Origin of the sequence: Colwellia psychrerythraea 34H, assembly GCF_000012325.1 — a bacterium.
Lineage (GTDB): Bacteria > Pseudomonadota > Gammaproteobacteria > Enterobacterales > Alteromonadaceae > Colwellia > Colwellia psychrerythraea_A.
Genome location: NC_003910.7, coordinates 173,015 through 403,700, shown reverse-complemented (window position 1 = coordinate 403,700; position 230,686 = coordinate 173,015). Strand labels below are relative to the sequence as shown.

The 230,686-nt window shown below is 38.4% G+C and carries 201 protein-coding genes, 2 tRNA genes, 6 rRNA genes, 1 pseudogene and 1 riboswitch (2 of these 211 cut by a window edge); of the genes and pseudogenes, 94 read left to right on the top strand and 116 right to left on the bottom strand.

The genetic code is table 11. The features are described 5' to 3' along the window. Positions 1 to 138, top strand: the final stretch of a protein-coding gene (gene glnG, locus CPS_RS01785; RefSeq protein ID WP_011041258.1) for a nitrogen regulation protein NR(I). Its footprint begins 1,263 nt before the window's first position; 138 of the gene's 1,401 nt are visible here — the last part of the coding sequence; the start codon falls outside the window, past its left edge; the stop codon is at positions 136 to 138. Between the two features lie 79 nt (positions 139 to 217). Here glnG and CPS_RS01780 read toward each other — a convergent pair whose 3' ends face one another. Beyond that, positions 218 to 598 (bottom strand): MerC domain-containing protein, encoded by a 381-nt coding sequence (locus tag CPS_RS01780; RefSeq protein ID WP_011041257.1) that lies wholly within the window; start codon positions 596 to 598, stop codon positions 218 to 220. Between the two features lie 168 nt (positions 599 to 766). Continuing rightward, positions 767 to 1,666, bottom strand: a complete 900-nt coding sequence (locus CPS_RS01775) for a TIGR03899 family protein (protein WP_138140222.1) — start codon at positions 1,664 to 1,666, stop codon at positions 767 to 769. Positions 1,667 to 2,212: 546 nt separating this feature from the next. Between CPS_RS01775 and CPS_RS01770 the strand changes: the two genes are divergently transcribed. The 3 genes from CPS_RS01770 to fadA all read left to right on the top strand — a co-directional run bounded on the left by CPS_RS01770 (position 2,213) and on the right by fadA (position 8,335). Further along, positions 2,213 to 4,435, top strand: coding sequence for a bifunctional diguanylate cyclase/phosphodiesterase (locus CPS_RS01770; RefSeq protein WP_011041255.1), 2,223 nt, complete (start codon positions 2,213 to 2,215; stop codon positions 4,433 to 4,435). 555 nt (positions 4,436 to 4,990) lie between these two features. Beyond that, on the top strand, positions 4,991 to 7,159 hold the full coding sequence (gene fadB / locus CPS_RS01765; RefSeq protein ID WP_011041254.1) for a fatty acid oxidation complex subunit alpha FadB: 2,169 nt from the start codon (positions 4,991 to 4,993) through the stop codon (positions 7,157 to 7,159). 15 nt (positions 7,160 to 7,174) lie between these two features. After that, positions 7,175 to 8,335 (top strand): acetyl-CoA C-acyltransferase FadA, encoded by a 1,161-nt coding sequence (gene fadA, locus CPS_RS01760; RefSeq protein ID WP_011041253.1) that lies wholly within the window; start codon positions 7,175 to 7,177, stop codon positions 8,333 to 8,335. A gap of 79 nt (positions 8,336 to 8,414) precedes the next feature. On the opposite strand, the gene CPS_RS01755 is transcribed toward fadA, so the two are convergent. The 6 genes from CPS_RS01755 to CPS_RS01730 form a co-directional block, all read right to left on the bottom strand. Beyond that, the gene (locus tag CPS_RS01755; RefSeq protein ID WP_011041252.1) at positions 8,415 to 9,338 is read right to left on the bottom strand and encodes a manganese-dependent inorganic pyrophosphatase; all 924 of its coding nucleotides are present in this window, start codon (positions 9,336 to 9,338) and stop codon (positions 8,415 to 8,417) included. A gap of 148 nt (positions 9,339 to 9,486) precedes the next feature. Continuing rightward, a complete protein-coding gene (locus CPS_RS01750; RefSeq protein ID WP_011041251.1) occupies positions 9,487 to 10,884 on the bottom strand; it encodes an NAD(P)/FAD-dependent oxidoreductase in 1,398 nt (465 codons plus the stop codon). Between the two features lie 448 nt (positions 10,885 to 11,332). Next, entirely contained in the window at positions 11,333 to 12,157 is an 825-nt protein-coding gene (locus CPS_RS01745) for a helix-turn-helix transcriptional regulator (protein WP_011041250.1), read from the bottom strand. A gap of 119 nt (positions 12,158 to 12,276) precedes the next feature. Then, positions 12,277 to 13,680, bottom strand: coding sequence for an APC family permease (locus CPS_RS01740; RefSeq protein WP_011041249.1), 1,404 nt, complete (start codon positions 13,678 to 13,680; stop codon positions 12,277 to 12,279). 8 nt (positions 13,681 to 13,688) lie between these two features. Continuing rightward, complete coding sequence (locus tag CPS_RS01735) at positions 13,689 to 15,110, bottom strand: aldehyde dehydrogenase family protein (RefSeq protein ID WP_011041248.1); 1,422 nt, start codon at positions 15,108 to 15,110, stop codon at positions 13,689 to 13,691. A 158-nt stretch (positions 15,111 to 15,268) separates the two neighbouring features. Beyond that, positions 15,269 to 16,642, bottom strand: a complete 1,374-nt coding sequence (locus CPS_RS01730; protein ID WP_011041247.1) for a DUF3422 family protein — start codon at positions 16,640 to 16,642, stop codon at positions 15,269 to 15,271. A 515-nt stretch (positions 16,643 to 17,157) separates the two neighbouring features. On the opposite strand from CPS_RS01730, the gene CPS_RS01725 reads away from it, so the two are divergent. Next, a complete protein-coding gene (locus CPS_RS01725) occupies positions 17,158 to 17,346 on the top strand; it encodes a hypothetical protein (protein ID WP_011041246.1) in 189 nt (62 codons plus the stop codon). Positions 17,347 to 17,595: 249 nt separating this feature from the next. Here CPS_RS01725 and speB read toward each other — a convergent pair whose 3' ends face one another. Then, the gene (gene speB / locus CPS_RS01720; RefSeq protein WP_011041245.1) at positions 17,596 to 18,552 is read right to left on the bottom strand and encodes an agmatinase; all 957 of its coding nucleotides are present in this window, start codon (positions 18,550 to 18,552) and stop codon (positions 17,596 to 17,598) included. Positions 18,553 to 20,005: 1,453 nt separating this feature from the next. Here speB and CPS_RS24010 point away from each other — a divergent pair. The 5 genes from CPS_RS24010 (at position 20,006) to CPS_RS23820 (ending at position 23,689) form a co-directional block, all read left to right on the top strand. Then, a complete protein-coding gene (locus CPS_RS24010) occupies positions 20,006 to 20,623 on the top strand; it encodes a PEP-CTERM sorting domain-containing protein (RefSeq protein ID WP_011041244.1) in 618 nt (205 codons plus the stop codon). Between the two features lie 558 nt (positions 20,624 to 21,181). Then, entirely contained in the window at positions 21,182 to 21,316 is a 135-nt protein-coding gene (locus CPS_RS24225) for a hypothetical protein (protein ID WP_011041243.1), read from the top strand. Positions 21,317 to 21,453: 137 nt separating this feature from the next. Then, positions 21,454 to 21,972, top strand: coding sequence for a hypothetical protein (locus CPS_RS01710; RefSeq protein WP_041736571.1), 519 nt, complete (start codon positions 21,454 to 21,456; stop codon positions 21,970 to 21,972). Between the two features lie 88 nt (positions 21,973 to 22,060). Continuing rightward, positions 22,061 to 22,516 carry a GNAT family N-acetyltransferase gene (locus CPS_RS01705; RefSeq protein ID WP_011041241.1) on the top strand — a complete coding sequence of 152 codons (456 nt, stop codon included), beginning with the start codon at positions 22,061 to 22,063 and terminating at the stop codon, positions 22,514 to 22,516. A 555-nt stretch (positions 22,517 to 23,071) separates the two neighbouring features. Next, positions 23,072 to 23,689, top strand: coding sequence for a DVUA0089 family protein (locus CPS_RS23820; RefSeq protein ID WP_011041240.1), 618 nt, complete (start codon positions 23,072 to 23,074; stop codon positions 23,687 to 23,689). Positions 23,690 to 24,270: 581 nt separating this feature from the next. Here the strand turns inward: CPS_RS23820 and CPS_RS01695 are convergent. Then, on the bottom strand, positions 24,271 to 25,299 hold the full coding sequence (locus CPS_RS01695) for an IS110-like element ISCps1 family transposase (RefSeq protein WP_011041238.1): 1,029 nt from the start codon (positions 25,297 to 25,299) through the stop codon (positions 24,271 to 24,273). Between the two features lie 405 nt (positions 25,300 to 25,704). Between CPS_RS01695 and CPS_RS01690 the strand changes: the two genes are divergently transcribed. The 5 genes from CPS_RS01690 (at position 25,705) to CPS_RS01670 (ending at position 28,150) form a co-directional block, all read left to right on the top strand. Beyond that, positions 25,705 to 26,118, top strand: a complete 414-nt coding sequence (locus CPS_RS01690; RefSeq protein ID WP_041736570.1) for a hypothetical protein — start codon at positions 25,705 to 25,707, stop codon at positions 26,116 to 26,118. A 97-nt stretch (positions 26,119 to 26,215) separates the two neighbouring features. After that, complete coding sequence (locus tag CPS_RS01685; RefSeq protein WP_041736569.1) at positions 26,216 to 26,545, top strand: hypothetical protein; 330 nt, start codon at positions 26,216 to 26,218, stop codon at positions 26,543 to 26,545. A 125-nt stretch (positions 26,546 to 26,670) separates the two neighbouring features. Further along, positions 26,671 to 27,087 carry a hypothetical protein gene (locus CPS_RS01680; protein WP_011041235.1) on the top strand — a complete coding sequence of 139 codons (417 nt, stop codon included), beginning with the start codon at positions 26,671 to 26,673 and terminating at the stop codon, positions 27,085 to 27,087. Positions 27,088 to 27,275: 188 nt separating this feature from the next. Then, on the top strand, positions 27,276 to 27,512 hold the full coding sequence (locus CPS_RS01675; RefSeq protein ID WP_138140220.1) for a hypothetical protein: 237 nt from the start codon (positions 27,276 to 27,278) through the stop codon (positions 27,510 to 27,512). Positions 27,513 to 27,619: 107 nt separating this feature from the next. After that, complete coding sequence (locus CPS_RS01670; protein ID WP_011041233.1) at positions 27,620 to 28,150, top strand: hypothetical protein; 531 nt, start codon at positions 27,620 to 27,622, stop codon at positions 28,148 to 28,150. A 244-nt stretch (positions 28,151 to 28,394) separates the two neighbouring features. On the opposite strand, the gene CPS_RS01665 is transcribed toward CPS_RS01670, so the two are convergent. After that, on the bottom strand, positions 28,395 to 28,613 hold the full coding sequence (locus tag CPS_RS01665) for a hypothetical protein (protein WP_041736563.1): 219 nt from the start codon (positions 28,611 to 28,613) through the stop codon (positions 28,395 to 28,397). Positions 28,614 to 28,688: 75 nt separating this feature from the next. Beyond that, complete coding sequence (locus tag CPS_RS01660; RefSeq protein WP_049757982.1) at positions 28,689 to 29,300, bottom strand: helix-turn-helix domain-containing protein; 612 nt, start codon at positions 29,298 to 29,300, stop codon at positions 28,689 to 28,691. Positions 29,301 to 29,435: 135 nt separating this feature from the next. On the opposite strand from CPS_RS01660, the gene CPS_RS01655 reads away from it, so the two are divergent. The 9 genes from CPS_RS01655 to CPS_RS22765 all read left to right on the top strand — a co-directional run bounded on the left by CPS_RS01655 (position 29,436) and on the right by CPS_RS22765 (position 35,536). Beyond that, positions 29,436 to 29,693: a pyocin activator PrtN family protein gene (locus tag CPS_RS01655; RefSeq protein ID WP_011041230.1), complete on the top strand. Its 258-nt coding sequence runs from the start codon at positions 29,436 to 29,438 to the stop codon at positions 29,691 to 29,693. A gap of 2 nt (positions 29,694 to 29,695) precedes the next feature. Then, positions 29,696 to 29,899: a hypothetical protein gene (locus CPS_RS01650; protein ID WP_011041731.1), complete on the top strand. Its 204-nt coding sequence runs from the start codon at positions 29,696 to 29,698 to the stop codon at positions 29,897 to 29,899. Continuing rightward, complete coding sequence (locus CPS_RS01645) at positions 29,889 to 31,322, top strand: replication initiation factor domain-containing protein (RefSeq protein ID WP_011041228.1); 1,434 nt, start codon at positions 29,889 to 29,891, stop codon at positions 31,320 to 31,322. Before CPS_RS01650 ends, CPS_RS01645 begins: the two co-directional genes overlap by 11 nt. 25 nt (positions 31,323 to 31,347) lie before the next feature. After that, positions 31,348 to 31,692, top strand: coding sequence for a hypothetical protein (locus CPS_RS01640; protein WP_011041227.1), 345 nt, complete (start codon positions 31,348 to 31,350; stop codon positions 31,690 to 31,692). A gap of 6 nt (positions 31,693 to 31,698) precedes the next feature. After that, complete coding sequence (locus CPS_RS01635) at positions 31,699 to 31,953, top strand: hypothetical protein (protein ID WP_011041226.1); 255 nt, start codon at positions 31,699 to 31,701, stop codon at positions 31,951 to 31,953. Between the two features lie 15 nt (positions 31,954 to 31,968). Then, the gene (locus CPS_RS01630) at positions 31,969 to 32,196 is read left to right on the top strand and encodes a hypothetical protein (RefSeq protein WP_011041225.1); all 228 of its coding nucleotides are present in this window, start codon (positions 31,969 to 31,971) and stop codon (positions 32,194 to 32,196) included. A gap of 120 nt (positions 32,197 to 32,316) precedes the next feature. Next, positions 32,317 to 33,678: a hypothetical protein gene (locus CPS_RS01625; protein ID WP_011041224.1), complete on the top strand. Its 1,362-nt coding sequence runs from the start codon at positions 32,317 to 32,319 to the stop codon at positions 33,676 to 33,678. After that, positions 33,675 to 34,079, top strand: coding sequence for a hypothetical protein (locus tag CPS_RS01620; protein ID WP_011041223.1), 405 nt, complete (start codon positions 33,675 to 33,677; stop codon positions 34,077 to 34,079). The genes CPS_RS01625 and CPS_RS01620 overlap by 4 nt, the downstream gene beginning before the upstream one ends. A gap of 89 nt (positions 34,080 to 34,168) precedes the next feature. Then, positions 34,169 to 35,536: a zonular occludens toxin family protein gene (locus CPS_RS22765; RefSeq protein WP_011041222.1), complete on the top strand. Its 1,368-nt coding sequence runs from the start codon at positions 34,169 to 34,171 to the stop codon at positions 35,534 to 35,536. Positions 35,537 to 35,813: 277 nt separating this feature from the next. On the opposite strand, the gene CPS_RS01610 is transcribed toward CPS_RS22765, so the two are convergent. Together CPS_RS01610 and CPS_RS24220 are read right to left on the bottom strand one after the other, a co-directional pair. Continuing rightward, entirely contained in the window at positions 35,814 to 36,062 is a 249-nt protein-coding gene (locus CPS_RS01610) for a hypothetical protein (RefSeq protein ID WP_011041221.1), read from the bottom strand. After that, positions 36,052 to 36,186, bottom strand: coding sequence for a hypothetical protein (locus CPS_RS24220; protein WP_011041220.1), 135 nt, complete (start codon positions 36,184 to 36,186; stop codon positions 36,052 to 36,054). Before CPS_RS24220 ends, CPS_RS01610 begins: the two co-directional genes overlap by 11 nt. A gap of 746 nt (positions 36,187 to 36,932) precedes the next feature. On the opposite strand from CPS_RS24220, the gene CPS_RS24005 reads away from it, so the two are divergent. After that, on the top strand, positions 36,933 to 37,592 hold the full coding sequence (locus CPS_RS24005) for a PEP-CTERM sorting domain-containing protein (protein ID WP_011041217.1): 660 nt from the start codon (positions 36,933 to 36,935) through the stop codon (positions 37,590 to 37,592). 390 nt (positions 37,593 to 37,982) lie between these two features. Beyond that, complete coding sequence (locus CPS_RS23815) at positions 37,983 to 38,150, top strand: hypothetical protein (protein ID WP_011041216.1); 168 nt, start codon at positions 37,983 to 37,985, stop codon at positions 38,148 to 38,150. Positions 38,151 to 38,238: 88 nt separating this feature from the next. Here the strand turns inward: CPS_RS23815 and CPS_RS01600 are convergent, their stop codons facing one another. Further along, a complete protein-coding gene (locus CPS_RS01600; RefSeq protein WP_011041215.1) occupies positions 38,239 to 39,306 on the bottom strand; it encodes a site-specific integrase in 1,068 nt (355 codons plus the stop codon). A gap of 107 nt (positions 39,307 to 39,413) precedes the next feature. On the opposite strand from CPS_RS01600, the gene dusA reads away from it, so the two are divergent. Then, positions 39,414 to 40,421, top strand: coding sequence for a tRNA dihydrouridine(20/20a) synthase DusA (gene dusA / locus CPS_RS01595; RefSeq protein WP_011041214.1), 1,008 nt, complete (start codon positions 39,414 to 39,416; stop codon positions 40,419 to 40,421). A gap of 1,173 nt (positions 40,422 to 41,594) precedes the next feature. Here dusA and rrf (CPS_RS01590) read toward each other — a convergent pair. The 8 genes from rrf (CPS_RS01590) to CPS_RS01555 form a co-directional block, all read right to left on the bottom strand. Continuing rightward, positions 41,595 to 41,709, bottom strand: a 5S ribosomal RNA gene (gene rrf, locus CPS_RS01590). A 169-nt stretch (positions 41,710 to 41,878) separates the two neighbouring features. After that, positions 41,879 to 44,772 (bottom strand): 23S ribosomal RNA (locus CPS_RS01585). A 436-nt stretch (positions 44,773 to 45,208) separates the two neighbouring features. Continuing rightward, positions 45,209 to 45,284: transfer RNA gene (locus CPS_RS01580), tRNA-Ala, on the bottom strand. A gap of 97 nt (positions 45,285 to 45,381) precedes the next feature. After that, positions 45,382 to 46,926, bottom strand: a 16S ribosomal RNA gene (locus CPS_RS01575). Between the two features lie 519 nt (positions 46,927 to 47,445). Next, positions 47,446 to 47,560 (bottom strand): 5S ribosomal RNA (gene rrf, locus CPS_RS01570). Between the two features lie 169 nt (positions 47,561 to 47,729). Further along, positions 47,730 to 50,623: ribosomal RNA gene (locus CPS_RS01565) — 23S ribosomal RNA — on the bottom strand. Positions 50,624 to 51,059: 436 nt separating this feature from the next. Beyond that, positions 51,060 to 51,135: transfer RNA gene (locus tag CPS_RS01560), tRNA-Ala, on the bottom strand. Between the two features lie 97 nt (positions 51,136 to 51,232). Next, positions 51,233 to 52,775, bottom strand: a 16S ribosomal RNA gene (locus CPS_RS01555). Together the 16S, 23S and 5S rRNA genes with 2 tRNA genes alongside form the textbook arrangement of a ribosomal RNA operon. Before the next feature lie 799 nt (positions 52,776 to 53,574). Between CPS_RS01555 and CPS_RS01545 the strand changes: the two genes are divergently transcribed. Both CPS_RS01545 and trmA read left to right on the top strand, forming a co-directional pair. Continuing rightward, entirely contained in the window at positions 53,575 to 54,057 is a 483-nt protein-coding gene (locus tag CPS_RS01545; RefSeq protein WP_011041211.1) for an RNA recognition motif domain-containing protein, read from the top strand. A gap of 412 nt (positions 54,058 to 54,469) precedes the next feature. Continuing rightward, a complete protein-coding gene (gene trmA, locus CPS_RS01540) occupies positions 54,470 to 55,564 on the top strand; it encodes a tRNA (uridine(54)-C5)-methyltransferase TrmA (RefSeq protein ID WP_011041209.1) in 1,095 nt (364 codons plus the stop codon). 1 nt (position 55,565) lies between these two features. Here the strand turns inward: trmA and fabR are convergent, their stop codons facing one another. Beyond that, on the bottom strand, positions 55,566 to 56,198 hold the full coding sequence (gene fabR, locus CPS_RS01535; protein ID WP_011041208.1) for an HTH-type transcriptional repressor FabR: 633 nt from the start codon (positions 56,196 to 56,198) through the stop codon (positions 55,566 to 55,568). Between the two features lie 127 nt (positions 56,199 to 56,325). Here fabR and sthA point away from each other — a divergent pair, with 127 nt between their 5' ends. After that, entirely contained in the window at positions 56,326 to 57,753 is a 1,428-nt protein-coding gene (gene sthA / locus CPS_RS01530; protein WP_274377085.1) for a Si-specific NAD(P)(+) transhydrogenase, read from the top strand. A gap of 84 nt (positions 57,754 to 57,837) precedes the next feature. Continuing rightward, entirely contained in the window at positions 57,838 to 58,332 is a 495-nt protein-coding gene (locus tag CPS_RS01525) for a SixA phosphatase family protein (protein ID WP_011041206.1), read from the top strand. Between the two features lie 327 nt (positions 58,333 to 58,659). Here CPS_RS01525 and CPS_RS01520 read toward each other — a convergent pair whose 3' ends face one another. From CPS_RS01520 to CPS_RS01460, 13 genes are all read right to left on the bottom strand, one after another. Next, entirely contained in the window at positions 58,660 to 59,064 is a 405-nt protein-coding gene (locus tag CPS_RS01520) for a hypothetical protein (protein ID WP_011041205.1), read from the bottom strand. Between the two features lie 130 nt (positions 59,065 to 59,194). Continuing rightward, positions 59,195 to 60,436: a malic enzyme-like NAD(P)-binding protein gene (locus CPS_RS01515; RefSeq protein WP_011041204.1), complete on the bottom strand. Its 1,242-nt coding sequence runs from the start codon at positions 60,434 to 60,436 to the stop codon at positions 59,195 to 59,197. 830 nt (positions 60,437 to 61,266) lie between these two features. Next, entirely contained in the window at positions 61,267 to 62,562 is a 1,296-nt protein-coding gene (locus CPS_RS01510; RefSeq protein WP_011041203.1) for an adenylosuccinate synthase, read from the bottom strand. Positions 62,563 to 62,700: 138 nt separating this feature from the next. Beyond that, on the bottom strand, positions 62,701 to 63,255 hold the full coding sequence (locus CPS_RS01505; RefSeq protein WP_085961199.1) for a hypothetical protein: 555 nt from the start codon (positions 63,253 to 63,255) through the stop codon (positions 62,701 to 62,703). Positions 63,256 to 63,521: 266 nt separating this feature from the next. Continuing rightward, entirely contained in the window at positions 63,522 to 64,409 is an 888-nt protein-coding gene (gene hflC / locus CPS_RS01500; RefSeq protein ID WP_011041201.1) for a protease modulator HflC, read from the bottom strand. Positions 64,410 to 64,412: 3 nt separating this feature from the next. Continuing rightward, positions 64,413 to 65,561: an FtsH protease activity modulator HflK gene (gene hflK, locus CPS_RS01495; protein ID WP_011041200.1), complete on the bottom strand. Its 1,149-nt coding sequence runs from the start codon at positions 65,559 to 65,561 to the stop codon at positions 64,413 to 64,415. A gap of 63 nt (positions 65,562 to 65,624) precedes the next feature. Further along, positions 65,625 to 66,911: a ribosome rescue GTPase HflX gene (gene hflX / locus CPS_RS01490; RefSeq protein ID WP_011041199.1), complete on the bottom strand. Its 1,287-nt coding sequence runs from the start codon at positions 66,909 to 66,911 to the stop codon at positions 65,625 to 65,627. Between the two features lie 52 nt (positions 66,912 to 66,963). Then, a complete protein-coding gene (gene hfq / locus CPS_RS01485) occupies positions 66,964 to 67,215 on the bottom strand; it encodes an RNA chaperone Hfq (protein WP_011041198.1) in 252 nt (83 codons plus the stop codon). Positions 67,216 to 67,382: 167 nt separating this feature from the next. Then, entirely contained in the window at positions 67,383 to 68,282 is a 900-nt protein-coding gene (gene miaA, locus CPS_RS01480; RefSeq protein ID WP_420794793.1) for a tRNA (adenosine(37)-N6)-dimethylallyltransferase MiaA, read from the bottom strand. Positions 68,283 to 68,359: 77 nt separating this feature from the next. Further along, on the bottom strand, positions 68,360 to 70,318 hold the full coding sequence (gene mutL / locus CPS_RS01475; protein ID WP_011041196.1) for a DNA mismatch repair endonuclease MutL: 1,959 nt from the start codon (positions 70,316 to 70,318) through the stop codon (positions 68,360 to 68,362). Between the two features lie 6 nt (positions 70,319 to 70,324). Beyond that, positions 70,325 to 71,656 (bottom strand): N-acetylmuramoyl-L-alanine amidase, encoded by a 1,332-nt coding sequence (locus CPS_RS01470; protein WP_011041195.1) that lies wholly within the window; start codon positions 71,654 to 71,656, stop codon positions 70,325 to 70,327. Between the two features lie 17 nt (positions 71,657 to 71,673). Further along, a complete protein-coding gene (tsaE, locus tag CPS_RS01465) occupies positions 71,674 to 72,162 on the bottom strand; it encodes a tRNA (adenosine(37)-N6)-threonylcarbamoyltransferase complex ATPase subunit type 1 TsaE (RefSeq protein WP_011041194.1) in 489 nt (162 codons plus the stop codon). 38 nt (positions 72,163 to 72,200) lie between these two features. After that, entirely contained in the window at positions 72,201 to 73,775 is a 1,575-nt protein-coding gene (locus CPS_RS01460; protein ID WP_011041193.1) for a bifunctional ADP-dependent NAD(P)H-hydrate dehydratase/NAD(P)H-hydrate epimerase, read from the bottom strand. Positions 73,776 to 74,097: 322 nt separating this feature from the next. Here CPS_RS01460 and queG point away from each other — a divergent pair, with 322 nt between their 5' ends. Further along, complete coding sequence (gene queG, locus CPS_RS01455) at positions 74,098 to 75,300, top strand: tRNA epoxyqueuosine(34) reductase QueG (RefSeq protein ID WP_420794788.1); 1,203 nt, start codon at positions 74,098 to 74,100, stop codon at positions 75,298 to 75,300. Between the two features lie 21 nt (positions 75,301 to 75,321). Here the strand turns inward: queG and CPS_RS01450 are convergent, their stop codons facing one another. From CPS_RS01450 to CPS_RS01430, 5 genes are all read right to left on the bottom strand, one after another. Further along, on the bottom strand, positions 75,322 to 75,843 hold the full coding sequence (locus tag CPS_RS01450) for a hypothetical protein (protein WP_238383579.1): 522 nt from the start codon (positions 75,841 to 75,843) through the stop codon (positions 75,322 to 75,324). Between the two features lie 87 nt (positions 75,844 to 75,930). Further along, a complete protein-coding gene (locus tag CPS_RS23065; protein ID WP_011041190.1) occupies positions 75,931 to 76,143 on the bottom strand; it encodes a DUF1289 domain-containing protein in 213 nt (70 codons plus the stop codon). A 49-nt stretch (positions 76,144 to 76,192) separates the two neighbouring features. Then, positions 76,193 to 79,072 (bottom strand): hypothetical protein, encoded by a 2,880-nt coding sequence (locus CPS_RS01440; RefSeq protein WP_187148284.1) that lies wholly within the window; start codon positions 79,070 to 79,072, stop codon positions 76,193 to 76,195. A 172-nt stretch (positions 79,073 to 79,244) separates the two neighbouring features. Continuing rightward, on the bottom strand, positions 79,245 to 79,724 hold the full coding sequence (locus tag CPS_RS01435; protein WP_011041188.1) for a DUF523 domain-containing protein: 480 nt from the start codon (positions 79,722 to 79,724) through the stop codon (positions 79,245 to 79,247). Beyond that, positions 79,724 to 80,035 (bottom strand): DUF3630 family protein, encoded by a 312-nt coding sequence (locus tag CPS_RS01430; RefSeq protein WP_138140218.1) that lies wholly within the window; start codon positions 80,033 to 80,035, stop codon positions 79,724 to 79,726. The genes CPS_RS01435 and CPS_RS01430 overlap by 1 nt, the downstream gene beginning before the upstream one ends. A gap of 202 nt (positions 80,036 to 80,237) precedes the next feature. On the opposite strand from CPS_RS01430, the gene CPS_RS01425 reads away from it, so the two are divergent. Then, the gene (locus CPS_RS01425) at positions 80,238 to 80,540 is read left to right on the top strand and encodes a c-type cytochrome (protein ID WP_011041186.1); all 303 of its coding nucleotides are present in this window, start codon (positions 80,238 to 80,240) and stop codon (positions 80,538 to 80,540) included. Between the two features lie 254 nt (positions 80,541 to 80,794). Here CPS_RS01425 and CPS_RS01420 read toward each other — a convergent pair whose 3' ends face one another. The 10 genes from CPS_RS01420 to ubiK all read right to left on the bottom strand — a co-directional run bounded on the left by CPS_RS01420 (position 80,795) and on the right by ubiK (position 93,287). Continuing rightward, positions 80,795 to 81,568 carry a PEP-CTERM sorting domain-containing protein gene (locus CPS_RS01420; protein ID WP_041736557.1) on the bottom strand — a complete coding sequence of 258 codons (774 nt, stop codon included), beginning with the start codon at positions 81,566 to 81,568 and terminating at the stop codon, positions 80,795 to 80,797. Between the two features lie 198 nt (positions 81,569 to 81,766). Further along, the gene (gene prsT, locus CPS_RS01415) at positions 81,767 to 84,445 is read right to left on the bottom strand and encodes an XrtA/PEP-CTERM system TPR-repeat protein PrsT (RefSeq protein ID WP_011041183.1); all 2,679 of its coding nucleotides are present in this window, start codon (positions 84,443 to 84,445) and stop codon (positions 81,767 to 81,769) included. An 87-nt stretch (positions 84,446 to 84,532) separates the two neighbouring features. After that, positions 84,533 to 87,277, bottom strand: coding sequence for an XrtA/PEP-CTERM system TPR-repeat protein PrsT (gene prsT / locus CPS_RS01410; RefSeq protein WP_011041182.1), 2,745 nt, complete (start codon positions 87,275 to 87,277; stop codon positions 84,533 to 84,535). An 83-nt stretch (positions 87,278 to 87,360) separates the two neighbouring features. Next, positions 87,361 to 89,643: a non-hydrolyzing UDP-N-acetylglucosamine 2-epimerase gene (wecB, locus tag CPS_RS01405; protein WP_011041181.1), complete on the bottom strand. Its 2,283-nt coding sequence runs from the start codon at positions 89,641 to 89,643 to the stop codon at positions 87,361 to 87,363. Between the two features lie 116 nt (positions 89,644 to 89,759). Beyond that, complete coding sequence (locus tag CPS_RS22760) at positions 89,760 to 90,095, bottom strand: hypothetical protein (protein ID WP_011041180.1); 336 nt, start codon at positions 90,093 to 90,095, stop codon at positions 89,760 to 89,762. 109 nt (positions 90,096 to 90,204) lie between these two features. Further along, positions 90,205 to 90,600, bottom strand: a complete 396-nt coding sequence (locus tag CPS_RS01400; protein WP_011041178.1) for a hypothetical protein — start codon at positions 90,598 to 90,600, stop codon at positions 90,205 to 90,207. Further along, a complete protein-coding gene (locus CPS_RS01395; protein ID WP_138140217.1) occupies positions 90,600 to 91,025 on the bottom strand; it encodes a hypothetical protein in 426 nt (141 codons plus the stop codon). Before CPS_RS01395 ends, CPS_RS01400 begins: the two co-directional genes overlap by 1 nt. Positions 91,026 to 91,296: 271 nt before the next feature. Beyond that, the gene (locus tag CPS_RS01390; RefSeq protein WP_138140216.1) at positions 91,297 to 91,533 is read right to left on the bottom strand and encodes a hypothetical protein; all 237 of its coding nucleotides are present in this window, start codon (positions 91,531 to 91,533) and stop codon (positions 91,297 to 91,299) included. Positions 91,534 to 91,542: 9 nt separating this feature from the next. After that, complete coding sequence (locus CPS_RS01385) at positions 91,543 to 92,955, bottom strand: phosphomannomutase/phosphoglucomutase (protein WP_011041175.1); 1,413 nt, start codon at positions 92,953 to 92,955, stop codon at positions 91,543 to 91,545. 80 nt (positions 92,956 to 93,035) lie between these two features. Continuing rightward, entirely contained in the window at positions 93,036 to 93,287 is a 252-nt protein-coding gene (gene ubiK / locus CPS_RS01380; RefSeq protein WP_011041174.1) for a ubiquinone biosynthesis accessory factor UbiK, read from the bottom strand. Positions 93,288 to 93,400: 113 nt separating this feature from the next. Here ubiK and rep point away from each other — a divergent pair, with 113 nt between their 5' ends. Beyond that, positions 93,401 to 95,434, top strand: a complete 2,034-nt coding sequence (gene rep, locus CPS_RS01375; protein ID WP_011041173.1) for a DNA helicase Rep — start codon at positions 93,401 to 93,403, stop codon at positions 95,432 to 95,434. 171 nt (positions 95,435 to 95,605) lie between these two features. Then, positions 95,606 to 96,214 (top strand): hypothetical protein, encoded by a 609-nt coding sequence (locus CPS_RS01370; RefSeq protein ID WP_011041171.1) that lies wholly within the window; start codon positions 95,606 to 95,608, stop codon positions 96,212 to 96,214. Positions 96,215 to 96,482: 268 nt separating this feature from the next. On the opposite strand, the gene ubiB is transcribed toward CPS_RS01370, so the two are convergent. The 3 genes from ubiB to ubiE form a co-directional block, all read right to left on the bottom strand. Next, the gene (gene ubiB / locus CPS_RS01365) at positions 96,483 to 98,051 is read right to left on the bottom strand and encodes a ubiquinone biosynthesis regulatory protein kinase UbiB (protein ID WP_011041169.1); all 1,569 of its coding nucleotides are present in this window, start codon (positions 98,049 to 98,051) and stop codon (positions 96,483 to 96,485) included. Between the two features lie 68 nt (positions 98,052 to 98,119). Beyond that, entirely contained in the window at positions 98,120 to 98,827 is a 708-nt protein-coding gene (locus CPS_RS01360; protein WP_011041168.1) for a ubiquinone biosynthesis accessory factor UbiJ, read from the bottom strand. Positions 98,828 to 98,829: 2 nt separating this feature from the next. Further along, a complete protein-coding gene (gene ubiE / locus CPS_RS01355) occupies positions 98,830 to 99,645 on the bottom strand; it encodes a bifunctional demethylmenaquinone methyltransferase/2-methoxy-6-polyprenyl-1,4-benzoquinol methylase UbiE (protein ID WP_011041167.1) in 816 nt (271 codons plus the stop codon). Positions 99,646 to 100,173: 528 nt separating this feature from the next. Here ubiE and CPS_RS01350 point away from each other — a divergent pair. From CPS_RS01350 to CPS_RS01325, 6 genes are all read left to right on the top strand, one after another. Next, positions 100,174 to 100,566: a DUF2750 domain-containing protein gene (locus CPS_RS01350; protein ID WP_011041166.1), complete on the top strand. Its 393-nt coding sequence runs from the start codon at positions 100,174 to 100,176 to the stop codon at positions 100,564 to 100,566. A 183-nt stretch (positions 100,567 to 100,749) separates the two neighbouring features. Next, positions 100,750 to 101,427: a flagellar brake domain-containing protein gene (locus CPS_RS01345; RefSeq protein WP_011041165.1), complete on the top strand. Its 678-nt coding sequence runs from the start codon at positions 100,750 to 100,752 to the stop codon at positions 101,425 to 101,427. A gap of 47 nt (positions 101,428 to 101,474) precedes the next feature. Next, entirely contained in the window at positions 101,475 to 101,933 is a 459-nt protein-coding gene (locus CPS_RS01340) for a GNAT family N-acetyltransferase (RefSeq protein WP_011041164.1), read from the top strand. 149 nt (positions 101,934 to 102,082) lie between these two features. Beyond that, positions 102,083 to 102,829, top strand: a complete 747-nt coding sequence (locus tag CPS_RS01335; protein ID WP_011041163.1) for a TetR/AcrR family transcriptional regulator — start codon at positions 102,083 to 102,085, stop codon at positions 102,827 to 102,829. 104 nt (positions 102,830 to 102,933) lie between these two features. Further along, the gene (locus CPS_RS01330) at positions 102,934 to 104,070 is read left to right on the top strand and encodes an efflux RND transporter periplasmic adaptor subunit (protein WP_011041162.1); all 1,137 of its coding nucleotides are present in this window, start codon (positions 102,934 to 102,936) and stop codon (positions 104,068 to 104,070) included. A gap of 9 nt (positions 104,071 to 104,079) precedes the next feature. Then, a complete protein-coding gene (locus CPS_RS01325; protein ID WP_011041161.1) occupies positions 104,080 to 107,172 on the top strand; it encodes an efflux RND transporter permease subunit in 3,093 nt (1,030 codons plus the stop codon). A 208-nt stretch (positions 107,173 to 107,380) separates the two neighbouring features. Here CPS_RS01325 and CPS_RS01320 read toward each other — a convergent pair whose 3' ends face one another. After that, on the bottom strand, positions 107,381 to 108,481 hold the full coding sequence (locus CPS_RS01320; protein ID WP_011041160.1) for an HDOD domain-containing protein: 1,101 nt from the start codon (positions 108,479 to 108,481) through the stop codon (positions 107,381 to 107,383). 362 nt (positions 108,482 to 108,843) lie between these two features. Between CPS_RS01320 and CPS_RS01315 the strand changes: the two genes are divergently transcribed. Both CPS_RS01315 and CPS_RS01310 read left to right on the top strand, forming a co-directional pair. Further along, positions 108,844 to 109,599 carry an MBL fold metallo-hydrolase gene (locus CPS_RS01315; RefSeq protein WP_011041159.1) on the top strand — a complete coding sequence of 252 codons (756 nt, stop codon included), beginning with the start codon at positions 108,844 to 108,846 and terminating at the stop codon, positions 109,597 to 109,599. A 499-nt stretch (positions 109,600 to 110,098) separates the two neighbouring features. Beyond that, positions 110,099 to 111,904 carry an ABC transporter ATP-binding protein/permease gene (locus CPS_RS01310; RefSeq protein ID WP_011041158.1) on the top strand — a complete coding sequence of 602 codons (1,806 nt, stop codon included), beginning with the start codon at positions 110,099 to 110,101 and terminating at the stop codon, positions 111,902 to 111,904. 113 nt (positions 111,905 to 112,017) lie between these two features. Here the strand turns inward: CPS_RS01310 and yihA are convergent, their stop codons facing one another. Continuing rightward, entirely contained in the window at positions 112,018 to 112,692 is a 675-nt protein-coding gene (gene yihA, locus CPS_RS01305) for a ribosome biogenesis GTP-binding protein YihA/YsxC (RefSeq protein ID WP_011041157.1), read from the bottom strand. 245 nt (positions 112,693 to 112,937) lie between these two features. Here yihA and CPS_RS24295 point away from each other — a divergent pair, with 245 nt between their 5' ends. From CPS_RS24295 to CPS_RS01240, 13 genes are all read left to right on the top strand, one after another. Next, positions 112,938 to 113,894, top strand: a complete 957-nt coding sequence (locus CPS_RS24295) for a c-type cytochrome (RefSeq protein ID WP_011041156.1) — start codon at positions 112,938 to 112,940, stop codon at positions 113,892 to 113,894. 112 nt (positions 113,895 to 114,006) lie between these two features. Next, entirely contained in the window at positions 114,007 to 114,669 is a 663-nt protein-coding gene (locus CPS_RS01295) for a paraquat-inducible protein A (protein WP_041736551.1), read from the top strand. Beyond that, entirely contained in the window at positions 114,656 to 115,342 is a 687-nt protein-coding gene (locus tag CPS_RS01290; protein WP_041736549.1) for a paraquat-inducible protein A, read from the top strand. Before CPS_RS01295 ends, CPS_RS01290 begins: the two co-directional genes overlap by 14 nt. 2 nt (positions 115,343 to 115,344) lie before the next feature. Further along, the gene (locus CPS_RS01285; protein ID WP_011041155.1) at positions 115,345 to 118,452 is read left to right on the top strand and encodes an MlaD family protein; all 3,108 of its coding nucleotides are present in this window, start codon (positions 115,345 to 115,347) and stop codon (positions 118,450 to 118,452) included. A gap of 103 nt (positions 118,453 to 118,555) precedes the next feature. After that, entirely contained in the window at positions 118,556 to 119,599 is a 1,044-nt protein-coding gene (locus tag CPS_RS01280) for an XdhC family protein (RefSeq protein ID WP_011041154.1), read from the top strand. After that, positions 119,589 to 120,245, top strand: a complete 657-nt coding sequence (locus CPS_RS01275) for a nucleotidyltransferase family protein (protein ID WP_011041153.1) — start codon at positions 119,589 to 119,591, stop codon at positions 120,243 to 120,245. The genes CPS_RS01280 and CPS_RS01275 overlap by 11 nt, the downstream gene beginning before the upstream one ends. A 73-nt stretch (positions 120,246 to 120,318) precedes the next feature. After that, positions 120,319 to 120,864: a (2Fe-2S)-binding protein gene (locus CPS_RS01270; protein WP_011041152.1), complete on the top strand. Its 546-nt coding sequence runs from the start codon at positions 120,319 to 120,321 to the stop codon at positions 120,862 to 120,864. A 2-nt stretch (positions 120,865 to 120,866) separates the two neighbouring features. Further along, complete coding sequence (locus tag CPS_RS01265) at positions 120,867 to 123,119, top strand: xanthine dehydrogenase family protein molybdopterin-binding subunit (protein WP_011041151.1); 2,253 nt, start codon at positions 120,867 to 120,869, stop codon at positions 123,117 to 123,119. 420 nt (positions 123,120 to 123,539) lie between these two features. After that, a complete protein-coding gene (locus CPS_RS01260; RefSeq protein ID WP_011041150.1) occupies positions 123,540 to 124,517 on the top strand; it encodes a methylenetetrahydrofolate reductase in 978 nt (325 codons plus the stop codon). A gap of 228 nt (positions 124,518 to 124,745) precedes the next feature. Beyond that, complete coding sequence (locus CPS_RS01255; RefSeq protein ID WP_011041148.1) at positions 124,746 to 126,170, top strand: sigma-54 interaction domain-containing protein; 1,425 nt, start codon at positions 124,746 to 124,748, stop codon at positions 126,168 to 126,170. 182 nt (positions 126,171 to 126,352) lie between these two features. Then, entirely contained in the window at positions 126,353 to 127,735 is a 1,383-nt protein-coding gene (gene ccoG, locus CPS_RS01250) for a cytochrome c oxidase accessory protein CcoG (protein ID WP_011041147.1), read from the top strand. Positions 127,736 to 127,859: 124 nt separating this feature from the next. Next, on the top strand, positions 127,860 to 128,480 hold the full coding sequence (locus tag CPS_RS01245) for a cytochrome c oxidase subunit 3 family protein (RefSeq protein WP_011041146.1): 621 nt from the start codon (positions 127,860 to 127,862) through the stop codon (positions 128,478 to 128,480). Between the two features lie 9 nt (positions 128,481 to 128,489). Continuing rightward, entirely contained in the window at positions 128,490 to 128,786 is a 297-nt protein-coding gene (locus CPS_RS01240) for a cytochrome C oxidase subunit IV family protein (protein WP_049757708.1), read from the top strand. Between the two features lie 44 nt (positions 128,787 to 128,830). On the opposite strand, the gene CPS_RS01235 is transcribed toward CPS_RS01240, so the two are convergent. Next, on the bottom strand, positions 128,831 to 129,826 hold the full coding sequence (locus tag CPS_RS01235; RefSeq protein WP_011041143.1) for an AraC family transcriptional regulator: 996 nt from the start codon (positions 129,824 to 129,826) through the stop codon (positions 128,831 to 128,833). Between the two features lie 267 nt (positions 129,827 to 130,093). On the opposite strand from CPS_RS01235, the gene CPS_RS01230 reads away from it, so the two are divergent. The 3 genes from CPS_RS01230 to CPS_RS01220 all read left to right on the top strand — a co-directional run bounded on the left by CPS_RS01230 (position 130,094) and on the right by CPS_RS01220 (position 134,565). Next, positions 130,094 to 131,449 (top strand): metal-dependent hydrolase family protein, encoded by a 1,356-nt coding sequence (locus tag CPS_RS01230; RefSeq protein WP_011041142.1) that lies wholly within the window; start codon positions 130,094 to 130,096, stop codon positions 131,447 to 131,449. A 109-nt stretch (positions 131,450 to 131,558) separates the two neighbouring features. Continuing rightward, positions 131,559 to 132,788 (top strand): carbohydrate porin, encoded by a 1,230-nt coding sequence (locus tag CPS_RS01225; protein WP_011041141.1) that lies wholly within the window; start codon positions 131,559 to 131,561, stop codon positions 132,786 to 132,788. Between the two features lie 76 nt (positions 132,789 to 132,864). Next, the gene (locus CPS_RS01220; protein ID WP_041736543.1) at positions 132,865 to 134,565 is read left to right on the top strand and encodes an OprO/OprP family phosphate-selective porin; all 1,701 of its coding nucleotides are present in this window, start codon (positions 132,865 to 132,867) and stop codon (positions 134,563 to 134,565) included. Between the two features lie 58 nt (positions 134,566 to 134,623). Here CPS_RS01220 and CPS_RS01215 read toward each other — a convergent pair whose 3' ends face one another. From CPS_RS01215 to CPS_RS01200, 4 genes are all read right to left on the bottom strand, one after another. Then, positions 134,624 to 135,382: a TSUP family transporter gene (locus CPS_RS01215; RefSeq protein ID WP_011041139.1), complete on the bottom strand. Its 759-nt coding sequence runs from the start codon at positions 135,380 to 135,382 to the stop codon at positions 134,624 to 134,626. Between the two features lie 107 nt (positions 135,383 to 135,489). Next, a complete protein-coding gene (locus tag CPS_RS01210) occupies positions 135,490 to 135,813 on the bottom strand; it encodes a DUF3325 domain-containing protein (protein ID WP_011041138.1) in 324 nt (107 codons plus the stop codon). Further along, positions 135,813 to 137,444 (bottom strand): PepSY-associated TM helix domain-containing protein, encoded by a 1,632-nt coding sequence (locus tag CPS_RS01205; RefSeq protein WP_011041137.1) that lies wholly within the window; start codon positions 137,442 to 137,444, stop codon positions 135,813 to 135,815. The genes CPS_RS01210 and CPS_RS01205 overlap by 1 nt, the downstream gene beginning before the upstream one ends. Continuing rightward, positions 137,444 to 137,764, bottom strand: coding sequence for a DUF3649 domain-containing protein (locus CPS_RS01200; RefSeq protein WP_011041136.1), 321 nt, complete (start codon positions 137,762 to 137,764; stop codon positions 137,444 to 137,446). The genes CPS_RS01205 and CPS_RS01200 overlap by 1 nt, the downstream gene beginning before the upstream one ends. 254 nt (positions 137,765 to 138,018) lie before the next feature. Between CPS_RS01200 and CPS_RS01190 the strand changes: the two genes are divergently transcribed. After that, positions 138,019 to 138,699: a phosphoglycolate phosphatase gene (locus CPS_RS01190; RefSeq protein ID WP_011041135.1), complete on the top strand. Its 681-nt coding sequence runs from the start codon at positions 138,019 to 138,021 to the stop codon at positions 138,697 to 138,699. A gap of 19 nt (positions 138,700 to 138,718) precedes the next feature. On the opposite strand, the gene CPS_RS01185 is transcribed toward CPS_RS01190, so the two are convergent. Then, positions 138,719 to 140,206 (bottom strand): FAD-dependent oxidoreductase, encoded by a 1,488-nt coding sequence (locus tag CPS_RS01185; protein WP_011041134.1) that lies wholly within the window; start codon positions 140,204 to 140,206, stop codon positions 138,719 to 138,721. Positions 140,207 to 140,335: 129 nt separating this feature from the next. Continuing rightward, the gene (locus CPS_RS01180; protein WP_011041133.1) at positions 140,336 to 140,551 is read right to left on the bottom strand and encodes a cysteine-rich CWC family protein; all 216 of its coding nucleotides are present in this window, start codon (positions 140,549 to 140,551) and stop codon (positions 140,336 to 140,338) included. Between the two features lie 330 nt (positions 140,552 to 140,881). Here CPS_RS01180 and CPS_RS01175 point away from each other — a divergent pair, with 330 nt between their 5' ends. Next, positions 140,882 to 141,469, top strand: coding sequence for a peroxiredoxin family protein (locus CPS_RS01175; protein ID WP_011041132.1), 588 nt, complete (start codon positions 140,882 to 140,884; stop codon positions 141,467 to 141,469). 67 nt (positions 141,470 to 141,536) lie between these two features. On the opposite strand, the gene CPS_RS01170 is transcribed toward CPS_RS01175, so the two are convergent. Next, positions 141,537 to 142,244, bottom strand: coding sequence for a lipoate--protein ligase family protein (locus CPS_RS01170; protein WP_011041131.1), 708 nt, complete (start codon positions 142,242 to 142,244; stop codon positions 141,537 to 141,539). 371 nt (positions 142,245 to 142,615) lie between these two features. On the opposite strand from CPS_RS01170, the gene CPS_RS01165 reads away from it, so the two are divergent. Next, positions 142,616 to 143,467: a delta-class carbonic anhydrase gene (locus tag CPS_RS01165; protein ID WP_011041130.1), complete on the top strand. Its 852-nt coding sequence runs from the start codon at positions 142,616 to 142,618 to the stop codon at positions 143,465 to 143,467. Between the two features lie 112 nt (positions 143,468 to 143,579). Here the strand turns inward: CPS_RS01165 and CPS_RS01160 are convergent, their stop codons facing one another. The 6 genes from CPS_RS01160 to thiC all read right to left on the bottom strand — a co-directional run bounded on the left by CPS_RS01160 (position 143,580) and on the right by thiC (position 150,182). Further along, entirely contained in the window at positions 143,580 to 144,041 is a 462-nt protein-coding gene (locus CPS_RS01160; RefSeq protein WP_011041129.1) for a methyltransferase family protein, read from the bottom strand. Positions 144,042 to 144,108: 67 nt separating this feature from the next. Beyond that, positions 144,109 to 145,698: a thiamine phosphate synthase gene (gene thiE, locus CPS_RS01155; RefSeq protein WP_011041128.1), complete on the bottom strand. Its 1,590-nt coding sequence runs from the start codon at positions 145,696 to 145,698 to the stop codon at positions 144,109 to 144,111. 300 nt (positions 145,699 to 145,998) lie between these two features. Beyond that, positions 145,999 to 146,796, bottom strand: coding sequence for a thiazole synthase (locus CPS_RS01150; RefSeq protein WP_011041127.1), 798 nt, complete (start codon positions 146,794 to 146,796; stop codon positions 145,999 to 146,001). Beyond that, positions 146,796 to 147,008 (bottom strand): sulfur carrier protein ThiS, encoded by a 213-nt coding sequence (gene thiS, locus CPS_RS01145; protein ID WP_011041126.1) that lies wholly within the window; start codon positions 147,006 to 147,008, stop codon positions 146,796 to 146,798. The genes CPS_RS01150 and thiS overlap by 1 nt, the downstream gene beginning before the upstream one ends. Next, positions 147,008 to 148,189 (bottom strand): FAD-dependent oxidoreductase, encoded by a 1,182-nt coding sequence (locus CPS_RS01140; protein WP_011041125.1) that lies wholly within the window; start codon positions 148,187 to 148,189, stop codon positions 147,008 to 147,010. Before CPS_RS01140 ends, thiS begins: the two co-directional genes overlap by 1 nt. A 16-nt stretch (positions 148,190 to 148,205) precedes the next feature. Further along, positions 148,206 to 150,182 carry a phosphomethylpyrimidine synthase ThiC gene (thiC, locus tag CPS_RS01135; RefSeq protein ID WP_011041124.1) on the bottom strand — a complete coding sequence of 659 codons (1,977 nt, stop codon included), beginning with the start codon at positions 150,180 to 150,182 and terminating at the stop codon, positions 148,206 to 148,208. 139 nt (positions 150,183 to 150,321) lie between these two features. Continuing rightward, positions 150,322 to 150,419, bottom strand: a riboswitch (TPP riboswitch). 169 nt (positions 150,420 to 150,588) lie between these two features. Between thiC and CPS_RS01130 the strand changes: the two genes are divergently transcribed. Beyond that, positions 150,589 to 151,185: a HutD/Ves family protein gene (locus CPS_RS01130; protein ID WP_011041122.1), complete on the top strand. Its 597-nt coding sequence runs from the start codon at positions 150,589 to 150,591 to the stop codon at positions 151,183 to 151,185. Positions 151,186 to 151,238: 53 nt separating this feature from the next. On the opposite strand, the gene CPS_RS01125 is transcribed toward CPS_RS01130, so the two are convergent. From CPS_RS01125 to CPS_RS01090, 8 genes are all read right to left on the bottom strand, one after another. After that, positions 151,239 to 152,273: a glucokinase gene (locus CPS_RS01125; protein WP_081428680.1), complete on the bottom strand. Its 1,035-nt coding sequence runs from the start codon at positions 152,271 to 152,273 to the stop codon at positions 151,239 to 151,241. Positions 152,274 to 152,422: 149 nt separating this feature from the next. Next, on the bottom strand, positions 152,423 to 153,859 hold the full coding sequence (locus tag CPS_RS01120; RefSeq protein WP_011041119.1) for a sugar porter family MFS transporter: 1,437 nt from the start codon (positions 153,857 to 153,859) through the stop codon (positions 152,423 to 152,425). A gap of 189 nt (positions 153,860 to 154,048) precedes the next feature. After that, positions 154,049 to 155,086 (bottom strand): FecR family protein, encoded by a 1,038-nt coding sequence (locus CPS_RS01115; protein WP_011041118.1) that lies wholly within the window; start codon positions 155,084 to 155,086, stop codon positions 154,049 to 154,051. Beyond that, a complete protein-coding gene (locus CPS_RS01110; RefSeq protein WP_011041117.1) occupies positions 155,086 to 155,655 on the bottom strand; it encodes an RNA polymerase sigma factor in 570 nt (189 codons plus the stop codon). The genes CPS_RS01115 and CPS_RS01110 overlap by 1 nt, the downstream gene beginning before the upstream one ends. Positions 155,656 to 155,796: 141 nt before the next feature. Next, positions 155,797 to 156,507: a DUF6445 family protein gene (locus CPS_RS01105; RefSeq protein WP_011041115.1), complete on the bottom strand. Its 711-nt coding sequence runs from the start codon at positions 156,505 to 156,507 to the stop codon at positions 155,797 to 155,799. Positions 156,508 to 156,516: 9 nt separating this feature from the next. Beyond that, entirely contained in the window at positions 156,517 to 157,245 is a 729-nt protein-coding gene (locus tag CPS_RS01100; RefSeq protein WP_011041114.1) for a SapC family protein, read from the bottom strand. 65 nt (positions 157,246 to 157,310) lie between these two features. After that, a complete protein-coding gene (locus CPS_RS01095; protein WP_011041113.1) occupies positions 157,311 to 158,924 on the bottom strand; it encodes a tryptophan halogenase family protein in 1,614 nt (537 codons plus the stop codon). A 135-nt stretch (positions 158,925 to 159,059) separates the two neighbouring features. Further along, positions 159,060 to 161,891, bottom strand: coding sequence for a TonB-dependent receptor (locus CPS_RS01090; protein WP_011041112.1), 2,832 nt, complete (start codon positions 161,889 to 161,891; stop codon positions 159,060 to 159,062). Positions 161,892 to 162,733: 842 nt separating this feature from the next. On the opposite strand from CPS_RS01090, the gene lexA reads away from it, so the two are divergent. The 10 genes from lexA (at position 162,734) to CPS_RS01040 (ending at position 172,883) form a co-directional block, all read left to right on the top strand. Further along, positions 162,734 to 163,369 (top strand): transcriptional repressor LexA, encoded by a 636-nt coding sequence (gene lexA, locus CPS_RS01085; RefSeq protein ID WP_011041111.1) that lies wholly within the window; start codon positions 162,734 to 162,736, stop codon positions 163,367 to 163,369. Between the two features lie 565 nt (positions 163,370 to 163,934). After that, complete coding sequence (coxB, locus tag CPS_RS01080; RefSeq protein WP_011041110.1) at positions 163,935 to 165,494, top strand: cytochrome c oxidase subunit II; 1,560 nt, start codon at positions 163,935 to 163,937, stop codon at positions 165,492 to 165,494. An 11-nt stretch (positions 165,495 to 165,505) separates the two neighbouring features. After that, positions 165,506 to 167,128, top strand: a complete 1,623-nt coding sequence (ctaD, locus tag CPS_RS01075; protein ID WP_011041109.1) for a cytochrome c oxidase subunit I — start codon at positions 165,506 to 165,508, stop codon at positions 167,126 to 167,128. Between the two features lie 5 nt (positions 167,129 to 167,133). Beyond that, positions 167,134 to 167,703: a cytochrome c oxidase assembly protein gene (locus tag CPS_RS01070; protein ID WP_011041108.1), complete on the top strand. Its 570-nt coding sequence runs from the start codon at positions 167,134 to 167,136 to the stop codon at positions 167,701 to 167,703. Between the two features lie 27 nt (positions 167,704 to 167,730). Continuing rightward, positions 167,731 to 168,615, top strand: coding sequence for a cytochrome c oxidase subunit 3 (locus CPS_RS01065; protein WP_011041107.1), 885 nt, complete (start codon positions 167,731 to 167,733; stop codon positions 168,613 to 168,615). A 10-nt stretch (positions 168,616 to 168,625) separates the two neighbouring features. Continuing rightward, the gene (locus CPS_RS01060) at positions 168,626 to 169,444 is read left to right on the top strand and encodes an SURF1 family protein (RefSeq protein ID WP_011041106.1); all 819 of its coding nucleotides are present in this window, start codon (positions 168,626 to 168,628) and stop codon (positions 169,442 to 169,444) included. A gap of 44 nt (positions 169,445 to 169,488) precedes the next feature. Beyond that, positions 169,489 to 170,124: a hypothetical protein gene (locus CPS_RS01055; protein ID WP_011041105.1), complete on the top strand. Its 636-nt coding sequence runs from the start codon at positions 169,489 to 169,491 to the stop codon at positions 170,122 to 170,124. Positions 170,125 to 170,128: 4 nt separating this feature from the next. Further along, a complete protein-coding gene (locus CPS_RS01050; RefSeq protein WP_011041104.1) occupies positions 170,129 to 171,190 on the top strand; it encodes a COX15/CtaA family protein in 1,062 nt (353 codons plus the stop codon). A 25-nt stretch (positions 171,191 to 171,215) separates the two neighbouring features. After that, positions 171,216 to 172,136, top strand: coding sequence for a heme o synthase (cyoE, locus tag CPS_RS01045; protein ID WP_049757975.1), 921 nt, complete (start codon positions 171,216 to 171,218; stop codon positions 172,134 to 172,136). Between the two features lie 78 nt (positions 172,137 to 172,214). Next, positions 172,215 to 172,883, top strand: coding sequence for an SCO family protein (locus tag CPS_RS01040; RefSeq protein ID WP_011041102.1), 669 nt, complete (start codon positions 172,215 to 172,217; stop codon positions 172,881 to 172,883). A 301-nt stretch (positions 172,884 to 173,184) separates the two neighbouring features. On the opposite strand, the gene CPS_RS01035 is transcribed toward CPS_RS01040, so the two are convergent. The 5 genes from CPS_RS01035 to nfuA all read right to left on the bottom strand — a co-directional run bounded on the left by CPS_RS01035 (position 173,185) and on the right by nfuA (position 176,149). Next, a complete protein-coding gene (locus tag CPS_RS01035) occupies positions 173,185 to 174,258 on the bottom strand; it encodes a polysaccharide deacetylase family protein (protein WP_011041099.1) in 1,074 nt (357 codons plus the stop codon). A 268-nt stretch (positions 174,259 to 174,526) separates the two neighbouring features. Further along, the gene (locus CPS_RS01030) at positions 174,527 to 174,808 is read right to left on the bottom strand and encodes a hypothetical protein (RefSeq protein ID WP_011041097.1); all 282 of its coding nucleotides are present in this window, start codon (positions 174,806 to 174,808) and stop codon (positions 174,527 to 174,529) included. A 114-nt stretch (positions 174,809 to 174,922) separates the two neighbouring features. After that, on the bottom strand, positions 174,923 to 175,285 hold the full coding sequence (locus CPS_RS01025) for a VanZ family protein (RefSeq protein WP_011041096.1): 363 nt from the start codon (positions 175,283 to 175,285) through the stop codon (positions 174,923 to 174,925). Next, complete coding sequence (locus CPS_RS01020) at positions 175,286 to 175,558, bottom strand: hypothetical protein (protein WP_011041095.1); 273 nt, start codon at positions 175,556 to 175,558, stop codon at positions 175,286 to 175,288. It lies immediately after the preceding gene. A gap of 12 nt (positions 175,559 to 175,570) precedes the next feature. Continuing rightward, on the bottom strand, positions 175,571 to 176,149 hold the full coding sequence (gene nfuA, locus CPS_RS01015; protein WP_011041094.1) for a Fe-S biogenesis protein NfuA: 579 nt from the start codon (positions 176,147 to 176,149) through the stop codon (positions 175,571 to 175,573). 184 nt (positions 176,150 to 176,333) lie between these two features. Here nfuA and CPS_RS01010 point away from each other — a divergent pair, with 184 nt between their 5' ends. Further along, the gene (locus CPS_RS01010; protein WP_011041093.1) at positions 176,334 to 178,910 is read left to right on the top strand and encodes a M14 family metallopeptidase; all 2,577 of its coding nucleotides are present in this window, start codon (positions 176,334 to 176,336) and stop codon (positions 178,908 to 178,910) included. Between the two features lie 12 nt (positions 178,911 to 178,922). On the opposite strand, the gene CPS_RS01005 is transcribed toward CPS_RS01010, so the two are convergent. Beyond that, entirely contained in the window at positions 178,923 to 179,705 is a 783-nt protein-coding gene (locus CPS_RS01005) for a ComF family protein (protein WP_041736536.1), read from the bottom strand. A gap of 63 nt (positions 179,706 to 179,768) precedes the next feature. Here CPS_RS01005 and bioH point away from each other — a divergent pair, with 63 nt between their 5' ends. The 3 genes from bioH (at position 179,769) to CPS_RS00990 (ending at position 182,064) form a co-directional block, all read left to right on the top strand. Continuing rightward, the gene (bioH, locus tag CPS_RS01000) at positions 179,769 to 180,590 is read left to right on the top strand and encodes a pimeloyl-ACP methyl ester esterase BioH (protein ID WP_011041091.1); all 822 of its coding nucleotides are present in this window, start codon (positions 179,769 to 179,771) and stop codon (positions 180,588 to 180,590) included. Between the two features lie 105 nt (positions 180,591 to 180,695). After that, a complete protein-coding gene (locus CPS_RS00995) occupies positions 180,696 to 180,998 on the top strand; it encodes a hypothetical protein (protein ID WP_011041090.1) in 303 nt (100 codons plus the stop codon). Between the two features lie 25 nt (positions 180,999 to 181,023). Beyond that, a complete protein-coding gene (locus CPS_RS00990; RefSeq protein WP_011041089.1) occupies positions 181,024 to 182,064 on the top strand; it encodes a putative metalloprotease CJM1_0395 family protein in 1,041 nt (346 codons plus the stop codon). Between the two features lie 6 nt (positions 182,065 to 182,070). On the opposite strand, the gene CPS_RS00985 is transcribed toward CPS_RS00990, so the two are convergent. Next, the gene (locus tag CPS_RS00985) at positions 182,071 to 182,727 is read right to left on the bottom strand and encodes a TetR/AcrR family transcriptional regulator (protein WP_011041088.1); all 657 of its coding nucleotides are present in this window, start codon (positions 182,725 to 182,727) and stop codon (positions 182,071 to 182,073) included. Positions 182,728 to 182,964: 237 nt separating this feature from the next. Between CPS_RS00985 and coaD the strand changes: the two genes are divergently transcribed. After that, positions 182,965 to 183,438: a pantetheine-phosphate adenylyltransferase gene (gene coaD / locus CPS_RS00980; protein WP_085961184.1), complete on the top strand. Its 474-nt coding sequence runs from the start codon at positions 182,965 to 182,967 to the stop codon at positions 183,436 to 183,438. A 3-nt stretch (positions 183,439 to 183,441) separates the two neighbouring features. Here coaD and mutM read toward each other — a convergent pair whose 3' ends face one another. The 8 genes and pseudogenes from mutM to CPS_RS00940 form a co-directional block, all read right to left on the bottom strand. Then, on the bottom strand, positions 183,442 to 184,257 hold the full coding sequence (gene mutM, locus CPS_RS00975) for a bifunctional DNA-formamidopyrimidine glycosylase/DNA-(apurinic or apyrimidinic site) lyase (protein ID WP_011041086.1): 816 nt from the start codon (positions 184,255 to 184,257) through the stop codon (positions 183,442 to 183,444). 50 nt (positions 184,258 to 184,307) lie between these two features. Next, positions 184,308 to 184,808: a hypothetical protein gene (locus CPS_RS00970; protein ID WP_011041085.1), complete on the bottom strand. Its 501-nt coding sequence runs from the start codon at positions 184,806 to 184,808 to the stop codon at positions 184,308 to 184,310. A 157-nt stretch (positions 184,809 to 184,965) separates the two neighbouring features. Then, positions 184,966 to 185,121 (bottom strand): 50S ribosomal protein L33, encoded by a 156-nt coding sequence (gene rpmG / locus CPS_RS00965; RefSeq protein ID WP_011041084.1) that lies wholly within the window; start codon positions 185,119 to 185,121, stop codon positions 184,966 to 184,968. Between the two features lie 24 nt (positions 185,122 to 185,145). After that, complete coding sequence (gene rpmB, locus CPS_RS00960; RefSeq protein ID WP_011041083.1) at positions 185,146 to 185,382, bottom strand: 50S ribosomal protein L28; 237 nt, start codon at positions 185,380 to 185,382, stop codon at positions 185,146 to 185,148. Positions 185,383 to 185,641: 259 nt separating this feature from the next. Beyond that, a complete protein-coding gene (locus CPS_RS00955; RefSeq protein WP_011041082.1) occupies positions 185,642 to 186,079 on the bottom strand; it encodes a hypothetical protein in 438 nt (145 codons plus the stop codon). Beyond that, positions 186,066 to 186,734, bottom strand: a complete 669-nt coding sequence (locus CPS_RS00950) for an AAA family ATPase (RefSeq protein ID WP_011041081.1) — start codon at positions 186,732 to 186,734, stop codon at positions 186,066 to 186,068. The genes CPS_RS00955 and CPS_RS00950 overlap by 14 nt, the downstream gene beginning before the upstream one ends. A gap of 106 nt (positions 186,735 to 186,840) precedes the next feature. Next, positions 186,841 to 187,155, bottom strand: coding sequence for a PilZ domain-containing protein (locus CPS_RS00945; RefSeq protein WP_011041080.1), 315 nt, complete (start codon positions 187,153 to 187,155; stop codon positions 186,841 to 186,843). A gap of 94 nt (positions 187,156 to 187,249) precedes the next feature. Further along, positions 187,250 to 187,537: pseudogene (locus CPS_RS00940) on the bottom strand (JAB domain-containing protein); the annotation flags it as partial. Positions 187,538 to 187,987: 450 nt separating this feature from the next. Here CPS_RS00940 and CPS_RS00935 point away from each other — a divergent pair. The 3 genes from CPS_RS00935 to CPS_RS00925 all read left to right on the top strand — a co-directional run bounded on the left by CPS_RS00935 (position 187,988) and on the right by CPS_RS00925 (position 189,536). Then, the gene (locus CPS_RS00935; protein WP_011041078.1) at positions 187,988 to 188,482 is read left to right on the top strand and encodes a hypothetical protein; all 495 of its coding nucleotides are present in this window, start codon (positions 187,988 to 187,990) and stop codon (positions 188,480 to 188,482) included. 35 nt (positions 188,483 to 188,517) lie between these two features. Next, on the top strand, positions 188,518 to 188,895 hold the full coding sequence (locus CPS_RS00930) for a Rap1a/Tai family immunity protein (protein WP_011041077.1): 378 nt from the start codon (positions 188,518 to 188,520) through the stop codon (positions 188,893 to 188,895). A 113-nt stretch (positions 188,896 to 189,008) separates the two neighbouring features. Beyond that, complete coding sequence (locus tag CPS_RS00925) at positions 189,009 to 189,536, top strand: hypothetical protein (RefSeq protein WP_041736533.1); 528 nt, start codon at positions 189,009 to 189,011, stop codon at positions 189,534 to 189,536. A 198-nt stretch (positions 189,537 to 189,734) separates the two neighbouring features. Here the strand turns inward: CPS_RS00925 and CPS_RS00920 are convergent, their stop codons facing one another. After that, positions 189,735 to 192,197 (bottom strand): tetratricopeptide repeat protein, encoded by a 2,463-nt coding sequence (locus CPS_RS00920; protein WP_011041074.1) that lies wholly within the window; start codon positions 192,195 to 192,197, stop codon positions 189,735 to 189,737. A 637-nt stretch (positions 192,198 to 192,834) separates the two neighbouring features. Between CPS_RS00920 and CPS_RS00915 the strand changes: the two genes are divergently transcribed. The 5 genes from CPS_RS00915 (at position 192,835) to CPS_RS00890 (ending at position 197,332) form a co-directional block, all read left to right on the top strand. Further along, on the top strand, positions 192,835 to 193,239 hold the full coding sequence (locus CPS_RS00915; RefSeq protein WP_041737212.1) for a hypothetical protein: 405 nt from the start codon (positions 192,835 to 192,837) through the stop codon (positions 193,237 to 193,239). A 47-nt stretch (positions 193,240 to 193,286) separates the two neighbouring features. Beyond that, entirely contained in the window at positions 193,287 to 193,796 is a 510-nt protein-coding gene (locus tag CPS_RS00910; protein WP_011041072.1) for a hypothetical protein, read from the top strand. Between the two features lie 1,393 nt (positions 193,797 to 195,189). Further along, positions 195,190 to 195,627 carry a hypothetical protein gene (locus CPS_RS00900; RefSeq protein ID WP_011041069.1) on the top strand — a complete coding sequence of 146 codons (438 nt, stop codon included), beginning with the start codon at positions 195,190 to 195,192 and terminating at the stop codon, positions 195,625 to 195,627. A 130-nt stretch (positions 195,628 to 195,757) separates the two neighbouring features. Continuing rightward, complete coding sequence (locus CPS_RS00895) at positions 195,758 to 196,351, top strand: hypothetical protein (protein WP_011041068.1); 594 nt, start codon at positions 195,758 to 195,760, stop codon at positions 196,349 to 196,351. 111 nt (positions 196,352 to 196,462) lie between these two features. Further along, the gene (locus CPS_RS00890) at positions 196,463 to 197,332 is read left to right on the top strand and encodes a hypothetical protein (protein WP_011041066.1); all 870 of its coding nucleotides are present in this window, start codon (positions 196,463 to 196,465) and stop codon (positions 197,330 to 197,332) included. Positions 197,333 to 197,504: 172 nt separating this feature from the next. On the opposite strand, the gene CPS_RS00885 is transcribed toward CPS_RS00890, so the two are convergent. Further along, positions 197,505 to 197,768, bottom strand: coding sequence for a hypothetical protein (locus tag CPS_RS00885; RefSeq protein WP_041736532.1), 264 nt, complete (start codon positions 197,766 to 197,768; stop codon positions 197,505 to 197,507). 1,368 nt (positions 197,769 to 199,136) lie between these two features. Between CPS_RS00885 and CPS_RS00880 the strand changes: the two genes are divergently transcribed. After that, positions 199,137 to 200,375: a hypothetical protein gene (locus CPS_RS00880; protein ID WP_011041065.1), complete on the top strand. Its 1,239-nt coding sequence runs from the start codon at positions 199,137 to 199,139 to the stop codon at positions 200,373 to 200,375. Between the two features lie 765 nt (positions 200,376 to 201,140). Here CPS_RS00880 and CPS_RS00870 read toward each other — a convergent pair. From CPS_RS00870 to CPS_RS00845, 6 genes are all read right to left on the bottom strand, one after another. Beyond that, a complete protein-coding gene (locus tag CPS_RS00870; protein ID WP_011041063.1) occupies positions 201,141 to 203,507 on the bottom strand; it encodes an ATP-dependent DNA helicase in 2,367 nt (788 codons plus the stop codon). Beyond that, a complete protein-coding gene (locus CPS_RS00865; protein ID WP_011041062.1) occupies positions 203,507 to 203,986 on the bottom strand; it encodes a hypothetical protein in 480 nt (159 codons plus the stop codon). The genes CPS_RS00870 and CPS_RS00865 overlap by 1 nt, the downstream gene beginning before the upstream one ends. Beyond that, positions 203,979 to 204,674, bottom strand: coding sequence for a gamma-mobile-trio protein GmtX (gmtX, locus tag CPS_RS22755; protein ID WP_011041061.1), 696 nt, complete (start codon positions 204,672 to 204,674; stop codon positions 203,979 to 203,981). Before gmtX ends, CPS_RS00865 begins: the two co-directional genes overlap by 8 nt. After that, positions 204,667 to 207,987 (bottom strand): VPA1269 family protein, encoded by a 3,321-nt coding sequence (locus tag CPS_RS00855; protein WP_011041060.1) that lies wholly within the window; start codon positions 207,985 to 207,987, stop codon positions 204,667 to 204,669. Before CPS_RS00855 ends, gmtX begins: the two co-directional genes overlap by 8 nt. A 15-nt stretch (positions 207,988 to 208,002) precedes the next feature. Then, complete coding sequence (gene gmtY / locus CPS_RS00850; protein WP_011041059.1) at positions 208,003 to 209,451, bottom strand: gamma-mobile-trio recombinase GmtY; 1,449 nt, start codon at positions 209,449 to 209,451, stop codon at positions 208,003 to 208,005. A 113-nt stretch (positions 209,452 to 209,564) separates the two neighbouring features. Continuing rightward, positions 209,565 to 210,059: a UPF0758 domain-containing protein gene (locus CPS_RS00845; protein ID WP_011041058.1), complete on the bottom strand. Its 495-nt coding sequence runs from the start codon at positions 210,057 to 210,059 to the stop codon at positions 209,565 to 209,567. A gap of 134 nt (positions 210,060 to 210,193) precedes the next feature. Between CPS_RS00845 and coaBC the strand changes: the two genes are divergently transcribed. The 4 genes from coaBC (at position 210,194) to CPS_RS00825 (ending at position 215,239) form a co-directional block, all read left to right on the top strand. Beyond that, positions 210,194 to 211,405 carry a bifunctional phosphopantothenoylcysteine decarboxylase/phosphopantothenate--cysteine ligase CoaBC gene (gene coaBC, locus CPS_RS00840; protein WP_011041057.1) on the top strand — a complete coding sequence of 404 codons (1,212 nt, stop codon included), beginning with the start codon at positions 210,194 to 210,196 and terminating at the stop codon, positions 211,403 to 211,405. Positions 211,406 to 211,483: 78 nt separating this feature from the next. Further along, positions 211,484 to 212,080, top strand: a complete 597-nt coding sequence (slmA, locus tag CPS_RS00835; protein WP_011041056.1) for a nucleoid occlusion factor SlmA — start codon at positions 211,484 to 211,486, stop codon at positions 212,078 to 212,080. Positions 212,081 to 212,543: 463 nt separating this feature from the next. Beyond that, positions 212,544 to 214,007 carry an aminoacyl-histidine dipeptidase gene (locus CPS_RS00830; protein ID WP_011041055.1) on the top strand — a complete coding sequence of 488 codons (1,464 nt, stop codon included), beginning with the start codon at positions 212,544 to 212,546 and terminating at the stop codon, positions 214,005 to 214,007. A gap of 572 nt (positions 214,008 to 214,579) precedes the next feature. Continuing rightward, a complete protein-coding gene (locus CPS_RS00825; RefSeq protein WP_011041054.1) occupies positions 214,580 to 215,239 on the top strand; it encodes a response regulator transcription factor in 660 nt (219 codons plus the stop codon). Between the two features lie 112 nt (positions 215,240 to 215,351). On the opposite strand, the gene fre is transcribed toward CPS_RS00825, so the two are convergent. The 4 genes from fre to trxA form a co-directional block, all read right to left on the bottom strand. Continuing rightward, positions 215,352 to 216,071 carry an NAD(P)H-flavin reductase gene (fre, locus tag CPS_RS00820; RefSeq protein ID WP_011041053.1) on the bottom strand — a complete coding sequence of 240 codons (720 nt, stop codon included), beginning with the start codon at positions 216,069 to 216,071 and terminating at the stop codon, positions 215,352 to 215,354. Between the two features lie 208 nt (positions 216,072 to 216,279). After that, positions 216,280 to 217,761: a 4-hydroxy-3-polyprenylbenzoate decarboxylase gene (gene ubiD / locus CPS_RS00815; RefSeq protein ID WP_041736529.1), complete on the bottom strand. Its 1,482-nt coding sequence runs from the start codon at positions 217,759 to 217,761 to the stop codon at positions 216,280 to 216,282. A gap of 89 nt (positions 217,762 to 217,850) precedes the next feature. After that, positions 217,851 to 219,110: a transcription termination factor Rho gene (gene rho, locus CPS_RS00810; RefSeq protein ID WP_011041051.1), complete on the bottom strand. Its 1,260-nt coding sequence runs from the start codon at positions 219,108 to 219,110 to the stop codon at positions 217,851 to 217,853. A 240-nt stretch (positions 219,111 to 219,350) separates the two neighbouring features. Beyond that, positions 219,351 to 219,677, bottom strand: a complete 327-nt coding sequence (gene trxA, locus CPS_RS00805; protein ID WP_011041050.1) for a thioredoxin TrxA — start codon at positions 219,675 to 219,677, stop codon at positions 219,351 to 219,353. 347 nt (positions 219,678 to 220,024) lie between these two features. Here trxA and rhlB point away from each other — a divergent pair, with 347 nt between their 5' ends. Both rhlB and CPS_RS00795 read left to right on the top strand, forming a co-directional pair. After that, positions 220,025 to 221,311: an ATP-dependent RNA helicase RhlB gene (gene rhlB, locus CPS_RS00800; RefSeq protein ID WP_011041049.1), complete on the top strand. Its 1,287-nt coding sequence runs from the start codon at positions 220,025 to 220,027 to the stop codon at positions 221,309 to 221,311. Between the two features lie 30 nt (positions 221,312 to 221,341). Next, on the top strand, positions 221,342 to 222,334 hold the full coding sequence (locus CPS_RS00795) for a Ppx/GppA phosphatase (RefSeq protein ID WP_011041048.1): 993 nt from the start codon (positions 221,342 to 221,344) through the stop codon (positions 222,332 to 222,334). A gap of 43 nt (positions 222,335 to 222,377) precedes the next feature. On the opposite strand, the gene CPS_RS00790 is transcribed toward CPS_RS00795, so the two are convergent. Then, the gene (locus CPS_RS00790; protein ID WP_011041047.1) at positions 222,378 to 222,680 is read right to left on the bottom strand and encodes a hypothetical protein; all 303 of its coding nucleotides are present in this window, start codon (positions 222,678 to 222,680) and stop codon (positions 222,378 to 222,380) included. Beyond that, entirely contained in the window at positions 222,670 to 223,239 is a 570-nt protein-coding gene (locus tag CPS_RS00785) for a TetR/AcrR family transcriptional regulator (RefSeq protein WP_011041046.1), read from the bottom strand. Before CPS_RS00785 ends, CPS_RS00790 begins: the two co-directional genes overlap by 11 nt. A gap of 131 nt (positions 223,240 to 223,370) precedes the next feature. On the opposite strand from CPS_RS00785, the gene CPS_RS00780 reads away from it, so the two are divergent. Next, positions 223,371 to 224,018: a glutathione S-transferase family protein gene (locus CPS_RS00780; protein WP_011041045.1), complete on the top strand. Its 648-nt coding sequence runs from the start codon at positions 223,371 to 223,373 to the stop codon at positions 224,016 to 224,018. A gap of 173 nt (positions 224,019 to 224,191) precedes the next feature. On the opposite strand, the gene hemB is transcribed toward CPS_RS00780, so the two are convergent. The 8 genes from hemB to CPS_RS00740 form a co-directional block, all read right to left on the bottom strand. Next, positions 224,192 to 225,238 (bottom strand): porphobilinogen synthase, encoded by a 1,047-nt coding sequence (gene hemB, locus CPS_RS00775; RefSeq protein ID WP_011041044.1) that lies wholly within the window; start codon positions 225,236 to 225,238, stop codon positions 224,192 to 224,194. A gap of 12 nt (positions 225,239 to 225,250) precedes the next feature. Next, complete coding sequence (locus CPS_RS00770) at positions 225,251 to 226,132, bottom strand: GGDEF domain-containing protein (protein WP_238383578.1); 882 nt, start codon at positions 226,130 to 226,132, stop codon at positions 225,251 to 225,253. Then, positions 226,133 to 226,960, bottom strand: coding sequence for a TatD family hydrolase (locus CPS_RS00765; protein WP_238383577.1), 828 nt, complete (start codon positions 226,958 to 226,960; stop codon positions 226,133 to 226,135). Positions 226,961 to 226,972: 12 nt separating this feature from the next. Next, on the bottom strand, positions 226,973 to 227,464 hold the full coding sequence (locus CPS_RS00760; RefSeq protein WP_011041041.1) for a hypothetical protein: 492 nt from the start codon (positions 227,462 to 227,464) through the stop codon (positions 226,973 to 226,975). Then, positions 227,461 to 228,228, bottom strand: coding sequence for a twin-arginine translocase subunit TatC (gene tatC / locus CPS_RS00755; protein ID WP_011041040.1), 768 nt, complete (start codon positions 228,226 to 228,228; stop codon positions 227,461 to 227,463). The genes CPS_RS00760 and tatC overlap by 4 nt, the downstream gene beginning before the upstream one ends. After that, positions 228,225 to 228,698, bottom strand: coding sequence for a Sec-independent protein translocase protein TatB (gene tatB / locus CPS_RS23060; protein ID WP_011041039.1), 474 nt, complete (start codon positions 228,696 to 228,698; stop codon positions 228,225 to 228,227). Before tatB ends, tatC begins: the two co-directional genes overlap by 4 nt. Before the next feature lie 3 nt (positions 228,699 to 228,701). After that, positions 228,702 to 228,959, bottom strand: a complete 258-nt coding sequence (gene tatA, locus CPS_RS00745; protein ID WP_011041038.1) for a twin-arginine translocase TatA/TatE family subunit — start codon at positions 228,957 to 228,959, stop codon at positions 228,702 to 228,704. Between the two features lie 263 nt (positions 228,960 to 229,222). Next, on the bottom strand, positions 229,223 to 230,686 hold the 3' portion of the coding sequence (locus tag CPS_RS00740; RefSeq protein ID WP_011041037.1) for a TonB-dependent receptor plug domain-containing protein. 990 nt of this gene lie beyond the right edge of the window; only the last 1,464 of its 2,454 coding nucleotides appear in the window; its start codon lies beyond the right edge, outside the window — the gene reads right to left on this strand; the stop codon is at positions 229,223 to 229,225.

Sequence of the window (230,686 nt, the reverse complement as noted above, 5' to 3'; positions counted from 1 at the left end):
TATGCTCAGATTGAATTTGAAAAGATAATGCTTGAACGAGCGTTAATATTTACTCAGGGTCATAAACAAGATGCGGCCAAAAAATTAGGCTGGGGTAGAAATACCTTAACGAGAAAATTGAAAGAATTTGATAAGTAATACCAATTTGACTAATTGATTGATCCGACTGGTATAAGAAGAAATTGAACGAACTGTTAGCTAACTTTCGATAAGGAAGTTAGCTACTGCAAGTTTCATCATCACATTGTTTGCAGCTATTACATAACTTAATATTAATGAAATGGGCTGCAATAATAAGACTTGCGCCGCCAATAATAAAAAACGGTTCTAACGCTTCAGAAAAGTCATGTTTAATCCAATATAAAGTCACGCCCAAATAAAGCAAATAGAAGGGATACAAACGTCTGTGATAACGTTTAAAACCAGAAAATAATGCGATAGTACCAAGAGCCGCAGTCATCAGAAGAAAAACATGTTCCCAAGCATGATCAGCTAAAAAGCTTAACCCAAGCAAAGGTAGCATTGGCAATATAATAGGTAATAAAATGCAATGTAATGCACATAAGGAAGTTGCTGTAATGCCTATTCTATCTAACATGTTTATTCCGCGAATCTAGAGTAATTTACTGTTAACTGGCCAGCGTTGACCTTCAAAGTGAGATAATATCACAATTGATATAATATAACATTAGTAAATTTACGCTAAGGATGCAAGTGAGGGTTCTTCATACCTCTAGGACGTGCATCTACTAAAAGATTCTGCTATTTAATCACTATTAACTGCAAAGTAATGAGTTAACATATTTTTTAAATGATCAAAAAACTCATCATTGCTTTTATCACTAATCAGATGAGCAAGCTCCGCTCCTAGCGGGGTAAACTTATAAAACTGTAAACAAACATTTGATTTTTTTGCAGTTAATTTTAATGGTAAACCATTGTATGTAAATTGCAGAGAGTCGTCCTTACTTAATAAGCTAGACTCACTTTCTTGCAAATAGATAAGATGATTTTCTGATAACGCAAGTAGATCCGCATAATTCAAACCATAGTGACTTAAGTTACAATATTGCTGTCGCTGCTTAGAGAAAAAATTGAACAGACCTGGTTGTTGATAAGCACCAGTGATTAGCCTAATATTTTTCTTATTGGGATCTTTTATCGCTAATGAGCAAGCTTTCGCTAATAGTTTCGCATCATAAATACTCATATCTCGAAAAACTTGCAAAGCCTTGAATGAAAAAGCCCCAGGTTTAGTGAGTTCTCCTGCTAAAATCTTTGCCCACAAATCTTGCATGGTCGGATTACTGACTTCTTCAGATAACGCAATATAGCGACTGAACCAGTCATGATCTGTTCTTTGCCCGATTTCAAAACTTGCACAATAACCAAGCGTTTTCTGCATAATATTTTCGATATTTTGCTGCTTGCGTAATTGGCTCAGTCTTGCTCGCTTCACAGTGCGATCTTCAATGAGCATTTGTTTTTCTTCAGGTAACAAAGCGCCATCAATAACAAATCTTTTAGCGAGCTTCAAAAACTGTTGAGAGACGCCGGCTTCTGTTGAGTTTTGAGTCGATTTATTACTCTTTACTATGGCAGTATTATCACCGTCTTTATTGACATTCTTTTCAAGTATCACAACATCTGATTTGTCTTTACTCACTGTATTACCTCCCTTTTTAGTACCCTTAAAATAAGCAGAAATATTCCACTTGATGCCTATACCCGTTCGACTTGAAGATGCTCGTTTCAGGAACTCTGAGCGATTCATAATCAAGGCGAATTTTTTTATTAAGGGTCATCCCTTAAAAAGAAAGATAACGCAGAGTATGATTTGCTTAACCTTCTCCAAAGGACTGGTTTAGAAATGCTTTATGCTGCGTTATTGATTTCGACAATAGAATAACTATTCTCGTCAATCAATGCCTTGCCTAAAGGCGTTTCTAATTCCAGCTGAATCATGCATCTTCAAGTGGAATGGGTATATACGTTTTAACACACTATGTCAAAAGCAAGGCTAACGATACATGATTAAATTCAATTTATTATAACCCAGTAAAATAAAACAAATAAAATATGACCAAACAGGTTTCATTATCACGCCCAATGGTGTAAAAAAGTAGTACTGAGTTATAGTTAAGCTCAATACAATAAATTTCAATTTTAACTATTTATATTCCCAGATAATATGCTTAGTTATGAGGGCGGTATGCAAGCATCAGAAAATTCCCATGATGACTTTTTATTCATCGATGATAGTGATGAAGACGAGATTTTAGCGTTTGGCAGTAATGAAACTTGGCAAGTTCTAATTGTTGATGATGATCCAGAGATTCATTCAGTGACTCAATTAGCATTATCAGATCTGGTCGTATTAGGACGTCGTCTTGAGTACTTACATGCTTATTCAGGTAAAGATGCTTGTCAACTAATTGAAAATAATGATGACATTGTTCTAGTACTACTCGATGTAGTTATGGAAACTGATGATGCTGGCTTAAATGTTGTCAAATATATCCGAGAAACATTACAGCGAAAAGATATCCGCATTGTTTTACGTACCGGGCAACCTGGTTATGCCCCCGAAGAAAGTGTCATAAAAGAATATGATATCAATGATTATAAGACAAAGACCGAGCTAACTCGTCGAAAGTTAGTCACTACCGTTTTTGCCGCTATTCGCTCTTTCCAACAAATAGCTACTGTCAATGAGAACCGTCAAGGTCTTGAGAAAATAGTTTCTGGTGCTACCGAATTATCGTCACAGCACTCTCTCCCTACTTTTAGTCAAAGTGTGTTATCCCAATTAAGAACCCTCATAAGTGATGATATATCTGCAGTTTTTTGCGCTAGAGGCCAAGGTATTATTGATAATATTGATGACTTGAGTTTTTATGTTTTAGCACAAATTGGCTTTGATGATAGCTTACTGAACCAAAAAATTGATACGTTGCAAGATAACCAAGCAAACAAACAAGTAAAAGCGTGCTTCTTACAACAAAAACATCAATATCTTGATGATAGCCTTGATCTTTATGTTGCTAAAGGTGATTACCGTGCAGTCATTCATGTCAGGCTTTCTAGCCCGTTAACCGAAATCCAAACTCAACTATTGAATGTATTTTTAACCGGAGTCGCTGTAGGTTATGAAAATGTCCACCTATTTCAAAAGCTCACCAATGCGGCTTACAGAGATTGGTTAACTAACTTACCGAATCGTCTTGAATTTGTGCGCTTACTTGATAGTTTTGCTCAAAATGATTGTAAAAATACGGTTGCAGCCTTAATTGATATAAATCATTTCAGTGATATCAATGATGCCTTAGGACAAGATATTGGCAATAAGCTGCTATCTGCAGTAGGTCAACGGATTCAAAGTATAGGTTCTGACTGCCAACTGGCACGAGTAGGTGCTGACGTTTTTGGCATTATTGGTCCGGCCGATTGTTTAACCCCTGAAAGTTTAATCGCTTTATTCCACCAGCCTTTTGCTGCAGGTGAACAACACCTTCCCATCAATGCTTGTTTTGGTTTATGTACTAAAGAACATGCTCAAAGCAGCGGCGTACAAGTATTGAATCAAATTAATATTGCGTTGAATATTGCCAAAAAGAATCGTTTAGAACATTTTGCTTATTATCACTCAGATATAGAAGATCAAATGCAATGGCGCCTAAACATGATTCGCCAACTTCGTAATGATTTTGGAAATAACTGCCTTGAACTCTGGTATCAACCACAATTATCATTAACTACAGGTAAAGTTATTGGTGCTGAGGCTTTACTGCGCTGGCGTACTGCTGATGGTAAATTTGTTTCTCCTGCTGTTTTTATTCCTTTAGCTGAATATTCAGGATTAATTATTGAAATCGGAGACTGGGTTATTAGTCAGGCATGTAAGCAACTAAAAGTATTAGAAGAAAATTTCTCTGACCTTAGTATTTCAGTCAATGTATCTATCCCACAGTTTAGACAAGATAATTTTGTCGATAATATAATAAACACAATGACTCAGTATGGAATTAAGCCAAACAAACTTGAACTAGAAATTACTGAAAACATTTTAATGGATGAACCACAAATCATCATTGATGCGTTAACCAAGTTAAAAGCTCAAGGAATAAGCATAGCACTCGATGATTTTGGTACTGGCTTCTCTTCATTAAGTTACTTGCAAAAATTGCCTCTAAATCGCCTAAAAGTTGATCGCGCTTTTGTCACCGATATTAATAAGGAAGGTCAGTCAGTTATTGCTGAAACGATTATTAATTTAGGTAAAAAGATGCAACTAAAAGTCATTGCTGAAGGCATTGAAGAAATTGAACAACAAGAACGTTTAATTGAATTAGGTTGTGATGAGGTACAAGGTTTCTATTATGCTAAGCCAATGCCGGCAGATGAGTTCATCAATTTTTTACATCAACAAAGTTAATTCTTCCAAATATAAATTGTAGCCCGCTCAAAAACGATAAAATTTATGAAAGCACTCCCCTAAGTATGGGTGGAGTGCTTTTTTTTTGCCTGTTATTAATCGCTATACCCAAGCTCCTTGATAATGGGTGTTTCAGAGTTACTCCGGTGAGTCAGCACAAAGTACACCAATGTAGGAATGCTTATTGCCTTTCAAATTGATGTTACGCTGTGATTACTTACCTGAGAAACTCCCTACGGGCGGGTTTTAAATGGCCAACTACCGCACTATTTATAATAACCATAGAATGACTATGCTTAAGATAAACACCTTGTATTTGACCATTTAAACTCCCGCTGAAATCATGTATTTCCAACGAGTTTGGGTATATACAAAGAATAAACATACACACATTTAAAACACTTGTTTTAAATTCATTGCATTTCACTTTTTTTCAAGGCACACTCAGTCAGCTATTATTAGTTATCTACGTTTTTTTAGAGTGCAGAATGGCACTAAAAAATCTAGATTAATCATCAAAACATCAACACCACTTTTAGGTGAAGGAGACAAAGCATGATATATCAAGGCAAGAGCCTTTCAGCCCAATTACTCGAAGACGGCATTGTAGAATTTAAGTTCGATGCTCAGGGTTCAGTAAATAAGTTTGATCAAGCAACTTTTGAAGAATATATAGCCGTAGTGGCCGCAATTAATAACTGCAGTGAAGCTAAAGGCGTAATAGTTACTTCAGGCAAATCAACATTTATTGTTGGTGCTGACATTACAGAATTTTTAGTTTCATTTAGTCAGCCAGAAGATGCCTTAGCATCTTGGGCAAAAAAAGCCTCAGACGTTTTTGACTCATTTGAAGATATTCAATTACCCACTATAGCCGCTATCAATGGCATCGCTTTAGGCGGTGGTTGTGAAATGACGCTGGCATGTGACTACCGAGTTGCAGCGACTACTGCCAGTATCGGACTGCCAGAAGTTAAACTAGGTTTGATGCCTGGTTTTGGTGGTACTGTACGACTACCTCGACTTATTGGTTTTGATAATGCGGCAACTTGGATGTCTACAGGTAAAGCATTCAAACCTGCAGCAGCACTAGCACAAGGTGCTATTGATGCCGTTGTAGAACCAGAAAATTTACAAGCTGCTGCTATTAGCATGCTTAAACTGGCAATTGACGGCAAACTAGATTGGCGCGCGAAACGCCAGCCGAAATTGGAAGCATTAAAGTTATCGCCGACAGAACTCATCATGTCATCAACTACCTGTAAAGGTATGATTGCCGCTAAAGCGGGTAAACATTATCCAGCACCAATGGTTATGATAAATACATTGATTGCTAGTGCTAACTTAGATCGCACTGGTGCAATGGCTGCTGAGAATACTGGTTTTGCTAAATTAGCGAAAACTGATGCAGCAACAGCACAAATTGGTTTGTTTATGGCAGACCAAGTGATTAAAGGCAAAGCTAAGAAAGCAAGTAAACTTGCGACAAAAGCTGTCAATAAAGCCGCTGTATTAGGTGCTGGTATTATGGGTGGTGGTATTGCATACCAATCAGCTTATAAAGGCACCCCGATCATTATGAAAGATATTAATGATCAAGCACTTGATTTAGGTTTAACAACCGCTACGGGCATTTTAACTAAACAAGTTGAACGTGGTCGTATGAATGCTAAGAAAATGGCAGGTGTATTAAACAACATCACTCCATCATTAAGTTATGACAGTGTTAAAGACGTAGATATTGTTGTTGAAGCGGTTGTAGAAAACCCTAAAGTTAAGGGCATGGTTTTAGCTGAAGTTGAAGGTGTGATCGGTGAAGATGCGATTCTAACGTCAAATACTTCTACTATCTCCATTGATTTATTGGCACAGAGTGTAAAACGTCCACAAAACTTCTGTGGTATGCACTTTTTCAACCCTGTAAATAAAATGCCATTAGTAGAAGTTATTCGTGGCAAAGATACTTCAGATGAAACGGTTGCGGCAGTCGTGGCTTATGCCGCTAAAATGGGTAAATCTCCGATTGTTGTTAATGATTGTCCTGGTTTCTATGTTAACCGTGTTTTATTCCCATACTTTGCTGGTTTTAGCCAATTAGTACTTGAAGGTGCTGACTTTACCGCTATCGATAAAGTCATGGAAAAACAATTCGGTTGGCCAATGGGCCCTGCCTATTTACTTGATGTTGTTGGCGTTGATACTGCTGATCACTGTACAGGTGTTATGTCATCTGGTTTCCCTACGCGAATGAAAAAAATTGACAACGACCCTGTTAGTACTCTTTATGCTAACGAGCGCTTAGGTCAAAAGAACGGTAAAGGCTTTTACGATCACATCAAAGACAAGCGTGGTCGTCCAATGAAAGTTCCAGCTCCTGTTGCTTACGAGTTACTTGGTCAACATTGTGCTGATAAAAAAGACTTTAGCAGCGAAGAAATCATAGCTCGAATGATGATCCCTATGGTTAATGAAGTGGTTCGTTGTTTAGAAGAAGGTGTAGTTGATACTGCAGCTGAAGCCGATATGGGCTTAATCTATGGCGTTGGTTTCCCTCCATTTAGAGGTGGTGCAATTCGCTACCTAGAAACTCTAGGTTTAGATAACTTCATCGCAATGGCTGATAAGTATACTGATTTAGGTGAAATTTATCATGTGACTGATGGCCTTCGTGAAATGGCAAAATCAGGTAAATCTTACTTCACTACCGATGTTAAATTAGCTTAAGCCGAGGAGAATAAAATGAACGAAGTTGTAATTGTAGACTGCATACGAACTCCAATGGGTCGCTCTAAGGCCGGTGTTTTTCGCAATGTACGTGCTGAAGCACTATCAGCACACTTAATGAAACAAATTTTAGTACGTAATCCTGCATTAAACCCAGAAGACATTGAAGATGTTATTTGGGGTTGTGTGAAGCAAACTAAAGAACAAGGTTTTAATATTGCACGTAATGCATCATTACTTGCTGGTTTACCAAAGTCCATTGGTGGCGTTACGGTAAATCGCTTATGTGGCTCTTCTATGGAAGCGTTACATCAAGCAAGTACTAGCATCATGTCAGGACAAGGCGATGTATTCCTTATTGGTGGCGTAGAGCACATGGGTCACGTACCTATGATGTATGACGTTGATTTTGATCCAGCACTGAATAAAAATATCGCTTTAGCCTCTGGTAACATGGGCTTAACGGCTGAGTTATTAGGTAAACAACACGGCATTACGCGTGAAATGCAAGATGCTTTTGGTGCGCGTTCGCATCAAAAAGCGCATGAAGCACACTTGGCTGGTCGTTGGGATAATGAAATTGTTGCAACACAAGGTCATGATGCTACTGGTGCATTAACATTAGTAGAGCACGATGAAGTTATCCGCCCTGAAACAACGGCAGAAAGCTTATCCGCTTTGCGCCCAGTGTTTGATCCGGTCAATGGTACGGTAACTGCCGGAACTTCATCAGCGTTATCAGATGGCGCTTCAGCAATGTTGGTTATGTCTGCTGCTAAAGCGAAAGAATTAGGCTTAACACCACGCGTTAAAATTCGTGGTATGGCCGTTGCTGGTTGCGATCCTGCGACTATGGGCTTTGGTCCTGTTCCTGCTACCAAGAAAGCACTAAAACGTGCTGGTTTATCTATTGCAGATATTGAGTTATTTGAATTCAATGAAGCTTTTGCTGCGCAAGCATTATCTTGTGTTCGCTCATTAAAAGTGGAAGATAAAATGGATCAAATTAACTTAAATGGTGGTGCTATTGCATTGGGTCATCCTTTAGGTTGTTCAGGTTCACGTATCTCAGGTACGCTGATTAACTTGATGGAAGGACAAGATGTTAATATTGGTTTAGCTACTATGTGTATCGGCTTAGGTCAGGGTATCGCAACAGTATTTGAACGCGTGTAATATTTAATTATCGCCATAAAAAAACCCAGCAGTTGCTGGGTTTTTTATTGTCTTAAATAAATTAATCCGTTTGCTATAACTATTTAAGAAGAATTTCTTGTAGTGGCGGTACTACTTGCTTTTTACGGCTTAACACACCTTCTAACCAAGCTTTACCATCTTTTGGTGTAACACCAAATGCTTGCTCAGCTAACGTATCACTATCGCTCGCTATCAATAACTCTGAACCTTCTTTCATGATATCAGTTAATAGTAGGAAAACACTGTGACGGTCACCCTCAGCTTTAAGTTCAGCAATATCAGCATACAACGCATCTTTAATGTCATCAAAAACGGCTAAATCAATGACTTCAAGTTGACCAATACCCACTTTCTGACCGTTCATATTGAAATCTTTAAAATCTCGTTTTACTAGATCTCGAATTGGAGTACCTTCAACTGCAGATTTTACTCTAAACATGTCCATGCCAAGCTCTTTAAAATCTTCAATACCGGCAATCTCAGCTAATGCTTCTACACATTTAATATCTGCAGTTGTACAGGTTGGTGATTTAAAAATAACGGTATCACTTAAAATGGCACATAACATTGCACCCGCAATATTTTTCGGGATCTCAACATTATTAAAATCATACATCATCTTGATGATTGTATTAGTACAGCCTACCGGGCGGACCCATATTTCAAGCGGTGTAGACGTCGTTAAATCACCAAGTTTGTGGTGATCAATAATACCTAAGATAGTCGCTTGATCAATATCATCAGGAGCAAGTTCAATATCACTGTGATCAACAATATAAACACCTTCGCCAGCATAGCTAGTTTTTAGCTCTGGCTGTTCAAAGCCAAACTTGTCTAAGATAAACAGTGTTTCAGGGGTAAGTTCACCTAGACGAGCAGGAACAGTTTCCTCGCCTAAAGTGGTTTTCAAATATGATAATGCGATAGCTGAACAGATAGAATCTGAATCAGGTATTTTGTGTCCTACAACGTAATTGGGCATAAAAGTGCTCTCCTTAAATTATTCCATTCTACCAAAATAACTATGGATTGTGTATGCTCATCACGCAGTGCTTAACGATATATTATAACTTAAATGATCACCTAGTTCAGGTGATCACAGTCGCGCTTTAGCGTTACTTATAAATAGCTTAAGGTTTTAAAGGGAAGCCCATTTTATCAACAAGGGTTAACCAAGGTATTCTCCAGCCACCTTTTGCATCACAGGTATCTAATGCATACATAGTGATCTTGGCACCAATCCAACGAAATGGCTCAGGTGGGATCCAAGCAGGTACTGTTTTGGCAAATTCTAAATTACGCTCGGGAATATCAACATCGTCAACAATCGCCAAAGCAACGCGAGAGGCAAAGCGACTTGCGGTAACACCAAACCCAGAATAGCCGCCCGCATAGATCATTTTTCCACCGTGATAATACTGATAATGCACCGCCATTCTGGTTGTCAAAGCAATAGGCCCACTCCACGCATGCGATATTTTAATATCTTTTAATGCGGGTAGCGTTTTGTATAACATTCCCACCAGTTTAATAAATGGCTCAGGGGTTTTATCATGTTCAGGATCGGTATCGTTATCAAAAAAGTAACCTAAACGGCCACCAAATAAGACACGATTATCCTTTGTTAAGCGCATGTAGTTTAACTGCGTTCGAGTATCGTAAATACCTTGTCTATTTTTCCAACCTAGCTCGGCAAGCTGCTCTTCAGTTAGCGGCTCAGTCATCACAATACGATCACGAATGGCCGCTACACGTGTACTGATTTTCTTTTTATGTTTAGTGAATGCGTTGGTCGCTAAAATAACTTTATTCGCTGTAATACTGCCTTCAGGCGTATTAATAAAAACTTGTTGTCCTCGCGTTTTACTTGTCAGCATAGGTGTATTTTCATAAAACACTACGCCGAGATCTTTTGCAACGCGTTTTAGGCCCCAGGCCATTTTTGCAGGATGAATAGTTCCTGAGCGCTTTTTAGACCAAAGACCTCCCTCAAAAAATGGAGAGTTAATCTCTGCTTGAATTTGTTTTTTATCTAATAAATGGGCATCGTGACCAAATTTAACGTACAGCTCATGTTCACCTTCAATATCGTCAATGCCATGTTTCCCGACAGCAACCGTTAATTCACCTGTCCATTCAATATCACAATCAATATTGTATTTTTCAATGGTGTCACGGAACTGATCCATATTCTCTTTACCGAGACGTTCCAACTCTTCCATGTCATTTTTGAATAAACGGTTAGAGTTTTCCATACCGTGCATTAGCGAAGTAGATAAAATAGCACCTGGACGACCTGATGCGCCAATTGCAGCAGTATTGGCTTCTATCACAACAATTGCTCGATCAGGGTTTTGTTCTTTGGCTTGTACCGCCGTCCACAAACCAGTAAAACCACTACCAACAATCAATAAATCGGTGGTAATCGCTGTTGTGAGATGAGCTTCAGCAGCTGGGCGATCTGGATTGTCTAACCAAAAAGGGGTGAATTTCGTGTTTTCTAATGCTAGTTTAGCTTGGTCTTGCACAGTACTAACTCCTCTATAATATTACATTGGTGTGAGTATCTATACCCGTTCCACTTGAAGATGCATGATTCAGCTGGAATTAGAAACGCCTTTAGGCAAGGCATTGATTGAAGAAAATAGTTATTCTATTGTCGAAATCAATAACGCAGCATAAAGCGTTTCTAAACCAGCCCCTTGGGGAAGGCTGAGTAAATCATACTCTGCGTTACATTTCTTTTTAAGGGAAAGCCCTTAATAAAAAAATACGCCTTGATTATGAATCGCTCAGACTTCATGAAACGAGCATCTTCAAGTGGAGCGGGTATATAACAAAGTAAGTTATTTATAAAAGCCTTACTTTTATAAATACTCCTCGTACACACCATCTTAGTTTTATAGTACTAAGTTAACCTGATGAGAGTTTTTAGATACCCCCTAAAAGGTAGCTAATAAAATTTATTGGTGGGAGTTATTGTCCATCGACATAAATAGATAAATGATCGACATCTTTGTCTAATGACTCTGATTGTAAAATATCAATAAACAAAGCTAATAGTTCTGACTGGCTTGATAAAAAGGTTTTGCTATAAATATTTTTTTTATGCATTTTTACTGTTTCGTAGCCAATGGTCATAATAGTGCCAATGGCTTTTGTGGAATGCCCTTGTAGCAATAGTTGGCATACCTGATATTCTTTCTTGGTTAGGATGTCTTTACCGAAATTAAGCAAGACATTTTCAACATTTGAGTGGGTAGTTTCGCTGCTTTCACCCATCATAGCCAAGTGGCTATTACATAGGTTTTGAATGGGGGTTACTAACTGAGCAAAAAGTGTTTTATCCAAAGACGAGAACTTCTCACTATTGCCAAATCGAGAGATATCAAGGTGTAAACAATTATCCTTATCTATCGGAAATAGATAACCTACCTCATCAGTCAGTGATAAAAAATTAAAGTAAGAACTGTAACTGTTTGAAAACTCATCCGGCGCTATTTCATCTAGAGAAAAAAAGCCCTCTTTCCCTTTATCAGCAAACACTCGGTAGAAAGGATCTAGTACATATAAGCGTGTTAAATAGCGCCAAGACTCCTCACCATACAGCATGTTTTTTTTACCATCATTTCCATAACGATAATGTAACTTTGTATCTGCAGACTTATGAAATTGCAGAACAATTAGCTCATCAAAATCAAAAGTTATTTTAAAAAAGTCTTTCAATTTAGAATAAAAGTGCTCTGTACCAACATGCTGAGTTAGCTCAATTAGCGCTAAACTATATTTATCTAATTTCATAAAATGACCGCACTTAACAAAAGTTTCTACTTAATAATAGTAAAGTTTGAAATACAAACAAAACAGCGACTCAAAAGAGTCGCTGTTTCAAGCGATTACAATACCTAAACCAATATTGGTTACACTGTAGCTGTTTTCATTTTTTTCATGCCACGATAGGTAACTACTTCACCCATTATGATAACACCAATGGCACCCCATAATACTTCCCAAGCAACACCCTCGCCTGGTACATAAATAAATAACGTTATCGTTACCATTAATATGGCGGCACAAAGATAGGCGCAAGTTTTTACAAATTTAGGACTACCTGGAAATCTAAACGTGCCATCCTCTGCAATTTTGCCATTAATACCAATATGCGTTTCACGTATTTTAACAAATGCTGTACACACAGCGACGTAAGGCAACATAAAAATAACACCACTAAAAGCAAATAAAGACCAGAATAAATCTTCGTTATTACCCGCCATCACACCATATAAAATCAGTAATATTGAAGCAGAAATACCAAGTAATATAGACGCACCTACTGGTGTACCATGCTTAGATTCAACCGCAAACAATGCCGGTAATTCATCATCAATAGCCGCTTCTGCTGCTGCACGATTAGCACCCATTGCCCACGTTGCACCATTGGAGAAGAAGGTATAAAGCGCACCAACACCGAGAACAACAACGAAAGCATCACCCAATGGACTGCCACCGAAGAACTGACCTAAGGTATCCATCAAACCATCAACTACATCAACTTTATCAGCAGGTTGTGCAATTAATATCGCAGTAGTTGCTAAGATATATGCACCTACCACTACAGCAATTGATGAGAAAACAGCTTTAGGTAAATCTTTACGTGGGTCTTTCATTTCAGCGCTACTAGCACTGGCTAATTCAAAACCGAGCATACCGTAAACAACTGCAGGTAAATATTGTAAGCTCAAGCCGCCATTTTCTGTGCTTGGGATCATCGTATCTAAGGTAAATTCATTTGCTATACCGTGCTCCATGCCATACAAGATGCCACCGATAATTAATAATGCAAAGATAATTAACTTGATCGCTGCCCCAATATTTGGGATCCATTTACCCACATTTAAGGCAACAATATTAACAAAAACCACAACCCATATCAGTACCACACCCATGATGATTTGTGCTGTTAGCGACATATCAGGCATGAATATTTGCGAGAATACGCCCGCAAAAAGAATGAAGATAGCAGGTACCCAAACGGCAACATTAGACCAGTAATACCAGCTAATTCGTGATGCCATTTTTTGGCCGTATGCCCTTTTTACCCAAGCATAAATACCGCCTTGTTCAGGGTAAGCTGATCCAAGTTCAGTACTGATAGCACCGAAAGGTACTAAAAAAAAGATAGTCAGTATTACCCACCAAAAGATAACTGTTGGTCCCATTACGGCCCCAGCAGCTAAGGTATCTAGTAATAATACGGCTGAAATACAGAATAAAAATATATCCCTTTTTCCAAGCGTTTTCTCATGTAAATGTAGCTCACTCATACTTTCCCCTAAGTTATAATTATAGACTGCACTTCAATAAACTCGCGTAATCCTTCAACACCCCATTCACGGCCATTTCCTGACTGTTTAAAGCCACCAAACGGTGCATGAGAGTTGAAATAAGTGCCTTGAATATAACTTTGTCCAGCACGGATTTTTCGAGCTATTTGTAGTGCAGCATTTGCATCTTTTGCAAAAACACCAGACGACAACCCAAAGACAGTATCATTGGCAATTTTAATTGCTTCTTGTTCGTCTGAATAAGGGATCATACATAACACAGGTCCGAATATTTCTTCTTGTGCTATGGTCATGTCATTGGTTACATTGGTAAAAATAGTTGGCATTACGTAAGCACCTTGTTGTAATCGAGCGGGGATTTCTGGTCCACCGGTTACAAGTTCAGCACCTTCTTTAATACCAATATTGATATAGTCTAAAACTCTTTTTTGTTGTAAGGACGAGCTCAAAGGCCCCATGGTAACGTTTTCGTCTTGTGGGTCACCAACCACATTTTCTTCTGCTACGGCTTTGGCGATTACAATCGCCTGTTGATAAAGTGATTCAGGTACTAACATACGAGTTAATGCACAGCATGTTTGACCTGAGTTAATCATGACATCTTCAACGCCATATCGAACAGCTGCAGCTAAATCTGCATCGTCAGTGATAATAAACGGAGATTTTCCACCAAGTTCCTGACAAACACGTTTAACTGTTGTTGACGCCGCTTGAGCAACTTTAATACCCGCTCCTGTAGAGCCAGTAAACGAAACCATATCAACGTCAGGGTGTGAACATAAATGCTCACCAATTTTGAAACCATAACCGGTAATTACGTTAAACACGCCAGCAAGTACGCCAACTTTGTCGAAGATTTCAGCCAAAATAAGGTCTTGCAAAGGCGTTTGTTCTGCGGGTTTAGCAACAATAGTGCAACCAGTTGCTAATGCTGGGCCTATCTTTCCAACGAGTTGAGATAACGGGTAATTCCATGGGTTGATTAAAACACAAACACCAACTGCGGAATGACATTGCATCACGCCATGTTCTGTTGATGATTCATCAACATAAGACGTCATGTCGGCATAACCTCTAAAGGCGTCGATCGCGCCTTGCACTTGAATATCAAAAGCAAGATGTTTAGGACAGCCCATAGAGGTAGATATAGCACTCGCAAAATCATCTATTCTATTTTGCATTTCATCAGCAATAGCAGTAATTAACTGACTTCGCTCTGCTGGTGTTGTTGCTGACCATTGCGCAAATGCATATTTTGCTGCTGCTATTGCCTTATCAACATCTGCAATTGATGCACTGGGTGTTTTAGCGCAAAGTTCTGAGTTAGCCGGATTGATCACATCAATGGTGTCTTCAGTGTTTGGCAATTGCCAGTCACCATTAATATAGAGCTTGTTATATGTATACATTTTTTGATCCCGCTATAAAAATAATAACTTAGACTATGCTAGCCCTATCAAGTTAAGTACCCCCTTTAGGGGAGTACACAAACCAAACCATTCAAAACTCTATTTACAACTGTATAAATAACGAACTTATTTCATTGTTAACCAATAGATTATTTCAATCAGGGTGCAATTTTTTGTACTGCATTTTTTATCCGGCGGCTAAACATCCAGACGCTAATAAGTACAATTGGCATCAACAACGTCAAGGCTACTTCCCTATTAAATGTATAACCAAGGCTACTGCTGGCATCCAATAAATACTTGCACAGTGCCAGTACGTAATAGGTCATAATAATTACTGAAAGCCCTTCAACTGTTTGTTGTAAGTTGAATTGCATCTGCGCCCTTTTATCCATTGATGTCAGCAAGGCTTGATTTTGTGCTTCAATCGCCATATCAATACGGGTGCGTAAAAAGTCACTAGCGCGATCGACTCGACTCGATAAATCATCAAGCCTACGTTTTGCCGCAAGTACGGTTCGATATGCCGGAGATAATCGTCGGTCGATAAAGGCACTAAAAGTCTGTAATTCATTAATGTCTTTTTCTTCTAATTCAGCCAACCGACTTCTTACCATTTCATAGTAAGCACTGCCTGCATCAAAGCGATAACGTGAGCTAGCGATGATTTCAGCAATATTAGCGGCCATTGCTGACAATTCAGCCAGTTGTTTCTGCTCATCATTCGACGACTTAATATCTTTTTGCTTCTTGAGCAACATGGCCAATTGCGATTCCATTTTGCTGACTTTGATACTCACTTGTTGTGCAAGCGGAAAAGCCAATAAGGTCATATTTCGATAGGCTTCAATCTCTAATAGTGCTCTAAGCACGCGGCCACTTTGACATTCATTCAAACTAGTATTAACCAACAATATTCGGTTAAAGTTATCCTCATGTAACCGCAACGCACTGAGTATAATAGCCTCGCCATTATGTAATTCAGAGCCCATTAACCGCTGTCCCTCAAAATATTGACGTAAATGATCTCTTTCTAAGGTCACGCTTCCTTCACTTAACGCATCAATATGAACGGCAGCAATTAACTCACCTGATATCCCCTCAAGCCAATCAATGGGTACTAGCGCTACAGGTGGGCAGTCAAAAGGTTTCAATCCGCTGTCATGTATTAAAAAGGTGTAACTACTAAATTCTGTATGGCGCTCCCACCTAATTTCGTATTCACCCATTTTTTGGTAAAAACACGATGCATTGGCTAAAGGAGGATTGACGCTATATCGATGACATAACTCATGTAAGTGAGCTAATTCAACGGCTTGACTATCACCCTCTTGATGAAGAAAGCAAACTTGTGAAACGCGAAGTGGTACATTTGAAACAGGAAACGGTCTAGCATGTAAATCGGCATAACTTTGACTGAAATAGGCATGTTTATTCAGTTGGCCATACGCTTTATGATTCGGTTGAATCAAGATATTAGCTTTGCCTATCCCCAGTTTTTCCGGACTCTCATTCGCGGTAAAAAGTTCCAATCTACTTCCTCTTATTTTCGTCACTTAGCTTAACTAGTTCAGATCCAAGTCATCTTGGTTAGGTATCATTAAGTTAAACTAATTACTTAATAAGCGGACGCGCTCATTAACCGATTTAGTTGACCACATTGTTAAGCCAGTTCAGTCTTCACAATGCCTGCATTACTCCATTAACTCTGGCAGGATGAGTGATTACAATCTGCACTGTAATCTGTTTTATCTATTGAATAACAATTTAAGCTTATGTTAAATACAAAACAATACACGTTAAGTTTTACACCTATCAAACTTAATAGATCTTTTTGCACGCACAATCACCCATAAAAATGCCTCTCGATGAGTGTGAATTGTGTTTAAGGAGTACTTTCGTTTCAACAGATGAACTGGGTGGATTTACTAAAACGGCATTGCATTACTAACGTGAGTAATCCCCCCGTTCGGGTATTTATTAATCAAGTTACTTCTGAAATAGTAATAAGCTAATACTACACATTACGACAATAGGTAGAGTGATTATGAATAACCGTAACGAAGCAAAAACCTCTCAGGAGTTAAATACAGCAAGTAATGAAGAGAGCTTATCTCAGGAAGCTACTTTCAACTCTGATGTTGAATTCAGTAGTAACTTTGCAGTTAACTTACTTAAAAAACGCTTATATGTAGAACAAGAAGCGAATAGCTGTTACGTGCTCGGTTACAATTAATCGTCATTCAAAGTAATACTTCACTGAACAGTTCCCAGCCTTTCTGAGTCAGTGTTATACCATATAGATTCATACTCGATATCTACGCGGCACAGAACAGGCCTACTCATTACATACCCCTCCAACAGATAGAACAGTGCCTTTTAAAACTACGACCAGTAAGAATTAAGAAGAAGCAATAAGAAATAATAAAAAGGGCATATACCCTGAGGTATACGCCCTTTTCTGTAGTTAAGTCACTATTGCTCTTTATCTACGAATACAACCTGGAAAGCTACAAAGCATTTCAAAAATGAGGTTGGCTGCTAATAAGGAGGTATTACCTGAAGTATCATATGGTGGTGATACCTCAACTAAGTCAGCACCAATAAGATTAGTACCCCACATGCCACGAATGATCTCTAAGGCTTGTGGCGAGGTTAACCCTGCTGGCTCTGGTGTGCCAGTTCCTGGCGCAAATGCTGGATCAATACCATCAATATCAAACGTTAAATAAGTCGGTATATCTTCACCAATAACCTCACGCACCTCTTCCATTAAGGGCACTAACGATTTCAACCAACATTCTTCTGCCTGTACAACTCTTACGCCTCGGTCCACCGCCCATTGAAAATCACCCGCACTATAACCGGTTGCACGTTGACCAATTTGAATCATTTTTTTCGGGTCAACTAAACCTTCTTCAATAGCACGTCTGAAAATAGTACCGTGGCACTCTTTTTCACCAAACATAGAATCATTAATATCCGCATGGGCATCAACATGAACTAATGCCATCATGCCGTGCTTTTTATGCAAGGCTCTCAAGATAGGCAAACTGATAGTGTGATCGCCACCAACAGTCACTGGCTTAATATTACTCGCCATAATGGTATCGTAATGCGCTTCAATAATTCGAATAGAGTCAGCAAGATTGAATGTATTTATTGGAGTATCACCAATGTCTGCAATTTGGAAACTATCAAATGGCGCAGCTTTGGTATACATACCGTAAGGACGAACTAAGACTGATTCATTGCGAACAGAACGAGGGCCAAAGCGTGTACCACTTCGGTTACTAGCACCAATATCCAGTGGCACACCTACAATACCTATATCTAATTCATTGCTTATTTCACTGCTTGGTAAGCGAAACATAGTACCTGGACCACCGAAACGTGGCATTTGATTACCGCCTAATGGCTGATTGAAATTATTATCTGTCATACTCTAACCCTCATAAGTGTAATTTTTGCTTATATACCCGCTCCTCCTGAAGATGCTCGTTTCAGGAAGTCTGAGCGATTCATAATCAAGGCGCATTTTTTTATTAAGGGTCATTCAGGAGCATATTCTCCTGAATGACCCTTAATAAAAAAATGGAACGTAGCGTATGATTTGCTCAGACTTCCCCGAGGGCTGGTTTAGAAACGCTTTATGCTGCGTTATTGATTTCGACAATAGAATAACTATTCTCTTCAACCAATGCCTTCCTAAAGGCGTTTCTAATTCCAGCTGAATCCTGCATCTTCAAGTGGAACGGGTATACACCTAATATTGTAAATTTAGCCTTGCTCTATGTAGTTTATTTATGAGCACGCTCTAATGCCTACAATGAATGTAGCAATTTAACGGGCATTTGGTTATACCCAAAAGAGGGTGAAAAAGTGTTTTTATTGCATTATTCGAAGAATTTCAGTGGGAATACATCGACGAACTAAGCATCAGCCTAGTATTGCGTTGATGCTCGATTGGACTTAAATATCCATTTATCCTGACCTAAAGATACTAATGGAGCACCATTGGAACCCTTAATAAAAAATAAAGATAAAAAGGGCCCCATATCAAATTCCCACTTCATAGCTAATTCCGATAATTTCATCTCTCATTGTAAGTCTCTTTATAGAGATAAATTAGATACTAAAACTGATGTTTTATTACTGAGTTTATGTTCCCTTGGTGCGCATTGAAGAAGTAAAATTTTTAAGTTTTGAATGTTTGTCGAGGTCAACTGAACATCAGTTAGTTGACCTAAGCAAGTCGACAGCGGAATTTAAATAACTGGTATAGCGTACGTTCCCAAAATCGCTTTTTGAGACTCATTTTATGATCAACAGAGCAAAATACCGCTATAGAATGAAAACAATAGCTATGACGGCTGCAAGCTCTTAGCTGCCGTTGATCTTACATCACTTGATGTTAACTTAGAGCTTCCGTAAACTGAATTAGAGAACACAGTCTATTTCTAGGTTCTGAACGATTTTTTTACTGACTTATGGTGTAGTTTAAGTGATGAATAACAACAATAGCACCAGAACGTTTTAATCAATTAAATCACCTGAAATGTGTATTTCAAGTGGTTTAAGCCTGATTGTTTAGCTAATTCATTTGGAGTTTTATATCTAATTCAATCATCTAATGATATTTCTATCGTTAAACTCATAAAAAAGCACTTGTTAATACTATGTAACAAGAACGACTAATTGAAGAGTTTATTGTGTCTGGATATTTTACAATTAAGATTTGGATGTTGGTTCTGTTGTTTTAACATGTTAAAAAGTTTAGACATTATCATTTTGGTATGTTTTATGCTTAATATAATGCAAAATAAAGTGATGACGTTTCACTCTTAGCATTTACCTTCAAATAATATTCGTGAAGGGATTAAAAGGAATATCAAATGAAATTTAAATTTTTAAACATTGCCTTGGCATGTTTATTTTTATGCGTTACATCAACTTCGAATGCTGGATTAATATTCGATATAACTGAATATACGGATAGCAAGATGGCCTTTAGTGTCACTGGAACACTAGACCAAGCATATAATTCTAATCGACATGACTCATTATTTTACGTAGGAACGGATTTCAGTCTTAGCCAGATGTGGAACTCATCTAATATGGTATTTACCGGGAATTCTACCGTACAAGGAAATTCAGTAACTTGGGATAGAGCAAATAACGGCAGCACAACAGGGTACGCACTTTTTGGTTGGGCCAACTCATTAAATACCATATTGGCTGCAGGCACTGTAATTAATTTTGACGTTACGGCAGTTGGCACGTTCAACTCGATCGATTACGCTCCAAGTGATTTCGAGCTGTATATCGGAACTAACACTATCAGGCATGCCCACCACAAAATCGCAGATGCGGTTGATAGCACAAATAAGGTACCAGAACCATCAACACTTGCTATTTTTGCATTAGGAATGATTGGTTTCGCATCGCGTCGATTTAAAAACAATCTTAATTTATTTTCTTTCGTAGTAAATTATAGAAAACATCAATTGTAATGATTGGTGTTTTTTTTGTTTCTGGTGATTCTTAACTATCAGAATACTCTACACTTAACGACCGCTATGGTGGCTAAGCGGACTATTTATTAACAGAAATTCAAGGTTAAATAGGGCTGCTTTGTGGCATTAGTTGACCGTTCCAACTGCTCGATTGGACTTAAATATCCATTTATCCTGCCCTAAAGATACTAATGGAGCACCATTGGAACCCTTAATAAAAAATAAAGATAAAAAGGGCCCCAAATTCCCCTCCCCCACTTTATCGCTAACTCTTATTCATTATTCCTCGCTGCAAGCTTTCTTTAGATAGCACCATTGCTAATAAATTATTCATGTCATATTACTGAGATTTATTAGTAATACCCAAGTGACAATAAAAATTTAGTTTTTTTAGTGTTCAATGCTTTGAAATTATGGGACATTAATAAAAGTCAGTTAATAATTATGGAACAGATGTTACTGAAAGTCCTCCATAATAAGCTGTTAGGTTTTCAATATCGCCGAGTGTTGAAAGCTTGAATTTTTTCGGCATAACTCAAGAAATGGAGAGCACAAATGGGTGGATCATCTAATGACGACCGTAGTGACAGTATGAATCCGAATAACGATGCATATGATGACAGTATGGATAATCATTCAAACCAACTTAATCCTAATAATGATGAATATCAAGGTGACGATGAGGATTAAACTTTAAAGTTGTTGGGAATAAAAACCTAACAAGGTAATCAAGCGGAAAAATAATATTTGGCCATCGCTTCGCGATTATAGCTAACCGTTTTTCCGCTTATTAAGGCGTACGTGTCAGTTTATTCATAGGGTTAGCAATGGAAGAATTTAAAAGTTTAGAAGAACTAACTCTGATGGATGAAAAGCATGAGCTTATGGGACGTTTTTGCGGTTCTTTTCCAAATATTAAAGGTATGCACGATTATCTTTCTAAAGAAGTTCTAAATGAAGAAGTTCCAGATGAGATACAGGGCCAATTTAATGTAGCTAAAAATATGGCACTTTATTCCTATTTCTTCTATGCATTAGCTCCAGAAGTGCACCTTAAAACATATACTGTAATTGAACATGCGCTTAGAGTAAAAATGAAGCCAAAAAAAACAATGATGCTAAAAGCTCTCATTAATCATGCAGTGGCCCAACGTTGGATTTCAGATGCAGGCTTCCGCCACATAGATAAACCAAACTCAGATAATGAGTGGTGTAAAACGATGGTTACTGTTATCCCAAGCCTTAGAAATTGTAAGGCACATGGTTCAACAATGCTGGTAGGCGATTGTTTACACCATATTTCATCATGCGCTGATTTTATCAATCAATTGTTTCCACGTAATTAAACACGTAACAAGGTGCTTCAACTAGTCTAGACAACTATTTTAGTCCTCTTAGTTCGACGCTATACCTTATCTAATAAATAGAGTGAATATGTTAATCATTAAAGCTACTAAGGTGCACATCCCAGTAATTGCACGACTATTCGATTTGTATAGACAGTTCTATGAATGCAAACCTGATATTGCGTTGGCAGAGCAGTTCATCTCGGAACGTATTGAAAAAGGTGAATCGACAATATTTCTTGTTGAAAAGGATGGTAAAACCTTAGGTTTTGTTCAAATGTATCCTTCTTTTTGCTCTGTTGACGCGGTAAAAATTTATATTCTTTATGATTTGTATGTTGATGACAGCGGCCGTAGCTTAGGAGTAAGTGCTTCATTAATGGATAAAGCCAAAAGTTATGCTAAAGCAGAGGGTGCTTCTCGAATAGATTTAATGACTGCGTTTTCAAACAAAGCGGGTCAACATTTGTATGAGAAACTAGGTTATAAAAAAGTATCTGAAGACTTTCACAATTACTCGTTACAGGTAGAACAAGGCCTTTGAACGAAGCAAAAACAGTTGTATTTAAATGCTCGATTGGACTTAAACACCCATTTATCCTGACCTAAAGATACTAATGGAGCACCATTGGAACCCTTAATAAAAAATAAAGATAAAAAGGGCCCCAAATCAAATTCCCACAGCATAGCTAATTCCGATAATTTAATCTCTCATTGTAAGTCTTTTTATAGAGATCAATTAGCTACTAAAACTGATGTTTTATTACTGAGTTTATGTTCCCTTGGTGCGCTAAGAAGACATTAACAATTTCAAATGTCAGAATTATTTACAGTCAGCTTAATGTTGTATTGCGGACCTTAATAATTTTATTGAGTGCGGTAGTAATTGCCACTTGTAAAATATATGTAAACAAAACAACCGAATATGATTGAACAAGTGTCTTATTATTTTACACTTTTGAATTTATATTTCATTTAAAACACCTAACCAACTGAAAAGAAAGGTTTTTCTTGTTTGGTATGATTTGTGCTTTACAAGTAATACCAAAAACTATAATAGCATTCTAGTTTCAAGGAATGTATTACAAGGGAATATAAAATGAATATGAAAATGTTAAAAGCGGCTTTGGCTGGTTTAGTTTTATCTGTGAGTGGTTTTGCTAATGCTGGGTTGATTCTTGAAATTGGCGATACAGGCGACAATTTAAACACAGCACAATCATTGACAGGAGGCACTACTCAAGTATCAGGTAGTATTAGTACAAATAACGATGTCGACTTGTTTAGCTTTTATTGGGGGGGCGGTTTACTTGATTTAAACGTTTCTCAAGATAATAGCGCTTTAGACACCCAAATATTTTTATTTGACAGTTTAGGCTTTGGTTTATTTCATAACGACGATGCACCTTTCCCTAACTCAATAATCCAAACAGCATTAGCCGCAGGTGAATATTTTGTTGGTATTTCATCATGGTCTAATGATCCACTGTCAGTTGGTGGCGCAATATTTCCAAGTGATTTTTCAGGTCAATTAACTCCAACAGGACCGGGAGGCGCTAGTTCTTTATCAACATGGGAGTACGATGGAAATAGCTCAGGGGCATATTTGTTAAATATATCATCAACAGCTTCACAAGTTCCAGAGCCTTCTACCCTTGCCATCTTTGCATTAGGTATTATGGGTTTAGCATCACGTAAATTTAAGAAACAATCTTAATATTCTCTTTGTAGTAAATTCAAAAAAACATCAATTGTAATGATTGGTGTTTTTTTGTGCCTGGTGATTGGTAAATTAAGTTGCTCCATAAGTAAACCATCACCATAGGATACTCAATCATACCCTCTATTATGACTCTAAAGACTTTCAGGACACGCTAGCATAGAAATATCGCTATCTATTTGTATCACGCCAATGATCCGTTACAGTATTTAATATGCTATGTCCGCTGTCAGGCAAACACTAGCGAGTAGTGGTTGATAAGTCATGTCTGCTATAGATCAAAACATGCGAAAATTTACACAAGAAATTTTCAAGTGCTAACTTCCGCAATGTATATGGACTCCTCCTTTTCATCAAGCATCCCATTCTTAGATTAAGGCGCGTACGTATATTCGGTTTTTAGATGGAGAAGCTATCTCCTAACCCTCAATGTATGCGCATCTCGATTCCTATATGTGGCAACGGGTTTAAATCCCTCACTGCGGAACAGGTTTTATCAAGATGGATATCTTTATCTAATCTTGGCTTACTCGGTGAAACTCTTTTAAAACTTTTTAAATGCAATAGGTAACAGTAATTTAAGCGATTAGTTCTTTCCTATATTCTGTTCCCTGAGTTAGTAATGCCCACGCAGTTCGAACATTTTTATTAGCTAATGCAACGGCTGCTTTACCATAACCCGCACGTTCAATTAATTTGACTAACCACTCATCTTTTTTAGTGGTGACGGATTTCATGCGATGAACGTATGAGCGAGCGCCTTGTATTAATACTGAGCGAAGTCGCTTATTGGCAACAAATTTACTGATACCCATTAAACTCGCTTTACCACCACTACTGTGTTGCTTTGGTGTTAAACCAATATAGGCTGAGAACTCACGACCATTTTTAAACGCGTCGCCAGTACCTAATGTCGAAAATAGTAGGATGGCGCTAATTGGCCCAACGCCTTCCATTTTAGTGAGATTCGAGCATGCTTCATTGTTTTTTACTAATTGTTTAACTTGTTCATCCAACAATCCAACATCATCACGAAGGTCAAGTAAACGTTGATACATTAGATTAAGTGTAGCTCTGAACATATCTGGTATATCATTTTCACCGTCTTCCAAAATGTCAGGTATATTTTTAAAAAGAGAAGCGAAACCTTTAGGAATAAATACGCCAAATTCCATTAATAAACCACGAATATGATTTGATAAACACGTTTTATTTTGAACCAGTAGCTCTCTTGAACGCTGGATTGACTGCATACCTTGCTGCTCAAGTTCTTTCAATGGTGCTTCTTTTACATTAGGTCTGTTAGCGGCTTCAGCGACAGCAAGTGCATCGTTTTTATCAGTTTTGTGACCTTGGCGAAACGATGATACTACCTTTGCGGGCAGGATTTTTACCCGATGCCCATAACTTCTCGCTAATCTCGCCCAATGATGTGCTGTTGAGCATGCTTCGAACGCCACAAGACTTATAGGCTGTTTAGCCAGGAACTCGGCGAACTTTGTTCGAGGAAGCTCTTTGTTTGTTAGTTCTTTATTTAAAGGCGAAAGAACAGAAACTTGAATAACATTTTTGGCTAAATCTACGCCAATAGTATTAACTTTGTTCATGTATGGATCCTTAATTTGTGTTTGGTAGACACTAATAAACCTAGCTCATAGGTTGGAGGAGTCCATACATTGTGGCATAAGTGAACCTTAGAAAATCATTCAAAAAATCATCATGAAATTATTATGGGCTTAAGTCTGCTGCGTGCGCTAAGCGGAAGTTAGCTTCAAAATATTTGCGATATATTTTCTAATGAATTGACTCTGTCATATTACTGAGAAGTCTCAGTAATAAATCCAAATCAACCTTTCTAAAATCCTAACTGATTGATATTATTTGAAATAGCCTTTATTTTTAGTTTATAAGGTACTGAAAATATGGGATATTAATACGAATTAAATTAAAGTTATGGGACGGACATTACTGAGAAGTCTCCATAATAAGCTGTTAGGCTTAAGGAGGAAGCGGTGAAAAAATCTCTTATATTTATATCAATCATGTTTATGTTCCTAACCTTTAGCTATATAACCCTAGATGCACTTGCAAGAATGGAATGGCTAGGTAATTCGCCATACAAAGTATTTCAAAGGGCTAAATTATCTGGAATAAAAAACAAAAACCAATGCCTTTCACATTATTGGGATTCTTATAAAGAATGTAGTGGTAAGTTTTGTGACTACAAATCAATTACATATGTAGCAATTTGTCTAAGAGGTTCAAGGGGAGATAAGGAAGCTTTTTGTAAGGGTAGTGGTCACTCGTACTTTAACCAAGAATATTTAGACCTTAATCAAAAAGTAGGTTTCTGTAAACTGTTAGGCATAGATGATGACCGTTGCTTAAAAATGAATAAGCCATTGAGAAGTTACTGTGAAGATTAAGCCTAACAAGTCATTCCAAAGGACAAAAAACAGTTGATTTTTGCTCCTACGTCGCCGATTTTAACCAACTGTTTTTTGCCTATGAATGAGGCGTTATATGCAAATGGAGCTTGCAACTATTATCACTCCCAATAAAAAGCTTTTTATTCTCCCTATATTAGGATTAATAATTGGTTTGTACCCGCCATTATTTATCTTTCCTGTTAATTTTGTAGCAGAGGATTTACTAGGGATTTACGAAACTCATCTTTCTATAGGTGCGTGGTGGGCGTTGTTTAGTATTCCTATATTTGCGGTTTACGACTTTGTTTTAATTTTATATTTAGTATTTTCTTTAAAATATAAAGGTAAGCCTATATTGTTAATGCTTAGTATTTTTACGGTGCAAATTTTACTTATATTTAAAGAGCTTGGTGCTTTCGGGTAAATTGCATATAACAAGTCGTTAAAGCAGGACAAAAAATAGTTGGCTTTTGCTCCTTCATCGCTAATTTTAGCCAACAATTTTTTGCCTCTTAACGAGGCGTTATATATACATGGAGCTTGTCTAGCATGGAAGTTGATTACAAGAATTATTCTTTAGATGAACTCTATGATATTGAGGAGAACATTGATCGTGAGAAGTTCCCTGACCGATATAGTTTAGTCCTTTCTCATATTAATAAAAAAGAAAACTGTCCAGTAGCTTCAAGCTCTACCATGGACGCGAAAAACGAAGTAGTGATGGAAGAACATCAACAAATACTTAAACAAAACAATGGAACGTGGTTATTTATTCGCTTTTCAATATTGGCAGTATTTTGTTCATATTTAATGTTCCAAGAGTTTGCTTTCTATCAGCTAGTCATAATTGTTATTGCCTATTTGGCATTTATTGCATTGGTCAAACAGGTGTTTCTTCAATACCATTTATTTAAAACTGGTAAAATCGAAAAACAAATTAGAAAGTCTGGTATTCGTAAAAAGTAAATATAACAAGAATTTAAAGCGGGACTAACAGTTTGCTCGGTTTCGCTTCGCTACACATTTTAGCAAACAATTATCAGCCCCTTAAATGGGCGTTATATTTATATCGAAGAATGGAGTCTTTAATAATGTTTCCCAAATGTTTTAACTGTTCAAATAATATACCTTTGAGTTGGTTTCTTGGTGCCTTTATGTGGACGAAACATCGATGTGTTGCATGTGGTGAACTACATGAATTTACTAATTCACGTAGACTTTATAGTGGTCTAGTTGGTGCTGGAGTTGTACTTATTCCATCCTTACTTGACGGGATTATTTCATCTCAAGGAGTACGTTTTTTACTCATTGGCTTAATACTATTTCTCGTATTATCAATTATTCCAGGACAGCATCGATTAATCCCAAACAAAAGTGTTGATGTAAAATAAATATAACAAGTCGTTAAAGCAGGACAAATAACAGTTGGCTTTTGCTCCTTCGTCGCTTATTTTAGCCAACAATATTTTGCCTCTTAACGAGGCGTTAGGTGTACTTGGTGTTGACTTCTGAAACAAATTATTCTGAATGTAGTTATGAGGAGCTATTAGATGTTTTACAGCATATTGATCAGGATAAATATCATGAGAGATATCAAATTTTACTGCTAGAAATAGACAATAGAAAGAAAGGAATCCCCCCTAAAACTAGTTTTAAGTCAAAGCCATCAACTTATACAGTTAAAAAAAATGATGGAGTTATAGTCAAAGTAATATCTGAATTAAAGTTGAATACCTCTAGACTATTGAAAACTATTTTCATTTTAGCTTGTATCTCAACGTTCCTAACGGCTATCCTCGTACCTCAATCTGAAGGTTATGGTGACTTGGTAGCAACTGTAGCTTTTATTTTTTTATGTCCATTTTTACTTGTTTACTGCATTCACGCAATTAGAATTGGAGAAATAGAAATCAAAATTATTACAGTTAAGCGGAGTGAGTCACCCGAAAGTTTTTGGTTCGGAATCCTTCTTTATTCTGTTTTTTCTATTTCGATTCTATCAATACTTTTTTGGCAAACGTACACCTAACAAGCCAATTAATCAGGACAAATAACAGTTGGTTTTTGCTCCTGCGTCGCTTATTTTAACCAACTGATATTTGCCCATTATTGGGGCGTTATCGATACAAAACCTAATCCGAAGTATTGATTGTCTTTAAAAGCAAATGTCTCGAATGTGGCATTAGTTGACTATTTAAACTGCATATTAAACGAACAAACACATAACAAGTGACTATGGTGTTAATTCTTTGGTATCGATAATAAAGTTAATGTTATAAAACATTAACTTTAGATAAGGCAGCATCGGTAATAGCTGTCACCTCACCATTAACAATCTCTGTTTTGACAGTCCAATTATTAGGAACATCACCTACAATTCTTGTAGAACAAACAAGCAGCATATCCGCTAATAACTGGCTTAAATCCTCAAGACCAATTTCTTCTTCAAGCAATTCCAAAGTAGTCGCGAAATTTTCCATTGACTGGCTCATATATTATTATCTCTATTGTCTTATTGCTTTAGTCCAAAGCCTTGCGCTTTAATAACTCGCAAGTTATTTTTGGCACTACATTCTTTGCCCTGACCAAACTACGCGGCCAATAATTTCTATGTCTGTACCGTCTAGGTTTTCTTTATTTATTTCCCAAGGTTCATACAGGTTATTATCTGATTTCACTTTAATAATTCCGTTAGGCAACATTTGTAATCGTTTCACTAGTAAGTTTTGTTCGTGTCGCATCACGTAAATACCATCACTTAAACCATTAAAGTGTTTGTTCACCATTATCATGGCACCGTTCTTTAATGTCGGGTACATACTGTCACCATCGACTAACATCAAAAAGACATCATTGGCGTTTACACCAATTTCTTTATTTAGCCACTCTGGCTCAAAGCTAATTAAGTTAGCTTGTTCTTCCACTTCTACTAATGCCCCTCCCCCTGCGGAAGCTGATATTTCGTAAAAAGAAAGGCTAATACGGGTATCAGTTTTTACGTCTGAATCGTTTTGGATTGATAGTTCTGCCTTTCTAAATGCACTGGCAGGAATTTTATTTCGACCTCTCCATGTTCTTATTGTGGTTGGAGAAACCCCTAAAGCTTCAGATAACTCACTAATTCTACTCGTTTTAGTTGTTTTAAATAAATCATCCAATTGTTTATCAAAATCATCCACACTATTTTCCTTTAAAAACATAGTTGCAAAACGCTCCATTATGAAATAGTATCTTTATGGAGCGATACGGAGCGGTTATAGTCGATTGTAATCGCTTTGAATTGCTTTAACCCTAAATGATTACATAGGTGATATATGAATACAAATTTCGCACTACTAGCTCGTTTTGAATCACCTGTGATCGAACTGAAAGACGTTTGCCAAGAATTCTTTGGTATTAGCGTAAAAACGGCTAAGCAAAAAATTAAAGGCCAAGACTTTCCAGTACCAACATTTAGCTTAAGTAAGTCTGAACGCAGCCCTGTATTCATAAAGGTAGAAGATTTAGCGAGTTATATCGACAAACAATATGAAATTGCCTCGAAAGAATGGCAACAAGTACACGTAGCTTAACCATGAATAATCCTAACGTCTATTTTCAAAGGGAAGACTGGGGCGATGTTGCGATACAGCACAACGGCCAAGTGCATCACTTTTGTAATTTAGTCTCGTTAATTGGATTTCTTCAAACGGTATACGGTCACGAATTCAACTTAATTGAAGTTGATGAAAACAACTATCACGAACTACAACGACAAGGGGCTTTTGATGAAAACTAAACCAACAACAATCCCTTGTTTAGTGGATGCCTTGTCACTGACTTGGTCACCCAAAGAATTATTAAACATTAAGCAGATGGCAAAGATTGGCGCGTGTATCAAAAGCGAATTAATCGTTAAGGCAAAAGATGCCGCTTTAAATCGTGAACTGGCAAAACTTGAGAACACAAAAAACAAAGAACTGTTAGGCACTAACGCCTTTAACGCCCATGAATACGAAGCTATTTTGAGCCGTTACAAAGAATCATGTAGCACCATCACACGTGAATATAACAATCGTCGACACAAAGACTTGCCGCTTAAATCACTTGCGCTTTCAGACAACGAAGTTTCTGCACGTTATGAATTACGTGACATGTTAAAAGGCGAATTAGAAGTCGATACCGGCATTAAATATGGTGACCGTTTAAACAACTTATTAGACAACATTGGTGTCGATTTACTCGATGTTCTTTGTTGCGGCGAAGTAGAACGCTTTGTTTGTCGTTTGAATAATGTGTTCACTCAGGAAACTTTTATTTGGACGGTTAAGAATAATCCGACAGGACGTTTTAATTATTCTTACTCAGCCACTCTGTACGCTGATGGTGAGCAAGCTGGTGTTATTTGTTGGGGTGGTAAAAACCTTGGTTGTTACGTGTCGTTCATGGGAACGGGTTGTAACGCTTTGGATATGAAACGCCTCTATGAAGAAATCAAAAATATTCCAGCGCTTAAAATTACCCGTATTGATTTAGCGCATGACGATTACGCAGGGAAGCACTCTATTAAGCGAGCATTGAGTAAAGCCAAGAAAGGCCTGTTTAACTCTGGCGGCCGCCCTGCTTGTTATATGTATGTTGAATCTGGGCATTTAACAGAAAAAATGCTGAAAGAGAACTTTAAAGACTTAAAAGAAATCAGTAACGAGTCCACTAAATCAACGGCTAAGAAAACCTTTGGCTTTATTCCAAGCAAGGGAAAAACGCTTTATATCGGTTCTCGTGAATCTGGCAAGCTGTTACGCATATATGAAAAAGGTAAACAGCTAGGTGATATGAAATCTAAGTGGGTACGTTGGGAAGTTGAATTGCATTCAAGCCAACGCGTTATACCACTTGATGCCATGGTAAAGCCGAGTGAATACCTTGCAGCCACTTACCCAGCACTCAATTTTTTAAGTGTTGAGCAATGCAAAATTAAAACCCTGGTTAAACAAGCCACCATGACCATCGAGAAAATTGTTGAAAACCAAGTTATCAGTACACGTAAAGCCATCAACATGATGCGCGTAATTTGTGGTTTATCTGATAGCGAAATCGTAGAGAAATTTGTAAAAGACATTGAAGAGCCCGACTGTCGTTCGTCAATGCCTAAACGGTTGAAAGCCTCTGTTATTGAAGAGTGGGTTTTACAACAACAAGCACAAACGGCAGCAGCTTAAACATTAATTATTTGGAGAGATAAACATGAGTATTCAAACAGGTATTTTTTTACGCGGCATTTTAGTCGGTACTAAGTTAACTAAAAACCGTTACATCGATAAAGGTGGCGTAGCTCAAGAGAACAGCTATACCGAAATTGGTATTGAAGTCTCTTTTGTTAATGGCTTTGACCAAGAACAAAAGATGATTAGAACCGCTCGCATAAGTGCTGAAAAAGAAAAAGATGCCTTTTTCATTAAAACGCTTTCAGAAAGTCACGGTGCTTTGGTTGAATTACCTGTGAATGTCGGTGATTACCGCAATGTTTACGTTGATTCAAAAGCCGTACTGCTTGTGATTGAACCCGCTCAACAACAAAAAGCAGGTTAATTAATTATGTCGGTTTGTGCAGCTAATGACGGTACAGGTTATTTAAAAATAGTTGCAGAAACGGACTGTACAGAATTTGTTTTGGTGAGTCAGTCTGAATTCGTTGAATTACAAAGTGGCTCACTACAACAAATGAATGAAACGCTACATCTGCTTTTTGCTTTTGATGTAGAAGTGTTCGCAATCGTTGAATTAGCGCTAATTATGGCTTTTTTAACATCACATTTCGGTGGGCGTGTTGCTCGCTGGTTAGGTAAATAAAATAAGGTTTATAACATGAACAAATTAGTTAGTTTTTTAAAAACAAAAAAAGTTAAAGCGGTAGCTGCTGTTTCTGCAATTGCTGGCTCTTCTGCTGCGGTTCAAGCGGCTGATTATACGGCTCAAATTGGTACAGCAGTAACTGAAGGTAGTGGCAATGTAACCGCTGTTATTGCGGGTGTTATTGGCGTAGCAATCCTTGGTTTTGGTGTTGGTAAAATGCTTGGTTGGTTCGGTCGTTAAGCGATGGTCACAACCATTTTATTAGCTTGTTGCCTTTATTACTGCTGTATCGAGGGATTTACAAGCGGGATTAGGGCTTCTTAGGAAGTCCTTTTTTTTACCTAAAATTTGAGTCTTGTTATGTTTCGATTATTACTTTTTATCCTGATTTTTATTTTTAGTTTTAATGTTTCGGCTATTGTTACGATCACTAATAAAATAGGTTTAGCTTCGGCTTTTACTTTTGATTATTGTTCTGGTGATGATGCCCAATCAGCTAATTGTGCTCAGATTGCCCCCTCTGAAATCGCTTACGGTGATGGTAATACCTATTATAAATGTCCTCTTATTTATTCAAGCTCTACAAGGATTAAGTATCGCTTGGGTTCTCAGTGTAATGATTCTGGTAATATCACTGCTACTCTTTATTTGTCTTATTCTGTCGGTTGTCAATCTCCTATTGAATGCCATGAATTAGCAAATTTAGATTGTAGTTCTACTTCAAGAGTTGTTACTGGTTTCGTTTACACTTCCCCTAATGTTTATAGTTATTCTTGTGAAGATTTTAAATCTGAGTCTGATAAGTGTAACGATGTTGTAAAAAATCAATGTGCTAATAACTGGGGCGTTAAAAGTTCAAATTATACTGATGATGGTCAAGGCACTACTTCTTGTACTGGTGTTTGTAATGATGGCTCTATACCTAAAGAAGAGGACTGTTCTGTTTATCCTTTTTGTGATGTTCCTGAGCCACCTAGTGATTTAGATTTTGGTTCTGGTGGTACTGGTTCAAGTGTTGACCCCTCTACAACTACTACTGAAGATGTTGAACATGATATTGATTATGAAGCTGATGGAACCACTTCTGACACCTCTTCAAATATTTCTTCATTACAAGGCGATAAGCTTATTAATGAAGTTGTTGCTACCCGCAATGCTAATACTAAAAATTTAGCTTCTACCACTGAGACAACTAATCAAACTATTGTTGAAAAATCTGATGATATATCAACCACTGTTAGTAATTCTGCTAACGGTATTATTGATGCTGTTAATCGTATTGAAAAGGCTGTTTTTGATGATAAGGGTATTATTGGTGCTGTTAATAGTCTTGGTTCTGGTATCGATGGTTTGGGTGATAAAATTGATGGTTTGGGTGATGAATTAGGGGGTAGTTATCAGTCTGATTTTGGCGTAGCTAGCTTTAGTGCTTATGACACTCTTTTTATTAATGAAAGTGATTTAACTGGTCTTACTGATGGTTTTAAGGCTTCTATTGGTGTTGAGAATAGATTGTTTATTAATGAGGTAAGGGAAAAGTTTAATTTTACGGCGGGTAATAGTGGTGGTTATCAGGCTAATAATCTTGATTTAGGTAAATGGGGTTCTCATGATATTTCATTAGCTCGTTTTTCTGAGTATTTTGGCGGTGTTGGCAATGTTGTTTATTTTCTTGCTGCCCTTAGTGCGTTGACTATTGTACTTGGAGGGATTAAATCATGAGGTTATTTATTTTTGTTTTATTAGCTTTTTTTTCCTTTGATATTTTTGCTGCTCCTCAAACGGGTGTTACTGGTTTTTTTGAAACTGCCACAATCTTTTTCATGAGTATTTATGAGTTTTTTACTGTCATTATTCCTACTGCAATAGGTGATTTTTTTGTTTGGTTAACGAGTTATTTACTTTATTTAAAGTTTTATCTTATGTATGAAACGTTGGTTTTTGCTCATGAGGTCGCTTTATCTTTTATTCAAATGATTAACATTAATGAGGTTGTGAATACTGCAATTTCTAATCTTCCTCCTGATTTACGACAAGCGGCATCAGATATGCGTTTTTTTGATGCGCTTAGCTTACTTATTGAAGCGCTTATTACACGTCTTGTTTATCAGATGAGTTTTTAATGATTAGATTTATATATCTGTCTGCGCGTTTATCTTTTTTGATTGTTTTTTCATTTGTCGTTTTGTTTTATATGCAAAGAGGTTAACTCATGGCTACTAAAGTTTTTCATGGTCCCCCAGGCTCTTACAAATCATCTACGGCCATGTGGTTTGAAATTGTTCCTGCTTTACGTATTGGTCGTGTAGTTGTTACTAATTTGCAGGGCATCAAAACGCTTGAAGAGATACAGCGCGAGTTAAAAGAGGTTTTTCCTAGTACGGCTAGATTGTTACGAATAAGTATTGGTAATGATACGGGTATGTTGTTGATGCGTAATTTCTTTCATTGGTTGCCGATTGGCGCGCTTATCTTTCTGGATGAAATACAAGATATTTACCCAAATGATAAGTCTTTTAAGGCTTCTGATTATGACTATAAGACTGAGGGCGCTTTTGATGATTTATTGCCTCAAGAGTTTTCGGAAATTTATCATGAAGAACAACGCAAAATTAAGTCCAATGTAAACATTGAAGATTATCAGGATGATATTGGTGAATCTCTTTTTGATGAGCGAAATTATTTACGATACCCAAGAACGCTGCGTGAATGCTTTATGCGTCATAGGCATTACAACTGGGATATCTTATTGGCCACGCCTGATATTAAGGAAATATCATCGTTTATCCGCTCTGTTTGTGAGGTTGCTTATGCTCACTCGTCAAAAGATGCGATCCCAATTCCCTACTACAAAAGACGTCCTAGAATTCTAGAACATTTACCCAAAACTAATGGAATTTCTGTTGGTAAAAACGATATTGTCACGTTCAAAAAGGTGCCGCTCGATGTTTTCAAACTTTATAAGTCCACAGCAACAGGAAAATCTACTAAGTCGGGCGCTGGTCAGTCGCCTATTACTCCTAGTGTTATTGTTGGCTTCGCCTTTGTGGTTGCCTATCTTGTGTATATGGTTTTCTTTTTCTTCGACGATGAAAGCATTGAAGTTGATGAACCGTTGGCGAATAGTTTACCTAATGCGATTTCACAAAGTCCGAAAGCTTCAGCGGCTGCTGTTCAAGTTGCTAATGCTTCCGTTCGTACTGCTCAAAAAAGTGATGGGGAGATTAATCCTTTTTCTTTTCGTCGTGCTAGTGTTTCGACTGTTACTGCGCCTAATAATTTTGTAGCGCTGCCGTTCGGTGCGACCAAGATGTATATCAATGCGGTTAATACGGTTTATTTTAATAAGCATCGTGTTACTCGTGATTATGTCTTCACTGCTTACATTAATGATGAAGTATTAAATGTTGGCTCTGAATCGTTAATAGCGATGGGTTATAAGATTTTCTTTAGCTCAGACTGTTTAGTTGAATTAAGGTCAAATAATCACAGTAACTATGTGTATTGTGAGCCAACTAAACCGAGTGAGCCTTTTCAAGAAGCGAGGGGCAATAGCCCTATTCAGTTGTCATTACTCTAAGTTGTTTGTTTATGTGTTGTACGTAGCCGTTATTATGTTCTTTTTTACGTTTTAGTACCAAAGTTGTTTAACCTGGTTAAACCGGTAAGCCTTTTTTGGTACTAATTCATTGTCCAGGCATGCTTGCCAGGATAACTTTTTGGTACTAATTCATTGTCCAGGCACGCTTGCCAGGATAACTTTTTGGTACTAATTCATTGTCCAGGCACGCTTGCCAGGATAACTTTTTGGTACTAATTCATTGTCCAGGCACGCTTGCCAGGATAACCTTTTGGTACTAATCCGTTAGAATATCGAGGGCTTGTTGCAACCCTTTCTGCTGTCGCTTTATCGTTTTGATTTCTTCAAGTATCGCCTCAAGCTTTTCCAGCTTCTTTTTTGTTTTCCTTAATTCTTTGGTCACTGATACATGATTAACGATCGCTTTCTTTGTTGCACCAGCGGCGGTTGCTTCACTGTAATGTTGTTTAAGCGATTCAACGAACGCGACGAACTCAGGCTCTGACTCATTAATTTTAATTAGCATGATTAGTTTCCTTTTCATCAGCAGTATTTAGCGTCTTCATTTTGGCCACAATTGCCCGTGTCTCTTCCTTTAGTTCTTCAATCTCTTTTAAAGTGTTAGCGATTTCAGCTTCAATATCATTCATGCTCTAAGTTCCCTGATAGTGTCAATTTAATGTGTACCCGTTTCGCAGAAACATAGGGGTGCGCGCTTAATTTGATGCTAATCAAACAGAGTGAGAGAATAATTTTGTCAATGAAAATCAAGGAGTGTCTGAGGTTATTTTTGTGTATTTAAAAATGTTCTTAGAAACCTTTATTTTACTTTACTAAATTAGGCTTGAAGCTCTTTGGAACCGCTTTTGACCTTTTCTCTATTCTTTACTTAATGATTACTTTTAGGCAACTGAGCTTTCTATTGACGACCCTGAGCGATGATGACGAGGACGAGGGCGAAGCCTGAGCAACGAGGAAGAGGAATGGAGCGGTAGGAGGAAATGAAAGATTTTACTCCCGTTTAGTAATACGGGGGTAAAGTTTTTTCGGAGTACCTCTGCAAGCTTTAAGTGACAAGGCTTACAGAGATTTGTCTTGTTTTTGTTTGTTCGTTTTTCTTCGCGTAGCGAGTGTTGCAGAATGCCCCAAGTAGTTTCGTTTTTGGCTCTAATATTTGTTAGTGCCAATATTCCCTTGGTGCACTAACCTGAAGTCTCAGAGTTGCTTGGTGTCAGTATTATTTACAATATTACGTTATTGAAAAAACGTGGAAGCCATCATTACATTGAAATTAAAAGGTATTTTAATATTGGTATGTTTTATGCCTAAATCAATGAGTTACTATTATAACCGTTACCTACCAAAATAAATAAACAGTGATTAAAAGGAATATCAAATGAAATTTAAATTTTTAAAAGGTACTTTTGCAAGTCTTGCGTTAGCTTGTTGTAGTTTAGCCAATGCCGGACTTATTATTGGTGCTGATTCCGTAACCGCGCCTAATTCAAATGGTTCTGCTTTGGCAGTCAATATAATCAACCAAAATGGTTTAAGTCAGAACTATACTTCAGGTGTAACTGATTTCGATACGTTTCTATCCACAGCTACACATAATAATTCTTGCGGGAGTAACTGCTGGGCGAATGTTCCCAATGTTATTTTCCCTATCAATCTTGATTTTTCTTTAGGTGGTTTATTTGAATTAGAAAGTATAGGAATTTGGAACTATCATGGTGCACTGGGACTTAATGAATTCGAGTTATTTGCAGCAGACAACTCCAGTTTTTTAGGTTCAACCTCACTTGGGACATTTAACGTAGGTATGGAGTCTAGTTCCGCTGTAGCTTCGGGGCAAAGCTTTTCTTTTGCTTCTACCAACGCTTCATTTATTAGAATGAAACTTAATTCAAATTACGGTAGTACTGGGCAAGTCGCTATTGGTGAAGTGGTATTCGAGAAAGCTTCATCTACTGATATTCCAGAGCCTTCTACACTTGCAATTTTTGCATTAGGAATGATTGGTTTAGCATCACGTAGATTTAAGAAACAATCTTAAAAAATTAGTTTCATTATCAAAACTTATTATCGACAATGGTATGCCTGAATAAACCCATGGACCCATATTTGTTGATAATCTTCATGAAGCATCTTCCAGTTTGGTAGATGCTTTTTTTGTACATAAAGCTATGTTAATCGACGAATGTGATTTTGTAATGTCTTCTTATACTCTCGAAGTTACCGTAAATATTACAGACTCGTAATCAATATTTATGTCTTATCTGTCGCAGCTATAGCCCTTAGCGTTTTATTTTAAAAAATTAATATCGCTATATCCTTGCGCACAGAAGACATTAACCTAACTTCATCGCGTAGCGAATACTTATTAATATTGTATAAAACAAAAAGTTAGCTATATTTTAGTTAGTATGAATCAAGGATGATTATTATGACTAGCGAAGAATTTAAGCGTTTAAATTTTTTATCAGAAAAATCAATTAATGGTGACCCCACTCATAGTGAGCTTGTTGAACTAAAGAGACTTCTAACGATGTGGAATATATCAACAGAATATAATTTACTTCTATCCTCTTATACTACTAATACAGAAAATTAATATTAGTGCTAATGATGTTTCAATTAAATCTTATTCTCATAATAAACTTAACTGAAACATGCCTCGCTATTTTACGTTTCTTAATTATTTATTCTTCGGCAAATTTATCATGCAGTTTATGAGGGAATAACTGCGTATATACTTGCCAAAGTATATTCAAATTTCTATGTCCTGTGACTTGTGCCACTTCTTCAATGCTATAACCTTTTTCAAACAGCCTAGATGCGCCCTCTCGTCTTAAGTCATGATATCTTAAGTCAGTTATGCCTAAAGTATTTCTAACACGCTGAAACCCTGCTGATACGGAGGCAGAGGCATAAGGAAAGATTCTCTCATCTGTTTCTAATTGCTTTTTCACTATGTCGTATGAACCAGCTAATAACGGCACGATCATATGGTTACCCTCTTTCTTCCTTGGGTCTTTTCTGTCTCTTACAATTACCGTTTTGTGTTCATGATTTAAATCTTCCCATTTAATTTTACAGACTTCACCTATTCTCATACATGTCAGTATGGAAAAATTAAGAATATCAACAAAGGGGATTTTACTACTTTGTTGCTTCTGTCTTTCTGTTAGTGCTTCTATAAGCCTTTCCAATTCATTTTCTGTGGGTCTGCGTGTACGCTTTTGGCTCTTGCCAACAAGCTTCATGTCAATTAATACAGGAACTGCATCTTCAAATATTTTCCAATTTGCTTTTACATCAAAAACGGGAAGAGCTTTCTTCATTATGCTTCGTAAATATGCAATATCATGATAAACAGTCGCACCTCCAGCCCCTGCATCCCGACGCATTCTGCAGTGGCTTATTAAATCACTAGTTTTAAGCTCATTTGCTAAAACTGATGCAATAGGAGAATCCCGTAACATATCGATTACGTATCGTTTAGTTCTTCCAGTGTTTCCCCATAAATCGGCATCGTTGATATATAGGTCTATCAATTCAGCAATTGAAATTTTCTTTTCTTGAAGAATAATACTGTTTAGCTCAATATCGTCTTTTCTGATTCTTCCCCAAGTATTCGCTAATTCTTTTTTACTGAATGTTCTGGATTCCCTATGTATAATCGCACCATTCTTTTTTACTCGAACTGTACATCGATAGCTGAAATCTCCGTTTGCCTTTTGGCGTTTATCAATTGTTACTGATGCCATGAATATTTTCCTTAATCGTCCTACTCAGAATGGAACACTTACGGAACACCTTAGACGGAAACTCAACGAAAGTACAGGCGATTCAAGCCGATTTGGAGCTTAATCAAATGACCATAATTACCGACTCAAAGCCTTATATAGCAAGGGCTACAATCAATCACAAGCTCTCAGTTGCGCCGATGCTCGATTGGACAGATAAACATTCTCGTTATTTCTATCGTCTAATGACTCAACACACTGTGCTTTACACAGAAATGGTCACTACCGGTGCAATTTTACGTGGCAAGGGGGATTACTTATCCTATAACGATGCAGAGCACCCATTAGTATTACAGCTAGGGGGTAGTGATGTTAAAGCAATGACGGAATGTGCCAAAATTGCTGAACAATACGGTTATGATGAAGTAAATATTAATGTTGGCTGTCCGTCTGATAGAGTTCAGAACGGTCGATTTGGTGCATGTTTGATGGCCGAGCCTGCTTTGGTTGCTCAATGCGTTAACCAAATGCAATCAGCGACGAATATTCCAGTCACCGTGAAATCACGGATCGGTATTGATGATTTAGATTCTTACGAATTTTTGCATACTTTTATTGAAGAAGTATCAAAAGCTGATTGTCGCCATTTCATTATTCATGCGAGAAAAGCCTGGTTGACTGGATTAAGTCCTAAACAGAATCGTGATGTTCCCCCTTTAGACTACGATCGTGTTTATCAAATAAAAAATGATTTTAAGGATTTAGAAGTATCCATTAATGGTGGTATTAAAACGTTCTCTGAAGCTAATGAACATCTTCAGCATATTGATGGCGTAATGATTGGACGAGAAATATATAACAGCCCATATATGCTCGCAGATGCAGATAATGAAATATACCAATCAGACACTATAAAATTATCAAGATCTGAAGTGATTGATTTAATGGTTCCCTATATCGACGAAACAATAGCGAATGGCGGGCGAGCGTGGCATGTACTGCGTCATATGTTAGGGCTTTGTAATGGTTTATCAGGAGCGCGTAAGTTCAGACAACACTTGAGTGAGTGTGCAGGTAAAGATGGTGCTGGTGGACAAGTACTACTTGATGCATTCAATAAGGTTACTTTACCTTAATAACTATTCTTATCTCAATATTGGGAATGAGTGTCCCGATATTGAGATCATAAAATATTAGCAACTTACTTTTTCAATTATTTATCGGTATTTTTAACCACAAAATAGCCTTTATAACCACCCATCGATTCATAATCAAACACCCTTTATATATTCAAAGAATAACAAAAAATAAATATCCTCATTAATCAGTACGTTAACAATTAATAATAACATTGGCACAACCTTTGTACTACTTATTGCAACTTAGTAATAAATACACACATTTCGCATTACTTTTTAGATTCATTAAATAGTCGAAATATACAAGGAAAGACCGATGTTAGATTTAAATACTTTATTCATATTAACTATGATCCCAGCTTCAGCATTATTTCTTATCTCAATGGTAGTTGGTGTTTTTGAAAGCTAAGCTAGATTTCTTTATTAGGTCTATTAGGTTTAAATAGTTAGATAACGTTACGCTAAAGAACATCTCTTTACTTATACCAATTGAAATTACCTTAATAACGCTTACAGTGTTCTGTACATCAAACAGTTAGATATTATATAAATCAAAGGGGTTAGTCTTTTCGTTTACCTCCCTCATTTCAGCACTCCTCTTACGCAACTTTTTACCTTGAAGAATTATAGAGCGAACAATTAATCTAAGTATGCTGAAGGACGCCCTATGTTCTATTATGAGCGTTATCTGAGTACCATCCTGTATTTCCATCAATACAATTTGTAAGAGTTACATTCATATTAGAGCTTAACTTTCAGATATTGATCATAGGTGCTTTGATCTCTAGAACGCAAGAAACCCGTAGCGTAAGCGACGGGTTTCTTTAAAGAGACTTTTGGCAATGTACTACGCTCATATGGATTTCATTTTTTAAATCCCAGACAACAAAAAGCCCGACTCATATGAATCGGGCTTCTTTAAATAGACCCTTAGCAGTGCCCTACAAACATGGGCTTAACTAACATGAATCACGCTACCCCCGGCGCAAGGGCTTTCACTTCACTATCTGTGAGATTGTTCAAATGCCAGAAAGCAAAAAATCCGTAGCGTAAGCTACAAGTTTCTTTAAAGAGAAACTTAGCAATGTACTACGCTCATATGGACTTCGTTTTTTAAATCCCAGACAGCAAAAAGCCCGTTACTTTCGTAACGGGCTTCTCTAATTAGAAGTTTAGCAATGTCCTACTCTCACATGGGAACTCCCACACTACCATCGGCGCAACTGCGTTTCACTTCTGAGTTCGGAAAGGGATCAGGTGGGACCACAGCGCTATTGTCGCTAAACAAAAAAGGTACAATCTTAGAAAGCTTGCTCAATGAGCTATAAATATCGTTTGGTTTTCTTGGTTCAAGTAACACGTAAGTACGTGATGTTTTCTTACCTTTCGGTCTATGTCAGTCTTTATACAAATCACTTCAGTATCACTTCTCAGCAAAACTACTTGGGTGTTGTATGGTTAAGCCTCACGGGTAATTAGTATCAGTTAGCTCAATGCCTCGCAGCACTTACACACCTGACCTATCAACGTTGTAGTCTCCAACGACCCTTTAGGGGACTTAAAGTCCCAGTGAGAACTCATCTCAAAGCCTGCTTCCCGCTTAGATGCTTTCAGCGGTTATCAGTTCCGAACGTAGCTACCGGGCAATGCCATTGGCATGACAACCCGAACACCAGTGGTTCGTCCACTCCGGTCCTCTCGTACTAGGAGCAGCCCTCTTCAATTCTCAAACGCCCACGGCAGATAGGGACCGAACTGTCTCACGACGTTCTAAACCCAGCTCGCGTACCACTTTAAATGGCGAACAGCCATACCCTTGGGACCGACTTCAGCCCCAGGATGTGATGAGCCGACATCGAGGTGCCAAACACCGCCGTCGATATGAACTCTTGGGCGGTATCAGCCTGTTATCCCCGGAGTACCTTTTATCCGTTGAGCGATGGCCCTTCCATACAGAACCACCGGATCACTATGACCTACTTTCGTACCTGCTCGACGTGTCTGTCTCGCAGTTAAGCTGGCTTATGCCATTGCACTAACCGTACGATGTCCGACCGTACTTAGCCAACCTTCGTGCTCCTCCGTTACTCTTTGGGAGGAGACCGCCCCAGTCAAACTACCCACCAGACAGTGTCCCCAAGCCCGATAAGGGCCCTAGGTTAGAACATCACGCATACAAGGGTGGTATTTCAAGATTGGCTCCACCACATCTAGCGACATGGTTTCAAAGCCTCCCACCTATCCTACACATGTAGGAGCAATGTTCACTGTCAAGCTATAGTAAAGGTTCACGGGGTCTTTCCGTCTAGCCGCGGGTATACGGCATCTTAACCGCAAATTCAATTTCACTGAGTCTCGGGTGGAGACAGTGTGGCCATGATTACGCCATTCGTGCAGGTCGGAACTTACCCGACAAGGAATTTCGCTACCTTAGGACCGTTATAGTTACGGCCGCCGTTTACCGGGGCTTCGATCATCAGCTTCGTCCGAGGACTAACCGAATCAATTAACCTTCCGGCACCGGGCAGGCGTCACACCGTATACGTCATCTTTCGATTTTGCACAGTGCTGTGTTTTTAATAAACAGTTCCAGCCACCTGGTTACTTCGACTACTCTTCGCTTACACCGCAAGGGTTTAACGTTGAGCAGCGTACCTTCTCCCGAAGTTACGGTACTATTTTGCCTAGTTCCTTCACCCGAGTTCTCTCAAGCGCCTTAGTATTCTCTACCTAACCACCTGTGTCGGTTTGGGGTACGGTTCCTATATATCTGAAGCTTAGAAGCTTTTCCTGGAAGCATGGCATCAACAACTTCAACTCCGTAGAGTCTCGTCTCGTATCTCAGTGTTAATGAAGTCCCGGATTTACCTAAGACAACCACCTACATACTTTCACACGGACTACCAACGCCGTGCTTGTTTAGCCTACTCCGTCCCTCCTTCGCAATATATAGAAGTACAGAAATATTAATCTGTTTCCCATCGACTACGCGTTTCCGCCTCGCCTTAGGGGCCGACTTACCCTGCCCTGATTAACATGGGACAGGAAACCTTGGTCTTTCGGCGGGGGAGTTTTTCACTCCCCTTATCGTTACTCATGTCAGCATTCGCACTTCTGATACCTCCAGCAAACTTCTCAATTCACCTTCAACGGCTTACAGAACGCTCCCCTACCACTTGAACCTAAGTTCAAATCCGCAGCTTCGGTGACTAGTTTAGCCCCGTTACATCTTCCGCGCAGACCGACTCGACTAGTGAGCTATTACGCTTTCTTTAAAGGATGGCTGCTTCTAAGCCAACCTCCTAGCTGTCTATGCCTTTCCACATCGTTTCCCACTTAACTAGTACTTTGGGACCTTAGCTGGCGGTCTGGGTTGTTTCCCTCTTCACAACGGACGTTAGCACCCGCAGTGTGTCTCCCGCATATCACTCATTGGTATTCGGAGTTTGCAAAGGGTTGGTAAGTCGGGATGACCCCCTAGCCTTAACAGTGCTCTACCCCCAATGGTGTTCGTGCGAGGCTCTACCTAAATAGATTTCGGGGAGAACCAGCTATCTCCCGGCTTGATTAGCCTTTCACTCCGACCCACAAGTCATCACCGCATTTTTCAACATACGTGTGTTCGGTCCTCCAGTTGATGTTACTCAACCTTCAACCTGCCCATGGGTAGATCGCCGGGTTTCGGGTCTATACCCTGCAACTAAACGCGCAGTTAACACTCGCTTTCGCTACGGCTCCCCTAATCGGTTAACCTTGCTACAGAATATAAGTCGCTGACCCATTATACAAAAGGTACGCAGTCACCCGACTAAATCGGGCTCCCACTGCTTGTACGTATGCGGTTTCAGGTTCTATTTCACTCCCCTCACAGGGGTTCTTTTCGCCTTTCCCTCACGGTACTGGTTCACTATCGGTCAGTTAGTAGTATTTAGCCTTGGAGGATGGTCCCCCCATATTCAGACAAAGTTTCACGTGCTCCGTCCTACTCGATTTCACTTAAAGGTTGCTTTTGTATACGGGACTATCACCCTGTATCGTTGTCCTTTCCAGAACATTCTACTAGCACCCTATAAGCTTAAGGGCTGATTCGCGTTCGCTCGCCGCTACTAACGAAATCTCGGTTGATTTCTTTTCCTCGGGGTACTTAGATGTTTCAGTTCTCCCGGTTCGCTTCGTTACGCTATGTATTCACGTAACGATACCTACCTTATGGTAAGTGGGTTTCCCCATTCGGACATCTTTGGCTATAACGGTTTTTATCACCTCACCAAAGCTTTTCGCAGATTAACACGTCCTTCATCGCCTCTAACTGCCAAGGCATCCACCACATACGCTTAGTCACTTAACCATACAACCCTAAGTAGTCTCATCCGAAGATTTGAAAACGAAGTACGCCCCGGAGACTAATCCAAGGCAATTGTAAAGTCTGACATTTTCACGTACTCAGTATATCCGAAGATATACGATGAGTTACTTGATAAGACATCATGCTCTTGCGAGCAGTATGAATTTGATAATACATCCTTGGGGGGATGCACTATCACCATTACCACATTCACGATAAGAGAATGAGATAACAGCTTGGTATTTATAATCATGTAAACAACAGCGCGACACCGTGCTTACCTTATAAATACCGATATTTATATCAGCTTTCCAGATTGTTAAAGAATTCAAATTAGCACGCATTCGGCATAATTCGTGGTTTAAAAAACCAAATTTAAAATCACTATAAAGTGTATTTAAATTTGGTCTCTTTCTTTAGTAAAAGATACGTGATGAGTTGGTGGAGCTAAGCAGGATCGAACTGCTGACCTCCTGCGTGCAAGGCAGGCGCTCTCCCAGCTGAGCTATAGCCCCATCAGGGTATCTTTCAATTTGTTATCATGTAATTTGTGTGAACACTCGTGAAATACAATCCGAAAACTGATTTCCATTAAGCAATTTTACTTCAAGATAAGGAGGTGATCCAACCCCAGGTTCCCCTAGGGTTACCTTGTTACGACTTCACCCCAGTCATGAAACACAAAGTGGTGACCGTCCTCCCCGAGGGGTTAAACTAGCCACTTCTTTTGCATCCCACTCCCATGGTGTGACGGGCGGTGTGTACAAGGCCCGGGAACGTATTCACCGTAGCATTCTGATCTACGATTACTAGCGATTCCGACTTCATGGAGTCGAGTTGCAGACTCCAATCCGGACTACGACAAGCTTTGTGGGATTCGCTCCACCTCGCGGTATTGCTGCCCTCTGTACCTGCCATTGTAGCACGTGTGTAGCCCATCCCGTAAGGGCCATGATGACTTGACGTCGTCCCCACCTTCCTCCGGTTTATCACCGGCAGTCTCCTTAGAGTTCCCGCCATAACGCGCTGGCAAATAAGGATAGGGGTTGCGCTCGTTGCGGGACTTAACCCAACATTTCACAACACGAGCTGACGACAGCCATGCAGCACCTGTCACAGAGTTCCCGAAGGCACAAGTCTATCTCTAGTCTCTTCTCTGGATGTCAAGGGATGGTAAGGTTCTTCGCGTTGCATCGAATTAAACCACATGCTCCACCGCTTGTGCGGGCCCCCGTCAATTCATTTGAGTTTTAACCTTGCGGCCGTACTCCCCAGGCGGTCAACTTAGTGCGTTAGCTGCGCCACTCACGGATCAAGTCCACAAACGGCTAGTTGACATCGTTTACGGCGTGGACTACCAGGGTATCTAATCCTGTTCGCTCCCCACGCTTTCGTTCCTCAGCGTCAGTATCTGTCCAGGTGGCCGCCTTCGCCACTGATGTTCCTTCCAATCTCTACGCATTTCACCGCTACACTGGAAATTCCACCACCCTCTACAGTACTCTAGTCTACCAGTTCAAAATGCAGTTCCAAGGTTGAGCCCTGGGCTTTCACATCTTGCTTAATAGACCGCCTACGAACGCTTTACGCCCAGTAATTCCGATTAACGCTTGCACCCCTCGTATTACCGCGGCTGCTGGCACGAAGTTAGCCGGTGCTTCTTCTGTTGTTAACGTCACAGAATGCAGCTATTAACTACACCCCTTTCCTCACAACTGAAAGTGCTTTACAACCCGAAGGCCTTCTTCACACACGCGGCATGGCTGCATCAGGCTTTCGCCCATTGTGCAATATTCCCCACTGCTGCCTCCCGTAGGAGTCTGGGCCGTGTCTCAGTCCCAGTGTGGCTGATCATCCTCTCAAACCAGCTAGAGATCGTCGCCTTGGTGAGCCATTACCTCACCAACTAGCTAATCTCACTTGGGCTAATCAAATGGCGAGAGGTTCCGAAGAATCCCCCCCTTTGGTCCGTAGACGTTATGCGGTATTAGCAGTCGTTTCCAACTGTTGTCCCCCACCATAAGGCATATTCCCAAGCATTACTCACCCGTCCGCCGCTCGTCAGCAGATAGCAAGCTATCTCTGTTACCGCTCGACTTGCATGTGTTAAGCCTGCCGCCAGCGTTCAATCTGAGCCATGATCAAACTCTTCAATTAAAAATCGTTTGTGTAACCTCATCGCAAGCGATGTGTTACTGCTCAATGAATTCTGTCGTGATACCAACCGAAGTTGATATCGCATTACATAGTCGCTACCTATCTAACTAAAGATAAATAACTATATTTATTTGCATGAACAGCATTCATTAAGCGTTTTTTTGTTCCTACCTAGTAAAAGATAGAGAACTATGTAAAACAACATAATGTGAGTGCTCACACAAATTGCATGATAACTAATTGTTAAAGAAAAATGTCGCTCATATTGCTATGAAAGACAGAAGATAATCGCATTCGTTATCTTCTTAACCTCAGGCCTTGCCTGAGTGAGGTGCGCATAATACGCCTCTCAGTTTTATTGTCAACACTTAGTTCCATAAAGAAAGTAAGTATTTTATAAAACAGTATTTTTTACGTTAATTGCACATTTATCAGGCAATTAAGTTAACAAATAGTGTTTAATCAAGTAGCCCGTCACAAATGTAACGGGCTTCTCGTGTGCCGCAGCACAAATTAGAAGTTTAGCAATGTCCTACTCTCACATGGGAACTCCCACACTACCATCGGCGCAACTGCGTTTCACTTCTGAGTTCGGAAAGGGATCAGGTGGGACCACAGCGCTATTGTCGCTAAACAAAAAAGGTACAATCTTAGAAAGCTTGCTCAATGAGCTATAAATATCGTTTGGTTTTCTTGGTTCAAGTAACACGTAAGTACGTGATGTTTTCTTACCTTTCGGTCTATGTCAGTCTTTATACAAATCACTTCAGTATCACTTCTCAGCAAAACTACTTGGGTGTTGTATGGTTAAGCCTCACGGGTAATTAGTATCAGTTAGCTCAATGCCTCGCAGCACTTACACACCTGACCTATCAACGTTGTAGTCTCCAACGACCCTTTAGGGGACTTAAAGTCCCAGTGAGAACTCATCTCAAAGCCTGCTTCCCGCTTAGATGCTTTCAGCGGTTATCAGTTCCGAACGTAGCTACCGGGCAATGCCATTGGCATGACAACCCGAACACCAGTGGTTCGTCCACTCCGGTCCTCTCGTACTAGGAGCAGCCCTCTTCAATTCTCAAACGCCCACGGCAGATAGGGACCGAACTGTCTCACGACGTTCTAAACCCAGCTCGCGTACCACTTTAAATGGCGAACAGCCATACCCTTGGGACCGACTTCAGCCCCAGGATGTGATGAGCCGACATCGAGGTGCCAAACACCGCCGTCGATATGAACTCTTGGGCGGTATCAGCCTGTTATCCCCGGAGTACCTTTTATCCGTTGAGCGATGGCCCTTCCATACAGAACCACCGGATCACTATGACCTACTTTCGTACCTGCTCGACGTGTCTGTCTCGCAGTTAAGCTGGCTTATGCCATTGCACTAACCGTACGATGTCCGACCGTACTTAGCCAACCTTCGTGCTCCTCCGTTACTCTTTGGGAGGAGACCGCCCCAGTCAAACTACCCACCAGACAGTGTCCCCAAGCCCGATAAGGGCCCTAGGTTAGAACATCACGCATACAAGGGTGGTATTTCAAGATTGGCTCCACCACATCTAGCGACATGGTTTCAAAGCCTCCCACCTATCCTACACATGTAGGAGCAATGTTCACTGTCAAGCTATAGTAAAGGTTCACGGGGTCTTTCCGTCTAGCCGCGGGTATACGGCATCTTAACCGCAAATTCAATTTCACTGAGTCTCGGGTGGAGACAGTGTGGCCATGATTACGCCATTCGTGCAGGTCGGAACTTACCCGACAAGGAATTTCGCTACCTTAGGACCGTTATAGTTACGGCCGCCGTTTACCGGGGCTTCGATCATCAGCTTCGTCCGAGGACTAACCGAATCAATTAACCTTCCGGCACCGGGCAGGCGTCACACCGTATACGTCATCTTTCGATTTTGCACAGTGCTGTGTTTTTAATAAACAGTTCCAGCCACCTGGTTACTTCGACTACTCTTCGCTTACACCGCAAGGGTTTAACGTTGAGCAGCGTACCTTCTCCCGAAGTTACGGTACTATTTTGCCTAGTTCCTTCACCCGAGTTCTCTCAAGCGCCTTAGTATTCTCTACCTAACCACCTGTGTCGGTTTGGGGTACGGTTCCTATATATCTGAAGCTTAGAAGCTTTTCCTGGAAGCATGGCATCAACAACTTCAACTCCGTAGAGTCTCGTCTCGTATCTCAGTGTTAATGAAGTCCCGGATTTACCTAAGACAACCACCTACATACTTTCACACGGACTACCAACGCCGTGCTTGTTTAGCCTACTCCGTCCCTCCTTCGCAATATATAGAAGTACAGAAATATTAATCTGTTTCCCATCGACTACGCGTTTCCGCCTCGCCTTAGGGGCCGACTTACCCTGCCCTGATTAACATGGGACAGGAAACCTTGGTCTTTCGGCGGGGGAGTTTTTCACTCCCCTTATCGTTACTCATGTCAGCATTCGCACTTCTGATACCTCCAGCAAACTTCTCAATTCACCTTCAACGGCTTACAGAACGCTCCCCTACCACTTGAACCTAAGTTCAAATCCGCAGCTTCGGTGACTAGTTTAGCCCCGTTACATCTTCCGCGCAGACCGACTCGACTAGTGAGCTATTACGCTTTCTTTAAAGGATGGCTGCTTCTAAGCCAACCTCCTAGCTGTCTATGCCTTTCCACATCGTTTCCCACTTAACTAGTACTTTGGGACCTTAGCTGGCGGTCTGGGTTGTTTCCCTCTTCACAACGGACGTTAGCACCCGCAGTGTGTCTCCCGCATATCACTCATTGGTATTCGGAGTTTGCAAAGGGTTGGTAAGTCGGGATGACCCCCTAGCCTTAACAGTGCTCTACCCCCAATGGTGTTCGTGCGAGGCTCTACCTAAATAGATTTCGGGGAGAACCAGCTATCTCCCGGCTTGATTAGCCTTTCACTCCGACCCACAAGTCATCACCGCATTTTTCAACATACGTGTGTTCGGTCCTCCAGTTGATGTTACTCAACCTTCAACCTGCCCATGGGTAGATCGCCGGGTTTCGGGTCTATACCCTGCAACTAAACGCGCAGTTAACACTCGCTTTCGCTACGGCTCCCCTAATCGGTTAACCTTGCTACAGAATATAAGTCGCTGACCCATTATACAAAAGGTACGCAGTCACCCGACTAAATCGGGCTCCCACTGCTTGTACGTATGCGGTTTCAGGTTCTATTTCACTCCCCTCACAGGGGTTCTTTTCGCCTTTCCCTCACGGTACTGGTTCACTATCGGTCAGTTAGTAGTATTTAGCCTTGGAGGATGGTCCCCCCATATTCAGACAAAGTTTCACGTGCTCCGTCCTACTCGATTTCACTTAAAGGTTGCTTTTGTATACGGGACTATCACCCTGTATCGTTGTCCTTTCCAGAACATTCTACTAGCACCCTATAAGCTTAAGGGCTGATTCGCGTTCGCTCGCCGCTACTAACGAAATCTCGGTTGATTTCTTTTCCTCGGGGTACTTAGATGTTTCAGTTCTCCCGGTTCGCTTCGTTACGCTATGTATTCACGTAACGATACCTACCTTATGGTAAGTGGGTTTCCCCATTCGGACATCTTTGGCTATAACGGTTTTTATCACCTCACCAAAGCTTTTCGCAGATTAACACGTCCTTCATCGCCTCTAACTGCCAAGGCATCCACCACATACGCTTAGTCACTTAACCATACAACCCTAAGTAGTCTCATCCGAAGATTTGAAAACGAAGTACGCCCCGGAGACTAATCCAAGGCAATTGTAAAGTCTGACATTTTCACGTACTCAGTATATCCGAAGATATACGATGAGTTACTTGATAAGACATCATGCTCTTGCGAGCAGTATGAATTTGATAATACATCCTTGGGGGGATGCACTATCACCATTACCACATTCACGATAAGAGAATGAGATAACAGCTTGGTATTTATAATCATGTAAACAACAGCGCGACACCGTGCTTACCTTATAAATACCGATATTTATATCAGCTTTCCAGATTGTTAAAGAATTCAAATTAGCACGCATTCGGCATAATTCGTGGTTTAAAAAACCAAATTTAAAATCACTATAAAGTGTATTTAAATTTGGTCTCTTTCTTTAGTAAAAGATACGTGATGAGTTGGTGGAGCTAAGCAGGATCGAACTGCTGACCTCCTGCGTGCAAGGCAGGCGCTCTCCCAGCTGAGCTATAGCCCCATCAGGGTATCTTTCAATTTGTTATCATGTAATTTGTGTGAACACTCGTGAAATACAATCCGAAAACTGATTTCCATTAAGCAATTTTACTTCAAGATAAGGAGGTGATCCAACCCCAGGTTCCCCTAGGGTTACCTTGTTACGACTTCACCCCAGTCATGAAACACAAAGTGGTGACCGTCCTCCCCGAGGGGTTAAACTAGCCACTTCTTTTGCATCCCACTCCCATGGTGTGACGGGCGGTGTGTACAAGGCCCGGGAACGTATTCACCGTAGCATTCTGATCTACGATTACTAGCGATTCCGACTTCATGGAGTCGAGTTGCAGACTCCAATCCGGACTACGACAAGCTTTGTGGGATTCGCTCCACCTCGCGGTATTGCTGCCCTCTGTACCTGCCATTGTAGCACGTGTGTAGCCCATCCCGTAAGGGCCATGATGACTTGACGTCGTCCCCACCTTCCTCCGGTTTATCACCGGCAGTCTCCTTAGAGTTCCCGCCATAACGCGCTGGCAAATAAGGATAGGGGTTGCGCTCGTTGCGGGACTTAACCCAACATTTCACAACACGAGCTGACGACAGCCATGCAGCACCTGTCACAGAGTTCCCGAAGGCACAAGTCTATCTCTAGTCTCTTCTCTGGATGTCAAGGGATGGTAAGGTTCTTCGCGTTGCATCGAATTAAACCACATGCTCCACCGCTTGTGCGGGCCCCCGTCAATTCATTTGAGTTTTAACCTTGCGGCCGTACTCCCCAGGCGGTCAACTTAGTGCGTTAGCTGCGCCACTCACGGATCAAGTCCACAAACGGCTAGTTGACATCGTTTACGGCGTGGACTACCAGGGTATCTAATCCTGTTCGCTCCCCACGCTTTCGTTCCTCAGCGTCAGTATCTGTCCAGGTGGCCGCCTTCGCCACTGATGTTCCTTCCAATCTCTACGCATTTCACCGCTACACTGGAAATTCCACCACCCTCTACAGTACTCTAGTCTACCAGTTCAAAATGCAGTTCCAAGGTTGAGCCCTGGGCTTTCACATCTTGCTTAATAGACCGCCTACGAACGCTTTACGCCCAGTAATTCCGATTAACGCTTGCACCCCTCGTATTACCGCGGCTGCTGGCACGAAGTTAGCCGGTGCTTCTTCTGTTGTTAACGTCACAGAATGCAGCTATTAACTACACTCCTTTCCTCACAACTGAAAGTGCTTTACAACCCGAAGGCCTTCTTCACACACGCGGCATGGCTGCATCAGGCTTTCGCCCATTGTGCAATATTCCCCACTGCTGCCTCCCGTAGGAGTCTGGGCCGTGTCTCAGTCCCAGTGTGGCTGATCATCCTCTCAAACCAGCTAGAGATCGTCGCCTTGGTGAGCCATTACCTCACCAACTAGCTAATCTCACTTGGGCTAATCAAATGGCGAGAGGTCCGAAGATCCCCCCCTTTGGTCCGTAGACGTTATGCGGTATTAGCAGTCGTTTCCAACTGTTGTCCCCCACCATAAGGCATATTCCCAAGCATTACTCACCCGTCCGCCGCTCGTCAGCAGATAGCAAGCTATCTCTGTTACCGCTCGACTTGCATGTGTTAAGCCTGCCGCCAGCGTTCAATCTGAGCCATGATCAAACTCTTCAATTAAAAATCGTTTGTGTAACCTCATCGCAAGCGATGTGTTACTGCTCAATGAATTCTGTCGTGATACCAACCGAAGTTGATATCGCATTACATAGTCGCTACCTATCTAACTAAAGATACGTAACTATATTTATTTGCATGAACATCATTCATTAAGCGTTTTTTGTTCCTACCTAGTAAAAGATAGAGAACTATGTAAAACAACATAATGTGAGTGCTCACACAAATTGCATGATAACTAATTGTTAAAGAAGAACTTCGTAAACTAAGTTTAGAAGTAGATAAGAGTCGCATTCGCTCTTTATCTGAAGCAAACTAAGTTGAACTTAATTTGCGTTGCTCGTTGCTGTTGCCCCGAAGCAGGAGGCGTATAATACGCTTCCGAGTTTTGATGTCAACGTTTATTTTAAATTATTTTGAAAAACATTTAAAATTTCAAGTTAACTTACGTTATTTATCGCTAAAGCGAGTAGATAACGTATCAAAACAGTTCGCTGATGATTCATTTTGCGTGAACCCCTTGGAACTGGAGCGCATTGTAGAGAGTTTTCAGTTTTGGTCAACACCTTTCCCACTTAAAATTGCATTTAATGAATCGTTCGCTCAGTTAAAAGGCAACACGTACATTTAAGCAACTATTATAGGGGGAATTATTGAAAATTATTCTTTAATAACAGATTAATTGCATAAACTTTGCACTTGATAGTTGCACATTATAAAAAGCTGCGTAACATAGAATTGCTATTTGCTTATATTCAAGCAGTTAAATTAGTTTATTAAAATAATAATTAGGTATCTTTATATGAAGTCTCCAACGTTACAAACAGTCATCATTGCTGTTGCATTTGCCATCATCGCTTATATTGTCACTTTTGCCGTACCGGCTAGTTCTATACTTATTGCCAGTTTAGTATTTGTTAGTGCATTTCTCGCACCTTTACTCACTGGTAGTCCATCAACCAACACAGCTTCATCTACATCCAGTAATACTATAGCTTCGGATGAGGATGTTAGAACCCTTTATGTTGGTAACTTACCTTATAGAGCGAATGAAACCTCAGTACGAGAGCTTTTCTCAGAACATGGTTCTGTACATTCTGTACGTTTAATGAAAGATAAACATACAGGGAAACGTCGTGGTTTCGGTTTTGTTGAAATGGCTTCTGATGATTTAGACAAAGCAATATCTGCATTGAACGATACTGAGTTTCAGCAACGTACACTGAAAGTAAGAGAAGCAAAGGAACGCCCTGAGCGAACTGAAGATAACAATCAAGACGACTAACGCTACAACTTATATAATAAAAGGCCGCTATAATAGCGGCCTTTTTTATTACTCTAAATCTAAAGTTGAACGGTTATATTCTACCAAGACGTTAACTTAGGCTTCTAATGATTCTTCTGCATTTTTCTACAATAGCTCAACCTGCTTTATTTAACGTAATCGAACTTAAGTTATTCTTGCTTATTCATATTCCTTTGGCATTAACTAATAAATTACTTGAGTGGATAAACCTTGTTACCTAGTGGTGTTTACCCTTATAACTGTTAATCAGCAACAATGGCTAATAGATAGGCAAACTAGTTAATATTGGCTTATTTATAAAATAGACTGATTAAGAGCTAGACAAAAGCTAAGTCGATAGTAAAATTCGCGCTGTTATTCTAATCTCTCTTTCTTTATACAAGGCACTTCCATGTTTAGTCACATTCATCCGGATAATTACGATGCGCAATTATCAAAAAAACAACAAGATATGGCTAAGTTATTTAGTGACTTCAACCTACCAGCTCCTGATTTATATCCATCGGTACCATTGAATTATCGTCAAAGAGCAGAATTTAGGGTTTGGCATGAAGGTGATGACCTTTATTACATCATGTTTGATAGTAAAACTAAGGAAAAATTTAGAGTAGATGACTTTCCTGTTGCTAGCGAGTTAATCAACAACGCGATGAAAGCTTTACTCGCCACAATTAAAGATCAACGTGAATTGCGGTTTAAGCTTTTTCAAGTCGATTTCTTATCGACACTAAGTGGTGAGTTATTAATTAGTATGCTGTACCACAAGCCTTTGGAAGATAATTGGCAAATTGAGGCAGAAAAGCTAAAAGCTCAGCTATCAACAATAGCCCCTGTGGATATTATTGGTCGCGCAAAGAAACAAAAAATTATAGTTGATAAAGATTATGTAATGGAGTCCTTGAACGTTGGAGGCAAGACCTATGTTTATCAACAAGTAGAAAATAGTTTCACGCAACCAAATGCGGGTGTTAATGAGCAAATGCTCTTATGGGCTCAGCAAGCAACACAAAATGCTGGAGGCGATCTCATTGAGCTTTACTGTGGCAATGGTAACTTTAGTATCGCCCTTGCTGAAAACTTTGAACGAGTACTTGGTACTGAGATATCGAAAACCTCTGTTCGTTCTGCACAAATTAATATTAGTGAAAATGGTATTGATAATATAGATATTGTACGTATGTCTAGTGAAGAATTTAGTCAAGCGATGAATGGTGAACGAAAGTTTAGACGTTTAGAAGACTTTGATTTAACCACTTATAACTACGATACCGTGTTAGTAGATCCGCCTCGTGCTGGATTAGATAGAGACAGTGTTGAATTGGTTAGACGTTTTAATAAAATTATTTATATCTCGTGTAATCCTGAAACTTTGAAAGATAATTTAGCGCTTCTAGTAGAAACACATCAAATTGATAAATTTGCCTTATTTGATCAGTTCCCTTACACCGACCATATTGAAACAGGTGTAATACTAACAAGAAAGTAAACTAACGAGATTTTCTTGAAATTTTACGACGATCACTTAGTTCAAGAGCACCACGGGCAATAAAGCGTAATTGCTGAATTGTTTGTTGAGCTAATTGATCACGTTCCGCTTTATCTTCTATATCAAGTGCATCCGAACCAGCACTAAAAACAATGGTTACCGCAGCATTAGCCTGCATATAGGCAACATCAGCTTCAAGCTGATTCGCTTTTTGAAGGTAATCACAAAGCTCCATTGTAAAATAACGAATTTCACGAATTACAGCAGCACGAAAAGCAGCGGAGGTGCCTGAACGTTCACGTAATAATAGTCTGAAAATATTACCATTACTTTCAATTAATTCCATAAAGGTCTGTACTGATATTTGAATAACAGATCCACCTTTAGCGATACGCTGCCTTGCTTGTCGCATCAGCTGTCTCAGTGTTAAACCTGCTTCATCCACTAAAGTTAAACCTAATTCATCCATATCAGAAAAATGGCGATAAAAAGATGTCGGGGCTAAACCCGCTTCTTTTGCAACTTCGCGTAAACTTAAGTTTGAGAAACTACGTTCCGCACTCAGTTGATTTAGAGCTGCATTAATAATTTGACGACGGGTCTTTTCTTTTTGTTGTGCTCTTACACCACTCATCTAACCGGCTCTTTATGAGATAAATTCAATATTATTATCATAATACTGAATTAGCTCAATATTGTCAGTTTTAGTTCTGATAAACTATTGCTATATTCTTATATTAAATAAATACGAGGGCTCACTTTTGGTTAAATCAAAGACAAGCAAAACGATGGAAAAAAGTTTTGATTATGACGTAATTATCATAGGTACAGGTCCAGGTGGTGAAGGCGCAGCAATGAACCTTGCTAAACGCCAGAAAAAAGTAGCCATCATTGAACGTTACCATCAAGTTGGTGGTGGTTGTACTCATTGGGGTACCATTCCATCAAAAGCATTACGTCAATCAGTAAGTCGTTTAATTGAATACAATTCAAACCCACTGTTTAATCAAAACGAACAAGTAAAACAACTTACCTTTCAAGATATCTTAAGCCATGCTTCTGCGGTAATTCAAAAACAAGTTAGCTTACGCAGTGGTTTTTACAACCGCAATCGCGTGGAACATATACAAGGCCAAGCTTCATTTATTGATGCACATACCATTAGCATTTCGCACCCAGATGGTTCAGTAGAAAAAATTTCAGCTAAACAAATTATGATTGCTACAGGATCACGACCTTATCGCCCTGATGATATCGACTTTGACCATCCTCGTGTTTATGATTCTGACAGTATTTTAAGTCTCAAGCATGCTCCGCAACATGTCATTATTTATGGTGCCGGTGTTATTGGTAGTGAATATGCTTCTATATTTAGAGGGCTAGGAGTAAAAGTCGATTTAATAAATACTCGTGAACGTTTACTGTCTTTTCTAGATACTGAAATGTCAGATTCACTCAGTTATCATTTATGGAACAGCGGCGTTGTCATCCGACATGGTGAGGAAATTGAACGTGTAGAATCCAGTGAAGATGCTGTAATAGTCCATTTGAAGTCGGGTAAAAAAATGCGCGCCGACTGTCTGCTCTTTGCCAATGGTCGTACAGGTAATACTGCCGACCTAAACCTCGCTGCTGCTGGTTTAAAAGCAGACGGTCGTGGTCAGCTAAAAGTAAATGATTGTTATCAAACTGAAGTAGACAATATTTTTGCAGTGGGAGACGTTATTGGTTATCCAAGTTTAGCAAGTGCAGCTTTTGACCAAGGCCGAATAGCCGCTTCTGCAATGGTTGATAGCAGTAGTAAAGCTAAGCTAATTGTTGATATTCCTACAGGTATATACACCATTCCTGAAATTAGCTCGGTTGGTAAAACTGAACAGGAGCTTACAGAAGCCAAAATACCGTATGAAGTTGGCCGTGCCCAGTTCAAACATCTTGCGAGAGCTCAAATATCTAATAACTTGGTTGGTTCTTTAAAGATTCTCTTTCACCGTGAGACTAAAGAGATTCTTGGCATCCATTGTTTCGGTGAAAATGCGGCTGAAATTATTCATATCGGTCAGGCTATCATGCAACAAACAAATGGTGGAAATACCATTGAGTACTTTGTTGAGACAACCTTCAATTACCCGACAATGGCAGAAGCATTTCGCGTTGCAGCCTTGAACGGTTTAAATCGTCTATTTTAAAAAATGACAAAGCCCTTTTTACTAGCGTGATAATTAAATATTTTTCACGCTAGTAATCTCCTCTTACTTGAAGAAAAGCACACTATGAAAAAATTCAGTTTAATGATTGCCGGTATATTATTGACTCAACCTTGCCTAGCAAGCGATAACTTTACTCTTTATCTTGTGAGACATGCTGAAAAGCAAGCTGATAGTAAAAATCCACCGTTAACACAATGTGGCGAAGAAAGAGCAAAACAGTTAGCAATGTTACTAAGTACAGCGAATATAAAATCTGTTTATAGTACGAATTATCAAAGAACCATGTCGACAGCAGCACCTTTATCCAGCAGACAAAACATTGCTATCAAGAATTATGACCCTAAACAACTTGAACAGTTTTCTTTGCATTTAAAAGATCACAAAGAAAATGCTCTAATTGTCGGACACAGCAATACTACCCCTCAACTGACTCAGTTGCTAAGCAATCAAAAAGTAGATGACTTAACGGAAAAAGAATACCAAATGCTCTATCAAGTTCAGTTTATTGAAGGGAGAAGCCAACTAACTCTATTAAACCAGCCTTTATCTTGTCTATAACCTTATAACAATTCCATTAAATTTATTCCCACCTCAGAGCTATGCCAGAAGAGTTATAACAAACAAAAATTTTTGTTGGTATAGTCATTCTATATCTCAAAAATTTGTGCAGTTATTGCTTTTCTGACAAGCTCCCAAGGGCGAGTACCTAATAAAAAGTAAAGGTTTACATGCTGTGTTATTGATTTTGACAAGGACGCTGCATGGATGCAGCTTATTAGAGAATGCAGGAGCATATTCTCCTGAATAACCATTCTCTTCAATCAATACCTAGCCTTTAAGCCTTTTAATTCTCGCTGAGTGGGAACTAACTTAATGGACTTGGTATTAATACTCAGCTCCTTTATTTTTTCCAGTGCTTTGACCTAACTTAATTAATTCAACATCGATAATTCTAAAAGGTTGGCCCCACTGTTGAATGGTCATCATATCTTTAATGACTTCACCTTTCACTTTCAGTACGGTGCCTTGTAATTTATATTGCTTAGCTAGATTCATGGGTAACAGTTTATCTCCAGCTTCAGAAGTTAAACCATAAAAGCCGCCTTCAAAATCATAATAGTTTACGGTGACTTGTTGCCAAGCTTGTTCTTTTTTACCTGCCACTTGGCTTTCTCCTGTCCTGAGTGTCTCTTGTATTTGAATTTTCTCATTACTTGCTTCAGAACAGCCAGTTAAAGCCAATGTAAGCATAATACTGAGTAATAAAGTTGGTGTTAACGTTTTTCTCATAATAATTGTCCAATAAAAAAGGCCATGGTAATTTTCATACCATGACCTTTATTTTTATTGTTGTCAAAATAATCAAAGACTAATAGAGATTAAGTGAGAATTCACCATTCTAATTAGTTAGTCATGATCATTAAGCCATATAATTTTCTGGCATGTCTAACGCAGCAACACCAGAGTCTACTGCTGCTTGGGCAACTGCCCTTGCAACTGCGCCACACAAACGAGGATCCATAGGCTTAGGAATTATATAGTCTTTACCAAAGCTAAGATCTTTCTCACAGCTTGCTTTAAGCACTTCTGCCGGTACTGGTTCTTTGGCAAGTGCTCTAATGGCATGAACCGCTGCTATCTTCATAGCATCATTAATAGTACGTGCACGCACATCTAAAGCGCCACGGAAAATAAACGGGAAACATAAAACATTATTAACTTGATTAGGATAATCAGAGCGGCCAGTAGCCATAATTAAGTCATCACGAGCAGCCAAAGCAAGCTCAGGTTTTATTTCAGGATCAGGATTCGAACAAGCAAAAACAATTGGTCTATCTGCCATAGCTTTTACTTGCTTTTGTGATAGAAGATCTGGACCTGAAACACCAACAAAAACATCAGCGCCTTCAATTACATCATCCAATGTTCTTTTGTCTGTATTGTTAGCGAATAATTTTTTATATTCATTAAGGTCATCACGACGGGTATGAATCACACCTTTAGTATCAAGCATGTAAATTTTTTCTCGCTGTGCCCCACACTTAATCAACAATTCCATACAAGCTATTGCTGCAGCACCTGCCCCTAGACAGACAATGTTAGCTTGTTTAATATCTTTACCCTGAATATCTAACGCATTCATCATACCAGCCGCAGTTACTATAGCAGTACCATGTTGATCATCATGAAATACTGGAATTTTACAGCGTTCTATTAGCGCTTTTTCGATGGCGAAACACTCGGGTGCTTTAATATCTTCAAGATTAATGCCACCAAAACTATCCGCTATGTTAGCAACAGTATTAACAAATTCTTCAACTGTTTTATGTTTTACTTCAATATCAAAAGAATCAATATTAGCGAAGCGTTTGAATAATAACGACTTGCCTTCCATAACCGGTTTTGAGGCCATAGGACCAATATTACCCAAGCCTAATACTGCAGTGCCATTAGTTATTACAGCGACAGTATTACCTTTTCCTGTATATTTATAAACATCGTCTGGATTGTTTGCTATCTCTCGACAAGGTTCAGCAACACCCGGACTATATGCGAGTGACAAGTCTTGGCTGGTTTCTGCTGCGGTAGTCAATGAAACACTGATTTTTCCTGGTGTCGGCAATGCATGGTAATCAAGTGCTTGCTGGCGTAGATCTGTCATGAGAATTCCTAATGCGTTATTAATAGTGTTAGTTTTGTTGTTATTGCAAGTATAGCCATGTTTTTTTTATTATTGTTATTAACACTAGCTTTTACTTACTTATATGGTATTTCATATAGATAGAGTAATTCAAGTCTGTTTTACTATATAACCTCCATCTAAGCTATAACCAATGTAACGCTAGCGATCGATAAAATCATATCAATTTGATAAATACTGGCTATTTATAACTAAGTAGTGTCGTATAAATATCACTTAGTAAAGTTCAAATAGGCTTAGACCCGTTTTAAGTACATTATCTAGCAACAAGTCTTATATATTGGACTATGATAATACAAGTGAATTAATCTAGACATTCGATCACTTAACATACCTATATCAGTCGGATTAATTAATTGACCAACTTAGCGCTACGCTAGCGGGCTTAGATCAAACGAATGATTAAGCATAGTTATTCTATATTTAATTCATTCTTTGATGTTAGCAGTTTGCTATTATGCTCCCAAAGGACGAGCTTAAAAGGCTTATTTACGACGTTATTGATATTAATCAGCACGGTACACGGATGTAACTTTCTAGAGAATGCAGACGGTACAGGAAGTACCCTATTAGATAACGCAGGAGCAATTATTCTGAAAAAGCCTCTATTCAAACAATCCTTTGCTTCTAAGCCTTTTAATTATCGCTAAGTGACTAATAAATCAGTCCGATTGTTACTCATGATATTCTTAAAAAATTTTCCAAAAAAAAGCCCAACACTTGGTTGGACTTTATTATTAAGAAATCACTTTCCCTTTTCTTTATTAGATAAGGGAAACTAAAGTTATCCTTTAAAGAAAAGGGTTCACTTTAATAATCGTTTCAACACGATCAGGACCGGTAGAGATAATGTCTACTGGTATACCGGTAATTTCTTCAATTCGCTTGATATAAGCAAGGGCATTTTCAGGTAAAACATCAACTGATGTTGCACCAACAGTGCTTTCAGTCCAACCTGGCATCTCTTCATATACAGGCGTGATTTTATCATAACCTTCAGCTGCCGTAGGCGGTACAGTGATAATATCACCAGCTTCAGTTTTGTAACCTGTACAGATTTTTAATGTTTCTAATCCATCTAGTACATCAAGCTTAGTTAAACAGAAACCTGTTACACTATTTACTTGAATAGCACGATGCATTGCAACAGCATCAAACCAGCCACAACGACGCTCACGTCCTGTAGTTGCACCAAATTCATGACCTACAGTACCTAAGTGGTTACCAACTTCATCATCCAATTCCGTAGGGAAAGGACCTGAACCTACACGTGTAGTGTAAGCTTTGGTGATACCTAAAATGTAATCTAAGTGACGAGGACCAACGCCACACCCTGTAGCAACACCACCAGCAGTAGTATTCGACGAAGTTACGTAAGGATAAGTTCCGTGGTCGATATCAAGTAAAGTACCTTGAGCACCTTCAAACATAATAGATTCGCCGGCTATGCGGGCTTGGTCTAAAATCTCTGAGATATCAGCGGTCATTTTTTTAATCGTATCAGCAACAGCTAGTGCATCAGCTAGTACTTCTTCATAATTCACTGGCTCAACTTTATAGTAGTTAACCAATGAGAAGTTATGATATTCAACAATTTCTTTTAGTTTAGCCGCAAATGTCTCTGCACAGAATAAATCACCAACGCGTAAACCACGTCGTGCAACCTTATCTTCATATGCAGGGCCAATACCACGACCTGTAGTACCAATAGCTTTATTACCGCGAGCAACTTCACGCGCAACATCTAAAGCATTATGATAAGGAAGAATCAATGGACAAGCATCGCTGATAAGCAAACGTTCACGTACAGGTACGCCTTTTGCTTCTAGCATGGTGATTTCTGTCATTAATGCTTTAGGACATAGCACTACACCATTACCAATTAAACATTTTACGTTATCACGTAAAACGCCTGATGGAATAAGATGTAATACGGTTTTTTCACCGTCAATTACTAAAGTATGACCAGCATTGTGACCACCTTGATAACGAACTACGTATTTAGCTTTATCGGTTAGTAAGTCAACGATCTTACCTTTACCTTCGTCACCCCATTGAGTGCCGAGAACAACTACATTTTTGCCCATGTTTTTCTATTTCGTAAGAAAATTAGGCGAAGATTTTACCAAATAAATATTTATAGTCCAAGTTAAAAAAGCAGCTTTTTGAGCTAATCTTCTACCTGTTCTTAAAATAATCAATTAAGTTAACAACTTAGCTAAAAATTAATCGTAACCCCAAGGGGTAACTGGAGTGCTAATTGGCTTTGTTACATCGAAATCGACTCTAAACTCTCTACCTTGACGGATTAATCGATAAGTAAATTTTTCTGGGTATATGTACATTTGCCATGTATTGCCGATTGACTGTGGAATGCCTTGGTCGACAAAAAGCTCTTTAGAGTACTGATCTGCCGGAAAAGATTGCATTTCAGCCCAACCGGCATCATTAGTATGTCCTCCATACATAGTTGATTTATCATTACTTCCATCTTTTTGACGATGATCATGCTTTAATGATAATCCTGAGCCAGTTTTAGTGATAATCCATGTACGTGATGCATCATCACCCACATGAAACGGTACTTGTAATTGATTGTCTGTACATTTTCGTACATGCATAATTAATTTTTTATTTGCAAAGCTCCCTCCTGCAGCATTATCCACGGTCACCTTACCTTCATAAGACTTACCGCAATGTTTCCTTATACTGTTAAAAAAATCATCTTGAGTCTGTATTGAAACTAATGGGGCTTCTGTTGCCAGTAATGATGCCGCCATCGGTAATGATACAATTACAGCAATTACATATTTTATTATTGTCATATTTTTACCTTTTAAATTCATGTATCCAGGATCATAGCACTAACATTTAAAGCGTAAGATCTGGTATTTTTATTGGTGAATATATCAGAAATAGATAGTAAAATTTGTTTTATAATGTTCACTTATAAATGGACGATACCTTACATTAGTCATATTTCACTATAATTCAGACAAAAAAAAGCCAGCAATTATGCTGGCTATTATCGATAAATCACTGGTTACTATTTTTTAACGTCACTGCCGTCTTTCAAAAAACGGAAGAATTCGCTATCAGGTTTAACCACCATGATATCATTTTTACTATTAAAGCTTTTTTCATAAGCCTCAAGACTACGATAGAAACTATAGAAATCTGCATCTTTGCTGTAAGCATCTGCATAGACTTTTGCTGCTAGTGCATCACCTTCACCACGGACCGTAAAAGAGTTCTTTTGTGCTTCTGCTAACATTACTGTCACTTTAGCATCAATAGTAGCGCGAATAATCTCTGCTTGCTCTTGACCTTGTGATCTATGTTCTTTAGCAACAGCAGTTCGCTCAGCACGCATACGCTCATAAATAGACTGACTTATTTCTGTCGGTAGGTTAATCGCTTTAATACGGACATCAACAACTTCTATGCCAAGATCTTCACGGCTACTCGCAGCACTTTCTAGCGCTTTACTCATTATCGCGTCACGATCACCTGAAACGATTTCTTTAATGGTGCGGTTACCAAACTCTGTACGTAACCCGTTATTCACTTTTTGCTTTAATAATGCACGAGCATTATCTACAGAGCCTGAAGTACGTAGGTAGTATGTAGAGAAATCAACAATGCGCCATTTCACAAATGAATCGACCATTAAATCTTTTTTCTCTGAAGTAACAAAACGATCTGCTGGTTCATCCAATGTTTGAATACGTGCATCTAACTTACGTACTGTCTCAATAAATGGAATTTTGAAATGTAAACCTGGTTCATACACCATCATTTCATCAGTAGCACTATCACGCTTAATTTTTGAGAATTGAAATACGATGCCACGTTGGCCTTCGTAAATAACAAAAACTGACGATACAGCTAAGATAAGAAGTAGTGATATTATAGCAATGAAAAAATTCTTCATTTCTTAGTTGCCCCCATTATTAAATCTATCAGAGCGACCTGATGATGAAGTAGGTGATGTATTTACATTAGTATCATTTACCGGCGCATAAGTAGTTTTACCACTACTATTGCTGGTATTTTGTTGCTGTATAATCTTATCTAAAGGTAAGTACATCATATTATTACCACCCTCAACATCAACCATGACTTTACTTACATTGCCATACACTTTTTCCATAGTAGCAATATATAAACGTTCACGTGTTACTTTTGGCGCCGCTTGATACTCAGGTAATATTTTCTCGAAACGAGCGACTTCACCTTGTGCATCAAGTACTATTCGACTTTTATAAGCAATAGCTTCTTGTTCCATACGCTTAACACGACCACGGGCACGTGGTTCAATGCCTCGAGCATAAGCTTCAGCTTCACGTAAGAAACGAACTTCATCTTCTTGTGCTGAAATAGCATCATCGAAAGCATCTTTCACTTCGTTTGGTGGACGAGCGTCCTTAAAGTTAACATCAACAATAATTAAACCTAGGTTATAAGGTTCAATTATTTTATCTAACTCTTCCCAAACTGACTGACGAATAGACTCACGACCGCTGGTTAAAATGTCATCCATTTTAGCATGACCGACAACATAACGAAGTGCACTATCAAGCGATTGATTTAAGCTATCATCTGCATTGGTAACACTGAAAATATATTTACGCGCATCAACTACACGATACTGAATTTGCATTTCAACACGTACTACATTTTCATCTTTGGTTAACATAAAACCTGATGACGGCATATCACGCGTGCTTTGCATATCAACCGGAATAATACGATCAACAAAGGTCCATTTCCAGTTAATACCTGGCTCAACAGTACCTGAATATTCTCCAAATCTTAGTACAATGCCCTGTTCTGCTTCTTTAATGGTATAAAAACCGCTAAACGCATAAACCACAGATGCAACAATAAGAAGGATAGATATTCCGATACTGGAAAAACTTTTACCTGACCCAGATCCACCTTTGGTAGTTTTGCCACCAAAGATCCCGGTAACTTTTTTACCAAGATCATTAAGAAGTTCATCTAAATCCGGTGGCCCTTGATTCTTGCCACCTTTATTTTTCCAGGGGTCTTTATCATTATTCCCCGGTTCGTTCCAAGCCATATTGTTCTCCACTAAAATCGGCGAAAGTAAAATTATCGCCACTACAATTAAAATATATTTATATTAATGTTCAATATAATCGACTAACTCACTGTACTTAGTTGAAATTAATCTTTCCCACTCACGTGACGGCATATTAACCTCTAGGTGACAGTGACCTTGTTCATCATAAGTCTCGCTAGTAACGCAATTTAACTTGTATAACTCACCACGTAGTTTTCCTGCACTTGGCGGTATACTTAACTGGTGATTCACTACCTGTATATCTAGACGTTCAGCGAGTGCAGTAAATAACAGTTCAGTACCAATATTTGCCTGTGCAGATAACCAAACACGAATTGGCATGCCTTGATCATCTCTGTCTATTCGCGGTTCAATATCATCTAAATTATCAATTTTATTACAAATAATTAGCTGAGGCACATCGTTCGCCTCTATCTCTTTAAGCACATATTCTACTTGTTCAATATTCTCACTGCGCCTATCATCTGAAATATCAACCACATGTAATAACAATTCGGCTTCACGGGTTTCTGTAAGCGTTGCTTTAAACGCAGCAACTAAATCATGCGGTAAGTGACGAATGAAACCAACAGTATCAGCCAAAATAACACGGCCTACACCGAATAAATCAATTTTTCTTAACGTTGGATCTAAGGTAGCAAACAACTGATCTGCTGCATATACATCAGATTGTGTTAATGTATTAAACAGCGTTGACTTACCTGCATTGGTATATCCAACTAAAGATAAAGTTGGTAACTCTGCCCGAGTTCTCGCTCTTCTTCCCTGCTGCCTTTGTACTTCAACTTTGCCTAAACGTTTACGAATATTAACCATACGTTCACGCAATAAACGTCTATCTGTTTCTAGCTGAGTTTCACCTGGTCCTCTAAGACCGATGCCACCTTTCTGTCTTTCTAAGTGAGTCCAACCTCGAATCAAGCGACTACTCATATGACGCAATTGTGCTAATTCAACTTGTAGCTTGCCTTCATGAGTTCTAGCGCGTTGCGCAAAGATATCAAGAATTAAGGTTGTGCGATCAACCACTCTACATTCACATAATGCTTCAATATTCTTTTCTTGAGACGGCGTTAAACTATGATTAAACAGAACTACATTAGCGCCAACTAAATGAACAGCATCACGAATTTCTTCGGCTTTACCTGAGCCAACAAAAAAACGGGGGTGAGGAGTATTTCGTTTACCAGTCACAACGGTTAACGCTTGTACACCAGCAGAAGACACTAACATTTTAAATTCGCTTAGGTCTTCTCTACTGCTTTCATCTGGAAAGTCTAAATGAACAAGTACGGCTTGTTCACCCGCTTGATAACGTTCAAACAATAGCGTTAAACCCTAGTACCATGATTAATCGTTCTCAAAAGAATAAAAAACTTTAAGCATCTGACGATTGATCGTCTGGGCCAGGTACTGGTGCTGTATTAACAGCGCGAGAAGGTACAACGGTAGATATAGCGTGCTTATATACCATCTGACTAACCGTATTCTTAAGGAGAATTACAAACTGATCGAACGATTCTACTTGTCCTTGTAACTTAATACCGTTAACTAAATATATTGCAACTGGAATGCGATCACGACGTAACGCATTTAAAAATGGGTCTTGCAAAGACTGCCCTTTTGCCATTATATGGTCCCTTTTATTATTATTAAACATTACTGGTAAACTTAAAACTCAGTAATAAAGTATCTGAAAAACTTGCTATGAAAACAACATAACAAAATGTTATATAAAATAGCTAACAAATTAATTATACATCAATTTTCAACTATTGCTTTATATTTGCGCGCCCTTTAATGCTTTGCCTCAAGCAGTGATAAAACTTGTGCTAAATTGGTTTTATCATCCGTTGTGAGCCAGTGTAAATCAGGCCAATTTCTTAACCAAGTCAGCTGTCTTTTAGCTAACTGTCTGGTTGCACAAACGCCACGGAAAATCATTTCATCGTGGTCAAATTCACCTTCAAGGTGTTGCCACATTTGTCGGTAGCCCACACAACGAATAGAAGGTAAATCTTGGTGTAAATCATCTCGTGATTTTAATTTAATCACTTCCTGCTCGAATCCCAAATCTATCATTTGCTGATAGCGTAGTGCAATTCGTTCATGTAGCGTGCTGCGTTCCCTGGGAGTTATAGCTAATTGTAGAACATCGCCGGCGAGCTTAGCACCTTTTATTTGTGTCAATTGTGTCAAAGTGTTACTCGTCAACCTGTACACTTCTAACGCTCGCGTTATACGTTGTGGGTCATTCGGGTGTATTCGTTCAGCTGAAACCGGATCTATTTCAGCTAGCTGATCATGCATTGCTTGCCAGCCTTTTGATAAAGCCTCAGCTTCGATTGCTTGGCGTATTTCTGGATTTGCTGTCGGTAGAGGGGAAATCCCCTCAATCAAACTTTTGAAATACATCATAGTTCCGCCGACCAATAATGGAATTCGACCATTACTCCTGATCTCAGCAATCTCAACTAGTGCATCACGACAAAAGTCGGCAGCTGAATAACTTTCACTCGCATCACGTAAATCGATAAGTCGATGAGGATATTGCACCAATTCCGATTTTGTCGGTTTAGCTGTACCAATATCCATATCGCGATAAATAAGCGCAGAGTCAACACTGACTATATCGCAAGGTAATGCGTCTTTCAGTGCCATTGCCAAAGCGGTTTTACCCGATGCAGTTGGTCCCATTAAACAAATAACAGGTGGCTGGTTTGATTCTGTGATGCTTTGAACTGACACGAATACTTAACTCTTATTGAGAATTACTAAAATAACGTCTTAATATGTGATGTGAGGTCAAGAGGGATAGAATTCAAGAGTAATTGCTGACTAAGTTGTTCATGGAACAGTTTTTTCGTAAGTCTTAATAAAATATCAGCTTGTGTTTCATCATACTCAGCCAAAACCATTGCTAAACCAATGCTTTGATGTAAGTTAGTTTCACAAAGAGCCTCTCCTTCGGTAAAACTTCGTTTTTCGATCAACTCTTCAATAATTATTATTAGCGCATTACTTACATCTTGCTCACGTAATAACGCGGGAAATTGCCTGATTTGTATTTTATTTTTATGCTGTTGGATAAACACTATGCCCGCATTTGAGAGTATTTCTTGCTCTGCTAATACAAAACTAAGCTGTTGCTCAGAAAGACTTAAAATCACAGGTAATAACAACGGTTGACTGACCAAGCATTCAACAGGACAATCTGATTGCTCGGTTTTATTCTGCCAGCTTTGTTCAACCAGCTTACCGTAAGTACTTTTCGCTAACTTAAATAATGATAAAACTCTCACACCATTTTCTGTTTTATACAGTGCATATCCTGGCTGGTGTACACTTAAAAAAGCACTCTGGTCAGTAGAGTTTTGCAGGGTCGTAGTCTCATGCTTCTGTGCACTTGCTTGATCAGAGCCACTCGTATTTTGAACTTGAGCTGAACTCCCCTTATCAGGCGTCATTAATGCTTGATAGTTAGACGCTGCAATTTTAGAAATAGCATTAGTTTTGTGTTGTTGACCGTAGCCACTATAACTAGATGTTGATTGACTATTACTTGCATCATTTACATGCTGTAATGGTCTAATATAATCTGCACTTGGGTAATTTAGAGTAGGAGTATTGGATGAATGGCTTCCTTGTCTATCGTTTGCGCCTAACGAGGAATAAGACTGCTCTGGTACTAAGGCAAGATCACTATCAGCTGTAGTAAATAGTTCTTCACCTGCTAAGGCTGACGTCAACGCTTTATGACAAACAGAATAAATAAAGTCATGAACATAACGGCTTTGATGAAAGCGTACTTCATGTTTTGATGGATGGACATTTACATCCACTTCTCGATGATCAAGCTGTAAAAACAATACAAATGCAGGGTAAGTATCAGGTGGTAATAAATCCGCATATGCTTGGCGAATAGCATGATTAATTAACTTATCCCGCATCATTCTGCCATTAACATAACTATAACAAAGATCGTTTTGGCTGCGCGAGAAACTAGGTTTAGCTAACCAGCCTGATAATGTCATATTATCATGCGGGCAATCTACTTCAACAGCATGTTCAATAAACTTTGGGCCACAGACCATAGCAACACGTTTAATACATTGTGCGTGAGTACTCGCCATCCGATATTGACGAACAGTATTACCGTTATGGGTTAGGCTAAAGCTAACTTCAAAGTGAGCAAGTGCAATCCGGCGCACTACTTCATCTATATGATTAAATTCGGTTTTTTCGGTACGTAAAAATTTCCGTCTAGCTGGAGTATTGAAAAACAAGTCCAGTACTTCAATACTAGTGCCGTCTGGGTGAGCTGCAGGTTTTATATTGACTGACATATCCCGCCCTTCAGCAACAGCTTGCCACGCAGTTGCTTGAGATTGCGGCTTAGACGTTAACGTTAATCGCGCAACTGAACTTATACTGGCTAACGCTTCACCACGAAAGCCTAAGCTACCAATAGCTTCTAAGTCATTTAGGCTTTTAATTTTACTGGTTGCATGACGACTTAGTGCCAACGTTAACTCTTCTTTAACTATGCCATGACCATTATCAGTAATTTTTATCTTTTTGATGCCTCCTTTATCAACATCAATATGTATAGATGTTGCCCCAGCATCTAAACTATTTTCAATCAGCTCTTTAATAACAGAGGCGGGGCGTTCAACCACTTCACCAGCAGCAATTTGGTTAGCCAAACGTGCAGGCAATATAGCAATAGTCATAGGAGTTTATCCAGTACGAGGAATTTTTAACGTTTGACCAATTCTTAATGAATTAGTTTTTAATTTATTGATAGATTTAAGTTTGCTCATAGATATATTATAACGTTTGGCTAGTACCGATAGTGATTCTCCACTGCGTACCTTGTGCTTTTTATACCCCACCGATGCAAAATAAGAACCGGTCAATGGGTGCGCTAAAAAGTGCTTTTTGATACCACCGTGGATTGCATTCGCTAAACGTTGCTGGTGTTTAGACCAAGTTAAATTTTTCTCTTCTTTGTGATTTGAGATAAAACCTGTTTCAACTAATATTGAAGGAATATCCGACGATTTAAGCACTGCAAAATTACCATTTTGCGGTGTTGACTTATGCATTTTGGTGATTTTTTTCAGCTCTTTTATAACATTATTAGCCACACCAAAACTTACCCCTAAAGAATGCTCTTTGCTCATATCTGCTAAAGCTAATGCTAAGTGGCTATCTGAAGTGTTTTTGATTACCCCACCGCCACCACCAAGTAATTCTGATTTTTTCTCTCTATTTACCAACCACCTTGATAACTCTGACTCAGCACGACTTTTCGTTACTACCCAAACTGAGGCACCACTAGGTCCTGGAGTATGAAAAGCATCCGCATGTATTGAAACTAAAAAATCGACATGCTTATCCCTAGCTAGGCTAGTGCGACGATTCAAATTAACATAATAATCGCCACTGCGGATCATCACCGCTTTCATGCCTTTTTCTTTGTTGATTACTTTTTGTAATTTTTTAGCTATCGCTAAGGTAACTCTTTTTTCATAGGTACCTTTACCACCGATTGAACCAGGATCTTCACCACCATGGCCAGCATCAATACCAATAATGATATCGCCAACACTCTTTTTTGGTTTAGAAACATTCTTTTTACTACGGTTTTTATCGTAAAGATCAATCACCAGTCGATGTCCGTATTGTCCCGCAGGTGCTAGCGGGAAAACGGTAAGCTGATAAGATTTAGTTAATTCTAATACCAAACGAGTTTTGCCTTTATTCACGCTTGAACGAAAAAGTTTTACTCGTGGGTCGTTAACGGCAAGATTTTTTAAAGCTACGGTGTTTTTTGTATTGGTAAAATCAATTACCAATCGATTTGGTTTACTGAGAGTAAAAAATTTATAATCTGGTTTTTTCTTTACATCAAAAACAATACGAGTATTTTCCGGCGCGGGCCAGACACGAATGCCATCAATGCTATTTGCAGCATAGGTATTCACTGAAAGTAAACTTAATACAGCAACACATAGAAAACTAAGCGCACGTAGCCTTGCTATTGATAGGAGAATTCTCCGATACATCCAACTAACCCCAATTTTTATAACTTTATAATTTCTGCAAGCGCTGTGATCACTTGTTCGCCATGAACAGTTTCGGCTTGCAGCTTGATGACTCTTTGTTCATCTTGATAAGCTATATTAATGATTAAATCTGCTTTAGCCAATAGTCCTGTACCTTTTTCTGGCCATTCAATAAAGCAGCAACAGTCATTATTAAAATAATCTCGAATCCCCATATATTCTAATTCTTCAGCATCAGCAAGACGATATAAGTCAAAATGAAAGACTCGCCACTCCCCTAATTCATAAGGTTCAACTAAAGTATAAGTAGGGCTTTTTACATTACCTGTATGGCCCATACCCCGAACAAAACCTCGCGTAAGGGTCGTTTTTCCTGCGCCTAAATCACCGTTAAGATAAACTACTAATGCTTGCTGAACTGTGGCATTTTTAAGTACTTCAGCCAATCCTGAACCAATGGCAATGGTGGCAGCTTCATCAGCTAAAAAATATTCTAATTGCTTCATTTTACTTTTCTATGTTTATTGCGACTATTATTACAACGTTAATGATTTGGCACTTTTCCATTGAGCAATTGCTGCAATGGTATAAATAAATCACTTGCTAACAAGCCACGCTGACCATTCTTATTGGCTATAATATCAGCTGCAGCACCATGAATATATGCCGCTAGGCATGTTGAGTAAAAATTATTATCACTTTGCATCACTAAAGCACTAATAATCCCGCTTAATACATCACCCATACCACCTGATGCCATTCCCGAATTACCTGAATTATTGATAACAACGCGCTCACCATCTGAAATTAAAGTACCCGCCCCTTTAAGTAAGCAAATACCGCCATATTGTTTAGCGATAGCGCGTACTGCCGAAAAGCGATCTGCCTCAATACTTGCCACATCACATTGTAATAAAGCCGCGGCTTCTTTGGGGTGTGGTGTTAATACCCAATGATTGCATTGTTGTTTGGTCTCACTTAATAGTATTAAAGCATCAGCATCAATGACCGTAGTTTTATTTTGTGTCTGGCTAGTTTTACTTATTAACTCAAATAGCTGTTTAGCTTGATCGCTTTGCCCTAACCCTGGACCTACTAGGTACGCTTTTGCTTTATATAGTTGGGTTGATGCCTCTAATAAAGCACTAGTTTCTGGCGCTAACATCAACTCAGGTCGACCATTCATGATGAACATTTGATTATTTTTATGACAACTCACGGCAACTAAACCTGCACCACATCGCAAAGCTGATTCACTGGCAAGACGAATTGCCCCTGGCATTGTATCGCTTCCGCCTATAGTCAACAATAATCCACTATCCCCCTTATGGCTGCTAGGTAATCGCTTAGGTTGGTTCAAGGGCAATTTATATTGGGCATAGTGATTATTGGTTTGCACTTGTTTAGTGAAAGCATTATTCATAGCCAAAGGTGCCAAGAATAGCTCACCGACAAAATTAGCTGCCTGACCCGTTAACAAACCTTGCTTATAAACAATGAAGGTTAGCGTTATATCAGCAATAATGGCTTGTCCTTCAATGCTTTCCCCTTGTACTTCACCTGTTGTTGCACAAAGCCCAGAAGGTACGTCGATACTAATTACCTTGGCTTTTTGATGATTAATACTGGTGACAAACTCTTGCAGTCGCGGTGTTAGTTGACCGGTAAAACCAATGCCAAATAAGGCATCAACAATTACCTCTCCAGAAAAATCATTGATAATGGCTAAGCTCTCAGCATGTTTATTCACCCTATCCTCAACGATTAGTGATACTCCTGCGAAGATCATTGCTTGATAGGCCGATAAAGCATCACCTTTTAACTGACTCACATCACAAGTAAGTAAAACACTCACCTTTATCTTTGCTTGGTGCGCTAATTTAGCAACGACAAAACCATCACCACCATTATTTCCTTTACCACACAGTATTAATAAATGCTTCGCATTAGGCCAACTAAGCGATAATTGTGTAAAAACTGCAGCACCTGCGCTGTGCATAAGTTCATACATTGCTATACCTTGACTTCGCGCAACATTCGCTTCGTTTTTCAAGACCTGATTAGCAGTATACACAGACGTCACGGGTGGCTTTTGTGATAAACTTAGTGATAATTTCATGGTGATACCAATTTGACTAACTTTGTTCCTACCCAGAGCTTGTCAGCGGTTTGAGAACAAATTGAATTTTTTTACATTATAGTTATTCTATATGAAAGAAATTCAGTGCGGTTATCGAATCGCTGACAAACTCCCGAAGGGCGAGTTTAAAAGGTTTACATGCTACGTTATTGATTTGGATAAGGGAATAACCATTCTCTTCAATCAATGCCTTGCCTCTAAGCCTTTTAATTCTCGCTGAGTGGGAAGAAACTTAATCAAAATGGTATTAGCTTAACCTCAATCAATGGTTCAACAAACGAGCTGAAACTGGCTTTATTTTATGACAATGTCTCCTATTAACTATCAAGAATTAGCAGAAAAAATCAAGTGCTGGAGTAAAGAATTAGGTTTTTCTGATTTAGGCATCAGTAATATCGATCTATCCGCACATGAAAGTATGTTAGAGCGTTGGTTGGCTAATGGCTATCACGGCAATATGGATTATATGGCGCGCCATGGTTTAATGCGTGCTCGACCCGCCGAATTAGTGCCTGGTACCATTAGAGTTATTAGCGTACGTTTAGATTACCTGCCGCATAATGCTAAATTTGCTAGTATTTTAAAAGATAAAAACAAAGCTTATATTAGCCGATATGCGCTAGGACGTGATTACCATAAATTAATGCGTAAACGCTTACAGCAATTAGGAAAAAAAATAGTAGAACACTGCAGCGACTTTAACTGTCGACCCTTCGTTGATTCAGCCCCAGTAATGGAAAGGCCACTGGCAGAAAAAGCTGGATTGGGCTGGGCTGGTAAACATACTTTATTAATCAACAAAGAAGCTGGCTCTTGGTTTTTCTTAGGTGAGCTCTTTGTTGATATTCCTTTGCCGATTAGTCGAAATGAGTATAGTGAAAGTGCTATCAAAGCCATTGAAACACAAACAAAAACGAATGACTGTGGCACATGTGTAGCTTGCATTAAGATTTGTCCTACTAAAGCAATTGTTGAGCCATACACAGTTGATGCCAGACGTTGTATTTCTTATTTCACCATTGAATCACCTGACGCAATACCTATAGAGTTACGCCCCTTAATGGGGAATCGTATTTATGGCTGTGATGATTGCCAATTAATTTGTCCTTGGAACAAGTACGCGAAACTTAGTCTTGCCGATGACTTTCAAGCAAGAAATAACCTGGATGACATCAGCTTGCTAGAACTGTTCGCTTGGTCTGAAGAATATTTTCTCAATACTTTGCAAGGGTCTCCCATAAGACGTATTGGTTTTCAAAGTTGGCTACGAAATATTGCGGTAGCATTAGGTAATGCACCCTATAGTGATGTTATTGTAACTGCATTAACCGAAAAAAGACCTGATGCAAGTGACCTCGTTGTTGAACATATTAACTGGGCACTTGTACAGCAAAGCGATAAAAAAATGCTCTCAGAGAAGGTAGCAGCAGAGCAAGCTAAAAACCATAGATTAACACTGCGCTTAATCCGTTCTGTTGAGAAAGGTCTTCCTAGAGATGCCTAACGCTATAAAAATATATACGAATTAATTAATTGTAATTTTATTAAGTATATCTATATCAGCTTTAGCTTCGTCTAACTCGTGCTGCAGACTCAACAACTTTTTAATCGCTTCATTTTTTTCAGCGCTTACTTTTTTCTCTCTCGCTTTACTATCCGCTAGTTGTTGTTGTGTTTTTGTGAGGGTCGCCATCACATTAGCAATGTCGGTATTTTGAGCAAATTTTTGGTCATCTCTCGCATTAACAAAATCATCATCCGCTAAATTTAACAGCTCTCTAGATTTGAAACTAAAATAATCGACTATCAAGCGCCCAACAAGAATCAAGCAAGTTAAAAGAAAAACGACAAAGTATTGGTTTTTTTCAAGAGATGCCACAGAAGTGGTAACTTTCATTAAAAAACCTCCTTGAGCATCTATAAAATAACTAAATAGCTGATTATGCCAAACAACCCAAGTGAGAATATAAATGACAATAAAACTAGGAGCGGGGTTTTGCTGTTCGGTAAAAGAGAGTATTGATTTGAGTGTTTTCTTATTAATCACGAAAAGTCCTTTATTCGATTAGATGTTCAATTTCAAAAAATTTATATTAGGGTAAACGATAGAAGTAAAAGTGTCTATTACACAGCCTTAGCTATTTAATTTACTCTGCTCATCTTCTTGTCTTTGTTGGCACAACGTTGTGATTTTCTGCTTTTCTTCATCAGAATAGCTACGCCAAGAAGTGATTTCATCAATGTAACGAAAGCAACCTAGACACATGTCATCACTGTCTAAGCAGCAATTACGTACACACGGGCTGTCAGTTAGTTTTATTTGGTTATTGCTATTATGATTACTCAAGATAGTCCTTAGAAGTTTATGATAATAATACTTTTTCCATGCACTTAAATTAAGCGATAGTAACTGCATGTTGACTAATTTCATCAACTGCTTGTTTCGTTTTACTTAATAAAGTTATTTGTACCTTTTCATTGTTATCTACCCCTTGAGTAGTAAGCAATGTCTGCCAATGCTGGCAAAGCTGCAATAGGTGATCAGCAGCAAGTATTCTACCATTAACCAATAATGCCTTGATAATAGCATCAACTTTTTCAACATCGTTAACCGTAAACGCTTGGCTTAATTCCTCTACAAGCACAATATTTTCAGTTGTATATTCTTCAAGCATGAAAATAGCCAATTCAGCAGAACCCTGATGTTTCAAGTAACGTTCAAAGTTAAAACTATCCGCTTGATTTAAGAATGTTAATGCAAGTTCATCTTCAGCTATAGCGCCAATGTTATTACTACTGCTAGTAACTTGTGTCACTTGCTCTTCAGGAGTATAGCTCCCACAACATTGTTCTTTTATCCAAGGGGTCATTGCCGTAACTAGTTCACTTACGCTACTTTCAGCACTTAACTCCCCCAACACCCAGAGAGGATAATTTTCAGATTGAGCTTTAATATCTACCCGATTTTCTAAACTAAACACTCCACGTGTTATGGCGACTATAGCAGAGTGTTCCTCTCCCTCATCAATCGTAAATCTAGTGAAGGGCTGACATTCTATCTCTGTTATCAGTACCGCGAAACGACCACTTTGCCAATGTTGTTGTAACATTAATTCACAACTGACAAAGGTAATTTGTAATCCCATACCTTGCAGCAATTGCTGCAAACGCTGATACTTTTCAGGTGCCGTTACTGCAAGTAATACCTCTATAGGCCTAACAAAATATTTAGCTGCTAATTTTACAACATCCTTTTCAATATCAGCTAAGTGATCCGGTAATGACAATACGGGATAATGAGATCCTTGTTGATTATCCGCAACCGCTATGGGTAAAGTGAAACTAAAGTTATAAGCTTTTTCGGTTAATTTAGCGCTAACATCATAGCCGTGCTGGTTTTTCAATAAAGTAAAGAAGTAGTCTCCAAGCTCACTTTGCTCGGTACTATCATCACTGAAAGCTTGCAACGCTTGTGGCAAACATACTATGTCACCTTCATCTTGAATTTGGCCAGTAAAGCATATTTTTTGTTGACCATTATTTTTATCAACCAACTGTAAATTGAGCGATAACTGACTATTTTTTTGCTGAGAGAACAGCAACATGATAAAAACGCTAAACATTTCACTGAATAATGCTACATCTAGGTTTACCTTAGGGAGAATTTTTTCATCAATATTCACCGAAATTTTATTATTACAGAGAATTAACTCATTACGTGAGTTAAGCACAATAGCCTGAATGAGGGCTACAAGATTCACATCACTTAATGTCAACAAGGCATCACTACTTTGTAAATAGCGATAATAACTTGCTTGCCTTAATTGTCTGACTAAATCCAGGCCTTGATAGTGAGCATTATTCAAGTGATTATCTGCTTCGCCAGCATCATCTTTATTGCTAGCGCCTATCTTTGTCGCAATTGAGCTAACTCCTAATAAAACTAACTGCTTTATCGCAGCTAGATGAAGATCTTTACAGCGCTGCTGTTCAACTAAGAGCTCTGATGTGGATTTTTCTGACGAGTCAAACTTAATGATTCTCTCTTCCAACATTTGATTTTTATCAGTAAGCGCTAAGTACTCCTCTTCATTGTGATTGTAGGAATTTATCTGTTGAATTTTTTTTATTAACTGTTCAGTTTCAGCACTATACAGGGCATGATTAGGTAGCTTGGAGAGACTACCTTTTCCTTCAACTGTCAATGAGCTAGTTTCATTTTCTATGATACGAGTAATACAGTTGACACTAAATTGACTAGCCACTTTTATTTTTCTTCGAATTAACAAAAGTAAACCGGCAAGACTGATAAGTACAACAGTAAAAGCAGTAACTACCCATTTTGGTAACAGGTTAAACAATACAGCTTCTTTATTGATTCCTGCATAATCACTAATTGCCAATACAGCCCCCCCCTGCTGGCTTCCTAACAGCTTATCGATAATATTTTTCAATTGTTCCTGTTGGACAAGAAGCTGTTGTTGATACTTTTCTATTAAGTGTAAGTTATCTTGCCATTTAGCCAATAAATCGTCTTTTAATATTAGATCTTCAAAACGAATGAAGTCTCTGACAATGTCAGCCATTCCTTGGCTTTCGTACTGTTGATTTGCCAATTGCTTGGCATAATCAGTAATAAACATTTCATCCATTTGTTTGCTTAACTGTTCAAACTTTCTAAATGTCGTATTTAAATCCAAACGTTTAAGTTTCGCTACTACATTGGTGAGCTGACTTTCTACTTTGGATAACAGCACTGCTTGCTTTGAGTTTGTCTGTTGTTTATTCAATTGGATATTAATGGCATCAAGTAAAGTATCAAGTTGAATTAATGACTTAGATTTTACTAATTCGTTATTTGTATGACTTGATTCAATACGTGTAAGTAGGTCCATAGCATGATTATTACTAGAAAACCATTGTTGATAACTATTTTTATATTCAGATTTTAGTAATGATAGTTTTTTACTTTGTAGAGAAAGTGCTTGTTGAAGAGGGATCAAATCATTCGAATCGATATTTTTCAATATGCTATCAATAAGCTTATCAGCATTAATCAGGTAAGTTTGTTGTAGATATTGTGTTTGTAATGAAAAAAGCTGTTCAGTTATTGACGTTTGAGAGTGTTTGTACTCCTGTGCTAAAAAAAACACTATTGTGGATAATCCAACAACAATAACCAAAAAAATGACAATAAGATAAGCAGTAAAAAATTGATGAAAGTGCTTAACCTTACTTCCAGCTTTATAGGTCTGCGTACTCTGTAAATTATTCACGTTTGTAGTTGCTTCGTTTGTATTCATTACTCGTCAATATAGTTCAGTTCCCTTGCAGCACATTTTATACTATACCCGGTATCATTCAAAGTGCAGGACTCTGAAACATCCATCTTGATTGGTAATGAGTATATTTAGACTAGCAATTTTATTATGTATTTATTGAAAAAGACTACTTATCAATTTGTGCAGCCAATTCTTCAATAGAAGCTTCAGAAAATACTTTGATGCCATGTACTCGTAAAAGTTTGGTTGTTACTCCTTCCCCAATAATCTTTTTCTGACTAAATGTTCCGTCATAAATAGTATTACTACCACATGAGGGGCTTGATTCCTTTAATAGGGCTAATTGAATATTATGCTGCTGACATAAATGTAGTGCAATTTTAGCCCCTTTATCAAACTGTTCAGTGACATCAATAGATTCTATCGTGATGACTTGCTTTGTGTTCGGGTCTATTTCTGCAGGTGGTCTCGGAACAGGTAACCCTGAAATAACTTCAGGACATATAGAAATTAAGCGACCTTGTTTTTGCCATTGCTGCAATAGTTTGTTCACAAGTGGTTTCACCACTCCGTTATAACGAACGCGCTCACCTAAAAAGCATGAGCTGATTAAAATCTTATTAATGGGTTGCTCACTTATTTTCATTATTTTGTCATAGCCAAGTGAAGGGTTGCTAATTGCTCTGTACTTGGACTATCTTGCCCTTCGATCCAGCATGATTGACTATAGTAATCAAAGTTCAACACAAAATTATTATTATCCCAGCGAAAGCGAATGTTTTCCCGATCAGCGCCAATAATCTTCTCTTGCATAGTAACTGGCATGATAGGTAAAAATAGCAGGTCAATTAATGTTGCGATATTTTCTTGGCACCAGTCGTTTTTAAATGTTACGTTCAAGTAGTCTACTTGATATGTTAACGACTCAAGACTTTGTGGAATTGTAACGGAGTTCATAATCACCAATGTTCATATCTTGTAAAATATAGTTAATTATACGACTAAAGTTTGATGTTAATCAGGGCTTTTGACAAAAAAATCCACGACAAGTTCCTCTAATTTTCATATACTCAAGAGAGAATTTTATCTTTGTAACTCAGCTATCATGCTTGCATTTGACCTTGGTTACAAATACCTTAGAACCAAAGAGAGTGAAACTATGAATAAACTTATGTTTGCTGTTGCAACAGCGACGGTTATGATGGCATCTCCTGTATTTGCTGGTGATGCAGCAGCTGGTAAAGCAAAATCAGTAATGTGTGCAGCTTGTCACGGTGCTGCTGGTGTTTCTGCTGTACCAACTTACCCTAACTTAGCGGGTCAAAAAGAAGCTTACCTTACAAAGCAACTTAACGACTTTAAATCAGGCAAACGTAACGACCCTACAATGAAAGGTATGGTTATGGCGCTTTCTCCTGCCGACATGGAAAACTTAGCGGCTTACTACGCTAACATGAAATAAGCTTTCGCTTTTTCAAGTCCTATAAAAAGCCCCAGTTTAACTTAGTTAAACTGGGGCTTTTTTGTATGTGGCTATTAATCCTCTAGTCTAGAGAACACAAAAGCATCTAACCTTTAGTTATTACTGACCCTTGGTCCAATATGACTTCACTTTCATATTCCTATATTGCAGGTATAAAAAAACCTCCTAACGGAGGTTTTTTTGTCTAAAGCTTGATTAATAGTCAAACCAATAAAGTTTGCTATTTAGCAATACTAAGCTTTACGATGAGCTGCGCCAGCTAAGCCTAAAAGACCTAAGCCGAAAATAGCTAAACTAGTAGGTTCTGGGATAGAGTTACCTGAAGCAACGCCACCCCCAATACCGTATAGGTTATTTTGAAAGTCTACAGTGGCAGCAAAACCAAGATCTGAACCAAAAAGCTGAGAATCAGTATCAAAATATTCAGCCGCTGCACCGCCACTAACACTCCAAAATGAATCTAAATGACCTACTTGGGCTGTATATCCAGGACCTTGTTGTAAGGTATCAAAGCCTAGAGATAAAAATAAAGAACCATCCGCAGCAGCATCTGAGTCAACTTGTGAGGCAAAGCCGCCCAGATCAAAATTTGCCGTATTATCAAAGTAAATATTTAAAAAACCTGTACTTGCTGAAGCAGCTAAATCATATACAGAGCCATCAGTGAGGTCATTATCAAAAAGCATGCCACCAAAAGTAACAGTCAATTCACAAGTAGTACAAACAAAATCTGTTTTTCCATTAAAGCGAGTAATTTCGCCTACACCTTGTAGCATTGAGCCTACTGTACCTGGAAATGCTGGAGTAATAATTGGAGCTCCCGATGAATTAAGCCCTGCAGTAGAAAACCATTGAGCAAATTCAACAGCACCAATAAAGTCAGTTGCTAACAAAGTCTGATAATCAGGGTCCCAAGTTACACCACCAACTGTGATCTCTGATGCTGAAGCTGAAATACTTGACAATACTAATGCACCTGCAGTTAATATTTTAGAAAACTTATTCATAATTTATTGTGTCCTTTATTTAATGTGCTTTTATTAACATAAAACTATTTTAGTTAATATTCATTCTGTCAACTAATGCACGTACCGTACCAAAAAAATAAAAAGCTTAATTATCAAAAATTAAGAGATAAAATACAAATAAAATAGAAATAAAATAGAAATAAATGTAAAAAATACTGACAGCTTTAAGTTACCAATCTAGCCACTAGACTTACCTTGATTATTGAGTAAAGTCTTAGCTTTAATCAAATACTCCTTTGCTGCAGCATCAGTTGAACCAGACAAAATAGCGCTTTCGAGTATATTAATTCCTTGGCTTAATTTGTTATTTGCTATGAGAATAACACCGTAAGATTCTTGGATTGCTAAACTATCAGGTTGTAATTGGTATGCCTTCTCTATATTTATAAGTGCTTCAGCAGTTTGCTTTAATTTGAATTGATTCCATGCCAAATTATTAAATACGATTGCATTATTAGGTATTTGTGTCGATAAAACTTGGTATTGAACAACCCTCTTCTTTCTATCTTGTGGGTTGTATAATTCTGCAAGTAAAAAACGAATTTTACTATTGTTGGGGTTCTTATCAAGATATAACTCTAATAGTCTCTCTGCCTGTTTATTTTGTTTATCAAATCCTAATGTTCGTGCTAAGTTGAGTAAATTTAACTCCGTTGGTTCTTTTTCGTAAACTACAGAAAAATGTTCAATTGCTTGAGGGTAATCCTTTTCATAACTATAAATTTCACCTGCAATAGCATCGAGTTGATGATGATTGCTTTTTTGGCCCTTTATAGCTTCTAATAAATATTTTGCTTCTTGATAGTTTTTATTTCTCACCTCAAGATAAATTAGCGACGTGGTGATATTTATATTGTTAGGATAATACTTATGCAGTCTCCTTGTTTGATCCAGAGCTGCAGTATAATCACCTAGCCACTCTAATGTACTAATATATCTAATATTCAACAGGTAATCTTTAGGTTCAAGGGCTAAACCTTGCTCAAAGATTGCATTAGCTTTTAGATACTTTTCTAACTCTAAATAACTATCACCCAACAACATAAAATAATTTGATGTTAACTTAACAGATTTATCAATCCCCCCTAATGTTGTAACTGCTTTAGCAACTTGCTGATCTATTCTTAAAACTTGTGCTAGTGCGATTATGCTATAGAGGTTATCGGTCTGATGATTCCTAACTAGAATAGTAAGAACTTCTTCTAAATATTCTTTATTTACAGCTATAGAGACTAATGATTTTAAAGCTCCCTTATGCTCAGGAGATAATGCTATAAGTCGATCAAAGTAGATAATTGCTTTTGAATTTTCTGCAGCCCTTTTATGGAGTAAACCTAGGTTATACAAACTGGCAATATTTTTAGGATTTAATGAAAGTGCTTTTTCAAAACTGACTTGCGCATTAGCACTTTGTTTGTTATTCAAATAAATGAAGCCTTCCAACACATGTCCTACATCTGCCTCGTCAATCTTATCTTTATATAAATCCGCTATTTTTTGAGCTTTATTTTCTTCACCTATATTTAGATACCCTATAGCTAATGCCACTTGGACATAAGTGAGTGAAGGGTCAAGCTCAACAGCACGCTTCATCGAATTAATGCCACTAATATCATTTTGGGATAAGAGCATAAGGCCTTTTTGCGCCGCTACCTGTGCATTATCTGGAGAAAATTCTTCCGCTTTATTTATTAAGGACAATGCATTATCCACATAACCAATCCCCATTAAACTTGCACTTGAACTTTTCAATAGTTGTAGATCCGCAGAGGTAAGCCCCTCAAGAGATGAAAAATTTTCGGCTGCATCGGCGTAATACCCTAGCTCAAACTTAGTTACTGCAAGGATTTTTTTAACTAAGAGGTTATTAGGCACTCGTTCAACAATGCCATTTAACTTGGTATATGCTTGTTCTACGTCCCCTAAAAAATATGAACTAACCCCTGCAATAATTTTAGCTCCTAAAAAGTCTTGACCATGCTGTAATGCTTCTTCGGCATAATCTCTTGCTGCACTATAATTTTTCTTTTGATATTCGAGTTGTGCTTTAAATTGTAATGCTAAGGAAGAGTCTTTAAATGCTTTTAATAAGGTATTTGTGATTACATTTGCTTGTTCAAACTTTTCGGCTTTAATTAGACTATTTACTTCGAAAAAACGTATTTTATGATCTTGTGGATGATAATTAAGATAAAGCGCAAAAGCCCCACTGGCATGCTCAAATTCTTGCTGTGCATAATACAAATGTCCTTGTATCAACATTGCTTCTGTAGCATCAGTTTTCTCATTAAGTAAATTACTAATAACGACTATACCTTGAGAAAACTCTCGATCCGCATAATGAACATAAGCTTGTGCTATCCGGCTATAAGCAGCATCTGGATTAATTACTATCGCTTGTGTTAAATAATCTTGCCCTTGAGAGATTCGGTTCTGTTTTAATGCAGTAATACCTGCATAAGTTAATACCTCAACATAATCATCATCCGTCAATTCATCACTACGTTCAACTAACTGATAAACCTCATCCGCTTTATCTAAATGAGTGTTTACTCTTGCCATAAGTGCAGCGATATTAGAAAAATCTAGGCCTAATTCTACGGCCCGAGAAAATTCTTTTTCTGCATTAACAAAATTACCTTGCTCTAAATAAGCATTTCCTAGTTCAAAGCGAGCATTAGCATTTTTAGGTTCTAGACGGACCGCATTTTTAAATTCTATTACAGCACTAGAAAAATCCCTAACTTGAACAAAGCTGTTACCACTACTGATCAATTGCTGTACTGTTTTTGTTTCACTACACGCACTTAAGATTAACGTTAATAGTATGGCTGAAGGTTTTATATACTTTTTCATATCAATTCTCTTTATCTATTTTATTCACCTTAAATAAACTAAAAACGACTGCCATTGCAGTCGTTTTTTAGAATTTGCTAGGCAAAATTATAATTGCGCTAGTAGTTTTGATTTTTTATTTTTCTGCTCATCTGTTGCGGTAGCAACTTTAGCTAATAAATCTTTTGCTTCATTTATTCGATTATTAGCAATAAGTGCTTCAACATAATTCAATTGAATATCAACGTCCTTCCCTTTGGCTATTTCAGAAGCTTTACTTGCATATTGCAAGGCCGCTCTTTTATCACCGGACCCTAATAAAACCTTAGCGTATGTATCGACAATATTAGCAATTTGCGGTGCCAATTCTAATGCCTTTTCAGCATGTTCTAGGGCTTTACTGATATTATCTTGCTCTAAATATAACCAAGCAAGGTTGTTATGGGCAACTACATTTTTCGGTTGTTTTTTAACAACGTCATCATAGACAGCAATAGCCTTATCACTATCATTTTCGAGGTATATTCCCGCGAGCATTGTTTCAATACGGTTATTGTTTGCATCAATAGTCAGATAGTGCTCTAACACTTTTACTGCCTTGGCATTATCTTTATTGCCTAAATGAGCCCCTGCTAAATAAATAGCATTTTGACTGCTCGGATAAGTCTGATAAAAAACGGTTAACTTAGGTAATGCTTGAACATAATCCTCCTCTAGGAGATATATGCGTCCGAGCAGGCCCTGTTTAAGTGCGTCGTTAATATTTTTATTCTCTATAATTTTATAAAGACTTTTCGCAGGAGATATTTGCTTGTTGTTTAGCAATAACTGCATTTGAACTAACTGTAAAACCAAATTATCCTTATGGTTATCAAGTCCGCGTTTAATAACAGTTAAAGCACGCTCATAATTTCTTTGGCTCGCATAGAAATCAGTTAACAGCACAACAGCTTCAATGTGATAAGGGTTCTCTTTCAACCATTTTTCTAGTGTAGGTCGTATTTTTTCGAAATTCTTTTGTTTTTTGTAGGTAAGTAACAATAATTGCCAATAACGCTTAGGTAACTTTGCAGTATCGGCTATTGATACAAGTATACTTTCAGCTTGCTTTAATTGACCTAAACTCACCATCGCTTCAGATAATAATATAGCTTTATTAATATCTGTTTTATCAAGTTCATAAGCAGCGGTCAGTTTTGCTAACGCCATCTCATTGCGATAAACACCAAAATACTGTCTTAATACTTTATTATTTGTAGGCGCAATGGTTATTAAATAATCAGCACGTTGTTTACTTAAGGGGATATTTTCTTGTTTGCGAGCAATACGTAATTGTTCGGTCAGTGCAAAAAAATTGTCTTGCTCTAAACTTAAACTTTTCTTAAGTGCTTGTTCTGCTTTATCATACTTCCCTTCTTTTATTGCAATACTGGCTAATAAATTAAAACTACTAGCTTTGTCCGGGTATTGCTTTTGCCATTTTTCAGCAATGGCATTAGCCTTAGCGATATCACCTCTTTGCAATGCGGAAAATGCTATTGCTAATTCTGCTTCAATAAGCTCAGGGTTGAGTTTTACTGCATCTTGTAAATTCTCTATACCTGAAGGATCGTTCATCATTAACTTTAAAATACCTTGGCGGGCATTATGTGCTGCATTCTTTGAGCTGTTTTGACCATTTTGAGCAAGTAATTTCTTAGCTTCTGTAGTCGCCCCTAATTCTAATAGCTTATAACTTAAAGAAGATAAAAATTGAGAGTTAACCTCATCATTACCATCAAAATCACCAATAGTGGCACTAATCTCATCAATTAACCCTAATTCTAACTGAGTAACCGCAAGCATACGACGAGCTTGGTGATCATTAGGTAGGTACTTAACAATAGCACTTAAATGATGATAACTTTGCTGCCAATTTTTAAGATAAAAAGCACTCGCTCCTGCCACTAATTTTAAATTAAATTGATTAAAGTCTGCCGATAATGCCGCCTCAGCATGCTCACTAGCTTTGTCAAAGTCTTTTGCCTGAAAGCGCACCATAGCTTTGATATAGTTAGCAAAAGGTTGGTTATTAACTTTAGCTAATATAGCATCTGCATGTTGTTCAGCTTCCTCATCATGGCCCGCTTTAAGTAATGCATTAGCTAATAATAATTCCACCATTGAAAATCGAGGTTGTAACTCCATATACTGCTTAAAGCTATCTACTGCCAGTTGATATTCTTCAGTGACCATAGCTACTTGCCCCTGCAACATCAGCGCATCAACTTGCTTAGCCTCTATAGTTAGAATTCTCGAGATAAGTGTTTTCACTTCATCATATTTATTTTCTGATAACTGAAGATACGCCGAGGCCAGCATACTATAAAGACTTTGTTGGGCAATTGACTGCGCTAATTCAACACTTTGCTTGGCTAAGTCTGGTTGTTCACTACGTAGCGCCGCTAGTGTTTGGTAGGCTAAATATTGACTTCTTTCTTCAGCAGCGAGTCCCTTAGCTGCAGTACTTAATGCGATTACATCACTATCACTGTCAGTTAAGATATAGGCTCGTGCTAGTAAGGGTAGAACTTTGTTATCCGGATATTTTAATGATTGCGCTCGTTCCAGCTCTTTAACCGCAGCAAGACCATCACCTAAACTTAAATAAATTTGACCTAACAAAAAACGTGCTTCAGCATTTTTAGTATCAGCTCGAATAGCATTTTTTAATTCAATAATACTTTCATTAACTTTGTTTTCATTTAGATAGCTTTTTGCATTTTCTAAATGAGATTCAACAGAGACTTGTTCACCACAAGCCGATATTGCCAGCGCGATACTTAAATAGAGAGAGGCTTTTACAAATTTCATGTCAAAATTCCTTTTGCGGTTATCATTATTATTAAGCTAACAAAAAATAAAACCCATTAACAGCAAAGCTAATGGGTTTTTTATTATGCTCGTGCATTAAGCAAGAGGCTTGAAACCTTCAAATTACTGTAGCATTCATGGTCTGTTACCAAAATAAGAACATCTGCCCAGTTATCAATCTCTGTAATCGTTTCTTGTTTTTCACAATGCCAATTTGGTACGAATGGGTCATGGTAATTAACGTCAACACCTGCTTTCTTAAAGTGATCAAGGATTGCATCTGCAGGAGACTCACGACAGTCATCTACATTGGCCTTATACGCCACGCCTAAGATGCCTACCTTTTTACCTGCTAAGTTATCCTTAGTATCACCTAGTAATGCTAATGCTTGCTCTGCCACTATACTTGGGCGTTTATCATTAATTTCACGTGCTAATCGAACAAACTCACCCGCTTTAGTATTTTCAACTAAGAACCAAGGGTCAATCGGAATACAGTGTCCACCAACACCAGGACCTGGTGTTAATACATTTACTCTTGGATGGCGATTTGCTAAACGAATAACTTCATAGACATCAACTTCAAGCTCTTCACATATTTGTGATAATTCATTGGCAAAAGCAATACCCACATCACGTGAAGTGTTTTCAACTAATTTGATACATTCTGCAGTAGTTAGATCGGTTAAGAAGACTTCACCTTTGACAAAACTTTGGTAAATTGTTTTAACTTTCTGCTGTGCTTCAATGCTCGTTGCACCGATAATCCTGTCGTTGTGAACAAGTTCATGTAAGGTTTGTCCAGGAATTGCACGCTCAGGACAATGAACAACATCAATCGTCAAACCAGCATCAGCGAACCGTTGTGCAACAGCAACACTTGTTTGTGGCGATATGGTCGATTCAACAATTACGGTTTGACCATTTTTGGCCACCTTAGCGATAGCATCAACTGCGCTAAAAACATAACTTCGGTCACAACTATTATTTTTGTGCGGTGTCGGCACGGCCACTAAATACGTTTCACTTGAAGGAATTTCAGTACTGGCAGTTAAAAAGCCTTGTGAAACAACCTTAGTAATGAGTTCAGGTAAACCCGCTTCATCAAAAGGGCATTGTGCTTCATTAATAACACTAACTTTATCGCTATTTAAATCAACACCGGTTACTTTATAACCCGCTTCAGCTAACAAACTCGCTATAGGTAAACCCATATAACCCATACCAATAACACTTAGCGTTTCATTTTTAGCAATAATTTCTTCTTCAAGGGTATTTGGCACTGAATTAGTGATGATATCTAAAATAGTTTCAGCAACGTGACCATCGCCAAAAGGGTTACTCCAACTAAAGCTAGCTGCATCACTAGCAAGCCATTTATCTGCTGCTGCTAACGCTTTAACTGCATCACGGCCAACTAATACATTCGCGCCTACTTCAATTGATTCAGGACGTTCAGTATTTTCACGTAAAGTAATACAAGGTACACCTAATAAACATGCTTCTTCTTGAATACCGCCAGAATCAGTTAAAATTAACTGCGCATGTTTTTGTAATTGAATAAAGTCTAAGTAACCAATAGGAGGAATAAGCTTTAAGTAACTTGGTAATTCTATTGAAAACTCTTTTAACTTAGATTGAGTTCTTGGATGAATAGGCCAAACAATAGTTTGGCTGTATTTTGCATGTAATTTATCAAATAATGCTAACAGTTCTAATAAGTTTGCTGGGATATCAACATTAGAAGCACGATGCGCGGTTACTAGGAAGAACTCTCCTGAAGTGACGTCCAGATCAGCCAAGATGGTACTGGTGCTAGCTGAGATATCTAAATGTTGAAACAAAGAATCTGAAACCGTATTACCAACAGTAAAAATTTTATCGCTATCGATACCTTCTTTCGCCAGAATAGCATGCTGATTTGGACCAACGGCAAATAGATATTCACTCATGTGATCGGTAAGAATACGGTTAGTTTCCTCTGGCATAGTGCGATCATAACTACGTAAGCCAGCTTCAATGTGACCTACCTTGATATCAAGTTTGGAGGCCGCCAATGCGCCAGCTAATACTGTATTGGTATCTCCTTGCACTAAAACCACATCAGGCTTTTCTTGCAACAAGATGGGCTCCATTTCAATTAAAATATTACCGGTTTGATTACTATGTAAACCTGAGCCAACACCCAAATTATAATCTGGTGCTGGTAACTCCAATTCTTTAAAGAAAATGCTATCCATCTCTTGAGAGTAATGCTGATTAGAATGGATGATGAAATAGGCAATACCGCGCTTTTTACATTCACGAATAACGGGTGCCATTTTGATTATTTCTGGGCGAGTGCCAACGATAATCCCTATTTTCATTTTGCTTCCTTATGTTGTTAAATTTATGCAGATAACTTTATTTATTTCGTAATTGTAAGGCATTTATGGATGCAAGTAACATAGCTTAATTGAATTTTTAATGAACTATTAACGATTTACTTCGCTAAAGCTTTACAGACTAATTCAATTAACTGGCTTTGCTTATCTCGTTGAGAAGAAGTGTGGTCCGCCTGGCAAATTATTTGCTGATTTATAGTAGCGCGAGCCATTACCTCCCGCCAATGCTTATTGCTTTTAATTAATAACTTAAATTCATCGGCGGTTAAGTCATTGCCACTGAGAAAGATATCACACGTACCTGAAAATTGATTCAATCCTCGTAGCATTTGCGTTACAAAGTTCTCTTGTTTGTTAATATCGTTGCTGGTTCGGCTTTGTTGATGAAAGTTTTGAATATCAGTAAATGCAGATTGTACTTTTCCTGACAGCAATTTTTGCCAAAACGCCTTACTAAAAAACGTTTAATATAATAAGAACGAAGGTAAGCCTTTGCTTGGGTTTGTGATTGTCTCACCCAAGGGTTTACTAAAAACACTTGTTTTATCTTCGCTTGTTGAGGGCGCTCATTGAAGTAAAGCAAAATGGCCGATGCAGCATCGCATAAGCCCCATCAAGCCAACTCAGTAATATCACTATGGCGCTGCTCAAAGGTGTGAAGGCGGCCTCAATATCATCTTGAATATCAGTAAAAGTGCTAACAGTCCCTTCACTATCACCTGCTCCGCTATAATCAAAGCAAAATACCACAATACGCTGCTTTGCTAAAGCTCGAGCCAAATGAACAAATAGTCTGTGGCTACCAACACGAGTTTGCGGGCCACCAACAACAATGATTACGCCTTTATTAGTTTGTCCTTGATGAATTGGCTCAGGCAAATGCTCAATACCTACTAATTGTTTGCCATTACTGTTAAAAATAACACCTTGCTCATTCATCAGTTTGTCTCAGTTTTAGACAAAACTAAAATCGAAAACGCTAACTGAGAAAAGATTAGCTGTTCTTGGGTTAAAAAGGATTGTGCAATTTGTAATTCAGTTGCTTGCCAAAACTTTACATCATCGACTTGTTGTACAAGTAATTTATTATTTTTATTGGCCAATGCTTGTTGCTGCTTTATTCTGCTAGGGCTCAACTCTTCCGATTGAGCTTGCCATTCAAACCAATGAAAATCGATGTCAAAATCAGCTAACTTATTGATATTCTGTCCTGCCAACTCATCCAATAAATTAGCGTTCATTAGATAACCGGCAATTTCAACAGTTTCATCTTCGTCTGCTGCAGTATTTTTAGACTTGTTGGCCTGAGTACTATTATCTTGAGTAAGCCCTGAAGCGAGTGCTATGCATTTGAACTGTTGCACGAAACATTTACCATTAAAGTCAGACTGTAAGAGTAATACACCGTCAATCAAGCTTAGCATTTCATCTGATAATAATACTGAAGATAAAGGTAACGATAGATAAATAGCGTGTGAAGACCGAGTTTTAATATCTCCAAGCTGGAATAGAATATCCTGCTGCCATATTGTCAGTTTGGTATCAATGAGTTAACCATCACTATCGCCGGTACCATAGTGATCAAAAACAATACTTTGCATACCTTGATGATAAGCATTAATGGCCAAGCGATGTTTAATACCAGAGCTCTTGCCCTTTCCTTGTGTGATACAAACAGTGAACGATTACTTGGCTGTTTTCAGGGAGCATAAACTCTTCGGTCGCAGCGAGCCAAGGCAGGGTTAATTCAAATAACCTCGCCTCAGGTAGGCTGTTTTCATACTGATGAACAAATTCAGTCAATGAAAGCGTGCCATAGCTTGGATTTAAGTCCGAAAATCGTTCGCTGTTAGCCATTAAACTCTCTGCCATAAAAGAAGACTACTCAGCCAATAACAAAGCCAATACTTGCTCTGTTTTTTCCTGCATTAATGCCACATCAGCTTTAGACTCAACATTTAAACGAACCACAGGCTCTGTATTACTGCTACGTAAGTTAAAGCGCCAGTTACCAAATTCCATACTAATACCATCAGTTTTATCAATCACTTGTGCTTGTTCTTGATAAAAAGCAAAAACACGTGCAATAGCTGCTTTAGGGTCAGCAATAGTATTATTAATTTCACCCGATGATGGGTAAGCTGCTATTCGCTGTTTAACTAAACTAGAAAGCGGCTGTTTGCGCAAACAAACAAGTTCCGCAATTAATAACCAAGGGATCATACCGCTGTCGCAATAGAAGAAATCACGGAAATAATGATGGGCACTCATTTCACCGCCATAAATAGCATCTTCGCTACGCATACGTTCTTTGATAAAAGCGTGACCCGTTTTACTTTGAATGGCTTGACCACCTGCTTTTTCAGCAATATCAATGGTATTCCAAGTTAAACGTGGATCATGAATTATTTTGGCTTCGGCTTTACTGCCTTCAATTCTGTTTAAAAAATTATCAGCTAATAAACCAACAATATAATAACCTTCAATAAACTCACCGTTTTCATCGAACAAGAAACAACGATCAAAATCGCCATCCCAGGCTATGCCCATATCAGCGCCGTGTTCAATTACGGCATCACGCGTTGCTGCACGATTTTCTATCAGTAATGGGTTTGGAATACCGTTAGGGAAACTACCATCAGGCTGATGATGTACTTTAATAAATTCAACCGGAACATTCAGCGCCTTAAAGGCACTTTCAATAGCATCCAGTGCAGGACCTGCTGTACCATTTCCAGCGTTTACTACCAGCTTCAACGGAGTGATATTTTTATCATCAATATAGGTTAATAAATGTTCTGTATAAGGTTGAGTAATATCTACTGTTGTTAAAGTGCCTACGGTTTCAACATCAATAAAATCGTTTTTTTCAGCAAGCGCTTGAATATCAAAAAGGCCAGTATCACCACTGATAGGTTTTGAATTTTCGCGTACCAGTTTCATGCCATTGTAATCAATCGGATTGTGACTTGCGGTAACGACAATGCCACCGTCGCATTGTAAGTGGCTGGTCGCGAAGTAAATATGTTCTGTACCCGCTAAACCTAAATCAATAACGTTAGTGCCACCTGCCATCAAACCTTCCGCCAAAGCATGCTTTAACTCTTCACTGGTTAAGCGAATATCACCACCTACTACTACGGATTTTGCTTTGGTATGTTGAGCAAAAGCGCGACCTACCCGGTAGGCAACATCGGTATTTAATTGTTCGCCTAATTTTCCCCGGATATCATAAGCTTTGAAACAAGTAATTGCAGAAGGGCCCGACGTTAGGGCTACTTTAGAATATGACATGAAATAATCTCGTCCTTGGCATTGTATGGATGATTGTAAATAACAGTATGGTTATAATTTAACAGGTCGTACTTGACTCATTAGCTTGAAGCTATTTTTTCTTCTAATTCGGCTAACTTAGCTTCAAGTTCAGATATTTTAGCGCGTGTTTTGATCAATACTTGCGTTTGCACATCAAACTCTTCGCGAGTTACCACATCAAGCTGTGATAATTTACTTTGTAAAACCGATTTCGCTTTATCTTCAAAATCATTCGCCATACTTTTTAAGCCTGGAGGGATAGATTCTGTGACTTGCTTGGCAATTTCTTCAATCTTTTTTGCATTCAACATAATAATTTCTCATCAATTTTCACTTGTTAGCATTGTAACTGTTTTGCACATGACTAAAAACAGGTAAAATCTACCACATGAAAATTTATTCGAATTAAATAACGATAAAACTAATGAAACTGAATCCCGGACAAAATGAAGCAGTAAAATTTGTGAGTGGTCCATGCCTTGTGTTGGCAGGCGCTGGCTCAGGTAAAACCGGGGTTATTTGTCAAAAAATCGCCTACCTCATTCAAAAGTGTGACTACAAAGCACGTAATATTGCCGCGGTAACCTTTACCAATAAAGCGGCACGTGAAATGAAAGAGCGTATTCAAAAAATGCTTGGTCGAGACCTAACTCGCGGTTTAACGGTTTCTACGTTTCACTCGTTAGGGCTTGATATTGTTCGTCGCGAAATAAAAATTCTGGGTTACAAGCCTGGCTTTACCTTATTTGATGATCAAGACAGCCTAGCATTACTCAAGGAATTAACCATTGATGAACTTGATGGCGATAAAGACTTGTTGAGCAAACTACAAAGCAAAATTTCAAATTGGAAAAATGACTTATTCTTACCTGATGATGCTCTAAAATCTGCAAGTGATGCTGACAGCAGTGAATATGCTGAATTTTATCAGCGCTATCATAAACATATGAAAGCATACAATGCATTGGATTTTGATGATTTGATTCTGATCCCGACACTGTTAATGAAAAACTATCCTGAAGTGCGTGAGCGTTGGCAGAACAAAATTCGTTATTTATTGGTGGATGAATATCAGGATACTAACGCTAGCCAATATGAATTAGTTAAGAATATTACTGGTGAGCGTGGTCGTTTAACCGTAGTAGGCGATGACGATCAGTCTATTTATTCATGGCGTGGTGCTAAACCAGAGAATTTAATACTGCTTGGTAAAGACTTTCCCGCGTTAAAATTAATTAAACTTGAGCAAAATTACCGTTCGAGTGGTCGTATCTTAAAATGCGCCAATGTTCTGATTGCCAATAACCCGCATGTGTATGACAAAGCATTATTTAGTGAACTTGCCTACGGTGTAGAACTTAGAGTAATACAAGCGAAAAATGAAGAAAATGAAATTGAGCGTGTTATAGGCGAACTCATTGGTCATCGCTTTATGAACCGCAGTCAATATAAAGATTACGCGGTACTTTATCGTGGTAATCACCAATCACGTTTACTTGAAAAAGCACTGATGCAAAACCGTATCCCTTATAAAATCAGTGGTGGTACTTCGTTTTTTTCCCGTCCAGAAATAAAAGATGTCATGGCCTATTTGCGGGTACTGGTTAACCCTGACGATGACAATGCTTTCTTACGTATTGTGAATGTGCCTAAACGTGAATTAGGCCCAGCGACGTTAGAGAAATTAGGCACCTACGCCAACATGCGCCAAATTAGTATGTTTGCTGCCAGTTTTGAACTTGGTTTAGAACAAACCTTAACCGGTCGCAGCTTAATGAAAATGCAAGCATTTACACAATGGGTTGTTGATATTGCTGATCAGGCCGAACGAGGTGATACTGCCGCAGTATTACGCTCCATGATCCGTCAAATTAATTACGAAGACTTCCTATACGATACCTCGATGAGTGCTAAAGCAGCCGAGATGCGTATGAAAAATGTCACCGAGCTCTTTAGCTGGGTTACACAAATGCTTGAAGGTAGTGATGACGAAGAGCCGATGACCTTACCGCAAATTGTTACTCGTTTAACCTTGCGCGATATGATGGAACGAAATGAAGAAGAGGACAGTAACGATCAAGTTCAATTGATGACACTGCATGCTTCTAAAGGCCTCGAGTTTCCCTATGTATTCTTAATTGGTATGGAAGAAGGTTTATTACCCCATCAAACCAGTATTGATGAAGGCAGTGTTGAAGAAGAGCGTCGCCTTGCTTATGTTGGTATTACTCGCGCTCAGCGTGAATTAATTTTTACTTACGCTAGAGAGCGCAGGCAATTTGGTGAATTGTCTCGTACTGAAGCTAGTAGATTTTTACATGAATTACCCCAAGATGACTTAAATTGGGAATTGGGCGCCGCAAAGAAGAAAACCGTTGAGCACGTTGAGAAATCAAATCAACAAGGCATGGCAGGTTTACGTGCCCAACTCGCTAAAGCTAAAGAAGCGAAAAAATAAGTTTACGGCTTTAACTAGAAAGGTTTAACTTGAATGTTATTTCTTCAGATGAACAATATGTAAATATCAATGTAGGCTCAAGAAATTGTTCTGGTATTAATTTACTCTGCCGAATTAACTGTATGATGCAATCAACTCTAAATTTAATGTCTAATTAAGTGATGATAATAGATGAAAAAAATTAATAACATGGCTAATTTCAAAGGTGTTTTACTCACTCTTATAATATTTTGGCAAGCGACTTTGTCTGCTAATACACTACCCGAGTCTTTAGCTGAGAATACCAATAATCAACCTATAGAAGTACCTATGTCTGATACTGTTCTAGCCCTAAAAAAGGCATTAGTTATTCAATTAGAAATCGTTGAATTAACTGATAATAGCGGCTTAATTTATGTAGGAGGGAAAGTAAACGCAGCCGATATTGAGCTGTACTTATCCCAAATGAAGAAAATACTAGGTGATGACTTTCCCCGTTATCGACAACATCAAAGTGAGAGAGATCATCAGACTTTCCACATGACATTAATTAATCCATACGAATACCAATCGGTCACAAAAGAGATTGATATAGGGACAATTTTGTCTGTATCTTTAAGTGGCTTAGGGCGAGTAAGTATAAAAGATAAAACAACATATTTTGTTGTTGCTCAATCGCCACAAGCGACAAGTTACCGTCAACACTTAATGTTACCTGATAAAGACTTTCATATAACCTTAGGGTTTTATCCTAGCGATATTTATGGTGTTGATAAGGGAATAGCAACACTTATTAAATAACATACTCCAATGAAACTTTATGTTGTATGGCTAATATCAACCAAGGTCAAAGCAGTCATCCCTGTAGTCACTGAGCGGGGATCCATACGCTAAATATGATGCGGTGGTTTATTGGGAGTTAGGTGTAACAAAGAAGAAAACCGTAGAACACGTTGAGAAAGCCAACCAACATGCTATGTTTACTTGCTTATCTATCTTAAACTAAAGAGTAATCTATCTCTTTAGTTTAAAGAAGTCTGCCACTAGTAAGTAGTCACTAGCAGTAAATCTAATGACTTAACAGAATCGCCCCTGCAATAATAATTGCTGCAGCAACAATGCTATAGATAATTCGCTGATTATTTTTGCTCTGACTCGCCAACAGTGTTTGCATTATCTGCGTTTGTTGGTGTTGATTTTCACGGCTTGTTTTTAAGTAGTCGTAAATTAAGTCTGGCATCTCAGGTAATTTTTCATTCCAAAAAGGTAAGTTAGCTTTAATTTTACTTAAAACGGCTTTAACACCCATTTGCTCTTTCACCCAGTTTTCTAAAAATGGTTTTGCTGTTTGCCATAAATCCAGTTGTGGATATAGCTGACGACCCAAACCTTCAATATACAACAAGGTTTTTTGCAGTAGAACAAGCTGCGGTTGTACTTCCATATTAAAGCGACGTGCAGTATTGAATAAATTAACTAATACTTGTCCAAAAGATATTTCTGACAAGGGTTTGTTGAAAATAGGCTCGCAAACAGTACGAATGGCAAACTCAAATTCATCTACACTGGTATTGGCTGGCACCCAACCAGAATCAACATGTAGCTGGGCAACTTTACGATAATCACGATTAAAAAAGGCAACAAAATTTTCAGCTAAATAACGTTTATCTTCACGATTTAATGTACCAACAATACCGCAATCAATCGCAATCCAAGTAGGATCTTCTGGGTGAGTTGCATCAACAAAAACATTACCAGGGTGCATATCCGCATGAAAGAAGCTATCACGAAATACTTGCGTGAAAAAAACCTCTACACCACGCTCTGCCAGTAATTTCATATTCACGCCAAGCTGGTTAAGAGTCTCTATCTCACCCACACCAATGCCATAAATACGCTCCATAACCAAAACGTTTTCAAAACTATATTCACTATAAATTTCAGGCACGTAAAGCGCTTTATCGTATTCACTGCCTTGTTCAAAATTACGCTTTAATTGGATAGCATTTGCGGCTTCACGATTAAGATCTAATTCATCTAAAATCGTTTTTCGATATTCTTCTACCACTTCTTTTGGACGTAAACGCTTACCATCGGGTAACCAGCGCGCTACGACACCAGCAAACAATGACATCACTTTAATGTCGGCTAAAATGGTTTTACTGATATTAGGTCGCAACACCTTAATAACGATATTCTCATTTTTCTCAGCAGTCAGTAGTGTTGCAGTATGCACTTGCGCAATAGAGGCAGATGCTAATGGGACAAGATCAAAGTCTTTAAAATGTTGCTCAAAAACATCTATGCCCATTGCATCAATGATTAGTTGTCTTGCTTGTTCTCCGTCAAACGGGGTTACTTTATCCTGAAGTAAGGCGAGTTCATCGGCTAATTCGGGTGGTAATAAGTCACGGCGAGTTGACAGCATTTGGCCAAATTTAATAAAAACAGGCCCTAAAGATTCTATAGCTAAACGAAAACGCTGCTCTGGGGTTTTATCTTTATGCTTATTTCTCAACCAAAATAAGCTGTGTCTGCCGACGTTAGCATACCAAGGCAACATATCCGCAGGTACCATTTCGTCTAAACCGAAATTCAAGAAAGTTTTGACTATTTGATAAAGACGTTGGCTACTCACGGCGGTTATTATTTCCTATATATTATTAGTGCTAGTAGAGCTATTAGTGGTATTAGTTAACTTAACTTTTACTGCTTGCCTATTATATCGGCGGCGAGTTTATCTATGCGCGCAGATAAGCTATCCACCTTACTCGCAACGTCTTTAGTTTGTTGATTAAAAGCATTTATTTGACTACTTGTCACCACTAAACGTTTTTCATGTACAAGGTACTCGCTAATATCCGCTTCAAGTTGTTTACCTGTAGCCGCAAGCGATTTGGTAATTTTATTACCAAACTGTAAAAGTTTATGAGTTGGCACATCACCAAGGTGTTTAGCAAGCTCTGTTTGCCAATCTATTTCAAGTGATTGTGCAATGTTGGCAAATTGTTGTGCTATTTTGATATCACCACTAACGTCTAACTCATCTTGTTTAATTAGGTCTGTCAGAGACTGATTAGCTTTTAATTTTTTAAGCGTACTAACGCTCGTTTTTATGCTGCAATCACTATATTCAGTCGTAGATCTGACAATAATCACAACTGGGCTAGCAGTATTATCAATAGTAAAACATAGCGGAAATGAGATTTCTGACAACTCAAGCGTTAACGTTTTGTGGGCTACCGCAGTAAAAGAGAGTGGTTTATTATTTAAACTTAACGCCTTATTAATGATCAATTCAAGCGTTGCCGTTGCCACTTGTGGTAATAATAAGCTGTCACTCAACTTGGTGCTAAATTGAGTACTTAGTTGATTACTTGATAAAGTAACAGCCTTGTTATTAGAAGGTTTCATGATTAAAACTTATAACCTTTGTGTAAGGCAACTACCCCACCAGTTAAGTTTTTAAAGCTCGTTTGTTCAAAACCAGCTTTTTCCATCATGTCTTTCAAGGTTTCTTGATCTGGGTGCATCCGAATTGACTCAGCTAAGTATTGATAACTTTCACCGTCTTTTGCTACCAGTTCGCCCATTTTAGGCAATATATTGAATGAATAGAAATCATAAGCTTTATTCAATAACTCATGTTCTGGTTTTGAAAATTCTAACACCAGTAAACGCCCACCAGGTTTTAGTACTGAATAAATTGAGCGCAAGGCTTTATCTTTATCCGTTACATTACGTAAGCCAAAAGCGATGGTGACAATATCAAAAGTATTTTCTTCAAAAGGTAAATATTCAGCATTTGCTTGTACATATTCTATATTTTGTACTAAACCTTTATCGCGTAATTTATCACGACCGACATTCAGCATTGAGCTGTTAATGTCAGCTAAAATAACTTTGCCTTCTCTTCCTACTAACTTTGAAAATTTAGCCGTTAAATCGCCCGTACCACCGGCTAGATCCAAGACCTTATTGCCTGGGCGTACACCACTTGCATCAATAGTAAAACGTTTCCACAAACGATGAATACCAAATGACATTAAATCATTCATCACATCGTATTGCTTAGCCACCGAGTGAAACACCCCCGCAACCATAGAAATTTTGTCGTCTTTTTCTATGGTTTTATAGCCAAAATGCGTCGTGCTTTCATTGTCTGCCTCGACTGATGTTTGTGGGGTTGTAGATAAGTCGCTGGCTTGAGAGTTTTGATCTGTGGGGGACATGATATTTTCACTTAAAGCAATATTAAAACTATAATTGCCGATAGTTTACTGTATGCGTGCTAAATCACCAAATACACTGCTGACTTTTTATTGATCTAACTAAAACAAAGGTGTCATAAATCAGGAATAAATACTTAAAAGACATTTATTTAGCTTTGATTCAATGTAATAAAGCAACATATATGAAATAAAATTACAAATTTAACTTGCCAGTATAGAGCATCTACTCTATACTTCTCTTCGTTCCCTAATGCGGACGCTTGTTGTAATAATTGAATATTTTAGCTTTCCTCATAGCTAAGTCACCGATAGCCTTGCTATCGGTTTTTTTTTGCCTAAATTTCCCACCTACAATAAAAAACTGCTCACATCACACCAATTTCCATAGTTTAGATCTAATAGAAAACAAAAAAGTAATTAAGCTACGGATTTAACATGCGATCTGTAAACTCAATCAAGTTGTTTGCTCAGCACTAACACGGTAAAATATTGTTCATCTATACAAATATACAAACTTTCTAGGTAACTATGTCAATCAGCAGCGAACAACTCAATACGATAGAAAAATACGATGAAGAAAAGCGCTTAAGCTACTTACTCCAACAAGTCGTTAGCAACAAAGAAATTTGGATATTAGCTGACGAGCATGGTTGTGTAATGCTAAATACCGAAGATGAAGATTGCGTGCCTGTTTGGCCAAACGAAGAATTCGCACAGCGCTGGGCAACTGATGAATGGCAAGAATGTAAAGCTGAAGCCATATCATTAGACAAATGGTACAGTCGCTGGAGTACTGGCTTAGTAGATGATGAACTAGCGTTGGTTACTTTTCCGAATCAAGATAATCAAGGCTTGGTATTATTTCCTGAAGAGTTTGAAGAAGCCTTATTAAAAGAAACCAAGAAACAAAATCGAAAATAAATAACTTTATAGTATATATACCTCCCCCTAAGTTATGCTCTTGGCCACATGAGCATAACTGCCAAGGCTTAGCATAATAAAGGTAATCAGCTTATAACTTTAGCTTACAATCAGCCATTGTACCTTTAGCACACTTTGTTTATATTATATTCAATAATGAATAGCCGTGTATAAAAGGAAACAATGGCAGACATAAGCATTGAACAGAGTATGCAACTCTTTGAGCTTCAACCAGGTAAGAGCTTAGATCTACAAATTAACAACCCTGTTTCGCTGCGGCTAAAATTACCATTGATCGGGTATGAGCTAGGTAAGTATATTATATTAAAATACCCAAAGTCGGCTAACACTTCCGAATATAAAGATGTATTAATCGAGGGTAATGTTCTTATCGTCCGCTACTTAATGGAAGGCAATAAAGGAGAATGCTTTGCCTTTCGTTCTTCCATTAAAAACATTACCCAATACCCTGAAAAATTTATTTTTATCGAATACCCAAATAAAATTGAAAATCGTCAGCTACGCCTACAGCAAAGAACAAGCATTCATCTGCCTGCAATAATCATGTTGGAAAGTTCTGGCGATAATAAAAAGACTCAAATTAACGGTATTATTGGTGATATTTCTGCTAAAGGCTGTGGTTTCACTTTTAAGACTAAAAGTACCAGCACTAAGGTTAATAAGCGTGATATTTTTGTCTGCTTACGAAGTCCTATTGATGGTGAAGTACAAATACCGGCTCGAGTATGTAATAGTCGTAATGACAACGGTACTGTCAACGTTGGCATTCAATTTATCGACAATGAAAAGTTAGTTCCTAAATTACTTTCTGAGCTTTTCATCGAAAACACAATGAGTTGATAATACATCCCTCATTTTTATGAAATAACTCGCCCCTAAAGGAAAAAATGGAAATTCGTATTGGTTCACTAACACATCCTGCAGTCATCGCATTGTTAGAGCAACATCATCAAGATATGTTATTACACTCTCCAGAAGAAAGTGTACATGCACTCGATTTATCTGCATTAGCGCAAGAGAACATCAGCTTTTGGTGTGTTTGGAAAGATGATGCATTAGCAGGTTGTGGTGCCTTAAAAGAGTTAGATAATGCCCATGGTGAAATTAAATCCATGCGAACCTCACCAGACTTTTTACGTCAAGGCGTGGCAAAATTGCTCGTGGAATATATTATCAGTCAAGCAACTAATCGTGGCTATCAAAAACTGAGTTTAGAAACAGGCACTATGGCCGCCTTTTTACCCGCACAAAAACTCTACCAACAACTTGGTTTTCATTTTTGCCAGCCCTTTGGCAATTATCAAGAAGATCCCTTTAGCACCTTTATGTCAAAGAGCATCTGCTAACTAAGCTATGATGCTTAGTCCCATTCAAACAATCCCCCCTGAAAGCCCCTAATTAAGCTATGCACTTTAATTTTGTACTTGAACTTAACAAAAAGTAAGTTAAAATAACATTTGAACGACATTCGAATAACATTTCTCATAGGTTTTACATGGCTCCAGCTCCACGATTTAGTGCAGAAGAACAAGAAAGATTAATTATATGCGCGGCGATTAAGGCAATAGAAGAGAGTAGTTTATTAGACTTCTCTATGTCAGCGATTGCCAAATTAGCGGGCCTGTCCATGGGATCCGTTTATAAGTTTGTGCAATGTAAAGAAGATGTACTTATTGCCTTAGCTACTCGCATGTATCAAGAGCGACAGTCCGTTTTCAAAAAAGTACTCGCATTACCCTTAACAACACCAGAGCGTATTATAGCGACAAGCTTGTTAGACTTTTCTAAAGTTCAAATGTATAACTTTGATAATCAACTTGAAAGTATTGTTAATACCGAAGCAATGATGAAGCGATGTTCAGAGCGTTGGTTAACGCAAATGATCGCATGCGGTGAACGATGCCAAACTATGTTTCAACAGTTTTTGCAAAATGCTGCTGATTCTGGTGAATTAACCTCAGGCAGCCGAGATATTGAAGAAATAAATTTAGGTACTTGGTCATTATCGGTTGGTTACTTTCAAACAGTGCGCTTACATCAATGTTGGCACAATGATCTTGATGAAAATATCGATGGAATCAATGATGAAGAGAATGAAAAAAACACCTTAGTGCTAGCCGCTGATAATGCACATATTCGCACCATGAAACGTCTAGTGAACACATACGATTGGCAACAAAAAATTTCAGATGATGATATTGAAAAAGTTTGTTTGCACTTAGCAGACGCAGCACTTAGATAATAAACAAAGAGTCTGCATTGATTTGCTACAACCAAGAAAATCACATCGAAGCAGCTGATAAACACAGAATTTAAGTATTTGAATAAAAAGATAAAGGAACAATCATGAACATAACTAAATGGCTTTTAGTGATTATCATATTAGCTGGCACGATTTTTGGCTTATATAGCTACAAAACATCGCTACAACAAGCGGCAAATGAGCAAGCAGCGAGTATGCCTGAGATGGCAGCCACAGTCACGGCAGTGAAAGTAGCTAATATTAGCTACCAAAAACGTATTAAAGTCAGTGGTGAAGTACAAGCCTTCAAGTTTTTAATGCTCAATAATGAACTAGCAGGTGAAATTATCCGTTTAAATGCAGCCTCTGGTCAGGTTGTGAATAAAGGACAACTACTACTTGAGTTAGACCATCGTGACGAAGATGCTCGTTTAATGGCCGCTAAAGCGACATTGACATTAAATCAACAAACGTTAGATCGTAATATAAAGTTGCATAAAAACCGCGGAATTAGTGAAGAGCAAGTAGATCAGGCTCGCGCTGCTGTACAAATAGCGAAAGCAAATATATCCGTGATCGCCACAGCTATAGATAAAAAAACATTAACCGCACCATTTACCGCTAAAGTAGGCATTCATACCTTAGAAGTAGGACAATATTTAGATAAGAACAGTCAAGTACTTGAGCTTGTAGGGGTTAATGATTTCACTTGGATTGACTTTAATTTGCCACAACTTTACCAAGAACTCGGTTTATCTTCGACGGTAAAAATTAGTCCTATCAGTCAAGATTCAGTGTTTGAAGCAAAAATTATAGCTATCGACCCACAGTTATCTCGCCTTTCACGTCATTTAAAATATCGCGCGCAACTGCCCTCTGCAACATTAGCATTAAAACCAAATACCTTGGTGTCGGTGATTGTGCCTATAGCGAATAAAGCAACGCTTGCTGTTGTACCTGATTTAGCGATAAAACGTGATGCATTAGGTAATTATGTCTTTGTTTTAGAAGCTGATGAAGCAGGTAGCTATCGCGCTAAACAAGTTGCCGTTGAATTGGGTGAACGACAAGGTGAACAGGTTATGATCCTTGCTGGTGTCGAAGCAGGACAACTTATTGCTAATAAAGGCGCGTTCAAATTATTTCCAGGCATGAAAGTATACCTTGCTGATGCAACCGCGACCGATGTAACCAAAGAAACAACTCAAGCAGTAGTTTCTGATGCAAGCGCGCAAGATTAAGGGATTATGATGCAAGAAAGTAAACCATCTGTAATGGACATATTTGTAAGACGACCGGTCGTTGCGATTGTCTTATCTATCATTATTTGTATTGCCGGCATTTGGTCAGCAAGTAAAATTCCTGTACTGCAATTTCCCAAAATAGACAGTGCCTCACTAGTTATTGAAACCTATTATATTGGCGCTTCGGCTGACGTAGTAAAAGGCTTTATAACTGAACCCATTGAGCGTGCGGCCGCGACTGTGCCTGGCGTTGAATACGTAGATTCAACAAGTACCTCTGGCAGCTCTAAAGTAACCGCATGGCTCAAGTTAAATGAGAATTCAACACTAGCACTAGCAGAATTAACAGCAAGATTAGGACAAATTCGTTTCGAATTACCACAAGGTGCCCAAGACCCTGTTGTGTCTGTCAGTCGTGCCGACAGACCCTTTGCTGTTTTTTACTTAAATGTGCAAGCCAATGGTAATGACTTATCACGTATTACTGACTATTTAACTCGCCAAGTAAACCCAGTTTTAAATGCCATTGAAGGCGTACAACGTGTAGGTATTGAAGGTGCGAGAACACCAGCAATGCGTGTATGGCTAAATGCTCAGGCACTACAGATATTTAACTTAAGCGCTAGTGATGTCTATCAAGCCTTAGCAACAAACAACACCATAGCCACTATGGGTTATGTAGAAAATAGTCGTCAGAAAATTGATATTGTTGCCAATACACAACTCAGCAGTGTTGAAGAGTTTCAACAACTTGTCATTAGTGAAGTTGATGGCGCTACTATTCATTTAAAAGATGTCGCAAAAATTGAGCTAGCCGCAGAAGATACCAGCGTTACCGCTAGGCTAAACGATAAAGATGCTGTTTATATTTCTATTTGGCCTTTACCTGGTGCTAACGAGATAGCCATTGGTGATAGGTTATATGAAAAAGTTGATGAGCTGAACAAAACGCTACCCCACGGCATTTCAATTGATTATGCCTATGACGGCACGCTATACATGCGCGATGCATTAAAAGAAATTTTTACCACTCTCGCCGAAACGGTTATTTTAGTTGGCTTAGTTGTTGTGCTACTTATGGGTTCATTTAGAAGCGCCATAGTGCCTTTAATTACCATTCCAATTTCTATTTTAGGCGCGATTGCCGCTATGGGCATAATGGGTTTTTCATTAAACCTATTAACCGTATTAGCGATAGTGTTATCCGTTGGTTTAGTGGTAGATGATGCCATTGTGGTGGTCGAAAACGTGGCACGTTTAATGCGCCAAGGTTTGTCGAAATTTGATGCTGCGCTCATTAGCTCCCGCCAACTTCTTGTGCCTATTATTTCAATGACATTAACTCTGGCAGCGGTTTACGCACCTATTGGCTTTTTATCAGGGTTAACAGGCGTATTATTCAAAGAGTTTGCTTTTACGCTAGCCATTGCCGTCATCATTTCAGGTATCGTTGCGATTACGTTGTCACCCATCATGAGCGCTTATGTGTCCCCCAAAGGTGGTGAGGAAAGTTGGTTAACCACTAAAGTAAACCATCTTTTTGAAAGGTTACAACGAAGATATGGACAATTGTTAACCCATATATTTAAGTGGCAGGGGCAAGTATTTTTAATCGCGCTAGTCGTTTCCCTGCTCACCGTACCTTTCTACCTTTATTCAAAAAAAGAATTGGCGCCAATAGAAGATCAAGCCACCGTTATGTTTGTCATTCAATCACCTCCTGATGCGTCAATGGCATATAACGTTGCGCAAATGAACCCCGTTGTTGAAAGTTTACAAGAGATTGAAGGGGGTAAGAAAATTTGGCAAATAATTTTTGGTGGCGGTGGATTTGGCGGTTTAGAGTTAGTTAATGCTGATAAGCGTGACTATAGTGCACAATCACTGGTACCCCAAATTTATGGTAAATTATCGCAGATCCCAGGACTTAACATGTTTCCTATTTTGCCCTCTTCATTACCGAGTTCGGGTCAATTTGAAATAGAAATGATTGTTAAAGCAACTGCTCCGTATAGCGAAATGAAGCAATATGCGGATCAACTTGTTGGTGCTGCCTTTTCCAGTGGTAAATTCCTGTTTGCTGATACCGATTTGAAAATAGATTTACCGCAAGTAGAGTTACAATTAAATCGTGAGAAAATAGCCGATTTAGGCATGAATGTCGGCGAAGTTAGTGAACAATTGGGTATTTTATTGTCGAGCAATTTTGTTAATCGTTTTGATGCTAATGGTAAAGCTTATCGAGTGATCCCTATTGTTAATGATGAGGTGCGGAGTAAAACAGAAGCAATTTTATCATTGGATATTAAATTGCCTACTGGTGAGTTATTACCCGTTTCAGCGGTCGCAGATTTAAAATGGAAAACCGTACCTAGGCAGCTGGGCACTTTTGCTCAACAAGCGTCTTTTAGAATCTACGGCGGTGTTGCGCCAGGTTCAAATAAAGAAGCGGCTTTATCCGCTATTGAAGATGCAGCTAAAGAAATATTACCTTTAGGGTATTCAATTGATTATGCTGGAGAATCAAGACAATTACGCAAAGAAGGTAATACCTTAGTTATGGTATTGGGTATTTCTTTATTGATTGTATTTCTGGTATTATCGATACAATTTAATAGCTTTAGAGACCCGTTAGTCGTATTACTTGGCTGTGTACCATTAGCTTTATCAGGTGCCCTACTCATCCCTTATATTGAATTAACCACTATTAATATTTACTCGCAAATAGGGTTAATCACCTTAATAGGTTTAATTGCTAAGAATGGCATATTGATCGTTGAATTTGCTAATCATGCACAAGAACTTGGCGCTAATAAACTCGCGGCAGTCACTGAAGCGGCAACCACACGTTTACGTCCTATTTTGATGACCACAGCAGCCACTATATTGGGACATTTCCCGTTAGTATTAGTGACAGGTGCTGGTGCTGAAGCGCGTAATAGTATTGGTATTATCTTAGTGGCAGGCATGTTTATCGGCACAATATTTACCTTATTTATTTTACCTAGTTTCTATTTATTACTCGCAGAAAAAAGAGATAAGCTTATGCTTGATGAGATACAAGTCTCTGACGAAGCCTTGCAGAAAGTACATAGTTAGCTCTTTTAAAAAGCCATCCGCAAAGAACATGCGGATGGTTATTTAATGCATATTGTCCGTTATGATTTCATTAGTCGTAAAGGACTTCACATTAACCACAAGATCATGAAAGTGGCTCCTTACAGTGACCTCTTATCACTTGTTAGCTTCTGTCTTTGCTGTTAAATACTATCCTTAAATTTTAATCAAATAATAGGAAGTAACTGTACTAGTTGTTAACTCTATCTACCAATAAGCGCTCAACATATTGTTTCGCTTCGTTACTGTAGAGTAATATTTCTACCGATTCTTTTATCTCGCCTTCGGTTTTATCATTGTGCTCAAGCATCATAATTAGCTCACTAATTATATTAGCCTCATAGACAAAACAAGCTATAGGCCGTTTACTAAAAACGCCAGCTAACATTGAGGCATTAGTCACTTTAACTTGTAATGCCAATGCATCTAAAATTGACTGAGGGAATTGCCAATGTTTAGCAATGTGATAGGTTAGTTTTTTTGATTTTTGTTGCATTAATTCTTTAAAAGCATATGAGTTAGGCTGACAATCTGGATGGATAAAAGAAAAAGCTTCCATCAATAATTGATAAATAATCATATCGCCTAAGTTGCAAATCAAGCCAATAAGATAACCTTGTGCTGCCTCTGCTTTATAAGGGGAAGCCTTTATTAATGCTTTAGCAATAACACCCGTACCAAAACTGTGTTGCCAAATTTTATTACCATATTGTTTAAAGTAAATTTGTGCTTGAGGTGTCATTTTACTGACAAAGCCATTGATCACACCTTCCATAAGTCCATTACTGCCCAGTAACATAAAAGCGGATTTAAGATCAGAAACTTCTTTATTTGTGCGGTTGTAAAAAGAGGAGTTAGCTAACTCAATCACTTTAGCGGCAATTGAGGGCTCTTGCTGAATCAAATTAATCAACTCTTGAGTATCAAAGTTATTGTCACTTAGCTGATCCATTACCTTACTCAGTGAGGCAGGTAATACTGGCATTGCTTCTATTATAGTATTAGGTTTTCTCAACACGGCTTCAATTTTGTCAGCAACATAATGTGATAGCTCATCGCGTTGTGTTGTCGCTGGGGACTGCCCAAATAAAAAATCATAGAATTCTTGGCAATGTGTTTCTTCAACACTTGCCAGACGTAGTAGCTTTACAGGACCCGCTCTTTGAACCTTTTCCAACGCTTGTTGCTGCGTTTCTTCTTCAGTATTTTTATCTTTTTCATAATAAAAATAATTCGGTTTCTTATTATTTTTTATACTGGGAAACAATAATTTAAGCATAGCTTTGAACATATAGATTTATTCCTAGTAATTTTTTTGCTTTTTTGAGTTAAGACTAATCAATTTAGGGAAACTGAAGAGCTGGCGTTAAATAATAAAACCATAGAATGACTATGATTAAATGATTGTCTAAAGCTTGAGACCTTAGGGTTATGATGAACAACATTTTCAAATTTTTCTTTGATTCAAACAGCGTTTGGCTGTTTTGTTTAAATCGATTCAAAAGAAAATTCTACATATACCCATTGTGCCGTGACATAACCGTTGGTCATAGTCAGTATGTTTTTTAAGATAAGTAAATAGAGTGCAGGCTGATGGTTTTTCTTTTACAGTGTAAAGCGACAATTAAATTATGAGCAAACTGTTTTATCATTATGAAATTACATCACATAGATGGCCATATCCAAACAATTTTGCTCGCAGAGTATCCTGATAAGTTACTATTGCTTGATGGGTGCTGTCGCTCAGATATTTTAATGCTCAAGCATTTTATTACCAAAACCTTACAACGCTCTTTCAATGATTTAACCTTAGTCGTGGTAACACACATGCACCCTGATCATGCAGGTGCCGCCGATAAGCTTCGAAAACTCACTGGCTGTAAAGTTGCTACCGCTAATGTCAGTGGTCAATGGTACTCAGGCATAGACGGTCGCCTCATGCACCTTACCGACATACTATTAGCTAAATGGGTAGCAAAACGCATGAAAAAACCACGCATGAACTTCTGGTACTCTAGTCAGTTAACCGCCGATTATAAGCTTAATGATAATGAGCAAATACCCGGTTTTTCTGAATGGGTTGCCCTAGCGACTCAAGGTCATACAGATAGGGACTTATCCTTACACCACCTACCCAGTAATAAAGTATATGTTGCTGATTTAATAGTTAAGGTAAAGAATAAATTCATCCCGCCCTTCCCTATTTTTTACCCTAATCGTTATCGAGCTTCGCTCCATAAAATCATCGAATTAAAACCACAGAGTATTATTCTTGCCCATGGCGGTGAAGTAACTCCAACAGAAGATGATTATCAACATTTATTATCATTAGCACCTAAAATACCGAAAACACATTGGCGCTCAGTTAAAGCCAGGTTATTCAAACCATTTAAAAACAGTCGTAGTTGAAACTGAAATCAAGTTAACTATGCGTATAAAAGTGATGGTTTTACTACTGACATTACTTAGTTTTGTAGACCTATATCGTAATTAGCCCCATTTTTTACAATCTACATGCGATTATTTTATGAACAAATCGCTCAATAATGATCTAAATCAAAGAAAAAGAGTAATTACTCTATAAATGACTTTACTTGTGTAGAGTTGTTGCTCTATAATTACCTTGTTCTTAAGCGAACACTTATTGTAATAATTTTTTTGTAGCTTCCCCATAAGCTTTGCCGATGCAATTCACAACTACTTATTAGTTTTGAAAATACCATCGGCTTTTTTTTATCTATAAAAACATCAATGCCCACACAGTCGTTATTACTTCCTCTTACAAACTTACTTCATATTTCAGTAAAACTTCCTAGTTCAACACCTATGGAAAGCGTAAACTATTGCTCAATAATTCATTCACTAGTCGCTAATATACTTAATGGCTAGTAATAGACTCTGAGATTTTATGTCTGACCAACCTGCTGCAAGTGATCTAGCAGAGAATGCTTCAATTGATACTGCTGAAAAGAAAAAGATCTCCATTCTTCTTGAGCTCATTCAGTTTATTCGCCCTTATAAAAGTCAGGTATTAGCCGCCTTTATTGCCCTTATTTTTACCGCAGGTGTGATGCTATCTGTTGGTCAAGGCGTGAGAATGCTCATTGATGAGGGCTTTGCTCAACAATCTATAGAGCAATTACAGCAAGCAGTACTATTTATATTGGCTATTACGGTGTTAATTGCTGGGGGGACATTTTTCCGTTTCTACTTGGTTTCTTGGTTAGGTGAACGAGTAAGCGCTGATATCCGCTTGGCCGTTTTTAATCATGTCATCACCTTACATCCCAGCTATTTCGAGACTAACGGCAGCGGCGATATTATGTCGCGAATTACCACCGATACTACCTTACTACAAAGCATTATTGGTTCTTCGTTTTCTATGGCCATCCGTAGTGTACTCATGCTATTAGGTGCTTTAGTTATGCTATTTGCTACCAATATCAAATTAACTTTTATTGTTTTGCTGTCGGTACCTTTTATTTTAGTACCGATATTGTTTTATGGTCGTAAAGTCAGAAAATTATCGCGTAAAAGCCAAGATTCAATGGCCGATGTTGGTAGTTATGCTGGTGAGGCAATTGAGCATATTAAAACAGTACAAAGTTATACCCACGAACAGCATGAAAGACGCTCCTTTGGCAAGGAAGTTGAAAAGTCATTTAACATTGGTCGCAACCGTATAAAGCAGCGTGCCACATTAATTGCTGGCGTTATTATCATTGTTTTTGGTGCAATTACTGGCATGTTATGGGTCGGTGGTAGCGATGTCATTCAAGGTAAGATGAGCGGTGGTGATTTAGGTGCTTTTGTCTTTTATGCCATTTTGGTCGCTTCTTCGTTAGCCACGATTTCAGAAGTATTAGGCGAGTTACAACGTGCTGCGGGTGCTACCGAAAGATTAATAGAGATATTACAGGTTGAAAGCCATATTCTTCCTCCTGTTGAAAATGCTATTTCAGCGAAAGATCTCAACGCGCAAATTGTTTTTGAAGCAGTCAGTTTTAATTACCCTTCTCGACCCGATCAAGCCGCAACGCAAGCACTGAACTTAACCGCTCAACAAGGTAAAGTATTAGCGCTAGTGGGTCCGTCTGGCGCTGGGAAAACGACACTATTTGAATTATTACAGCGTTTTTATGACCCACAAGTTGGTCGTATTACCTTAGGTGGTACCGATATAAGACAGCTTGATCCGAAAGATCTTCGTCAACAAATGGCTTTAGTACCGCAACAACCCGCTCTATTTAGTAGTGACGTTTTTCATAATATTCGTTACGGCAAACCTGAGGCTAGTGATGAAGAAGTTATTTCAGCAGCTAAAAAAGCCCATGCTCATGAGTTTATTGTCAACTTACCTGAAGGTTATAACAGCTTTTTAGGTGAACGTGGTGTGCGCTTATCGGGCGGTCAACGCCAACGTATTGCTATTGCACGTGCAATATTAAAAGACCCACATATTTTGCTATTAGATGAGGCGACCAGTGCCCTTGATAGTGAAAGCGAACAGCACGTGCAACAAGCATTAGAAGAGTTAATGCGTGGTCGCACAACAATTATCATTGCCCACCGACTATCGACAATTCAACACGCGGATAAGATTGCAGTGTTAGAACAAGGTCGAATAATCGATATGGGCGATCACCAGTCGCTATTGCAAAACTGCGAGTTGTATCAAAGATTGGTGGAATTACAGTTCAAAAAGCTTGGCTAGTTTTAATAGTTACCTAGGGAGCAGGCACAAAAAAAGGAGAATAGCGTGTTGCTTTCTCCTTCTTGTAATAGTGTGATGTTCAAACTTAATGTTCATCTCACTTTATGACGATATTACTCTTCTTCAGTAAATTCATCTGAATCATCAAAATCATCTTCTTCAGGTAATTCATATTCTTGTGCTTCTTGTTCAAGCCACTGACAAATAATGGCATCAGCTTGTTCTTTGCCCGTATATTTGAGTGATGAAAAAGCCTGCACTTGAATATCAGCATTTAATGATGATAATGCTTTTTTCACCGCTAATACTTCAGAACTACGTTTACCTTGCGAGAGCTTGTCACACTTAGTTAATAAGGCTAAAACAGGTAAATCACTGTCTGCGGCCCACTGTATTAAATCCATGTCTAAGTCTTTTAAAGGATGACGAATATCCATCAATACCACTAATCCTTTCAGACACTGGCGTTTTTCTAAATATTCACCCAACGCTTTTTGCCACTTTTTCTTCATTGCCAATGGCACTTGAGCAAAACCATAACCGGGTAAATCGATAAGGCGTCGATTCTCTGCTACTTCAAATACGTTGATGAGCTGAGTTCGACCTGGAGTTTTACTAATGCGCGCCAAACCACGTTGATTGGTTAGCGTATTCAAAGCGCTTGATTTACCTGCATTAGAGCGCCCTGCAAAAGCAACTTCAATACCAGAATCAGCTGGTAAACGGCGGATATCTGGGGCGCTTATGGTAAAGGCGGCTTTAGTTAAATGTATCTTTGTAGAAGACAAGGGCTTCACTCGTTAAAAATTTTCGCCATTATAGCGTTTTTCTTTCGCTTTTATTATTAAAAAAATGCATAAAACTGTGAAATTATAGTTTTTTTTGCTCAATTATTGCTTATCCACTATTACACAAGACAAATATTCGTGTAAAATGCCGACACATCCATCATACTTTTTTATCATTTCTTAATTAGATAGCTAATATTTTTTTCAAATAGCTAGGTAATTAATGACAAGCAGAGAGCAACTCAATGAAAAAAATTATCTTTTCGCTATTTGTAGCTTTAAGTTCAGTAAGTGCTGTACAAGCCGCAGATGCTAACGCAGGCAAAGAAAAAGCAGGTGCTTGTAGCGCTTGTCACGGTCCTACAGGTGTTAGTGGAAGTCCTATGTTTCCTAACATTGCCGGTCAAAATGACGCTTATATCATCAAGCAATTAAAAGATTTTAAATCAGGCGCTCGTACCGATGCCATGATGGCACCGATGGCAGCTAACCTATCTGATGCAGATATGGCTGATTTAGCGGCTCACTTCTCAAGTTTACCTAGTGCAAACGAGCAAGCGGCAGCATCATCAAGTGCAGATACAAGCACAGGTGCAGCACCAGCAGCGGCTCCTGCAGCAGGGAACGTTGAAATCGTTTCTTCTACACCAGCAGCAGCAATTTACGCAGGTAATGTAGCCGCAGGTCAAAACAAATCAGCTGCGTGTGCAGCTTGTCACGGCGCTGACGGTAACAGCTTAGTACCTACGTACCCAAGTCTTGCTGGTCAAAGTGCTAACTATATTGCTAAGCAATTAGCTGATTTCAAATCAGGTAATCGTAACGATCCAATAATGGCCGGTATGGTTGCAGGTCTTTCTCAAGAAGACATGGATGACTTAGCTGCATACTTTGCAGTACAAAACACTAAAGCGGGTACTGGTGAGTCAAATTCAGCGGGCCATAAGTTATACTTAGGCGGCGATGCAGCTAAAGGCATTACAGCATGTATTGCTTGTCATGGCGTAACGGGTAAAGGTATGAAACAAGCTGGTTTCCCAAGCCTTACTGGTCAAAGTAAAGATTATTTGAAAAAGCAACTTGCTAGCTTCCGTGATGGAAGTCGTGGTAATGACAACAGTGGTATTATGCGTAATATCGCGATTAAATTGTCAGATGCTGATATTGAAGCGGTTTCTCAATACATCACGTCATTAAAATAATAATGGCTTGGTTGCTTCATTAACAAGTTTCTAAAAAAGCAGCGTTTATCGCTGCTTTTTTTTCATTATATTTTGACATAATCAAATAAGTGGATGGATAACTAGCAGCGAAATGAACAACAATACTAACACCTCATTATTAGTCGCTTGTCAGCAATGTGATGCGCTATATGACAAGCCACAATTGAAACAAGGGCAACTTGCCAAGTGCAATCGTTGTGGCAGCACCTTGATAGAACGAAAAGTCGATTCTATTGAGCGTAGCTTTAACTGGTCTCTTGCTGGCTTACTGTTAATGTTACCCGCTATTTTACTGCCTATTATGGGTGTAACCTTGGCAGGACAATTTCATCAAGCTTCTTTATTTGATTGTATTTTAGTGTTGATTGACCGCGGTTTTTTTATGATTGCCTGCTTGGTCTTTCTATTCGCTATTGCTGTACCCATTGTACGTTTAACCGGCGCACTTTATATTTCCTATAGTTTTAAATTCAACAAGTTAAAACCCTCCTTATTAAACTTCTTTCGTGCTTATCATCACCTTGATAACTGGGCGATGCTCAATGTCTTTATGCTGGGTATTGTCGTGTCTATGTATAAATTAATTGATGATACTGAGCTATCAGTTAACCTTGGCTTACTCGCTTTTATTCTTTGGTTAATTTGCTCTACTATGTCGGCTGTAGCCCTAGATCAAGACTATATTTGGGACAAGCTAGAAAAAGCTTTTACAAAAGATGAGGTACAAGATGAGGTACAAGATGAGAACAGCTAAGCAACTTGACCTAACTTTATGCCCTAAATGTCATAAGCTTAATCGTTTAAAAGCAGAGCCCCAGCAATGTAGCCGCTGTAATGGTCTATTTTATCAACGTAAGCGCAACAGTTTACAATACACCTTGGCGTGGAATTTGGCTGCCTTATTAGCTTTTATTCCTGCTAATCTTTATCCAATAATGATTGTTTATCAATTGGGTATTGGTGATGAGGCAACCATTTTGTCGGGTATCGGCGAGTTTATTGATCATGGTTTGTACCCAATAGCTGTGATTATCTTTACTGCCAGTATCATAGTGCCTTTATTAAAGATTATCGGCTTATTTGTGTTAGTTTATAAAGTACATACTGGAATTCGTTTAAAGCCCGACAAACATAGCAAATTTTACCACGCGCTTGAGGTATTAGGGCCATGGTCAATGCTAGATGTATTCGTTGTAGCTTTAATGGTTACTGTGGTTGAACTTGGCTTTGTTACTTCCGTAGCAGCAGGTCCTGCTATCAATTATTTTACCATTACGGTAATTTTTACCATGTTTGCTGCTAATAGTTTTGATCCGCGTTTGTTATGGGATAAAAAAGCGGATAGTAAAACAGCAAGACAAACGCCATTATTATCAATAGATTCGCCAGACGATATACCAGGCACTTTACCAGAAAAAAAGGGATAGAAATGACCGATAAAAAAGACTTTGCTGCCTCTGAGCATAATAACAATGACAATATTCATGCAGAAGTTGTGCCTCGACAGGGCATATCTATTATTTGGTTTGTGCCCTTTATCGCCTTAATTTTCGGCTTATGGCTCACCGCAAAGGTAGTTTCTGAACAAGGGACTTTTATCACGATAGAGTTTGATAATGGCTCAGGCATAATACCCAATAAAACAGAAATTCGTTATAAAGGTTTAGTGACTGGCTTAGTAAAAAAAGTGGTACCGTCAGCAGATTTACAACGCGTTATTGCCGAAGTAGAAATTTCTAAAAACTTTACCGACTACCTTACTGAAAACACGCGTTTTTGGTTAGTCAGTGCTGATATATCACTGCAAGGGGTTTCTGGGCTAGATACGCTGATTTCGGGTAGTTATATCACGATAATGCCAGATACAAATCAAGAAGCAGACAGCCAAGATCATTTCGTCGCGTTAACTGAAGCGCCGACCTTAGATATGTCGACCCCAGGCTTACACCTTACCCTGCATACCGATGTATTGGGCTCTATCAGTGAAAATTCACCCATTAGTTTCAAGCAAATTCCCATTGGACATGTTACGGGTTATCACTACAAAGAAAGCAGTAAAAAAATTGGCATTAATATTTACATTAAACCCGAATTCGCGCACTTAGTAAAAGAGAACTCCTTATTTTATAATACCAGCGGTGTACAAGTTACCGCGTCACTCACTGGTGGCGTAAAGGTTAATACCGAGTCGTTAGCCTCTATTATGGCTGGCGGAATATCCGTTGATAACTTAAGTTATCAAACAGAGTTAGCGCCCGCTAAAAATGGTCAAACTTTTCCCTTACATGCTGACTTTCAATCAGCTGAAATGGGCCATGAAGTTGAATTAACGTTAGAGTGGAATTCAGGCATAGATCATAATGCTGCCATTTTATTCCAAGGCCTAACCATAGGCGTTATTGAATCATTCAGTAAAATAGACCCTGTAAGTCGAAAGATTACCGCAACGGCTAAAGTTAACCCTCGCGTAGTACCTTACTTAACGGATCAATCGCAGTTTTATATTGTTGCACCTCAAATTAGCTTGGCAGGTTTAACAAATGCTAAGACCTTATTAACGGGAAACTACCTAAGCATCAGGCCCTCTTTAGCTGGTAACCCAAGTAACAAATTTAATGTATTTAGCAGTAAACCTCCGTATAAATACACAGAGCCGGGCTTGCACTTAATGTTAACAAGTAGTGACCGTAGTTCATTGCAAATTGGTAGTAATGTATATTACAAACAACAAGTGGTTGGTAATATACAAGCCATTGAAACCACTGCGCCAGAACGTCACTTAATTCATATCCATGTCCAACCAAAATTCAGCCATTATGTGAATCATAGCAGTCGTTTTTACAATAATTCTGGCGTTAAAATATCTGCCAATTTACTGGGAGTCGATATTCAAGCACAGTCATTACAGAGTATATTAACGGGTGGTATTGCTTTTACTAGCCAAAATAGTACACAAGAGTCACAAAAAAAGTTGGTCAAAAATGGTGATAGTTTCTCACTCTATGCCAATAACAAACTCGCCGAACAAAATATAAGCTTTACATTAAATTATATGGCTAGCGAGCACATAAGTTCTGATACTCGGCTTTTATATCGCGGCATAGAAATTGGCGCAATTCATCAAACTAAGATTCAAGGTAATAAACAACAACTACAGCTAGGGTTATTACCTGAGTATGAACATATATTAAAAGCCGACACACAATTCTATATAGTTAAACCAAACTTAAGTCTTTCTGGTGCTAGTGATACCGATGCTTTATTCGGTGGCACCTACATCACCTTTAATCTTGGTCAAGGTAAAGCTAAAAATCAGTTCACTTTGTTTAGCCAACCGCCAGTAAAACTAGCAAGTTCACCCGGCTTACAGCTTTCCTTATCCACCGATCACGCCAATGTGGCGACGCCTGGTAGTGCAATTAGCTATCGTGGAATAACTATTGGTCAAGTAGACAATGTCAGCCTAAATAAAATTGATGACGAGATTAAAGTCAACATAACAATTGATGAAGAACACCGAGGTTTATTAAAAAGTACCAGCCGTTTTTATAATGCTGGCGGTATGACTATTTCCGGTGGTTTAAGTGACTTTGTAGTAAAAACTGAATCAATTGATGCCATTTTACGCGGCGGAATAAGCTTTTATAACCCAGAAGTATTACTGCCAACTTCACTAATAACTAATACCCAAGTTGAAGAATTGTCAAACTTCACTTTATTTAAACATGAAGAGCATGCCAAAGATGCTGGACAAACAATTAGCATCCATTTTAATGATATTTCTGGCTTAAAAGTAAATACAAAAGTTATATACCAAGAGCAAACCTTAGGCACAATTGAGCGCTTAATATTTACTGCAGACAAAGTTGGCGTAACCGCTTTAGTACTACTAAATGATTCAGGTAGCCAATTTGCTCGCAAAGGAACAAAATTTTGGAAAATTGAACCTCAAATTGGACTAGTAGGCTCGAAGAATGTTGCCGCCTTACTTGACGGTGCCTTTATTGGTTTGTTACCGTCACATAATGTAGAAGCTAAGCTGAAGAATGAATTTGAAGCTCTTGAGTTGGCCCCGACCGTTGAACAACTGAGTTATGGCTTAAATATCAAATTGACTACAGCTCGACTTGGCTCGGTTCGCGTGGGTAATCCTGTGTTATATCGCCAAATTAAAGTCGGTAAAGTCATTGGTATTGATTTATCTGCTACGGCCGATCAAGTAAATATTTTTATCAATATCGCCAAACGTTATGCGCCGCTTGTTAATGGGAATAGTCAGTTTTGGAATACCAGTGGTATTAATATAGAAGCCAGTATTTTCTCTGGTATTAATATTGATTCTGAATCGATAGAAACCCTAATTGCGGGTGGTATTGCCTTTGCAACACCTGACATTGATGAAAATAATGATAAAGAGCAAAATGATGAAACGAAGTCCCTACCGGCAAGTTTTATTTTGCATCAAGACGTCGATGAAGACTGGTTAGAATGGCAGCCAAAAATAGCAATTAACAATCAAACTACTTCAGCTGAGTAATTACGCTAATTAATTACTTACATTTTAATTAACCCCAAGACTTTAATTTGGCGACTTTCTCATTTATGTTATCTTAATCTTTATTTAAGTGTACAAATAATAAATGAGTAATCGCCTTGCCGCATTATTAGCTAGCTGGTTTCCCGACAAAGACTCATGTCAATGGGTTCTTGCCAGCATCATTGAAACACAAAGATCTTCATATCGTAAATCTGGCGCTATGATGCTTATTAATAGCTTAGGTAAGAGCTATGGTTTATTAAGCGGTGGTTGTCTTGAAGCTGATTTAATGCGCCAAGCACAAAAGTGTTGGCATCAAAACAGTAATATTACTGTTTGTTACGATATGCAAGATGACAGTGATATAGCCTGGCAGCTTGGCATAGGTTGTGGTGGTTTAGTGAAAGTATTACTACAGCCCATCAATCACGATAATAATTACCTCGATTTATTGACCTTAAAAAGTCAACTTGATAACCGTAATGCTTGTTTTTACCATATTGATACCCTCAATACACAAAATACCTCGGTGAGTAATAATCAGGTGCTATCAAAATCCGTTAGCTCACTCGAACCTTTAATTACCATTAAACCATCCCCCGCTTTAGTTATCTTTGGTGGTGGCGTTGATGCACAACCGCTCGTTAAAATAGCACAGACCCTAGGTTGGTTTATTTGTTTAATCGATTGCAGAACGGCCTATGCAAGAGCGGCCTATTTTAAAGAAGCCGATATAGTCATCAACCAAGATTACACGAGCTTGGAGAAAAATTTAGTTTTACCCAAAGCCGATGCCATCGTAATAATGCACCATAATGTATCCCTCGATGCCCATGCCTTACAGTTAGTGAAAAACCAAGAAAATTTAGCTGCCGCGAGTTATATAGGGTTATTGGGGCCTCAACATCGAACAGAAAAAGTGTTGAAAAAAGCACAGTTAAATTCAACAGACTTACCTAATAAATTAGCCAACAAGCTCGCTAATCCCATTGGTTTTGACCTTGGCGGCGATCTACCTGAATCTATTGCCCTAGCTATATTATCGCAAGCACATGCTACCCTAGAACAAGCTTCCGGTAACTCTTTGGGTTACTTCCAAAGCCAGATAACCAACAATATTAAACAGGTAATTAGCCATGCAGGTTAATATTATTCTGCTAGCAGCAGGCAAAGGTCAGCGCTTTCAATCGTCATCTCCCAATAAAATAGGTTGTGCGACAATTAAACAGCTTGCTCGAATTAATGACAAACCGCTGATTGTTCATAGTATTGATAAACTACAACCATTACTTAAAAACGCATACGTTCATAATTTTTTTGTTACGCTTGGCGCCAATAAAAACGCAATTCAGACAGTATTACCTCAAGATATTTCGGTGATTGCAAGCCAGCATTGGGCAGAAGGAATGGGACATACCTTAGCGGAGTCAGTGCACTCAATTAAAGCAACGAGTAGCCATGTGCTCGTTGCTTTAGCAGATCAAGCTTTAATCACCACTGAGCATTACCAAGAGTTACTCAGTGCCAGCAAAGAGCAGCCTAACAAAATAATTGCCACTTTATGTGAGGGCCAATTGATGGCACCGGCTATTTTTCCGGAAAAATACTTTCCACTACTAGTAAAAATACAAGGTGATAAAGGTGCAGGTAAATTATTACTGCAACATGCAAAAAAGGCAGATGCTATCACCTGTGAAGACGCAAAAATCGATATTGATACCTTCTCTGATTTAGAGCGAGTAAGACAACATTTAGAATACGCTTTGCAAGATAATCAACAAAGCTCTCTATAAAGTTATATAACTTTTTATGGAACAATAATTTAAAAAATGAAACAACTTCACACTGTCAAACCCTGGAGCCAGTATGATCAAAATAACCTTAAACAATAAGCCCGTTGAACTTGATGTTGATCCGCAAATGCCACTGCTTTATGCCCTGCGTGATGAGCTAAAACTCACTGGCACTAAATTTGGCTGCGGTGCAGGACAATGTGGCGCTTGTACCGTTCATCTCAATGGCACCGCTATACGTTCTTGTATAACGCCGGTATCTGCTGTTGCTGAACAAGCAATTACCACCATTGAAGGCTTAGCTGATAGCACAGGAAGATTAGGTGAAAGTGCTGTGCAAGTTGCTTGGCGTGAATTTAAAGTACCACAATGTGGCTATTGCCAAAGTGGTCAAATGATGAGTGCAGCAGCATTATTAAAAGCAACGCCTCAACCAACCGATGAGCAAATAATTGAACACATGCAAGGTAATATTTGTCGATGTGGTACCTATCAACGCATTAAAGCCGCGATTAAATCAGCTGCAGCGCATTCACCCAACAGTGATTTATCTGCGAGTCACTCCCCCGTCAATAAAAACGGTGTAGAGATTTTTGATGCCAGCAAGCAAGGAGCATAACCATGAATGCTATTGAAAACGTAAGTCGTCGTGGTTTCCTAAAAGTTGCGGGGATCACAAGTGGTACCTTTGTTTTAGGCATGAATTTACCTCTGGCTACAGCGCAAGTGAAGTCTTCTACTGCAGCACTCAGTCATGAATTAAACTTCTTTGTGAGTATTGCCAGCGACTCTATGGTGACGCTAGTTTGTCATCGCAGTGAAATGGGACAAGGCATCCGCACCAGTGTGCCGCAAATTATCGCTGAAGAGTTAGAAGCCGATTGGCAAAAGGTAACTGTTGTTCAAGCTAAAGCTGATGCAAAATACGGCTCTCAGGGCACAGCAGGCTCCGCTTCAATTCGTAGTCATTTCACCAGTATTCGCCAAATAGGCGCTGTCGCCCGTGACATGTTGGAGCAAGCTGCGGCTAATATTTGGCAAGTACAACGCAACAGTGTCAAAGCAGAAAAACATTTTGTTGTTCATACCGCTACGGGTGAAAAAATTAGCTTTGGTGAACTTGCCAGTCACGCCGCTAAACTTACCCCACCTGATAGCAGCAAAGTAAAATTAAAAAACAGCGCTGATTTCTCTCTCATCGGTAAAGATGTCAAGCTGGTCGATTTAGATAATATTGTTGCCGGTAAAGCGCAATACGCGCAAGACATTCAACTACCTGACATGCTTATTGCAACTATCGTAAGACCGCCAGTAGTTGGTGGTAGTCTGGTATCCTTTGATGCCAGTGAGACATTAAAAATAAAAGGTGTGGTTGACGTTATTGCGTTAAAACCGCGTGGTATTCCTGTTACCACTAACCCATTATCAGGTGTTGCCGTGCTTGCCGATAATACGTGGGCAGCGATTGAAGGACGTAAGAAACTCAAAATCAAATGGCAACATGGTGACAAGGCGTCTCACAATAGCGCCAAGTTTATCAAACAGCTCGCAAAACAAGTAAACCAACAAGGTGAAATGGTTGCCAAAAAAGGAGATATTTATAACCATAAATATCTTGATGAAAATACCGTAGAAGCAACCTACACTGTCCCATATATACATCACGCGCCAATGGAAACCCCTGCTGCAACCGCAATAGTGAAAGGTAAAAAGTGTACTATTTGGGCAGGAACACAAAACCCACAATGGGCTAAAAGCAACGTGGCGACAGAGTTAGGCTTAGGTAAGGATGAACACGATAATATAGAGCTAAATGTCACACTCATGGGTGGCGCTTTTGGACGTAAATCAAAAGCCGATTTTATTATTGAAGCGGTTGAATTAGCCAGAGCGAGTAAGCGACCTGTCAAAGTTATCTGGAGTCGCGAAGATGATATTCAACATGGATTCTACCATTCTATTTCAGCCAATTATTGTAAAGCCGAATTAACCGGTAATGGTAGTGCTGACTATTGGGTAAGTCGCAACGCTTACCCGCCAATTGGCTGGCTGTGGAACCCTGAAGCCAAAATGCCGAGTGATGATCAACTCGCCCTTGGATTTGGTGATATACCTTTCGCTTTAAATAATTTAAGTATTGAAAAACATGCAGTAGACTCTTTTGTCAGACCTGGTTGGGTGCGTTCAGTTGCCTGCATCAATAACGGCTTCGCTCTTGGTTCTTTTGTTGACGAATTAGCGGTAAAAGCAAAATTACCTACCAGACAAATGTGGCTCAATTTATTGGGTGATGACCGTCATGTGGACCCGAATAAAAACGGTTTTAAGTACTCTAATTATAATTTATCGCTAACGGATCACCCTGTTGATACTAAGCGTATGAAAGATCTCATCAATTTAATCAGTGATAAAGCTAACGTTGAGCAAGAATTACCTGAAAACCAAGGTTGGGGTATAAGCTTCTTACGCAGTTTTGGCTCTTTTGTTGCCGCAGCCACTAAGGTTGAAGTGGTTAACAATAAAGTTACCGTACTTGAAATGCATACTGCAGTAGATTGCGGCATTGTTGTTACTCCGGATAGAGTTAAGGCGCAAATGGAAGGCGCTATGGTATTTGGTCTATCAATTGCCTTAATGGGCGAAATAACAGTAGATGAAGGCAAAGTTCAACAAAGTAACTTTCATGATTACCCCGTAACACGTATGAACCAAGTGCCCGAAATGCATGTGCATATTGTTAAGTCTGATGCACCACCAGGAGGAATTGGCGAGCCAGGTGTACCACCTGTAGCACCAAGCATTACTAATGCGATTTACCATGCTAGCAAAACCAGAATACGTGATTTGCCAGTGAATAAAGTCTTTACTGTTTAAGATTCACCTTATTCACTGCATGTAGAACACTAGTTGAAACAGATAAGGTATTAATTAAAGGCAATGTAGGAGTATTGGCTCTGGCTATATGCTCCTACATTATCTAATAAATTGCAGATAATGCCCTTCAAAAAACTCAATTGATAAACTTAATAAAATAGATGGTCGATTATTTTTAATAATTGTCTTAATAAATAGTCAACTAAAAACCTCGCAAAACCCCCAGTAAAAGAGATTAATTACAAATACTTAACTGTAAAACACAATAAGAAAGTCGTGTATCTATTACATAAAAACGATACAATTTATCAGCAGAGTGAATAAAATTTCAACTTATAGCACACACAATGGTTGACAAAAGCAAGGTTTTGAATGAACATATAGCCATCTAAACGTCTAAAGAAAGTAAGAAGAAATATTTTGAGCACACAATCAGAGCTTCAAGCCAGATACAATGATATTTATCGAGGCGTCTACTTTATTGGTACCACACCACCTAAAAGTGATACTCCACTTGATAAAGTGAGCGAAATTGCAGAAAAGCTGCTTGATCGCGTCAGTGATATCGACTTTGATGGCCTGATTGTTTATGACATTCAAGATGAAAATTCGCGTATTAGCAAACCTAGACCTTTCCCGTTTAAATCAACTCATGATACCCGGCTTTATTCTTCTTTATTGAATAAAAAATCAACTCGCCCTGTCATTACCTATAAAAGCGTTGTTCAATCAAATAGCGATGATTTTAATGAGTGGGCAAACGAAGCGTGGCAAAAATATGGCGTAAAAGATGTAGTCTTGGTCGGCAGTCCATCAAAGGATAATAAAATATCTTTATCTTTAGCTGATGCTTATAAAACCTTAGTAGATAATCCACATGACTTCTTTATTGGTGGCGTAACTATTGCTGAGCGTCATGCCAGTAATAAAAATGAGCATGAACGCTTAATGGCAAAACACCAACAGGGCTGTAGTTTCTTTATTTCACAAGCAATATACAACCCACAAGCAACGATAGACTTACTAACTCGTTATGCTATTGAATGCCAAAAACAAGGTGTAAAACCACAACGTTTGATCTTAACATTCTCTCCCTGTGGCAGTGAAAAAACCTTAGAGTTTATTGAGTGGTTAGGCGTTAATGTTCCTGAGGCGACCAGCTTACGTATTCTTAACGCACAGAGTCCTTTGTATGAATCAATTCAATTTTGTGTCAATAGTTTGCAACAAATCTTAGATGCGATACTTCCCTATGATTTACCTTTAGGTTTAAATATTGAGAGTTTAACCAATCGAAAAGAAGAAATAGATGGGTCTATTTTGTTATACAAACTATTACGTTCAAAAATGGATAACTTTTTAGCTAAAAAAGAATTATCAGCTTTAAATAAACAGTAATAGCGACTAAAAGAACTCAACAAGATATTGAGTTCTTTGTACCATTTTTTTTCTCTATCATCTCCCTGCTTCATTTGAAAAATAAAAGCGCACTAATTATTCTTAAACACGCGCTTTTAATACCAGCACTTTATTGATCTCCCGCCAGATTTTTCCCCCTATACCTGATAAACTAACACAACGCCACGATATGTCGTGCATCTGATTTTTACCAAGAGAAAACAAGGTATGCCCGCAAATATAAAAGAATTTTTAGCTGACTCACAACTACTGCTCAATGCCGTCGGCGAAGGTGTCTATGGCTTTGATAAAGAAGGCAATGCTGTGTTTGTAAATCCAGCCTCAGAGCAAATGACAGGTTGGAAGTCTGAAGAGTTACTCGGTAAAAATATTCATAAATATCATCATCATACCTATGCCAATGGTGAAGTATATCCAAGTGAAGAGTGCAGTATTTATAATACCATGCGTGACGGTGTAGAGCGTAAAATTACCGATGAAGTATTTTGGCGCAAAGATGGTACAAGCTTTCCTGTAGAATATACCTCAACCCCCGTTTATAAAGACGGTGAACTCATCGGTGCGGTTGCTGTTTTCCGTGATGTTAGCCAACAAAGACTCGCCGATAGCAACTTACGAGCTGCTTTGAAAAAAGTACAAGACCTCACTGAAAAACTACAGGCGGAAAACAGCTATTTGCAAGAAGAAATAAATGAAAACTGGCATGGTTCGGGATTAGAAGGTAACAGCCCAAAGTTTCTTGCCATGTTACAGCAAATAAAACTGGTCGCTCAAACAGATAGCACCGTACTCATATTAGGTGAAAATGGTACAGGTAAAGAACTAGTCGCACGTAATTTACATCAATTGAGTCAACGCCATAATACTCCCTTAGTAAAAGTAAACTGTGCTGCATTTTCGTCAAACTTGTTAGAGTCGGAGCTTTTCGGACACGAAAAAGGTGCATTTACGGGCGCAAGTGAAAAAAGGCGAGGCCGCTTTGAGCTCGCCGACAAAGGCACCTTATTTTTAGATGAAATTGGTGAGCTCTCCCCTGATGCGCAGAGTAAGTTATTACGTGTTTTACAGGAGCGTGAATTTGAGCGTGTTGGTGGCAGTAAAACTATCAAGGTTGATATTCGTATTATTGCCGCTACCAACCAAGATTTACTTGCCATGGTTGAGCAAGGTAAGTTCAGAATGGACTTATATTACCGCTTGAATGTATTCCCTATCGTTATGCCCGCGTTAAGAGAACGAATAGAAGATATTCCCTTACTTTGTCACAGCATTTTAGCGCAACTTAATACTAAACTTAATAAAGATATCAAAAGCATAAGTAAACATAGTTTAAACAAATTGGCGAGTTATCATTGGCCAGGGAATATTAGAGAGTTACAAAACATTCTTGAGCGTGAGGTTATTCTATCCACTTCGACAACGCTTCAAATTCAACAAAAGTTTGATAAATCTCAATCGGTTGTACGTACCTTTAACAAACCTTTGGCTGACATTGAAAAAGCTTACATCATTGAGGTATTAAATGACTGTCACTGGCGGATTGGCGGTAAAAATGGCGCAGCCAAAATACTAGGTTTACCCGATAGTACCTTACGTTCAAGGATGATAAAGCTTAAAATCAAGCGCGGTTAAACTTATACCCTTCCCAAATGAAGCACTCAAAAGACACGGTATATCGCGCCAACGCGATATACCGTGTCATCGAGACGTTCACATCCTTATTTTTTCAATAAAATACAACAACTTAAATACTCAGCATTCTGGCGTGATTATTGATATAGAGTAATTACTTAATTATGACCCTGTAGTAATTTATGAAGTTTGATATCAAAGAAGAGCACCTCATTATTAAGCCCTATAAATCTCAAACATCTGTGTATGTGAGAGAGCAAAAAGGCTTTTATCAAAAAATACGCCGATATATTAACTGGCTACTTATGTTTGCTTTTATTGCCATGCCTTTTGTGCAATTTAACGATCAACAAGCCGTTTTACTGGATGTAGTGAAACAAGAGTTTAGAATTTTTAATCTGACTTTCTGGCCACAAGATTTTATTTTACTGGCTGGTATTCTTATGGTGGCGGCTTTCGCGCTATTTTTTATCACCACTTGGCTTGGACGAGTTTGGTGTGGTTATGTATGTCCACAAACCGTTTGGACACTTGCCTATGTTTGGGTCGAACATAGAATAGAGGGTACTCGCAACAAACGAATGGCTCTAGATAAAGCCCCATGGACCCTAAATAAAGCTTACAAAAAAACACTAAAACATATTATTTGGCAGTTAATGTCGATATTTACCGCAACAACCTTTATCTCGTATTTTGTTCCCGTGAGTGAACTATATAGCACTATGCTGACATTTGATTGGAGCGGTGCTGTGACTTTTTGGGTGGTGTTTTTTGCCCTAGCCACATACGGTAATGCGGGCTGGATGAGAGAACATGTTTGCATTCATTTATGTCCTTATTCGCGCTTTCAGTCGGCCATGTTTGACAAAAACACACTTCTGGTTGCCTATGATGCCGAGCGTGGTGAAAATAGAGCACCCCGTAAACGTAAAGATGATCCCAAAGCCCTTGGTCTAGGTGATTGTGTTGATTGTAATTTATGTGTCGATGTTTGCCCTGCAGGAATAGATATCCGTAACGGTATTCAATACGAGTGTATTAACTGTGGTTTATGTATAGATGCTTGTGACCAAACCATGGAAAAGTTTAACTACCCTAAAGGCTTGATTAAATATACCAGTGAACAACAACTTGCTGGTAAAGAAAGCAGTCGCTTTAATTTAAAACTCGTGTCTTACGCAGGTTTAACGCTGATGTTTACCTTGTTATTAGGTATTTGGATTGATAGCAGAATTCCGTTAGAAGCGAATATTATCCGCGATAGAACTGCCTTGTATCGCGTTAATTATGAAGGCGTGGTTGAAAACACCTATACCTTAAAGATTCTGAATAAAACACAACAACCCTTACATTTTGATATCAAGGTTGAGAACTTAAACGACATAGAAATAAAACTTCCCAAAAATGTGCGAATAGGCGCAGGTGTTATGGAAGAAATCCCCGTCACCTTAGCTATAGATGGTTACAAGCTTGAGAAGAAAATTACCAACTTTGATTTCATCATTCAAGCGGTTGAACAACCCAATATTTTAGTGCAGAAGAATACGGTGTTCTTTCGTAACTAATTCATAAAATTACAATAAAGCGGCTTAGACCAGTCGCTTTTTGTAAGCAACTATAAATTATTAACTTCACTTCTAAAGACAAGTTCTACATTAGTCAGTCACCTGTCTACGAGTAAGGAATTATATGACTATTACAGCAACAGGTTTTAATTTAAATGGCAGTGGCTCAGTCACTAAAGAACCCGAAACACTTAATAAAATACCCGGTAACCGGGCAATTTGGGTCGGTATATTTGCCGAAATGACTGAGTTTGCTCTGTTTTTTTTAGTGTACTTTATTGCCAAGGCGCACTATCCAGAACAATTTAACCAAGGGCCACAACAGTTAAACACGTTAGCCGGCACCTTAAATACTTTTGCCTTAATCAGTAGTAGCTATTTTGTTGCCAAAGCACTGGCGTCTATTCGTATGGATGACCCTGAGCAAAGTATAAAATGGCTTTGGCGAGCAGTGTCTTGTGGCTGTATTTACCTAGTGATTAAAGTTTGGGAATATCATTGGAATGTAGATCAAGGCATTGTAACCAATACCAGTAAATTCTACACAATGTATTACTACATGACCTTTAATCATTTACTACATGTTGGTTGGGCAAGCGGTAGTTTACTCTGGGCTATTCACCAGCTCAAAGTTGGTCGTTATACCAAGAAAAATCATATTGGTTTAACTGCCATTGCTTGTTATTGGCATATGGTCGATCTCGCTTGGGTGATTATTTTTCCACTGTTATATGTACTTCGATAAGGAATACTCATGATAAAGAACATCTTCACACTAAATGCATTAGATATCTCTTGGGTTTTATTGATGATAATTACTTCTGCTAATGCTTTAGTTGCCGAAACAGCTGAGCCGAGCTTAGCCATTACCGCCATTATATGTTGCTCTATTGCCTATAAAGGCAGACGAATTATGGATCACTTTATGGAGCTTAATCATGCTAATGAAACGATTCAGTTTTTTATGCGTAGCTACTTCCATGTGTTCCCTGCACTCATTTTTTTAAGTGATCTGTTTTCTGAGGAACTGGCCAGTTTAACGACAATTTAGCGACTACTTCATACTGTGATGTTGTCGCTATAAACAAGAGTGCGCTAATTTAATAACAGTTTATATTGAGTTGGGCTAAGTCCTGACCAGCGTTTAAAAGCACGAGTGAAATTAGCCGCATCTGAATACCCCAGAGCTAAAGCAACTTCAAGCACTGATAATTGTTCAGTGCTCAACATTACTTGCGACTGTTTAAAAAGAACTTGTTCACTTAATTCTCTATATGAACATCCCTCTTCTTTCAACAGTCGCTGCATATGTCTAATATTTAACCCAAGTGAGTTAGCAATTTGTTGCGCATTAAGCGGTTGATTTGCACATGATTGCATCAGTAACTCTTTAATTACATGGCTATTAACCGTTGAAATAGTCATTTGATGAGCCACTTCTTCCGCAACTCTATCTTTAGGCTTTATGACTGCACCATTAAGTAATAGTGATTTGGAAATACATATGCCAGTAAAGGCTTTATTAATGAGAATTTGGCTATTACTAAAGGAAGCCGTATTGTCAGCGCCTTTAAGCGTATGAGTTTGTAGATGTACCTTTGGTGGAGTCCAAGTAGCTGTAGTAAAACCACGCACTAGCTGAATCATTAAACTGATCACATGTTGCTCTATTGGCCAGTGACCTTTTTTAATACCTTGCGTGCCCAACCGACAAAACCATACGAAGGCTCCCTGCTCCATTAACCAAAAAGGCGGACAATTTGATTGTTGTCCCATATCACGAATAAAAGTGGTTAATGCTTGGTGCAAGCTGTCCGCCTGCATCACCTTAGCGCCAAAAACACCAAAACTGTCAAGAGACAATTGTTCAGTAACTTGAAAGCCTAAGTCTTCAATACCCTGACTATATGAAGCATGTTCGAGCAATGCCCAAAAGGGTGCTTCTGCAATCAAGTTTTCCTGATCGGAAAAATAATCGGCATGAAGATTCACTTGATTTAATAAACGATCAAGGGGAGCCCCCACTTTATCCAAAAAGCTAATAAAGGGTTGTAAATGACTGGCTTTAACCACGGTAATGTCAGTTTTCAAACTTTACGTCCTGTATTATTTTGCCACTTCTAAAGAATGACTATCCAATAATTTAGCTTTCTTGTCGTCATATGACAAGAAAATTATCGTCAGTGAATTATGATGAAGTGAAGTGAAAACATTGAATATTATGAACTTTATTTTATTAATAAACGTATCAAACCAATGGCATATCTAACGTTTGTTACTATGATTATTATTCAATCATTACATTTAACATGCTGCATTCCATTGCAAACAGACCTCTAATTGATTAAAGGACAGATAATGAAATTGAAAAATACATTGATAAGTAAAGCCACTAGTAAGTTGGTAATTAGCGCTGTTGCAGCGTTCTCACTAACTTCAGCAGCCTTTGCTGCTGATCAAACATTGATTAAAAACGTTAAAATTTGGGACGGTACATCCTCGGGGTTAAGTAAACAACAAGACGTATTAATTGAAGGTGAATTAATTAAATCGATAGGTAGCGGCCTAAAAGTCGCAGCTGACGTTGAAGTCATTGATGGACAAGGTAAAACCATGATACCAGGTCTTATCGATATGCATTCACACCTATGTTTACAAGAAGGTATGTTAGTGGGTCGTGATAACTATGATCAAATGGCAATGGGTGCTCGAACAGCTCATTCTTTAACTCAATACCTTGACCAAGGTTTTACTACTGCACGTGATGTTGGCTGTAACGTATTAGGTGTAGCAAAAGCAATTAACAATGGCCTATTACCTGGGCCTCGTATTTTCCCTGCTGGTGGCTTTTTAAGTCAAACCGGAGGCCATGCTGATACGGGCAGATTTAATGACCAACCTGGTGCTATTGATGATTTAGAGCGTCATGGTTTTGGTTATATTGTTGATGGTAAAACAGAAGTACGACGTGCAGCTCGTCAAAATCTACGTGCTGGTGCAACGCATTTAAAATTAATGGCTGGTGGCGGTGTTGCCAGTGAATTTGATCCACTTCACAGCACACAATTTTCTGTTGAAGAATTTGAAGCCGCTGTAGAAGTTGCCAAAGATTACGGCACATATGTAACAGTACATGCATACCACGATCGCAGTGTAAACCGTGCCATTGATGCCGGTGTTCGAGTTATTGAACATAACTTTTTAGTATCAGAAAAAACCATTAAACGTATGAAAAAAGAAGGTATTGCCCTTTCTGCTCAGTCGGTAATGTCATTACAAGCATTTGGCGATCCAGACTCAATTACCTTCTTTAGCGCTGATCAAAAAATGAAAGCTAAAAAAGTAAACTCTGGTGCTACACAAATGTTTAAATGGGCTTTAAAACATAACTTATTAATTGTTACCGGTGGAGATATGTTTGGCCCTGCTTACAATACTAAGCAAGCTGAAAATATGACTTGGATGGGTAAAGTTGGCGCTAAACCACTACAAATCATGAAGATGGGTACATCTAATGCTGCTGAAGTTTTAACTTGGTCTGGTGGTATGAATCCATATAAATATGGTGCTTTAGGTGTTATCAAAAAAGGTGCTTATGCAGATTTAATTTTAATCGACGGTAACCCACTTAAAAACATTGAAGTATTGAACGAGTACAAAACTAAGTTCAAATTAATCATGAAAAATGGTCAAGTGCATAAAAACACGCTTTAACCTTGTAACCAATTAATATAAAAGGGTATTTACTGAGAAGTAAATACCCTTTTGTTACAAGTACTTTAGCGATAGAAGCAACACGCTTAGCAAAAAATGGAATCAATTTATGCTGACTAATAAAACTCTTCTTACTCTTGTCATTACTGGCTTATTAGCCACTGCATCAACTTACGCTACAGAAGATAATTCTACACAAGACCATTTAGTAAAAGGTCAGAGCGCTAACTTTGGTAGCCCAGATGCCGTTGATAACCAAATAGCTGAAGACAATAAAAGATCTAAACCTGACTTCAAAACTCAGCTAGAGCACAACAATATCAACATGGGAGTAGATTATTCTACCGTGTTTCTTGGGGCGAATAATGTATTAACTGGCTCAGACGATAACGCTGGCAGTAGCATGATTCGTTTTTATGGTAGCTGGAACCCTATTGGCGTTGGCACAAAAGAAGTGGGCGGTTTAGTTTGGAAGGTTGAACACCGCCATTCATATACAGATACCTCAGTGAAAGACTTTGAATTTGGCACCGGTGGGCTTGGGCTTGTTACTCCCCCTTTTAGTGACCAAGGTTTTCGAGTTACTAACCTGTATTACAAACAAAAATATATGAACGGAAGAGCATCTTTCGTCGCGGGGTTTTTAGATATAACGGACTTTGTCGACGTGTTTGCCATGGCCAGCCCATGGACAGGCTTTATGAACTTTGCCTTTAGTACTGGCACCACCACAATGGCCTTGCCTGGTGATGCTGCGTTAGGTGCTGCAGGCGGAATAATGTTGTCTGATGAGTATTATATCGTGGCTAGTTTGGTTGATATGAATTCAGATCCAACAAATATTATCGACGGATTAGAAACCTTTTTTAAAGAGAATAAATACTTCAAAAGTATTGAGCTAGGTTGGACCAAATCTCAAGGCGAGATATATGTCGATAACATCCACGCTACGCTTTGGCATGCCGACGAAAGTGTGGAGCAAGGGTCTAACAGAGGGTATGGCATCAATTTTTCTGCTTCACGTTTAATTGATGGTCAGTGGTTACCCTTTGTTCGCGCTGGGTATTCTCAAGATGCTGGCACCTTAATGGAAAAATCAATCAGTGCGGGTTTTGGTTATTATGGTTTGGGTGGTGAAGAGAATAATCTCGGCGCTGCCATTAACTGGGGGCAAGTTAAAGGTAATGACGACCAATATACCACCGAGGTTTTCTACATTATGAAACCATTAGATTATCTAGAGGTAACAGCCGATTTACAATATATCGCTAATCCTGCACTAAATACCCTAGACAACAGCACACTTATCTATGGTTTAAGGCTTCGTTTAGCAATTTAGTCTAAAATAATATCAACACGATAAATAACTTAATAAAAATAGGGACATGATGAAGATAAAAAAGAATATATTCACCATGATCTGGACTACTCTATCAGTAGTCATCTTCACGTTAACTCAGTTGTCTATTTGCCAAGCCGAGCAAGTTTCAGAAGAACCAATAGCAAATATCCCTGAAGTAGTTGAACAGAAAATAGTGATCCGCAATATCACTTTTGTCGACCCTGCAAAAAAAAAGAAGAGCACCACCGCTAACTTAGTTATCACTAATAAATTATTCGACCTTGTGACGCAAGATGACATTGACGTTGGCCATGGTGATATCATTTTTGATGCCCAAAATGGTTTTATTCTCGGCTCACTAGAGTCAGGTAAAATTGCCAATTTTCTAATTTTAGATGTTGACCCCCACGAGAATATTGAGGCCTTACTCGATACTAAAAAGCACGTACTGCTCGCCATTCATAACGGTGTAATTATTAGAAATAACCTCAGAGCCGAAAGTAATATTTCAGCGCTAGCAGAACAAAAAAGAGTAAAACCCAAACGTACAGGTTGGCTATCTTATACTCCTCCGCCAATTGTATTACCCAGTAATTATAAAGATGCAGATTGGATAAAGTTTGATAATGATTATTTTTCTACCATATTAATTGGGGCACTGGCTTTAGACAGGCAAAGTTGGGAATCGCAAGACAAAGACAGCTTAGCGCAAGTGGGAGATTTACAAGATTTTAATGGCGGTGAAATTCGAGCGCTACGTTTTGGGATCGCGGGGGCAATAAAATTTGATAAACCCTGGATTTATATGATCACTGGAGCAACCAATACCTTTGATAAGGGTTTTGACACCAACACTACAGATAATGTGAGTTTTATGGATTGGCGTCTTGATATACCTACCATTTATAACACTACCCTCAGTATCGGTAAGCAAAAAGAGCCTATTTCTATGGAAAGGCTCATGAGTATGACTTTTTTACCGATGCAGGAACGCGCCTTGGTTTCTGATGCATTACTGCCCTCACGCAACTTTGGTGCTGTATTAAGTGGCATAACACTTAATCAAAAGCTAACTTGGGCAGGCGGTGTGTTTAATAACTGGATAGAAGACGAAGGTTCACTTAGCGAAAACTCAACAGAACTAGTGGGGCGAACAACTTGGTTACCTTATCTATCAGAAGATGAAAATGAGTTAATCCATCTGGCTTTTGGTCTACGGTATAGCAATGCAAAGGAAGGGTTAAGATACGCCTCTGAACCTGAATTTAACAAATCAACCACCTTTGTCGATACCGGAAACATTGATGCTGATAACAGTGTTACTTATAACCTTGAAGCCTCTTGGCGTAAAGGTCCTGTCTGGCTGATTGGTGAATATACTAAAAGTAAAGTTGCGGCTGATTATCTACAAAATCCCGAGCTTTCTGGCTACCACGTTAGTGCCGTATTCTCAGTAACCGGTGAAATGCGTGAATACAATAAAAGGAGTGGCACCTTCTCCCCTTTACGCGTAGCACGTAGTGTTGAACAAGGAGGCTGGGGAGCATTAGAAGTCAGTACTCGTTGGTCGGTATTTGATGGCAGCGACGGTGGCTTAGCTGCTGGTGATACCTCGATATTATCTGTCGGTTTTGCTTGGTGGTTAACACCAAAGTTTAACGTCAATTTCAACTACCGTTGGATTGACTTAGACCGTTGTAGCTTTATCTCTGAAGCCTGTAATTTACAAGGTAGAAGTAGCGGTTTTAATACACGCTTAGCGTTATTCTTATAACAAGCATAAAAAGCCTGACATATTACGGAGCTTGTTTACGCTTAAAATATCAGGGCAACTAAGTTGTTATGTATTTAGCCAACATGCCAAAGCACATGATAACGACTAAATATCTTAAATAATTTATCGGAATTTTAAAGAGACAATGAGAGCCTAACCACGCACCAATCAGTTGGCCAAACATCATGGTGATACCAACCAGCCAAATGACCTGCCCGGCAAATAAAAACACGATCAACGAGGCAATATTGGTGGAAAAGTTCAGCGTTTTAGCTATCGCAGTTGCTTCGAGAAATTTTTGACCTCGCAAAGCACGACCAGCTAAAGTAAAAAATGATCCTGTACCTGGCCCTAAAATTCCGTCATAACAACCGATCAAAGGCACGACAAAATTTCTATAACCTGATGTCGATACTTTCGCAGGTTTATTATCAGCATCAACGGTGGGTGTGACCAAGAAATAAATACCAATAACACTAATCACCACAGGAATAATAAACGTCAAAGCTTCGGTATTAACGAATTGAACAATGACTGTACCAATAGCAGAGCCGATAAAAGCAGCTGGCATTAGCTCTTTAACCTGACGCCACCTTACCCGCCGATTACGTAACATCATCACACTGGCCGTCCCAGCACCCACGCAAGATTGCAACTTATTGGTACCCAGCGCTACCAGTGGTGGTATACCACTCATCATTAGTGCAGGAAGCGTTAATAAACCGCCTCCGCCCGCCAAGGTATCCAGAAAACCTGCGATAATGGCAATGGTAAATAAAAATAATGCTATTTCAATAGTTAAACCAGCAAACTCCAAGATACTTCCTTACATGTTACTAATAACGATACAATCGTGAGGCAAAGACTGTAAGCAAGTACTTGGTAATAAGCAATACATCAATACCAGCAACTAGTGACTAGTGACTAGTGACTTAATACACTGACGCCAGCAATTAATAACGAGGCAAGAGCAAGTTGCGGTATTATTTTCGCGCGATAAGTCAGTACCATTATCAGTAATAACGTTGCCATAGTGAGTGCACCGAATAAAAATGCCGGGCCAATAGACCAGCCAAACAATGCCACGCTTAAATAGGCGATAAAAAGCAGCGCTAGCCAAGCTAAAGGCCTGAAAAGTAATATCGCAACCTTAGGTAGTGTTTTCGTTAATACTTGCTCGCGATGTTTGTTCATCGCAAGGCAAAAAAGCACCATAACTAAAAAGCTGAGGCTGGTTAATAAGAACATTAGCCATTCTCCTTACTAATGCACTGTAACTGCAGTCGACTTTCATTATCTATTGCACTGTCTTGCCGAATTGCTTTTCTGCTCATTGCTTTTTCAGGCTGCAGTGTTTTGTATTTATAGGCCGAAAAAGCAAAACAACAACCAACGGTGAAGAATGTCAGATCAAAAGCAGCTAGGCCCCAATCCTGTTGTTGCAAACTATTAACTAGGTGTTTATCTGTGGTTAATGCATTTACCAACGGAAGCGCCATATAAACCAGTGCTGCAAGTTGTAGCTGCTCAAGCCATGCTCTAGTAGGCGAACGAAACGCAGGATAAATTAGTAATAGTGCCCAACTGATAAACATCACATTAGCTTCCCAATCTACTCGATCAACCATACCGACAGGTAATAACCTATTAGCATAAAAATACATAGCGATAGCGATAGGTAAACCAACAATAGTACCAATATTGAGTTGCTCAACTAGTCGGTAACCAAAATCGGGGCCGTCCGGTTTTTTCAGTTGTTTCGGTTTACGTTTAGTGGTCCAAAGAATTAAACCTGAAGCAATCATTGCGGTGCCAATAAGACCGGTTAAAAAGTAAATCCAACGGGCTAGTGGTCCCGCAAATTGTCCCTCATGCAATGAGTAAAAACCATTATGAATCATACCGGCGGCAGTATACTCTCTCGGTGTTTGTTGAATGACTTCACCGGTAATTGCGTTAACCATTACTTGGTCATTAGGGTTATAAGTGATATCGGTTTCATGACGAATAAAAAGGAATTGGGCATTTATATCGTTTGCAGCAAACACTTCAACCGCGTTGAGTTCATCATTTTTCCACGTATTTTTTGCTTGTTGATATAACGATGCAATATCTTGCATTTCTGCAGGTTGATTCGCACTATCTGCATGACTAGTTCGAGGGTATATCTCTTTACGCATTTCCCGATATTCATCTTCATTGGTTTGCAGATTAGTACTGAGCGCCATGTAAGTAAAAAGGAAAAAAAGTAAACCACTGTAGGTAATCATAAAGTGAAATGGCAAGGCAATAACACTTAATACATTGTGAATATCTAACCAGCCAATCAAACCTTTTTTTGCTCTAAAGGTAAAAAAATCAGTGAAGATTTTCTTATGAATAACGACACCGGTGATAACGGCTAATAACATCAGCATGGCGCAGAAACCCACGATCCAATAGCTAATTTTAGTTGATAAATAATGTAAACGATAATGCATTCTGTAAAGCAGCCTACCGCCACCAGTTGCTCGGCTCTCGACTTTTTCGCCTGTGGTTATATCTAACACTGTTGTCTTATACCGACCACGCTTCTTCCCCGCTTCTGACGGATTACGCCAGCCCACTCGTAAATTTTGATTGCGAACAGTCGGTAAATTAATATCCCATTCATCAACGCCCTGAGCATTTTTTTGCAAGTACGTTTGGGCAATAGTAATTAACTGTTCAGTGCTAATATTATGTTGAATGAATGGTCGCTCTGGCTCCATCCAACGGGTAATTTCTTGGTAAAAATAACCAAGTGTTCCAGTTAAAAACATGAAAAATAAAATCCAGCCGACACTCAGGCCGACCCAAGTATGGAACCACTTCATCGACTGTCTAAAGTTATCTTTCATCAGCTATTCGCACCTGTAGACTGCATTAATAGCCAGGTTCCTATCGCTAAGAAAATATTAGCTTTTATTAAACCTATCCAAGCCTTAGTGGCACTTGATACCGAAAATACCCACATAGCAGCGCAGGCATACACAAGAAAGGAGAGTAATAAGCCAATATGAATAGCTTGATATTTTCCGGCACTATTTAATAGTAATTGACCAATAAAAAGAGAGCTAGATGTTGCTAAAGCGTAGCCGCCCAAGGTGGCCGCTACCGACCTAGAGAAAACTGCCCAACGCGGGCTAGAGCAATTGATATTATTTAAAAGGTAAGACACTGATATTCCATGCTTGCATCGGGCAAAGGTAATTTAAAAGAAAGAACTAAACCCGTAATCATTGGAGGTGCAGTGATAAGCCCTTTAATGATTACGGGTCAGAATACTGATATGATACCAGTAAACGAAATAAAAACCATTATCATTTACATGCGTTATCTAGATAAAATTAATAAACGAACTGATTTATTGCTGTATGTACTATGCTTCATGCTACATTGGCCTCAACATAGAATATTCAGCAAGAGAAAACAGTGAAACTGCAAGAAAAAGAAGTACTCTTATTCGATCTCGATGGCACCTTAGTAGACAGTGCCCCTGATCTTGCTTTAGCCGTAAATAGAACCCTTAAAGATTTAAACAAAGCGACCTTCGATCAAGACACTATTCACCATTGGGTGGGTAATGGTGCCAAAGTATTAATTGAACGAGCATTATCGGGTTCTGCAATCATTGATAAAGAATTAGATGAAACGCTCACTAAAGATGCGCTAACCATTTTTCTAGCCCATTACCAGCAGTGCTTATGCATAGAATCAGTATTGTATGACGATGTGCAAGAAGGGTTGCTTTCATTAAAAGCGGCTGGCTTTCGTCTTGCGATTATTACCAATAAACCTGCTATTTTCATTCAACCGATATTAACGGGCTTAGGTATTGATAACCTGTTTGAGTTATTAATTGGTGGTGATACGTTAGCGGATAAAAAACCACATCCAGCACCATTACATTATGCCATGAAGCAACTTAACGTTGTTGCTGAGCAGTGTGTGATGATCGGAGATTCTAAAAACGATATCTTAGCTGCAAAAGCAGCCAACATAGATAGTGTTGGCTTAACTTACGGTTATAACTACGGTGAAGACATCAATCAATATGGCCCGCAGTGGTGCTTTGATACTTTCAATGAACTACTGATTTCGTTAAAGCGTTAAAAGCTAACCTAACGATTAGTTATAGATTTTTAGCTAACGCTATTGGATATTCTCGCTGCTTGGCTAACATTATTGCTCGTTCTGTTACTTCAATTTCGGAACATTGTTGGCTGACGGGGAAGTAATGTTCTGTTAAATAGCGGCCTAATTCTAACGCTGCTATTAATCCACAATCGACTAGGTTTTTTAATATTGCATCGCCTGCAGCTAACGCAGAGGATGCTTTAACTATTTCTGCACGCGCATAATGTTGACCATAAAATGAAACATCAGCTGCACGTAAATCAGCATCTTCGCCAGGAATTTGCTGAGCACCAAATAATGGCTTTGCTGCGACTTCTGCTGAGCTAAAAGCTGAAATAAACTGAGCAATATGTTCGATAGAGCCTAAGGTTCTATTATGCACCAACTGCTCAGGCCATTTTTTATCAATCTTTTCGATAAAGCGTTTTGCTAATTGCGGCTGCGCACTTTCTAAAGAACTCGCGACTAACCCTTGGTCAAACAAGGTAATGTCTTGCGTCATGCCATGTAGCTGAAAATAACCATCAGGGTAAGGGGTTAATTGCGCCATACCTTGTGGAGTACCTCGCTCGCCATAAAAAACAATCTCAGGCCATAGTCCTTGGCATTGAGGCCAATGAGCAACATAAGCCGCTTTGAATTCCACCATACGTTTACGTTTGGCGCTGACCATGTCATCAATTTCACCACTTTTAAAACCACACGCATTAATGACATAGTCAAAATGCTGGTGAATAATAGTTGGGCTTTGCTGATGTTGAGGTAATGCTTGAGTGGATACTTGCCAACCTAAGCTATTTTTTTGCTGAACAATAGCAATAACTTGTTTATTTGTTTGAAGGTGGCAACTAGGTAAACCCTCTATTGCTAAACTCGCGATCGCGGCAAAGCGAAATGCTGACAAGCCATACTCTTGCACTAGTAACACAGGGAATTTAAGACTATCTAAATCAACGTGTTGTGCAAAAGCGACTAACCAATCACTATCATTCTTAGCCGTTTTTGGTAAAGGTAAATCCAATAAAGCATCAAGCTCCGTCCGTGAATAAAACTTAAAATAGTTTTCCGGTTCACCGAGTACCTTGTTACGACTATCTTGAGCCACAAGTTCACTGTATTTAGCGCGTAACTTCTCTAAACGAGGTAATAAATCTTCAGGCTGACCATTATCCGTTTTAGGCAAAGCTATAACCGTTGGTCGAATGTTGACACTTTGTGGATAAACTTTAACTGTATCTATCGATTGCTTTAATAAGGTAAGACATTGCTCATCACAAATCTCGCGGTACAAGTTACCGCCAGCATGTAAATGACAAATAGGCGGACCATTAACTAAGCTCGGACCTTTTTCTATCAGCGTGGTATCTAAACCTAATTCAGCAAAACGCAACGCAATAGTTGAGCCTGCAACGCCACCACCAATAATGGCAATTTTTGCTTTGGAGCTGAGTAATGGCTGATAAGCCTTTGAGGTTTTATTCATAACGGTTTCGAGAAAATACATTCATAGGTAATATGTTATTTGGATGCGCACGATTTGCGTAGAGGTAGAGACTAAAAGATTTTACACTAATGTGCTTTTATTTTTACGCTTTAAAACATAGTCATTAAACTATTCTACATTAGCATTTAAATGTTGTTGACGCTGATAACGCCCAATACATGCATTACAGACACAACTGACACCTTTGAGGTGCGCTGGTATTTGTGCTAACAGCTCCTCGGGAACTGGAGTATTCATACACCAACAACCACTACCCGCTTTGACATCACAGCGATTATTTTGCTGGCATAAAGGACAAATACTGTCATCATTTTTATCAGTCATATGTATTCAGAAGATTTTAAATTTTATTGAGTAAAAATTTTTAATGCCGATCATGTTAACAGCTTTACCTACATGGGTAATCATATGTTTGTTTCGAGCATAAAAAAACGACCAAAATGTCGTTTTTTTGCTGTTATTTGTTCGTTAATTCTTGATTCTACAAGAATAGATACCAAGAAAGTAACCATTACTTAAAATGAATGCCTGCATGCCAAAGAACCGTGAACTCCCAGTGTAGTCACACATTATGCAGAGTAATGGATTTACAATGAAATTTTTATTTCATCAAGCGGTCTTTTAGGTCATAACCCACAAAGATCCGTAACCTAAATGAACCGTAAAATTTACTCCCGCATCAATAAAAAAATATCAATCTCAGTTTTTTCACTACTTTTGTTATTAACTAATAATGCCTTTGCCAACACAAGCATTAATGTAGGCCCAACACTCGGTGAACAAGCGCCCGAAATTTCGGTTGTGAATACCCAAGAGCAAGCGGTTAACATCAAAGAAATTAGTGGTGAGCAAGGTTTAATTATCTTATTTTTCCGCTCAGCTGATTGGTGTCCTTTTTGTAAAAAACACCTAATAGAATTGAATGAACATGCTGAACAATTTACCAAACTAGGTTATGGCTTAGCGGCTATTTCTTATGATAATACTGATATTTTAAAAACATTCGCTGATCAGAAAAATATCAACTACCCATTATTATCAGACCAAAAAGTACAAACAATGTTGGCCTACGGTATTGTAAACAGTGAATACGCTGTAGACAGTGATCATTATGGTATCCCTTACCCAGGTGTAGTAATCATTGATAACAAAGGTAAAGTAATACATAAGCATTTTTTCAAAGGTTACAAAAAGCGCGTTAAATTTGCAGATCTTTATCAGCAACTAAAAAAGGGGTCTTAAGCATCAGTCACCCCGCTTTATTAATACCCATTTTATAAGTGATTGGTTATTTTTAAGAGTGACTATTTTATTGATAAAGACCACTATCAACAAAAGCTTGAGTCAATTGCTGATATAGCTTATCTATTGTCGGTTTCTGGTTAATATGCTCAAAAAGCGTAGTATGCACCTGCGCTTTTACCCGATCGGTTTTATCAGATAATTGGTAGCACAAATTAACTGGCTTTATGATCTCTTCAAGTAACACATCAATCAAAATAAAGGCTTGTGCCAACACTATTTTGCCGCCACCTTTTTTTAATATCACTCGCTGAGCAGTACCAACAATTTTTTTACCATTCAAGTTGATATTATAATCACCATCGCAATAAGAGAATTCTGTAGCATGTGCTTGGCTAATTAAATTAAATTGACCAAAGAAGCCATGTAAAACTGTGCATAAATTCTCATAGGCTTGGGTTATTGAATAGGGCGTATCATTTGACCAAAGATACAGGTGAGATAAGTTAATTATTCCGGGGCATTGTGGTACAGGTGCTCCGCCAGTTTTACGCGCCTGTAAAAGCCACTCATCGGCCAACAAACCCGCTTTAAGTTCATCTGACGCTAGCCACTTCTTACCTGCGGGTAATACCAGGGTCGCTTCTTTGGCCTGCCATAACATTAAGCATTGTTTGAGTTCTCCCGCTTGTATTTGAGCAATAAGCTGTGTTTCTTTTTCAAACACCTTAGCGACAGAAATTTTCTTGTAACTCAGTAGTTTATTACCGATCATATTGTCTTCTTATGCTGATATTCATCTTTGTTTTCACTATTTTAAGCTCAAGCAGAATAATTCAACAAGCTAATTATCAAATATAACTCACCCTGCAGGTTACAATTTTTAACATAGTAAACATGACGGTCAGGAGGTTGTCATCGCGTTTTACTGTAGCATAGGCAATGATCAACTTATGATGTAGCAATAAAAACAAAACATAAAATTACTCATATGTGCCATGACGTAAACTATAGTGATGCTAGTGTCACTTTAAACACGTTATGCCTCTGCGATACACTAAAAATGTAGAGTAGCTTTTTCAAATAATAATTCTTAACGCTATTTATCATAAGTGACTCGTTAATCAACAACCTTAAGGATACATAATGAAGACGAATATTATTGCACTGACTGTCGCTGCAGCATTAATTCCACTAACAGCTTTTGCTGGCAGTGAGCCTACCAACGTTTCAGATAACGTCATTAAAAAGCAACGCGCTATGCTAGAAAATAATACGGTTAGTAAAGGTTATGGACCGCAATCACCTCGTGATTTATCAATGAAACAAGGTGATAATCCACGTATTTTTGGTCTAGCACCCGAATCTACTAACATGAATTTATGTAATATCCATATGCATAAAAATGCTGAGCATAAAGGTGGCGAGTTTAGTAAATATGCTGGTAATGGCGATGGTACTGGTTATCAAACAGGTTTTGTTTATACGGGTAAATTAAGCAGTAAAGAAACCAAAAAAGTTAATAAAGATATTTGTCCTAACCCACACGGTGGTTTATTGCCTGGCGATACTATCGAAGTACACTATGTTCACTCTACCGCACAAGCAGCGCCTGGCAATACTTTAGGTGCTTGCTTAGGTGAATCCACTATCAACCCACAATTTCGTGTCGAGACACAAGTATTTGTTGTAGTGAATGATAAGAATGCTTTAGATTTTGGTGAGTTGACTACGCACAGTATTAAAAATGATAAACATCAAGCGCCTAATATTCCAAATAACACTGGCACCCCAATTCAATACGCAGGATCAACTACAGGCCCTAGTTACAATGAAAAAGGATCTCCATTTCAAGTAACTTGGAGCGTTCGTCCAAAAGTGGCGAAGGTGAATATCGAGTCCGTTGGTGAATGGTGTAAAGGTAATGCCTTTAAAGAAGATCACGCCCACGGAGTAAGAAACTTAGTCGTTAATCCAAGACTATTATCTGCAATGTAATACTTCATTGAATATAAATGATTGATAACGAAAAAGGGGAAATACAGTAGTGTATTTCCCCTTTTTTATACTGAATAAGTCATATTATTTTTTGAACTTCGGTTCACAGACATTACAACCAAGGACGAACCTGTGCTTTATACTGAGTAAATTCTTCTTTGAACAATACTGTTAGCGCCCTTTCTTCAGGAGCTATCTGAAAACGTTGAATATAAAGTATATACAATGGAATTAAAATGAGCCCCCACGCCGAGCCTAAGAAGCTTGCCCAAGCCAGTAGAAAAGCAACAAAACCAACATACATGGGATTACGAGTCACTTGATATATACCTGATGTTACTAAGGAGCTTGCCTTATTAGGTTTCAACGGGTTTACCGTGGTTTTAGCCCTTCTAAACGATATGATGCCTGCAAGATCAAAGAAAATACCAAGAGAAATAAAACCAATCACCAACACTGATTTGACTGTATTTGTTAGTAAGATAACTGGCGTTACTGTACTTAACCCCCACATTCCTAGCCCGATCAGTAAACCCACTAAAGGTGGTGGTATTTTATTTTCTAAAACTTTCATTATTATCCTTAACCTATTTCTATCAATGACATCATATACCCGTTCTACTCGAATATGCATGATTCAGCTAGAATTGTAAACGCGTGACTGCCTGCTCAGGTGAAATGCCATGTGAGCACTCAGCTTCTGTTATTGCAGTAACGACAGCAATACTTTCCACACCTGTAGCGATGACTTCTGCTGCACGTTCAAGATTAATACCGCCAATGGCAACCACAGGGATTTTATGCTTATTTTCAGGGCGTAAAGATAATACCTGTCTCAAATTATCAATGCCTTGAATTTGCCCAGTCATGTCTTTAGTTTTCGTTGGAAAAATTGCGCCAATTGCTAAGTATGACGGCTGTAAGCGCTGTGCTGATAAGAATTCATAACATCCATGAGTACTGATACCTAAACGTATCCCCGATTGTTGAATGGCCGTTAAGTCTGCATCTTGCAAGTCTTCTTGACCAATATGAACGCCATAAGCACCATGTTTAATCGCTAATTGCCAATAATCATTTATAAACAAACGAGTATCATATTTTTTAGCCAAAGCAATGGCGGTAATAATAACTTGCTCTAATTCACTTTCAGCCAAGTTTTTCACCCGTAATTGAATAATCTCTAAACCTAAAGATAATAAGCGCTTGAGCCAATATAATGAATCTATCACCGGATAAAGGCCTAGTTTTTTCTCTGCTAAATCTAACGAGTTAAAAGCTGGTAAATTTTGATATTGCTGACTGAGCTCATCAATAACTTGGGGAAAGCATTCAGCATTACGCGGCCAGCCTTGCTGTTCAAACGCACCATAATATTGATGACCGTGTAATTCGCTTACTTGCTTGCTAGTACTCAAGCCTTGGCTGATGAACGCCTTTGCTAAAGTAAACGCATCGCGTATCAAGTACCCCTGAGCGAGAAAGCTTGCTAATGCGCTGGCAAAACTACAGCCACCACCGTGGCTATAATGACTATCTATGCGCAGTGCACCTAACTGGTAACTAATCGCTGTTTGCGCTTTATCTTGATTGTCTTGTTTGCCATTCAGCTGATTTAATTGGTGAAGACAGAAATCAATCGAATACCTATCATCACTGTGAATATGCCCACCTTTAACAATAATACTGTTAATAGCAAAGTTTTGATGGATTTTATTCGCCAGCTTTTCAGCACTATTTTTATCAGGTAGCCCATCTAATTTCGCTAAGCTTTTCGCTTCCATCAAATTAGGTGTGATCACATCAATTTTCAGTAATAAAGGGCTTAGCTGTTCCAAAGTAAGGTTGTTAAAGCTACCACCGACACTGGCTTGGCCAACAGGATCATAAACACTAATAAGCGTGGGAATAACTTGTTTAATCTGTTCAATTAATTGAGCTAACCACTGTACTTGCTCTGCGTTAGCCACTAAACCAATTTTGATGACCGATGGCGGTTTGTCATCCATTAGTACCGCTGCTTGTTGCTGCAATAATTCAACCGATATGGCATTAACCGATAGCAGCTGGTGCGAATTCTGCACAGTATTAGCGGTAATCAAGTGGCATACTTCCACACCCAAACCATGCCCCGTTTTAATATCCGCGGCAATACCCGCACCGCCAGAACAATCACTGCCCGAAATAGTCCAGATTATCGGTTTGATTGCCACTTGTTGTTCAGTTTTCATTTATTATTTCTCTGAATTATTTTGCTTTCAATTAGCTGTAACAGCCAAACACTATAGACTCCCGATTGAGACACCACGGGAGTGACAGTGAACAATGAGTTGTCATGCCCGCAGTATTTAAGCGGATATCCATGCACTTTAACCAACAGCCTTTAATAAATAACTGAAGACTACTAAAGCTGAGTTAGGCTGCTTGCAGTTGTAGTACTCAATTACAAGGAAATTGCACGGAGTTGGCGCTAGCCAATGAGTACCTTTGACGCCTTAATTGTGTGCTACAGCAATAAGCAGCTTAACTCACTAATTTTGGTGCCAAAAAGGTGTGTCTAATGTTGGGGTTGAAGGATGCGCTGTTTGCCTTTGATCCATAATCCCCGCTACATAACCTTGTTCACCTGCTTGCAGTGCTTGCCCAAAGGCTTTTGCCATCAGCACTGGATTATCTGCTAATGCAACCGCACTATTTAACAAAACACCGTCATAACCCATTTCCATCGCCAAACAAGCATCCGAGGGTTTACCAATACCCGCATCTAAAATTAAGGTTGCATTAGGTAAGCGCAAACGTATTGTTTCTAAATTATAAGGATTCATTAGTCCCTTGCCTGTGCCAATTGGAGATGCCCACGGCATAATCACCTGACAACCTAAATCATAAAGGCGCTGACAAAGTACTAAATCATCGGTGCAGTAAGGCAAGACTTTAAAGCCGTCATTTATTAACTGCTCAGTGGCATGAAGTAGCTCAATAGGATCAGGTTGTAAGTTATAATCATCGCCAATCACTTCAAGTTTGATCCAATCAGTTTGAAAAATTTCTCGACTCATTTTTGCCAAGGTAACCGCTTCTTTTGCGGTTTTACAACCTGCGGTATTAGGCAGTAAGTGACCATTCACTTCGGTGACGACTTCTTGTAAGTAACGCCATATTTGTTGACCCGCTTTTTCTGCAGGATTTTGACGTTTCAGTGAGAGGGTTACTACTTGTGAGCCGCTAGCAAGTATGGCTTGTTTCATCACATGTGGAGATGGATAAAGCGCACTGCCAATAAGTAAACGACTATCAAGCTGCTGCCCATAGATGTTAAGTGCCACCATTAACCTCCTTGTATCGGCAATAGCACATCGAGGCTATCACCATTTTTTACTAGCGTGGTGTCATAATCTGCTTTACCAACAAAGTCACCATTTAGCGCCACCGCAAAAGTACTCTGTTGTGGTTCAATAAAATGTAACGTTAATGCTGAACTAACACTAATATGTACTTCATGGCTTAACGAGTAAGCTTTTCCGTTAATATGAATATTCATTAAATCACCTCTTCTTGTCGTTGCTCAGTGTGCAAATAATCACGGTAGGGCAACTCATTGTTGGTATTATTTATCAGGTTGTCGACCAGTGTTAATACTTGTTTAAGCACCACCGGCGCAATTAAAAATCCGTGCCTGAATAAACCGTTTACCTGTATCAAACTGCCCTTGTGAGTGATTTTAGGTTGATTATCACTAAAAGTTGGCCGACATTGACTAACGTGTTGACGAATATTGGCTTCAGCAAAGCCGGGATGCACACTATAAGCTGCACTCAATAATTCCATCGCTGAGCGCACTGTCATCGGTGCATCATCGTCACTCTCAATTTCAGTGGCACCCACCACATAAAAACCTTTTTGTTTTGGCGCAATATAAAGCTGATACCTAGGGTGCATTAATCGTATCGGTCTTGAAATATTCACATCTGGGGCAAAAAGTTGGAATAATTCTCCTCTTACTGAGCGTAAGTCACTTAATGGTGCACAGGCACTATGGCTATTTTTACGACTCGCACCAGTACCTCGACAATCAATCACTAAATCAAATGATTGGCTACAATTGACTCCGTACTGTTGATAACTAACTTTGCTGTTAGAGTCAGTGTTTTCAATAGCAAATACCTGACACTCACTTAACCAGTTTAGTGAGTTAACCCCATTTATGCTCATGCCTTCTTTTTCAAGCTGTTTACGTAAGGCAATCAACAGACGACGATTACCAATCTGCCCTTCTTGTGGCAGGTACAAGCCGTGATTAAAACTTCGTCCTATTTCAGGCTCTAGCTCGAGCAATTGCGCACGATCTAGCGTATGTAGTTTATGTTCTGGATAATTATTATTAAGGTGTCTAACAAAGCGCTGATAATCACCTTTATCTTGCTCATGACTCACCATGATAGCGCCAGTTTGTTGAAAAAGAGTATATTCATCCAAACTGTCGAGCAAAGCTGGCCATAAACGTAACGACTCAAAACCCATACTAACAATATTAGGCTCACAATGAAGTGACTCTCCCAATGGCGTTAATAACCCTGCAGCAGCATAAGCAGCACTATTGTGGGCGAGCTTATTATCCTTATCGAATAAAGTAATGGTTACGCTTTCTGACTGTTTACCTCGCAGTAAAGACAGGGCGAGTAATCGCCCCATCAATCCTGCGCCAACAATGGCAATATTCATCGTTTATCTGCCGTAACTATTCAGCAAGTTGGTAGATTTCGCTACCGGTTGCTTTAAATTCAGCAGATTTTTCTTGCATCGCCCGTTCAATCGCTTCATCAGAAGTTAAGGTAATGGTTTCATCAAGCAGCTGAATTTTTATCGCATTTTTATCTAAATTAGCAGCGTACTCTCGTACTTCTTGTGAGATTTTCATTGAGCAAAATTTCGGTCCACACATAGAACAGAAATGCGCAACTTTACCGGACTCTTGTGGCAAGGTTTCATCATGGTAAGTGCGTGCTCGTTCTGGATCTAAACCAATATTGAATTGATCGTACCAACGGAACTCAAAGCGTGCTTTAGACATAGCATTATCACGAATTTGTGCACCTGGATGACCTTTAGCTAAATCGCCTGCATGTGCGGCAATTTTATAGGTCATCAAGCCTTCCTTTACGTCTTCTTTATTCGGTAAACCTAAATGCTCTTTCGGTGTTACATAACAAAGCATGGCACAACCGTACCAACCAATATTAGCCGCACCTATGCCAGAAGTAATATGATCATAACCTGGCGCAATATCGGTAGTTAATGGGCCAAGCGTATAGAAAGGCGCTTCGCCACAATGCTCAAGTTGCTCTTCCATATTTTCTTTAATCATATGAAGTGGCACGTGACCAGGGCCTTCAATAATGGTTTGCACATCATGCTTCCAGGCAATTTTAGTTAACTCACCTAACGTATGTAATTCAGCAAACTGTGCCTCATCGTTCGCATCTGCCACTGAACCCGGACGTAAACCATCACCTAATGAAAATGACACATCGTACTGCTTTAAAATTTCACAGATATCTTCAAAGTGTGTGTAAAGAAAATTTTCTTTGTGATGCGCTAAACACCATTTCGCCATGATTGAACCACCGCGAGAAACAATACCGGTGACACGTTTTGCCGTCATAGGTACATACCGCAATAACACACCCGCATGAATGGTAAAGTAATCAACACCCTGCTCTGCTTGTTCAATTAAAGTATCGCGGAATATTTCCCAGGTAAGATCTTCAGCTACACCATTTACTTTTTCAAGTGCTTGGTAAATAGGGACAGTACCAATAGGGACTGGTGAGTTACGCATGATCCATTCACGGGTTTCATGAATATTACGACCCGTCGATAAATCCATGACGGTATCTGCACCCCATTTAGTTGACCAAACGAGCTTTTCAACTTCTTCTTCAATAGAAGAGGTAACCGCTGAGTTCCCGATATTAGCATTCACTTTAATTAAAAAGTTACGACCAATGATCATTGGCTCACATTCTGGATGGTTGATGTTTACTGGAATAATAGCGCGACCACGAGCTACTTCGTCACGGACAAATTCAGGCGTGATTTGCTCTGGAATACTAGCACCAAAGGATTGACCTTTGTGTTGTAGCAGTAGCGTTGCATCTTTTACTTCTTCACGTTTTAAGTTTTCACGAATGGCAATATATTCCATCTCTGGGGTAATAATGCCTTGGCGAGCATAATGCATTTGCGTAACATTTTTACCTTTTTTAGCAATGCGCATTTTAGGTAAATGTTCAAAACGAATTTCATCAACACCTTCATCATCAAGACGTTGCTGTGCAAACTCAGAATGAGTTGAAGTAAAAGTCTCTACATCATCACGCGCATCAATCCAAGTTTCACGTAAACGAGGAATACCTTTGTGAACGTCTATTTCAACGTTTTCATCGGTATAAAAACCTGAAGTATCATAAACACATAATGGTTCATTTTTTTCATAGACTGGCTTGTCTTTACTACCGCTAACTAAGGTGTCAGATAAGGTAATTTCACGCATACCGACTTTGATATCGTGGATTTCACCTTGCACGTAGACTTTTTTAGAATTTGGAAAAGATTGGTCTGAGACATTTTTTAAAAATGCTTCTGCCGCTTCGCGCTTTTCACGTCGTGTTTGTGGTTTTTTCGCTGGATTAACAGCGTCGGTTGAGTTGTTCATGGTCGCACCTTGTTTTTGGTTTTTCTTGTTTTATTGATATAAAAGCAAGAAAAAAATAAAAATAGGCGGAGTTTTTTTAACTAATTTTTTAGTTAAAAAGAGGCAAAAAGAGTCTGGTTAACAGCTAAGCACAATGACTTAATTACTCTCTCTTGTTTCCTACGCAGATATTAATCTGATCAGGTTTTACGGATCCCGCTTTCGCGATCTCAGCCTTTGGCACTCCGACAAGTGTTGCGCTTACTAATCTTCATATAGAGTTTAGATAAACGCGGTTAGATTCTACCGTGAGCTCAACTCGCATAGCAAGCGCTAATGTAAATATCAAAATAAAGCCATACAAAAATAACCTTGCCTATGAAGATAAACTAAGTAATATGGCAAAAAAATTACGCTGAAGATCCTTATGCTTACTATTTTCTCTCCAGAAAACTATAAAACTATCCCATGGAAAAATGGTTTAGGCCATACCACTGAATTAGCTATTAGTGATGGTGGTACTTTGGATAACTTTGATTGGCGTCTCAGTATCGCCAGTGTGGTCAATGACGGTGATTTCTCTAATTTTTCAGGTTATCTGCGTAATTTGGTATTAATAAAAGGTAATGGTTTAACACTCGACCATCGAAATGGTGATGTTGATAAGCTAACTCAATTACTTGATATCGCTCGCTTTGATGGCGCAAGTAAAACCCATGGTGCTTTAACTAATGGCGCTATTAAAGACTTTAATATTATGACTAATCAGCTGTCATTCTCACCAAAGGTTAACGGTTATATTGAGCAACAAACTGTCACTGTTAGATTGTCAGCAGCCAGTATATTTTTTGCTTATAGCTTAACTGAAAAGATGCTTGTAACTACGCCTCAAGATAATAGCTGTAGTGTACCTGTTGGCCATTTAATCAAACTTTCTGCAATGAATGAAAAACTACAAGACGACCAGCTAACTGTAAAAGTAACAGGTAAAAATATGATCATTGTACAACTTGAAGTTATGTAGTGATAATTTCAACGGCTTACTATTGTGCTATATAGCTTTACCCCGACATTAAATCACGCCATAACTTGATTTAAATACACTGAAGCACCTAATAAACCAGGTTGTTTCTCTGTGATTACATAAGTGGCGATTTCTTTATTCAAAGGTGACATGCGTCCTTTAGCTTCAAAACGTAGTCTAAAATCACTATTTCTAAGGTAATCAATAAAACAAGGGACAATACCTCCTGCAATATATACCCCGCCTTGAGTATTCATTGTTAAAGCGAGGTTACCTGCAAAACTTCCTAATACCTTACAAAATAAGTCCAATGCTTGTTGGCTGAGTGTGCAAGTCTCAATTAACGCTTGAGTGCTAATTTCTTGAGCCGTTAATTTAGTTGGTTGTTGAGGTGAACTATCACCCTGCTCAATAATAAGTAATGCTTGATATATCTGCTCTAAACCGTAACCAGAAAGTAATTGCTCATAAGAAACACGTTTTTTAAAACCTTGTATGTAGCGTAAAACTTGGATTTCTTTATCATCTATTGGCGCATAATCGACGTGCCCACCTTCACCTCCTAAACAATACCATTTGTTAACAATCGGTATTAAATTAGCAACGCCTAAACCAGTGCCTGGTCCACAAACAGCAATAGCTTTATCTGATAGTGCGGTTCCGCCACCAATTTTAACTTTTTGTTCATCCGTTAACATCGGAATCGCCATGGCTATCGCAGTATAGTCATTGATAAGTACTAGTTTATTTAATTTCAGTGCTTTTTTGAGTTCTGTTTGGGAGAACTGCCAAGGTAAATTCGTCATGGAAATAATGTCAGTATCTACTGGGCATGCGATAGCTAAGCAAGCATTAATATTGCCTTGTGCTATTTTCTTTTCAGTTAAATAATATTGAATTACGTCGAGTAAACAAGTGAAATCTCGACATTGGTAAGTTTCAATGTCAATAATAATGTTACTGCTGTCACTTACGCCGAGCCTGATATTTGTGCCACCAATATCGGCAACAAGGTTCAAAGGATTACTATTTATTGCATCATTACTTACAGGGTTATTATTTATTGGGTTAATACTAGAAGTGCTCATATTTACTTATCGCTATTCCAAATGGATATGACTAATTTCTCTACTTAAGCCACATGAAGAGGCAACTTCAAGTGGCTTAGGTACGCATAGACAGCCGTTAATAATCACCATGATTTATAATGGCTTACAAATCATGGTGTAGTGACTTTTTACATTTCCTCTAAACGAATGCCGCGTGTTTCTTTTATATATTTGATTACAAAGAAAATACTTAGTAATGCTGATACTGTGTATAAGCCATAGGCGCCAGCCAAACCAAAGCTGCCCAACAATATCGGGAAAGTCATGGTAATGGCAAAATTTGCTAGCCATTGAGCACTTGCAGCAATAGCTAAAGCAGCACCACGGATACGATTATTAAACATCTCGCCTAATAAAACCCAAACAATAGGTCCCCAACTTAAGCCAAAAAACACCACAAATAAATTAGCCATGATTAAAGCCACTGTGCCTGTCGTATCACTTAATGCCAACTTACCTGCTTCATCTAGACCACCGGTACCAAAGATAAAGGTCAGAGCACCTAAGCTGATAAACATGCCGACACTACCGACCAGTAATAACGGTTTACGGCCAATTTTGTCCACTAAGGCGATAGCTATGAAAGTAGAAATGATATTGGTTGTACCTGCGATAAGGTTAATAAATAACGATTGTGATTCGTCAAAACCCGCAGCTTGCCAAAGCTCAGCTCCATAATAAAACACCACGTTAATACCGACAAATTGCTGGAATACCGACAGTCCGATACCGATCCAAATGATAGGATGAATTTTTTTCTTACCATCAATAAAAAGATCCCTGATGCTAGGTTTTTTATCGCCGTGCAGCGATTTTTTAACTTCTTCAATTTGCTCATTTTCAACGCCGGTTGCTATGCGTTTGAATATGGTTCTGGCTTCTTCAATCTTACCTTGAGCGACTAAATAACGTGGTGATTCTGGAATAAATATCACACCAACTAAAAATAGCACAGCCGGCAATAACTCTACCCAAAACATCCAACGCCAGGCAGCGATATCTAACATCAGCATAGCTTCAGCACCACCAGACACAGAGGCAATAAGGAAATTACTTAAAAAAGCAGCAAACAAGCCAAGTACGATGGCTAATTGTTGCAAAGTAGCTAAACGGCCTCGTAAAGCAGCGGGTGCAACTTCAGCGATGTAAGCAGGGGCTAATACTGATGCAGCACCTATGCCTAACCCGCCAATCAATCGATAAAAAATAAATTCAGCAGACGAACTTGATATACCCGATCCAAAGGCGCTAATGGCAAAGATAATCGCAGTAATAATCATGATGGGTTTACGTCCAAACCGATCAGATATCGGTCCAGCCATCAAGGCACCAACAGCACAACCTAACAGTACCGAGGCGACATTAAAGCCACTAGCTACGTCGCTAGCGTTAAAAGCATTTCCTAACGCAGTTACTGTGCCGTTAATAACACCGGAATCAAAACCAAATAGAAACCCACCGATGGCAGCCACAGAGGAGATAAATAGTACGTATAAAAATGAAGTTTGAACTTCTTCAGTGTCGTGCAGTTTTTGAATTGAATTATCAGGCTCAGAGGAGGTCATTTATTTGTATCCTTTTATTATTATATTGTTTTAAGAAGAGCACTCAACTAAGACACTTTACAAATAAAATGGTGTTGCCTAAGCGGAATATCTCATAATTAAAAGTGCCAAATAAAATTGATTTCAGTGGTAAACTGAAACAGCATTCTACTTGGCAAAGGGAGTTTGTTTGGCTGAATTAAATAGTAATCAACTTTGTTTTCTTAATACCACTAATCCTTTATTAACTCGATCAGTTTTAATATTAAAGTTATGTTTGAGCACTGAGATTAATCCTTTAACGTCACCGGTTTTAAAGCGACCAGCTATTCTTATCTTTTTCAAATCTTCATCTGCAATTTCGAATGTCACAGAGGTATAACGACTAACTTCTTCCATTGCTTCAGCTAAGGTCTCACCATTAAAAACCAGATTACCTTGACGCCAAGATAGGCTTTTTTTGATCGCCTTGTTGTCAATAACTGAGACGCTATTAGCGACGGCCAATGAGGCAATCTCACCTTTAGAAACCGCTAGAGAACTTGATGGTATGACCAGAGCTGTTTCATTAACCTCCTGTTTTTCATTTAGTTGACCAATGATAACTCTACCTTCAGTAACAATAAGCTCTACCTCACTCGTCTTTACTTGCACGCTAAAAGCAGTACCCACGGCTTGAATTACTTTGTGATTAGCAACAACGCTTAACGGTCTAGATTTGTCATGGGCAACTTCAACATGGAGTTCACCACGTTGTAAGTCAAGTAAGCGATAATCATCGGTATATCGCACTAATAAAACACTGTCCGTATTGAGTAAAACTTTTGAGTTATCGGGCAAATAAATAGTACTGCTTTCACCTACTGCAGTTTCATAACGAACAAATTGTTGTTCTTCTTGCCATAAAGAATTCAAGGTAATGTCGGTAAAAAAAACAACAAATAACGCCAGTACAAGTGAGGCTGCTAATGCGAGTGGCCATTGGGCTGTTTTAGGTGCTGTTTTAAATTTAGAGTCTGTTTTATCCGACGTTGGAAAAAGATCAGCAAGACGGTCAAGAGAGTCCATTTTATCCCACATGCTGGCCATTTCTATGATCAACTTTTGGTGCTGTTCACTTTCTGACAACCACGCCTTGAATTCTGCCTGCTCAAGCTCAGTTAAGCTTCGATCCATTCTAGCAATCCAAATACTGGCTTGGTCAAACATAACCTCATCGTCATTATTAAGAGAATAAACGTTTGTCATCAGAGATCCCTTCTTACTTGATGTGTTTTTTTACTATTTTTCATTGTTTCCGTTCTTTCTTCTTTAGTTAACTGCATCATAAAATAGGTACAGCGTTTAACGCCGAGGCCAATATGTTTTTCAACTGTGCTTTCACTGATTGCCAGTTTTTTCGCGATTTCTTTTTGCGAGTAGCCATACACTTTTTTTAATACAAAAGCTTTACGGCACTGTATTGGTAATTGTCTTATTGCTTCACAGAATTGAGCAAACTCTTTATCCGTTGCCACTTGCTGATATATTGCATCATCTGCACTGACTAAGTGTTCAAATTCAGCCATATTATCGACAGTGTCTACGAGCCTAATATCTGCTCGTTTAAGGTGATCTATGGCTAAATTTTTTGCCGTTTTTAACAAAAAAGATCTAGGTTGCTTGATTGCTTCTTTGTTCTCAACTTGGCATATACGTACATATGTTTCTTGTACGATATCTTCCACTTCTCGCGGCGGCACAATGCGCGAGATCACTCTGCGCATTGTCTGCCTTACAGCCATAAAACTGATGTGTAATGTACTTTCTTTTATCATAATATTGTCTTTCACTTTTTAGGTTTAGCTAAGTGTGAATTTTATTTTTTATCTATTGCTTACCTTATAAGACGAATGACAAATAATTTTCCGCTAGTGTTTTACATAAAAAGTAAAAAAAAAGATAAAAGTGACAAAAAGTTATTCGAGTAAAATAAAACTACCGATAGTCAAACGCCCCTTTTTTGGTAGCGATGACAAACCTAAAGCTGCATTTACATTACCCGAGTGCAACAAATTACTTGGATAGATAATAGCCCTATTCATTCTAGCTTCTACTGAATATAGCTGTTCAAATAGTTTGTCGCTACCACTCATATAACGAGGTGCTTTATGTATTTGATTCGCTATAGCTTCTTTTTTTACTTGCTGTGCATAATGATATAATCGGTCTTGGGTAATCGTTTGATAACCGGTCTCTTTATGACGATAAAAAGACGTGCCACCATGGTCTTGATTACATAAGTAATGCACAACAGCAAATTGATTACTTTGTGGGGTATCAATATGAGGCAGCATTTGCATAGGACGTAATTGTTTTACCGGAGTATCTGCAAGCGCTAAGGCGGATAGAACAGTTTTGGCTGCACTCGTTTGTGGACAGTCGAAAAACGAGTGAAACAAGGGTAAATATTGACGACATACCTGCTCACCATATTCGCTTGGCATTAACTTACGTTTACCCGGATAAAAATTCTTTTCATCTGCCTGAAAGGACGAACCATCTCCCGCAAACTCAACTAAATCAGTCACTGAATTGGCAAAGTTATCAATAATCAGTAAAGGGATTTTCTCATCACCAATTATATGCTTTGATAAAATTGCTTGGTTATTTACGCTAAAATCAAACATAGGTAACAACTAACAGCCTAGTTGTTTATTTTTCAAATCAATCAAATGATGAATTTGACCAAGCGAGGTAATTAGGGTGTAAATTGCTTGCAGCAGTCCAGCTTTATGCAAACTTGCTATTTTCTCAGCTGATAAGGCGGCAAGTTTTTCTGTATCAATGGTATATAAACCATTCAAGGTGGTACTTTGCTGATTAGCAAAAGTGACTTCCATTTGCATCACTTGCAATAACTCCATGCTTTGTAATTGCTCAAGTAACTTTTTATTTGCTAACTCGCCTTCTAATAACTGCGCAAGACAATACTTGGCTTGTTGAAAATATTCAGTGTCCACACCATCTTCGCTAAATAATGCCTGACCGTCATTGGAAACTATTGCTGGGCTTTCACTATCAAAACAGACAACATAATCACCAGCAACTTTTTGTTCACTGTTTTGTTCGGGGTTACCGACAAAAAATGGCTGCCGTCTAATTTGTAAAGGCAGATATAAACCTTGCCACTGACCACCTCGCCAAAATAAGTTTTCACCCGACTCAAAACCTAACATTGCAGCAACCACAAACTGCCCAGTATCTGCATTTTTAGTAATAACTAAAGGATACTGTACCGCCATACTGGTAAACTCAGCCATAACTGCGGGCACTAAGTGTAACCCCGCACCATGTAATTCAGCCTTAGCCGCATCTACTTTTAAGTTAAGGTGATTTTTATTATCTATCGCAACTAATTGTGCCATTTATTATTACTCTTTAAGTGATGCTAAATTTTCAAACGCTTATATCAAGTGGATCAGACATGTAACTAAATTCGACTAAAACCATAGCTTTTAATTTTATCTAATAATTCTCGGTTACTGGGTAATGACGATAACGCTTTATCAATTAAGACTTTGTTTTGTTTGAACTGGCCATCCGCAAAATCACAGTCATCGAACGCGTATGGAGTATGACAATAATCACTTTTAAAACCCATACCATAAAGTACATATTGATAACTAGCCGCAGGGAATACTTCATTATTACTGGTAAAGTCATGATCGGCTGGGGAACGATATTTCCACTCTGTCATTAAGTCTTGTAAGCTTTGTGGAATGGTTGCTGATTCACGATTATCTGTCCAAAAAGGTTCAGTTCGCTCACTTAAAATATAATGTAATTTTAAGAAATCAATAATTCTATCCCAACGGTATAACGCCGTTTCATTAAAACGTTTAGCAACAACATCCATCACCTCTCGAGAGGCGGGTAATTGCTCACTTATCATTTGTGCTGCCAGCTCAACCATGACTAGAGCAGAGGCTTCAAGCGGCTCTAAAAAACCTGCAGACAAACCAACGGCGACACAATTGTTTTGCCAAAACTTCTCTCGGTGACCGCTGACAATAGGGATTTTACGCACATTAAGTGATGAGAATTTATCGCCAACATATTCAGCAAGCACAGCTCTAGCTTCTGCTTCTGTTGAGTGTTTACTAGAGTAAACATAACCAACGCCACGACGGTGTTGTAGGCCTATATCCCAAATCCAACCGGCTTTTTGTCCTGTAGAGATAGTATGTGAGGCGATAGGAGAATCTTTTGAATCATATGGGACTTGTACCGCGAGTGCAGTATCGATAAATAAAATATCATCACACTTTTTAAAAGGTACCTGGTAATGTTTTCCTAATAACAGTGATGAAAACCCCGTGCAATCAACAAAAAGTTCTCCGGCAATATCACCATGATTTTGTGTGCTAACTGAAAGGATATCACCCTTATCGATAGTCTCGTCGATAATGTCTTTATCAGCACGATTAACGTCGCAATTAACACCCGTTACGTCATCAACAATATGAGTAACTCCAAGCTTTTCTTGGCAATGCTTTTGCAAAAATACGGCAAACTTTGCTGAGTCTAGATGATAAGCATAATTTGCTACATCAGAAAATTCGGCATGACGAATGGTTTTAGGTGCTAGACCTTGCTCACAAATGGCTTCTTGGTAACAAACTTCATTTGAGAATGAGTTCACATGGCTATTTTTCTGCTTTGTTTGTGTTTGCTTCGCTAACCAATGTGCCGCTAAATCTGTTTTCCCAAACCCTTGAGGTAAAACTAAGGGATGATAATAAAAGTCATCTTCAGTACCGTCAAACCACTTAGCAAACTTAGCGCCTTGTTTGAAGCTGGCCTCACATTCACGAATAAAATCACTTTCACTAATACCTAATGCTCTCAGCGTACTGCGCATGGTTGGCCAAGTACCTTCGCCAACCCCTACCGCAGGAATATTAGCCGATTCAATAAGAATAACGTTTAAGCCCTGCTCGGTATTACTTTTGTGTTTAGCCGCTAAACGCCCAGCCGTTAACCAACCGGCAATACCACCACCGACAATGACCACTGTTTTTGTTAATTTATTCATGATGTGCAACCAAGTATTTTATTATGCAGAGAAGCGGGTTATACGCATAGGCAAACAAACTCAACTCTAAATTTGCTTGCTTATAAATACAGAGAAGAAGACTTCTTCCTGAGAAAGAAGCCTTTATATACTAGTCAATATATACTAGAAAGAGCCACGTACACCGAATGAAATACGACGTCCGCTATCAACAACCTCTAATATTTGATTAGAGAATCGACCACGATTGTGCGTATATTCTTCCGTTAAGTTAATGCCTTCAACAAAAACGGTAATTTGATCCGTGAGGTCATAACTCGCGCTTGCATCCCACTGAGAATAGGCTTCAACATAAGTTACCCCATCACCACCACCTTGCGTAAGGTTTTGCAAAAAGGTATCACGCCAGTTATAAGCAATACGACCTTGAAATGCACCACTTTCATAGAAAGCGATAAGGTTAGTTGAATCACTTAATCCTGTTAACGCAAAAACTTGCGTGATATCTGCATTATCTAATTCAGCATCACTATTAACAAGCGTGGCATTGGCGAGCAGGCCAAAACCAGAATCAAAGGTATGTTGTGCCGCTAGTTCCCAACCATCAACGACAGCTGACTCACCATTACTTGGCGCGGTATTGGTAAAGACTGCAACTTGGTCATCTGCATCTGGTGCACTGACATCACTTCCTGTAGAAGGGTCAGTTAACAAACTACTATCAGCGGTAACAAAGGTTTTAGGATTTTTACTACTGGTTATAAAGTTAGCAACATGTTTCCTGAAATAACCCGCTGAAACATAACTAGCATCCGCGTAATACCATTCAATTGACAAGTCTAAGTTATCAGAGCTAAAAGGTACTAATGCAGCATTACCACTGGAAGACTGTAAGTTACCCTGGCGCACAGTATCTAACGACGTTATTGGACGCAAGCTACTTAAAGTAGGTCGTGAAATACTTCTTGATGCGGCAACACGAGCAACGAGTTCATCTGTGATTTCTAATTTAGTACTAAAATTAGGTAAAATTTGAGCATAACTGCTACTTTCATCAAAGTCTGAAGCTGGGCCATAAACCGCTAGCATTTCAGTTGCATCAAGAATATCTAATCGCTGAACATTAGCTTGTGTTGCGCCTACAGTGACATCAGTGCTTTCGTAACGGAAGCCACCAGTAGTATAGAGAGGCATACCTGCTATCTCGCCTTCAAAATCCAGCTCTAGATAAAAAGCAGTCGTTTCTTCTTTAACTTCAAAAGAGTTATTAGTTTTTACAGCGTTAAAATCAACGCCTTCAACTGCACCTAAGAAATCGAATAATGCTTCACCATCAAATTTTAACCATTGTGAAGGTGTACGACCGCTGCCACTAACATCACTTAAAAAGTCACTTCCTGCATCAAATACTTCTTGAGGGAAGGCGCTAACATCAGGGAAGTCTTGGTAATTACAGTAGGTACAATGAATTCCGCTAGTGGTATTATCCCAAGAATTTACTGTTTTGGTTTCAGTAGAATACATAGCACCAAAACGGGCAGCAGAGAAACCAGTATCTCCATCCGATAACCAAAGACTATCCCATTTTACTTGAGTAACAACATCCTCAATTTCTTTACTGTCTCGAATCATTACATGGGCACGACTGTTGGCGGGATCTAAATAATCAGAAACCCCCGTAGGTGAGACATAATCAGGACTATTTGGATCTTGATTAACACCATCTCCTTCTTGCTGACCACTGTAAATTGAAGGGTCTGGGGTTGCAAAGTCAGAGTAATAAGGCAAAATATTACCATCAACATTCCATTGAACTCGGTTGGCATAACCTAATAACGCTAAGCTACCACCACGACCATTATTTGGTTCTCTTTTAGCTGTTGAGTTACTTAAATCAAACTTCATATTTAAGTTATCATTAACATCCCAATCAAAGTTCAAACCAATAGAAAGTGAATCAGTTAAACGATCCGCTTTTTTAGCGTGAAAGTCAGTTGCTAAACCTGTTTCTTGATACATTGAAGTGATAGTACCATTGGCATCAACAACAGCATTTTCAACATTATCAGAAGTAAACCAATGACCATAAGATGTTGTATCAGATTTGACATCAAAGTCTGAATATAATGCATCTGCGGTAATGACAAGGTTATCTGAAGGTGCATACTGCAAGACTAAGTTTGCATTGGTACGTTCACGTTTTTCTGTGGTAACCAATGAATCAAAGTTTTGCGGAATAAATATATTACCGGTATATACGTCACCGGACTCTGTTACAGGAGCGCCTTTGCCGAAAGAAGAATTTTCACGCCAACCAGCACTTTGAGCACGATTTAATTTCGTTTCACGCTCTAAATACGAGATTGCAAATAAAGCACCAAAGGTATCATCATTAAAGGTATCACTTATCAAAAGTGACGCTTGTGGGGAGGTCTCTTCACTATTACCATCATAAGTTGCTTTGACACTACCCGCTAATTTAAAACCATTAATAGCAAAAGGTTTCGCCGTTTCAATATTAACCGTGGCGCCAATACCACCTGACTGTACCGTCGCTGATGATGTTTTATGCACATCTAGGGTTTTTACCATTTCGGCAGCAAGCGTATCAAAACTAAAATCACGACCTGGATCTTCAGAGGCTTGTTGTCGACCATTAACAAGTACTGTATTAAATTGTGGACCAAAACCACGCACGGTGATTTTTTGACCTTCACCACCCGATCTATCTATCGAGACGCCAGTAATACGTTGTAATGATTCTGCAAGGTTAGTGTCCGGAAACTTGCCAATATCCTCAGCAGAAATAGAATCAACTACGCCACTAGCTTCACGTTTTGTGTCTAAAGCGCGACCAAGAGCGCCTCTAATGCCTGTAACGGTGATTTTTTCAACGTCTTTTTCAGCTGTTTTACTGTCTTCAGCATGCGCTTGCACTGAAGCTGTTGACGCTAAAATTGCAATAATTGCTGTCGATAATGTATTTTTTTTAAACATGTTATCTGTCTTCCCCAAATCATTTTTATTATTTATGGAAAGCAGACCTTGACCACTCAATGTTGCAACTAACTCCGTATCCTCAAGTAAAAGTTTAATGGCTTGTTCAATAGAATAATTGCCAGTTAACTTATTTGCCGTTATATCACTTACTTTATCAAGTGAGAAAATGAGCGTTAAGTCGGCTTGCTCTGCAAATTGAGTGAGCGATAGATCTGCTCTTTGCTGAGGAATATTGAACGAATAGGTATTACTTAATTCAGCACTTTGAACATATGGAGCACACGCTAAAGCGAGTGTTGCTGCTATGCTAGCTGAGTTAAATTTTCGTTGTTCAATAACCTCAACAGTAAGTTTTTCACTTACAAATATTAAAGACGATTGAACAAGTTTTTTCCGCCAGTGCATCGGTAACCTTTTGTTATTTTTAGTGCGTTAATGTAGCCAAACTTAAAATCATTCTGACAAAACTATATTATATTTACTAGTTAATAATCTATGTGCTGGATATAGATGATGAAAGCTAAATTATGGTCTGGTAATAAAAATAGGGCTATATAAACGAGTATATACTTGGTTAAATTTACACGTGTCAAACCACCCTGTTGTCAATTAATAGCTTACTAACCATAAACTTAATTATTAGTAGTCATGTTGATAATTCATATAAAGTCAGCTGTGAACAACAATATACTCTCATGAAAACATAGGTAGATAATCATAATGTGAGGTGATTTCTGCACGTAAACAATAATTAGTTAGATATACCTAAGCGGGGCTTGCCTTTCATCACATCCTGTATATACTACCAGTAATACTGTGTAAATTTACAGGCTAAAGCTATGATAGATTCAACTACCGAATTACGCCCACTGACTAAACGACAGCAACAGATTTATGATTTAATCAAAGCAAAGATTCAAGATACAGGCATGCCACCTACACGTGCTGAAATCGCTAATTTTTTTGGTTTCAAATCAGCTAATGCCGCCGAAGAACACTTAAAAGCTTTAGCAAAAAAAGGCTACATTGAAATGCTTGCAGGCACTTCTCGTGGCATTCGCTTGGTTGAAGAAATGCTTGAAGCAGAAGGTTTACCACTGATAGGGCGAGTTGCCGCCGGTGAACCTATTTTGGCGCAAGAGCATATTGAAGAACATTATAAAATGGATGGTAATTTATTCCATCCTGCTGCCGATTATCTCTTGCGTGTAAATGGCGAAAGCATGAAAGATATCGGTATTCTAGACGGCGACTTACTTGCTGTGCATCAAACTACTGAAGTACAGAATGGTCAAGTTGTTGTTGCCCGTGTTGAAAATGATGTCACCGTAAAACGTTTCAAACGTGAAGGAAATGTTGTCTATTTGCATGCAGAAAATGAAGACTTCTCTCCTATTAAAGTCGACTTAGCTAATCAAGAGTTTAATATTGAGGGTATCGCCGTCGGTATTATTCGAAGTGGACGTTGGATGTAATCCATCATAGCCACTGTTACAGCATTCGTCATATTTATTACCTAATTACTGCGTAATAAATATGGCGTTTTTATTTATCTTCAATATTTTCCTTTCTAAATTTCCACGTGATTTTCTGTAATTCTTAAATCCCTTTATTAGATTTAATCAAAGCTAGTCCCAGTAGAGCTCACACTCTCTTTAGAGCTATTACTCCATTGAATTAAATGGCTTTTTTATAATTCCTCAGTTATAAAATGTTTGACCTAGATCAATTTTTAGCGTAATTCTATAAATAGTAACGCATACAAAACGAACATAAAAAGAATAAAAAGACGTCTGTTTGCTAATCCTGTCACACTAGTTCACTAGTACTATGACTGATTACTCTTTTACGTCGATAATTAACTTGATCTCTAAATTATGTATATTCGTCATGAACCGTTCTATATAGCGCAACCGTGGCTAAACCGAGCTCTTGTTAGTTGATAAAAATAATAATAACAACAACAGATATTCAGTTCAGTGAGTTATGAAGTACATTGCTGCACATCTGTTCTCTATCATTGAAAAGAGGAGATGCCGTGTGGGGAAACATAAGCTAATTTGGCTAGTGTTGGTCAGCCTATTTGCCAATTCAGCCTGGGCAGAGACGCAGTTAAACCTAACTAAAGGGGTTACTGCCGTTAGTAGAGACGTATATGATTTACATATGCTAGTGCTCTATATTTGTACTGCTATCGGTATTTTAGTTTTTGGCGCTATGTTTTGGTCGATTGCTTTTCACAGAAAATCTAAAGGTGCAAAGCCTGCTGATTTTCATGAAAGTACTAAAGTAGAAATTTTATGGACAGCAATACCCATTGTTATTTTAATCGCCATGGCAGTGCCTGCTACACAAACACTGATAGCGATGGAAGACAATGAGAACTCTGATGTTACGATTCAAATCACGGGCTCGCAATGGAAATGGCATTACAAATACTTTGACCAAGATATTGAATATTATTCTGTGCTTTCCACCCCTCGCGAGCAATACCAAAACCAACAAGAAACTAGCGCCATCAAAGGTAAAAACTATTTACTTGAGGTTGATAAGCCGCTTGTTATTCCTGCTAATAAAAAAGTTAGATTTTTAATAACATCTGATGATGTTATCCATTCATGGTGGGTGCCTGCTTTTGCCGTTAAACAGGATGCTAATCCAGGATTCATCAATGAAGCCTGGACTAGAGTCGAAGAACCCGGTGTCTATCGCGGTCAATGTGCCGAGTTATGCGGAAAAGATCATGGCTTTATGCCCATAGTTGTTGAGGTAAAATCAGCTGAAGATTATGACATTTGGCTCAATGAACAACAACAACGTATCGCCGCTGCAGCAAGTGCCGAACAAGACTCATTAAACGCTTCTGTATCAAAAGAAGAACTTATGCAATTAGGTGAAACAACTTACACAGCCTACTGCTCAGCTTGTCATCAACCAACCGGTTTAGGTTTGCCGCCGGCCTTCCCTGCATTAAAAGGTAGCCCTATAGCTACAACGGGTACGATAGAAGAGCACCTCAATATTGTCTTTAACGGTAAAGCGGGCACAGGTATGCAAGCCTATGGCAAACAATTGAGTTTAAAAGAGATAGCCGCAGTCGTCACTTATGAGCGAAATGCTTGGGGCAATGATACTGGTGATATCGTGCAAGCCTCTGATGTAAAGTCTGCTGTTGATAACACATCACAAGATGCTAAAGGAGTCGTCACAATTGAAACTAACGTTGAAGATGCGGTAGAGACAATGACTGAAGAAGCACCCGTTGAGGATTTAGCTAAAGTGTATAGCCAAGATGAATTAATGGCTATGGGCGAAAAAGTTTATATGACAGCTTGTGTTGCTTGTCATCAACCAACAGGTGCAGGATTACCTCCAGCATTTCCTGCGCTTAAAGGCAGTTTGATTGCAATGGGGGATATCGCTATTCATTTAGATATGGTGCTTAACGGTAGTAAGAAAAATCCTGCCATGGCTGCTTTTGGTAGTCAATTAACCAAAACCGAAATAGCCGCTGTTGTGACTTATGAGCGTAATGCTTGGGGAAATAATACCGGTGATTTAGTACAACCTGCAGCTGTTGATGCTGCTAGTGCGAAGTAGGGGGATATAAAATGACCACAGACGTTATAGAACAAGATTCGCACGACGAACATTATGGTGACCATAAAATGACAGGCATAAAACGCTGGCTTTATACCACTAACCATAAGGACATCGGCACCCTGTATTTATGGTTTGCTTTTATTATGTTTTTAACTGGTGGCGCTTTAGCTATGGTGATCCGCGCTGAGTTATTTCAGCCAGGTCTGCAAATAGTTGAGCCGGACTTTTTTAACCAATTAACAACTGTCCACGGGTTAGTTATGGTGTTTGGTGCCATTATGCCTGCATTTACTGGCTTCGCTAACTGGATGCTTCCTATGATGTTAGGTGCCCCAGATATGGCGCTACCTCGTATGAATAACTGGAGCTTTTGGATTCTTCCCTTTGCCTTTGCTATTTTACTTGGCTCTTTCTTTATGGAAAGTGGCGCGCCTAATTTTGGTTGGACCTTCTACGCACCATTATCAACGACCTACTCTAATGGCAGTACTGCTTTCTTCGTTTTTGCTGTTCATATCATGGGGATTTCTTCCATCATGGGGGCGATTAATATCGTTGTCACCATAATGAATATGCGCGCTCCTGGCATGACATATATGAAAATGCCTTTATTTGTTTGGACCTTTTTTATCACGGCCTATTTATTGATTGCCGTCATGCCTGTGCTCGCAGGTGTAGTGACCATGTTACTTACCGATACTTATTTTGGTACCAGTTTCTTTGATGCTGCTGGTGGTGGCGACCCAGTTATGTTCCAGCATATTTTTTGGTTCTTTGGTCACCCTGAGGTTTATATCATGATTTTGCCAGCCTTTGGCATTGTCTCTACCACTATTCCGGCGTTCTCACGTAAACGACTATTTGGTTATAGCTCAATGGTTTATGCCACATCGTCCATTGCTTTGTTGTCATTTATCGTATGGGCACATCACATGTTCACCACCGGTATGCCGCTATTTGGTGAGTTATTCTTTATGTATTGCACTATGCTAATTGCCGTACCTACTGGGGTGAAAGTATTTAACTGGGTCGCTACTATGTGGCGCGGTTCATTAACTTTTGAAACACCAATGCTGTTTTCAATCGCCTTTGTTATTTTATTCACCATCGGTGGTTTCTCAGGATTGATGTTGGCGATGACACCGGTCGACTTCCAATATCACGACACCTATTTTGTTGTCGCTCACTTTCATTATGTGTTGGTTACTGGCTCATTATTCTCTCTCTATGCAGGTGCTTATTTCTGGCTACCAAAATGGACCGGTCACATGTACAACGATACGTTGAGCAAGTGGCACTTTTGGTGTTCATTAATCTCTGTGAACTTACTGTTTTTCCCTATGCACTTTTTAGGTTTAGCAGGCATGCCTCGCAGAATTCCAGATTATGCACTGCAGTTTGCTGACTTTAATAAGTGGGTCAGCATTGGTGGTTTTGCATTTGGTTTATCACAACTTATTTTCTTAGCGGTGGTAATAAAATGTATTCGCGGCGGCGAGAAAGCACCAGCAAAACCTTGGGATGGAGCAATCGGTTTAGAGTGGACGGTAGCAAGCCCTGCCCCATATCATACCTTTAGTACACCACCATCGCAGCAAGACATTGATAATGCTGACCAACACGAGCACTAACTTGTATGAGCACTGATGATGACAAAGCCAACATAAATACCAGTACAGGTATAAGTAATAACAATAAAACAGTAAGGAAATTACTGCTTGTCGTTGTTGCTATGTTTGGCTTTGGTTTTGCTCTGGTACCTTTATATGATGTGTTTTGTGATATTACTGGCCTAAATGGTAAAACAAATGATACTGCAGCGACTTATGAGGCTGACGGCATAGATAAACTACGTACCGTTAAGGTGCAGTTCATTACCCGAAATGCTAAAGGTATTCCATGGGAATTTGAGCCAGTCATTAATGAAATTAGTGTCCATCCCGGTGAAATGAAATTAGTCTCATTTTATGCAAAAAACAATGCTTCTCATGACATTATCGGTCAAGCCGTACCCTCAGTATCACCGGGTTTGGCAGCAAACTATTTTCATAAAATTGAATGTTTTTGCTTTACTCAACAACCGCTAGCCGCGGGAAAAGAAGTTGAAATGAGTTTGCAGTTTTATGTCGATTTAGAGCTGCCTGCAGATATAAATACTTTAACTTTATCTTATACCTTGTATGACATAACCGAGAAATCGTCATAGGGTTCTACTCGAAAAAAGGGATAGAAAATGACTAACAAAGAATACGAAAGTTATTACGTACCCAGCCAAAGCCACTGGCCAATTGTCGGCGCAATAGCACTATTTATGATTGCCTTTGGTGCGGCTAACTACGTCACCGACTTAGCAAATGAAAAAAGTGGTTACGGTGGATATTTGCTTTTGGCTGGTATTGCACTTGTGGTCTATATGCTTGTGGGTTGGTTTAGTGATGTAATTAGTGAGTCGCTAACGGGTAAGTACTCGCATCAGATGGATAATTCATTCCGCCAAGGCATGAGTTGGTTTATCTTTTCTGAAGTGATGTTCTTTGCCGCTTTTTTTGGCGCTTTACTCTATTTACGAGTATTTTCTGTGCCTTGGTTAGGCGGTGCAGGTAACAACGTATCAACAGGCGCCGTACTTTGGCCTGACTTTGTTGCCCAATGGCCTTTATTAACAACCCCCGACGGCACTACTACCACAGCCATGGGTTGGTATGGTCTCCCCTTAATTAATACCGTTTTATTATTAACGTCTTCAATTACCGCTCACTTTGCTCATAGTGCATTAATTAAAAATAATCGTGGACCACTTAAAGCATGGCTTGGTCTAACGATAGTACTTGGCTTAGCGTTTATGTTCTTTCAAGTAGAAGAATACGCGCATGGTTACTCTGAAGAAATGCGACTATTTCTAGATAGTGGCGTCTATGGTAATACTTTTTATTTACTGACTGGCTTTCACGGCATGCATGTTACTTTGGGTTGTATCATGTTGATAGTCATGTGGTTTAGAGTATTAAAAGGTCATTTCACCCCAGAAAATCATTTTGCCTTTCAAGCGGCAAGTTGGTATTGGCATTTTGTCGATGTTGTTTGGGTCATGCTTTTTGTTTTTGTCTATATTTTATAAGGCCTTATTTTTGGAGACTATCAATAAGCGGAAAAAAATATTTACCCAATCATTGATAAGAAGTGCCCTTTGGTTAGGGCTAACGATTATAGTGTTTGCTGGTTTAGTTAAATTATCTTTTTGGCAGTATAACCGCGGCTTCGAGAAAGAAAAACGTGCTATCCGTATTACGCAACTTAATCAGCAATCACCATTAACCCTAAGTGAAATAGTCAAATTATCGCAGGATAAGCAATTTACCGGTAAAGAAAGTATTAATGATTTTCCGGTCACTATTACAGGTCAATTTAATGATGATTTTGTATTTTTACTCGATAATCAGGTCGAAAATAACTCTTTAGGTTACCGTGTATTTCAAGTTGTTCAAACGCCGACTAATTCCGTATTAATCAATTTAGGTTGGGTACAAGGCTCAATTGATCGAAGCATACTTCCTGATGTTACTCCTCTAAATGGACAGCATAATTTTCGTGGTCATGTACGTATTATTGAGCAAGGAATAATGCTTACAGCACAAGATTTTACTCAGCCAAGTTGGCCATTGCGGGTACAACAAATTGAACTCGATAAATTTTCTGCGCTAATATCTCCGTTAATAGATAAGCCACTACTCCCATTTGTTATCTATGTAGACCCAGAAGACAACCTTGGTTATAAAAAAAATTGGCACCCTATGGTGATGCCCGCCGAAAAACATTTCGGCTACGCCTTTCAATGGGCTGCTTTAGCTACTGCGTGGTTGATATTAATGATTTGCTTGCGGATTAAAACACAAAAATCTGCTCGTGTTTCTTCCAAAAATGCACCTGATGCTTTACAGAATATTTAAGCGAAAACATTAACAATAATAATAGAAAAATAAGGCGTTAACATATGGCTAGGTCAATAAATACAGATGATTCAAGTAATAACAGTACTTTAACCAGTACCAATAAATTAGACCATACTTCCAACCACGCCTCACAAAAGAGAAGTCGTCGTAGTTTACTCTTGTTAATTACGGTATTTATATTGCCAATATTATTAGCCAAATTAGCCTTAGACAATCAGTGGCTAAACCTAGGCGTAACAAATCAAGGTAAGTTATTAGCGCAGCCATTGACACTAAAAGAGTTGGGTATAGATGAGTCAGAACTTGCCAAACAATGGCTTATTATTTACCGACTACCTAATACATGTCCTGAGATGTGCTTACATAGCATTGAGACTGTACATAATAGCTATGTAGCCCTAGGAAAAGATATGCCAAGGGTGTCTGCAGTGTTACTCAAGGAGAACATTTTTTCTGCCCAACAAAGCAAACAACTGGCCAAGAGTCAGTGGAAAATACTTGCTTTAACCCCACAAATGAACAATTTACTGCATGGGCCACAAGTACTTATCGCAGATCCTTTAGGTAACGTTATTCTAAGACATCAACTACCCGAACAAGAACAACTTCAACCGGCTTTTGGTAAAGCTATTGTCGCCGATATGAAGAAACTATTGAAATATTCTAAGGTGGGTTAACTCAATGACAGAACACAGTAAAAACACACAGACACTGCGACGTTTAGTGCTGACTAGTTTACTGTTAGCCGTTGTTGTTATTGGCTTAGGTGCTTATACACGTTTAACTCATGCGGGTCTCGGCTGTCCTGATTGGCCAACATGTTATGGTTTAATCGATGTACCTGAAACGAGTATACAAATCGCTGCTGCTGAGCAAGCTTTTCCTGAACGACCTGTTGAACCAGCTAAAGCATGGAATGAGATGATTCATCGCTACTTCGCTGGCAGTCTTGGTTTGCTTATAGCTGTAATAGCGATTTTTTCAATAAAATTACGCTTTTCAAAAAGCTCAAAAGTTAGATATCCGATATTTCTACCGCTATGTATTTTATGTATTGTTACCTTCCAAGCGGCATTAGGTATGTGGACAGTAACACTGAAATTAATGCCAATAGTGGTAATGGGACATTTACTCGGCGGTTTTACCACGCTTTGTTTACTATTCTTATTATATTTACGCATTAATGCTAGAAGCAAAAAAACTCAGGGAGAAAGTTTAACTGAGTCACAACTTAAAAAGTACAGTGGCTATGCGTTAATCGGCATTATTATTTTAACTGCACAAATTGCCTTAGGCGGTTGGACCTCCTCAAATTATGCAGCAATGAGCTGTGTAGAGTTACCAATTTGTCAGGGTGATTGGCTATCCGATTTAAGTTTTGAGCAGTCCTTTGATTTGATTCCCCCAAAGCAAGAGAGCTATGAATTTGGACACTTGGCACATAATGAAAGAGTCACTATTCATGTTAGCCATCGTTTTGGTGCCATCATTACCGGCGTATTTCTCGCTTGGTTAGCCATCACTATTTTTATCAAGACGAAAACGCCTGCTATAAAGAGTACTGCCACTATTTTATTAAGCTTATTAATCATTCAAATAAGCTTAGGGGTTAGTAATATCTGGTTTTCGTTGCCACTCAAAGTGGCTGTCGCACACAACTTAGTTGCTGCCTGTTTAATGCTGAGTTTGATCACCTTAGCTTATAAATTAAGACAAAATTCCAAGGAGTCTCTCTATGAGTAAAGTAATTAATAAAACCATAACACCTATGCCATCGGTGATTAATACCGGCCACCATCACTTTTCCATTAGTAACATATTTGCTAATTGGCGTGCTTATTACGACATTACCAAACCTAAAGTTGTTGCCTTATTGGTACTAACGGCATTGGTTGGCATGAGTTTATCTGTTCCTGGGGCCTTACCGTGGCAACGGCTAATACCTGCGATGCTTGGTATCGGATTATTATCTTCTGCGGCAGCCGCTATTAACCATATTGTCGATGAAAAAATTGATACTGTTATGGGTAGAACCCATAACAGACCTCTGCCTGCAGGTAAAATTAGTGTTACCAATGCCATTGTATTTGCCACTAGCATAGCCTTGCTCGGCTTTATTATTCTTTATGCTTTAGTGAATCCACTGACGGCTTTTTTGACCTTAGCTGGCTTAGTCGGCTATAGTTTTGTCTATACCATGTATTTAAAGCGTGCTACGCCACAAAATATTACTATCGGCGGTTTAGCTGGTGCTATCCCGCCATTATTGGGTTGGACAGCTATGACCAATGAAGTGGTACCTAACGCTTTGTTATTAGTTTTAATTATTTTTACTTGGACACCGCCACACTTCTGGGCATTAGCTATTCACCGTAAAAATGATTATGCCAAAGTAAATATTCCTATGTTACCGGTAACCCACGGCGTGAGTTTCACTAAAACACAAATACTGCTCTATACCGTCTTACTCTTTGTAGTTTGTTTATTACCTTATTTAGTTGGCATGAGTAATTGGTTGTATTTAATCGGGGCGTGTAGTTTGAATTTGATCTTTTTTGGCTATGCTTGGCAGCTCAAGTTTAATGCAAAAGAAGGAACCGCTATGGCAACATTTAAATTTTCCATCATTCATTTAATGTTACTTTTCATTATTTTACTGCTCGATCATTATTGGCTACCAATGGGCTAGATTTGACAATCAAGTCTCAGCATCACCAACGACTTAATATCTGTAACGTCTAACAATGGCATTAAACATAGGATTTCGATGAATAAACATATTTATACTATTATTGCTTTACTCTCAATCTGTGCCGGCGCGGCTGGTTTTTATCTTATTAATAAAACAAAGCAACTATCTCTACCTGAATATGCTTTGCATTATCAGCAGGCTCGGCCAATATCAGCCTTTACCTTAACGGATGAGTTAGGACAGCCTTTTAATAATGAGCAGTTACAAGACAAATGGTCACTGGTTTTTTTCGGTTATACCTCTTGTCCTGATGTATGCCCAACCACTCTACAAAACCTCAATTTCATTTATGAGGACTTAACTAACATTGCCAGCAATAGCCAAGTGTTATTAGTTTCTGTTGATCCCAAAAGAGACAGTAGAGAAAAGCTTGAGCAATACATTGGATATTTTAACCCTAACTTTAAAGCACTTCGCGCAGAACACGATGTACTTTTCCCCTTTTCTCGAAATTTAGGCTTGATGTACGCCATCACTAGTAAAGAGGCAAGTAAAGACAAAGTTGAAGTACCTGCAGGAGATGAAGACTATTGGGTTGATCACAGCGCTTCACTAGTTTTGATCAATCCCGCAGGAAAGATAGCGGCAATATTTAGACCTGAACAAGTAGTAGGTGATGTACCTAGTATTGATAATGAGAAGTTATTAAGCGACTATCAAAAAATAGTCGCGCTATACCCGTGACCATTCAAAATGCATGTTTCAGTGGGAGAAAAAAACGATTGAGATAAGGCATTGATTACAGAGAATGGTTGTTCCATTCTGAAAATCAATAACGACGTATCAATCGTTTCTAGCCCCATCGCAGAAGCGCTTGAGCAAAGCTCATTTTATTGTTGCGTCAAAGAAATAGGGAATGACCATGATTTAATTGACGCGCCTCAAACTGACATTGCTCAAGTACTCTGAATCGAGAATTTTGAATGATTACGGGTATATATCAATAATTAAGAAGAGATTGGCAACAAGGGTAACGACTTACTTTTTATAAATGGTACCAGCTGCCATCATCTTTTAAGATAAACCATGGCTTAGAATACCAATAATAGCGACCTGGCTTACTAATGCTTGCCGCCGTGCAGTTAGCTCGAACTCTCCCAACTGGCAGGTCTTTACTAAAATTGATACTAAAACTTTTATCATCATTCCACGTGATTTTTTGCTTACCTAAACCTGAAATATAGCAATTGAGGGCTGATTTATAAAAGTCCCCCGTTTCAATAACAAAATTGATGCTTTTAGCTTCTTTGTGTTTAAAAATTGTTTCAGCTTGTTCACCCTCTAAACGAATATTAAACGCTAATGAATTCAACTTATCACGTAAACCAGAAATTTTGTCATAGGGCTTTGAAGCAGGAAAACGGGGCACGCTGGTTAAGTCTGTCGACAAATCAATCGCGCCTGATTGTTGAGAAAAAGCAACAAAGTCATTTTCTTTAGCCCATGCTTGTATCGCTACATCATATTCACCATAAGGATAAGCATAATATCGCCAGCTTTGGCCGGTATTTTCTTTAATCACCGCTTCAGCTTTTAATAATAGTTCTGTTTGTTTACTCAGCCATTGTGTTTGCGTTAACCCCTCAGTAATTCGCGCCATAGAATCATGTTCATAACCATGGTTAGCAATAATCACACCTTCATCTGAAAGCGCTTTGAGCTGGATCCATGATAAATAATGGGAAGCATCATTTTTTTCGTTACGAGCGATAATGCCTGGATTGACATAAATGGTATACGGAAATGCGAACTTATCTAAGATGGGCTTAGCTTGCGTTAACACATCAATATAAGCATCATCAAAGGTAATAGCGACACTTTTATCGGGTAAAGCTTGTTGGTTTTTAATGCCTTCAATTAACTCAGATAAAGGCACCACTTTAAAATTATTATCTTTAAGATATTGTAGGTGCACTTCAAATTGCTTTGGGGAAATACTGGTGCTTGCTGGGGTGCTATCGCTAACATGATGGTACTGTAAAATTACTGCTGCATGACTGCTGAGCGCAACGCTCAATAATAATGAAACTGAAACTAGTGTCCGCAACATATACTTCATGGTATATACCTATAAAAATCAGATGAGATAAAATAACGTTTTTTACTTTAAAGCACTAGAACTTTAGGCGTTATTTTGGATTAAAACTAGCCGTACGAACAACATAAGCACCTATTTTATCTGTCTTCTCGTTGATCCTATCAAATATTACTATACCACTGTACGGCTTAGTTGATACCGCCGCAATAAGACAGCTTGAATATGCATAATCGTTGAGTGGCATTAGCATTGGCGCCATACTCATCGCTACAAAAGAAAGTGCTTGATATCATTTTTTATCATCAAGTTCTTTCGGGGTAGGCTTTAAGTTTGGAATACTCGTACTACCCATCGCTTGACAGACAACACCAACAGCTACACAAAAAAAGGTAGTTGCGCCAAGCGCGGCTTTAATATCGGCTTCAACATCATTGCCATAAATAATTGTTACCACTGCGCCAATAGCAGCCAAGCCAAAACTTCCTTTTGCGATGATTGACGATATTTTCTGCCATAATCGCTTTGGTGGATGTGCTACCGGAAGGTGATGCGCAGGAGTTTCTTTCGACATAAGGTAATTGGCTTAATGAGGTAACAGTAGAGGAATACTAACATGCCAAGAGGTATCAAGCTTGATGCCGGTCAACTATTAATTCATCGTCTGTATGTGTTGTGTAATCAAGTGTTACTTAGTGTTACTCACAGTGAAATACTCAATGATCTTAGCGAACATAATGCCACACGCCAAACCTGCAACATTCGCAGCCATATCAAGCCATTCGCCATACCTATTAACATAAGGCTGAATCAATTCAATAGCACCACTAAAGCCAGCAAAGCCTAACGTAATCCATAACCAGTATTTAGGTTTTCGTAATGCTACTGGGAACATTAATGCGCCATAAGAGATGAAATGATGCGTTTTATCACTACCCGGGACTTGAGGTAAATATTCAGCAGGCCATAAAGACAAAGTAGCGATAGCAGTAAGTAAGAAAACAGTTAAGTGAAGCCAATATTGTTTTATAAAATCAGTTATTAAGATCATTTAATGGGAGTTTTTTTCGGTTGGACGCTTATTAGCGGGTCGAGTTCGATAAAGAATATTTAACCAACGATTGGCAAAAATACCCAGATATCCCCATGCGGCCAATAAGCAAGCGATAGCCAGTGTTATGATGCCAACAATTTGCCAAAGGTGGTGATAAAAGTATCCCAACGCAACAAAGAGTAAACCAATAACAAAAAGGCCAAGTCCACGTAAAAACAGCGTTAAACTGTATTGTGGATTTTGGCCTATTTTTTCTAATATTTTATTCATACGAACTAAATTTTAGTAATACGAATGGTCACCGCGTTCATGCTCTGTAGCATCTTTAACGCCTTTAATTTCGCCAGCCATTAATTCAATTAATTGCTTTTCAATGCCATCTTTTACCGTAACATCAATTTGTGCACAGCCATTACAGCCACCACCAAATTGCAATACAGCATAACCATCGTCGGTAATTTCGACTAAAGTACACTCGCCGCCATGACCTGCTAACTGAGGGTTAACTTCTGCTTGTAAGAAATAATGCACACGTTCAAATAGTGGAGCATCATCAGCAACTTTACGTAATTTAGCGTTTGGCGCTTTCAAAGTAAGCTGTGAGCCCATTTGATCCGTGGTAAAATCAATTTCTGCGTCTTCTAAAAAACCTTTGCTGTCAGCATCAACCATCGCTGAAAAACCTTCAAATGGCAGTTGAATATCATCGGCTTCAACCGCGTCAGGTGGACAATATGAAACGCCACATTCAGCTTTCGCTGTGCCAGGATTTACAACAAAAACTCGAATATGGGTACCTTCAGCTTGTTGCGAAAGTAATTTAATAAAATGCTGTTGAGCATTTTCTGAAATAGTGATCATGGTGTTAGCTCTCTTTCTCTCGGATACTTTTATTACTTTAAAATTACTTTAAAGTAATCAGTTGAAAAAATACCTGACTGTTTTACTCAAGTATGACCATTTTACGCTGCTATTTAGTTATGTGCTAATGATTTTTACGCTTTTGTTTGATACTTTATATAAGTCAAATACCGAGGTCATCTAGATGTTACTTTTACGAATTCTGATTTTATCCATTACGCTGCTCTGTTCTAACTGTATTATTGCCATGCCCGCGCAAGATTACTTACCAGCAGGTAGCAAATTTAATAGCAAAATATCCTTACCAAGTAGCAGCTTAGGATTTGAAATTGGCCAACGCCATGTTAGACATGATCAACTAAAAAGCTATTTTTATCAGTTGGCGAAGGACTCTGAGCGGGTAAATATTACCTCTATGGGAACAACATCTCAGCAACGAGAACAGTTACTCGTTACCATTTCTAGCTCTGAAAACTTAGCAAATCTATCGAGTATTCTCAGTGAACGTAACCTGTTTTCTCAAAAGAAAGGTCAGCTAGATAATCAAAAATCCGACAAAGCCCCCTTAGTTATTTGGTTAGGTTATAGCGTGCACGGTGATGAAATAAGTGGTGCAAATGCAGCCATGATTGTTGCTTATTATTTAGCTGCTAACACAGATAAAAGTCTTACTGAAATGCTTGCCAATACCGTGATAGTTTTAGAGCCTAGTATTAACCCTGATGGCATGGATAGATTTGTTAATTGGGTTAGTACTTATCGCAATTCTACTGACAATAGCGATGCCAACCATATAGAACACCATCAAGGCTGGGTTACAGGGCGAACCAATCATTTCTGGTTTGACTTGAACCGCGACTGGTTATTACTCTCTCAACAAGAAAGCCAACATCGATTAGAATATTTCCACCAATACCAACCCCACGTTGTTGGTGATTTTCATGAAATGGGTCATAACAGCAGTTATTTTTTTCAGCCTGGCATCCAAAGTCGGACTCACCCACTGACTCCGAAAAGAAATGTCGACTTAACAACAACATTGTCAAAATTTCATGCTTCAGCATTAGATAAACAAAAACGTCTTTATTATAGCGAAGAGAATTTCGATGATTTTTACTACGGTAAGGGCTCAACCTATCCTGATATTAATGGCAGCATAGGTATATTGTTCGAGCAAGCTAGTGCTAGAGGAATGCAGCAAGAAACAATCAATGGCTTACTGACGTTAGAGTTTAGTATAGAAAACCATGTGACCACCTCCCTCTCTACCATCAATGGTGCTTGGGAAAATAGAAAGCAATTAAAGCAATACCGCAGTGAGTTTTATCAACAAAGTAATAAACTAGCAAAAAAAGAAGATTTTACCGGCTATTTACTGCACGAAGGTAGCGATAAATTTCGCCTCAATACTTTGTTGTCAAAACTCGCGCAGCATAAAATTAAGGTTTATCCGCTGATCGCTGACTTTGAATTTGAAGATACTGAATACCAGAAAGATAACAGTTATTACGTACCTCTTGCACAACCTCAGTTTCGACTAATTCAAGCTTTGTTTAATCAACAAACTAACTTTAAAGATAATACTTTTTATGATGTTTCGGGTTGGACAATGCCGTTAGCTATGAATATTGAATCTATCCCAGTAAACCGTACTCGTAGACTAAAGTTGGCGAAACAAGCGTGGGCCATGCCTTCAACGACCAAACCAAACAATAAAAGCATATCAGCGTACGGCTACATTTTTGAATGGCATCACTTTTTAGCGCCTAAGTTACTCAATAAGCTTCTAAATAATAATATCAAAGCAAAAGTAGCAACTAAGCCTTTCACAAGTTTAATCAATGGTGAAACCAAGCAGTTTGAAGCGGGTAGCATAGTGATTCCCGCAGGTATTCAACAGATCGAAAATTGGCAAGAGACATTAATTTCCGCCAGTAATAGTGCTGGTATTAAGTTGAGCAGTATTAGTACCGGTTTGACCATGAAAGGGGTTGATATTGGGAGCAGTTCATTAAAGCCAATTAGTAAGGCTAAAACACTTTTATTAGGGGGTGCTGGCATATCTCAATACGAAGCAGGTGAAGTCCGCTTCTATCTCGATGAAACACTTAATATCCCACTATCTATTATCGACCATAATCAGTTAAGACAAGTCGACTTATCGAGCTATAGCCATATCATTCTCGTTGATGGTGATTACCAGCACGTTACTGATGATACTGCGAAAAAAATCAAAGCATGGGTTAAACAAGGCGGGGTGATAATCAGTCAAAAGCGTGCGTCTCTTTGGTTAGCCAAACAAGAAATATTACGTGCTAGGTTTGTTACTAAAGAACAGATAAATCAATTGTTTGATGATGAAAAACTCAACTATCAAGATAAAGAAAGCCTCGCTAGTCGTAAACGTATTGCGGGCGCTATTTTCCAAGTACAGTTAGATACTAGCCATCCGCTAGCTTATGGCTATCAACAAAGCTTATTGCCTTTATTCCGTAATAGTAATTTGATAATGGAACATCCCCAACAGCCATTTATAACCTTAGCAAAATATACGCCAGCACCTTTACTCAGTGGTTATACTGACAAAAACTTGGTTAATCGATTAGCACATAATGCCGCGATTGTTGCTCACAATGTCGGCAAAGGCCGAGTAATAGCAACAACAGAGGTACTAGCATTTAGAGGTTATTGGCATGGGAGTGCAAAATTACTCGCTAACAGTTTATTTTTTAGTAAAGCTTTTTCTGCGCCATATAAATAATTTGATAAAAGATTAACTAATCACGGGTCCATTATCCTTCGCATTAGGCACTGTTAAACAAACCGTTACTAAGGTAACGGTTTCAACGCCAGCTTGTTTTAACAGTTTGCTTATCTCACTGACTGTGGTGCCAGTTGTGACCACATCATCAACAATCAAAACATGTTTTATATGGCTTCCTAACTTTCTTTGTAAAGCAAAGGCGTTGGCTAAATTTTTTCGTCGTTGACTGCCCGTTTTTCCCATTTGGCTATCATTGTTTTTTACTCTCAGCACTAAGTTGGCGTCATAGGGTAATGATAATGTCTCGGCAAAGGTCTTTGCAATGAGATGCGCTTGGTTATAACCACGAACCTGCCATTTCTTAATATGTAGAGGTACTGCTAGCACTAAATTAATGGGGATAATGGTTTGATTCATTATCATTGCTTGCCACTGAGCACAAAGTAATACACTAAATAAACTTGCTAACTCGAAACGCCCTAAGTATTTCATTTGAGCTAACCATTTATTAAAGGGGTAAATATAAGGTGATAACGCAAATAACTGTTCAAAGTGAATATTGGGTAACGCACGGTGAACCGCAGGCCAACGTAGTAAATTACCTGCGATTAGACTTTGATTGAAATAGGGCAAATCATTTACACAGGACTGACAGAGTAGTGCTTGTGATAACGAATAACCAAGTAGATAGCTATCACTGACGTTTGCGCCGCACAAATCACAGCAGCTTATACTCTTGAGTGTATCGATGTAATACCGCTTAAATATATTTGAATCTAGCTTCCATGCCATATTGCTTACCTTTTGCCTTATGATATAAACTAATACCATGATAATTATAGTGCAGTAATAAGCATGGCAAAAAGCTTAACATTTTCCACATTTTCTCCTAATAACACACTAAAAAAAAATGTAATTCCTATTGTTCTTCTTCATGGTTGGGGGTTAAATTCAGGTGTTTGGCAGCCACTGTTAGAGTTATTCCATAGAAACGATGAGAGTATCTATCAGCTCATAACCATTGATCTACCAGGCTTTGGTATCAATAGCGCTGTTGATATAAAACCTTACTCTTTAGCAAATATTTGCCATCATATCGAACAAGTAATTGACCAACCGGCTATTTACCTTGGTTGGTCATTAGGCGGCTTAATAGCGACGGAAATGTCACTTAAGTACCCAGAGAAAGTATTAGCATCAATTACTGTTGCCAGTAGCCCATATTTTGTCGAACAACCGACAGATAACTGGCCAGGTATAAAAGAAAATGTATTAGAGAGCTTTCATAAACAATTAGCACAAGATACTGCGAAAACAATTAGTGGTTTTTTAAAGATTCAAGCAATGGGCAGCCCTCATATCCGACAAGACTTAAAACTAATTACCCAGTTAGTTATGGCACATACTCTCCCTAGTCAGCAAACTTTAGCTGACTCACTCGCGTTATTAAGTAACAGTGATCTTCGCCTACATTTATCAAAAATCAAACAACCACTTCTACGGTTATACGGGCATAACGATAGCTTAGTGCCCAAAGAAGTAATGGAAAAAATCAGTTATTTAGCACCAAATAGTGACCAACACTTATTTGCTGATGCTTCTCATGCACCATTTATTTCTCACCTTGATGATTTTTATCAGGTATTAGTCGTTTGGCTTGATTCACACTTTAACTAACAGCATAAAGGATAGTTACCCTCTCTAGGGTAATTTCACCTTTACTTTTTCGTTGTTTAGATTAATAATTAACCAATGTAGCTTATTGACAATAAAGGCTTACCTGTGGAAATACCATCTGCAATGAATTCAGGTTTACAAGGTTTACAAAATGCGAGAGCAACAGCTGATCAAGCTGCTGAGGATATTGTCGCCAGTACTACTTTGAGTAATGAAACACAAAAGAATCCTGCTAATAACGGTGAGGTTAATACTGAGCTAAGCAATCCAAGTCGCAATAATGAATTGCCTGATTTAAACCAAGCGATAGTCAATTTGAAAGTGGCTGAGTATCAAGCGAAAGCTTCAACAGAAGTGATTAAAAGTGCTGATGATTCACTAGGCACCCTCCTTGATGTAACCGCCTAAGCTTAATTAGCAATTAATTTTACTTATGAATATAACCCCGCATACAGCAAACTTACCCTTAGCCACCGTAGTCAATCCGCCTACGGAAGGCTTGCGTCGAGAGAATCATCAACGAGAAATTATCACCAAAGTTGCTGCTACCAATCCATCCGCTGCTGATAAAGGTGTCGCTTCAGATAAAGATCGAGCTCGTACACCTGCTCAAGCAAACGAACAAGTCGATTTTGCTAATTTAAGAAAGCAAGCAGAGCATGCTGCCAGTTCTATTTCTGAGCAAGAAAATCAACAAGACAATCAACAAGATGATCAACAAGGTAAGTCTCAGCAAGACGAGCAGAATTCTAAGCAAAACCAAGAAGACCAACATTCGAGCACTAACAGCAGCACTTCAGAGAACGATAGAGCTGAAAAAAACAGTAACCAAGTGCGTGCTGACGAAAAAATTATTACTCAGTTGCAACAAAGAGATAAAGAAGTCAGATCGCATGAGTTAGCTCACGCAACGGCAGGCGGTGCTGCCACAGGCTCACCTTCATATACTTTTGAAATAGGGCCTGACGGGAAAAAATATGTAACGGATGGGGAAGTTGCAGTAGATTTAAGTAACGTAGCAGGTGACCCACAAGCCACTATAGTTAAGATGCAAAAAATACACGCTGCAGCAATGGCACCAACGAATCCATCAGCACAAGATACTCGAGTAGCAGCTAGCGCAGCACAAAATATTCTCGCGGCACAATCAGAGTTATTAGCACTCAAAGGTAATGAAGCAACTCAATCAGATTCAGCAGATAAAAGTCTGAATACACAGACAAATGCTACTTCAGCTTATGAAAACAATCATGATAAAAGAAATGAATTTGATGCATTAATTAATCAAACATTATCCGCACAAGATGCTGTAATCTCTGACTCATCGAATCAAAAGCTAGCCTCAAATCTAGGTGTAAAGTCTGTACAGACAAGTGACGTTCAACAGCGAGCACAACGAATTGAAAGCTTTTACTTCACTGTCAGTCAAGGTTATGAAAAACCTGATAACTTTCAATTCAAAATAACAGCATAACTAGAATTAAGCTGTTTCTGCCTCTTCACGATATCTTTGCTGGTACACATCGCGAGCGTGATTAAGTTCACTAATTGCATGTGCTTTAGTATACGGACGTAGGATAACTAATATTTTAAGTACCCCCTGGTAGAATACTGAATCATTCACTTCATTCACTATGGTCTGAGTTTGATGAAAACTAACCCAAAATGTATTAATCAGACGTAAAATACTGACAATATCAGCCAATTCATCATCATTAAAGTCAATATAATCAGCAGCTCTTAATGAAATAAGAAGTTGACTAACGCGTTCTGAAATGGACTGTTGCACTTCAACATATTTTTCTCGCAAAATCGGATTTTTATCCAATAGCACAGGTAGATTGCTATAGAAGAAACGAAATTTCATTGTCGTTTGAAAAACAGAATCCATATACAAAATAAGTGAATCTAATGGTTTTACTTCTGAAGAGACCTTTGGCAAAGTCTCTAATAGCAAGCTACGTGCGTACTCTTCGTAAATAGATAAAATAATGTCTTCTTTATTACGGAAATGATAATACAGATTACCAGGGCTAATGGCTAAGTGAGCAGCGATATGGTTAGTGGTAACATTACGCTCTCCTTGCTCATTAAATAATTCAATACTGGCTTGGATTATTTTATCTCGGGTTTTCATGTAGCTACTTCTTAATTTGATTTGATTAAAACTAGCTCAATAATACTATCAAAATTCAGTATATATAAAGCGTTTTGAGTAAATACTTTAGGTTTATTTGCTTTTTTTTGTGATTATTTATTCAATTTTGTTGATTATCGATGACTTAGCAGAAAAATTGAAAACATAAATACTTGTCAGTACGTTACTTATCCCATTACAATGACACCTAACAACCGTTAAAAAATACAATAAATAATTATGATAAGAGCTATATATCCGGGTACTTTTGATCCAGTAACTAATGGCCATAGTGACCTAATTGTTCGTGCCAGTAAGTTATTTAGTGAGGTAATTATTGGTGTAGCTTCAAGCCCCAGTAAACAGCCTCGTTTTGATTTAGAACAACGAGTTGCCATGCTTGAGCAGGTTACCCAGGACCTAACAAATGTAACTGTTGTTGGCTTTAGTGGTTTATTAGTTGATTTTGCTAAGCAATATCAAGCTAAGGTACTTATTCGTGGCTTACGAGCCGTCTCTGACTTTGAGTATGAATTTCAACTGGCCAACATGAATCGTCGCTTATCCTCAGAACTTGAGAGTGTATTTCTAACACCAGCAGAAGAGAATTCATTTATTTCTTCAACCTTGGTAAAAGAAGTCGCCCTTCACAAAGGTGACGTTGGCCAATTTGTTCACCCTGTAGTAAAAGCGGCACTCGATAAAATCTAACGATTAATCCTGTTGACAGCTAGGACAAAAAACAGAGCTACGATTAGACTGTCTAATTTCCTGTAATTTTGTTTTGCAAGTCACACAGGCTTCTCCTGCTCGGCCATATACCATAAGTGATTGAGCAAAATAACCAGGTCGACCATCGGCTTGGGTAAAATCCTTAAGCGTAGTGCCGCCCTGTGCAATGGCAGCACTCAACACTTTTTTTATAATAGCCGTTAAACTGTTCATCCGGTGTTCATCAATATCTTTTGCTTTCGCTGTCGGTAAAATCCCCGCTTGAAACAGTGCTTCATTAGCATAGATATTACCGACTCCTACCACGACATGGTTATTCATTAAAAAAGTCTTGATAGGTACTTTGCGATTTTTTGCTTTACTAAACAAATACCCCTCAGCAAAGTCATCACTTAATGGCTCTGGCCCGAGTTTCGCTAATAAGCCGAGTTCATCTTCATCATTAGCTAGCCATAACACTGCACCAAAACGGCGAGGGTCATTCAGTCGCAAGCTTTTGCCATGCTTAAAAACTAGATCAAAGTGGTCATGTTTCGCTACAGGAGTATCTTGTTCAATTACTCTAATGGTACCGGACATGCCTAAATGCAATAATAAAGTCCCCGTTGAAAAACGCAATAATAGATATTTTGCACGTCGCTCAACCTTGAGCACAGGTAAACCAACAGCAGAACAGACTTCATCTGGAATAGGCCATCGTAAGCGCTTATTACGAATAATGACCTCACTGACCTCCTGAGCTATAACATGAGGGCTTATACCTAAGCGGCACACTTCTACTTCGGGTAATTCTGGCATAATCTCTTCTCGTGAATATAATTGTAGGCGTTACCTAGTGCATCTAATCTTTACAAACTAACAGGTAATAGTTGTTGGGCTAAGGTTGCAGGTAGTGCTAACCAGACATTATCTCGTTGCTGATAAACTAATAATTGATCGTCTAATGGGTATAATATAAAAGTTCTTACCTGTGATTCACCAGCTAAAGCAATTTTTACTGCAACACCTTGAGCACTATCAATCATAATTTCAGCTGCCTGTACTAAGCCACTACTCTGTTGCCATGCAAACATCATCTGCTCAATCTGCTGTTCCGATTTTTCCAGCGTTATACCCTTAGCGGTTAATTGCCAACTACGACCCACGCGTTCTAATAACACACGTTGGCTTTCTGAAAAATCAATCGCTAACGTTAAAATAACACCATGCTGTGGCAAAATTAATCGCTCACCATTGTGAGCACTCTCTTCATTAGGAAAGAGCTTATCGTTAGTCGCATTGATTAATAAAATTATAGTCATAACCGAAAAAATAATGACATTGTTCCAGCCGGTCCGAGATAATTTCATACAAATTATTCCAATAAATCGAGTAAATATATCATACTGAAGTTTTCACTGAATAGCGTGAATAACTACTGCACAACTCAAAGATATATACTTAATGCTATTTTTCAGGCATAAAAAAACCCGGTAAAACCGGGTTTTTTATAAAAACAAAAATTAATTACTTAATTTTAGCTTCTTTATAGATTACGTGCTTACGAATGGTTGGATCAAACTTTTTGATTTCCATTTTTTCAGGCATAGTCTTTTTATTCTTATCTGTAGTATAAAAATGACCAGTACCAGCACTAGAAACTAAACGAATTTTATCGCGCATAATAATTTCCTTAAAATAAAGTTATTAAACTTTTTCGCCACGGGCACGGATGTCAGTTAATACTACATCAATACCTTTTTTATCGATAATACGCATTCCTTTCGGAGTTAAACGTAATTTAACGAAACGATTTTCACTCTCAACCCAAAAACGGTGAGATTGAAGGTTAGGTAAAAAACGACGACGAGTCGCGTTTCTTGCGTGAGAACGGTTGTTTCCAACCATTGGCACTTTGCCTGTTACTTGGCAAATTTTAGACATGTGAGTACTCCAATATTAATTTCAGCTCGAGCTATTTGTTCCCCAAGACCGTCGTCTCGGGATCCTGAAAAAGGTGGCATATTATAGAGAAACTGAATAACGAATACTAGTCTTAATAAGAAAATACTAAAAAAACAGTATTTATCAAATTTTTTCATATAGTTAAGTAGGAAATACAAAGATGAAACTCACTTGAATTGTGAGCTTTCGACTAAATCTTGTCTCTTTCAAGTGTAAAAAGCCAACAAAAGTTAAACAATCAACCGATTCCAGATTGTAGTAATTTCTTCAATTGTTCGTTTTGTTCTTTATTACACAATTCATCAATCAGAATACGCAATATATGTGATTTAGCTAAATCTGAACCTTCAGATAAGCCTTGTAACTGTTCTATTGCTTCTTCACTTAGCGTAAATGTTGCTCGCCTAAAAGGTTTAACAACTCTAGCTCTAACACCTGCTTTGACTTCTACCGCCTGCTGATGTTCTATTTCAGTCATTTCAACATAACGCCTAGCTTCGCTAATCGCTTGTTTAAGGCTCAGCTTATGACTCGTCTCTTCATTGCTAGTTAATTCACTAACAATTTTAGGCGTACCTCTTGCGTAATTTTCAGCATCAGAAATAAACTCATCTATGGTGAAGTTTTTCTTTTTTACTTTGTTACCTTTACCTTTCTTTAAATCAGTTAAACTCATGTGAATTATCCGGTTCCATTGCTAGTAATTCTTCGGCAATAGTCATCATCTCATGGGCAGCTTTACCTGTCGGGTCTATTTCAATAACAGAAGAGCCTTGTTCTTCACTATCATCATAAATATTACGATTATAAGTTATGGCATCTAAAACATTAATACCATAGGACCTGCACACCTCTTTTGCCTCAAGTATCCTACCCATTTGGTTTGGTAATGCAGGACATTGAGTGATAACAAAAGAAGCGATCATTTTCGGGTTGACCATTTTGCAAGTACTGAGCATATCTTCCATATGGGGCACTGTTTTTAAATCTCGTCTTTTGGGTCTTAAGGGGATAATTACATGATCAGCAACTGACATAGCTGCTCGTAAAGCGAGGTTATCTTGCCCACCACAATCGACAATAACATAATCATAGTGCTGTACTAAACTCAGTAAATCATTACGAATTTTTCCATACAATTGAATACAGTTAATTGCGGGTAAGGATGGGTCACTATTTCTTGCTTGTATCCAATCAGAAGTTGTTCTTTGAGGGTCACAATCAACCATTAGGACAATTGCTTTTTTATTTCCGGCGAAATATACCGCTAAATTTTGAGCCAAGCAGCTTTTTCCACTGCCTCCTTTTTCGCCACCTACTAATATCATCATCTTTAATACCGTCCTTTACCACAATATAAATAACATCTTGCCGTGATAATTGTAGTTCACATTCAGGAAAATGCTTTTACCTCAACAAGCCTAATGCTTATTTAATCTACTCAGCATCCATATCTAGAGCTAAGCCGATTTCAAACCAACCATTTTCTTGTTTTATGCTTCTAAGCACTCTACCGTAGAGTTTTTGACTACTGGCATTTGCAGATTGAAATACTACTGTTACGGCTGTATTAACAGCTATACTTTGATCGCAATCCAATTTTAATCCACCGCGAGCAAAGTCTAGACAAGCAATTTTTTTATTGTGCTCCTGATCATTTTCGTCAGTCCAGACAATATCTACCAACTCTTTTTCCATATCTAAACGAAACGATTTACGACGTTCCATTTCTTCGTTACTACTATCAGTCATCAGATGGTCCTTCTTTTTTATTTTTACCAGAGTCCCTTTAAAAGTAAGTGCCTTTCATGTTTTTAGCAAATTATCAGAGCGATAGCCGTAAATCTCAGGAAAGTTGATTGTGTTCAGCAAAGGAATAACATTGATTACCTGCCACAATAATATGGTCCAATACTCGTACATCAATCAATTGTAGCGCTTGAATTAGTTTGTCTGTTATTTGCTTGTCGGCAAGACTGGCCTCAGCAACACCAGAAGGATGATTGTGGGTTAAAATGACTGCTGCCGCATGATGATTTAGGGCTTGTTCTACCACAACTCGAGGGTACACTGCTGCGGCATTAAGGGTACCAAAAAATAATCGCTCAAATGTTAATACCCGATGCTGATTATTTGGTATACCCGTAAAGATTATACTATATCGATGAGTAAGTGAGTGGATAAGTAATAGGTATACCTTAAGTCTTTATTTTTACTTCTTAAATTATGTAAATTCGAATAGTATACAAAATAGTATAATTAAAAGTAGCTGTACTATTTATTTGTATCGACATACATGATCACAAAAGATTAAAAGATGTTCGGCAGGGCGCTAAACGGACGTCAGTAATAGAAATGTTGCTATATATTTTCTAATGCTTTTTTGCACGCTTTCACCAGAGAAAACGAGATAAAAACACGCTTTATCCAAAAGTGCATTAAAGGAAACCAATAAACACTTGATATACTAAGAGTATAAAGGTAATTTTATTTCTATTATAAATAAATTAGACAGATATTAACCTGTAGAAAAAAGAGTTTTGCTCGTCTAATAAGCTGTTAGGCATATCACACTGGAGCTACTATGGATGCAATGACTTGGGGGTTTGTTGGTACAGTTGTCGGTGCTACAGCAAGTATTGCTACTACAGCGATAACAAACTGGAATACATTTAAAATTTCACAAAACACCAAAATTCAAGATAGAGAAGAACGTGCGAGAGTATTCCAAAGAGAAACGCTACTTGAGTTACAGCTTGAACTACGAAATTACATTAGGGCATCTTCACTTGCATACCGAGCTGATACTAAAAGCTTCAAAGATACTGACTATTGGGGAGTAGCGTTACCCGAAGGTTTGAGCGATCAATTATTAGAATTAAATGGAAAGACCTCAATACTTATTCAGCGAATTTCAAATGATGATTTACGTAAAAACCTATCTGACTTAAAATCCAGCGTAACGAATTGTCAGATGGCTAAAAACGAATATGATGCAGGAGCTTATTACATTGAGTTTATTGATCTGTATGGAAAATCTTCTGAAAAGCTGGGTGAAGTGTTACGGAATTCATACTAAAAGTTCAACAAGTTGCTTAAACGGAAGTTTCGAGTATGCATAAAATAATTGTGTTCATTTCTCTGGTTCTATTTAGCTTTCCAATATTAGCGACTGATGGAAATGCTTTAATTGTTAATATTAAAAATGCCATTAAATATATGGAAAGTCCTTCTAACTATGGTTCCACTTCAAATTTCGTAGATTCAGTGCACTTAATTGGTAAAGTTAAGGGTGTATTATCTACAGTCAAATTCAGCAAAGCCGCATTAAATAGCTCTCTTTTCTGTCCACCCGATATGATTGACGTTACTCAGTCTCTTCGAGTTATATTAAAATTTGCTGAAGACACTCCTGGAATGTTACATTTCTCAGAAGATGATCTAATTATTATTGCATTATCAAAGGCTTGGCCTTGTGCTAATAACGTATAACAAGCCATTCAAGCAAGACTTTACCGTTGTTTAGGTTCCGCTTCGCTTCACATTATAACCAACAATTACTTAGTCTGTTATTTGGGCGTTGGTATTATCACAGAGGGTCACTTGTGACTATTTTATACTTCTTCACATTATTAATGGCTGTACCATTCTTGATTTTTCCTTTTTTGAAAGAAAAACATGGTGCGTTTATGTGGATTGGAACTATTTTAGGCGCTAATATTTTATTTGCTGTGGGTACATTCAAAAGTTGTGTTAGTGGTTGGATTTCATCGAGTATCGGATCTCGCGGGGCTTGCTCCCATCATGGTGGCGTGACCTCTAATATGAATGATATTGGTTATATTATTTTGGCACTTAGTTTACTTTTTCTTCTTGTTAAATTCGTTATTTATCAAAATAAAAACACATCTGATGAAACAATTAATATTAAGGAAATTACCTCTGTTAATGAGGTCAAAGAATTTCCTGATATACCTCATCAACAAACAAAGTTTCAGGGGTATGATAAATATATTTCAGTTTGGCACAACAGTGGATTGTCAATTGAAGACATCGTAGTTCATTTACGATCGAAAAATGTGTTTGTTTCCAGTCAGGATGTTCGGGAATATATTGAGCATAAACACAGCTAATAAGGCGTTATCCATACAAAATATAATCTCAATTCACACTACAGGTTAAATGTTAATGTCCGCTCTAAGCTCATTGAGGTCGGTGGTAATTCACCTCTGGATAGTAATTATTGCCTCAGTATCATTAGTTGCTTAATCTATAGAGGAGATTCTAGTTAGATTTTATAATGATTATTGGATTTATGTTAATTAATCTTATCAAATGATTTTTTTCAAAATCTCTAATGAACTAATAAAGCAGAGGTCTGACTTTGATTTATCAAGACTATTCTTAAGCTCTACACCTGGATGTATAAAATTCCTATAAACCCGTGAAAGATTACTAAGTAGAAAGAAATCGTTTCCAAAAATACGTTTTTCTTCAATAAAAGAAATCAAATCAAACAATACACAATCATACAATTTCTTTTTTTTAGGTTTAGCGCTGTCTTTACATGTATATTCAACAGCCTTAATTCGTTTTTTTTCACAGTAATATGTGAGTAACAATTCAACAAAAGAGCCTGACAATACAACTACAGCTTTTCTATTTCCAACTAAATGATTGAAAATCAGTTCATTAAAGTCACGCATAACCAGTGGTTTGAATTTTTTATTTATTTTGGAAATTTTGTGTTTTATTGAAAAATAATCCAATTCATCTAACTTGAATATTGTTATATTACCAATACCTTCAGTCCATTCTTTAGGTAATTCTGATTCAACAGTCATCCTTTTTAATTTCACAATTTCAGGCTCTAAATATGGATTCACCTGATAATACGGTATACCGTACTCATCTATTTCTTCTGTTAGAGCAATATAATTTTTGATAAGCCAATCATTTTTTAGCTCTAAAGATTTCACTAAATTAGTCCTTAATAAATCAGGAAACATCTCGTCTTGAATTGATAAAATCCCATCATTAAAGGAATTTTCTTTTTTACTTCTGTCTATAAAATTAAGCAGTGTCTCCATAGAGAAAAAAGTTTCTGATTTTAATAACCCTACAGCCCCGACAAAACTTTTATCTATAGCCTCATTCTTATAAGTCAGGAGTGATTTAGCTTTTTGTTTATCTAATGCATTTTGAAGATTACTTTGCAGCTTTTCATCATCTACATTAATCATTAATGCTTTTTGAAACATAGCTACAGCATCAGAATTTTTACCTTCATTCTCTAACAGTAAGGCTAAGTTATTATGTGTTGATGTACATTCCCCGTTTATCTTAATATTACACTCATAAGCATATTTTGATTCTTTTGGTCTTCCTAATTCATTAAAGGCATATCCAACATGAAACCAAATATCAGCCTTATCAATTTGCTTTTCTGTAAAAATATTTTTTATTTCAATGATTTTTTTATGTTTTTTTTCTTCAAATAATATAGTTACAATTGTTGGTAAATATTCTATATATTCCTTTCTGAATGAGTAATCGTCTTCCAAATAATCAACTATTTCATTTATTAAAGTGTTAACACTCTTCCCTTCTTCCTGTAAATGACTAAGTAAGTAATCATATCTTGCAGCCAGTTTATTGAAAATAAAATCATAACTATGTTGACTAAAGTAATTTATAGCGCTTTTTAAACACTTGATATATTTGGTATCTTCAGATGAAAACTCATATAACGAGGCTTTGATCAACTCTATCTTTCCTAAAATATCGGTATCTCTTTGTTGTTTTTTGAAAAGGTTTAAACGATTAATTAAATGCTTTTCGTCAATTGGAAAGTCAAAACTAAAATAATTTGATCCGTAATAAAGCGGCATTTCACCATACCACTCTTCTATGGTTAGCTGGCTAGTCACTTCCATTTCTTCAAGTATATTTTTTAAATCTGCAAAAGATGTTTCTGCGCTACTGGCTAATATACCAAAAAGTCCAAACCAAAAATTACAGCTATTCTTTTCCTTGTGGAAAGCATTGATATAATATTCGTTAGCTAAATTGGGGTTTCCTTCATTTACGTGTGTATTACCTATCATGACTTGCACAGCAAACTCTAACCCACTACCTTCTCTTAATTTTTCAGCTAAATAAAAATGTTCTCTGGAACATTTGTATTGGCTTTTCTCTAAATATAACTCTCCTAGTTCAAACAATATATGAAATGACTTTATATTTTCCTTAGCATCTAAAAGTAATGATTCTCTTTCCGATATGTTTCCATTTTTCTTATAGATGGCTGATAGTTTTATATAAAATGATGTCTTTGTAGGGAATTTTTTTAACCCTTTTTGAAATAATTGGATTAACTTGAATTTATTACGATAGATTTGACTTAGTTCAGTAATATTTGATTCGTTAAAATTTTCATAAGTCAATGCGCTTTCAAATGCATTACGGGCTAATTCTATATCATAAATAGAATTGAGGTTTTCCATGTTAGAAAATGTATTTTTTGAATAATTCAATCCAATAACGTAATAGATATATCCCCCTAATTTCCTTTCAGAATCTTTTTTAAGGGCTAGTTTTAATTCAATTATTGATTTATCAAATCTTTTTTCTTCGAAGTAGATAATTCCTAGCAAATAGTGAGGGTTAGCTTCATCTGAAAAGCTTTTTTTCATTTGATTACACTGTGTTTTTGCAGATTCAAAATCGTTTTTATTGAACGCTTCCCAAAAAAGGGAAACCTTTGATTTAAATTCTTTAGAAATTGTTTCCATACCCTAAATTCTCTAGTTAGTTCAAAATTATAAATAAACGGATAATTGCAGTTAACATTCCAATAAAAAATCATTTGAAATATAAGGAATGGTTTCAGCTCTAACTCATGATATTTTAAAATATCACATTGAAATACAAATACGTATCTTCTCCAACATAAAAATACTAAACATTAGAAAATATAGTTGTAAATTATTTATAGGAGGATTCATTTATCGTCTAAACGGAGATAATGATGCAGCTACATGAACAACCGATGTGGTGGCGGAGCGGACTATTTATTGTGATAGACCTGTGCGGAAATTAGGTCGGCTTTGTGCGCATTCCTGACATTAGACTAAGATTTTTTGCCATATATTTTCTAATGAATAATTCCTGTCATGTTACTGAGAAGTCTTAGTAACACAGCTAAATCTGTACAATAATCACATAACCACTTGAAATTATAGCAATTAATTGATTATTCGTTAGCTTGTTTCTGAGACCTCTTAGTAACATCCAACGATTTATAAAAAAATTAATATTTACGGTTTCTAATATATTGATATTATGGGATATTAATATCAATTATTTAATATTTATGGTGCGGACATTACTAAGACGTATCCATAATAAGCTGTTATGCGGCCTCGAGATATGATTAAGAAATTATTTACAGTGGATCTTTACATTAAGGTCAGAAAAAATAGATTCGAAGCCAAGAACTTGTCCTCTAGTGGTAGTTGGGAAACTATTCAATCGGAGCATCCGTTTACAACCGAAAGGTTGTTGGTAGGCACCTTCTCGGCTGCTGAGTCAGCTTTAACTAAATTGATCAAAAGCGTTACTCCAAGAAGTTTCTTTAAAAAAAGTCCTCAAATAATAATTCAGCCAATGGAGTTACTTGACGGTGGCTTATCTGAAGTTGAGGAGCGCATATTTAAAGAACTCGCACTTGGTTCAGGCGCCTTTAAAGTTATATTGCATACGGGTTCAGAGCTAACTGATAGTGAGGCCATGCAATTAATACGCAGCGCAAGCATGTCAACAGGACAATTTTAGCCAACTAAATGTTGCCCATTAACAGGGCTATATCTACAAGGAAAGTTATGCACAATACTAAAGAATGCATCATGTGTTTCAGCGAAATAGATGAACGCGCCAAAAAATGCCCTAAATGCACCTCATTGCAAGCTAAATTCTCTAATCTCGAAAATAATCCAATATTAGTTAGCATACTAGGGCTATTCATTGCAGGAATATTTGCCTTTATGTTATATCAGAACTTTTATGTAAGAGCGCTCGAAGAAAAAGCGATTCAAAATTTAAAGGTTACTGTTACTGAGATAAGCACAAAAGATGAAAGTGATGGGCTCTATGTAGCTTGTATCGGTCAAATTCAGAATGAAACAGACTTTAAGTTTAAAGAAATAAAATTCCAAGTTGATTTCTTCACGGAAAAAAATGAATTAGCCGACACGTTTTCTATTACTGATGAAGATATAGATATACTTTCTAATTCTTCTACTAATTTTAGGGTTAGAGGAGTCGCGCACAAAGAAGCTACTGAATATAACCGCTGTGAAGTAAAAATCGCTGATGCTTGGTCGCATACGTAGCACTTTAAGGCGTTCAAACGGATAAAAAAAATTGGCTGTTTCACTCCTGTCATAATTTTATCCAACAATTTTTGCCGATTAACGTGGCGTTGAGGCTGTTGAATTTCTCCAAAGTGGAGAATGACGGATGAAATTTATGTTCATAGAGCCTATAAAAGTCATTTTCTAGTAGGATATTGCCTCAGATTTCACGTAGCAACGCATTTTGAGGCTTAATTTTTAATAATTTTTGAGACTGTTTTTCTAAAAGAGAAATTCTACAGGCTCGTTATAGGTTCCTATGAATTACGAACAAGCATTTAAAAAAGCAAAAAGACGACAAATCATTTGGATTCTTATTTATTGTCCTATTGTTGTCGTGATTTACGTGCTTAGCGTGGAGTTTGGTGCTATTTATCATAATGTGTATGTGTGGCTTATTCTTCTTGTGGCAGTATTAACTGTTTTTTCAATGAGATATGGCATAAAAAAAATAGCGGAAGGAGTTAAGTGCGATTCATGCGGTTGTAATATTTACAATAATTACCTCAGTTGTAAGAATGATGGGATAAAATTAAATTTCTGTCCTAGCTGTGGTTTAAAACTATAACAAAAAAATTAATGCTACGCTTAACATCGCCCGAATTATTTAAACGTTGGTATACAGGTGGATATGGAAAGTATATTTGAGATCGCTTTTGGACTTGCATTTTTACTACTGAACTTAAATTTAATAATTGCTGTTCTATCTAAACGTATATTTTTATTTGGTCGTAATTATAAAACCAATAAGAACATGTCATTTTTCAGCTAAAGATGGAATATGGTAAATCTTACTCGTTCGGGCATTGGTTTCAAAAAGGTGAAAGTGGTTATACAACAGCCGTGATTGGTAACATTGTCATATATTGTGGTTTTTTATTTGTGTTACTTTAGAGTTGTATATAACAAATAAGAACTTCAAACGGAAAAAATACAGTTGACTGTTGTCACTCCGGTCAACATTTTAGCCCGCTATTATTTACCTCTTAACGTGGCGTTGGTACAAAATCTAATCCGAAGCATTGATTGACACTCATTAGCTAATGTCAGCAAAGTGGCAAAAGTGACGGTTAAAGAAAATCCCTCAAACGTCGTAGTTTTTTAGCACCAATAAATATTGGTGCTAATGTTCCCTTGGTGCGCATTGGAGACATTAACTTTAAATATTTTTCCATATATTTTCTAAGGAATAATTTGTGTCATATTACTGAGACTTCTCAGTAATATTCAAGTTACGATAAAAACATAATATTTATCGTTTCTAAATCTTTGAAATTATGGGATATTAAGACGAATTAATTAAAGCTTATGGGATGGACATTACTGAGAAGTCTCCATAATAAGCTTTAGGCGACAGGAGGGTCTTGAGTATATGACAGCACAATTACCTAAAATTCAGTTTAAAGCTAAAGGCTCAGTAACAGAGCCAGAAGAGTTTTCTAAAGATTATCTGCTCTACCGAAGAAATATATTAATTAGTTTTTCGTTGTCATTTCTCCTATTTATGTCTGTTTCTTTAAAACCTGTGATTATGGGTATTTCTATTTCTCCTAAAGTAATGTGGTTGTGTTTAGGTATTGGGCACATATATCAATTTATAATGTGGCGCCTTACTTCTTCAATCGAGCAAGATAGCGACAAACGTTTTTTTAATTTTCGGGGTATATTTAGGCAAGCTATTGGGGCTGGTACAAAGCGATTCCCAAGTAAAACAAAAGCACAGATGTGGTTTTTACGCGCTCTCCCTATTTGGGCTTTCATCTTTGGTATATTGTTTATTTCTATTGGGTTTATCCAAACAATAAAATAGCGAAAGTATCGCCTAACAAGGCAATTAAACGGAAAAAGTACAGTTGGCTTTTTTTCGTGCCTCAAAAAATTATAGCCAACTATATTTTCCGCTTATTGCGGCGTTATATACCAAAGGAAATGTGCATCACATGAAAGCATCGGATGTCCTCAAAGAAATAAGACAAGCGCTCAAACAAACCAAAGTTCAGGGGCATGCAACAGTTTCTATAGATGCTATGGAAAACTATCTGATGTTGTTTGATAAGGACGTAGAAAACGATACTTATTATAAATCACAAAACCATGAAGCACAGCTTGCTAAATTTAAAGCTGAAAATGACCGTAGTATTGCACACGCAAATAACGAAACAGCCCATTCCCTTGAAATGTTCAAATCGGTAATTACAGCCGGTCAATCTGCTCTTAAATCAAGTATGGTTGTTAATGGTGGCGCTGCCGCAGCGCTTCTCGCTTTTACAGGTAAAATTTGGGAAACCTCAACCTCCGAATTAGTTGCAAACAGTCTGACTAGCTCAATTTTTATTTTTTGTTTAGGTGTTCTTTGCGCAGCTTTAGCTACAGGTACAACTTATTTATCACAGATGTCATTTGCTAATGGTTGGTTGAAACTTGGTCACTCCATTAATACATTCAATATTGCTGTTGTGTTATCGTCCTATGGATTATTTTGCTTTGGGGCGTTTAAAGCAGCAAATTCATTGGGTGTGCATTTTGGCTTATAAGCAATTAAAGCGGGACAAAATACAGTTTGCTGCGTTCCGCTTCGCTTCACAATTTTAGCAAACTATATTATTGCCCCTTAATGTGGGCGTTAGCTGTACAAGGAGGTTTATGTGAAATCTGATAGTAAGAATGAAAGAACGTTATTACCATTTGTTGTTTTAACTGGTGTTGTTGTCGCCCCAATTATTTTTATCGCTGGTATCATTTTTGGTACAGAATTAAATGCTTCAATTGTTTTAACTTCTGATTCATTGTCTTCATGGGTAGCAGCAATTGCTACTGTTTCAATTGCGGTATTAACTTTTATCCTAGCTAAAGAAACTTGGCATTTGAGAAATGCTCAAATAGAGCAACTAAATGAAATTAAAAAAGAGTCAATGAGGCCAAATGTTGTCGTAAATGTTCAGCCATCTATGGTAAGTATCTCATTTTGGGATGTTGTTATACAAAACTTAGGCAAAGGGATTGCTCAAAATGTTAATTTTGAGTTTAAAAATATTGATGGAACAGTTGCAACGGATGAAAATAATCACCTAATAACAATCTTTAGTAAGTTATCACTTTTTGAAAATGGATGTTCTTCCTTAGGTCTTGGACAATCAATTAAAAGTTTTTTGTTTGGGTTCGGCGATCTTAAACGTGATGTTGGTGATGCTGATTTATTTGAACAAAAAATACGACTTATTATAAAATTTGAAGATGCTGAGGGAAATCCTTACATAAACTCATTAGATATTGATTTTAATGACTATAAAGGTGTTTCTACTCTTGGTGGAGCAACAGATCCAACATACTCAATATTTAAAGAGTTAGAAAATATTCGTAAGCTTTTCGAACCTGTATTTAAAACAGGATTCAAAAGGCTAAAGATTGATTCATTTAATTCCAAAGATAGAGAGCAAGAAGTTGAAAACCGAAGGCTTCAAGAACAAGAGTTTTTAAAACAGCAAGAAAAGTTGCAAAGTACAGCTAACAAGTAATTAAACTAGGACAAAAAACAGTTGGCTTTTGCTCCTTCGTCGCTTATTTTAACCAACTATTTTTTGCCTGTTAATTAGGCGTTATCGATACAAAATCTAATCTAAACGCATCAATTCAAGTTCCCGCATAATGTCGGCTTTGTGGCAGAGCGCGACTTTTAAAGCAGACGATTTACTCGATATTTATTTTTTGAGGTGTAAGGGTCACTAGTTGTTCGATAGTGCAATTGATATCCTTGCCTCGAATGTACCTCTCCTCTTGCTTCTTGGTGCAGATAGTAGCCATTTCCTGTAATACACCTTTAAACTTCTCCCTGTACTTTTGCTCTTGCTTCTCGTCATCCCAAGACAATAGTATAGTTAAAGGAATAGTTAGTAGAATGAGGGGGACTGCTACACCTTTTCTAATTTTGATTGCGCTTTTGGTTGTACCCATAAATTACCTCCTTGTTATTAGTCCAATCATTAGACTAGATTAACTAACCTAAAAAAGACAGATACCTACCTATTAAGGCAGAGCGTATGTGTAGTGATGTAATGGCAAAATAGGTCTATTTCGATGTCGTTTTTATCTTCATAAATTAGTCCACAAATAGGTACGGACGCGACCTTTCTAACAGACGATTACTCGATCTTTATTTGTTGAGGTTTAAGGAATATTTTGTGGCAGAAGTGTGCATTAGCAGTGTTCAATCTATTCAAAAGACAGTTCCAAACAGCTAAAAATCAGTAAACTCACATGTTGTCGATATACTCCTTTAACAGTGCTGCGCACAGTATTCAACTCAAATAAGTAATAAATATAGCGTTATCTCCCCGACATTTTCAGAGACGTATAATACATGAGGAAACATATGGAATCCCTTGTAATATGGGCCTTTAAGACGTTTACAAAAAAGATAACAATCCCATATCACCTAAAAAACCCCGACACTGCCTTGTATTTATCCTAGTGGAGTGTGACAGCTTGTTGGACAATAAAAATCAGTAAACTCACATGTTGTCGATATACTCCCTTAACAGTGCTGCGCACAGTATTCAACTCAAATAAGTAATAAATATAGCGTTATCTCCCCGACATTTTCAGAGACGTATAATACATGAGGAAACATATGGAATCCCTTGTAATATGGGCCTTTAAGACGTTTACAAAAAAGATAACAATCCCATATCACCTAAAAAACCCCGACACTGCCTTGTATTTATCCTAGTGGAGTGTGACAACTTGTTGGACAATAAAAATCAGTAAACTCACATGTTGTCGATATACTCCTTTAACAGTGCTGCGCACAGTATTCAACTCAAATAAGTAATAAATATAGCGTTATCTCCCCGACATTTTCAGAGACGTATAATACATGAGGAAACATATGGAATCCCTTGTAATATGGGCCTTTAAGACGTTTACAAAAAAGATAACAATCCCATATCACCTAAAAAACCCCGACACTGCCTTGTATTTATCCTAGTGGAGTGTGACAGCTTGTTGGACAATAAAAATCAGTAAACTCACATGTAAACTGGTCGTTTTTGTAGGATAAATCTCACTTTTTGTATATTTAAGAGATAGGGTCTGAATACAGATATTTGTTAGGCGCGGATTATCCGCGCAATTCAGGATGAGATCGAAACATAGCTATATCTCGATCTAACAAAACCAAACATAGCTATATCTCGATCTAACAAAACCTTAACAAAGCGGGCATTAACTTCAAATATTTTGCCCGATATTTACTAATGTTTACAATACAATTGATGTAAAATGAATGAGCGTGTACTGAATTTTATTTATAGGGAATTAATAATGGACGAAAGAGAAGGTTTTTTCTCATTACCAAAAAAAAATACATTTGAAATACTTCTGACTGTTGGGTTTTTCATTGGGGTAGTTGTTTGTATTTTTATTATTTCATCAGATGATCTGACAAGTAGAGAAAGTTCTATAGTCAGTTTATTTCTTACCTTTCTTTCAATAATTGCATCTTGGTTATTAGCAAATATATATGGTGATTCACAGCACATAAAAGCAATTGAAGAAGTTAAAGAGATGCACAATGAAAAGGTTAAGACATTTGCATTAAAAGCAGCTGAAAAAGTTAACAATCTGTCTCTTAATATAAATAAATTGTCGATTTATTTAGAATCTGAATTAGATGCCGAATATGATTTAGATACAGAATCATTAATCGGTAAGGAGAAAATAATTGAAAGTGCGATTCATAGCCTCACTATGTTAAAAAGTGTTAATGATACCTCTTTAAGTGATTGGCACGGAATCATCGATGAAGAAATCGAAGAGCGAAGAGAGGCTCAAGAAGAAAAGGAAGAGCGGTTAAATCAATTAACTTATAGGCTTGAGAGCTTAACACTTAAGAAAGACGAAGATAATAAAGATGATCGTTTAGAGCAACAAATAGAAACAATGAAAAAAGATATGCGCTTATTGATGGCTGGAGTATCTGGCGCGCACATATCTGTGGGAAAGCGCAAAAGAAGAGAAGAGATAATTAAAGAGTGTCCATCCTGTGAAAATAAATTGAAATTCTCACAAAGAAGCATGAAAAATAGTATTAAAACAATACATTGTAGTTCATGTGATAGTTTGATTTCTTCCAGTTTTGTGCCTGCAAAAGATGATTTTTTACTTACTTTAAAAGTAAAGCAAAAAAAAGAGACACATTGTTCCGATTGTGGAGAGAAAATTAGTTTCGAATTGGATACTGAAGTAAAAAGTAGGAGTGTTGTTAATTGTGGGAAATGTCACAAACAAGTCACTGCCATTAGGCTCGAAAATGGGGAAGTAAAATATACTGAAGGTAATGAATATATGTCTTCAACTTTAACTGAAAATGACATTGAAAATGTTAGTAAGGCTTTGCCCCTTCAACCTTGGCCACAGGGTATTCACAAAAAAGTGGCAACAGAGCTTAATATGAGTAATAGTGCGGTTCGTAGATCGATGAAAATATTGATATCAAGAGGAATAGTTAAAAATCAAGTTGATGGACAGTTATTCGACAATGTTGTTCAGGTGAAAAATTAGTGTCTACCTTATGTATACAAAAACTAATGTGAATCTATCTAATAGTTATAATTAAAATGTCAGACTATACTGTGGCAATTACGGAAGAAAAAGCGTTAATTGTCGAGAACAACAATTAACGCTAATAGAGCCCGTTTTGTACAGTATAGGTAAGTGGGTTATTAGTTAAAAGCGAGGTACAGCATCGATTTTCGGGTTATACGACATAAACATCACAAGACAAAAGATAAGTTTAGCAGGGCGCGGTAGAGGGCGGCGTTTTTTGGAGGGCACCTGCGCACGCAGGTTCATCCACAGAGTGTTTTGCTAGCATTAAAAACATCCCCGCTTCGCTGCATGCACTACGTGCATCTTAGAGCGGTATGCCTTGCGATAAACCTCATGTATAGACATCTCAGTTTGTTGCCGCTACGTGCTTTGTTAGGGGGTTAAGCAATCTAGTTAGGTAGCTGAAAGAGTACCCTTCTAAATCCTATTTTTGTCGTGACGGATATAGCCGCATCTATCGATTTAAAGACGCGAGGTTGGTTGTCAGACCGTTGGGCAGTAAGCACCACGTTCTGATTCTTGCTTGTCGTTAAAATAACCTCATATCCTTTTGTTCCAAAGGCTGGGGACACGACAGCGTGTTTGAGGCCACCTGCGTCAAACACATTTTTTAATTCCTTTACTTCCATAATTTATCTCTTTTCAAATATGTGTTTTGATCTATCAAATCTTGAATTTGATTTTGTTATCAAAATGGTGGTTTTGAACTATCAAATCTTAAATTTGATCTGCCCCTTCTTGTAGCAACATTTTTAACCTTGTTCTTCGACCCAAAGCACTTGGTGGTTTATTAATTGCTGTCAGTAATTTCTTTTTTGTACTCACTATGTGTAGCTCACATTCGGCACGAGTTATTGCAGTGTAGAGCCATGATCTATCTATATAACCCCCTGCCAAGGCGATGATGACAATTGGGAATTGAGACCCTTGCGCTTTGTGAACGGTCATACTGTATCCAAGCATAAGTGCTGGCATTATTTCTTCTTCTAGGCGAACTTCAATGTCATCATCATCCATTACCACAAGGCCAAAAGTGTCTTTTTTACATTCGACTGAGACTAATTTACCTAAGGAGCCGTTCGTCACATCGAGCGAAATGTTCTCTTTAAACAAAACAGAGTCACCTTGGCGTAGCCCCCCAAGTACAATCTTTATGAAATCGGAGTGTTTACCTTCTGCATAGCGTTCTCCATCAGGATTTACCTCGTCTTGGCAAAACTTATTCACTTCTTTTACCACGGCATTGGTAGAGCCAACAACCATGCTATCCAAGGGCGAAAGGGCAAACAAGCTTGCGCATTTGTCAGCTATAAAATCGCTCTCAACCTCATGAAAGTAGACTGCGCCACTTGACAATTTAGGTGGTACAGTCCCTTCTCGCACAAATTTAGAATATTCTGGGATTCCCGAGTTCCCTTTTTGTCGTTTGACAATATCAAGCTCTACGGTAGGGATAACCCCCGAATTAACCACGTCTGCCAAAACGTTTCCACCACCAATTGGAGGTAATTGATAATGGTCTCCAACTAATAAAATTCGCACGTTTGGGTGGATATTTGTGATGATGTTATACATTGTTGCAACATCCAACATGCTTGCTTCATCAATGACTACAAGGTATTTACCTTCTGCGTCTTCAATGACAGTTTGATGTATAAATTGGGCAATACTGGTTGCGCTTATTTGTCGCTCTCGCCTAGAACCATCGCTTGATTTATTGATGCAGTCGCGCATACGTTTAGCTGCGCGACAACTTAAAGCCATTGTTTTTATGTTGTGATTGGTCGTCGTTTTATCTGGGCATAAGCTGGCATCTGAGACATACCCAAGCGCCTCAAATGCAGTTAAAACGGCATGTAGAACGGTAGTTTTACCTGTGCCTGCGCCCCCAATGATTGCGCTGATACTGCTTTCAATAGCGGTAAATACCGCTTCTTTTTGCTTAGACAGCAATGGGAAAGGTGAAAGATCGAATGCTTTTTTACATGCCTCACTTTCTTCTTCACCAAAGGTCACTATTTGTGACTTCATGTTCAGCATGCGCAGCGCAATGACATTCTCCATTAAGTAGGTTGGAGTAAGCTGATACTGACCGTCAGGGTAGATAACATAAGCATCTTTCTGATGTGCCTGGAGCGCAGTAATAGCTAGCTCTTCCATCGTGAATAATGGCTTGGTGTATGACTTATCAATCGAAGCAAGTTGCTCTGTTTCTTGTAGAATTTCTGTCAATGCTTTCAGTAGTTTTTTGTATGGAACGGTTGTATGGCCTCCTGTTTCATAATCTCCTTTTACACATAATCGGATAGCTTCGCTCACAGCTGCAATCATTCTTCTAGGGTCTTCCGAGAGTATGTTTGGTTCAAACTTTCGGCGCACTAACTTATCAACGTCAAAAAATCCCATGGAAAAAGAGCTAGCTAGAATATACGGATTTTCTTCAATTATAGTGCGAGGGTCAATTGCGTATTTATAGCCGCTTTGGTGGATTCTTATTTCATTTGAAATCGGCTGGAATTCGAAAATCATCTTTTGAATTTTAATGGGGATTTCTTTAGACGTTAGCCATGTTGCGTATTTTAAATTTCTGTACTTTGAATAGCCATTAATTAGCGATTTCGCAATATTTGGGGTTACAACAGTTTCAAGGGTAGCAGCGCGTCTATGCTCCATGTGTTTAAGAGTTTCAAGCTTAAATTCAGTCCATAGCTTTTTAGCCCACTTTGCCCCCACTCCTTTGAATGCAGCTATTTCTTTAATGAATGCAATAAAAGCATCTTCTGTTTTAGGCAACACACAAACACATTGTTTTGCTCTTCTTATTTCGTGAAAAAGGTCTACTCCATGCTTTTTATAACTTGGTTTTTCTTCTGTGTATGCTTCTCCATTAATTTTCCAAACTTGCCCAATTTCTGGTTCAAATACAGCTTGTTCTGGTGTGGCTGTTATGAGGTAAAAGTCACGTTTACTGAGTTTTTGATGCGTATTGGGACAAACGGGCACTCCGCTGAAGCGCATTTTACCGCTATTGTAGGTAGCCAGGACTTTGGTTACCCTAATGGTTACATTTGGTATTGCGTTCATTATTTCATATCCCCCAAGCGGCGGTAGACTTCTGCAACCTCACTGAAGCGCCCATAGTCACCTTTAAGCGCTCTGTTCTCACTTTCAAGCTCAAGTATGCGTTGAGTTAGTTTCGCTGCTTCTTTATCGCTTATAGTTCCTACAGGAGTATCTTGGTTATTGCATTTGGGTTGTTTTTTTTGAGGGAGGACATCCTTTTTAGCGGGTAGAAATTTGGGGCGCAGCTTGTCTTCCAAGTTAGTCAACCGACCTTTAATGACGATATTCTTTGAAAATGGCTGAGAGTCTTTAAACCCTACTTCTATTGCTAATCTCTTTCTGAGTAAGCAGCCAGAGGCCTTATTCAGCAAAGCTTTAACCCGTGCCGCGACTTTTTCAGGGTTTAAGTCTATCTCTGTTTCAAACGCATCAGCCCAGTGCTTAAACTCAGCCTCATCCTTTCTAGCTTGCTGAGTTCCATTTAGTTTTTTATCAACCATTTTTATTCCTTTTTACTGAGGTTTTCAGTGCCAAACTGTTGCCTTGACTGTCGTAACCACATAATTTATTAATGATATCGATAAATCCAGGTGGAGTTATTGCCCGTTTTCCTTCCGAGCTGTCGACCAAGCATCCTCTTTCGTCAGGAGCCAAACCTAATTGCTCCAGATTGTCCTCGCTAAAGAATTCCGACAAAAGCTTAACCTCAAAGTCATCAAGAGCCTTGGTTACTAGCGTAGGAGCATTAAACTTGGGTCTCATATCAACTAGTTGTGCATGCTCTTTATCCCGTATTTTATGTGCCTGTAACGTCCTGGTTAGGCGTGCGTTCTCTTCGATCAAGTCTTTAACTAACCAGCGTGCGTTACTATCAGTAATTTTCACTACCCAATCGGGGAGGTTACTATTAGGCGCATTATTGAGCGCGGCTAGTTGCATGCCGTGATACTTCTCAAATGCGCTAATAACCGCTTTGTACTTCGCTCCCGTTTTATTACGTATCGCTTGAGCCGCAACCCCGCCCTGTTTCTTGAATAACTTGCCGATCATTGTCACTGAAAAATCACTGGAGCCGCGCTCTATTTGTGATTCACATATTCCAACAAGCACATCAATTTTTTGCGATATGGTCGATGATGCATCGGCCTTTACACTATTGATAACATCCTCTATTTTTTCGTTATACATTAATCACCTCAATTCGAACCTGTGCTTCGGGAGTCCAATGGTTCAAAGCTAAGGTAACTGGCTCCATTATTTCCTTTCCGGAAAGTCCTAAATCCTTCAGCGTTACGGTGCCATCCATCAACCTTTCTGCATCATCCCATGAGCCGTTGAGCCGATTCAACATGATGCTGGTTATTTGGTTGCCCACCTTAAGTTGATCTTCATCTGATAACAGGAAAATTTTAGGTGAAAATCCATTGTTCAATGCGAACATATCAAGCATTTTCGTGCGCTTAGGCAACGCTCGACTCGGGTTGGCACAAGCATAAATTTCAGCGTTCTGACAAATTTCTGTCATGTGAGCGAACTCAGAAACTTCATCTATCTTGACACCAAGCATAGGGTTGCCTTCTTGTAGGATTAATTGGTGGCCTTTATTCTCAGCGTTTTCTGACTGATTTTGAAGTAGTTTACTGCATCTATAGCCCATGATCGCAATTGTTGAAGCATCATAAGATAAAGCATCAAACTTTTCCTGTTCCTGCTGATGTAGCGTTAAAATATTATTTAACTTAGCCTCGTGTTCAAAGGGTAAATCATCTTTTCTTGAGCGATACTGCAAGTATTCAAGCTCTTCTCTCTCTTCACGAAATTTTTCCATACGCTTACCAGACTCTTTGGCTTCTAAACCCACTTCTGCGAGCATAGTCTTCAACCCACCAATATAACCAGGGCCAGTAATAAAAAACCGACAGACAAAGCAATTTGAGGGGCCAAGGTAGCCAGAGCGTACAGGGCCAAAGACATTCAAACCTGGTTTGACTTCATCCCCACCCTCATGACACTTTGAGCACGCAACAGGGCAAATCCCGAAGTCTTTAAACCCGAGTGCGGCGTAAGGCGCTTTATCATACATTGGTTTAACGGGCTGTCCGTTTGAATCGAAAAAGTCACTACTAGAAAGCTTGAGTTGTTTATTCTTGATCAGGCCAGCAATCCTTGCAGGAGCTGCCGTTAGTGCGGCTTGGTGTCCAGCACTGAGCATCTCATAATAATCTTGATTCGTGGTCACTGTGTAATAAATCGTCATTACTATTGAAGCGTGCCCAACAAGTGCGGCAACAATTGAGATGGGCAGTTTTGCATCAAGAATATAGGCGCTGATAAACGAAACACGCATGCCATGTGGCGTGAAATCACTCTTGTAATTATTCATTTGACAATCACTTTTTCCTTCTGGAAGATATGCCAACGGAATATCTTTATCCTGTATTTGGTATAACACCCAGGAAAAAGTATTGGACATAGCTTTATCTCGACCAATAGGTTGGCATTTATCTTCTGCGTGCAATGTGTCTGGGTCTCTGAATAAAAACGCCTGTGATTTCATTGCCTTCAGTATTTTATTATTCTTTTCGTTTATTAGTGCTACCGATTCCCAAGAGGTTAATTTATCGATGGGGTTATATTTTGATTGCCACTCTCGCAATCTAATCATCCATTTAATGAGGTGGATAGGCATATATGCCACTTCATAGCCTTTTCCATCCTTACTGGTTTTATTGGTTGTGATGTAAGAGCCGATAATATCCTCACGCCGAGTTTCTTCGATACCCTTGTCGTTGGTTACGGTTGTCTTCTTCGCATCCTTAAAGCGCCTCAAGAAACCCTGTCTTTCAGTGCGTTTATTGACGTCGTTGATAAGGTGATGGTCGTTTTTAACCCATACGACCTCGTCTTGTGCGTTTATAATCGGAATTTCCGTATCTGCTTCGCCAGAATCGAGCCAACAAATCTGCTGGCCTCTGAGCGGCATACTAAAGAGTACAAACAACGCAAGAGTTCTAACGGGTGACCACATTTGATATCTCATTTTCTTGCCATATCCGGAGTTGATCATCTTGGTTCGCCAAACGCAATTGAGATCATCCTTATCGATGATGGATTCATCGACGATGAACCAGTCACATTCCAGTTGCATCACATCTTGGAATGTTTTGGCGCTGTCAGGGACGAGAAATTTAGCCGCACGATCTATATAATTCATCGCTAACGGCCACTTTTCGGATTTATCCGGCCTGTCTATCTTAACTGGCTCAACAGTTGATATTATTCGAGACCATTTGTTAATAAACCCTGGCAATACCACGGATATCCCATCATCGTCTTCATCTTGGCAACATCTATGAAATGTGTCTTCAATGAAGTCCTTCAATATATTGATTCCAGTTATAGATTGTGCAAACTTAGGCTGCTTTTCCATAAAACTGGTTAAAAGTGGCGGTGCATGCTTCCTTGCGAAGAAAGCTGCTGGCTGTGTCGGTTGCTCCAAATCGACTAAGTATTCCATAACAAAATTAAAGAGTATCACCTTCTTTTTTCGGATGTTTTTACCCAAAAGTGCAAATTTAATAGCCATGTCAAACCACTGGGAGTAGTCGGGGTGTTCTTTTGTTGCTCGCTCAAAGTTAGTAAGTTTACTGATGATAGATTTGCCCGAAACATACCCTTTGATACCTATAGGTGTGGCGTTGTTTAAGTGCTGCTGGTCACTGGAAGCTTTTCTATACTCAGCCACCTCTTGGAACCCTTTTCGTTCGCAGTAGGCTTTGACTTGCGCCAAGTCATACACTTTAAGCGTCAATAGTTCTTCAAACGTTTCCAAATCGTATGTTTTTAGCGGGTCTTTCGGCAGCTTCACATGGTCTATTTCCGCATAGCCTTCTATATCGATTATTTCTAGCACCTTGAGCATCTTACTTGTGTCAATAGAGCCCAATTGCCTACCAAAGAAGCCTGACCACCCCCCGTTTTTATCCCATACATCTTGATAGCTCCGTTGAGGGTCTGATGGCAGTAGGGGGTCTTTTTTATATAACGCTTTGTACTCATGAGTGTTTGTTATGCCTAACTTTATAGCCGCAGCAGAAGCTTCTTCCCAAGTTTCGTGTTTTGGAGTAGGCACTGGATTCCCCAAAAAGCCAGCCCAACCACCTTTTTTATAGAAGTCGGGGTAGTGAACGGATGGGTCTGAGTGCAATTTAGGGTCTTTTTTATATCCGTTGAAGTAATGACCGGAGCGATTGAAACCCAAAGCAATGGCTGCTTTAGAGGCTTCTGCCCACGTTCTGTAGAATTTATCACCTGTACTTAAATAAGCAGACCATCCCCCTTTCTCTTTGAACTCAGGATAACTTCTTTGAGGGTTGGATGGTAATTTGGGATCGCTTTTATACTTTTCAAGGTAGTCTTTTTTATAAGCACAATCCAAAACGATGGTTGCTTTAGAGGCTTCTTCCCAAGTTATGTAGAATTTATCCCGATGGTTGCTCATTGAACTATCCTTTTGTTATTGTGCGTTTTTAAGGTTGGAAAGTAGGGCTGTTTCATGACTGCTTAGTGCGTTGGCATTAGACAACTTATCGTAAATTTCTTGATTACTTGCTTTACCGTACTCATTTTGCGAATAAATACTCTTATGGTGCATCAAGTCCATCCGAAGTACCTCTGGTACACTCATTCCTTCAAGACGCTTCTTAAATGCATGACGGTGGCAGTATTGGGAAGTGCCATTTGCACGAAATGCCTCTAACCCAATTGCTTTCACCGCTTCTTTATGAAAATCTTCAAAGCTTCGCATTGATAGCGGGTCGCCATTTCTATTTGTGAAGAGAAACGGGTGCGCCTCTGGAGCGTGTTTTGTGTCTTGCCCTCCTAGCTTCCTGACTTTTCGCTGGTGAATCATGTATTGCTTAAACAACTGGTAAAACAAAATTCCTTTTTCAGTGGGGGCAAAATAGACATAAAAAAACTTAGCTTTGCTGTCGGCTAAAGCTGGCTCTTTCCACCCCGCATGGTATGCCTTCCTAGAGTCGGAAAATCTATCATCTAAACCGTATTTTTTATTTAGATATTCAATCCTGGTAGCGCCTTTATTACCTGGTTGGTCGCGATAATACTCCGGTGCACGCCCTTGTATTGGGTGATATACCCTGATCACGACACGCTCTGATGGGTCTAGATGAATATCCTCGGCATAGAGATGAAAAGCTTCGCACGGACGTATGCCACCGTAATGTATTAGCATGGTGATTAGTAAGGGGGCTAGCTTATAACGCTCATGTACAGGAGATAGGTACGTGCTGCCTGGTTGTATAAAGCCATCCCAAAGTAACGCGTCGATATGCTCCTCAGAAAAATTGACAGACTGATCAACCTGAGGTGTTCTAAATTCTTTCCTGTTCCTCACATTTCGTGAGGTGTCTATATCATTATTCTTGTTTTTATCGAATAAATGACTTAAGAATACCGCGTTCTTTTTATGATGATAGGCAGCAAGATTAACCATTTTCTCAGCACCCGTCGCTGTTCTTATGGGGTTTAAAAGCGCCGATTCACCACCTGTTTCCTTGAAAAGGTGGTCACTAAATTTAGTAATATGTCCTTTCAGAGCGTTAGCATTTTCTACTGATAATGGCCTCCAACGAAGGCCTGTTTTGTCATCTCCATCTTTATTTATAGTTCCTGCATGCAGGCTATTGGTGAACTCTTCAAACATTTGCTGCTTAGTATCAAAGCACCCCTCATTTGCGTATGTGTACTCAATTAAAAGAATCATTGCCTGGATCGCTTTATCTTTCCAACTCTTGCTTTTGGTTCGGTGTTTCACGATATAGCAAAGGAAAGAACCTAAATACCCTTCACCTGGTACGTACACTGCTGGCAGCTCATAGGTCTTGTCAGTATTGTCGATACGAACAAGAACATTTACCTTGATGGGTTGTATTGAAATAGTCATATTTAGTAATAATAGTACATGTTATAGGGGTATATTAATAACGAAAGGGTAGAAGTCAATAGTGAAGTAGGTGGATTCTTAATATATAAAGGCAAAAAGTAACAAAAATGTTACTAATGAAGATTAAAATAGTATGAGGTTTTTACGGGTATAATATCTAAAAAAAGCACAGCAAATATTTCTCGAGTTTCTAAGCGCAACTCACTGAGTAAGTAATCACGTGTCGCTTGTGAAGAAGTTAATGAACAATCTATGTCTTTAATATTCTCTGCTAAATAACGTTTAGACATTTCTAAACAGGCTTGTAATTGCACATACTTTGCCATTCCGAGTCCATGCCTTGCACAGAAATCTTCTTGGCTTGCCGCAAATATTGCACCAAGACTACCGAAGCTCTTCAATAGTTGCCTAGCAAGATCAACCACATTGCAACCTCTAACTCCTGTGCGAAGAAATATAGCCAACAACTCAGCATCACTTAAGCTTGATGAACCTAAACTGACTAGTTTCTCTCGTGGCCTTTCCATTTCAGGCCAATTTTTTAAGGCGTTTTGATTTAAAGGCGATTCATTTAACGCTGATTCCTTGAACCTTGATTCTTTTAACATAAGTGCATCCTTGCTTTACATTTTTGTATTTATTCTCACTTGTAAATCTTGATTATTTAACAACTCTTATTTCTAACTAAAGGCAATAAATGTTATCTTATTAACCATATTGTTTACTTTAATATTAGCAGCTTATGCAAATTCTTCAGGACAAAAAAATAGTACTGGGTATTACAGGTGGTATCGCTGCCTACAAAACACCAGAATTAGTGCGTCGACTTAAAGATCATGGTGCGGATATACGCGTGGTTATGACCGAAGGTGCAAAAGCCTTTATTACGCCATTAACGCTTCAAGCAGTATCGGGCAACCATGTTTCTGATAGCTTATTAGATAGCCAAGCCGAACTCGCCATGGGCCATATTGAGTTGGCTAAATGGGCTGATTTAATTATTATCGCTCCAGCCACTGCGGATATTATTGCTCGTATTACCGCAGGTATGGCTAATGATTTACTCTCAACATTATGCTTAGCAACCAGTGCGCCAATTGCTATTGCCCCGGCAATGAATCAGCAAATGTGGCATGCCAAAGCAACACAAGTTAACATCAGCACATTAAAGCAGTGGGGATTCCATCTTTGGGGCCCTGGTGCTGGCGAACAGGCTTGTGGTGATATAGGTTTAGGCCGCATGTTAGATGTTAATGAATTAGTTACTCTTAGCAGCGATTTTTTTGTCGACAAGTATTTGCAAGACCAACATTGGGTGATTACCGCTGGACCAACACGTGAGGCGATAGATCCGGTGCGTTATATATCGAATCATAGCTCAGGAAAAATGGGCTATGCCATTGCTCATGCCGCATTACGTGCTGGCGCTCAGGTGACGTTAATTTCTGGTCCCGTAAATATACCTGCTCCCGCAGGTTGTGAGCTGATCCAAGTGACTAGTGCCGAACAAATGCATCAACAAGCGCTAATTTATGTTCCGCAAGCTACTACCTTTGTCGCCTGCGCAGCAGTAGCTGATTATCGAGTTGCTGATATTGCCGATGAGAAAATCAAAAAAGATAGCGAACACATGCAAATTTCGCTCATCAAGAACCATGATATTGTTGCTGATGTAGCAAATTTAGCCAATAAACCTTTTATCGTTGGCTTTGCGGCAGAAACACAAAACGTTGAACACTATGCACGCGGCAAACTAATGCGTAAAAACTTAGATTTAATCGCTGCGAATGATGTTGCTAAAGCAGGACAAGGTTTTAATAGTGATGATAATGCTTTAACCCTCTATAGTGCTATTGATAAAATTGAAATTCCTCTAGCTAATAAGCAGATCGTTGCTAAACAGCTAGTTTCATTAATCAATCAACATTATTTAGCCAAAAACGCCAAGAAATAAGGTAATTAAATTTACCTTTAGAACAAGTTGATACATAAGCTTGATGGATAGAACAATCACAGTAGAGAATATTTTTATATGGTCGCCACACAAAATAAGAACCTGAAGCCAAACCGTAAACACCAAATATTAGAATCCTTAGCGTTAATGTTACAAAACTGTCCTGGGCAGCGTATCACTACCGCAAAGTTAGCTGCTGAAGTTGGTTTTTCAGAAGCGGCTCTGTATCGTCATTTCCCATCAAAAGCACGTATGTTTGAAGGCTTAATCGACTTTATCGAAGAGTCTATTTTTTCACGAATCAATTTGATTCTTGCGGACCATAAAGAAGCGTTAGTACGTTGCCATCACATATTGCATGTTTTAGTCGTTTTTGCTGAGCGCAACCCTGGAATGTGCCGAATATTAGCAGGTGATGCACTAATGGGAGAGAATGAGCGGTTACGCGGCAGAGTTCATCAGTTTTTTGAAAAACTAGAGTCTCAATTTAAGCAAGTATTAAGAGAACGAAAACTACGTGAAGGTAAAACATTTACCATTAATGAAGCAGCTTTAGCTAGCCTATTAGTCTCGTTCGCTGAAGGTAAAATCAGTCAATACGTTCGATCCGGCTACAGTAAAAAGCCAAGTACTGACTTTAATGAGCAATGGCAATTTTTAATGGCCAACAAGTAATAATACCAATTTGATTAAATTTATTCCCTACTCAGAGATACATTAGCGAGCTTAGAACAAGAAAAATTTGTTGAACATAGTTATTCTATATTCAATTAATTTTACGCCGTTATCAGTTTGCTAATGAGCTTCCAAAGGATGAGTTTAAAAAGGCTTATATGTTGCGTTATTGGTTTTGACAAGGACGCTGCATGGATGCAGTTTATTAGAGAATGCAGGAGCATATTCTCCTGAATTACCATTATCTTCAATCAATGCCTTACCTTTCAGCCTTTTAATTCTCGCTGAGTGGGAAATAACTTAATCAACTTGGTATAACACTGTCATCAGCTAACGATCGGCAGCGATCATTTACAAAGTGCCTCCAATTGAACTAGCTCAAACACTCTGACATATGCATCTTGATTAGTAACAGGTATATACTGTTTATAGTAACAAAAACTACAATTTCCTGAGGAAACCTATGAGTACTCTCTCACAGTTAAAACCTGCCAGCTTATGGCAATTATTTGAAAAAATTTGCAGTATTCCACACCCGTCTAAACATGAGCAAAAGATATCCTTGTGGATCCAAGATTGGGCGAAAGAACTGGGCCTAGCCATTAAAGAAGATGCTGTTGGCAATTTATTTATTAAAAAACCAGCAACCGCTGGCATGGAAGACCGTAAGGGCATTATTTTACAAGCACATATGGATATGGTGCCACAGAAAAACAATGACACTGACCATGACTTTATAACCGACCCAATTAAACCTTATGTCATTGATTCTGGGGATTGGGTAACGGCTGAAGGAACGACATTAGGTGCAGATAATGGTGTTGGCTTAGCCTCCGCATTAGCAATTTTAGCCAGTGATGATATTCCACATGGACCGTTAGAAGTACTAGTAACTATTGATGAAGAAGCCGGAATGACTGGCGCTTTTGGCCTAGAAGCTGGCTGGCTTGATGGTGATATCTTAATCAACACCGATTCAGAACAAGAAGGTGAGGTTTACATGGGCTGTGCTGGTGGTATTGATGGTAATGCTACTTTCGCACTAACATTAGAAGATGTTCCTAGTAATTACCAAGCTTTTAACTTATCTATCTCTGGCCTAAAAGGTGGGCATTCTGGTGTCGATATTCATACTGGGCGTGCAAACGCTAACAAGTTATTAGTACGATTTTTATTAAGTGCTAGCATTGATTTTGATATCAGCCTTACTGAGCTAAATGGTGGCAGTTTACGTAATGCTATCCCTAGAGAAGCTAATGCTAGTTTTGTTGTTGCAAAAGATAAAGTCGAGGCGTTAAAGGTCGCCTTAGCAGATTACCTCTCAACTATTAGTGCTAATTTAGGTGCAATTGAAACTGATATCGATATGTTATTAATTTCACCTGAAGACTTTGAGCAGTGTTGGACAAAAGCCACACAAGCTTCAATTCTACGTGCGCTGAATGCTTGTCCTAATGGCGTCATTCGAATGAGTGATGATATTGAAGGCATTGTAGAAACATCACTAAACCTAGGCGTAATTCATACTCGTGGCAGCAAGCTTAATGCCATGGTATTAATACGCAGCTTGCATGACGATGGCCGCTTGGAAACTCAACGAATGGTGCAATCTGTTTTTGAACTTGCCGGTGCTAATGTTGTTTTCTCAGGCGCTTATCCTGGTTGGAAACCTAATACAGATTCAGCCATCATGCAGACTGTTAGAGATACATACGAAAGCATATTTAATAAAGTGCCTGCGGTAATGGTAATTCATGCAGGCTTAGAATGTGGCTTATTCAAAACAGCGTATCCACATTGGGATATGGTTTCTATTGGACCAACGATTAAGTTCCCCCATTCGCCAGACGAAAAAATTGAAATTGCGACTGTTGAGCAATATTGGCAATTATTAGTGGCTGTATTAGCTAATATCCCAAAAAAATAAAATACCACTAAATTAGAAACTTTTAGTTTAGGCTATCAGTTTCTAATGTTGAGGCGACCCTCTTATTTTCTAGTTAATTTGGCTTAACGAAGCAATTTACGGGCTCTTTTTAGCACTATATTTTACTTAGCATTAATCAATAACTCTCACAAAAATACTGTTACTGTTCTCCCCATATCAAAATATCGTTCCAAGCGTGCTAGTACAGCTCTAATATCTTCATTTCGCTTCATTAAGCATATTAAAAGAATTTTTTGATACCTTTATGTATTTCAAAAAAATACTGCCCTATAAGCTCATTTAGAATGATTTTACTATTTCAACATAGAGTAACTACGTAGTAAGAAGTAGCAAGTATTCGGCCGGTACTATGCTCCTAATAATGCTGCTTTAAATTGAATAAATTTTAAGACTTAAAGATCAACAATTCTAAGCGTTATTAACGGTACAGAAGTTAATAAGAAGTATTACCCTATTATCCTTTAGCACCCTATACTAACTATTCACAACTATGCTTTGTTATTAAAATTATTTCCGTTAGAATGGATTAATCACTCCTTAGGATACTTGTTATGATTCAGCCAGAAAAAATAATAATAGCTGACGATCATCCCTTATTTAGACAAGCTTTATTAGGGACATTAAAAGCTAAGCTAACTTATACGGTGTGGCTTGAAGCGCAAACAATTGAAGAGCTTGAGCAACAACTTACTAACAATAATGATAGTGACTTGCTGTTACTAGATTTAAATATTCCTGGCGCCCATGGCTTTAATACCCTAATCCATGTACGTAATCATTTTCCTCAAATTCCTGTTGTTATCGTATCCGCTCATGAAGATCATGACACCATAAGCAAAGCAATGTCTTATGGTGCTGCTGGTTTTGTACCAAAATCAACGCCTGTTGATGACATTTATTCAGCTATTGTTGCGGTGTTATCAGGAGATACCTGGTTACCTGCTTCTTTTGAGCAAAAACAAAGAGATAATAGTGATGGGGACATTGCTGAACGTGTTGCCAGTTTAACTCAGCAGCAATATCGTATATTAATGATGTTCGCTCAAGGCATGTTAAACAAACAAATTGCTTATGATTTAAATGTATCTGAGGCAACAATTAAAGCACATGCTACCGCTATTTTTAGAAAATTAGACGTTCGTAATCGCACGCAAGCCGTTATTGCGATCGCCCAACTAAGTTTAACTGAAACTGGGTTTAAACAGGGTTAATAGATTTACGTAATTTATTTCATAAGAGTTACTCTTACAAATATTATAATTTAGATATAAAAAAGCACGACAATGACAACTCATTGACGTGCTTTTTTATTGAATTTTGCTGTTAAATGAAAGCAAATGCATCTGCATACATATGCTCTAACAATGCGCCATGCTCAACGAAGTCACTACGAATAGCACCGACCATATCAAAACGCCCTGCTAAATAAATATCATAGGGTTCAAAACCGACAATATCATGCATAGCGGCTTGATGAACTAAGCCTGTTTTGCCTTGCCAAGGATTTTCGTTACTCTCTTTAATATTCTCAATAACTGGAATAAAATTGGCATGAGGAAGTTTGGCAATAGTAGCAATAGTTTTTTCAAGCTCATACACAGCGCTTTCTTCACGTAATCCCCAATAAACCATGATGTGACGCTGCGACTTTTGCTCTGCTAAATACTCAAACATCGATTTGATATAAGAAAATCCAGTACCACCCGCAAGTAGTAATAACGGTCGTTCACTCTCAGTGCGTAATTGCGCATGACCTAAAGGAATTTCAATTGTTACCTTCTCACCACTCGCATGGCTAGCCTTAATACACTCAATCACCTGCATAGGATAACTATCGGCAGCAAAAGCACCTATTTGCAATTCAATTAAGTCACTATTTGGTGAGCTAGCAATTGAAAACGGACGTTTATCCTCATCACTCATAATAAAGTTCAAATATTGACCAGCAATAAAATCAATCTTTTCATCAGGTTTTAATAGTACTTTATACACATGAGGCGTTAACGATGATAACGACTGTATTTGACAACTAACTGTTTTCATTTTTTAACCTTTTCTACTTTATTGGTGATTTCTCGTCAGCAAACTAATTTATTGTGCCAAGAGGTAATAAGCTAAAATTGCTAGTGTAATTAATTATATACCTGTTACCAAACAAAATGCAGGATTTCAGTGATATTTGAGATAGCTCGATCACTCTAAAACTGTATTTTGATGATGACAGGTATCATCAGCAATCTTTATATTAGAGCTATAAAATATCTAATTCATCCCAAAGTTCATCAACTTGGTTTTTTATTTCCTGCGTCATCTCAATGGGTTCGCCCCACTCACGATTTGTTTCACCAGGCCATTTGTTGGTTGCATCCATGCCCATTTTAGAACCTAAACCAGACACAGGTGATGCAAAATCAAGATAATCAATTGGGGTGTTTTCTATCAAAACAGTATCACGACTCGGATCCATGCGTGTGGTCATTGCCCATATCACATCTTCCCAGTCTCTGGCATTTATATCATCGTCACATACTATCACAAACTTGGTGTACATGAATTGTCGTAAAAACGACCATACGCCCATCATTACGCGCTTGGCATGACCCGCATATTGCTTTTTAATCGTCACGACAGCTAGACGATAAGAGCAACCTTCTGGCGGTAAATAGAAGTCTTGAATTTCAGGAAATTGCTTTTGTAGAATAGGAACAAATACTTCATTAAGGGCAACACCTAAAATTGCTGGTTCATCAGGCGGTCTGCCGGTATAGGTGCTGTGATAAATAGCATCTTTTCGCATAGTGATATGAGTTACTGTCATAACAGGAAAGTTATCTACTTCATTGTAATAACCAGTATGATCACCATAAGGTCCCTCTGGTGCCATTTCTTCAGGATCTAAATACCCTTCCAAAATAATCTCTGCTGTGGCAGGAACTTCTAAGTCATTACTTATTGATTTAGCCACTTCAGTTTTGGCTCCACGTAATAAACCCGCAAAAGCATATTCAGAAAGCGTATCTGGTACCGGTGTTACTGCGCCTAAAATAGTGGCAGGATCTGCACCTAAAGCAACGGAAACAGGGTATTTTTCACCTGGATTTTCTTTTTTAAATTCTTGAAAATCAAGGGCACCGCCACGATGTGATAACCAACGCATAATGACTTTATTTTTACTAAGCACTTGTTGACGATAAATACCGAGATTTTGGCGCTCTTTATGTGGACCTCTCGTAACAGTCAGTCCCCAAGTTATTAGTGGCGCTACATCACCAGGCCAACAACTTTGTATCGGCATTTTGGTCAAATCGACGTCATCACCTGAAAGCACAATTTGCTGACATAATGGTTTTTTAATCACTTTCACCGGCATATTCAATACTTGCTTATAAACAGGTATTTTACCTAAAGCATCACGAAAACCTTTTGGTGGTTCAGGCTCTTTTAACATAGCTAATAACTTGCCAACATCACGTAAAGCACCAACATCCTTTTGCCCCATAGCTAAAGCAACTCTGTCAGGGGTACCAAAAAGGTTGGTTAGGACTGGCATATTGTATGGTTCGCCACTTTCACTGACTGCATTTTCAAAAAGTAATGCAGGTCCTTTTGCTCTCAGTGTTCTGTCACTGATCTCTGTCATTGTTAAATGAGTAGATATAGGCTGAGTAATTCGTTTAAGTTGGCCTATTTTTTCAAGCTGACTAATAAAGTCTCTTAAATCACTATATTTCATGTAAGTTACCAATTGGAGGTAAGATTAAATAAAAAAACCAGTCATTAGACTGGTTTTCATCAATTAAAGTTATGCAATTAATGTCGCGATTATTTACGCTTCATTGAATCAAAAAACTCATCATTGGTTTTGGTCATTGCAAGTTTGTCGATTAGGAATTCAATCGCACCTATTTCATCCATTTCATGAACGATTTTACGTAAGATCCACATTTTTTGTAATTCATCTGGCTTAGTAATAAGTTCTTCACGACGTGTACCACTACGATTAATGTTAATAGCTGGGAAAACTCGCTTTTCAGAAATTTTACGAGACAGGTGTAATTCCATATTACCTGTACCTTTAAATTCTTCGTAGATAACTTCGTCCATTTTAGAACCAGTTTCTACAAGTGCTGTTGCGATAATAGTTAAACTACCACCTTCTTCAATGTTACGTGCAGCACCAAAGAAACGCTTTGGACGATGCAGAGCATTAGCATCAACACCACCAGTCAATATTTTACCTGACGATGGGATTACCGTGTTATAAGCACGTGCTAAACGGGTAATTGAATCAAGTAAAATAACTACGTCTTTTTTGTGTTCAACTAAACGTTTTGCTTTTTCGATTACCATTTCAGCCACTTGTACATGACGACTTGCTGGTTCATCGAACGTTGAAGCAATAACTTCACCTTTTACAAGGCGTTGCATTTCTGTAACTTCTTCTGGACGTTCATCGATCAACAATACCATTAACTCTGCGTCAGGATTATTGTGCGCAATACTTTGAGCAATGTTTTGTAATAATAAAGTTTTACCGGCTTTTGGTGGCGCAACGATTAAACCACGTTGCCCTTTACCAATTGGTGAGGCTAAATCTAAAATACGTGCGGTAATATCTTCTGTTGAACCATTACCACGCGCCAATGAAAAACGATCGGTTGGATGAATAGGCGTTAAGTTTTCAAATAAAATCTTATTACGTGTGTTTTCAGGTCGGTCAAAGTTAACTTCAGTCACTTTTAATAGGGCAAAGTAACGTTCACCTTTTTTAGGAGAACGAATTTTACCTTGGATGGTGTCACCCGTTCGCATACTAAAACGACGAATTTGGCTTGGTGATACATAAATATCATCAGGGCCAGCTAAGTATGAGGAATCTGCCGAGCGTAAGAAACCAAAACCATCTTGTAAAATCTCTAAAACACCGCCGCCGAAAATATCATTATCGCCTTCCGCATGTGCTTTTAAAATAGCAAAAATTATGTCTTGTTTACGTGTTCTAGCAAGGTTTTCAAGCTTCATTGTCGCAGCAAGGTCAACCAATTCATTAATGGATTTTTCTTTCAGTTCGGTAAGGTTCATAGGGGGTTTCTTAAACAATTTTAAGGGATGGTGCCTTGGGGATTGCCGACACTAGTGTGTTTTCAATATTTTTTATAATGAGAATAGAGATAAAGCGATGTTATTTTGTACTCAGGTGGTAAATTTAGCACTAAAATTTGATTAGGTAAAGCCAGAATAAAAATGTAAGTAAATATTTTATCTGCGAAAACAAAAAGCCTGATAACTTAGTTATCAGTTATCAGGCTTTTATTTATACATTTACAAGTTTTTATCTAAAAACTCTTTTAATTGAGTTTTCGATAGTGCGCCCACTTTAGTGTCAGCAATTTCACCATCTTTAAAAAGTAATAATGTTGGAATACCACGTACACCATATTTAGGTGGTGTCGCTGAGTTTTGATCTATGTTTAATTTACCAACAGTCACTTTGCCATCGTATTCTGTGGCAATATCATCAAGTACTGGGGCAATCATTTTACAAGGACCACACCATTCAGCCCAAAAATCAACTAATACTAAACCCGATGCTTTTAATACATCTGCTTCAAAACTATCATCAGTTAGCTGAACAATTTTATCGCTCATCATATTCTCCGTTTGTTATGGCGAAAACGCCTTTGTGGTAATTATACCGTGATTCACTGCTTTTCCAATACTGTTTTATGTAACATTGGTATTAATTAAGCAGTAATACCCATTCTAATAAGTTAGTTTCCAGCGCAGAGCTATGTCAGGGAAGTTAGAACAAATAAAGTTTGTGTAGATCTAATTATTCTAAATCAAACAAACACATGCCGTTATCTTCAATCAAAGCCTTGCCTCTAAGCCTTTTAATTCTCACTGAATGTGAAATAACTTAATAGACTTGGTATAAATCTAATTAATTATTTATTAAGCAACTATTTTGCTAACAAAACTGTTAAGCTAGCGCCATGAAAAAAACACACTTAACTGAAACTAAATTCGCTGACCTAAATCTTGCTCCGCAAGTAGTGACCGGATTAGAAGCCATGGGCTTCGATTATTGTACGTCTATTCAGGCGAAATCTTTACCCGTTCTTTTGCAAGGCACTGATTTAGCTGGCCAAGCACAAACTGGTGAAGGTAAAACCATTGCCTTTTTAGCCGCTACTTTTCATCATTTGCTTCAAAAAGAAGCTCCTACTCATAATCAACCACGTGCCTTGATCATGGCTCCTACACGTGAATTAGCAATACAAATTCACCGTGATGCAACTGAAATGGCGAAAAGTACCGGATTACGCCTTGGTGTTGTATATGGGGGCGAAGGTTATGAAAGTCAACGTTTAGAACTAGAAGCTGGTGTTGATATTCTTATCGGTACTTGTGGTCGTTTAATTGATTACATGAAGCAAGGTATTTACAACTTAAAAAATATCGAAGTTATTGTACTTGACGAAGCTGACAGAATGTTTGATTTAGGTTTTATTAAAGATATACGTTATATGTTTGATAAAATGCCTCCTGCAACAGAACGTTTAAGCATGTTGTTCTCTGCAACTTTATCATTCCGTGTTAAAGAGCTTGCCTTTGACCACATGAACGATCCAACCAGCGTAGAAGTAGAACCAGAGCAAAAAACTAATAGCCGTATCAGTGAAGAACTATTTTATCCATCAAACGAAGATAAAATGACTTTACTACAAACACTAATTGAAGAAGATTGGCCAGAAAAGGCAATTGTCTTTGCAAATACTAAACATGTTTGTGAAAAGGTTTTTGATCATCTAAATGCCGATAAAATTCGTGTTGGTTTGTTAACTGGCGATGTGCCACAAAAGAAACGTCTAAAAATATTAGAAGAATTTACTGATGGTACAGTAGATATTCTTGTGGCAACTGATGTTGCTGCACGTGGTTTACACATTCCTAGCGTAACGCATGTTTTTAACTATGATTTACCTGATGACTGCCAAGATTATGTTCACCGTATAGGTCGTACAGGTCGTGCTGGTGAAACTGGTCATGCGATAAGCTTAGCTTGTGAACAATATGTTTTTAATTTACCAGAAATTGAAACCTATATTGGCCATGATCTACCAGTAACAAAGTATGACCATGATGCTTTATTGACTGACCTTCCAAGACCTAAACCTCGTCAACGCCGCCCTAGAACAGGCGCTAACAGACAAGGCGGTCGTGCAAACCCTAGACAAGGAAACCGTGGTAGTACTCCTAATCGCGGCACTCGTAGCTAACTAGTTAGCTGCACCCTTGGATAAAGTACATTGACTGATATTTTGAGCCAAAATCAAGCCTTACCAAAGACAATACCACAGTATGATGAAAGTCATTATGCTGTGGTCGATTTAGGCTCTAATAGTTTCCACCTCCTTATTACCCAATTAATAACATCACCAACGGGTAAGTCTATAAAAACCGTTAACAAAGTTAAGCAAAAAGTTCGCTTGGCGGCAGGTTTAACTAGTCATAACCTACTCACTGATGAAGCTATAACACGCGGCCTTGATTGCCTTAAAAACTTTGCTTTATACCTCAACAGTATTCCGGTAAATAATACTCTTATTGTCGCAACAGCAGCATTACGCATTGCTAAGAATAATCAGGTGTTTTTTGATGCCGCTAAGAAAATCTTACCCAAAGAAATAAAGTTACTCAGTGGGGAGCAAGAAGCCAAAACAATTTATGCTGGTGTCGCCCATACCTCTATATCAAATATCCAGCAATCTGCTACTAAGCAATTAGTACTCGACATTGGCGGTGCTAGTACCGAGATTATCGTTGGTTTAGGTTGTACTGCGAAAAAAGTGGTTAGTTTAGATATTGGTTGCGTTAGTTTTATTGGCAAGTACTTTACGAATGATCTGCTAAATAAAGAAAACTTCAATCAATGTATTGCTGGTGCTGCAGATATTATTAACACAGTGAAAGCAGAGTTTATTCAACTGGGTTGGCAATCTGCGGTTGGAAGCTCTGGTACTATGCAAGCCATGGCTGAGATACTGATTCAACGTCAGCAAACACCAATTATCACCTTAGAGTTTCTTTATGAAATTCAGCAAACTCTGATCAAGTGTAAAACTATAGATAGTATTGAGATAGCAGGACTAAGAGCTGATCGAAAAGCGATATTAGCTAGCGGTTTAAGCATTTTAATCGCTTTGTTTCAATGTCTGCATATTGAAGCATTATGCCTTTCAAGTGGTGCACTGCGTGAAGGTTTACTCTTTGAATTAGTCCCTGATGCTAAAATTATCTAACAGTAACCCCCTATTACCTTTCGTTATTTCTTTTTATTCACCTTTACTTATCAGCGTTACCTTTAATGAGTGAAGCTCTGAAATACCACAGTGCAATTGGTATTTCAATAACACTGTAACTTAACAAGGTAAACCAAAACCAGTTTAATTCAAACTGTAAGAAATTAAATTCAGCGCCTGTTCCCCAATATTTATTTGCCACAATAAGCACTGCTAAACCAGAGGTTACACAGTCAAATATCGCCACCTTATTACTATTTTTACCTGCTAATTTGGGATACACCCAGACATAAGCAATAACGATAATCACTGCGTTTAGTAGTATTATGCTCCATTCAGCTGACATTAACGCCCTCTTCTGTTGATAATGAAGTAACCCCAGCTTTACAAGCAGCTAAGAGTTCATTGCTAAAGTTTTTATCATCTAAAGCTCTAGATAGAGCCAAGCCGCCAATCATCAATACTGCGCTTTGCAGTGCTTTTTCACGACTGACGGTTAAAGATTGAGCTTGCGCTATAAAAGCTTTCAGCGTCTTGGTATAAGTTTCTTTAACTTGTTCATTTTGTTGGTTAATATCTGAAACCAAAAAAGCTAATGGACATGCTTGTTCATAGTTATTATCTCTATGTTCAGTACTTAAATAGTATTTAGCAAAATCTTTCATATTCTGCGGACAATTTTCAGGTTTACGTTTCGAAGCAACTTTTGCGCCTTTACTTATCGCTTGTGCGTACAAGTCACTTTTCGAATTAAAGTGACTATAAAATGCGCCTCTGGTGAGTTCAGCATTTTTCATCACTTGATTGATCGATATTTTTTCAAAACCATAATGTGTAAAAAGCATTGCAGCACTTTTTAAGATTCTATCTTTTGATTGCTCTTTATGAGTTTCATGCCACGCCATCGAAAGCCTCACTTACCTATTTAATCATAAAAACAGTATTTCATACTTTTAAAATATGTTCTTGAACATATTGTCAATATAGTTAGATTATTAACTAATAGTGTCAATTAGATAATTAAAAGGAAATATATATGACAGTAGATCCAGTACATATTTACGGACCTCGCTTTTCAAATTTTGTTCGTTCCGTCATGCTCGTATGCGAAGAAAAAGAAATTGCTTATACTGTTGGCTTTGAAGTTGATGGTAGCAATATTGCTTTTAAAGGTGAACAGCATCTAAAGTGGCATCCTTTTGGCAAAATACCTGTGTTACTAGAAGGTAAGTTAGCGTTACCTGAAACAGCCAGTATTTGTCGTTACCTTGATGAAGATAAGCAATTACAACCACACCAAAATAGCCAAGTACATGCACAACACGATGCACTTTGCGCGCTTATTTCGATAGACATAGATAAAATATTAGTACGGGATTACTTATTAGAATTTGCTTTTCCCAAAGGAGAAAATAATAGTATCCGCTTTGACGTCGTGAAAGAAGTACAGCCAAAGGCAGCTGCCATTTTTGCTATCATTGAACAAGTGTTACAACAAGAGACAGCGTTAACGTCTAAGGACTTTACTATCGCAGATGCCTTATTAGCACCAATGTTGCATTATATTTCATGCTTACCTGCTGGCTTTGATCTGATAACGGACTATCCCAAAGTAGAGCAATATTTAGCTAATGTAATGGCAAGACCATCGTGTCAAAAAGTATTAACCGCTAAGGAATTTTAACGATAAATAATACCTATCGGACTAATTTAGTAATTCAACTGGTATAACCTAAGTATGTGAAAAGGTGAGTTCAAAATTTGCCCATAAAAAAGCGCGATTAAATCGCGCTTTTTTATTCTATTCTTACGATATAATAAATCGACTAACTACCGATTATTTATCGTGTAAAGTACTTAAGCGTCTTCTTTCAACCAACGCGCAACTTGCTTAGCAAAATAAGTCAAAATTCCATCGGCTCCAGCACGTTTAAATGCTAATAATCCTTCCATTACACATGGTTTCTCAGCTAACCAACCATTTTGTATTGCCGCCATATGCATGGCATATTCACCGCTGACTTGATAAGCGTAGGTCGGTACTTGAAAAGTATCCTTAACACGACGCACTATATCTAAATAAGGCATGCCTGGCTTAACCATGACCATGTCGGCACCTTCAGCGATATCTTGGGCAACTTCATGCATAGCTTCATTACTATTTGCAGGATCCATTTGATAAGTATGCTTATTACCACCTTTAATATTACCAGAAGACCCGACAGCATCACGAAATGGCCCATAGTAATTAGAAGCGTACTTCGCAGAGTAGGCTAATATTTTAGTATTAACAAAGCCATTTTCTTCTAATCCTTCTCTGATAGCACCGACACGTCCATCCATCATATCTGAAGGTGCCACAATATCGGCTCCTGCTTCAGCATGTGATAAAGCCTGCTTTACCAAAATATCTTTAGTGACTTCGTTAACAACATAGCCTGTTTTCCCTGCTTTGTTATCATCACTCTCACTTAAAATACCGTCTTGACCATGTGTGGTAAACGGGTCAAGAGCAACATCAGTGATCACAGCAAGCTGTGGGAATTTAGCTTTAAGTGCACGTACTGCACGTTGCGCTAATCCATCAGGGTTATAAGCTTCTTCCGCCATAAGCGACTTTTTATCACTTGGTGTCACAGGGAAAAGTGCAATAGCCGGAATACCTAAATCAACCAATTCCTGTGCTTCTTCCAAAAGCAGATCAATACTTTTACGTTCGACACCAGGCATTGAAGCTATCGCTTCTCGCTGATTATCGCCTTCAAGCACAAAAACTGGGTATATTAAATCATTGACCGTTAACTGAGATTCAGCCATTAAACGACGAGTATGATCGTCAACGCGCATCCGGCGCATGCGACGAGCAGGATATTGACCAAATGCTGAATTACCATTGTGGGACATAAAAATTCCTAATTATTCTGTGAAAATGTGTTGTTTGGTTTGATTTCGGCCATTGTGCTTAGCTTGATATAAAGCGTTGTCGGCACCTGAAAATATTTGCTCGGGACCAATATCAACTTGTTGTTGATATGTTGAGATACCACAACTGATTGTCAGTGGAATTTCGACATCTCTAAATTGAAAAGCTTGAGCATCTACCTGTACGCGTAATTGTTCAGCAAAGAGTAACGCCCCTTCAGCATCAGTATTAGGTAAGATTAAGCAGAACTCTTCTCCACCGTAACGAAATGCTCTATCAGTACTTCGCTTCAAACTTTGTTTTATATGGCTGGCCAACCAAATTAGGCACTGATCACCCGCTAGGTGCCCATGAGTATCGTTAACTGCTTTGAAAAGGTCGACATCAATTAGCACTAAACTTAACGCGGTAAGATTACGACGGCTACGACGGTATTCAGCTACTATTTTTTGATCATAAAATCGACGATTATGTAAGCCCGTTAGTTCATCTAAAACATTTTTACGTTCAAGTTCTTGATTAGCACTTTCCAACTCTTGCAAAGCTATATTCAGTTCTAATGTACGCTCCTGCACTCTTTCTTCTAGCAGGTCTTGACTGTCTTGTTGCTCATTAGCCAAGGTTTTCATTGTTTGCTCAGCGATGGTAACATTGCTTTTTGCAAGCTTAAGCTGTTGTAACATTTTGAGGTATTTTCTTCGGTAATGTCGATTCAAATATAAACCTAACAAGAGGGTAATTAAACTCCCTAAGAAAATTCCCATGCCAAAACATAGGTGCTCGGCATTTTGTTCAGTCATAGCAATACTTGCAGGCGAATATGTCATCAGCAAAGAAGTAAAACCTGCTATTTCTGCTCTAACCAATGACTTCATTTATATCATTTCTTTCTTTGATGGAAAATCAAATACCTTTGCGGCATTACGGCTAGTTTGCCAAGCTATCTCTTCTTGGTCAAGACCTGTAATACTGGCAATTTCTTTGACTATAAATGGTAAGTAACACGGCTCATTACGGCTACTTTTAGGTTTTGGTCGAATTGTTCGAGGTGTTAGATACGGAGCATCAGTCTCAATGAGTAATCGATTTAAAGGAATTAGACTTACAATATCTCGTAAACTTTGACCTCTACGCTCATCACATAACCAACCTGTGATACCTATATACATATCTGCGGCTATACACTGAGTGAGCTCAGATTTTGTGCCAGTAAAACAATGCGCAACCATAGCCGGAACTTCAGAAAAATAGGGTGATAACGTAGAAAACCATGGTTCAAAAGCATCTCTTTGGTGTAAAAATAGTGGCATTTGCAGTTCTGAAGCTAAAGCTACTTGTTCACTAAACACTTTTTGCTGTTGTGCAGGTGCTGAAAAATTTCGATTAAAATCTAAACCACACTCACCAATGGCCTTAACTTGCTGTTGTTTCGCTAATAGCTTGAGTTGCTCTAAATAGTCAGCAGTCACATGATCAGCATCATGGGGATGCACACCTGCAGTGCTAAATAAAAAGTCAGGGAAACTTGTTTGATAATGCTGACACAAAGCTAACGCTTTCTGGCTTTCTGCAACACTAGTACCGGTAATCAACAAACCATCTAATTGAGCCTTTTGAGCTCGTCGAATAACATCTTCGCGATCTTTCTCAAAGCGTTTATTGGTTAAGTTAACGCCTATATCTATCAAAGTGCTTTTATTCAAATTAATCTCGATCTATTTAAGCCTTTTTACTTTAATACGTTTATTAGTATTTTCTTTTTGCAAAAACACAGAGGTAATCGCCCCTTTGGTTAACACCACACGTTGGCCTGTTTTTAGACTAAGTTTATAGCTATCTTTTTGTTGCCACTTTTGACCATTCTCAAAGGTAATTTTCCATTGCCCGTAAGGTGTTTTACTTAATTTACTAATCGTTAGGGTAATAGAATTTATTTGGTTAGCTAATTCTTCAGTTGTTTTTTTCACCTGTCCTTTAGAAAAAGTATCAACTTGTTCGGCGGTCAAGTCAGTTATTTCTGGTTCCACAATTACAGCACTGCGTTTACTTGTCAGTTGGTCAAAACAAGTAAGTCTTTCAGTATCTTGAGTTATTTTTACACAATCTTGAACTCGATCGGCAAGGTTTTCTTCTTTAGCTAACACTGTCGGAGATAATAATAAGCTAGTAATCACGGTAAAATATGTGAGTTTTATACTCTTTGTCATTTGTCATTTTCCTTTATATTATTCGATTCGTCTTCATCTTCTTCTTTATGATAAAACGAAGCAATAATAATACCGACTTCAAATAAAATCAGCATTGGCACGGCCAACATAGTTTGTGAAATAATATCAGGTGGTGTCAATAACATACCAATGACAAATGCACCTACTACAACATAAGGTCGCTTTTCTCTTAAGCTATCAGGTGTCGTCATACCTGTCCAACACATTAAGATAATGGCAATAGGAATTTCAAATGCGGCACCAAAAGCAAAAAACAGTTTTAAGATGAAATCTAGATAACTACTGATATCAGTCGCAATAACAACGCCTTCTGGTGCTACTGAAGTAAAAAAGGCAAATACTACCGGAAATACAAGAAAATAGGCAAAGGCAATACCACTATAAAACAGCAACGTTGAACCGAACATTAACGGGGCAATCATGCGCTTTTCATTACTGTACAAACCAGGCGCAACAAATGACCACACTTGATATAAAACAAATGGCATCGCAATAAATAGGGATAAAACCAAAGTTAATTTAAAAGGTGCAAAAAATGGTGAAGCGACATCGGTCGCTATCATTTGTGACCCTTCTGGCATGGTAGCTAATAATGGCTGAGCCACGTATTGATATATATCTTGTGCAAAGTAGACTAAGCAACAAAAAACGATTAATACTCCAAGAATTGATCGCAATAAACGATTACGTAGTTCTAAAAGATGATCAAAAAGGCTGGCAACTGGTGTTGGGGGAGTACTCATGGCTGAGGTTTATCACTTTCTGGATTAACTAGCTGATCTGGTTTTTTTTCATTTTCTATCGGAGCACTTGAAATTTTTGGCTCTTCACTATCTTGAGCCATCTCCGGCTCTACTTTAGCTTGCGGAGCTGAAGCTAAGGAAGAAGCGATCATTGATTCTAGTGGTTGTCTGTCGACCTTTTTGAAAGGCTCAGCCACAGAGTCGGCTGCTTCTTGCAACGATTTCAATGACGCAGCAACCTCAGGACTTAAATTTTCTAAGTTACTTTCTTCTGCTTTTTTTAAATTTGCATGTAATTCGTGTATGCGTAATTCTTCTGTAAGCTCAGATTTAACAGTATCACTAAATTTTCGAGCACCAGATATCCAGCCACGAAGAGTACGAATTGCAACCGGTAAGCGTTCAGGGCCTAAAATAACTAAGCCCATAATTGCTATGAGGATTAATTCCCAAAAGCCAACGTCAAACATACATTAAGCCTGATCTGATTCTTTAGTCTTACTTTCTGTTGTTTTGACCACTTCTTCTGTAGTGCTCTTTGAGCTATCAGCTAAAGTATCTGATGTTTTTTCTGCACTATTTTTTTGTTCTTTATCTTCACCGATAGCACTTTTAAAACCTTTAATCGCTGAACCTAAATCACCACCTATATTACGTAGTTTTTTAGTTCCAAATAATAACACTACAATCACAGCAACAATAACTAGTTGCCAAATTCCGATTCCACCCATAATAATTAACTCCTGATATTTGATGCTCGCATGACGAACCTATATGTTAGCCCATGCTTTATGTACCAACATTATATACCTAAATAATACAGGGAAACGAGCAAAAGCAGTAAATGAATTGGTAAATTATGAGCTAAAACAATATTTATACCATGGGTAAACATCTCCCAATCAAATTACAGCGATCAAAAAAGGCGACTAAGAAGTCGCCTTTTGTTTGAGGTGCTTTAATTATCGACAATAAAATTCGTAATTATTGCTTACTAAAACTTATATGACGTATTAACAAAGAAGGTACGGCCAACAACATCGTAGATATTTGGCACTGTATTCATATCATTACCATCTGGTACTTCTTCAGGTTCAGTATCAAATAAATTTTTAATACCACCTGTTACTTGCCACGCATCATTAATATGATAAGCCGCTGAAACGTTATGATAAATCACATCATCAGTAGTGTAGCCATCGCCGTCCATACCTTGAATATAGTTAGCTGTATAAAGTAAATTTACGTCTTCTGTTAAATCGGCGCTAACGGTTAAATTAGATTTTAGCTGTGAGTACCCCCCCATATTGCCGCCAATAGTACCTTCATAGCTAATACCGTCTTCTTCAAATTCAAGTAAATAAGTCGTATCAAACATGACTTTGAACATGCCAGCAGTGTAGCTAACATTCCAATCAATACCTGAAGTATTCTGCTGACCAATATTGGTTAATGTAGAGGTCATTTCCGATAAGTCTCCACCCGGTGTAATTCCGATAGTATCACAAGCAACGAGATCATCTCCGAAACACTTATTCATTTCATTTTGCACGTTCACACGGCTAATAGCGTTAGTAATATCAAACTGCCAATAATCCATAGTAGTAGATAGGCCTTCAGTAATTTCCCACACAACACCCGCAGTAAATGATTCACTTTCTTCCGGCTTTAAATCCGCATCACTGGTGTAATTTACTAAGATTTGTGAATCTTGTTCGTTGTCCCAAGGGTCAGTTAAATAATCAAAAGAACCTGAGTTACCACCGTATAGCTCACTCACACTTGGTGCTCTAAAGCCCGTTGCAGCCACCGCTCTAAACATTAAACCATCAGTAATACTGTAAGTTGCACCTAACTTCCAAGTAGCTGCACCACCAAAGGTTGAATAGTTATCATAACGAGTCGCGGCTTCTACCGTGAAAGAGTCGGTTACTGGTACAGATATTTCACCATAGATAGACTGTACAGAATAATTACCTTCTGTGGGATCTTGCTGTGCCGCGGTACTTTCACCAGCCTGAGTAATTAAATCAGGTGTGTAATATCCACTTTCAAAACGACTTTCAACTCCAACGGCATAACCTATATCGTGCTCATTAACGCCACTATAACCTGCGGCTAAAATGAATTGTTCATTGCCACCTTCATTTTGCTCGGTGTACATAACGCCTTCACTGGCTAAGAAGTCGTTACTCATGGGATCACCGCTGAACCAATCGTCTTGATGATTGTAGATACTTTTTTCCATGTTCCCTGCGTGAATCGAGTTACCAACACTATCTTTTGAGTCATTACGACCATAAGTTGCCGACATATCCCACTGTGAATCATTACTTAAGTAACCAGTCAAACCAACAGAAGCACGATAGGTATCTGTTTCTTGACCGTAAATACGTGGACCGGCATCTGTCATGCGACGTCTATATTCTAGTTCTTCTGGCAGAACGCCATTTTCATC

Coding starts and splice junctions, on each gene's coding strand:
- CPS_RS00880 (WP_011041065.1), top strand. CDS start 199,137: ATGGACGAAAGAGAAGGTTTTTTCTCATTACCAAAAAAAAATACATTT.
- CPS_RS22765 (WP_011041222.1), top strand. CDS start 34,169: ATGGCTACTAAAGTTTTTCATGGTCCCCCAGGCTCTTACAAATCATCT.
- CPS_RS01515 (WP_011041204.1), bottom strand. CDS start 60,436: ATGACAGATCTACGCCAGCAAGCACTTGATTACCATGCATTGCCGACA.
- CPS_RS01160 (WP_011041129.1), bottom strand. CDS start 144,041: ATGAAAGTTTTAGAAAATAAAATACCACCACCTTTAGTGGGTTTACTG.
- CPS_RS01425 (WP_011041186.1), top strand. CDS start 80,238: ATGAATAAACTTATGTTTGCTGTTGCAACAGCGACGGTTATGATGGCA.
- CPS_RS01275 (WP_011041153.1), top strand. CDS start 119,589: ATGCAGGTTAATATTATTCTGCTAGCAGCAGGCAAAGGTCAGCGCTTT.
- CPS_RS01335 (WP_011041163.1), top strand. CDS start 102,083: ATGGCTCCAGCTCCACGATTTAGTGCAGAAGAACAAGAAAGATTAATT.
- CPS_RS01290 (WP_041736549.1), top strand. CDS start 114,656: ATGAGAACAGCTAAGCAACTTGACCTAACTTTATGCCCTAAATGTCAT.
- trxA (WP_011041050.1), bottom strand. CDS start 219,677: ATGAGCGATAAAATTGTTCAGCTAACTGATGATAGTTTTGAAGCAGAT.
- CPS_RS01320 (WP_011041160.1), bottom strand. CDS start 108,481: ATGTTCAAAGCTATGCTTAAATTATTGTTTCCCAGTATAAAAAATAAT.
- CPS_RS00870 (WP_011041063.1), bottom strand. CDS start 203,507: ATGAACGCAATACCAAATGTAACCATTAGGGTAACCAAAGTCCTGGCT.
- CPS_RS01360 (WP_011041168.1), bottom strand. CDS start 98,827: ATGAAACCTTCTAATAACAAGGCTGTTACTTTATCAAGTAATCAACTA.
- speB (WP_011041245.1), bottom strand. CDS start 18,552: ATGACAGATAATAATTTCAATCAGCCATTAGGCGGTAATCAAATGCCA.
- CPS_RS01340 (WP_011041164.1), top strand. CDS start 101,475: ATGGAAATTCGTATTGGTTCACTAACACATCCTGCAGTCATCGCATTG.
- rhlB (WP_011041049.1), top strand. CDS start 220,025: ATGAAAAAAACACACTTAACTGAAACTAAATTCGCTGACCTAAATCTT.
- CPS_RS01065 (WP_011041107.1), top strand. CDS start 167,731: ATGACTAACAAAGAATACGAAAGTTATTACGTACCCAGCCAAAGCCAC.
- miaA (WP_420794793.1), bottom strand. CDS start 68,282: ATGGGACCAACTGCATCGGGTAAAACCGCTTTGGCAATGGCACTGAAA.
- CPS_RS01705 (WP_011041241.1), top strand. CDS start 22,061: ATGTTAATCATTAAAGCTACTAAGGTGCACATCCCAGTAATTGCACGA.
- fabR (WP_011041208.1), bottom strand. CDS start 56,198: ATGAGTGGTGTAAGAGCACAACAAAAAGAAAAGACCCGTCGTCAAATT.
- CPS_RS01725 (WP_011041246.1), top strand. CDS start 17,158: ATGAATAACCGTAACGAAGCAAAAACCTCTCAGGAGTTAAATACAGCA.
- CPS_RS01420 (WP_041736557.1), bottom strand. CDS start 81,568: ATGAATAAGTTTTCTAAAATATTAACTGCAGGTGCATTAGTATTGTCA.
- CPS_RS00930 (WP_011041077.1), top strand. CDS start 188,518: ATGCATAAAATAATTGTGTTCATTTCTCTGGTTCTATTTAGCTTTCCA.
- rpmB (WP_011041083.1), bottom strand. CDS start 185,382: ATGTCTAAAATTTGCCAAGTAACAGGCAAAGTGCCAATGGTTGGAAAC.
- CPS_RS01435 (WP_011041188.1), bottom strand. CDS start 79,724: ATGAAAATAAGTGAGCAACCCATTAATAAGATTTTAATCAGCTCATGC.
- CPS_RS00900 (WP_011041069.1), top strand. CDS start 195,190: ATGACAGCACAATTACCTAAAATTCAGTTTAAAGCTAAAGGCTCAGTA.
- CPS_RS01745 (WP_011041250.1), bottom strand. CDS start 12,157: ATGAAATTAGATAAATATAGTTTAGCGCTAATTGAGCTAACTCAGCAT.
- ubiK (WP_011041174.1), bottom strand. CDS start 93,287: ATGTTGAATGCAAAAAAGATTGAAGAAATTGCCAAGCAAGTCACAGAA.
- CPS_RS01120 (WP_011041119.1), bottom strand. CDS start 153,859: ATGACCTCCTCTGAGCCTGATAATTCAATTCAAAAACTGCACGACACT.
- tatA (WP_011041038.1), bottom strand. CDS start 228,959: ATGGGTGGAATCGGAATTTGGCAACTAGTTATTGTTGCTGTGATTGTA.
- tatB (WP_011041039.1), bottom strand. CDS start 228,698: ATGTTTGACGTTGGCTTTTGGGAATTAATCCTCATAGCAATTATGGGC.
- CPS_RS01780 (WP_011041257.1), bottom strand. CDS start 598: ATGTTAGATAGAATAGGCATTACAGCAACTTCCTTATGTGCATTACAT.
- CPS_RS01345 (WP_011041165.1), top strand. CDS start 100,750: ATGGCAGACATAAGCATTGAACAGAGTATGCAACTCTTTGAGCTTCAA.
- CPS_RS01020 (WP_011041095.1), bottom strand. CDS start 175,558: ATGAATAAAATATTAGAAAAAATAGGCCAAAATCCACAATACAGTTTA.
- CPS_RS00955 (WP_011041082.1), bottom strand. CDS start 186,079: ATGAGTTTAACTGATTTAAAGAAAGGTAAAGGTAACAAAGTAAAAAAG.
- CPS_RS00785 (WP_011041046.1), bottom strand. CDS start 223,239: ATGGCGTGGCATGAAACTCATAAAGAGCAATCAAAAGATAGAATCTTA.
- CPS_RS01140 (WP_011041125.1), bottom strand. CDS start 148,189: ATGAATATTGCCATTGTTGGCGCAGGATTGATGGGGCGATTACTCGCC.
- CPS_RS01110 (WP_011041117.1), bottom strand. CDS start 155,655: ATGATAAAAGAAAGTACATTACACATCAGTTTTATGGCTGTAAGGCAG.
- CPS_RS01055 (WP_011041105.1), top strand. CDS start 169,489: ATGGCTAGGTCAATAAATACAGATGATTCAAGTAATAACAGTACTTTA.
- CPS_RS01755 (WP_011041252.1), bottom strand. CDS start 9,338: ATGCCCAATTACGTTGTAGGACACAAAATACCTGATTCAGATTCTATC.
- CPS_RS01130 (WP_011041122.1), top strand. CDS start 150,589: ATGCTTACTATTTTCTCTCCAGAAAACTATAAAACTATCCCATGGAAA.
- gmtX (WP_011041061.1), bottom strand. CDS start 204,674: ATGTATAACGAAAAAATAGAGGATGTTATCAATAGTGTAAAGGCCGAT.
- CPS_RS01035 (WP_011041099.1), bottom strand. CDS start 174,258: ATGAAGTATATGTTGCGGACACTAGTTTCAGTTTCATTATTATTGAGC.
- CPS_RS01610 (WP_011041221.1), bottom strand. CDS start 36,062: ATGCTAATTAAAATTAATGAGTCAGAGCCTGAGTTCGTCGCGTTCGTT.
- CPS_RS01655 (WP_011041230.1), top strand. CDS start 29,436: ATGAATACAAATTTCGCACTACTAGCTCGTTTTGAATCACCTGTGATC.
- CPS_RS00770 (WP_238383578.1), bottom strand. CDS start 226,132: ATGAAGTCATTGGTTAGAGCAGAAATAGCAGGTTTTACTTCTTTGCTG.
- thiE (WP_011041128.1), bottom strand. CDS start 145,698: ATGAAAACTGAACAACAAGTGGCAATCAAACCGATAATCTGGACTATT.
- tsaE (WP_011041194.1), bottom strand. CDS start 72,162: ATGAAGCAATTAGAATATTTTTTAGCTGATGAAGCTGCCACCATTGCC.
- CPS_RS24220 (WP_011041220.1), bottom strand. CDS start 36,186: ATGAATGATATTGAAGCTGAAATCGCTAACACTTTAAAAGAGATTGAA.
- ctaD (WP_011041109.1), top strand. CDS start 165,506: ATGACCACAGACGTTATAGAACAAGATTCGCACGACGAACATTATGGT.
- queG (WP_420794788.1), top strand. CDS start 74,098: ATGACAATGTCTCCTATTAACTATCAAGAATTAGCAGAAAAAATCAAG.
- CPS_RS01470 (WP_011041195.1), bottom strand. CDS start 71,656: ATGTATCGGAGAATTCTCCTATCAATAGCAAGGCTACGTGCGCTTAGT.
- CPS_RS00895 (WP_011041068.1), top strand. CDS start 195,758: ATGAAAGCATCGGATGTCCTCAAAGAAATAAGACAAGCGCTCAAACAA.
- CPS_RS01310 (WP_011041158.1), top strand. CDS start 110,099: ATGTCTGACCAACCTGCTGCAAGTGATCTAGCAGAGAATGCTTCAATT.
- thiS (WP_011041126.1), bottom strand. CDS start 147,008: ATGAATATTCATATTAACGGAAAAGCTTACTCGTTAAGCCATGAAGTA.
- CPS_RS01090 (WP_011041112.1), bottom strand. CDS start 161,891: ATGTTTAAAAAAAATACATTATCGACAGCAATTATTGCAATTTTAGCG.
- thiC (WP_011041124.1), bottom strand. CDS start 150,182: ATGAACAACTCAACCGACGCTGTTAATCCAGCGAAAAAACCACAAACA.
- CPS_RS01240 (WP_049757708.1), top strand. CDS start 128,490: ATGATAAAGAACATCTTCACACTAAATGCATTAGATATCTCTTGGGTT.
- CPS_RS23815 (WP_011041216.1), top strand. CDS start 37,983: ATGACTAGCGAAGAATTTAAGCGTTTAAATTTTTTATCAGAAAAATCA.
- rep (WP_011041173.1), top strand. CDS start 93,401: ATGAAACTGAATCCCGGACAAAATGAAGCAGTAAAATTTGTGAGTGGT.
- CPS_RS01265 (WP_011041151.1), top strand. CDS start 120,867: ATGAATGCTATTGAAAACGTAAGTCGTCGTGGTTTCCTAAAAGTTGCG.
- CPS_RS01770 (WP_011041255.1), top strand. CDS start 2,213: ATGCAAGCATCAGAAAATTCCCATGATGACTTTTTATTCATCGATGAT.
- tatC (WP_011041040.1), bottom strand. CDS start 228,228: ATGAGTACTCCCCCAACACCAGTTGCCAGCCTTTTTGATCATCTTTTA.
- CPS_RS01175 (WP_011041132.1), top strand. CDS start 140,882: ATGAACCGTAAAATTTACTCCCGCATCAATAAAAAAATATCAATCTCA.
- CPS_RS01520 (WP_011041205.1), bottom strand. CDS start 59,064: ATGAGAAAAACGTTAACACCAACTTTATTACTCAGTATTATGCTTACA.
- CPS_RS01330 (WP_011041162.1), top strand. CDS start 102,934: ATGAACATAACTAAATGGCTTTTAGTGATTATCATATTAGCTGGCACG.
- mutM (WP_011041086.1), bottom strand. CDS start 184,257: ATGCCAGAATTACCCGAAGTAGAAGTGTGCCGCTTAGGTATAAGCCCT.
- ubiE (WP_011041167.1), bottom strand. CDS start 99,645: ATGTCCCCCACAGATCAAAACTCTCAAGCCAGCGACTTATCTACAACC.
- rpmG (WP_011041084.1), bottom strand. CDS start 185,121: ATGCGCGATAAAATTCGTTTAGTTTCTAGTGCTGGTACTGGTCATTTT.
- CPS_RS01460 (WP_011041193.1), bottom strand. CDS start 73,775: ATGAAATTATCACTAAGTTTATCACAAAAGCCACCCGTGACGTCTGTG.
- CPS_RS24295 (WP_011041156.1), top strand. CDS start 112,938: ATGAAAAAAATTATCTTTTCGCTATTTGTAGCTTTAAGTTCAGTAAGT.
- CPS_RS01270 (WP_011041152.1), top strand. CDS start 120,319: ATGATCAAAATAACCTTAAACAATAAGCCCGTTGAACTTGATGTTGAT.
- CPS_RS01100 (WP_011041114.1), bottom strand. CDS start 157,245: ATGGCACAATTAGTTGCGATAGATAATAAAAATCACCTTAACTTAAAA.
- CPS_RS00865 (WP_011041062.1), bottom strand. CDS start 203,986: ATGGTTGATAAAAAACTAAATGGAACTCAGCAAGCTAGAAAGGATGAG.
- ubiD (WP_041736529.1), bottom strand. CDS start 217,761: ATGAAATATAGTGATTTAAGAGACTTTATTAGTCAGCTTGAAAAAATA.
- CPS_RS00970 (WP_011041085.1), bottom strand. CDS start 184,808: ATGAAATTATCTCGGACCGGCTGGAACAATGTCATTATTTTTTCGGTT.
- CPS_RS00990 (WP_011041089.1), top strand. CDS start 181,024: ATGAATATAACCCCGCATACAGCAAACTTACCCTTAGCCACCGTAGTC.
- CPS_RS01640 (WP_011041227.1), top strand. CDS start 31,348: ATGAGTATTCAAACAGGTATTTTTTTACGCGGCATTTTAGTCGGTACT.
- CPS_RS00985 (WP_011041088.1), bottom strand. CDS start 182,727: ATGAAAACCCGAGATAAAATAATCCAAGCCAGTATTGAATTATTTAAT.
- trmA (WP_011041209.1), top strand. CDS start 54,470: ATGTTTAGTCACATTCATCCGGATAATTACGATGCGCAATTATCAAAA.
- CPS_RS01225 (WP_011041141.1), top strand. CDS start 131,559: ATGCTGACTAATAAAACTCTTCTTACTCTTGTCATTACTGGCTTATTA.
- CPS_RS01030 (WP_011041097.1), bottom strand. CDS start 174,808: ATGTCGAAAGAAACTCCTGCGCATCACCTTCCGGTAGCACATCCACCA.
- CPS_RS01680 (WP_011041235.1), top strand. CDS start 26,671: ATGGAAGTTGATTACAAGAATTATTCTTTAGATGAACTCTATGATATT.
- CPS_RS01210 (WP_011041138.1), bottom strand. CDS start 135,813: ATGTTCTTATTAACCAGCCTCAGCTTTTTAGTTATGGTGCTTTTTTGC.
- CPS_RS00825 (WP_011041054.1), top strand. CDS start 214,580: ATGATTCAGCCAGAAAAAATAATAATAGCTGACGATCATCCCTTATTT.
- CPS_RS01325 (WP_011041161.1), top strand. CDS start 104,080: ATGCAAGAAAGTAAACCATCTGTAATGGACATATTTGTAAGACGACCG.
- CPS_RS01165 (WP_011041130.1), top strand. CDS start 142,616: ATGAAGACGAATATTATTGCACTGACTGTCGCTGCAGCATTAATTCCA.
- hemB (WP_011041044.1), bottom strand. CDS start 225,238: ATGTCCCACAATGGTAATTCAGCATTTGGTCAATATCCTGCTCGTCGC.
- CPS_RS01385 (WP_011041175.1), bottom strand. CDS start 92,955: ATGTCATATTCTAAAGTAGCCCTAACGTCGGGCCCTTCTGCAATTACT.
- bioH (WP_011041091.1), top strand. CDS start 179,769: ATGGCAAAAAGCTTAACATTTTCCACATTTTCTCCTAATAACACACTA.
- CPS_RS01185 (WP_011041134.1), bottom strand. CDS start 140,206: ATGAATAAAACCTCAAAGGCTTATCAGCCATTACTCAGCTCCAAAGCA.
- hflK (WP_011041200.1), bottom strand. CDS start 65,561: ATGGCTTGGAACGAACCGGGGAATAATGATAAAGACCCCTGGAAAAAT.
- CPS_RS01695 (WP_011041238.1), bottom strand. CDS start 25,299: ATGAACAAAGTTAATACTATTGGCGTAGATTTAGCCAAAAATGTTATT.
- CPS_RS01220 (WP_041736543.1), top strand. CDS start 132,865: ATGATCTGGACTACTCTATCAGTAGTCATCTTCACGTTAACTCAGTTG.
- CPS_RS01105 (WP_011041115.1), bottom strand. CDS start 156,507: ATGTTTGATTTTAGCGTAAATAACCAAGCAATTTTATCAAAGCATATA.
- fadB (WP_011041254.1), top strand. CDS start 4,991: ATGATATATCAAGGCAAGAGCCTTTCAGCCCAATTACTCGAAGACGGC.
- CPS_RS00945 (WP_011041080.1), bottom strand. CDS start 187,155: ATGACTGATAGTAGTAACGAAGAAATGGAACGTCGTAAATCGTTTCGT.
- CPS_RS00845 (WP_011041058.1), bottom strand. CDS start 210,059: ATGTTAAAAGAATCAAGGTTCAAGGAATCAGCGTTAAATGAATCGCCT.
- dusA (WP_011041214.1), top strand. CDS start 39,414: ATGACCATAATTACCGACTCAAAGCCTTATATAGCAAGGGCTACAATC.
- CPS_RS01510 (WP_011041203.1), bottom strand. CDS start 62,562: ATGGGCAAAAATGTAGTTGTTCTCGGCACTCAATGGGGTGACGAAGGT.
- CPS_RS01115 (WP_011041118.1), bottom strand. CDS start 155,086: ATGACAAACGTTTATTCTCTTAATAATGACGATGAGGTTATGTTTGAC.
- CPS_RS01685 (WP_041736569.1), top strand. CDS start 26,216: ATGCAAATGGAGCTTGCAACTATTATCACTCCCAATAAAAAGCTTTTT.
- CPS_RS00950 (WP_011041081.1), bottom strand. CDS start 186,734: ATGATGATATTAGTAGGTGGCGAAAAAGGAGGCAGTGGAAAAAGCTGC.
- coaBC (WP_011041057.1), top strand. CDS start 210,194: ATGCAAATTCTTCAGGACAAAAAAATAGTACTGGGTATTACAGGTGGT.
- CPS_RS01295 (WP_041736551.1), top strand. CDS start 114,007: ATGAACAACAATACTAACACCTCATTATTAGTCGCTTGTCAGCAATGT.
- CPS_RS01315 (WP_011041159.1), top strand. CDS start 108,844: ATGAAATTACATCACATAGATGGCCATATCCAAACAATTTTGCTCGCA.
- CPS_RS01040 (WP_011041102.1), top strand. CDS start 172,215: ATGAATAAACATATTTATACTATTATTGCTTTACTCTCAATCTGTGCC.
- CPS_RS00915 (WP_041737212.1), top strand. CDS start 192,835: ATGATTAAGAAATTATTTACAGTGGATCTTTACATTAAGGTCAGAAAA.
- CPS_RS23820 (WP_011041240.1), top strand. CDS start 23,072: ATGAATATGAAAATGTTAAAAGCGGCTTTGGCTGGTTTAGTTTTATCT.
- CPS_RS01505 (WP_085961199.1), bottom strand. CDS start 63,255: ATGGCGGCATCATTACTGGCAACAGAAGCCCCATTAGTTTCAATACAG.
- CPS_RS01545 (WP_011041211.1), top strand. CDS start 53,575: ATGAAGTCTCCAACGTTACAAACAGTCATCATTGCTGTTGCATTTGCC.
- CPS_RS01070 (WP_011041108.1), top strand. CDS start 167,134: ATGAGCACTGATGATGACAAAGCCAACATAAATACCAGTACAGGTATA.
- CPS_RS01635 (WP_011041226.1), top strand. CDS start 31,699: ATGTCGGTTTGTGCAGCTAATGACGGTACAGGTTATTTAAAAATAGTT.
- CPS_RS00855 (WP_011041060.1), bottom strand. CDS start 207,987: ATGAGCAACCATCGGGATAAATTCTACATAACTTGGGAAGAAGCCTCT.
- CPS_RS01430 (WP_138140218.1), bottom strand. CDS start 80,035: ATGAACTCCGTTACAATTCCACAAAGTCTTGAGTCGTTAACATATCAA.
- CPS_RS01740 (WP_011041249.1), bottom strand. CDS start 13,680: ATGAGTGAGCTACATTTACATGAGAAAACGCTTGGAAAAAGGGATATA.
- CPS_RS01620 (WP_011041223.1), top strand. CDS start 33,675: ATGAGGTTATTTATTTTTGTTTTATTAGCTTTTTTTTCCTTTGATATT.
- CPS_RS01050 (WP_011041104.1), top strand. CDS start 170,129: ATGACAGAACACAGTAAAAACACACAGACACTGCGACGTTTAGTGCTG.
- CPS_RS00935 (WP_011041078.1), top strand. CDS start 187,988: ATGGATGCAATGACTTGGGGGTTTGTTGGTACAGTTGTCGGTGCTACA.
- CPS_RS00790 (WP_011041047.1), bottom strand. CDS start 222,680: ATGTCAGCTGAATGGAGCATAATACTACTAAACGCAGTGATTATCGTT.
- cyoE (WP_049757975.1), top strand. CDS start 171,216: ATGCCATCGGTGATTAATACCGGCCACCATCACTTTTCCATTAGTAAC.
- CPS_RS01280 (WP_011041154.1), top strand. CDS start 118,556: ATGAGTAATCGCCTTGCCGCATTATTAGCTAGCTGGTTTCCCGACAAA.
- CPS_RS00910 (WP_011041072.1), top strand. CDS start 193,287: ATGCACAATACTAAAGAATGCATCATGTGTTTCAGCGAAATAGATGAA.
- hfq (WP_011041198.1), bottom strand. CDS start 67,215: ATGGCAAAAGGGCAGTCTTTGCAAGACCCATTTTTAAATGCGTTACGT.
- wecB (WP_011041181.1), bottom strand. CDS start 89,643: ATGAAAATAGGGATTATCGTTGGCACTCGCCCAGAAATAATCAAAATG.
- CPS_RS01125 (WP_081428680.1), bottom strand. CDS start 152,273: ATGAGCACTTCTAGTATTAACCCAATAAATAATAACCCTGTAAGTAAT.
- CPS_RS24225 (WP_011041243.1), top strand. CDS start 21,182: ATGGGTGGATCATCTAATGACGACCGTAGTGACAGTATGAATCCGAAT.
- CPS_RS01205 (WP_011041137.1), bottom strand. CDS start 137,444: ATGAAAGATAACTTTAGACAGTCGATGAAGTGGTTCCATACTTGGGTC.
- prsT (WP_011041183.1), bottom strand. CDS start 84,445: ATGAAAAAGTATATAAAACCTTCAGCCATACTATTAACGTTAATCTTA.
- CPS_RS01180 (WP_011041133.1), bottom strand. CDS start 140,551: ATGACTGATAAAAATGATGACAGTATTTGTCCTTTATGCCAGCAAAAT.
- CPS_RS01010 (WP_011041093.1), top strand. CDS start 176,334: ATGTTACTTTTACGAATTCTGATTTTATCCATTACGCTGCTCTGTTCT.
- CPS_RS24010 (WP_011041244.1), top strand. CDS start 20,006: ATGAAATTTAAATTTTTAAACATTGCCTTGGCATGTTTATTTTTATGC.
- rho (WP_011041051.1), bottom strand. CDS start 219,110: ATGAACCTTACCGAACTGAAAGAAAAATCCATTAATGAATTGGTTGAC.
- CPS_RS00885 (WP_041736532.1), bottom strand. CDS start 197,768: ATGGGTACAACCAAAAGCGCAATCAAAATTAGAAAAGGTGTAGCAGTC.
- CPS_RS01630 (WP_011041225.1), top strand. CDS start 31,969: ATGAACAAATTAGTTAGTTTTTTAAAAACAAAAAAAGTTAAAGCGGTA.
- CPS_RS01245 (WP_011041146.1), top strand. CDS start 127,860: ATGACTATTACAGCAACAGGTTTTAATTTAAATGGCAGTGGCTCAGTC.
- hflC (WP_011041201.1), bottom strand. CDS start 64,409: ATGAAGAATTTTTTCATTGCTATAATATCACTACTTCTTATCTTAGCT.
- CPS_RS01005 (WP_041736536.1), bottom strand. CDS start 179,705: ATGGCATGGAAGCTAGATTCAAATATATTTAAGCGGTATTACATCGAT.
- CPS_RS00780 (WP_011041045.1), top strand. CDS start 223,371: ATGACAGTAGATCCAGTACATATTTACGGACCTCGCTTTTCAAATTTT.
- CPS_RS00920 (WP_011041074.1), bottom strand. CDS start 192,197: ATGGAAACAATTTCTAAAGAATTTAAATCAAAGGTTTCCCTTTTTTGG.
- CPS_RS01625 (WP_011041224.1), top strand. CDS start 32,317: ATGTTTCGATTATTACTTTTTATCCTGATTTTTATTTTTAGTTTTAAT.
- CPS_RS01390 (WP_138140216.1), bottom strand. CDS start 91,533: ATGGCAGAGAGTTTAATGGCTAACAGCGAACGATTTTCGGACTTAAAT.
- CPS_RS01525 (WP_011041206.1), top strand. CDS start 57,838: ATGAAAAAATTCAGTTTAATGATTGCCGGTATATTATTGACTCAACCT.
- CPS_RS01710 (WP_041736571.1), top strand. CDS start 21,454: ATGGAAGAATTTAAAAGTTTAGAAGAACTAACTCTGATGGATGAAAAG.
- lexA (WP_011041111.1), top strand. CDS start 162,734: ATGATAGATTCAACTACCGAATTACGCCCACTGACTAAACGACAGCAA.
- ccoG (WP_011041147.1), top strand. CDS start 126,353: ATGAAGTTTGATATCAAAGAAGAGCACCTCATTATTAAGCCCTATAAA.
- CPS_RS24005 (WP_011041217.1), top strand. CDS start 36,933: ATGAAATTTAAATTTTTAAAAGGTACTTTTGCAAGTCTTGCGTTAGCT.
- CPS_RS01370 (WP_011041171.1), top strand. CDS start 95,606: ATGAAAAAAATTAATAACATGGCTAATTTCAAAGGTGTTTTACTCACT.
- slmA (WP_011041056.1), top strand. CDS start 211,484: ATGGTCGCCACACAAAATAAGAACCTGAAGCCAAACCGTAAACACCAA.
- CPS_RS01150 (WP_011041127.1), bottom strand. CDS start 146,796: ATGGTGGCACTTAACATCTATGGGCAGCAGCTTGATAGTCGTTTACTT.
- CPS_RS01735 (WP_011041248.1), bottom strand. CDS start 15,110: ATGTATACATATAACAAGCTCTATATTAATGGTGACTGGCAATTGCCA.
- nfuA (WP_011041094.1), bottom strand. CDS start 176,149: ATGATCACTATTTCAGAAAATGCTCAACAGCATTTTATTAAATTACTT.
- CPS_RS01230 (WP_011041142.1), top strand. CDS start 130,094: ATGAAATTGAAAAATACATTGATAAGTAAAGCCACTAGTAAGTTGGTA.
- fre (WP_011041053.1), bottom strand. CDS start 216,071: ATGAAAACAGTTAGTTGTCAAATACAGTCGTTATCATCGTTAACGCCT.
- CPS_RS01400 (WP_011041178.1), bottom strand. CDS start 90,600: ATGAATGAGCAAGGTGTTATTTTTAACAGTAATGGCAAACAATTAGTA.
- CPS_RS01350 (WP_011041166.1), top strand. CDS start 100,174: ATGTCAATCAGCAGCGAACAACTCAATACGATAGAAAAATACGATGAA.
- prsT (WP_011041182.1), bottom strand. CDS start 87,277: ATGAAATTTGTAAAAGCCTCTCTCTATTTAAGTATCGCGCTGGCAATA.
- CPS_RS01285 (WP_011041155.1), top strand. CDS start 115,345: ATGACCGATAAAAAAGACTTTGCTGCCTCTGAGCATAATAACAATGAC.
- CPS_RS01665 (WP_041736563.1), bottom strand. CDS start 28,613: ATGAGCCAGTCAATGGAAAATTTCGCGACTACTTTGGAATTGCTTGAA.
- CPS_RS00830 (WP_011041055.1), top strand. CDS start 212,544: ATGAGTACTCTCTCACAGTTAAAACCTGCCAGCTTATGGCAATTATTT.
- CPS_RS01255 (WP_011041148.1), top strand. CDS start 124,746: ATGCCCGCAAATATAAAAGAATTTTTAGCTGACTCACAACTACTGCTC.
- fadA (WP_011041253.1), top strand. CDS start 7,175: ATGAACGAAGTTGTAATTGTAGACTGCATACGAACTCCAATGGGTCGC.
- CPS_RS01650 (WP_011041731.1), top strand. CDS start 29,696: ATGAATAATCCTAACGTCTATTTTCAAAGGGAAGACTGGGGCGATGTT.
- CPS_RS01600 (WP_011041215.1), bottom strand. CDS start 39,306: ATGGCATCAGTAACAATTGATAAACGCCAAAAGGCAAACGGAGATTTC.
- mutL (WP_011041196.1), bottom strand. CDS start 70,318: ATGACTATTGCTATATTGCCTGCACGTTTGGCTAACCAAATTGCTGCT.
- CPS_RS01645 (WP_011041228.1), top strand. CDS start 29,889: ATGAAAACTAAACCAACAACAATCCCTTGTTTAGTGGATGCCTTGTCA.
- gmtY (WP_011041059.1), bottom strand. CDS start 209,451: ATGACTATTTCAATACAACCCATCAAGGTAAATGTTCTTGTTCGTATC.
- CPS_RS01170 (WP_011041131.1), bottom strand. CDS start 142,244: ATGATCGGTAATAAACTACTGAGTTACAAGAAAATTTCTGTCGCTAAG.
- CPS_RS01025 (WP_011041096.1), bottom strand. CDS start 175,285: ATGATCTTAATAACTGATTTTATAAAACAATATTGGCTTCACTTAACT.
- CPS_RS00760 (WP_011041041.1), bottom strand. CDS start 227,464: ATGACAAAGAGTATAAAACTCACATATTTTACCGTGATTACTAGCTTA.
- CPS_RS01675 (WP_138140220.1), top strand. CDS start 27,276: ATGTGGACGAAACATCGATGTGTTGCATGTGGTGAACTACATGAATTT.